The 230,686-nt window shown below is 49.8% G+C and carries 220 protein-coding genes, 4 tRNA genes, 2 pseudogenes and 1 riboswitch (2 of these 227 running past the window's edge); of the genes and pseudogenes, 131 read left to right on the top strand and 95 right to left on the bottom strand.

Features of this window, described 5'->3' with window-relative positions; translation table 11 throughout:
- The 6 genes from ldcA to BRW83_RS05180 all read left to right on the top strand — a co-directional run.
- Positions 1 to 323, top strand: the 3' end of a protein-coding gene (ldcA, locus tag BRW83_RS05155; RefSeq protein ID WP_036603863.1) for a muramoyltetrapeptide carboxypeptidase. Its footprint begins 583 nt before the window's first position; the window shows 323 of its 906 coding nt (coding positions 584–906); its start codon lies beyond the left edge, outside the window; the stop codon is at positions 321 to 323.
- Between the two features lie 37 nt (positions 324 to 360).
- On the top strand, positions 361 to 1,959 hold the full coding sequence (locus BRW83_RS05160; RefSeq protein WP_005880967.1) for an ABC-F family ATPase: 1,599 nt from the start codon (positions 361 to 363) through the stop codon (positions 1,957 to 1,959).
- An 84-nt stretch (positions 1,960 to 2,043) separates the two neighbouring features.
- Positions 2,044 to 3,168 carry a quinolinate synthase NadA gene (gene nadA, locus BRW83_RS05165; protein ID WP_005880965.1) on the top strand — a complete coding sequence of 375 codons (1,125 nt, stop codon included), beginning with the start codon at positions 2,044 to 2,046 and terminating at the stop codon, positions 3,166 to 3,168.
- Positions 3,165 to 4,028 (top strand): carboxylating nicotinate-nucleotide diphosphorylase, encoded by an 864-nt coding sequence (gene nadC / locus BRW83_RS05170; protein WP_005880963.1) that lies wholly within the window; start codon positions 3,165 to 3,167, stop codon positions 4,026 to 4,028. The genes nadA and nadC overlap by 4 nt, the downstream gene beginning before the upstream one ends.
- Before the next feature lie 246 nt (positions 4,029 to 4,274).
- Positions 4,275 to 6,224 (top strand): DUF3300 domain-containing protein, encoded by a 1,950-nt coding sequence (locus BRW83_RS05175; protein WP_145814987.1) that lies wholly within the window; start codon positions 4,275 to 4,277, stop codon positions 6,222 to 6,224.
- Positions 6,225 to 6,290: 66 nt separating this feature from the next.
- Positions 6,291 to 6,740 carry a molybdenum cofactor biosynthesis protein MoaE gene (locus BRW83_RS05180; RefSeq protein ID WP_005880959.1) on the top strand — a complete coding sequence of 150 codons (450 nt, stop codon included), beginning with the start codon at positions 6,291 to 6,293 and terminating at the stop codon, positions 6,738 to 6,740.
- A gap of 24 nt (positions 6,741 to 6,764) precedes the next feature.
- Here BRW83_RS05180 and BRW83_RS05185 read toward each other — a convergent pair whose 3' ends face one another.
- Both BRW83_RS05185 and BRW83_RS05190 read right to left on the bottom strand, forming a co-directional pair.
- Positions 6,765 to 7,292, bottom strand: coding sequence for a chromate transporter (locus BRW83_RS05185; RefSeq protein ID WP_005880957.1), 528 nt, complete (start codon positions 7,290 to 7,292; stop codon positions 6,765 to 6,767).
- Positions 7,289 to 7,873, bottom strand: coding sequence for a chromate transporter (locus tag BRW83_RS05190; RefSeq protein ID WP_005880955.1), 585 nt, complete (start codon positions 7,871 to 7,873; stop codon positions 7,289 to 7,291). The genes BRW83_RS05185 and BRW83_RS05190 overlap by 4 nt, the downstream gene beginning before the upstream one ends.
- Positions 7,874 to 7,946: 73 nt before the next feature.
- A riboswitch (Fluoride riboswitch) is annotated at positions 7,947 to 8,018 on the top strand.
- A 124-nt stretch (positions 8,019 to 8,142) separates the two neighbouring features.
- Between BRW83_RS05190 and crcB the strand changes: the two genes are divergently transcribed.
- Together crcB and clpB are read left to right on the top strand one after the other, a co-directional pair.
- Positions 8,143 to 8,520, top strand: a complete 378-nt coding sequence (gene crcB, locus BRW83_RS05195; RefSeq protein ID WP_005880952.1) for a fluoride efflux transporter CrcB — start codon at positions 8,143 to 8,145, stop codon at positions 8,518 to 8,520.
- Between the two features lie 115 nt (positions 8,521 to 8,635).
- A complete protein-coding gene (clpB, locus tag BRW83_RS05200) occupies positions 8,636 to 11,230 on the top strand; it encodes an ATP-dependent chaperone ClpB (protein WP_005880949.1) in 2,595 nt (864 codons plus the stop codon).
- Positions 11,231 to 11,294: 64 nt separating this feature from the next.
- On the opposite strand, the gene BRW83_RS05205 is transcribed toward clpB, so the two are convergent.
- From BRW83_RS05205 to BRW83_RS05215, 3 genes are all read right to left on the bottom strand, one after another.
- Entirely contained in the window at positions 11,295 to 13,016 is a 1,722-nt protein-coding gene (locus BRW83_RS05205; RefSeq protein WP_005880947.1) for a PhoH family protein, read from the bottom strand.
- 123 nt (positions 13,017 to 13,139) lie between these two features.
- Positions 13,140 to 13,616: a peroxiredoxin gene (locus BRW83_RS05210; RefSeq protein WP_005880945.1), complete on the bottom strand. Its 477-nt coding sequence runs from the start codon at positions 13,614 to 13,616 to the stop codon at positions 13,140 to 13,142.
- 84 nt (positions 13,617 to 13,700) lie between these two features.
- On the bottom strand, positions 13,701 to 14,093 hold the full coding sequence (locus tag BRW83_RS05215) for an Mth938-like domain-containing protein (RefSeq protein WP_005880943.1): 393 nt from the start codon (positions 14,091 to 14,093) through the stop codon (positions 13,701 to 13,703).
- 212 nt (positions 14,094 to 14,305) lie between these two features.
- Here BRW83_RS05215 and BRW83_RS05220 point away from each other — a divergent pair, with 212 nt between their 5' ends.
- The 3 genes from BRW83_RS05220 (at position 14,306) to BRW83_RS05230 (ending at position 17,500) form a co-directional block, all read left to right on the top strand.
- Complete coding sequence (locus BRW83_RS05220) at positions 14,306 to 15,592, top strand: pyridoxal phosphate-dependent aminotransferase (RefSeq protein ID WP_231284495.1); 1,287 nt, start codon at positions 14,306 to 14,308, stop codon at positions 15,590 to 15,592.
- A gap of 25 nt (positions 15,593 to 15,617) precedes the next feature.
- Positions 15,618 to 16,928: a homoserine dehydrogenase gene (locus BRW83_RS05225; protein WP_005880940.1), complete on the top strand. Its 1,311-nt coding sequence runs from the start codon at positions 15,618 to 15,620 to the stop codon at positions 16,926 to 16,928.
- Between the two features lie 113 nt (positions 16,929 to 17,041).
- Positions 17,042 to 17,500, top strand: a complete 459-nt coding sequence (locus BRW83_RS05230) for a universal stress protein (RefSeq protein WP_005880939.1) — start codon at positions 17,042 to 17,044, stop codon at positions 17,498 to 17,500.
- Between the two features lie 178 nt (positions 17,501 to 17,678).
- Here the strand turns inward: BRW83_RS05230 and rplI are convergent, their stop codons facing one another.
- The 4 genes from rplI to rpsF are packed head-to-tail and all read right to left on the bottom strand — an operon-like array spanning position 17,679 to position 19,174.
- On the bottom strand, positions 17,679 to 18,131 hold the full coding sequence (gene rplI, locus BRW83_RS05235; protein ID WP_005880938.1) for a 50S ribosomal protein L9: 453 nt from the start codon (positions 18,129 to 18,131) through the stop codon (positions 17,679 to 17,681).
- A gap of 37 nt (positions 18,132 to 18,168) precedes the next feature.
- Complete coding sequence (rpsR, locus tag BRW83_RS05240; protein ID WP_005880937.1) at positions 18,169 to 18,453, bottom strand: 30S ribosomal protein S18; 285 nt, start codon at positions 18,451 to 18,453, stop codon at positions 18,169 to 18,171.
- 29 nt (positions 18,454 to 18,482) lie between these two features.
- Positions 18,483 to 18,785, bottom strand: coding sequence for a primosomal replication protein N (gene priB / locus BRW83_RS05245; protein WP_005880936.1), 303 nt, complete (start codon positions 18,783 to 18,785; stop codon positions 18,483 to 18,485).
- A 23-nt stretch (positions 18,786 to 18,808) separates the two neighbouring features.
- Positions 18,809 to 19,174, bottom strand: a complete 366-nt coding sequence (gene rpsF / locus BRW83_RS05250) for a 30S ribosomal protein S6 (RefSeq protein ID WP_005880935.1) — start codon at positions 19,172 to 19,174, stop codon at positions 18,809 to 18,811.
- 249 nt (positions 19,175 to 19,423) lie between these two features.
- Here rpsF and lexA point away from each other — a divergent pair, with 249 nt between their 5' ends.
- The gene (gene lexA / locus BRW83_RS05255; protein ID WP_005880934.1) at positions 19,424 to 20,062 is read left to right on the top strand and encodes a transcriptional repressor LexA; all 639 of its coding nucleotides are present in this window, start codon (positions 19,424 to 19,426) and stop codon (positions 20,060 to 20,062) included.
- A 17-nt stretch (positions 20,063 to 20,079) separates the two neighbouring features.
- Here the strand turns inward: lexA and BRW83_RS05260 are convergent, their stop codons facing one another.
- Positions 20,080 to 20,853, bottom strand: a complete 774-nt coding sequence (locus BRW83_RS05260) for an RNA methyltransferase (protein ID WP_005880933.1) — start codon at positions 20,851 to 20,853, stop codon at positions 20,080 to 20,082.
- 155 nt (positions 20,854 to 21,008) lie between these two features.
- Between BRW83_RS05260 and BRW83_RS05265 the strand changes: the two genes are divergently transcribed.
- The 4 genes from BRW83_RS05265 (at position 21,009) to BRW83_RS05280 (ending at position 24,725) form a co-directional block, all read left to right on the top strand.
- The gene (locus BRW83_RS05265) at positions 21,009 to 21,797 is read left to right on the top strand and encodes an inositol monophosphatase family protein (protein ID WP_005880931.1); all 789 of its coding nucleotides are present in this window, start codon (positions 21,009 to 21,011) and stop codon (positions 21,795 to 21,797) included.
- A gap of 28 nt (positions 21,798 to 21,825) precedes the next feature.
- A complete protein-coding gene (gene earP / locus BRW83_RS05270; protein WP_005880929.1) occupies positions 21,826 to 22,983 on the top strand; it encodes an elongation factor P maturation arginine rhamnosyltransferase EarP in 1,158 nt (385 codons plus the stop codon).
- A gap of 99 nt (positions 22,984 to 23,082) precedes the next feature.
- The gene (efp, locus tag BRW83_RS05275; protein ID WP_005880928.1) at positions 23,083 to 23,643 is read left to right on the top strand and encodes an elongation factor P; all 561 of its coding nucleotides are present in this window, start codon (positions 23,083 to 23,085) and stop codon (positions 23,641 to 23,643) included.
- A 173-nt stretch (positions 23,644 to 23,816) separates the two neighbouring features.
- Positions 23,817 to 24,725, top strand: a complete 909-nt coding sequence (locus BRW83_RS05280; RefSeq protein ID WP_036602987.1) for a YicC/YloC family endoribonuclease — start codon at positions 23,817 to 23,819, stop codon at positions 24,723 to 24,725.
- Between the two features lie 62 nt (positions 24,726 to 24,787).
- On the opposite strand, the gene BRW83_RS05285 is transcribed toward BRW83_RS05280, so the two are convergent.
- A complete protein-coding gene (locus tag BRW83_RS05285; protein ID WP_005880926.1) occupies positions 24,788 to 25,657 on the bottom strand; it encodes a hypothetical protein in 870 nt (289 codons plus the stop codon).
- A 216-nt stretch (positions 25,658 to 25,873) separates the two neighbouring features.
- Here BRW83_RS05285 and galE point away from each other — a divergent pair, with 216 nt between their 5' ends.
- On the top strand, positions 25,874 to 26,899 hold the full coding sequence (gene galE, locus BRW83_RS05290) for a UDP-glucose 4-epimerase GalE (RefSeq protein ID WP_005880925.1): 1,026 nt from the start codon (positions 25,874 to 25,876) through the stop codon (positions 26,897 to 26,899).
- Between the two features lie 65 nt (positions 26,900 to 26,964).
- Here galE and BRW83_RS05295 read toward each other — a convergent pair whose 3' ends face one another.
- A complete protein-coding gene (locus tag BRW83_RS05295) occupies positions 26,965 to 27,618 on the bottom strand; it encodes a YiaD family glycine zipper/OmpA-like lipoprotein (protein ID WP_005880924.1) in 654 nt (217 codons plus the stop codon).
- 293 nt (positions 27,619 to 27,911) lie between these two features.
- Positions 27,912 to 29,126: an amino acid aminotransferase gene (locus tag BRW83_RS05305; RefSeq protein ID WP_005880921.1), complete on the bottom strand. Its 1,215-nt coding sequence runs from the start codon at positions 29,124 to 29,126 to the stop codon at positions 27,912 to 27,914.
- Between the two features lie 134 nt (positions 29,127 to 29,260).
- On the opposite strand from BRW83_RS05305, the gene uvrB reads away from it, so the two are divergent.
- The 5 genes from uvrB to hemW all read left to right on the top strand — a co-directional run bounded on the left by uvrB (position 29,261) and on the right by hemW (position 34,802).
- Positions 29,261 to 31,354 (top strand): excinuclease ABC subunit UvrB, encoded by a 2,094-nt coding sequence (uvrB, locus tag BRW83_RS05310; protein WP_005880920.1) that lies wholly within the window; start codon positions 29,261 to 29,263, stop codon positions 31,352 to 31,354.
- A gap of 2 nt (positions 31,355 to 31,356) precedes the next feature.
- Positions 31,357 to 32,142, top strand: a complete 786-nt coding sequence (locus BRW83_RS05315) for a uracil-DNA glycosylase family protein (RefSeq protein ID WP_005880919.1) — start codon at positions 31,357 to 31,359, stop codon at positions 32,140 to 32,142.
- 110 nt (positions 32,143 to 32,252) lie between these two features.
- Positions 32,253 to 32,996 carry a ribonuclease PH gene (gene rph, locus BRW83_RS05320; protein ID WP_005880918.1) on the top strand — a complete coding sequence of 248 codons (744 nt, stop codon included), beginning with the start codon at positions 32,253 to 32,255 and terminating at the stop codon, positions 32,994 to 32,996.
- Positions 32,997 to 33,015: 19 nt separating this feature from the next.
- Complete coding sequence (gene rdgB, locus BRW83_RS05325) at positions 33,016 to 33,600, top strand: RdgB/HAM1 family non-canonical purine NTP pyrophosphatase (RefSeq protein ID WP_005880917.1); 585 nt, start codon at positions 33,016 to 33,018, stop codon at positions 33,598 to 33,600.
- Positions 33,597 to 34,802 carry a radical SAM family heme chaperone HemW gene (gene hemW, locus BRW83_RS05330; RefSeq protein WP_005880916.1) on the top strand — a complete coding sequence of 402 codons (1,206 nt, stop codon included), beginning with the start codon at positions 33,597 to 33,599 and terminating at the stop codon, positions 34,800 to 34,802. Before rdgB ends, hemW begins: the two co-directional genes overlap by 4 nt.
- 172 nt (positions 34,803 to 34,974) lie before the next feature.
- Here the strand turns inward: hemW and BRW83_RS05335 are convergent.
- Positions 34,975 to 35,062 (bottom strand) — tRNA-Ser (locus BRW83_RS05335).
- Between the two features lie 434 nt (positions 35,063 to 35,496).
- Between BRW83_RS05335 and BRW83_RS05340 the strand changes: the two genes are divergently transcribed.
- From BRW83_RS05340 to BRW83_RS05415, 17 genes are all read left to right on the top strand, one after another.
- Complete coding sequence (locus BRW83_RS05340; protein WP_005880915.1) at positions 35,497 to 36,084, top strand: helix-turn-helix domain-containing protein; 588 nt, start codon at positions 35,497 to 35,499, stop codon at positions 36,082 to 36,084.
- A 736-nt stretch (positions 36,085 to 36,820) separates the two neighbouring features.
- Positions 36,821 to 37,711: a glucose-1-phosphate thymidylyltransferase RfbA gene (rfbA, locus tag BRW83_RS05345; RefSeq protein ID WP_036602984.1), complete on the top strand. Its 891-nt coding sequence runs from the start codon at positions 36,821 to 36,823 to the stop codon at positions 37,709 to 37,711.
- On the top strand, positions 37,698 to 38,273 hold the full coding sequence (gene rfbC, locus BRW83_RS05350) for a dTDP-4-dehydrorhamnose 3,5-epimerase (protein WP_005880911.1): 576 nt from the start codon (positions 37,698 to 37,700) through the stop codon (positions 38,271 to 38,273). The genes rfbA and rfbC overlap by 14 nt, the downstream gene beginning before the upstream one ends.
- Before the next feature lie 3 nt (positions 38,274 to 38,276).
- Entirely contained in the window at positions 38,277 to 39,113 is an 837-nt protein-coding gene (gene rfbD, locus BRW83_RS05355) for a dTDP-4-dehydrorhamnose reductase (RefSeq protein WP_005880909.1), read from the top strand.
- Positions 39,110 to 40,129, top strand: a complete 1,020-nt coding sequence (rfbB, locus tag BRW83_RS05360) for a dTDP-glucose 4,6-dehydratase (protein WP_005880908.1) — start codon at positions 39,110 to 39,112, stop codon at positions 40,127 to 40,129. Before rfbD ends, rfbB begins: the two co-directional genes overlap by 4 nt.
- 14 nt (positions 40,130 to 40,143) lie before the next feature.
- Entirely contained in the window at positions 40,144 to 40,539 is a 396-nt protein-coding gene (locus tag BRW83_RS05365) for a sugar 3,4-ketoisomerase (RefSeq protein ID WP_036602982.1), read from the top strand.
- Complete coding sequence (locus BRW83_RS11845; RefSeq protein ID WP_196793284.1) at positions 40,526 to 40,795, top strand: hypothetical protein; 270 nt, start codon at positions 40,526 to 40,528, stop codon at positions 40,793 to 40,795. The genes BRW83_RS05365 and BRW83_RS11845 overlap by 14 nt, the downstream gene beginning before the upstream one ends.
- Positions 40,792 to 41,268: a hypothetical protein gene (locus BRW83_RS05370; protein WP_005880905.1), complete on the top strand. Its 477-nt coding sequence runs from the start codon at positions 40,792 to 40,794 to the stop codon at positions 41,266 to 41,268. Before BRW83_RS11845 ends, BRW83_RS05370 begins: the two co-directional genes overlap by 4 nt.
- Positions 41,265 to 42,203, top strand: coding sequence for a GNAT family N-acetyltransferase (locus BRW83_RS05375; protein WP_005880903.1), 939 nt, complete (start codon positions 41,265 to 41,267; stop codon positions 42,201 to 42,203). Before BRW83_RS05370 ends, BRW83_RS05375 begins: the two co-directional genes overlap by 4 nt.
- Entirely contained in the window at positions 42,200 to 43,102 is a 903-nt protein-coding gene (locus BRW83_RS05380; RefSeq protein WP_005880901.1) for an FkbM family methyltransferase, read from the top strand. The genes BRW83_RS05375 and BRW83_RS05380 overlap by 4 nt, the downstream gene beginning before the upstream one ends.
- A 70-nt stretch (positions 43,103 to 43,172) precedes the next feature.
- A complete protein-coding gene (locus BRW83_RS05385; protein ID WP_005880899.1) occupies positions 43,173 to 43,898 on the top strand; it encodes an IspD/TarI family cytidylyltransferase in 726 nt (241 codons plus the stop codon).
- The gene (locus BRW83_RS05390; RefSeq protein ID WP_005880897.1) at positions 43,879 to 44,916 is read left to right on the top strand and encodes a galactitol-1-phosphate 5-dehydrogenase; all 1,038 of its coding nucleotides are present in this window, start codon (positions 43,879 to 43,881) and stop codon (positions 44,914 to 44,916) included. Before BRW83_RS05385 ends, BRW83_RS05390 begins: the two co-directional genes overlap by 20 nt.
- Positions 44,909 to 45,577 (top strand): ribulose-phosphate 3-epimerase, encoded by a 669-nt coding sequence (locus BRW83_RS05395; RefSeq protein WP_005880895.1) that lies wholly within the window; start codon positions 44,909 to 44,911, stop codon positions 45,575 to 45,577. The genes BRW83_RS05390 and BRW83_RS05395 overlap by 8 nt, the downstream gene beginning before the upstream one ends.
- A 29-nt stretch (positions 45,578 to 45,606) precedes the next feature.
- Complete coding sequence (locus BRW83_RS05400) at positions 45,607 to 46,842, top strand: CDP-glycerol glycerophosphotransferase family protein (RefSeq protein WP_005880893.1); 1,236 nt, start codon at positions 45,607 to 45,609, stop codon at positions 46,840 to 46,842.
- A gap of 136 nt (positions 46,843 to 46,978) precedes the next feature.
- Positions 46,979 to 47,938 carry a glycosyltransferase family 2 protein gene (locus BRW83_RS05405; RefSeq protein ID WP_005880891.1) on the top strand — a complete coding sequence of 320 codons (960 nt, stop codon included), beginning with the start codon at positions 46,979 to 46,981 and terminating at the stop codon, positions 47,936 to 47,938.
- Positions 47,935 to 49,023, top strand: a complete 1,089-nt coding sequence (locus tag BRW83_RS05410; RefSeq protein ID WP_005880890.1) for a DegT/DnrJ/EryC1/StrS family aminotransferase — start codon at positions 47,935 to 47,937, stop codon at positions 49,021 to 49,023. Before BRW83_RS05405 ends, BRW83_RS05410 begins: the two co-directional genes overlap by 4 nt.
- Entirely contained in the window at positions 49,016 to 49,984 is a 969-nt protein-coding gene (locus BRW83_RS05415; RefSeq protein ID WP_005880889.1) for a glycosyltransferase family 2 protein, read from the top strand. The genes BRW83_RS05410 and BRW83_RS05415 overlap by 8 nt, the downstream gene beginning before the upstream one ends.
- 159 nt (positions 49,985 to 50,143) lie before the next feature.
- On the opposite strand, the gene BRW83_RS05420 is transcribed toward BRW83_RS05415, so the two are convergent.
- The 7 genes and pseudogenes from BRW83_RS05420 to mutL all read right to left on the bottom strand — a co-directional run bounded on the left by BRW83_RS05420 (position 50,144) and on the right by mutL (position 54,821).
- Complete coding sequence (locus BRW83_RS05420; RefSeq protein WP_196793283.1) at positions 50,144 to 50,401, bottom strand: HigA family addiction module antitoxin; 258 nt, start codon at positions 50,399 to 50,401, stop codon at positions 50,144 to 50,146.
- Between the two features lie 83 nt (positions 50,402 to 50,484).
- Positions 50,485 to 50,619, bottom strand: a pseudogene (locus BRW83_RS12125) (type II toxin-antitoxin system RelE/ParE family toxin); the annotation flags it as partial.
- Positions 50,620 to 50,961: 342 nt separating this feature from the next.
- Positions 50,962 to 51,037, bottom strand: a tRNA-Phe gene (locus tag BRW83_RS05430).
- A gap of 66 nt (positions 51,038 to 51,103) precedes the next feature.
- Positions 51,104 to 51,180: transfer RNA gene (locus BRW83_RS05435), tRNA-Met, on the bottom strand.
- 103 nt (positions 51,181 to 51,283) lie between these two features.
- On the bottom strand, positions 51,284 to 52,222 hold the full coding sequence (gene miaA / locus BRW83_RS05440) for a tRNA (adenosine(37)-N6)-dimethylallyltransferase MiaA (RefSeq protein ID WP_005880888.1): 939 nt from the start codon (positions 52,220 to 52,222) through the stop codon (positions 51,284 to 51,286).
- A gap of 204 nt (positions 52,223 to 52,426) precedes the next feature.
- Positions 52,427 to 52,891, bottom strand: a complete 465-nt coding sequence (locus BRW83_RS05445) for a hypothetical protein (RefSeq protein ID WP_036603848.1) — start codon at positions 52,889 to 52,891, stop codon at positions 52,427 to 52,429.
- 70 nt (positions 52,892 to 52,961) lie between these two features.
- Positions 52,962 to 54,821, bottom strand: a complete 1,860-nt coding sequence (gene mutL, locus BRW83_RS05450) for a DNA mismatch repair endonuclease MutL (protein WP_036602979.1) — start codon at positions 54,819 to 54,821, stop codon at positions 52,962 to 52,964.
- Positions 54,822 to 55,059: 238 nt separating this feature from the next.
- On the opposite strand from mutL, the gene BRW83_RS05460 reads away from it, so the two are divergent.
- Genes BRW83_RS05460 through BRW83_RS05470 form a run of 3 tightly spaced genes read left to right on the top strand, consistent with a single transcriptional unit; the run spans position 55,060 to position 56,647 of the window.
- Positions 55,060 to 55,707, top strand: a complete 648-nt coding sequence (locus tag BRW83_RS05460; protein WP_005880885.1) for a VTT domain-containing protein — start codon at positions 55,060 to 55,062, stop codon at positions 55,705 to 55,707.
- An 11-nt stretch (positions 55,708 to 55,718) separates the two neighbouring features.
- Complete coding sequence (locus BRW83_RS05465; protein WP_005880884.1) at positions 55,719 to 56,174, top strand: hypothetical protein; 456 nt, start codon at positions 55,719 to 55,721, stop codon at positions 56,172 to 56,174.
- Positions 56,174 to 56,647: a GNAT family N-acetyltransferase gene (locus BRW83_RS05470; RefSeq protein ID WP_005880883.1), complete on the top strand. Its 474-nt coding sequence runs from the start codon at positions 56,174 to 56,176 to the stop codon at positions 56,645 to 56,647. The genes BRW83_RS05465 and BRW83_RS05470 overlap by 1 nt, the downstream gene beginning before the upstream one ends.
- 87 nt (positions 56,648 to 56,734) lie before the next feature.
- On the opposite strand, the gene BRW83_RS05475 is transcribed toward BRW83_RS05470, so the two are convergent.
- Positions 56,735 to 58,147, bottom strand: a complete 1,413-nt coding sequence (locus tag BRW83_RS05475; protein ID WP_005880882.1) for a homospermidine synthase — start codon at positions 58,145 to 58,147, stop codon at positions 56,735 to 56,737.
- Between the two features lie 246 nt (positions 58,148 to 58,393).
- Here BRW83_RS05475 and BRW83_RS05480 point away from each other — a divergent pair, with 246 nt between their 5' ends.
- The 4 genes from BRW83_RS05480 (at position 58,394) to prmC (ending at position 61,728) form a co-directional block, all read left to right on the top strand.
- Entirely contained in the window at positions 58,394 to 59,098 is a 705-nt protein-coding gene (locus BRW83_RS05480) for a response regulator transcription factor (RefSeq protein WP_005880880.1), read from the top strand.
- Between the two features lie 109 nt (positions 59,099 to 59,207).
- Positions 59,208 to 60,290 (top strand): peptide chain release factor 1, encoded by a 1,083-nt coding sequence (gene prfA / locus BRW83_RS05485; RefSeq protein ID WP_005880879.1) that lies wholly within the window; start codon positions 59,208 to 59,210, stop codon positions 60,288 to 60,290.
- Between the two features lie 91 nt (positions 60,291 to 60,381).
- Positions 60,382 to 60,846 (top strand): disulfide bond formation protein B, encoded by a 465-nt coding sequence (locus BRW83_RS05490; RefSeq protein ID WP_036602972.1) that lies wholly within the window; start codon positions 60,382 to 60,384, stop codon positions 60,844 to 60,846.
- Positions 60,847 to 60,888: 42 nt separating this feature from the next.
- A complete protein-coding gene (gene prmC, locus BRW83_RS05495) occupies positions 60,889 to 61,728 on the top strand; it encodes a peptide chain release factor N(5)-glutamine methyltransferase (protein WP_005880877.1) in 840 nt (279 codons plus the stop codon).
- An 84-nt stretch (positions 61,729 to 61,812) separates the two neighbouring features.
- On the opposite strand, the gene BRW83_RS05500 is transcribed toward prmC, so the two are convergent.
- The 6 genes from BRW83_RS05500 to BRW83_RS05525 are packed head-to-tail and all read right to left on the bottom strand — an operon-like array spanning position 61,813 to position 68,843.
- A complete protein-coding gene (locus tag BRW83_RS05500; protein WP_050757732.1) occupies positions 61,813 to 63,546 on the bottom strand; it encodes an ABC transporter ATP-binding protein/permease in 1,734 nt (577 codons plus the stop codon).
- Positions 63,539 to 64,450, bottom strand: a complete 912-nt coding sequence (locus tag BRW83_RS05505; RefSeq protein WP_145814985.1) for a ChaN family lipoprotein — start codon at positions 64,448 to 64,450, stop codon at positions 63,539 to 63,541. Before BRW83_RS05505 ends, BRW83_RS05500 begins: the two co-directional genes overlap by 8 nt.
- Before the next feature lie 7 nt (positions 64,451 to 64,457).
- Positions 64,458 to 66,758, bottom strand: a complete 2,301-nt coding sequence (locus tag BRW83_RS05510; protein ID WP_005880874.1) for a TonB-dependent hemoglobin/transferrin/lactoferrin family receptor — start codon at positions 66,756 to 66,758, stop codon at positions 64,458 to 64,460.
- A gap of 30 nt (positions 66,759 to 66,788) precedes the next feature.
- A complete protein-coding gene (locus BRW83_RS05515) occupies positions 66,789 to 67,208 on the bottom strand; it encodes an ExbD/TolR family protein (RefSeq protein WP_005880873.1) in 420 nt (139 codons plus the stop codon).
- Positions 67,209 to 67,210: 2 nt separating this feature from the next.
- Entirely contained in the window at positions 67,211 to 67,960 is a 750-nt protein-coding gene (locus tag BRW83_RS05520) for a MotA/TolQ/ExbB proton channel family protein (protein WP_005880872.1), read from the bottom strand.
- Between the two features lie 34 nt (positions 67,961 to 67,994).
- Positions 67,995 to 68,843, bottom strand: a complete 849-nt coding sequence (locus BRW83_RS05525) for an energy transducer TonB (RefSeq protein WP_005880871.1) — start codon at positions 68,841 to 68,843, stop codon at positions 67,995 to 67,997.
- A gap of 180 nt (positions 68,844 to 69,023) precedes the next feature.
- Here BRW83_RS05525 and hutX point away from each other — a divergent pair, with 180 nt between their 5' ends.
- The 8 genes from hutX (at position 69,024) to BRW83_RS05565 (ending at position 78,755) form a co-directional block, all read left to right on the top strand.
- A complete protein-coding gene (gene hutX / locus BRW83_RS05530; RefSeq protein WP_005880868.1) occupies positions 69,024 to 69,551 on the top strand; it encodes a heme utilization cystosolic carrier protein HutX in 528 nt (175 codons plus the stop codon).
- Positions 69,548 to 70,210, top strand: coding sequence for an NAD(P)-dependent oxidoreductase (locus tag BRW83_RS05535; RefSeq protein WP_005880866.1), 663 nt, complete (start codon positions 69,548 to 69,550; stop codon positions 70,208 to 70,210). Before hutX ends, BRW83_RS05535 begins: the two co-directional genes overlap by 4 nt.
- On the top strand, positions 70,203 to 71,555 hold the full coding sequence (gene hutW, locus BRW83_RS05540) for a heme anaerobic degradation radical SAM methyltransferase ChuW/HutW (protein WP_050757731.1): 1,353 nt from the start codon (positions 70,203 to 70,205) through the stop codon (positions 71,553 to 71,555). The genes BRW83_RS05535 and hutW overlap by 8 nt, the downstream gene beginning before the upstream one ends.
- 153 nt (positions 71,556 to 71,708) lie before the next feature.
- Positions 71,709 to 72,362, top strand: coding sequence for a phosphoribosylglycinamide formyltransferase (gene purN / locus BRW83_RS05545; protein ID WP_005880864.1), 654 nt, complete (start codon positions 71,709 to 71,711; stop codon positions 72,360 to 72,362).
- Positions 72,359 to 73,615, top strand: coding sequence for an RsmB/NOP family class I SAM-dependent RNA methyltransferase (locus BRW83_RS05550; protein ID WP_005880863.1), 1,257 nt, complete (start codon positions 72,359 to 72,361; stop codon positions 73,613 to 73,615). The genes purN and BRW83_RS05550 overlap by 4 nt, the downstream gene beginning before the upstream one ends.
- 353 nt (positions 73,616 to 73,968) lie before the next feature.
- The gene (locus BRW83_RS05555; protein WP_005880862.1) at positions 73,969 to 75,630 is read left to right on the top strand and encodes a hydantoinase/oxoprolinase family protein; all 1,662 of its coding nucleotides are present in this window, start codon (positions 73,969 to 73,971) and stop codon (positions 75,628 to 75,630) included.
- 11 nt (positions 75,631 to 75,641) lie between these two features.
- Positions 75,642 to 76,952 carry a histone deacetylase family protein gene (locus tag BRW83_RS05560; protein WP_005880861.1) on the top strand — a complete coding sequence of 437 codons (1,311 nt, stop codon included), beginning with the start codon at positions 75,642 to 75,644 and terminating at the stop codon, positions 76,950 to 76,952.
- Positions 76,953 to 77,108: 156 nt separating this feature from the next.
- Positions 77,109 to 78,755, top strand: coding sequence for an AAA family ATPase (locus BRW83_RS05565; RefSeq protein ID WP_036603843.1), 1,647 nt, complete (start codon positions 77,109 to 77,111; stop codon positions 78,753 to 78,755).
- A gap of 219 nt (positions 78,756 to 78,974) precedes the next feature.
- Here the strand turns inward: BRW83_RS05565 and BRW83_RS05570 are convergent, their stop codons facing one another.
- Positions 78,975 to 79,928, bottom strand: coding sequence for an MBL fold metallo-hydrolase (locus BRW83_RS05570; protein WP_005880859.1), 954 nt, complete (start codon positions 79,926 to 79,928; stop codon positions 78,975 to 78,977).
- A 144-nt stretch (positions 79,929 to 80,072) separates the two neighbouring features.
- Between BRW83_RS05570 and BRW83_RS05575 the strand changes: the two genes are divergently transcribed.
- The gene (locus BRW83_RS05575) at positions 80,073 to 80,282 is read left to right on the top strand and encodes a hypothetical protein (protein ID WP_036602969.1); all 210 of its coding nucleotides are present in this window, start codon (positions 80,073 to 80,075) and stop codon (positions 80,280 to 80,282) included.
- 67 nt (positions 80,283 to 80,349) lie between these two features.
- On the opposite strand, the gene frc is transcribed toward BRW83_RS05575, so the two are convergent.
- The 5 genes from frc to BRW83_RS05600 all read right to left on the bottom strand — a co-directional run bounded on the left by frc (position 80,350) and on the right by BRW83_RS05600 (position 86,171).
- A complete protein-coding gene (gene frc / locus BRW83_RS05580; protein ID WP_005880857.1) occupies positions 80,350 to 81,636 on the bottom strand; it encodes a formyl-CoA transferase in 1,287 nt (428 codons plus the stop codon).
- A 238-nt stretch (positions 81,637 to 81,874) separates the two neighbouring features.
- Entirely contained in the window at positions 81,875 to 83,221 is a 1,347-nt protein-coding gene (locus BRW83_RS05585) for a sigma-54 interaction domain-containing protein (protein WP_005880854.1), read from the bottom strand.
- 160 nt (positions 83,222 to 83,381) lie between these two features.
- Positions 83,382 to 84,092: an alpha/beta hydrolase gene (locus tag BRW83_RS05590; protein ID WP_005880852.1), complete on the bottom strand. Its 711-nt coding sequence runs from the start codon at positions 84,090 to 84,092 to the stop codon at positions 83,382 to 83,384.
- A gap of 198 nt (positions 84,093 to 84,290) precedes the next feature.
- Complete coding sequence (locus tag BRW83_RS05595) at positions 84,291 to 84,869, bottom strand: hypothetical protein (RefSeq protein ID WP_005880850.1); 579 nt, start codon at positions 84,867 to 84,869, stop codon at positions 84,291 to 84,293.
- Between the two features lie 390 nt (positions 84,870 to 85,259).
- Positions 85,260 to 86,171, bottom strand: a complete 912-nt coding sequence (locus BRW83_RS05600; protein WP_005880849.1) for a LysR family transcriptional regulator — start codon at positions 86,169 to 86,171, stop codon at positions 85,260 to 85,262.
- Between the two features lie 96 nt (positions 86,172 to 86,267).
- Here BRW83_RS05600 and metE point away from each other — a divergent pair, with 96 nt between their 5' ends.
- On the top strand, positions 86,268 to 88,565 hold the full coding sequence (gene metE, locus BRW83_RS05605; protein WP_005880847.1) for a 5-methyltetrahydropteroyltriglutamate--homocysteine S-methyltransferase: 2,298 nt from the start codon (positions 86,268 to 86,270) through the stop codon (positions 88,563 to 88,565).
- A 59-nt stretch (positions 88,566 to 88,624) separates the two neighbouring features.
- Here metE and BRW83_RS05610 read toward each other — a convergent pair whose 3' ends face one another.
- The 3 genes from BRW83_RS05610 to sdaAB all read right to left on the bottom strand — a co-directional run bounded on the left by BRW83_RS05610 (position 88,625) and on the right by sdaAB (position 92,943).
- Complete coding sequence (locus BRW83_RS05610; protein WP_036602966.1) at positions 88,625 to 91,069, bottom strand: plasma-membrane proton-efflux P-type ATPase; 2,445 nt, start codon at positions 91,067 to 91,069, stop codon at positions 88,625 to 88,627.
- 305 nt (positions 91,070 to 91,374) lie between these two features.
- Positions 91,375 to 92,268, bottom strand: a complete 894-nt coding sequence (sdaAA, locus tag BRW83_RS05615) for an L-serine ammonia-lyase, iron-sulfur-dependent, subunit alpha (protein WP_005880843.1) — start codon at positions 92,266 to 92,268, stop codon at positions 91,375 to 91,377.
- A gap of 9 nt (positions 92,269 to 92,277) precedes the next feature.
- Positions 92,278 to 92,943, bottom strand: a complete 666-nt coding sequence (sdaAB, locus tag BRW83_RS05620; RefSeq protein ID WP_005880841.1) for an L-serine ammonia-lyase, iron-sulfur-dependent subunit beta — start codon at positions 92,941 to 92,943, stop codon at positions 92,278 to 92,280.
- A 325-nt stretch (positions 92,944 to 93,268) separates the two neighbouring features.
- Between sdaAB and BRW83_RS05625 the strand changes: the two genes are divergently transcribed.
- From BRW83_RS05625 to BRW83_RS05635, 3 genes are all read left to right on the top strand, one after another.
- Positions 93,269 to 95,410 carry a copper-translocating P-type ATPase gene (locus BRW83_RS05625; protein WP_231284492.1) on the top strand — a complete coding sequence of 714 codons (2,142 nt, stop codon included), beginning with the start codon at positions 93,269 to 93,271 and terminating at the stop codon, positions 95,408 to 95,410.
- A gap of 43 nt (positions 95,411 to 95,453) precedes the next feature.
- The gene (locus tag BRW83_RS05630) at positions 95,454 to 96,785 is read left to right on the top strand and encodes an amidohydrolase family protein (RefSeq protein WP_231284491.1); all 1,332 of its coding nucleotides are present in this window, start codon (positions 95,454 to 95,456) and stop codon (positions 96,783 to 96,785) included.
- Positions 96,786 to 96,853: 68 nt separating this feature from the next.
- Positions 96,854 to 97,540, top strand: a complete 687-nt coding sequence (locus BRW83_RS05635) for an MOSC domain-containing protein (protein ID WP_232455514.1) — start codon at positions 96,854 to 96,856, stop codon at positions 97,538 to 97,540.
- Positions 97,541 to 97,659: 119 nt separating this feature from the next.
- Here BRW83_RS05635 and BRW83_RS05640 read toward each other — a convergent pair whose 3' ends face one another.
- Positions 97,660 to 98,178, bottom strand: a complete 519-nt coding sequence (locus BRW83_RS05640) for an RrF2 family transcriptional regulator (RefSeq protein ID WP_005880832.1) — start codon at positions 98,176 to 98,178, stop codon at positions 97,660 to 97,662.
- Between BRW83_RS05640 and BRW83_RS05645 the strand changes: the two genes are divergently transcribed.
- On the top strand, positions 98,177 to 98,785 hold the full coding sequence (locus tag BRW83_RS05645; protein ID WP_231284490.1) for an HPP family protein: 609 nt from the start codon (positions 98,177 to 98,179) through the stop codon (positions 98,783 to 98,785). The two genes, BRW83_RS05640 and BRW83_RS05645, sit on opposite strands and share 2 nt — an antisense overlap.
- A gap of 87 nt (positions 98,786 to 98,872) precedes the next feature.
- Here the strand turns inward: BRW83_RS05645 and BRW83_RS05650 are convergent, their stop codons facing one another.
- Positions 98,873 to 99,655, bottom strand: a complete 783-nt coding sequence (locus BRW83_RS05650; RefSeq protein ID WP_050757730.1) for a class I SAM-dependent methyltransferase — start codon at positions 99,653 to 99,655, stop codon at positions 98,873 to 98,875.
- Positions 99,656 to 99,657: 2 nt separating this feature from the next.
- A pseudogene (locus BRW83_RS05655) lies at positions 99,658 to 100,193 on the bottom strand (methylated-DNA--[protein]-cysteine S-methyltransferase).
- 181 nt (positions 100,194 to 100,374) lie between these two features.
- Here BRW83_RS05655 and BRW83_RS05660 point away from each other — a divergent pair.
- Positions 100,375 to 101,256, top strand: a complete 882-nt coding sequence (locus BRW83_RS05660; RefSeq protein ID WP_005880824.1) for an AraC family transcriptional regulator — start codon at positions 100,375 to 100,377, stop codon at positions 101,254 to 101,256.
- Positions 101,257 to 101,353: 97 nt separating this feature from the next.
- On the opposite strand, the gene BRW83_RS05665 is transcribed toward BRW83_RS05660, so the two are convergent.
- On the bottom strand, positions 101,354 to 101,587 hold the full coding sequence (locus BRW83_RS05665) for a hypothetical protein (protein ID WP_005880822.1): 234 nt from the start codon (positions 101,585 to 101,587) through the stop codon (positions 101,354 to 101,356).
- A 196-nt stretch (positions 101,588 to 101,783) separates the two neighbouring features.
- On the opposite strand from BRW83_RS05665, the gene BRW83_RS05670 reads away from it, so the two are divergent.
- Positions 101,784 to 102,935: a serine hydrolase domain-containing protein gene (locus BRW83_RS05670; protein ID WP_005880820.1), complete on the top strand. Its 1,152-nt coding sequence runs from the start codon at positions 101,784 to 101,786 to the stop codon at positions 102,933 to 102,935.
- 52 nt (positions 102,936 to 102,987) lie between these two features.
- Here the strand turns inward: BRW83_RS05670 and BRW83_RS05675 are convergent, their stop codons facing one another.
- Together BRW83_RS05675 and BRW83_RS05680 are read right to left on the bottom strand one after the other, a co-directional pair.
- The gene (locus BRW83_RS05675) at positions 102,988 to 103,554 is read right to left on the bottom strand and encodes an SOS response-associated peptidase (RefSeq protein WP_005880817.1); all 567 of its coding nucleotides are present in this window, start codon (positions 103,552 to 103,554) and stop codon (positions 102,988 to 102,990) included.
- 27 nt (positions 103,555 to 103,581) lie between these two features.
- Positions 103,582 to 103,860 (bottom strand): hypothetical protein, encoded by a 279-nt coding sequence (locus tag BRW83_RS05680; RefSeq protein WP_005880815.1) that lies wholly within the window; start codon positions 103,858 to 103,860, stop codon positions 103,582 to 103,584.
- A gap of 56 nt (positions 103,861 to 103,916) precedes the next feature.
- On the opposite strand from BRW83_RS05680, the gene BRW83_RS05685 reads away from it, so the two are divergent.
- Positions 103,917 to 104,171, top strand: coding sequence for a hypothetical protein (locus BRW83_RS05685; protein WP_036602961.1), 255 nt, complete (start codon positions 103,917 to 103,919; stop codon positions 104,169 to 104,171).
- An 11-nt stretch (positions 104,172 to 104,182) separates the two neighbouring features.
- Here the strand turns inward: BRW83_RS05685 and BRW83_RS05690 are convergent, their stop codons facing one another.
- The 3 genes from BRW83_RS05690 to BRW83_RS05700 form a co-directional block, all read right to left on the bottom strand.
- Positions 104,183 to 106,219, bottom strand: a complete 2,037-nt coding sequence (locus BRW83_RS05690; RefSeq protein ID WP_005880813.1) for an FUSC family protein — start codon at positions 106,217 to 106,219, stop codon at positions 104,183 to 104,185.
- 93 nt (positions 106,220 to 106,312) lie between these two features.
- Positions 106,313 to 107,872 carry a DHA2 family efflux MFS transporter permease subunit gene (locus BRW83_RS05695; protein WP_005880811.1) on the bottom strand — a complete coding sequence of 520 codons (1,560 nt, stop codon included), beginning with the start codon at positions 107,870 to 107,872 and terminating at the stop codon, positions 106,313 to 106,315.
- 15 nt (positions 107,873 to 107,887) lie between these two features.
- Complete coding sequence (locus tag BRW83_RS05700; RefSeq protein WP_005880809.1) at positions 107,888 to 108,856, bottom strand: HlyD family secretion protein; 969 nt, start codon at positions 108,854 to 108,856, stop codon at positions 107,888 to 107,890.
- Between the two features lie 179 nt (positions 108,857 to 109,035).
- On the opposite strand from BRW83_RS05700, the gene BRW83_RS05705 reads away from it, so the two are divergent.
- Complete coding sequence (locus BRW83_RS05705; protein ID WP_005880807.1) at positions 109,036 to 109,719, top strand: TetR/AcrR family transcriptional regulator; 684 nt, start codon at positions 109,036 to 109,038, stop codon at positions 109,717 to 109,719.
- Between the two features lie 28 nt (positions 109,720 to 109,747).
- Here the strand turns inward: BRW83_RS05705 and BRW83_RS05710 are convergent, their stop codons facing one another.
- From BRW83_RS05710 to BRW83_RS05725, 4 genes are all read right to left on the bottom strand, one after another.
- A complete protein-coding gene (locus BRW83_RS05710) occupies positions 109,748 to 110,434 on the bottom strand; it encodes a nitroreductase (RefSeq protein ID WP_005880806.1) in 687 nt (228 codons plus the stop codon).
- A gap of 117 nt (positions 110,435 to 110,551) precedes the next feature.
- Positions 110,552 to 111,280 (bottom strand): YoaK family protein, encoded by a 729-nt coding sequence (locus tag BRW83_RS05715; RefSeq protein WP_005880804.1) that lies wholly within the window; start codon positions 111,278 to 111,280, stop codon positions 110,552 to 110,554.
- Positions 111,281 to 111,291: 11 nt separating this feature from the next.
- Complete coding sequence (locus BRW83_RS05720) at positions 111,292 to 111,786, bottom strand: TspO/MBR family protein (RefSeq protein ID WP_005880802.1); 495 nt, start codon at positions 111,784 to 111,786, stop codon at positions 111,292 to 111,294.
- Between the two features lie 229 nt (positions 111,787 to 112,015).
- Positions 112,016 to 112,600 (bottom strand): NAD(P)H-dependent oxidoreductase, encoded by a 585-nt coding sequence (locus tag BRW83_RS05725; protein WP_005880800.1) that lies wholly within the window; start codon positions 112,598 to 112,600, stop codon positions 112,016 to 112,018.
- A gap of 174 nt (positions 112,601 to 112,774) precedes the next feature.
- On the opposite strand from BRW83_RS05725, the gene BRW83_RS05730 reads away from it, so the two are divergent.
- Positions 112,775 to 113,317, top strand: coding sequence for a GNAT family N-acetyltransferase (locus BRW83_RS05730; protein ID WP_005880798.1), 543 nt, complete (start codon positions 112,775 to 112,777; stop codon positions 113,315 to 113,317).
- Positions 113,318 to 113,364: 47 nt separating this feature from the next.
- Here BRW83_RS05730 and BRW83_RS05735 read toward each other — a convergent pair whose 3' ends face one another.
- Positions 113,365 to 114,336, bottom strand: coding sequence for an FUSC family protein (locus BRW83_RS05735; protein WP_005880797.1), 972 nt, complete (start codon positions 114,334 to 114,336; stop codon positions 113,365 to 113,367).
- 445 nt (positions 114,337 to 114,781) lie between these two features.
- Between BRW83_RS05735 and BRW83_RS05740 the strand changes: the two genes are divergently transcribed.
- The 14 genes from BRW83_RS05740 (at position 114,782) to BRW83_RS05800 (ending at position 125,591) form a co-directional block, all read left to right on the top strand.
- A complete protein-coding gene (locus BRW83_RS05740) occupies positions 114,782 to 115,342 on the top strand; it encodes a phage neck terminator protein (RefSeq protein ID WP_145814984.1) in 561 nt (186 codons plus the stop codon).
- A 14-nt stretch (positions 115,343 to 115,356) separates the two neighbouring features.
- A complete protein-coding gene (locus BRW83_RS05745; RefSeq protein ID WP_005880794.1) occupies positions 115,357 to 116,817 on the top strand; it encodes a DUF3383 domain-containing protein in 1,461 nt (486 codons plus the stop codon).
- Positions 116,818 to 116,828: 11 nt separating this feature from the next.
- The gene (locus BRW83_RS05750) at positions 116,829 to 117,272 is read left to right on the top strand and encodes a phage structural protein (RefSeq protein WP_005880791.1); all 444 of its coding nucleotides are present in this window, start codon (positions 116,829 to 116,831) and stop codon (positions 117,270 to 117,272) included.
- Complete coding sequence (locus tag BRW83_RS05755) at positions 117,272 to 117,700, top strand: phage tail assembly chaperone (RefSeq protein ID WP_036602957.1); 429 nt, start codon at positions 117,272 to 117,274, stop codon at positions 117,698 to 117,700. Before BRW83_RS05750 ends, BRW83_RS05755 begins: the two co-directional genes overlap by 1 nt.
- 47 nt (positions 117,701 to 117,747) lie before the next feature.
- Entirely contained in the window at positions 117,748 to 117,903 is a 156-nt protein-coding gene (locus BRW83_RS11855; protein WP_005880788.1) for a DUF6889 family protein, read from the top strand.
- Positions 117,893 to 119,365: a phage tail tip lysozyme gene (locus BRW83_RS05760; protein ID WP_005880787.1), complete on the top strand. Its 1,473-nt coding sequence runs from the start codon at positions 117,893 to 117,895 to the stop codon at positions 119,363 to 119,365. Before BRW83_RS11855 ends, BRW83_RS05760 begins: the two co-directional genes overlap by 11 nt.
- 87 nt (positions 119,366 to 119,452) lie before the next feature.
- Positions 119,453 to 119,998, top strand: a complete 546-nt coding sequence (locus BRW83_RS05765) for a phage baseplate protein (protein ID WP_005880786.1) — start codon at positions 119,453 to 119,455, stop codon at positions 119,996 to 119,998.
- Positions 119,999 to 120,000: 2 nt separating this feature from the next.
- On the top strand, positions 120,001 to 120,315 hold the full coding sequence (locus tag BRW83_RS05770) for a phage baseplate plug family protein (RefSeq protein ID WP_005880785.1): 315 nt from the start codon (positions 120,001 to 120,003) through the stop codon (positions 120,313 to 120,315).
- Positions 120,312 to 121,262 (top strand): phage protein, encoded by a 951-nt coding sequence (locus tag BRW83_RS05775; RefSeq protein WP_005880784.1) that lies wholly within the window; start codon positions 120,312 to 120,314, stop codon positions 121,260 to 121,262. The genes BRW83_RS05770 and BRW83_RS05775 overlap by 4 nt, the downstream gene beginning before the upstream one ends.
- On the top strand, positions 121,259 to 121,984 hold the full coding sequence (locus BRW83_RS05780; protein ID WP_005880783.1) for a phage baseplate assembly protein V: 726 nt from the start codon (positions 121,259 to 121,261) through the stop codon (positions 121,982 to 121,984). Before BRW83_RS05775 ends, BRW83_RS05780 begins: the two co-directional genes overlap by 4 nt.
- A 5-nt stretch (positions 121,985 to 121,989) precedes the next feature.
- On the top strand, positions 121,990 to 122,346 hold the full coding sequence (locus BRW83_RS05785) for a contractile injection system sheath initiator (RefSeq protein WP_005880782.1): 357 nt from the start codon (positions 121,990 to 121,992) through the stop codon (positions 122,344 to 122,346).
- Entirely contained in the window at positions 122,343 to 123,518 is a 1,176-nt protein-coding gene (locus tag BRW83_RS05790) for a baseplate J/gp47 family protein (protein ID WP_005880781.1), read from the top strand. Before BRW83_RS05785 ends, BRW83_RS05790 begins: the two co-directional genes overlap by 4 nt.
- The gene (locus BRW83_RS05795) at positions 123,515 to 124,195 is read left to right on the top strand and encodes a DUF2612 domain-containing protein (protein ID WP_005880780.1); all 681 of its coding nucleotides are present in this window, start codon (positions 123,515 to 123,517) and stop codon (positions 124,193 to 124,195) included. Before BRW83_RS05790 ends, BRW83_RS05795 begins: the two co-directional genes overlap by 4 nt.
- 22 nt (positions 124,196 to 124,217) lie before the next feature.
- Positions 124,218 to 125,591, top strand: a complete 1,374-nt coding sequence (locus BRW83_RS05800) for a phage tail protein (protein ID WP_005880779.1) — start codon at positions 124,218 to 124,220, stop codon at positions 125,589 to 125,591.
- A gap of 148 nt (positions 125,592 to 125,739) precedes the next feature.
- Here BRW83_RS05800 and BRW83_RS05805 read toward each other — a convergent pair whose 3' ends face one another.
- From BRW83_RS05805 to BRW83_RS05835, 7 genes are all read right to left on the bottom strand, one after another.
- On the bottom strand, positions 125,740 to 127,197 hold the full coding sequence (locus BRW83_RS05805) for a TolC family protein (RefSeq protein WP_005880778.1): 1,458 nt from the start codon (positions 127,195 to 127,197) through the stop codon (positions 125,740 to 125,742).
- 9 nt (positions 127,198 to 127,206) lie between these two features.
- Positions 127,207 to 128,118, bottom strand: a complete 912-nt coding sequence (locus BRW83_RS05810; protein WP_036602955.1) for an efflux RND transporter periplasmic adaptor subunit — start codon at positions 128,116 to 128,118, stop codon at positions 127,207 to 127,209.
- A gap of 2 nt (positions 128,119 to 128,120) precedes the next feature.
- Positions 128,121 to 128,330, bottom strand: coding sequence for a DUF1656 domain-containing protein (locus tag BRW83_RS05815; RefSeq protein WP_005880776.1), 210 nt, complete (start codon positions 128,328 to 128,330; stop codon positions 128,121 to 128,123).
- A complete protein-coding gene (locus BRW83_RS05820) occupies positions 128,327 to 130,393 on the bottom strand; it encodes an FUSC family protein (RefSeq protein ID WP_081442199.1) in 2,067 nt (688 codons plus the stop codon). Before BRW83_RS05820 ends, BRW83_RS05815 begins: the two co-directional genes overlap by 4 nt.
- A gap of 6 nt (positions 130,394 to 130,399) precedes the next feature.
- Entirely contained in the window at positions 130,400 to 130,840 is a 441-nt protein-coding gene (locus BRW83_RS05825) for a MarR family winged helix-turn-helix transcriptional regulator (protein ID WP_005880774.1), read from the bottom strand.
- A 144-nt stretch (positions 130,841 to 130,984) separates the two neighbouring features.
- Positions 130,985 to 133,090, bottom strand: a complete 2,106-nt coding sequence (locus tag BRW83_RS05830) for an FUSC family protein (RefSeq protein WP_145814982.1) — start codon at positions 133,088 to 133,090, stop codon at positions 130,985 to 130,987.
- Positions 133,087 to 133,548, bottom strand: coding sequence for a MarR family winged helix-turn-helix transcriptional regulator (locus tag BRW83_RS05835; protein ID WP_005880772.1), 462 nt, complete (start codon positions 133,546 to 133,548; stop codon positions 133,087 to 133,089). Before BRW83_RS05835 ends, BRW83_RS05830 begins: the two co-directional genes overlap by 4 nt.
- Positions 133,549 to 133,729: 181 nt before the next feature.
- Between BRW83_RS05835 and BRW83_RS05840 the strand changes: the two genes are divergently transcribed.
- From BRW83_RS05840 to dnaQ, 4 genes are all read left to right on the top strand, one after another.
- Complete coding sequence (locus tag BRW83_RS05840; RefSeq protein WP_145814981.1) at positions 133,730 to 134,128, top strand: DUF2589 domain-containing protein; 399 nt, start codon at positions 133,730 to 133,732, stop codon at positions 134,126 to 134,128.
- A 388-nt stretch (positions 134,129 to 134,516) separates the two neighbouring features.
- The gene (locus tag BRW83_RS05850; protein WP_036602953.1) at positions 134,517 to 134,801 is read left to right on the top strand and encodes a hypothetical protein; all 285 of its coding nucleotides are present in this window, start codon (positions 134,517 to 134,519) and stop codon (positions 134,799 to 134,801) included.
- A gap of 150 nt (positions 134,802 to 134,951) precedes the next feature.
- Positions 134,952 to 136,295, top strand: coding sequence for a prephenate-dependent tRNA uridine(34) hydroxylase TrhP (trhP, locus tag BRW83_RS05855; protein ID WP_036602951.1), 1,344 nt, complete (start codon positions 134,952 to 134,954; stop codon positions 136,293 to 136,295).
- A 23-nt stretch (positions 136,296 to 136,318) separates the two neighbouring features.
- On the top strand, positions 136,319 to 137,062 hold the full coding sequence (gene dnaQ, locus BRW83_RS05860) for a DNA polymerase III subunit epsilon (protein ID WP_005880769.1): 744 nt from the start codon (positions 136,319 to 136,321) through the stop codon (positions 137,060 to 137,062).
- 7 nt (positions 137,063 to 137,069) lie between these two features.
- On the opposite strand, the gene BRW83_RS05865 is transcribed toward dnaQ, so the two are convergent.
- A complete protein-coding gene (locus BRW83_RS05865) occupies positions 137,070 to 137,507 on the bottom strand; it encodes a thioredoxin family protein (protein WP_005880768.1) in 438 nt (145 codons plus the stop codon).
- Between the two features lie 170 nt (positions 137,508 to 137,677).
- Here BRW83_RS05865 and gluQRS point away from each other — a divergent pair, with 170 nt between their 5' ends.
- The 8 genes from gluQRS to BRW83_RS05905 all read left to right on the top strand — a co-directional run bounded on the left by gluQRS (position 137,678) and on the right by BRW83_RS05905 (position 143,727).
- Positions 137,678 to 138,574, top strand: a complete 897-nt coding sequence (gene gluQRS / locus BRW83_RS05870) for a tRNA glutamyl-Q(34) synthetase GluQRS (RefSeq protein WP_005880767.1) — start codon at positions 137,678 to 137,680, stop codon at positions 138,572 to 138,574.
- Between the two features lie 19 nt (positions 138,575 to 138,593).
- Positions 138,594 to 139,007: a CoA-binding protein gene (locus BRW83_RS05875; protein WP_005880766.1), complete on the top strand. Its 414-nt coding sequence runs from the start codon at positions 138,594 to 138,596 to the stop codon at positions 139,005 to 139,007.
- A 216-nt stretch (positions 139,008 to 139,223) separates the two neighbouring features.
- Positions 139,224 to 139,637, top strand: a complete 414-nt coding sequence (locus tag BRW83_RS05880; protein WP_005880765.1) for a CoA-binding protein — start codon at positions 139,224 to 139,226, stop codon at positions 139,635 to 139,637.
- 246 nt (positions 139,638 to 139,883) lie between these two features.
- A complete protein-coding gene (locus BRW83_RS05885) occupies positions 139,884 to 140,324 on the top strand; it encodes a MarR family winged helix-turn-helix transcriptional regulator (RefSeq protein WP_005880764.1) in 441 nt (146 codons plus the stop codon).
- Positions 140,314 to 141,492, top strand: coding sequence for an MFS transporter (locus tag BRW83_RS05890; protein ID WP_196793282.1), 1,179 nt, complete (start codon positions 140,314 to 140,316; stop codon positions 141,490 to 141,492). Before BRW83_RS05885 ends, BRW83_RS05890 begins: the two co-directional genes overlap by 11 nt.
- Before the next feature lie 117 nt (positions 141,493 to 141,609).
- Entirely contained in the window at positions 141,610 to 142,308 is a 699-nt protein-coding gene (tsaB, locus tag BRW83_RS05895) for a tRNA (adenosine(37)-N6)-threonylcarbamoyltransferase complex dimerization subunit type 1 TsaB (RefSeq protein WP_005880762.1), read from the top strand.
- Entirely contained in the window at positions 142,305 to 142,802 is a 498-nt protein-coding gene (gene rimI / locus BRW83_RS05900) for a ribosomal protein S18-alanine N-acetyltransferase (protein ID WP_050757726.1), read from the top strand. Before tsaB ends, rimI begins: the two co-directional genes overlap by 4 nt.
- A 10-nt stretch (positions 142,803 to 142,812) precedes the next feature.
- The gene (locus BRW83_RS05905) at positions 142,813 to 143,727 is read left to right on the top strand and encodes a uracil-DNA glycosylase (RefSeq protein WP_005880761.1); all 915 of its coding nucleotides are present in this window, start codon (positions 142,813 to 142,815) and stop codon (positions 143,725 to 143,727) included.
- Positions 143,728 to 143,787: 60 nt separating this feature from the next.
- Here BRW83_RS05905 and BRW83_RS05910 read toward each other — a convergent pair whose 3' ends face one another.
- The 4 genes from BRW83_RS05910 to BRW83_RS11970 all read right to left on the bottom strand — a co-directional run bounded on the left by BRW83_RS05910 (position 143,788) and on the right by BRW83_RS11970 (position 146,508).
- Positions 143,788 to 144,369, bottom strand: a complete 582-nt coding sequence (locus tag BRW83_RS05910) for a DNA-3-methyladenine glycosylase I (protein WP_036602946.1) — start codon at positions 144,367 to 144,369, stop codon at positions 143,788 to 143,790.
- A gap of 153 nt (positions 144,370 to 144,522) precedes the next feature.
- Complete coding sequence (locus BRW83_RS05915) at positions 144,523 to 144,936, bottom strand: ExbD/TolR family protein (protein ID WP_005880759.1); 414 nt, start codon at positions 144,934 to 144,936, stop codon at positions 144,523 to 144,525.
- Position 144,937: 1 nt separating this feature from the next.
- The gene (locus tag BRW83_RS05920; protein WP_005880758.1) at positions 144,938 to 145,642 is read right to left on the bottom strand and encodes a MotA/TolQ/ExbB proton channel family protein; all 705 of its coding nucleotides are present in this window, start codon (positions 145,640 to 145,642) and stop codon (positions 144,938 to 144,940) included.
- 26 nt (positions 145,643 to 145,668) lie between these two features.
- Positions 145,669 to 146,508 (bottom strand): energy transducer TonB, encoded by an 840-nt coding sequence (locus BRW83_RS11970; protein WP_005880757.1) that lies wholly within the window; start codon positions 146,506 to 146,508, stop codon positions 145,669 to 145,671.
- A 169-nt stretch (positions 146,509 to 146,677) separates the two neighbouring features.
- On the opposite strand from BRW83_RS11970, the gene BRW83_RS05930 reads away from it, so the two are divergent.
- The 3 genes from BRW83_RS05930 (at position 146,678) to BRW83_RS05940 (ending at position 150,516) form a co-directional block, all read left to right on the top strand.
- The gene (locus BRW83_RS05930) at positions 146,678 to 147,880 is read left to right on the top strand and encodes a multidrug effflux MFS transporter (RefSeq protein ID WP_005880756.1); all 1,203 of its coding nucleotides are present in this window, start codon (positions 146,678 to 146,680) and stop codon (positions 147,878 to 147,880) included.
- Positions 147,881 to 148,122: 242 nt separating this feature from the next.
- Complete coding sequence (locus tag BRW83_RS05935) at positions 148,123 to 148,896, top strand: hypothetical protein (protein ID WP_036602943.1); 774 nt, start codon at positions 148,123 to 148,125, stop codon at positions 148,894 to 148,896.
- On the top strand, positions 148,897 to 150,516 hold the full coding sequence (locus tag BRW83_RS05940; protein WP_005880755.1) for an autotransporter family protein: 1,620 nt from the start codon (positions 148,897 to 148,899) through the stop codon (positions 150,514 to 150,516). It abuts the gene before it with no gap.
- Positions 150,517 to 150,631: 115 nt separating this feature from the next.
- Here the strand turns inward: BRW83_RS05940 and lplT are convergent, their stop codons facing one another.
- Positions 150,632 to 151,885: a lysophospholipid transporter LplT gene (gene lplT, locus BRW83_RS05945; RefSeq protein ID WP_005880754.1), complete on the bottom strand. Its 1,254-nt coding sequence runs from the start codon at positions 151,883 to 151,885 to the stop codon at positions 150,632 to 150,634.
- A 270-nt stretch (positions 151,886 to 152,155) separates the two neighbouring features.
- On the opposite strand from lplT, the gene alr reads away from it, so the two are divergent.
- Together alr and radA are read left to right on the top strand one after the other, a co-directional pair.
- Positions 152,156 to 153,235, top strand: coding sequence for an alanine racemase (alr, locus tag BRW83_RS05950; RefSeq protein WP_005880753.1), 1,080 nt, complete (start codon positions 152,156 to 152,158; stop codon positions 153,233 to 153,235).
- 39 nt (positions 153,236 to 153,274) lie between these two features.
- Positions 153,275 to 154,645: a DNA repair protein RadA gene (gene radA, locus BRW83_RS05955; protein ID WP_005880752.1), complete on the top strand. Its 1,371-nt coding sequence runs from the start codon at positions 153,275 to 153,277 to the stop codon at positions 154,643 to 154,645.
- A gap of 45 nt (positions 154,646 to 154,690) precedes the next feature.
- Here radA and BRW83_RS05960 read toward each other — a convergent pair whose 3' ends face one another.
- The 6 genes from BRW83_RS05960 to cadR all read right to left on the bottom strand — a co-directional run bounded on the left by BRW83_RS05960 (position 154,691) and on the right by cadR (position 159,409).
- Positions 154,691 to 155,248: a DapH/DapD/GlmU-related protein gene (locus BRW83_RS05960; RefSeq protein ID WP_005880751.1), complete on the bottom strand. Its 558-nt coding sequence runs from the start codon at positions 155,246 to 155,248 to the stop codon at positions 154,691 to 154,693.
- Positions 155,249 to 155,307: 59 nt separating this feature from the next.
- Complete coding sequence (locus BRW83_RS05965) at positions 155,308 to 155,820, bottom strand: cyclophilin-like fold protein (protein WP_231284488.1); 513 nt, start codon at positions 155,818 to 155,820, stop codon at positions 155,308 to 155,310.
- A 203-nt stretch (positions 155,821 to 156,023) separates the two neighbouring features.
- Positions 156,024 to 156,470 carry a rhodanese-like domain-containing protein gene (locus BRW83_RS05970; protein WP_196793299.1) on the bottom strand — a complete coding sequence of 149 codons (447 nt, stop codon included), beginning with the start codon at positions 156,468 to 156,470 and terminating at the stop codon, positions 156,024 to 156,026.
- Between the two features lie 170 nt (positions 156,471 to 156,640).
- Positions 156,641 to 157,963 carry a hydroxysqualene dehydroxylase HpnE gene (hpnE, locus tag BRW83_RS05975; protein ID WP_315897803.1) on the bottom strand — a complete coding sequence of 441 codons (1,323 nt, stop codon included), beginning with the start codon at positions 157,961 to 157,963 and terminating at the stop codon, positions 156,641 to 156,643.
- Positions 157,950 to 158,786, bottom strand: coding sequence for a presqualene diphosphate synthase HpnD (hpnD, locus tag BRW83_RS05980; protein WP_005880744.1), 837 nt, complete (start codon positions 158,784 to 158,786; stop codon positions 157,950 to 157,952). The genes hpnE and hpnD overlap by 14 nt, the downstream gene beginning before the upstream one ends.
- Positions 158,787 to 158,896: 110 nt before the next feature.
- The gene (gene cadR, locus BRW83_RS05985; protein ID WP_005880743.1) at positions 158,897 to 159,409 is read right to left on the bottom strand and encodes a Cd(II)/Pb(II)-responsive transcriptional regulator; all 513 of its coding nucleotides are present in this window, start codon (positions 159,407 to 159,409) and stop codon (positions 158,897 to 158,899) included.
- Positions 159,410 to 159,562: 153 nt separating this feature from the next.
- Between cadR and BRW83_RS11975 the strand changes: the two genes are divergently transcribed.
- The 4 genes from BRW83_RS11975 to BRW83_RS06000 all read left to right on the top strand — a co-directional run bounded on the left by BRW83_RS11975 (position 159,563) and on the right by BRW83_RS06000 (position 168,416).
- Positions 159,563 to 159,889 (top strand): hypothetical protein, encoded by a 327-nt coding sequence (locus tag BRW83_RS11975; RefSeq protein ID WP_231284487.1) that lies wholly within the window; start codon positions 159,563 to 159,565, stop codon positions 159,887 to 159,889.
- Entirely contained in the window at positions 159,838 to 161,907 is a 2,070-nt protein-coding gene (locus BRW83_RS05990) for a heavy metal translocating P-type ATPase (protein ID WP_231284486.1), read from the top strand. The genes BRW83_RS11975 and BRW83_RS05990 overlap by 52 nt, the downstream gene beginning before the upstream one ends.
- 116 nt (positions 161,908 to 162,023) lie before the next feature.
- Positions 162,024 to 163,511, top strand: a complete 1,488-nt coding sequence (locus tag BRW83_RS05995; protein WP_036603799.1) for a DNA recombination protein RmuC — start codon at positions 162,024 to 162,026, stop codon at positions 163,509 to 163,511.
- Between the two features lie 237 nt (positions 163,512 to 163,748).
- Complete coding sequence (locus BRW83_RS06000) at positions 163,749 to 168,416, top strand: sensor domain-containing phosphodiesterase (RefSeq protein WP_231284485.1); 4,668 nt, start codon at positions 163,749 to 163,751, stop codon at positions 168,414 to 168,416.
- A 25-nt stretch (positions 168,417 to 168,441) separates the two neighbouring features.
- Here BRW83_RS06000 and BRW83_RS06005 read toward each other — a convergent pair whose 3' ends face one another.
- Positions 168,442 to 169,857 carry an FAD-binding oxidoreductase gene (locus BRW83_RS06005; protein WP_005880736.1) on the bottom strand — a complete coding sequence of 472 codons (1,416 nt, stop codon included), beginning with the start codon at positions 169,855 to 169,857 and terminating at the stop codon, positions 168,442 to 168,444.
- 168 nt (positions 169,858 to 170,025) lie between these two features.
- Here BRW83_RS06005 and BRW83_RS06010 point away from each other — a divergent pair, with 168 nt between their 5' ends.
- Both BRW83_RS06010 and BRW83_RS06015 read left to right on the top strand, forming a co-directional pair.
- Positions 170,026 to 171,345, top strand: coding sequence for a YihY family inner membrane protein (locus tag BRW83_RS06010; RefSeq protein ID WP_005880734.1), 1,320 nt, complete (start codon positions 170,026 to 170,028; stop codon positions 171,343 to 171,345).
- Between the two features lie 157 nt (positions 171,346 to 171,502).
- Positions 171,503 to 173,128: an MFS transporter gene (locus tag BRW83_RS06015; RefSeq protein WP_005880732.1), complete on the top strand. Its 1,626-nt coding sequence runs from the start codon at positions 171,503 to 171,505 to the stop codon at positions 173,126 to 173,128.
- A gap of 30 nt (positions 173,129 to 173,158) precedes the next feature.
- On the opposite strand, the gene bioC is transcribed toward BRW83_RS06015, so the two are convergent.
- From bioC to BRW83_RS06050, 7 genes are all read right to left on the bottom strand, one after another.
- Positions 173,159 to 173,932, bottom strand: a complete 774-nt coding sequence (gene bioC / locus BRW83_RS06020; RefSeq protein WP_157658852.1) for a malonyl-ACP O-methyltransferase BioC — start codon at positions 173,930 to 173,932, stop codon at positions 173,159 to 173,161.
- 2 nt (positions 173,933 to 173,934) lie between these two features.
- On the bottom strand, positions 173,935 to 174,669 hold the full coding sequence (locus tag BRW83_RS06025; protein WP_005880728.1) for an alpha/beta fold hydrolase: 735 nt from the start codon (positions 174,667 to 174,669) through the stop codon (positions 173,935 to 173,937).
- Positions 174,666 to 175,820: an 8-amino-7-oxononanoate synthase gene (gene bioF, locus BRW83_RS06030; protein ID WP_005880726.1), complete on the bottom strand. Its 1,155-nt coding sequence runs from the start codon at positions 175,818 to 175,820 to the stop codon at positions 174,666 to 174,668. The genes BRW83_RS06025 and bioF overlap by 4 nt, the downstream gene beginning before the upstream one ends.
- 28 nt (positions 175,821 to 175,848) lie before the next feature.
- Complete coding sequence (locus BRW83_RS06035) at positions 175,849 to 176,598, bottom strand: NRDE family protein (RefSeq protein ID WP_005880724.1); 750 nt, start codon at positions 176,596 to 176,598, stop codon at positions 175,849 to 175,851.
- A gap of 103 nt (positions 176,599 to 176,701) precedes the next feature.
- Positions 176,702 to 178,165 (bottom strand): efflux transporter outer membrane subunit, encoded by a 1,464-nt coding sequence (locus BRW83_RS06040; RefSeq protein ID WP_005880722.1) that lies wholly within the window; start codon positions 178,163 to 178,165, stop codon positions 176,702 to 176,704.
- The gene (locus BRW83_RS06045) at positions 178,165 to 181,410 is read right to left on the bottom strand and encodes an efflux RND transporter permease subunit (protein WP_005880720.1); all 3,246 of its coding nucleotides are present in this window, start codon (positions 181,408 to 181,410) and stop codon (positions 178,165 to 178,167) included. Before BRW83_RS06045 ends, BRW83_RS06040 begins: the two co-directional genes overlap by 1 nt.
- A 10-nt stretch (positions 181,411 to 181,420) precedes the next feature.
- Complete coding sequence (locus tag BRW83_RS06050; RefSeq protein WP_231284484.1) at positions 181,421 to 182,683, bottom strand: efflux RND transporter periplasmic adaptor subunit; 1,263 nt, start codon at positions 182,681 to 182,683, stop codon at positions 181,421 to 181,423.
- Between the two features lie 249 nt (positions 182,684 to 182,932).
- Between BRW83_RS06050 and thiD the strand changes: the two genes are divergently transcribed.
- Positions 182,933 to 183,730 carry a bifunctional hydroxymethylpyrimidine kinase/phosphomethylpyrimidine kinase gene (gene thiD, locus BRW83_RS06055; protein ID WP_036602939.1) on the top strand — a complete coding sequence of 266 codons (798 nt, stop codon included), beginning with the start codon at positions 182,933 to 182,935 and terminating at the stop codon, positions 183,728 to 183,730.
- Positions 183,731 to 183,815: 85 nt separating this feature from the next.
- Here the strand turns inward: thiD and ygfZ are convergent, their stop codons facing one another.
- Complete coding sequence (ygfZ, locus tag BRW83_RS06060; protein WP_005880713.1) at positions 183,816 to 184,817, bottom strand: CAF17-like 4Fe-4S cluster assembly/insertion protein YgfZ; 1,002 nt, start codon at positions 184,815 to 184,817, stop codon at positions 183,816 to 183,818.
- A 95-nt stretch (positions 184,818 to 184,912) separates the two neighbouring features.
- Between ygfZ and mltG the strand changes: the two genes are divergently transcribed.
- Genes mltG through BRW83_RS06080 form a run of 4 tightly spaced genes read left to right on the top strand, consistent with a single transcriptional unit; the run spans position 184,913 to position 188,535 of the window.
- Positions 184,913 to 185,938, top strand: coding sequence for an endolytic transglycosylase MltG (gene mltG, locus BRW83_RS06065; protein ID WP_081442196.1), 1,026 nt, complete (start codon positions 184,913 to 184,915; stop codon positions 185,936 to 185,938).
- Between the two features lie 2 nt (positions 185,939 to 185,940).
- Positions 185,941 to 186,564 (top strand): dTMP kinase, encoded by a 624-nt coding sequence (gene tmk / locus BRW83_RS06070; protein ID WP_005880709.1) that lies wholly within the window; start codon positions 185,941 to 185,943, stop codon positions 186,562 to 186,564.
- A 52-nt stretch (positions 186,565 to 186,616) separates the two neighbouring features.
- Positions 186,617 to 187,684, top strand: a complete 1,068-nt coding sequence (gene holB, locus BRW83_RS06075; RefSeq protein ID WP_005880707.1) for a DNA polymerase III subunit delta' — start codon at positions 186,617 to 186,619, stop codon at positions 187,682 to 187,684.
- 56 nt (positions 187,685 to 187,740) lie between these two features.
- Entirely contained in the window at positions 187,741 to 188,535 is a 795-nt protein-coding gene (locus tag BRW83_RS06080) for a TatD family hydrolase (protein WP_005880705.1), read from the top strand.
- Positions 188,536 to 188,912: 377 nt separating this feature from the next.
- Here the strand turns inward: BRW83_RS06080 and BRW83_RS11665 are convergent, their stop codons facing one another.
- Entirely contained in the window at positions 188,913 to 189,134 is a 222-nt protein-coding gene (locus BRW83_RS11665; RefSeq protein WP_145814980.1) for a hypothetical protein, read from the bottom strand.
- 490 nt (positions 189,135 to 189,624) lie between these two features.
- On the opposite strand from BRW83_RS11665, the gene BRW83_RS06090 reads away from it, so the two are divergent.
- Positions 189,625 to 190,338 carry an ankyrin repeat domain-containing protein gene (locus tag BRW83_RS06090; RefSeq protein ID WP_145814979.1) on the top strand — a complete coding sequence of 238 codons (714 nt, stop codon included), beginning with the start codon at positions 189,625 to 189,627 and terminating at the stop codon, positions 190,336 to 190,338.
- Positions 190,339 to 190,344: 6 nt separating this feature from the next.
- Here BRW83_RS06090 and nadB read toward each other — a convergent pair whose 3' ends face one another.
- Positions 190,345 to 191,961, bottom strand: a complete 1,617-nt coding sequence (gene nadB, locus BRW83_RS06095; RefSeq protein WP_005880701.1) for an L-aspartate oxidase — start codon at positions 191,959 to 191,961, stop codon at positions 190,345 to 190,347.
- A gap of 149 nt (positions 191,962 to 192,110) precedes the next feature.
- Positions 192,111 to 192,260 carry a lmo0937 family membrane protein gene (locus tag BRW83_RS11670; RefSeq protein WP_145814978.1) on the bottom strand — a complete coding sequence of 50 codons (150 nt, stop codon included), beginning with the start codon at positions 192,258 to 192,260 and terminating at the stop codon, positions 192,111 to 192,113.
- Positions 192,261 to 192,541: 281 nt separating this feature from the next.
- Here BRW83_RS11670 and proC point away from each other — a divergent pair, with 281 nt between their 5' ends.
- From proC to BRW83_RS06115, 3 genes are all read left to right on the top strand, one after another.
- The gene (gene proC / locus BRW83_RS06105) at positions 192,542 to 193,330 is read left to right on the top strand and encodes a pyrroline-5-carboxylate reductase (protein ID WP_005880699.1); all 789 of its coding nucleotides are present in this window, start codon (positions 192,542 to 192,544) and stop codon (positions 193,328 to 193,330) included.
- A 260-nt stretch (positions 193,331 to 193,590) separates the two neighbouring features.
- Positions 193,591 to 194,790 (top strand): tetratricopeptide repeat protein, encoded by a 1,200-nt coding sequence (locus BRW83_RS06110; protein ID WP_005880697.1) that lies wholly within the window; start codon positions 193,591 to 193,593, stop codon positions 194,788 to 194,790.
- 88 nt (positions 194,791 to 194,878) lie between these two features.
- Positions 194,879 to 196,450 carry a tetratricopeptide repeat protein gene (locus tag BRW83_RS06115; RefSeq protein WP_186447488.1) on the top strand — a complete coding sequence of 524 codons (1,572 nt, stop codon included), beginning with the start codon at positions 194,879 to 194,881 and terminating at the stop codon, positions 196,448 to 196,450.
- A gap of 66 nt (positions 196,451 to 196,516) precedes the next feature.
- Here the strand turns inward: BRW83_RS06115 and recJ are convergent, their stop codons facing one another.
- A complete protein-coding gene (gene recJ / locus BRW83_RS06120) occupies positions 196,517 to 198,211 on the bottom strand; it encodes a single-stranded-DNA-specific exonuclease RecJ (protein WP_005880692.1) in 1,695 nt (564 codons plus the stop codon).
- 254 nt (positions 198,212 to 198,465) lie between these two features.
- Between recJ and BRW83_RS06125 the strand changes: the two genes are divergently transcribed.
- The 9 genes from BRW83_RS06125 (at position 198,466) to BRW83_RS06165 (ending at position 208,368) form a co-directional block, all read left to right on the top strand.
- Positions 198,466 to 199,734: a lipoprotein-releasing ABC transporter permease subunit gene (locus BRW83_RS06125; RefSeq protein ID WP_005880690.1), complete on the top strand. Its 1,269-nt coding sequence runs from the start codon at positions 198,466 to 198,468 to the stop codon at positions 199,732 to 199,734.
- On the top strand, positions 199,727 to 200,413 hold the full coding sequence (gene lolD / locus BRW83_RS06130) for a lipoprotein-releasing ABC transporter ATP-binding protein LolD (protein WP_005880688.1): 687 nt from the start codon (positions 199,727 to 199,729) through the stop codon (positions 200,411 to 200,413). The genes BRW83_RS06125 and lolD overlap by 8 nt, the downstream gene beginning before the upstream one ends.
- A gap of 41 nt (positions 200,414 to 200,454) precedes the next feature.
- A complete protein-coding gene (locus tag BRW83_RS06135; RefSeq protein WP_005880686.1) occupies positions 200,455 to 201,261 on the top strand; it encodes a TatD family hydrolase in 807 nt (268 codons plus the stop codon).
- Positions 201,262 to 203,691, top strand: a complete 2,430-nt coding sequence (locus BRW83_RS06140) for a DNA internalization-related competence protein ComEC/Rec2 (protein ID WP_005880684.1) — start codon at positions 201,262 to 201,264, stop codon at positions 203,689 to 203,691.
- Positions 203,692 to 203,858: 167 nt separating this feature from the next.
- A complete protein-coding gene (locus BRW83_RS06145) occupies positions 203,859 to 205,517 on the top strand; it encodes a CTP synthase (protein ID WP_005880683.1) in 1,659 nt (552 codons plus the stop codon).
- Positions 205,514 to 206,368, top strand: a complete 855-nt coding sequence (gene kdsA / locus BRW83_RS06150; RefSeq protein ID WP_005880680.1) for a 3-deoxy-8-phosphooctulonate synthase — start codon at positions 205,514 to 205,516, stop codon at positions 206,366 to 206,368. The genes BRW83_RS06145 and kdsA overlap by 4 nt, the downstream gene beginning before the upstream one ends.
- A 26-nt stretch (positions 206,369 to 206,394) precedes the next feature.
- The gene (gene eno / locus BRW83_RS06155; RefSeq protein ID WP_005880678.1) at positions 206,395 to 207,678 is read left to right on the top strand and encodes a phosphopyruvate hydratase; all 1,284 of its coding nucleotides are present in this window, start codon (positions 206,395 to 206,397) and stop codon (positions 207,676 to 207,678) included.
- Between the two features lie 91 nt (positions 207,679 to 207,769).
- Positions 207,770 to 208,156, top strand: a complete 387-nt coding sequence (ftsB, locus tag BRW83_RS06160; protein ID WP_050757724.1) for a cell division protein FtsB — start codon at positions 207,770 to 207,772, stop codon at positions 208,154 to 208,156.
- A gap of 136 nt (positions 208,157 to 208,292) precedes the next feature.
- A tRNA-Asn gene (locus BRW83_RS06165) sits at positions 208,293 to 208,368 on the top strand.
- Positions 208,369 to 208,495: 127 nt separating this feature from the next.
- Here the strand turns inward: BRW83_RS06165 and BRW83_RS06170 are convergent.
- Complete coding sequence (locus BRW83_RS06170) at positions 208,496 to 208,714, bottom strand: putative hemolysin (RefSeq protein WP_050757787.1); 219 nt, start codon at positions 208,712 to 208,714, stop codon at positions 208,496 to 208,498.
- Between the two features lie 389 nt (positions 208,715 to 209,103).
- Between BRW83_RS06170 and BRW83_RS06180 the strand changes: the two genes are divergently transcribed.
- Together BRW83_RS06180 and BRW83_RS06185 are read left to right on the top strand one after the other, a co-directional pair.
- Complete coding sequence (locus tag BRW83_RS06180) at positions 209,104 to 209,580, top strand: Hsp20 family protein (RefSeq protein ID WP_005880674.1); 477 nt, start codon at positions 209,104 to 209,106, stop codon at positions 209,578 to 209,580.
- A gap of 140 nt (positions 209,581 to 209,720) precedes the next feature.
- The gene (locus BRW83_RS06185) at positions 209,721 to 210,308 is read left to right on the top strand and encodes a deoxycytidylate deaminase (protein WP_145814977.1); all 588 of its coding nucleotides are present in this window, start codon (positions 209,721 to 209,723) and stop codon (positions 210,306 to 210,308) included.
- 18 nt (positions 210,309 to 210,326) lie between these two features.
- Here BRW83_RS06185 and arsB read toward each other — a convergent pair whose 3' ends face one another.
- The 5 genes from arsB to BRW83_RS06215 all read right to left on the bottom strand — a co-directional run bounded on the left by arsB (position 210,327) and on the right by BRW83_RS06215 (position 213,832).
- A complete protein-coding gene (gene arsB / locus BRW83_RS06190) occupies positions 210,327 to 211,388 on the bottom strand; it encodes an ACR3 family arsenite efflux transporter (protein WP_036602923.1) in 1,062 nt (353 codons plus the stop codon).
- An 8-nt stretch (positions 211,389 to 211,396) separates the two neighbouring features.
- Positions 211,397 to 212,236 carry an arsenite methyltransferase gene (arsM, locus tag BRW83_RS06195; protein ID WP_005880668.1) on the bottom strand — a complete coding sequence of 280 codons (840 nt, stop codon included), beginning with the start codon at positions 212,234 to 212,236 and terminating at the stop codon, positions 211,397 to 211,399.
- 38 nt (positions 212,237 to 212,274) lie between these two features.
- Positions 212,275 to 212,646 carry an ArsR/SmtB family transcription factor gene (locus BRW83_RS11865; protein WP_005880666.1) on the bottom strand — a complete coding sequence of 124 codons (372 nt, stop codon included), beginning with the start codon at positions 212,644 to 212,646 and terminating at the stop codon, positions 212,275 to 212,277.
- A 320-nt stretch (positions 212,647 to 212,966) separates the two neighbouring features.
- Positions 212,967 to 213,452 (bottom strand): GyrI-like domain-containing protein, encoded by a 486-nt coding sequence (locus tag BRW83_RS06210; RefSeq protein WP_005880664.1) that lies wholly within the window; start codon positions 213,450 to 213,452, stop codon positions 212,967 to 212,969.
- Positions 213,453 to 213,559: 107 nt separating this feature from the next.
- Positions 213,560 to 213,832, bottom strand: coding sequence for a DUF6582 domain-containing protein (locus BRW83_RS06215; RefSeq protein ID WP_005880662.1), 273 nt, complete (start codon positions 213,830 to 213,832; stop codon positions 213,560 to 213,562).
- Between the two features lie 323 nt (positions 213,833 to 214,155).
- On the opposite strand from BRW83_RS06215, the gene BRW83_RS06220 reads away from it, so the two are divergent.
- The 4 genes from BRW83_RS06220 (at position 214,156) to lanM (ending at position 220,291) form a co-directional block, all read left to right on the top strand.
- Positions 214,156 to 215,583: a tail fiber protein gene (locus tag BRW83_RS06220; protein WP_005880659.1), complete on the top strand. Its 1,428-nt coding sequence runs from the start codon at positions 214,156 to 214,158 to the stop codon at positions 215,581 to 215,583.
- Positions 215,584 to 215,928: 345 nt separating this feature from the next.
- The gene (locus BRW83_RS06225) at positions 215,929 to 216,852 is read left to right on the top strand and encodes a GNAT family N-acetyltransferase (RefSeq protein ID WP_005880657.1); all 924 of its coding nucleotides are present in this window, start codon (positions 215,929 to 215,931) and stop codon (positions 216,850 to 216,852) included.
- A gap of 42 nt (positions 216,853 to 216,894) precedes the next feature.
- Complete coding sequence (locus tag BRW83_RS06230; protein ID WP_036602921.1) at positions 216,895 to 217,215, top strand: Nif11-like leader peptide family RiPP precursor; 321 nt, start codon at positions 216,895 to 216,897, stop codon at positions 217,213 to 217,215.
- Between the two features lie 19 nt (positions 217,216 to 217,234).
- Positions 217,235 to 220,291 carry a type 2 lanthipeptide synthetase LanM gene (gene lanM, locus BRW83_RS06235; protein ID WP_145814976.1) on the top strand — a complete coding sequence of 1,019 codons (3,057 nt, stop codon included), beginning with the start codon at positions 217,235 to 217,237 and terminating at the stop codon, positions 220,289 to 220,291.
- Between the two features lie 73 nt (positions 220,292 to 220,364).
- Here the strand turns inward: lanM and BRW83_RS06240 are convergent, their stop codons facing one another.
- Positions 220,365 to 221,201: an OB-fold protein gene (locus tag BRW83_RS06240; RefSeq protein ID WP_005880652.1), complete on the bottom strand. Its 837-nt coding sequence runs from the start codon at positions 221,199 to 221,201 to the stop codon at positions 220,365 to 220,367.
- Between the two features lie 720 nt (positions 221,202 to 221,921).
- On the opposite strand from BRW83_RS06240, the gene BRW83_RS06245 reads away from it, so the two are divergent.
- Positions 221,922 to 222,179 carry a glutaredoxin domain-containing protein gene (locus BRW83_RS06245; RefSeq protein ID WP_005880651.1) on the top strand — a complete coding sequence of 86 codons (258 nt, stop codon included), beginning with the start codon at positions 221,922 to 221,924 and terminating at the stop codon, positions 222,177 to 222,179.
- Positions 222,180 to 222,279: 100 nt separating this feature from the next.
- Here the strand turns inward: BRW83_RS06245 and BRW83_RS06250 are convergent, their stop codons facing one another.
- The 5 genes from BRW83_RS06250 to BRW83_RS06270 form a co-directional block, all read right to left on the bottom strand.
- On the bottom strand, positions 222,280 to 223,302 hold the full coding sequence (locus BRW83_RS06250; RefSeq protein WP_050757723.1) for a Csu type fimbrial protein: 1,023 nt from the start codon (positions 223,300 to 223,302) through the stop codon (positions 222,280 to 222,282).
- Between the two features lie 4 nt (positions 223,303 to 223,306).
- Positions 223,307 to 225,793, bottom strand: coding sequence for a fimbria/pilus outer membrane usher protein (locus BRW83_RS06255; RefSeq protein ID WP_081442194.1), 2,487 nt, complete (start codon positions 225,791 to 225,793; stop codon positions 223,307 to 223,309).
- Positions 225,765 to 226,574, bottom strand: a complete 810-nt coding sequence (locus tag BRW83_RS06260) for a fimbrial biogenesis chaperone (RefSeq protein ID WP_050757721.1) — start codon at positions 226,572 to 226,574, stop codon at positions 225,765 to 225,767. The genes BRW83_RS06255 and BRW83_RS06260 overlap by 29 nt, the downstream gene beginning before the upstream one ends.
- 64 nt (positions 226,575 to 226,638) lie before the next feature.
- The gene (locus tag BRW83_RS06265) at positions 226,639 to 227,172 is read right to left on the bottom strand and encodes a Csu type fimbrial protein (RefSeq protein ID WP_005880647.1); all 534 of its coding nucleotides are present in this window, start codon (positions 227,170 to 227,172) and stop codon (positions 226,639 to 226,641) included.
- 16 nt (positions 227,173 to 227,188) lie between these two features.
- Entirely contained in the window at positions 227,189 to 227,740 is a 552-nt protein-coding gene (locus tag BRW83_RS06270) for a Csu type fimbrial protein (protein WP_157658853.1), read from the bottom strand.
- Between the two features lie 329 nt (positions 227,741 to 228,069).
- Between BRW83_RS06270 and BRW83_RS06275 the strand changes: the two genes are divergently transcribed.
- The 4 genes from BRW83_RS06275 to feoB all read left to right on the top strand — a co-directional run.
- Positions 228,070 to 229,137 carry a porin gene (locus BRW83_RS06275; RefSeq protein WP_005880645.1) on the top strand — a complete coding sequence of 356 codons (1,068 nt, stop codon included), beginning with the start codon at positions 228,070 to 228,072 and terminating at the stop codon, positions 229,135 to 229,137.
- Positions 229,138 to 229,214: 77 nt separating this feature from the next.
- The gene (locus BRW83_RS06280; RefSeq protein WP_005880643.1) at positions 229,215 to 229,442 is read left to right on the top strand and encodes a FeoA family protein; all 228 of its coding nucleotides are present in this window, start codon (positions 229,215 to 229,217) and stop codon (positions 229,440 to 229,442) included.
- Complete coding sequence (locus BRW83_RS06285; protein ID WP_005880642.1) at positions 229,439 to 229,660, top strand: FeoA family protein; 222 nt, start codon at positions 229,439 to 229,441, stop codon at positions 229,658 to 229,660. Before BRW83_RS06280 ends, BRW83_RS06285 begins: the two co-directional genes overlap by 4 nt.
- 63 nt (positions 229,661 to 229,723) lie before the next feature.
- Positions 229,724 to 230,686: the start of a ferrous iron transport protein B gene (gene feoB / locus BRW83_RS06290; protein ID WP_036602919.1), read on the top strand. It continues 1,194 nt past the right edge of the window; 963 of the gene's 2,157 nt are visible here — the first part of the coding sequence; its start codon is at positions 229,724 to 229,726; its stop codon lies beyond the right edge, outside the window.

Raw genomic sequence — 230,686 nt, forward strand, 5'->3', positions numbered from 1 at the left:
TGTTTGTGGAAGACATTCACGAACATCCCTATCGCGTCGAGCGTATGCTGCTCCAGCTGGATGAATCAGGTATCCTCAAGAAACAGAAAGCTCTCGTGTTGGGACATTTTTCCGAATTCAAACTTTCCGACTACGATAATGGCTACGATTTCAACGCCATGCTTTCCTGGCTCCGTTCGCGTCTGTCGATACCCGTTGTGACCGGTTTGCCTTTCGGGCATACGAAAGACAAAGTCACTTTGCCTGTCGGGGGCAGAGCGCATTTGATGTCCAAGGCAGGCAAGATTCAACTCGATATTGGGGATTATCCAACGGTAAGGTAAAATAGGCAGTTTTACTGAAACTGTTTAAGAGGTTACCGTGCTTTCAACCGCCAATATTACCGTACAGTTCGGCCCCAAGCCCCTGTTCGAAAATATTTCCGTCAAATTCGGTGAAGGAAACCGTTACGGCCTGATCGGGGCCAACGGTTCCGGCAAGTCGACGTTCGTCAAAATTCTGGGCGGTGACCGGGAAGCTACTTCCGGGACTGTCACACTCGACCAGAATGAACGCCTTGGCAAACTGAATCAGGATCAGTTCGCGTATGAGGATATGCGCGTTCTCGATGTCGTCATGATGGGGCACAAGGAGATGTGGGAAACCATGTCGGAACGCGATGCCATTTATGCCAATCCCGATGCGACCGATGAAGATTACATGAAGGCGGCCGAGCTCGAAGCCAGATTTGCCGAATACGACGGCTATACGGCGGAAGCAAGGGCAGGCGAATTGCTCCTCGGCGTCGGTATCGCTCTGGAATTGCATGAAGGCCTGATGAGTGCCGTTGCACCGGGCTGGAAGTTGCGGGTCTTGCTCGCACAGGCCCTGTTTTCCGATCCGGATATTTTGCTGCTGGACGAACCGACCAATAACCTCGACATCAATACGATTCGCTGGCTGGAAAATGTGTTGAACGAACGCAATTCCACCATGATCATCATTTCGCATGATCGTCATTTTCTGAATCAGGTATGTACCCATATTGCCGATATGGACTATGGGACGCTGAAGATCTATCCTGGAACCTATGATGATTACATGCTGGCGTCCGCTCAGGCCAAGGCGCAGCAACAGGCGGCGAACGCCAAGGCGAAGGAACGGGTTGCCGAGTTGCAGGAATTTGTCCGCCGGTTTTCTGCCAACAAATCGAAAGCCAAACAGGCGACTTCCCGTGCCCGCCAGATTGAGAAGATCAAGGTGGAAGACGTCAAGCCGTCCAGCCGTGTCCACCCATTTATCCGGTTCGAGGCCAGCAAAAAATTGCATCGGCTTGCTGTTGAAGCGGAAAAATTGTCCAAGTCGTATGACAAGCCGATTTTCAGGGATTTCAGTATCATGATCGAGGCGGGCGAAAAGGTCGCTATCATCGGTGCCAACGGTGCCGGTAAAACGACGCTCTTGCGTTGCCTCGGTGGAGAGGTCTGCAATATGAAGCCGGATTCCGGAACGGTCAAATGGGCTGAACATGCCGATATCGGTTACATGGCGCAGGATTCAAACGAGGAATTCGAAAACGAGCAGAACCTGACGGACTGGATGACCCGTTTTACGCAGGAAGGTGACGACGATCAGGCTGTCCGTTCCATTCTGGGACGCCTCCTTTTCTCGGGCGATGAAGTCAGAAAACAGGCCAAGGTGCTGTCCGGCGGTGAAAAAGGCCGGATGATGTACGGCAAGCTGATGCTCGGACGCCACAACGTCATGCTGATGGATGAACCGACCAACCATATGGATATGGAATCCATCGAAGCGTTGAATATTGCGCTGGAAAAATATACCGGTACCCTGATTTTCGTTTCGCATGACCGGGAATTCGTTTCTTCTCTGGCTACACGTATCATTGAAATCAGGGACGGCGAAATTATCGACTTCAAGGGGAATTACGAGGAATACCTGAACAGTCAGGGTATCGAATAAGACGGATGAAACGGTTTTCCTGACAATTTTTCCGGTTTGTGCGATAGTTAATGAATGTGCTTTTAATTTTTTTCGACCGATAAAATGCAAGATTCTGACATCAAGGAAGTGGAATACGATTTGCCTGAAATGCAAAGCGGGGCGGTTTGCGTTGCCAACGCATGGGCGCGTGTGCCCGCCGAATTGTCCCGGAAAGAAAAACAGGAACTGAAAGAGAAGATCAAGCGGCTCCTGAAGGAGAAGAACGCTGTACTGGTCGCGCATTATTACGTCGATGGCGACATTCAGGATCTCGCTGAGGAAACCGGCGGGTGTGTTGCCGATTCGCTGGAAATGGCGCGATTCGGACGGGACAATCCGGCAAAAACGCTGGTTGTAGCCGGTGTACGTTTTATGGGTGAAACGGCAAAAATCCTGTCACCGGACAAAAAAATCCTGATGCCCGATCTGGATGCCTGCTGCTCGCTCGATCTGGGGTGTCCTATCGGGGAATTCACCGCTTTCTGTGATGCCCATCCGGACAGGACGGTGGTCGTTTATGCCAATACCAGCGCCGATGTCAAAGCGCGTGCCGACTGGATGGCGACGTCTTCCATCGGTCTGGACATTGTCAAAAAACTTCATGCGGAAGGCAAGAAAATTTTGTGGGGACCCGACCGTCATCTGGGCACCTATATTCAGGAACAGACCGGAGCCGATATGTTGCTCTGGCAGGGGTCGTGCCTTGTTCATGACGAATTCAAGGCGGCCGAACTGGCTTACCTGAAAAAACAGATGCCGGATGCCAAAGTGCTGGTTCATCCCGAATCGCCAGCATCCGTCGTTGCACTGGCCGATGTCGTCGGTTCGACCTCCCAGATCATCAATGCCGCCAAAACCATGGATGCACAGACATTCATTGTGGCGACCGACAAGGGTATTTTTCACAAGATGCAACAGGCTGTTCCCGGCAAGACACTGATTGAAGCGCCGACGGCGGGTAACAGTGCAAGCTGCAAGAGCTGTGCGCAATGCCCGTGGATGGCGATGAATTCACTCTCGAATCTGGCAGACGTGCTGGAAAAAGAGCAAAACGTGATTTCAGTCGATCCTGAAATCGGAGAAAAGGCGATTGTCTGCATTCAGAGAATGCTCGATTTTGCGGCCGAACAGAAAAACAGGGCAAAGGACAAGGAAGCGACATTGACTTCCGGCATGGGGGCGGCATGAACCGTCAAAATATGTCCGGATATGATGACATTCTTGAAGCGACGATCGCAACCAATGTTGAAGCTGCTCTGGTCGAGGATATCGGCTCCGGCGACTTGACAGCTTCGTTGCTGCCGGAAAATGAAGTCGTTTCCGCCCGTGTGATCGTGCGGGAAAATGCCGTTTTGTGCGGAATCCGCTGGTTTGAAGGTGTCATGAAGGCGCTGGATTCCCGCACTGAAATCGAGTGGTCTTACCGCGAAGGTGATTTGATGAGGGCAGGAAGTGAAGTCTGTCGCGTGACAGGTTCTGTCCGTTCCCTTTTGACGGGTGAAAGAACCGCACTGAATTTCCTTCAAATGCTCTCCGCAGTGGCGACAGCGACAAGGGAATACGTCGAACTGGTTGCAGGGACGTCTGCCCGGATTTACGATACCCGAAAGACGCTGCCGGGACTTCGTGTGGCACAAAAATATGCCGTTTCCATTGGTGGCGGGGAAAACCAGCGGATGGCCTTGTACGATGCGATTCTCATCAAGGAAAACCATATTGCAGCGGCCGGAGGCATTCGCGAAGCTCTTGAAGCGGCTTTCAGACAGTCCGGTATTCCCGTCCAGATCGAAGTCGAAACGATTGACCAGTTGAAAGAAGCGTTAAAAGCCGGTGCGAAATCGGTCATGCTGGACAATTTCAGTCTGGAGAACATGCGTGAAGCCGTCCGCATAACGAAAGAGTCGAAAACGGGAGCAGTCCTTGAGGCATCGGGGGGAATAGACCGGGATACCGTTCGTGCCATTGCCGAAACAGGGGTAGACAGGATTTCGGTTGGAGAGCTGACCAAGCATGTGAAGGCGACGGATTTCTCGATGCGGATCGTCTGATTGTTACAATTTCTGAAGTTTCAAGAGGCCTGTATTCATATTGAATACAGGCCTTTTTCATTTCTTCCAGCCAGGTTTTCCTGTGAATCGGGCGTTAATACCGGTAATTTTGTTGTATTACAGGCAATATTGGATCGTGTAATAAATGTAATAAGTTATGAATTATGTTTATTAACTTTTGATTTGGGCAATAATGAATCATCTGAAGACAATTGCATAAAAGCAAATTTTTATGCGGAGACGATCATGAAAACGAGTGGTGGCAGTATTCCTTTCAAAAAGACGTTTTGCCTCCTGGGCATGTGCGTACTGGGTTGTTTTGTAACGCTTGGCGCGAATGCGCAGGACGCTTCGCCCAATGCCATTCCCAGATCGGCTGCTGCTGCGCAGGCGCCCATGTTTTCGGATGCCGAACTGGACCAGATGCTGGCGCCGATTGCCCTTTATCCTGATGTTTTGCTGACCCAGACCCTGATTGCATCCACCTATCCTTCTGAAGCGATCGAGGCGGGGAACTGGCTGAAGGCCAATCCGAATCTGAGAGGCAAGGAAGCGGTTGAAGCGGCCAGTCAGACCAATTGGGACGACAGCATCAAATCCCTTGCGGCTTTTCCTGAAATTCTGGTTCCGATGGCAGAATATCCCGACTGGACGGCTGGACTTGGAAACGCTTTTCTTTCGCAACAGCAACAGCTTATGAACCGCGTCCAGTTTCTGAGACAAAAAGCGAAGGAACAGGGAAATCTCAAAACGAACGAACAGGTCAAGGTCCAGACGACAGGGCAGGCGGCCAACCAGACAATCGTGATCGAACCGGCCACGACGCAAATCGTTTATGTCCCTTACTATAATCCGACTGTTGTTTACGGCACATGGTGGTGGCCTGCCTATACCCCGGTCTACTGGAACCCCTGGCCTTATGCCGGTTATGCGACAGGTTACAGTACCGGGTTTATGTGGAGCGGAGTGGGTCTGTGGTTTTCCTATACCTCCTATCGTCCCGTTTACGACTGGCATTATCATCGTGTCTACATTGTTGACCGGCATTCCCGCAGGCCCGGGCCACACAGGAAACCGATGCCGAGACGGGAATGGAATCACCGGCCCGATCACCGGCATGATGTTTCCTATCGTGACAAGACCTACAAACCGGGTCCGAATACACCAAAGCCCGGGCAGCATGGAAAACCTGACCAGAAACCGCACGGGACACCGGGAGACAGGTCTCAAGGCAAACCCGGAAGCAAGCATATGCCGGGAAAAAATGATCGGCTTTCTTTCGATAAAGATAAACGGCCCGGTTCTTCCCGGATGGGCTTTACGGACAATAAGCATAATGGAAGCCGTCCGGGTCCTTCAAAAGGAAAGCCGACCGATATTCCAAGAAAAGACAACACTTCGGCCAATCATAACCGTCCTTCCAGTGGACATGGCAATCCTGCAGGCCCCGGGATGTCAGGTACCCGTCCTGTCGTCATTCCGCAGGGACAGGGGGGCTCTGTCAACAAATCGCCTGTGCGACCTGAAATGAATGGTACCTCTGACAGAGGACTGAATAACCGTCCGGGAGATAAGCAGAATATCGGCAATTCCGTGAATAAGCGGCCAGCACAGGACCAGCCTTTTGTCAGACCGGGCAGCAATCGGCCGATGCAAATCCCGCCTGTCAACAGGCCGGGAAACAACCGTCCTGTTACCACTCAGCAGCCTGATCATGCGGGAAGTAACAGACCGGTGACAAACCCGGTTAACAAACCAACGGAAAGTCGTCCGGTTCAGGGTCTTTCAGCAAACAGCCCGGTAAATAACCGGCCGTCACAGCGTCCGGACACGAACAGGCCCTCTGGCAATCAGGCTGCTCCGACACACACAGCCAACCGTCCCGCGATGAATCGTCCTGCACCGGCTCCATCGGTCAGCAGGCCATCTGAAAATGCAAGACCGGCCAATCGCCCGGGGCCTTCGGCTAGCCGACCTGCCGTCAATACACGGCCGCCTTCGTCTCCATCTGCGAACAGCCGGCCATCATCTCCACCGGCAGCGAACAGGCCCGCCCCGAGTCATGCGGCATCGGGTCGTCCATCGGGTGGAGGAGGAAATCATGCTGCGTCAGCTCCTTCCAGACCATCGCCGAGTCACGAAAGCAAATCCTCAGGTTCGGACAGGGGAAACAATGATCGGGGTCATGGAAGATAGAAAATGGCTTGAGCGAACGGGAAAAATCGTTTAAAAAGGAAGTCCTTTTTCCGAACCTGTTTGATTATGTCTATACGCATCCAGACTGAAGACTTTGATTTATCGGCTGAACTGGACCGGCTGCGCTCCGATCATCGGGATATCGGCGCAGTCGTTTCCTTTGTCGGAACCGTGCGAGACGTGAATGATGACGATGGTATCCTGTCGATGGAACTGGAACATTATCCGGGGATGACCGAGGCGGCGCTGGAGGAAATCGAAAGCCGTGCACGGCAGCGCTGGGACATTCTGGATTCGATCATAATTCACCGGGTCGGTGTGTTGAAACCGGCAGACCAGATCGTTCTGGTTGCCGTTGCATCCCGCCATCGTGGTGAAGCGTTCAGGGCATGCGAATATATGATCGATGCCTTGAAGACACAGGCGCCTTTCTGGAAAAAAGAGCAGACAGCCAAAGGGGGTGTGCGCTGGGTCAAGGCGAAAGATTCGGATGAATCCGCCCTGAAGAAATGGTGAATCCCGGTTTTCCTGCGTTCAGGTTCAATACAGGATCACACCCGCAATCCCGGCCAGACAGATCATCAGGATAGGATGGACATTGAATTTCCAGCTGAGCACGAAAGCGGCGAAGAAAATCAGTACACTCTTGTAATCGATGAAATTGTCTCCGTTCATCAGTACCAGCGCAGCGGCAGCGATCAGGCCGATGGTGACGGGACGCAGACCGGTGAAAGCGGCAGAGACGTAACGATTTTCCCGGAATTTTGCAAAGAACACCGATATTGCCAGTACCATCAAAAACGACGGCAGGGAAACGGCAACGGTTGCCAGAATCGCTCCCCAGACATTTCCTGTAACGGTATAACCGATGTAAGTGGCACTGTTGATGCCGATGGGCCCCGGCGTCATCTGGGATATGGCGATCACGTCCGTGAATTCGGCAAGGCTTAACCAGTGGTATTTGTCGACGACCTCATGCTGGATCAGGGACAGCATGGCGTAGCCACCGCCGAAACCGAAAATCCCGATTTTGGTATAGGCATAGAAGAGTTGCCAGTAAACAATCATGGCTCACTCCTCTTCAATTTGTCTTTCAACCAGAGGCTGTAGAGCAGGCCACCGGCAATGCCGCCAAGAACGATCCATATAGGGGATACGCCGCATAACCAGATCAGGAGTGCAGCCAGCAAGGGAAAAACGAGTTCCAGACGCGACAGGCGCATGGCTTTGGCTGCCGTAATGCAGGGCACCAGAATGAGCGCGACAACAGCAGGACGGATGCCATTGAAAACCTTGATGACCCAGACGTTTTCCTGAAATTGCTTAAAGAAAAGGGCGATGACAAGCATGATAAAAAAAGCGGGCAAAATGGTCCCGAGTGCGCACCAGATACTGCCCCATGTTTTTTTGATCCTGTAACCGACGAAAATGGCGATATTGACGGCAAAAACACCGGGAAGGGAATTGGTGACTGCCAGCAGGTCGATGAATTCTTCCTGCTTCAGCCAGCCACGGCCGACGATGTCGCGTTCGATCAAGGGGATCATCGCCTGACCTCCGCCAATGGTGAACATGCCGATTTTGGTGAAGACGAGAAACAGTGTGAAATAAGTCATTCGGATGGTAAAAAGCGTCCTGAGTCCGTTCATGACATGATACCTCAGGAGGTAAACGACTTGGTTGTAACGGTCTTGCATGTTACAAAATTAAAGGATATGCTTTCTCTTTCAAGGTGATGGTGATCCACCTTTTCCAACCGCCACGTTTTTTGTGGATGATGACGCCTGATATGCTTCACTTCGACAGTGAAGGTATCGGCGTTTTTGTTTTTCCCCGCCTGTTGCCTTCATTACGGAGTCTCCTGTTGTTTGAGAGCGTGTAAATGCTTTGATGAATTGAAAAAAAGGAAAGTAAAAAAATGAGCTGGCTTGCGGTAGGTCTGGGCGCTGCGATAGGCGCGTGGTCAAGATGGTGTCTGGGAATGTGGATGAATAACATACACCAGCACATTCCACTGGGTACGCTGGTCGCCAATCTGGTCGGTGGTTTCATCATCGGCATGGCGACATCCTTCTTTTTCTGGCACAACAACCTGAGTCCGGAATGGCGACTGTTTATCATTACCGGTTTTCTGGGGGGGCTGACGACCTTTTCGACGTTCTCGGCAGAAACGGTATTGATGCTCCAACGTGGCGAATATCTCTGGGCCAGCGTCCAGATTCTGCTGCATGTGGCCGGTTCCATCCTGATGTGTATTGCCGGGTTTGCCGCATATCGTTACCTGTCAACACTGTAATCAGGAATTTTTTTGAAAATATCGTTTCACTTTCCTTATTTCGCAATAAAAAAAAGCTTGAAATGAGGTATGCTGATCCCAATATTAAAAGAATGTTAGATATTGGGAGGTTGCAATGCGTCAAGACAAGTTGACTACAAAATTACAGGAAGCCATTGCAGATGCACATAGTATGGCTGTCGGAAACGATAACCAGTATGTCGATCCTGTTCATCTGGTTTCTGCCCTGCTGCGGCAGGACGACGGTAGCGCCAAATCCCTGTTGCAACGGGCGGGCGTGAACGTCAACAAGCTGGCCAGTTCGCTGAATTCGGCCGTTGACCGTTTGCCGAAAGTATCCGGAACGGGTGGCGATGTCCAGATCGGGCGTGAACTGATGAACGTGCTGAATCTGGCCGACAAGGAAGCGCAAAAACGCAACGACCAGTTCATTGCCAGTGAAATGATTTTGCTGGCTCTTCTGGACGACAAATCCGAAGCGGGCCGTCTGGCGCGCGAAAGCGGTTTGTCGCGCAGCGCACTGGAAGCGGCGATCAAGGCCGTTCGCGGTGACACCAACGTCAATTCCGCCGATGCGGAAGGCCAACGGGAAGCGCTGAAAAAATATACGCTCGACCTGACCGAACGGGCCCGTCAGGGCAAACTCGATCCGGTGATAGGCCGTGACGACGAAATCCGTCGCGCCATTCAGGTTTTACAGCGCCGGACGAAAAACAATCCGGTACTGATCGGGGAACCGGGGGTCGGTAAAACGGCGATTGTCGAAGGGCTGGCCCAGCGTATCGTGAACGATGAAGTGCCTGAAAGCCTGAAAGGCAAACGGGTGCTGGCACTCGATATGGCTGCCTTGCTGGCGGGTGCGAAATTTCGCGGGGAATTCGAGGAACGCCTGAAAGCCGTTTTGAACGAACTGGCGAAAGACGAAGGCCAGGATATCGTTTTCATCGACGAAATCCATACGATGGTCGGTGCGGGCAAGGCTGAAGGTGCGATGGATGCAGGCAATATGCTGAAACCGGCGCTGGCTCGCGGTGAACTGCATTGCGTGGGCGCGACGACGCTGGATGAATACCGGAAATACATCGAAAAGGATGCCGCTCTTGAACGCCGGTTCCAGAAAATCATGGTCGATGAACCGACGGTTGAAGACACCATTGCTATTTTGCGTGGCTTGCAGGAAAAATATGAACTGCATCACGGTGTCGAAATTACCGATCCGGCGATTATTGCGGCGGCCGAATTGTCGCAGCGGTACATTACCGACCGTTTTCTGCCGGACAAGGCAATCGATCTGATTGACGAGGCGGCTTCACGCATCAAGATGGAAATCGATTCCAAACCGGAAGTCATGGATAAGCTCGATCGCCGTATTATCCAGCTGAAGATCGAACGCGAAGCGGTCAAGAAAGAAACGGATGAGGCGTCTTTGAAACGTCTGGCCCTGATCGAGGAAGAGATCAACAAGCTGGAAAAAGAATACGCCGATTACGATGAAATCCTGAAAGCGGAAAAAGCGGGCGTCGAAGGGTCCAAGCATATCAAGGAAGAAATCGAAAAAGTCCGCCTTGAAATGGATGAAGCCAAACGGCGCGGCGATTTCCAGAAGATGTCCGAGCTGATGTACGGCAAACTGCCTGAGCTGGAAAAAGCGCTGGCTGCCGACGACCAGAAGGAAACAAAACTGGAAACGGATCATCCGAAACTGTTGCGTACCCATGTGGATGCCGAAGAGATTGCGGAAGTCGTCTCCCGTGCAACCGGTATTCCGGTTTCCAAGATGATGCAGGGTGAACGCGACAAGCTCTTGCATATGGAAGATTACCTGCATAAACGGGTGGTCGGCCAGCATGAAGCGATTGTGGCGGTTTCCGAGGCAATCCGCCGTTCGCGTGCCGGGCTGTCCGATCCGAACAGGCCATACGGTTCATTCATGTTCCTTGGGCCGACCGGTGTCGGTAAGACCGAATTGTGCAAGGCACTGGCTTCGTTCCTCTTCGATACCGAAGACGCGATGATCCGGATCGACATGAGTGAATTCATGGAAAAACACTCGGTTGCCCGCCTGATCGGTGCGCCTCCGGGATATGTCGGTTACGAGGAGGGCGGTTATCTGACAGAGGCTGTTCGCCGCAAACCGTATAGCGTTATCCTGCTCGATGAAATCGAAAAAGCGCATCCGGACGTGTTCAACGTGCTGTTGCAGGTACTGGACGACGGCCGGATGACCGATGGTCAGGGACGCACGGTGGACTTCAAGAATACCGTGATCGTCATGACCTCGAACCTTGGTTCGCACCTGATCCAGTCGATGACCGGCAGTGAACAGGATCTGGTCAAGGTCGCCGTGATGGATGAAGTGCGCAAGCATTTCCGTCCGGAATTCATCAACCGTGTGGACGAAATCGTCGTTTTCCACGCTCTGGATGAAAAGAACATCGGCGCGATTGCGAAGATCCAGCTGGAATTGCTGAACAAGCGTCTGGAAAAAATGGAAATGTCTCTGGACGTTTCGGAAAAGGCACTGCACAAGATCGCGGAAGCCGGTTTCGATCCCCTGTTCGGTGCCCGTCCTTTGAAGAGGGCGATCCAGAACCAGATCGAAAACCCGATTTCCAAGTACATTCTGGAAGGCTATTATGGTCCGAAAGATGTCATTGTCGTCGACGAAAAAGACGGCAAGCTGGAATTCGAAAAACGGATTCAGGATTAAAAGTCCTTTATTCTTTCCACAAAAAAACCGGGCAAAAGCCCGGTTTTTTTATTGCTCTTGCCAGTTAAAGAACGTCTGTGGCGTAGTCAGCCAGTCGTGAACGTTCGCCACGGGCCAGCATGACGTGGCCGCCGTGTTCCCATCCACGGAAACGGTCGACGACGTAGGTCAGGCCGCTGGAACCTTCCGTCAGGTAAGGCGTGTCGATCTGCGCGATGTTGCCCAGACAGACGATTTTGGTTCCCGGGCCTGCACGGGTAATCAGGGTTTTCATCTGTTTCGGCGTCAGGTTCTGCGCTTCATCGATGATCAGGAACTTGTTGACGAAGGTACGGCCCCGCATGAAGTTCAGGGATTTGACCGAAATGCGTGAACGGATGAGTTCCTGAGTCGTGGCACGACCCCATTCACCGCCTTCACTCTGGTCGGATTTGGAGAGGACTTCAAGGTTGTCGTCCAGTGCGCCCATCCAGGGTGACATCTTTTCTTCTTCGGTGCCGGGCAAAAAGCCGATGTCTTCGCCGACCGGGATGGTGACACGGGTGACGATGACTTCGTTATAGCGTTTCGTTTCCAGTACCTGAGCCAGCCCGGCTGCCAGTGCCAGGAGGGTTTTGCCGGTACCGGCCTGACCGACGAGCGTAACGATGTCGATATCCGGATTCAACAGGATATTGAAGGCAAAATTCTGTTCCCGGTTACGTGCGGTAATGCCCCAGACATTGTTTTTGCTGTGCATGTAGTCGTGCAGCGTTTCCAGCACGGCCGTTTTTCCGTTGAGCTCCTTTACCTGTGCCTGAAAGGGTGTTTCGCCGTCCTGTGGCTCCATATAGACGAACTGGTTGACGACCATGGAAGGAACGAGCGGGCCGCTGATGCGGTAAAAAGTCTGGCTGACGCCATGGTGGTCGTTTTCGTGCCAGGTTTCGATATTCTTGCCGTGTTTTTCCCAGAAGTCCGCCGGCAGTTGCAGGGTACCCGGATAGAGCAGGTCGGAATCTTCCAGAACCTGATCGTTGAAATAGTCTTCGGAAGACAATCCCAGTGCGCGAGCCTTGATGCGCATGTTGATGTCTTTGGAGACCATAACGATGGCACGGGTGGGATGCGTTGCCACAAGCCCCATCATGACGCCGAGAATCTGGTTGTCGGCCTTGTCGGAAGCCAGATCTTTCGGCAGTGGCGCCGCTTCCACTTTGGTCTGGAAATAAAGGTGCCCCTGTGCTTCCTTGTTGCCAAGCTTGTTTAGGGGAATGCCTTTTTCCATCAGTTCCGTTTCGTCGACGTCGGCAACAAGCTGGTCCAGTGTACGGGTTACCTGCCGGACGTTTCGGGCGACGTCAGACATGCCGCGCTTGTGGTTGTCCAGTTCTTCCAGCGTGATCATCGGGAGGTAGATATCGTGTTCCTCGAAACGGAAGAGGCAGGTCGGGTCATGCATCAGGACGTTCGTATCCAGTACGAACAGTTTTGTTTCGCCGGATTGGCTGGCGGCACGGGACAGAGGCGACTGTTTCGTCGTTTCAACCAGTTTTTTGCGGGGTGGGCGCGGAGGCAGTTTTGCCTTTGAAACAGGCTGTGCCGTTTTTTGTCCATTTTTCGGTGCCGCTTTGGCAGCGGATGTCGATGCTTTGGCTGTCGTTGTTTCCGGCTTGGCCGTTACTGCCGTTTTTGTTGCGGGTTTTTTCTTTGCTTTGGGTGTGGCGTTGGCTGGCAGTTTGGTGGCTGCCATGTCTTTTTGCGTTATGGTATCCGCAGGCTTGGTTGGCATTTTCGGTAATGGCATCAGAACCTCGTTTCGTTATGGGTATTCAAATGATCCAGCAGCTTTAACCGATGAGTCCGGTCCGGTTTGAAATAATTTACTGCTTTAAAAGTCCCACTGCTTTGTCCGTTTATAAAAGAACGTTTATTTGTTCAATTGCCGGGCTGCTTCGAGAATTTCCTCAATATGGCCGGCTACCTTGACGCCGCGCCATTCTTTCACCAGTTTGCCGTTCCGGTCGATCAGGAAAGTGCTGCGTTCGATACCACGGCCCGGCTTGCCGTAACGGATCTTGGTTTTCATCACGTTAAAGCGGTTGCAGACGGTTTCCTCAGGATCTGAAATCAGGGGAAAAGGCAAATCGAATTTTTTCGCGAAGTTTTCATGCGAACGCATACTGTCCCGCGAGAGGCCGACGATTTCGGTATTGGCCTTCTGAAATTCAGGATAGTATTCGCGAAAATCGATACTTTCGGCTGTACAGCCGGGTGTATTGTCTTTGGGGTAGAAATAGATGATGAGGTTTTTACCCTTGTAATCCGACAGTTTGAATGGCTTGACAGTAGCTTCTGCGGTGAAGTCGGGGATGATCTGGTCAAGCTGAACGGTTTCTTCTGACATTTTTTTTGCTTTCTTTTATGTTTTTTATGGCGGGAAAAGCCATATGCGGTCAAAAAAACGCTACGACGACAGTGTAACCTTTTTTTACTGTTTTATCTCTTCCATCTCTTCCATAATGAGGGCGAGAAGGGCATGTCGGTCTTCTGCCACGATCAGGTTGTACGCCCCACAGGCAGCACGGTTGTTCATGCATTCGATCAGGATGCCTTTTTCAAGTAGCAGGAAAGTTTCTTCCTGCCTTAAAAAGCGGGTTTTCCGTCCTGTTCCCAGTACAATGATGTCCGGTTTGTATTGTTCCAGTTCAATCAGATCTGGCAGTGTCAGTTCGTCGAATGAGTGAATGGGCCATAAGACGGGCAACATGTCCGGCATGACAATCAGGCTGTGTGTGTAGCCGGTGCCATTAATCGTAATGGTTTCATCGGTAACGGCGGTAACGGTCTGGGAAGCGCCGGTGTTTTCGGGTTCGATATTCATATGATGCGAATGTTACTGTCATTAGTGAAAGCGGGCTATGAAATTTGGCAAAAAGCGAACCAAACGATTTTTTTCTTACCTAATTCCTCATAAAGTGATAGGCTTTACTATTTGGCGGCATCACTCTTGATTCCCGCTGAAGTATTGGTCAGAATGATATATTGTCCTGGCTGAAAAGGGCACCATCCTTAAACGAACTCCGGGAGCACACAATGCACCTAATTAACAAATCGAAGAAGTTGGCAAATGTATGTTACGACATCCGTGGACCTGTTCTCGAAAGAGCGCGGGAGATGGAAGCGGATGGACAGAAGATCATCAAGCTGAACATCGGCAATGTCGGCGCGTTCGGTTTCGATCCACCGGATGAAATTGTCCGCGACATGATCAAGAACATGCAAAATGCCGCGCCATACTCGGATTCGAAAGGGATGTTCGCCTCACGCAAGGCGATTATGCAGTATACGCAGCAGAAAAACATTGAAGGCGTCACGATCGACGATATTTACATCGGCAATGGCGCTTCCGAACTGATCATGCTTTCCATGCACGCGTTGCTGGACAATGGTGACGAAGTGCTGGTTCCGACGCCTGATTATCCGCTGTGGACCGCTGCCGTGAATCTGGCCGGTGGCAAGGCTGTGCATTACATGTGCAATGAAGAAAAGGACTGGATGCCCGATATCGCCGATATCGAGGCGAAAATCACGCCGCACACCAAGGCAATCGTCGTCATCAACCCGAACAATCCGACAGGTGCCCTGTATCCGGATGAGTTGTTGAAGAAGATCGTCGATCTGGCCCGTGAACACCAGTTGATCGTTTTTGCAGACGAAATTTATGACAAATGCCTGTATGACGGCGTTACGCACACGTCGATGGCGTCTCTTGCCAACGATGTTCTTTTCATCACCATGAACGGCCTCTCCAAGAATTACCGTTCCTGTGGCTATCGCGTAGGCTGGATGGTCGTGTCCGGTGAAAAGAAATATGCCAGGGATTATATTGTCGGGCTGGATATGCTCTCGTCGATGCGCCTGTGCTCGAATGTGCCGGGACAATACGCCATTCAGACCGCACTCGGCGGTTACCAGAGTATCAACGATCTGGTCGCGCCGAACGGCAGACTGACCCGTCAGCGCGATCTGTCGCACAAGCTGTTGACCGATATTCCGGGTGTGACCTGTGTCAAGGCGAAAGCCGCCCTGTACATGTTCCCGAAACTCGATCCGGAAATTTATCCGATCGAGGATGACAAACAGTTCGCTTACGATTTGCTGGAACGGGAAAAGGTTCTGATCGTCCAGGGTACCGGTTTCAACTGGGTGGCTCCGGATCACTTCCGTGTCGTCTTCCTGCCGAATTCGGACGATCTGACACATGCCATCGAACGTATCGCGCGCTTCCTCGATTTTTATCGCAAGAAGTACGGTACGGAAGAACTGGCAATGCGAAAATATGGAAAACCTCAAAAAGAAAAAGAATTGAGAATCGTTTAAGACTTTATTTATTCATCAAGGAAATATGAAGCCTGTAAAAGTTGGAATTTTGGGATTGGGAACCGTCGGTTCCGGTACGTTCAATGTATTGAAGCGTAACCAGAAAGAAATCCGGGGTCGCGCGGGTCGTGGTATTGAAGTCGCCATGGTTGCCGACCGTGATGTCGAACGGGCACGGAAAATCGTCGGTGGCGATTGCGAAGTCGTTTCGGACGGTAATCTGGTTGTCAACAACCCGGATATCGATATTGTCGTTGAACTGATCGGCGGCTACGACGTTGCCAAAGACTTTGTCCTGAAGGCGATTGCCAATGGCAAGCATGTCGTTACCGCCAACAAGGCCTTGCTGGCCTTGCACGGCAATGAAATTTTTCAGGCCGCTCAGGAAAAGAAAGTCATCGTCGCTTTCGAAGCCGCTGTCGCCGGTGGCATTCCGATCATCAAGGCCTTGCGTGAAGGGCTGACAGCCAATCGTATCGAATGGATTGCCGGCATCATCAACGGTACGACCAATTTCATCCTCTCCGAAATGCGGGAGAAGGGACTGGATTTCGATACGGTTCTGAAAGAAGCGCAGGCACTCGGCTACGCCGAAGCCGATCCGACTTTCGATATTGAAGGCTACGACGCCGCTCACAAGGTCACGATCATGTCCGCTCTGGCTTTCGGTATTCCCGTCCAGTTCAACAAGGCGCACGTCGAAGGCATCAACAAGCTCAACGCGATTGATATCAAGTATGCTGAACAGCTCGGTTATCGCATCAAATTGCTGGGTATCACCAAGCGGATGCCCGATGGTATCGAATTGCGCGTTCATCCGACCCTGATTCCGGCGAAGCGCCTGATCGCCAATGTGGAAGGCGCGATGAATGCGGTGCTGGTCAACAGTGACGCAGTTGGCGCTACCCTGTATTACGGCAAGGGCGCCGGTTCGGAACCGACGGCGTCAGCCGTGATTGCGGATCTGGTCGATATCGCCCGTCTGGAATCGGTCAATCCGGAACATCGTGTTCCGCCTCTGGCATTCCAGCCGGATGCGATGAAGAATACACCGGTTCTGCCGATGTCCGAAGTGACGACAAGTTATTATCTGCGCATGCAGGTCAAGGATCAGCCGGGTGTTCTCGCCGAGATTACCCGTATTCTGGCCGATCTCAATATTTCCATCGACGCATTCCTGCAGAAAGAACCTCAGGAAGGCGAAACGCTGGTCGACATCATTATCCTGACTCACCTGACTCAGGAGAAAAATATGGATGCCGCGATAGAAAAAGTGGAAAATCTGTCGACGGTCATGGGAAAAGTGACAAAAATACGACTTGAAGAATTGATGTAATCCGACTCTTGATTTAGTCTATGGATCAGGGGCTGTTTTGTCGATAGCGTCAAACAGGCGTCAAAGTCCGATAAATATATTAAAACTGCTGGTTGTTCCCAGGGGAGATCGCTATGTTCAATAAAATCATGATTCCAACCGACGGCTCGGATCCTTCCACAGCCGCTGCACTGGAAGGTATCGCTTTTGCCGCCGACAACAAGTCCGAAGTGATCGGTGTCTATGTCGCACCTGAATATCAATATCCGGTTTATGTTGAAATCATTCCGCCGACTTATCCGATCGAAGAAGAATACGACGCCCTGATGCGCAAGGTCGGAATGGAATATCTCCAGCCGATGAAAGAAGCCGCTGAAAAGGCTGGTGTGAAATTCTCCAGCATGATCCTGTTTTCCAATACCGCCGGTTCAGCGATTGCCGATGCAGCAACCGAACAGGCATGCGATTTGATCTTCATGGGTTCCCACGGCCGTTCCGGTCTGGGACAACTTTTGTTGGGTAGCGTGACGACCAAAGTGCTGAACCTGTGTCAGATTCCTGTTCTGGTTCATCATATGAAGAAGAAAAAATAAGCGTTTCTATTCAGGTAAAACGGCAGGCTTGTCAAAGAGCCTGCCGTTTTTTCATGATGTCTTTTCACTGTAAAAAATGGGATGTCCTGGTCAGTGATATTGAATAGGGACTGAACAGGTAATGAGGCAAAAAAAATCCCGGACATCGTCCGGGATTTTTTATTGAGCGCAGTTCGAATCAAACGTGTTCGCCGAGAACGGAAACGGTGATGTCGACAACAACGTCGGAGTGCAGGGCGATAGAAACAGGGAAGTCACCAACGGTCTTGAATGGACCTTCTGGCAGACGAACCTGAGCCTTGTGAATGTCAAAGCCCTGTTTGGTCAATGCTTCTGCGATGTCGAAGTTGGTGACGGAACCGAACAGACGACCGTCAACACCGGATTTCTGCAGGATCTGAACGGTCAGGCCGTCCATTTTTTCACCCTGAGCGGCAGCGGCAGCCAGTTTTTCAGCAGCGGCTTTTTCCAGTTCGGCACGTTTTGCTTCGAATTCCTCGATGGCAGCCTGGGTTGCACGGCGGGCCATACGTTGCGGGATCAGATAATTGCGGGCATATCCGTCTTTCACTTTGACGATTTCGCCAAGGTTACCGAGATTGCCGACTTTTTCCATCAAAATAACTTGCATGTTTTTCTCCAGTATTCTTTAGATTATCCGTCAGCGATCAGGCGGAATGCAGGGAAGTGTATGGCAGCAGGGCCAGGAAACGGGCGCGCTTGATGGCGGTGTCTACCTGACGTTGGTAATGTGCCTTGGTTCCTGTCAGACGTGCTGGCATGATCTTGCAGTTTTCCTGGATGAAATCTTTCAGGGTATCGATATCTTTGTAATCGATCTGTTCTACGCCTGCAGCGGTGAAGCGGCAGAATTTTTTACGTTTGAACAGAGGATTTTGCTGTTTGCGTTTATCTTTGTTTTTGTTCTTGTCAAATTTTTTACCAAATGCCATTTTAGGCTCCTGTATGTAAAAGGTTTGGACTATTCAATTGATGAAATGCCGGTTATGTGAAACACGAGACTTCTGCTTTTGGCGCTTTTCGTTGCCATGAATCCCTTGAAAAGATAGAAAGAATCGGAGGACAGTTTTTCGAATTCTTTTGAAATGTCGCCGATAGCGATGGCTGGCATTTCGAATTCCACGTTCCGGTTCGTTCCCGATTCCATTTGCTGCGAACGGTGCCAGAGTCTGGCGGAGATCACAGGAATGCCAGCTGGTGTATAACGGATCGATTCACGTTCTATCGGTCTGGCAATCAGATGAAAAAGGTTTTCAGGGTTCAGTCAGGTCTCCTGTCGGTTATCAATCAGGCGGAAGCTTGTTCAGCAGCTGCTTTTGGAGCTTCTTCTTTCTGAGCCGATTTCATCATTGGAGAAGGACCGGTTTCAGCATGTTTCATTTTGACGGTCAGATGACGCAAAATGGCATCGTTGAATTTGAATGCGGTTTCCAGTTCGTTCAGTGTTTCACCGTCGCATTCGATGTTCATCAATACGTAGTGAGCCTTGGCGAATTTGTTGATCATGTAAGCCAGTTGACGGCGGCCCCAGTCTTCGACGCGATGGATTTTGCCGCCGCGGGTCGTTACGCTGTTTTTGTAACGTTCGATCATGGCCGGAACCTGTTCGCTCTGGTCCGGATGAACGATAAATACGATTTCATAGTGACGCATGTATGCTCCTTATGGACATTAATAAAATTGCCTGCCCCGGCGTCAAGTCAGGTGCAGGAAGAAGAAAACCAGCTATTTTACTTCGGACAATGATTTAGTGCAATATCCTGTTGTTAATTAAGGACTTGAAGGTGTGGCGTAAAAGAATCGCAATGTTTGATGGGGGTTATTGATTCAAAACGGAAATACTGGTTAAATTAACAGACTATAAAAATATACAGTTTTCCGATTTTTTCAAGTGAGGCGCCTATGATCAAGCTGACTGTCCGTCAACAGGAAATTCTGGATCTGATTGCCAGATCGATTGATCAGACCGGGTTTCCTCCCACCCGTGCCGAAATTGCGGCCGAACTGGGTTTCAAATCCGTGAATGCCGCTGAAGAGCACTTGCAGGCGCTGGCACGCAAGGGCGTCATCGAAATGGTTCCCGGGATTTCACGGGGCATTCGTCTGGTTCAGACGGATGTGGCCGTGCCTTTTGTCGCCCGTGAAAACCAGATCCAGTATTCTGTCCCGCTGGTCGGGCGTGTCGCTGCCGGGTCGCCGATTCTGGCGCAGGAACATATTGAAAAGAATTACCAGCTCGATCCGGCGCTCTTTACTGACAAGCCGGACTATTTGCTGAAAGTGCGTGGCCTGTCGATGCGCGACATCGGTATTCTGGAAGGTGATCTGATCGCCGTGAAGAAAACGGAAAAAGCGCGGGATGGCCAGATTATCGTGGCACGTCTGGGCGACGATGTGACCGTCAAGCGTTTCAAAAAGGTCGGGCAGTCCGTTGAACTGATTTCCGAAAATCCCGATTTCGCGCCCATCAAGGTCAACAGGGAATCCGATAACTTCCAGATCGAGGGGCTGGTAGTCGGTCTTTTGCGTACCTGGCAATAAGATTTTTTACCAGGCGTTCATTTCTTGCCGGTAGATTGTTTCTCAATCTGCCGGGCAATCCCTCTCAATATATTGACTTCTTCCGTTTCCAGACTGGAGCGTGAAAACAGGCGTCGCAGACGTGGCATCAGTTTTTTGGGGTTGTCCGGATTCAGGAAGCCGATAGTCGTCAGTGCCGTTTCGAGATGGATGAACATCCTGTTGATCTGATCGACGGAAGCAGGCTCTCCGTGAAAACCGATGTGTTCGTCCCGTGTGGGCAAATTTTCCTTGTCCAGTATGGCCATCCGGCATTCATAGGCCAGTATCTGAATGGCCTGAGCCAGATTCAGGGAACTGTAATCCGGATTGGCTGGGATGTTGATCAGGGCGTGGCATTGTTCCACGTCTTCGTTGGACAGGCCGTAGCGTTCGCTTCCGAATACCAGAGCGCAATTGGCATGTTCACCTGTGAAGATATTGTCTGCAAATTGTCTCGGTGTAAAAATTGGAGGAGAAAATTCCCGAAGCCGGGCGGAAAGGGCTGCCGCAAAGTGGCAATCTTCAAGAGCTTCTTCCAGCGTTTCGACGATAAGGGCATTTTCAAGTATATCCTGTGCGCCACTGGCAAATGCGATGGCTTCTTCCTGTTTCAGGACATCTCCAAAACGGGGCTTGACAAGAACAAGCCGGGAAAATCCCATTGTCTTGATGGCTCTGGCGGCAGCGCCCACATTGCCGGGATGACTGGTTCCGACCAATATAAAACGCAAAGTTGAAAAAACGGATGTGTCGGTTTTTCGCTGGTTCATTTACAATATCAGGTTTTGGGAAACAAAGTATTCAAATCGACTACAATAAAGTCAGGTTCTTTGTTCCACCGGTTTTTTAATTATTTATTATGACACCGCGCCGGATTTTCCGATATGCGTGTTGTCGCCATTTTTACGGAAGCACTATGCAACCAATGCTTAACACGGCGGTCAGAGCCGCCCGTCGTGCCGCTACGATTATCAATCGCGCGTCCTTCGATCTCGAACAGATTCAGGTTGAACAAAAAGCGCCAAACGATTATGTGACTGAAGTCGATAAAGCCGCTGAGGAGGCCATTATCGATGTCCTGATATCGGCTTATCCGACCCATGCCGTTCTGGCTGAGGAATCGGGTGGTTCGAACAACCTGAATGACGAAAGCGAAAACGTCTGGATCATCGATCCGCTGGATGGCACGACCAATTTCATTCACCAGTTCCCGGCGTACTGTATTTCGATTGCCCTTCAACAGAAGGGAGTCATTACACAAGCCGTTATTTATGATCCGGTTCATAACGACCTGTTTACGGCCACGAAGGGTGGTGGTGCATTCCTGAACAACAAGCGTATCCGCGTCAGCAAGACCGATCGCCTCTCAAAAGCATTGCTCGGCACCGGTTTTGCCAACCGTAACAAAGATGAAAAGGCGCTGAAAGAATTCCTGAGGATGTTCGAAGTGATGACCCTGAATTCACAGGGCTTGCGTCGTCCGGGCTCGGCTGCGCTGGATCTGGCGTATGTGGCCTGTGGCCGTTACGACGGTTATTTTGAAAAGAATCTGAAGATATGGGATATTGCAGCGGGTTCCCTGATCGTTTCGGAAGCAGGCGGTATCGTTGCTGATTTCGACGGTGAAGCTGCTTATCTGAAATCCGGCAATATCGTGGCAGGCAGCCCGAGAATTTTCGGCCAGATGCTTCCGTTGCTGCAATCGGCGATTTAAGCGTTAACTTTTTCTTTCTTATTGAAATATGGCATCGTCGCTGCGAATCGATCTGTTTTGTGAAGTGATCGATAATTTCGGCGATGCCGGTGTCTGCTGGCGTCTGGCACGCCAGCTTGTCAATGAACATAACTGTCGGGTCACCTTATGGATAGACAAGCCTTCCGTGTTGAAACGGATCAGTCCAGAGGTCGATTCCGATTTCGACAGGCAAACGGTCTCCGGTGTGGATATCCGTTTGTGGCGGGAAGATTTTCCACGCGTGCCACTGGGCGATATTCCCGACGTCGTGATTGAAGGATTTGGCGCACACTTGCCAGAGAGCTACGTGCGCCAGATGGCTCAAAATTTACCCCAGCCTGTCTGGATCAATCTGGAATACCTCTCTGCCGAATCCTGGGTTGAAGACAGTCATTTGATGCCTTCGCCCCAATCATGGATACCCTTGACGAAATATTTTTATTTCCCGGGCTTCACTGAACGGACGGGGGGATTGATCCGTGAAAAACAGCTTGTTTCGGAGCGTGAGAATTTTCAGGTCGACCGGCAAAATGCGATTCGTTTTTTGTCGAAACTCGGTGTAAAAGCATCTCCTGAACAATGGATCGTTTCAATATTCTCTTATTCCGATGCACCTGTCACCCCACTTTTGAAAAGCCTTTCAGAGAATAAAAAAAATGTGTTATGCCTGATTCCGGAAGGGGTTGCAACAGAGCAGGTCGGTTCATTCATCGGAAAAGCAGCGGCAGCAGGGACGCGTTTCAAGAAAGATAATCTGACGGTTCAGATTTTGCCGATGATCGAACAGGACGATTTTGACCGCCTGTTATGGTTGTGCGATTTCAATTTCATTCGGGGTGAAGATTCGTTCGTTCGTGCCCAATGGGCGGCCAGACCGTTTGTGTGGCACATTTATCCTCAGGATGAAGAGGCCCATATGGTCAAATTGCACGCATTTCTCGATATGTATCTGTCCGGTTTGCCAAAGGATGCAGCAGATAATATCCGCCGTTTCTGGGCTATGTGGAACGACCGGGAAAATATAAAAACCGTTTCGGAAAACCGCCTGAATCTGGGCGAAATCGCTCCGGAGTGGAGCCAATATGCGACGGACTGGTTCAAAAAACTGACAGTTCAGGACGATTTGGCTTGCCGTTTGCTTCGATTTATCAATACTTTGCGTTAAAATAGGCCTTTTTTTACGTAGCGCTTTTTCAGAGTCGGCTCGAAAATGACCGGCAGACAGAACTGAAGCCTTGATTTTTAATTATTTTTTTACAAATTTATGAAAACAGCACAAGAAGTACGCGCCGGCAACGTTGTCATGGTCAACAATGAACCGATGGTGGTTTTGAAATCCGAATATACCAAATCCGGTCGCAATTCCTCCGTTTGCAAAATGAAGATGAAGAATCTGCTTTCCGGCACGAATATGGAATCCGTGTATCGTGCAGATGACAAGTTCGACGTCGTCGTTCTGGATAAAAAAGAAGTCACTTTCTCCTACTTTGCCGACCCTCTCTACGTTTTGATGGATGCCGACTACAATCAGTATGAAGTCGAAGCCGAAAACATGGGCGATGCCTTGAACTACATTGAAGACGGTATGCCTTGCGAAGTCGTTTTCTACAACGAAAAAGCCATTTCCGTTGAATTGCCTAATACCGTCATTCGTGAAGTCACTTATACCGAACCGGCAGTCAAGGGCGATACGTCTTCCGGAAAAGTCATGAAACCAGCCAAGATCGCTACCGGTTTCACGGTGCAGGTTCCACTTTTCGTCGGTCAGGGCGACAAGATCGAAATCGATACCCGTACCGGTGAATATCGCAGCCGCGCCAAATAATGGCAGGCAGCACGGCTGCCATGAAAAATTTGTTGTACAAAAACGGCACGCACAAGCGTGCCGTTTTTTATTGATTGCGACATGCTTGCACGTTGCGCCAATTAAAACCATTTTCCGTTTTTTGATGTTAAGGTAACGGGCAGTTTATTGACGGATTTATGAAAGGAAACAGGATGGCTGTAAGAAGCATGACCGCTTATGCGACGACTTCAGTGGAAACGGTGGCAGGAACGCTGACGATTGAACTGAAGAGCGTCAATTCCCGTTTTCTGGATCTCCAGTTCAGAATGAACGACGAGTTCCGTGCCTACGAGCCATTCTTCCGTGAGGCGATCATGGCTAACGTCAAACGGGGAAAAGTGGAATGTCGCCTGTCGTTTGCCAGAAGCACGCAGGAAGCGTCCACATTGACCCTGAACCAGTCCCTGCTGAAGGAACTGTTAAAACTCCAGCATGAAATCCGTCACCAGTCATCTGAAGCGAATGTCATGTCGGTCAATGAACTGCTCCGATGGCCCGGCATGATCGAGGATGTCGCACCGGATCAGGAAACCTTGCAGCAGCAGGTAAAACAGGCGATGGATGATACGCTGAAAACGTTTACATCCGAACGCGAGCGTGAGGGGGCTGCCTTGACGAAAGCGCTGGTGGAACGTGTTCATGCCATGCAGGAAATCGTTACGCGTATTGAACCCCTGATTCCACAACTGGTTGCCCAGTTCCAGAAAAAAGCGGTTGAACGCATGCAGGAAGCGCTTGGAATGGCTATTGCCGATAATGCCAATGCATCCCAGACACAGCAGGAAGCCTCCGAGCGTATCCGTCAGGAAGTGACGCTTTATGGAATGCGTATCGATGTCGCGGAAGAACTGGCACGCCTGAAAATCCATCTTGAAGAAACAAAGAATATTCTGGAAAAGGGCGGTCTGGTCGGCAAGCGCATGGATTTCATGTTGCAGGAACTGAACCGGGAGGCCAATACACTGGGCTCGAAAGCGGCCATCAAGGAATTGTCCAATGCGTCAATGGATCTGAAATTGCTGATCGAACAGATTCGGGAGCAGGTACAGAATCTGGAATAAAAGGATTGAATCGGAAAAAAACGGGATGCACTTTTTGGGTGTCACCCCGTTTTTTCCTGATATTAATTGTTTGGTGGCGTTTGTTTCAACTCGTCCCGTTTCATGCTGAGATATTGCTGCCGGGTGATTTCATACAGTTGCGGGTACCGTTCGGTCGCTGCAAACCAGTTTGTCAGGCGATATTCCTGTTGCTGTGCAGGTGGAAGAGACAATGAACCCAGATAAGCTTCGATAGCCAGATAGTAACGCATGGTATTGCGTTCGATTGCGCCTCTCATACCGGATACGTATTTCGGTTTTCCGTCCGGTTTTTTGCCGGTAATGGTAAATCCTTCCTTGCCGCTGCCGACGGTATCGAGATACAGGTTGGTCGCCAGTTTTGCCATTGTGCCGTAATGGTAGGAATATTTGACGTGAATGAATGTCTGGTTGTTCTGGATTGGAATGGCTTCCATCATCATGTAATAGTCAGAGGTTCCCATCGGGCCGGATTTGGCATCCATAACGATTTGCATGTAATTGGTATTGTTGATGACAGGCTTGAAGTTGTATTCCATGTGAAAAGCGTCCGAGAGGGGTTGGGGTTTTTTCGTGCCTGCGTAAACCTCGATTTTATTGCTGTTCAAGGCACGGCAGTACTTGACGTTCAGATGCAATGAAAGCACGTCACACCATTCCTCCGGCGTGTCCAGCGCAGTCCGTACAGTGGAAAAGGGGTAGTTGATGACACTGTAAACGTCGCCGCTAATGGATTTGGATGTCTGTTCCGAATCCATGACGATCGGCTGGTTAAACTGGTTGTTCTTCAGCTTATCCTGTAATCGCTGATAATTGTTTTTCAGGGACTGGGCGTTTTGTGCATGGACCCATCCGGACAGGCTGAACATCACGGCCAATGCCAGCACGAATTTAATGAGATTTCGTCGGTTCATGTTTTTCCCGATTCAAGAGATAAAACAGTTTTGAGGAAAATGGGGAAGCTTGGTTCTTAAGCGGGAATGAGATTTGACAAAAGGAACTTAAAGCGTATGAATTTGACTGGGTAAAAGGAGTTTTTTGGTAATGATGGATGACCTGTTTTCAATAAAAAGGTAGGATGATGACGGGTGTCTGTCATGCACAAGATCATTAATTAACAGCAGAAAGATATGAATAATAAAAACAGAACCGTCATGGTAACGGGTGCGGCGGGCTATATCGGTTCGCACACTTGCGTGGAGTTGCTTGAAGCGGGGTTCGATGTTGTCGCTGTCGATAATTTATGCAACAGTTCACGTGAATCGCTTAACAGGGTTGAAAAAATCACGGGTAAATCCATTGCGTTTCATGAAGTCGATGTCCGTGACAAAGCTGGACTGAAAAATGTGTTCCAGCAACATTCCATCGATGCCATTATCCATTTTGCCGGATTGAAGGCAGTCGGCGAATCGGTTGCCAAACCCCTGATGTATTACGATAACAACGTGAGTGGCACCCTGTCCCTGCTGGAAGTTGCCAATGACGCAGGTGTCCGTCATTTTGTTTTCAGCTCGTCTGCGACGGTTTACGGTGATCCGGACTTTTCACCGGTGCCTGAAACGGCGCGTCTGTCTGTGGCCAATCCTTACGGGCGATCCAAACTGATGATTGAAGAAATTCTGGGTGATTTATCCGTTTCCGATCCTTCATGGTCGATCGCCATCCTCCGGTATTTCAATCCGGTCGGCGCCCATTCCAGTGGCCTGATCGGTGAAGACCCGCATGGCATTCCCAATAATCTGATGCCGTATGTCGCCCAGGTGGCGGTTGGAAAATTGAAGGAACTGGCTGTTTTTGGAGACGATTATCCAACAAAGGACGGTACGGGTGTCCGGGATTATATACATGTCATGGATCTGGCACGTGGGCATGTCGATGCGCTGAATTATCTGTTCGAGAATAAAAAGGGATTTACTGTCAATCTTGGCACGGGAGTAGGGTATAGCGTTCTGGATGTGGTGCATGCTTTCGAAAGGGCGTGCAAAAAGCCAGTCCCATACAAAATTGCGCCAAGAAGAGCTGGGGACGTTCCCTTGTATTATGCCGATCCTGCCATGGCATTGTCTTTGCTGGGTTGGAAAACCAGATACGATCTGGATCAGATGTGTGCCGATTACTGGAAGTGGCAGAGCACGAATCCGGATGGGTATCGTTAATTTTCATGCAAAAAAATGCCGGTCATACCGGCATTTTTTTATGATGAAGTCCAGATAAAAACTGCTTATTTTTTCTGGCCTACATAAATTTCGACACGTCTGTTCTGGGCGCGTCCTTCAGCAGTTGCATTGCTTGCGATCGGATCTTTCGAACCCATGCCTTCCACGGTGAAGCGGTTAGCGGCAACACCCTGGCTGACCAGATATTCCATAACGCTCATGGCGCGTTTTCTTGAAAGAGGCAGGTTGACGGAGTCGGAACCCGTATTATCCGTATAACCGACCACGAAGATGGAAGAGGACGGGTTGTTTTTCAGGGTGGTGGCCAGATCTCTCAGGATGGTCTTGAACTGGGGTGAGAGAGTGGAACTGCCGGTAGCGAATGAAACGTCGCTTGGAATGCTGACCCGGATCATGTTGTTTTCAGTCTGGACGACTTCCACGCCGGTGCCTTGTGTAGCTGCCTGCATTTCCTGTTTCTGTTTCTCCATGTGGTTACCCCACAGATAGCCGCCACCACCACCAAGCAGGCCACCGATTGCGGCACCTACGGCAGCACGACCCCAGCCACCAGGACCCGTCAGAGCACCGATAGCGGCACCCGCAACGGCGCCAATTCCGGCACCGGTTGTCGTCGTTTTCTGTTTTTCAGTCATGTTGGCACAGCCGGTTACGGCAATGGCTGCAATTAATGCACAGGCAGTTAATTTTGTACGCATGATGTTCTCCATTAGGAATTGATTGTCTATTTTTCATGAAACAGGCAATTCTGTTTTGTCTTATCTCATTTTATGAAAGGATTGTTTTCAAATGCACGGTATTCTTCAGGAAGGAGATTTGTTTTCCGGCTTGGTGTACAAATCTGTCTTCCATGACACGACGTTTGGTCAGACATGGAAAACATCGTTTCGTTTCCTGTGGATTTAAGATAAAACAGAAAACGATCAGACAGAAAAGAAAAAACCGGCAAAATTTTCAGGATTTTGCCGGTTTTGTGAGAATGGTCGTGCACTTACAATACTTTGGCTATGGCATTCGCAACGTAATCCAGATTATGGGAGTTCAGTGCCGCCACGCAGATTCGTCCTGTACTGACGATGTAGACGGAATAATCTTTCCTCAGTTTTTCCACCTGTTCAGGCGTCAGGCCGGAGTAGGAAAACATGCCATTCTGATGGATGATGAAGCTGAAATCCTGACCGTTTGATTTGGCATTCAATTCGTCAACCAGTTTGTGACGCATTTCGTGAATTCGGACACGCATGCCGGTCAGTTCGTTTTCCCACATCTTGTGCAGTTCCGGATTATTCAAAACCGTTCCGACAATTTTTGCACCATAAATAGGAGGGTTGGAATAATTGGTCCGGATGATTCTTTTCAGCTGGGACAAGGTTCGGGCCGCTTCATCGGCATTTCCGGTGACGATGGAGAAGGCACCAACACGTTCTCCGTACAGGGAAAACGATTTGGAAAAGGAACTCGAGACGAGAACCGGTGAATACAGTCGGGCAAAGCGTCGGACGATTTTGCCATCCGAATCGATGCCTTCGGAGAAACCCTGATAGGCCATATCCAGAAACGGGATCAGTTTGTTATCCTGAACGACTTCGATAACTTCGTCCCACTGTGCATCAGACAGGTCTGCGCCAGTCGGATTGTGACAGCAGGCGTGCAAGACGACCACCGAGCGGGCCGGGAGTGATTTGAGCGTGCTGATCATGCCGGCGAAATCGACGCCACGATTGACGGAATCATAGTAAGGATAGGTATTGACCTTGAATCCGGCCGCTTCGAAAAGGGCACGATGGTTTTCCCAGCTTGGATCACTGATCCAGACCTGCGAATTCGATGAAAAACGTTTGAGGAAATCGGCGCCGATTTTCAGGGCCCCGGTTCCGCCGATAGATTGAACAGTCGCAACACGTTTTTCTTGCAGGGCGATATTATCTTCACCGAAAACCAGTTTTTGCACGGCACTGTCATACATGGCCAGGCCATCGATCGGCAGATAAGTATGCGGGCTGCCTTGAGCCGTCATTTGCCTTTCCGCTTCCAGCACACATTTCAGAAGGGGCACTTTACCGTTGTCATCATAATAAACGCCGACACCCAGATTGATTTTGTGAGGATTGGGGTCGGCGTGGAAAGCTTCGGTAATGCCTAAAATAGGATCGCGGGGCGCCATCGGAATGGCGGAAAAAATGGTTTCCGGAATAGATTCGTTCATCGTGTTAACATTCAATATTCAATGCGAAAAGCAATCCGCATATAAATTGCACACAAGCAAATTATGCAGTGCCTCATAAGCAATATTGTACTTGCTTTTTGATGTAACGACATCTTATCAAAGGTACGAACACAATGTCTCATTTATCGCCTGTTTCTTCGAAGAAAGAAGGAAAAATTGTCACTTTTGACAATTCCCCGTTCCAGTTATACCAACCGTTTTCACCTTCCGGTGACCAGCCGGAGGCAATCGACAAACTGGTTGAAGGAATCGAAGACGGTTTGTCTTTCCAGACACTTTTGGGCGTAACGGGGTCGGGGAAGACGTATACGATGGCCAATGTGATTGCGCGCCTCGGCCGGCCGGCTATCGTTTTTGCGCCCAATAAAACGCTGGCGGCGCAGTTGTACAGTGAGTTCAGGGAGTTTTTCCCGAATAATGCCGTCGAGTATTTCGTCAGTTATTACGATTATTACCAGCCGGAAGCTTACGTTCCCCAAAGGGATCTGTTTATCGAGAAAGATTCGGCGATCAACGAGCACATCGAACAGATGCGCCTGTCGTGTACCAAGTCGCTGATGGAACGTCGTGATGTCGTGATTGTTGCAACGGTCTCGGCGATTTACGGTATCGGTAATCCGAACGAGTATCACCAGATGATTCTGACGCTGCGCGAGCGGGACAGGATACCTCACCGTGATGTGATTGCTCGACTGGTGCAGATGCAATACAGCCGGAACGACATCGATTTCAGCCGGGGTACCTTTAGGGTTCGGGGAGATACGATTGACGTCTTCCCGGCGGAAAATGCAGATTATGCGCTCCGGATCGAGATGTTCGATGACGAGATAGAAAGCCTGCACTTTTTTGATCCCCTGACCGGCAAGGTGTTGCAAAAAATACCCCGTTTCACGATTTATCCGGGTTCTCATTATGTGACGCCGCGTGAAACGGTCTTGCGCGCCATTGAAACAATCAAGGCAGAACTCATCGAACGCAAGGACTGGTTCCGTGAAAATGGAAAGTATATTGAAGAGCAACGCATCGAGCAGCGGACGCGTTTCGATCTGGAAATGATGCATGAGCTGGGGTTTACCAAGGGGATCGAAAATTATTCCCGTCATTTGACCGGTATGAAACCGGGCGATCCGCCTCCGACGCTGGTCGATTATCTGCCGTCGGATGCACTGATGTTTCTGGATGAGTCGCATGTCATGATCGGGCAATTGAACGGGATGTATAACGGTGACCGCTCGCGCAAGACCAATCTGGTCGATTACGGATTCAGGTTGCCTTCTGCGCTCGATAACCGGCCTTTGCGTTTCGATGAATTCGAAGGCAAAATGCGGCAATCGGTTTTCGTGTCGGCAACCCCGGCCAATTATGAGTTGACTCATTCCGGACAGGTGGTCGAGCAGCTGGTTCGTCCGACTGGTCTGGTCGATCCGGTCATTCAGGTAAAACCGGCCAGCACACAGGTGGACGATTTGCTGGCAGAAATTCACGATCGGGTTGAAAAGAGCGAGCGTGTTCTGGTGACGACGCTTACCAAGCGTATGGCAGAACAATTGACGGACTTTTTAAGCGAAAACGGTGTGCGTGTCCGTTATTTGCACAGTGACATCGATACGGTCGAGCGTGTGGAAATCGTGCGAGATTTGCGCTTGGGAACCTTCGATGTTCTGGTCGGGATCAACCTGCTTCGGGAAGGCCTGGATATTCCTGAAGTGTCGCTCGTGGCGATCCTCGATGCGGACAAGGAAGGTTTTCTGCGTTCAGAACGCAGCCTGATCCAGACTATTGGTCGGGCGGCCCGGAATCTGAACGGAACGGCCATTTTGTATGCGGATAAAATGACGGATTCGATGAAAAAGGCAATTGACGAAACGGAACGGCGTCGCGCGAAACAGCTGGCCTATAACAAGGAACACAATATCACTCCGGAAGGCATCATCAAGGAGATCCGGGATCTGATCGATGGTGTTTTCCATCCACAGGACAGTTTGCAGGAATTGCAGGTGGCGGATGATCAGGCTCAATATGACGTGATGAGCGAAAAGCAGCTTGGTAAAGAAATCAAGAAACTGGAAAAACAGATGCAGGATTACGCCAAAAATCTGGAATTTGAAAAAGCGGCGCAAACACGTGATCAGTTGCATTTGTTGAGAGAAAGAGCGTTCGGGGCGGCCGTTATCGATCGCATTCGTATGGAATCGAAGAAAAAATAAACATGAATGATTTTCCTGATCTGATTAATGAGGCTTTAAAACGGGTTCATCCAAGCTGGCAGCCTGTTCTGGCGGAAGGTCTGACGGCAATGTCAAGGCAGTCGCCAGATTATCTGCACGAGCTGTGCCAGGATGAGTTTTTGCCGACGCAGGGACGTCTCTTTGCTGCGTTCTCCCAGCCAATGGATGCGGTCCGTTACGTGTTGATTGGGGAAGGGCCTTATCCGAGAGAAGACAGTGCGTCCGGCTATTGTTTTATGGACGCAGCGGTCAGGGATATCTGGTCGGATAGCGGTTTGTCAAAACAGGTCAATCGTGCAACTTCCCTGCGCAATTTCGTCAAGATGTTGCTCGTTGCCGACGGGATGATATCTCCTGATCAGACCGGCTCGGATACGATGAAAGAAATTTCGGCGATAGCGAGGCAGGAAGCTTCCCCTTTCATCCGGACTTTGCCGGAAATGCAGGAAACGATGATTGCCAACGGTTTCCTGTTACTGAATGCCGCTCTGGTGTTTCGGCCACATGTTGCGGTTGCAAAAGAAACAAAGGCCTGGCAACCATTCATGCTGACTGTCCTGCAAGCGCTGGCCAAAAACAGGGAAAACCTTTCTGAATTACCGGTTCTCATTTTATGGGGAAAAATGGCTGAAAAACTGATAGCCATGCCGTTTGCATCGTCATATCGATGTGTAATCTCGGAACATCCCTATAATCTGTCTTTTATCCGGAATACCGATATGCAGGCCTTGTTCAAACCGATGCGTCTGCTTTACAAAAAACGATAATCTTGCCTCCCTGAAGTCTTTTGAAACCCTTTTTAGGGATATCGCCGGTTCCCATTCCCGGCTTTCAGTGGCATTATTGAAAAATACGTCAACTACCAGAAAATTTGAATATGTCAGATACCCAGATCATCCGTGCCAATGGCCGTCCGCTCGATTCGATGCGTTCTATCGAATTCATCCGTAATTACACAAAATATGCGGAAGGTTCCGTTCTAACCGTATTCGGCGATACAAAAGTGATTTGTACCGCCAGTATTGAAGAATCCGTTCCTCCATTTTTGCGAGGCAGGGGACGTGGCTGGCTGACAGCTGAATATGGCATGTTGCCCCGTTCTACCCATACGCGGATGGATCGTGAAGCCGCCAGAGGGCGTCAATCGGGGCGGACTCAGGAAATCCAGCGACTGATCGGACGATCCATTCGTGCCGCTTTCGATCTGGATGCTTTCGGTGAGAGGACGTTGAAGCTCGATTGCGATGTCATTCAGGCCGATGGTGGCACACGTACCGCTTCGATCAGTGGTGTCATGATCGCTGCTTACGATGCCTTTTCCATGATGGTGGAAGAAGGACTGATTGATAAAGTGCCTTTACGTCATTTTGTCGCGGCTATTTCGGTCGGCGTCAATCAGGGCGTGCCGCTGCTTGATCTGGATTATCAGGAAGACAGTACCTGCGATACGGACATGAATGTCGTGATGACAGAAGCAGGCGAATTCGTTGAAATTCAGGGTACGGCAGAAGGGGGCGCTTTCAGTCGACAGACCTTGAATGACATGCTTGGCATGGCTGAAAAGGGCATTTCCGAACTGATCGGTATGCAGAAAAAAGTGCTTGGGCTTGAAGCGGATTGAGCTTTGCCGGAAATCGGATATGAGTAAAGAAATCATTATTGCTTCAGGCAATCCCGGCAAGTTGCGGGAATTCAGACAAATGCTGGAACCGGCGGGTTACATTGTATCACCTCAGTCGGAATTCAATGTCAGCGAAGCGGATGAACCGTACTTTTCATTCGTTGAGAATGCATTGAACAAGGCACGTCATGTTTCAAGATTGACCGGCAAACCGGCACTCGCAGATGATTCCGGTTTGTGTGCGGATGCGTTAGGTGGAAGCCCGGGGGTGTTCTCCGCACGTTACGCCGGGGAGCCTAAATCGGATCTTCGGAACAATCAGAAACTCGTCGCTGATCTGGCTCCATATACCAACAAGGCAGCCAATTTTTATTGTGTTCTGGTTTATGTTCGTTCGGCGGATGATCCCCAGCCGGTAATAGCGGACGGTAAATGGCCTGGTGAAATTATCGATGTGCCAAAAGGTGAAAACGGTTTCGGGTACGACCCTCATTTCTGGATTCCGGAATTAAAGAAGACAGCCGCCGAGTTGCCTCCGGAATTGAAAAACAGTTTGTCTCATCGTGGCAAGGCGTTAAGAGCGCTTATGGAGAAATTGTCGTGATTCCCATTCGTCCGGACAGTCAGTTACGGACGGAAAAAGGTGAGGTGGGCAAGCCTCATTTTGAAGCTTTGCCGCCTCTTTCTCTTTATATCCACTTTCCCTGGTGCGTCAGGAAATGCCCTTACTGCGATTTTTATTCGCATGAAAAGGGATCGAATCTGCCAGAAGCCGAATATCTGGATGTCTTGCGCTCCGATCTGGAAGCGTCATTACCCCTTGTCTGGGGAAGGCCTGTCTCGTCCATTTTTATCGGTGGTGGTACGCCCAGTCTGATGTCTGCAGACGGGATTGATCGGCTTCTGTCGTCTATCCGGGCGTTGTTGCCTGTTTTGCCGGATGCCGAGATTTCGATGGAAGCCAATCCGGGGACTTTCGAATCGGGCAAGTTCAAGTCTTATCGGGAAAGTGGCATTAACCGCTTGTCAATCGGCATTCAGAGTTTCAATGCCCGACACTTGCATCAACTGGGCAGAATTCACGACAGCGATGAAGCAAAGGATGCGATTGCCATTGCGATGAAATATTTCGATAACGTCAATCTGGATTTGATGATTGCGTTGCCTGAACAAACACTCGAGGAGCTCGAGCAGGATATTTCAACAGCCCTGTCATTCCAGACACAGCACCTGTCGCTTTATCAATTGACAATCGAGCCTAATACCTATTTTGCCAAACGTCCACCGGTTCTTCCGAACGAGGATGTGATTGAACGTATGCAAAACAGGGTTGAAGAAATGACGGCTCTGGCAGGATTCGAGCATTATGAGGTATCCGCTTATGCCAAACCGGGGCATCAATGCTGGCATAACAAAAATTACTGGCTTTTTGGCGATTATCTGGGAATCGGGGCAGCTGCCCATTCCAAGCTGACAGTGAATGATGAAATCATTCGCCAGATGCGTCATCGCAATCCGAAATTGTACATGGAAGGCGATGAAATCAAGTCCAGAGTTGAAGAGCAGTTTACCGTTCAGTCATCCGATGTCGGCTTCGAGTTTATGTTAAATGCGTTGCGCTTCACAGGCGGTTTTCCGGCTTCCCTCTTTTGCGAACGGACAGGATTGCCCCTGTCCTTTATTCTTGAACCACTTGAAAAAGCTCGCAAAAAAGGGCTTTTGACAATGGATTCTTCATTCATCAGGCCCACTGAACTCGGCAAACGTTTTCTGAACGATTTGCAACAGATTTTCCTCCCTGACTGATTCATCTTTTCATACACAAATCACATGAGTCTGTTGTCTTGGCGACTCATGTTGCAAATTTTTTTCAAATCGCTGTGTATAAGCTGACAGATGTTGTTTCTTGTCTGATACTACAGACACATCGGACACATCTGTGAGGATAAACTGGAGAAACCGGGAAATTTTGGAGTCTTGGCGGAAGGGGTGGGATTCGAACCCACGGATGCTTTCACATCGCCGGTTTTCAAGACCGGTGCATTAGACCACTCTGCCACCCTTCCGGAAGAACGGGATTATACAGGAACTTTACAGGTTTGAGTTGATTTGTAAGCTGGAAACGTTGCGCGTGAATTTACTATTGGCAATGTCTGGGAAATGTCGGATATGGAAAAAGAATTTGAATTGAAAAGATTTTGTGATATATGAAATTAATATTGGTTGAAAAACAAATGTTTCTTATTTTTAATTTTTTATATTCTTGGCAATATTTATATAGAGAAACCCCTATTATCTGAGAATATCTAATAATGCTTTTTCATATAATGTATCGTTAGTATAAAAATATATCTTTATATATTATTCATGTAATTATAAACTGAATGTAAATATTTATATTCTATTGGTTTATCAAAGAAAATTTTTTGTATTAACGTTTTTTGTTAAAATAAATAATATTCAATTTTTCATACCTTCTTAAAAATAAGTGAGGACAAGGATGTCGCAGTCTGAAAAACAAAGAGAAAAAAATACGCAACGTGTCTATCAGAAGGTTGCTGTCAACACTATTGACGATAAGAATGGTGCAGGGAACAGGGTGAAAAAGGCCAAAAGCATACCGGGCTACAGGTTGATTAATAAAATCAAGAGTCGTTCTATTGAATTGGGTGTTCAGGACAGATATATCGCTGATATTATTGGAGTTACACCGATATACTGGTATTCGATTGCCAACGGTCACCGTAAAATTTCAGCTTTGAGCAAGGATAAGCTTGAAAAGATAGCACAATTCCTGAACATTCCCACTGTTCAGGCGATGAGTCTGGCTGATGTGCTCAATCATGAGGATTTCTTTTTGGGCAGTCTGGAGGCACAACTGGATATCTCGATTGAGCAGATGAGAAACGATCCGGCCTGGATGTGCTGGGCACCTACTGATGAAGAATGGTCGAAGTTGTCGGTTGGTACCAGAACAGGTGTCGTCATGTTGTATGAAACTGTTTATCAGAAAATGTTGTTAAGACGTGCCGAAATTGAAAATCCTGAATTGAAAGAGAAGATAGAAAAATATCTGGATGAGATTTAAATCAGAAAAGTTGGAAATTTGTTGAACATAAATGGAATTTTATCTCGAAATTATAAATAAATAATTTATACCTGTTTTTAAAACTATTTTCTGATTTTTTATCAAATATTATGTAACTGAAATTCTCTGCTACGTGATATTTGAAAAGGTTTTCTATAATGACTTCCCGGGAATGTCCGGGAAGTCATTTTCATTACATATTAATTCATCTGGTACTATGTTGAATAAATGACTCTAAATTATTGTTTTTTATAATCGATAATTTAGGAATGTCATTAAATTCCTGTTCTGAATATCTCTTCTTTTATTCTGATATTCTGTCAAAAGCATGTATGGGGCAGTTGAAAGCATTTTTCAGGATAACGTTGGCAGCCTCAAGATTGCCTGGGCTGATCTGATCTTGAAAATACGAAAAGCTCGTTAAGTTGAAAAGATCATCGCCTCATTAAAAAGCCTTCCAAACTTCTGATATGCGAAACTTCTCCTTGGGGCTGTCTGGGAGGGATTGCTACTCTGATCAAGTAAAAGAATATTTTATCCTCAAAATCTTCAATAACAAGGTTTTTTTTCACCTCGTGTCATATTGTTGGAATTGTATTCAAATTATATTAATTATGCCTGTAAAAATTGTTTAATATCTTGTTTCTCCTTAAAATAGAGAATTTCCAGTCACATGATTTTTTATCTTTCTGGTTGACTTCTGTTTTTTCATTCGAGAGGAAAGGTAGCGAAGACAATGAAAGGCATTATCCTTGCAGGTGGAAGTGGCTCGCGTTTGTATCCGCTGACAAAAATAATTTCCAAACAGTTGCTGCCGGTGTACGACAAGCCTATGATTTACTATCCGCTTTCTACATTGATGCTGTTCGATATTCAGGAAATTCTGATTATTTCAACACCACAGGACACACCCAACATCGAAAAATTATTTGGAGATGGCAAGAAATATGGACTGAGTATTGAATATGCGATCCAGCCAGAACCCAGGGGAATTGCCCAGGCTTTTACCATAGGCGCTGATTTCATCGGAAAGGAAGATGTTTGCCTGATTCTTGGAGACAACATTTTCATGATGCATGAGGCGCTAGCGGAATTCAAGAAAGAAACAGATAAAAATCAGGGTAAAAGGGCAACTATTTTTGCTTATCATGTTCTCGACCCTGAGCGGTTTGGTGTTGTGGAATTTGATTCAGAATTCAATGCAGTTTCAATTGAAGAAAAGCCCAGAAAACCCAAATCCAATTATGCCTCTGTAGGACTGTATTTTTATCCTGGCGATGTTGTGGAAAAAGCGAAAAGTCTGCAGCCTTCCGACCGTGGCGAGCTGGAAATCACTGATCTGAACAATATGTATTTGCACGAAGGGCGTATGAGTGTCGTTCCCATGCGGAGGGGAAATGTTTGGCTTGATGCCGGAACGCCTGTATCCTTAATGGAGGCATCGACATTTATCGGACTTATCGAAGAACGTCAGGGCCTTAAGATTGCCTGCATTGAAGAAATCGCTTATCGTAAAGGCTTGATTGACGATGTTGGCATGCAAGGTTTGATTGACGATATAAAAGAAGGCTCTACATATAAAGAATATCTGATGAAAGTGTACAAGGAACGTCATGAACCTTATTGAAACGTCACTTGATGGAGTTTTAATCATTGAACCGAAAGTGTTTGCCGATTCACGTGGTTATTTTTTCGAAAGTTACAATCAAGAGTCTTTTAAAAAGGCTGGACTTGATTATTCATTTGTCCAGGACAATGAGTCAAAATCAGTGCATGGAACAATCAGGGGCATTCATTTCCAGAAAGGTGAATTTTCTCAAGCAAAGCTGGTAAGGGTGCTGGAGGGGAATGTTCTGGATGTTGTCGTTGATTTGCGAATGGGGTCACATACATTTGGTCAACATGTCGCAGTTGAACTTTCCGGAGAAAACAAGCGGCAGTTGTTAATTCCGCGTGGCTTCGGGCATGGGTTCAGTGTTTTAAGCGAAACGGCTGTTTTTTCGTATAAATGCGATAACTTTTATATGCCTGCCAGTGAAGGTTCTATCCTTTTCAACGATCCGGAGCTGGCTATTGACTGGCAGATCCCTCCTGATGATATTTTGCTTTCAGAAAAAGACAAAAAATCCCCCGGATTTCAGCAATATTGTCGAGCACCGGTTTTTTTCAGTTCTGAAGAAAGAAAATAATATATGTATCTGGTAACAGGTGCTGGTGGACAGCTTGGAATGGAATTACGTGTCCTGTTAAAAGATTCTGCCATTTATGTGGATCGCAATGAGCTGGACATTTCATCTGAAACAGATGTCAGACGATTTCTGCAACAGAACAGTTTTGATTGCATTATCAATTGTGCCGCTTATACAGCTGTTGACAAGGCCGAGGATGAACCTGTATTGGCAGATGCCGTCAATCATTTGGGAGCCAAATGGCTGGCGAAATATGGCCGAACCATCATCCATATTTCAACAGATTATGTATTTGACGGGGCACATTCCAAACCTTATCTTGAAGATGACCCGACATATCCTGTTTCTGTTTATGGGCAATCTAAACTCAGGGGTGAGCAGGCTGTTTTAAATAATGCCGAGACAGCCGTCATTATCAGGACAGCCTGGCTTTATTCAGCTCATGGGAGTAATTTTCTCAAAACGATGTTGCGTCTTGGCAGAGAACGTGATCATCTGAATGTGGTGTCAGATCAGGTCGGTACTCCCACCTTTGCCGGAGATCTGGCCAAAGCCATTGTCAGGATTTTACCGAAGGTAAAAGCAGGCAAAAAGAATATCTACCATTTTACCAATGAGGGCGTTTGTTCATGGTACGATTTTGCTCATGCGATTATGAAAATTGCCGGACTTTCCTGCAAAGTTCATCCAATCGAAAGCAAAAATTATCCGACCAAAGCGACTCGTCCTTTTTATAGTGTATTGAATAAAGAAAAAATCAAAAGCGACTTCAAACTGGAAATTCCGCATTGGCGTGATGCATTAATTGAAGTGTTGAATGATATGAAAGAAGTTGAATGAAATCGATTCTGGTAACTGGTGGCGCAGGTTTTATTGGTTCAAATTTTGTCCCCTATTTTGCTGAAAAATATCCTGAATATTTCATCATTAATCTGGACAAGCTGACGTATGCGGGAAACCTGGAAAATCTCAGAGAATGTGAAACCATGACGAATTACAAGTTCGTCCAGGGTAATATATGCGACGAGATATTGGTTCAATCACTGTTCGAGAAATACGACATCCGTGGAGTCATTCATTTTGCAGCAGAAAGCCATGTTGACAATTCCATTAAAGGGCCGAAGTCCTTTATGGAAACCAATTTTATGGGGACCTTCAATCTTATTGAAAACGCTAGAAGGCACTGGATGGAGGCGCCAAATCAATTCAAAAGTGGGTATGAATCCTGTCGCTTTCATCATATCTCAACAGATGAAGTCTATGGCACTCTTGGAGAAACCGGGTATTTTTCCGAAGAAACGCCTTATGCCCCTAACAGTCCATATTCAGCCAGTAAAGCGGGGTCTGATTTTATTGTTCGAGCCTACCATTATACATATGGTATGAATGTGACGACATCCAATTGTTCCAATAATTACGGGCCGAAACAGCATAGTGAAAAATTGATTCCAACTATCATCAGAAAATGTCTGGCGGAAGATCCAATACCCGTATACGGAAAAGGTTTAAATGTGCGTGACTGGTTATATGTCATGGATCATTGTTGTGCGATTGATCTGATTTTTCATGAAGGAAAATCAGGCGAGACATATAATGTCGGCGGAAATAATGAACGTAATAATCTGGAAATCGTTCATGCTGTATGTGCTATTCTGGACAAATACCATCCATGCAGTGATGGGAAGAAATATGAAGCGCTTATTTCATTCGTCACAGATCGACCGGGGCATGATTTGCGATATGCCATCGATGCAAACAAGTTGAAAAATGATCTTGGATGGAAAGCGAATGAAAATTTCGACACCGGCATTGTCAAAACAATAGCATGGTACTTGAATGAAAAAAAATTTATCTAACCAGAATTTACGTGATGAATTACAAATTAATGAATATGAAGGTTTTTGGAGACGAGCGTGGAAAGCTTGTTTCCTTGGAAAGTAATAAAAATATACCTTTTGATATAAAGCGTATTTATTATATTTTTGATACTCTTCCTGATCAGGTTAGAGGAATGCATGCACATAAAAATCTTGAGCAAATTATTATCGCAATGGATGGGGCATGCCAGTTTGTATTGGATGATGGAAAAAATCGTGAAGAGGTTTGGTTAAACAGGCCTGACGTTGGATTGTATATCGGGAAAAACATCTGGCGTGAAATGCGCCATTTTTCTTATGGGTGCAAGCTTCTGGTATTGGCGAGCGAATACTATGATGAGAATGAGTATATAAGGGATTATAAGGAATTCTTAAATGGAATTAAATAGAGATATAGAAAAATATACAAATAATTATTTATCTCATGATTTTGAAGATGTTATGGCAAAATATCGGTCGGATAATGTACTGAAGGTATTAAATACGTATAAACCACGTAAAGTTCTCGAAATTGGTTGTGGAATGGATTCAATATTTAATTACTATAGGTCATTTGATCTTGCAACGGTAGTAGAACCCTCTTCTTTATTTTTCGAAAAAGTAAAAAAGGATTTAAATGGATTAAATAATGTAGAAGTTTTTTGAACTTCTTCGAGGAAAAAGTTGATGAACTTGCTTCGAAAGAATTTGATTTTATTTTATTAAGCTGTTTGTTGCATGAAGTAGAGATGCCATCTGATATTTTGCGAAAAATAAGAAGTATTTCAACAGAAAAAACAATATTACATGTTAATGTACCAAATGCAAAAAGTTTTCATCTGTTATGGGCGGTGGAAAGCGGCATGATTGAAAAAATTGGAATGTTAACCCAAACAGCTAAAAGTCTTCAACAGAATACTACATTTGATCTCTTGAGCCTTGAGAAAATTATTGGTGATAGTGATTTTAAGATAATTGAGAAAGGCTCATATTTTGTAAAACCATTTAATCATAGAAAAATGTTTCAATTGGTTGAAAATGGTTTTATTGATGAAGAATTACTAAACGGCCTTTGTAGAATGATAAAGTATTTTCCTGAAAATGGAGCTGAAATATTTGCAAACTGTAAAGTCATATGATTCAAATAAAAAAATATACTGGTGAATGTAAAAAAATATGGGATGATTTTGTAAATACATCAAAAATACCCATGTTTATGTTTAATCGCGATTTTATTGAATATCATTCTGACCGGTTTGTTGATTTTTCGCTGATGTTTTTCGAAGACGGAAATCTGGTTGCCTTATTGCCTGCATCAATTCATGAAAACGAAGTGAGATCGCATGGCGGTTTGACATATGGTGGATTCATAACAAATGAATCGATGAAACAAAAGAGAATGAATAAATGCTTTGAGGAATTAATAAAATTCTTAAAGCAAAATAAGATTGAAAGAATGATATATAAAGCTATTCCTTACATATATCATAATAATTCTGCTCAGGAAGATATATATTCTTTATTTTTAAATAATGCTAACTTACTAAAAGTTGAACCATCTACCACTATTTACCTTAATAATAGATTCAAAGTTTCGAAAAGCAGAAAGGGAATGATATCAAGAGCAAAAAAAAATAAAATCCAGATTATAGAATCAGAGGAATTTAATTCCTTCATCGAGTTAGTTAATGGTGTATTAAAAAAATATCATCAAACACAAGCTGTTCATACGAATAAAGAACTTGTCTATTTGAAATCAAAATTTCCTCAAAATATAAAGTTATTTCTGGCTATGAAAGAAGAAGAAATAGTGGCAGGTACTCTTATTTTCGAATATGAAGATTGCGTGCATACACAATATATGAGTGCAAATGAAATCGCAAGAGAGGTGGGGGCGCTAGACTTATTAATTTATGATCTGATTGAAAAATATTCTCAAAATAAACTATATTTTGATTTTGGTATATCAACAGAAAAAGATGGTCAGTTGTTAAATGAAGGACTTATTTTCCAGAAAGAAGGGTTTGGAGGAAGAACAACTGCTTATAGTACATACGAATTGGAATTAAAATGAGAATTAGTTTTTTACAAAATATATGGGATTTATTGAGAGGTAAAAGATCCTTTAAAGACTTTGAGCTATATTCTTTGCTGAAAAAAAATAATGCATCTTGTTGTCCTCAAATGCTTCTAATTCATGAAGCACTTGAAAAAAAAGGTTTTATTTTGTCAGAAATAGAAAATATGCATCTTCTCTATAACAATGGAAAATTAAAATTCAAAACTGATATTTTTTTTCCGTGGATTGCTTACGAAATTTTTGTAGATAACTTATATCAGTTTCGTAATGTAAATTCTTTGGAAGAATTAATAAAATATCCGGTTTTTGATATTGGTGCAAATAGGGGTTATGCAACTTTATACTTTGCTTCTCAGGAATGGTGTGAGCATGTTTATGCTTTTGAGTTAATTAGCGAAACAGCAGATTTGGCAGAAGAAAACTATAATATAAATAAAAATTTAAAACAAAAAATAAGTTTGTATAAGTTTGGCTTAGCCGCTAAAACTGGAAAAATTGAAGCTAAATATTTACCCGGGAGAGATGGAATATCTTCAATGAACTCTGAATTTTTAGAAAATTATGCGCCAGAAGAAAGGGATCATGGAATTTTAAAAGAATATTCAGTTTACTCAGCTTCTGTTATATTGAAAAATATTATAGATGAAAATAGTCTTGATAAAATTATTATCAAAATAGATGTAGAAGGTGCTGAATATGAGATATTTGAAGACTTGGCGCTAAATTATCCTGAAATATTTGATAAAATATATAAAATTATTGGAGATACGCATCTTGGATTTGAAAAATATTTCAATATAGTAGAACCTTTTGGATTCAAAGTCATTTGGAAAAATCCGTGTAGCAATAATACATGTCCTTTTGAGATTGAAAATACGAAATTTAGTAGATAAATTAAAAGTTTAATTTTAGGAAATATACTAAAATATAAATGGAATTTTGAATGTATTTTGTTAAAATTTTATGAAATATGCTGTTATATTGGCCGGCGGGTCTGGTAAACGAATGAAAAGCGAAATTCCAAAACAATTTATTTCTGTTTCCGGAATTCCTATTATTGTACGGACAATTCAAAAGATTATTGGAATTGATATTTTTGATCGTGTTATTATAGCTATTCATTCTGACTGGAACGATGAATTATTATATTTAATAAATAAATATAAGTTTGATAAGTCTAAAATTATTATAGTAAACGGAGGGGTTGAACGAATTGATTCGATTTATAATGCCGTAAATCATATAAATAGTTCGTATGGTATTTTTGAGTCAGACATAATATTAATCCATGATGCAGTGCGTCCGTTTATAACTAAGAAGATTATTTATGATAGCATTGAAGCGTTACAGCTTCATGATGCAGTAGTCGCATCTTTGCCGGTAGTAGATACTATGTTATGGGTAGAAAATGCTCCCTTCGTGTCTAGTATGCCTATAAGATCAAAGTTATTTCATGGCCAAGCTCCAGATAGTTTTAGATTGCAAGTTCTTTATAATGCTTTATTTAATCTTACTTCTAATGAAAAGAAGATTATAACTGGAACAGCACAGATCTGTATGCTAAAAGGAATAGAGATTTTTACTATTTGCGGTGATCCTATTAACATAAAAATTACAACCCCTTTTGATATTAAACTTGCAGAATATTTTTGTTCCTTGGAGGTCAATAATGAAAGCTTGTGTTCTTGAGTCGGTAGGAAATCTTGTTTATAAAGAAATTCCGGCGCCAACTCCTGCCAAAGGGGAGGTTTTGCTACGAATAAAGGCTTGCGGTATATGTAGTAGTGATTATGCTCGCGTTTTAAAAACAGGTACATATCATTTCCCCACTATTCCAGGTCATGAGTTTGCAGGAAAAATCGAGATGATTGGGGATGGCGTTGATCCTGTATTGATAGGAAAATCAGCGGTTATTTTTCCTCTGCTCCCTTGTGAAAAATGTACCTCCTGCCAAAGAAAACAATGGGCTCAATGCAAAAATTATAATTACTTCGGTTCTAGATGTGACGGGGCATTTGCAGAATATTTATCAGTTCCCGTTTGGAATGTGCTTGTTTATGACGATGTTATACCTTATTGTGTTGCAGCGCTGACTGAGCCAGCTGCCGTTGCCTGGCATGCTGTAAGGATGGCACAAGTCACACGGAAGGATATAGTATGCATTTCTGGATCGGGTACTATTGCCATTCTGTGTGGGCTTTGGGCAATTAATCAGGGAGCTAAAAAAGTCTATCTGACTTGCCGTAGTAAGAAGAAAAAAATATATATAGAACAGTTCAATGAATTACAAGCTATTGTGATTGATGATTCCTTTCACGATACATTACTATCGAAAACCAATGGTGAAGGGGCTGATGTTGTGATCGAATGCGTAGGAAGTGCATTGTCGTTGGAAACAGCCATCCGGTCTCTTCGTTCTGAAGGACGTATTATTCTTTTAGGCAACCCTGAAGGAGATATAACGTTAGAAAAAAATATATATTGGAAAATACTTAGAGGAGAATATTCTATTCAAGGTGTATGGAATTCAATATATAAAGCAGAAAGATGTGACTGGAATGATGTGCTTGTGCATATGAAAAGTATGTATCCAATTCTCGAAAAATTGATTACACATAAATTTGAATTAGCAGAATGTCAAAATGCTTTTCAGACCATGACAGATTCTTCTATATTCTCCGTCAAAGGAATGTTTATTAATGAATAAAAAATCTGTAATATCTGCTTCAATGATGTGTGTAAATCCATTTACCTTAAACGAAACATTTTCTACTTTGGAAAAGGAAAATATAGAATATCTTCATTTAGATATTATGGATGGTATTTTTGTTCCAAATCTGGGATTAAGCCTGGATTGGATTAATTCACTTAGAAGATATACGAATATACCATTCGACTATCATATAATGACTATAAATCCGGACAATATATTACCGCTTTTACAAATTCAAGAGAAAGACATTATTTCCATACATTATGAAAGTACGCCTCAAATTTTGCGGACATTGGAAAATGCAAAAAAATATGGCGCTAAAGTTTTTTTGGCTATTAATCCAGGAACACCAATAGGTGTTTTGGAGGAGTTGATCTATTTCATTGATGGAGTCAATTTGTTAATGGTAAATCCAGGTTTTGCAGGGCAGAATATGGTTCCATTTGGCTTTTCAAAAGCAGAAAAACTGCATCGTTTTCTTGATGAACGAAATCTTGATATTGATTTTGAAGTTGATGGAAATATTACATTTGAAAATGCAAGGAAGTTGAAACAATATGGTGCAAACATTTTTGTTGCCGGTACATCAAGTCTATTTGATAAAACTGGCATAAGGAATAACTCGATATTTGAAATGAGAAATCATTTGAAATGATGTTTTGTAATTAATATCGTAAGAAAATAATGAAACTCAAATATTTATTAAATGATTTTATATGGAATATTAAAAGGCGAATAAAAGTATTTCGGAATAAGAAAATAAATATTGTTTTTGTTTGTCATCGACCGGCCTTATGGGGATCTCTAAAGTCTTTTTTTGAAGCATGTAATGAAGATAAAAGATTCAATATCACGATTGTGGCTATCCCAAATAAAAAACAATTGCCTGGAACTGATTTTAATCATCAAGTTTATGAGTCTGAAGGTGCTGAAGTTTTTTTTAAAAATTTTCCTTGTGCTGTTATTGAAGGATATGATTATAAAAATGGCATTTGGTTTGATTTAAAAAAATTAAATATTGATTATATCTTTTTTCAGACTCCATATAATATCTGCAGACCAGAAGAGTATCATAGCAAAGTTGTTTCGCAATATGCAAAGATTTGTTATGTTCATTATGCAGCTAATATGATGGGAAATGAAATATACGACGAGTCTTATCCCTTCAATTTTATCAAAGATGTCAGTTTTTTCTTTTGTCAGAGCGACTATGATTTTGAACTTCTTGTTGCTCATTTGAAAAAAGTTAAAACAAAAATCAAGCGAAAAATCTTTATTACAGGGTTTCCCAGGTATGATAGTCTTGAAAAATATAAAAAATGTGATAGTGATTTATGGAGTAGACGAAAAGAAAATGATATATGCAGAATAATCTGGACGCCTCGATGGTCAACGAGAGAAAACAATTGTCATTTTTTTGACTACAAAGATAAAATTCTTGATTATATAGATAGTAACAATGAAATAGATTTCATATTCAGGCCACATCCACAAGCTTTTCTCGAGTGGAATGCGAATGGAGAATTAAATGAAGAGGATGCTGAAAAATATAAAAATGAATATATTAAGAGAAAAAACGCAAAAATAGATTCTAGCGGTGAATACCTTCATACATTTTATTCGTCAGATATCCTGATAACTGATATATCCAGTATCATTGCGGAGTATTTTTTGACCGGAAAACCAATCATTTATTGCCATAAAACAGATCATTTTAATGATTTTTCCAGAAAAATGTCACAGGGGTTTTATTGGGTCAGCAACTGGGAAGAGCTGAGTAAAACACTTGATTTTTTGAAAAAAGGTATTGATCCACTTAAAGCAAAGCGTGAAGATATTATTAATGAACTTTTTCCAAATTCAGAGAAAAAAGCCTGTTGTGAAATTAAAGAAATTATTATTAAAGATTTCTTTAGATAATTTTTGTATTATGTGAATGAAGTTTAATGCTAAATTATTTGATAAATTACTATACTTATTTAAGTTAAGCAAAATAATATTTGTGCTATTTTCATAAAACATTTTGATGGGCTAGGTTAATATTCTTGGACAAAAAATGAAAGTAAGTTTTTGTGTAACATACTATAATCAAATAGAATTTGTTTGGAAAAGTCTTGAAAGTATTTTTGCTCTTGAGTTAACGTGTCCTTATGAAATTTTGATTGGTGATGATGGGTCAAGTGATGGTACACTAGAGAAAATTAAATCTTATCAAGAGAAATATCCTGAGATAATTAAATACTATGTAATGCCTAGGCAAGTCGATATGGTGTATGACCCCATTCGAAGAGCATCAGACAATAGATTGAATTTATTAAAATTTGCTTCCGGTGATTATTTTTTAACGTTGGATGGAGACGATTTTTATTGTGATAAACATTTTGTTCAGGATGCTATAAATATATTGGAAAAGGAACCATCATTGATCGGATGTGCCTTCAACTTTCAATTTTTATACCCTGATAAAATTATAACTCCAGATCAACCTCTTAGAAATGGGATTATTGATACTGACTTCTACATCAAAAATGTATATATACATTCAGGATGCATTGTTTTTAGAAATATAATTGATGTAAGCAGGAATATTTTTCTGAAAAATACTGAAAATTTTGACGATAATCTGATCACAATCTATATGCTGCAATTCGGGAAGTTATACTATATAGACAGACCTGTCTATAACTATAGACAAACGCAAAATAGTATATGGAACAACATGACAAATATTGAAAAAGAACTCGTAAATGCAATGAGTTATGAAATTATGTCACGTGTGGCCCCGGAATTTGATAGATGTATTTTTCACAGGACATATTATCCTATGAAATATATTTACAAAAATAAAAACATTTTGAAAAATCAATTGGAGCCGCTCAAGTATCAAAAGTATCTTGCGCAGAGTAAAAAATTAAAAGATAGTTTTATTTATAAATGTTTAAATTGGAACAATCTCGGTTTTGTTGAAAAAGTTAAAATATTTATATCCTGGCAGTTGAAAAAAAGAAAAAGATGATTAAATTTCTTGATCTAAAAAAAGTAAATAACAGATTTTATGATGAAATTAATCATGAAATTAAAAATATACTTGACTGTGGTTGGTACTTGCAAGGTAAATATAATGATATTTTTGCTGAAAATTTTTCAAACTTTTGTGGTTCTCAGTATGCGCTAGGTGTTGCAAATGGACTTGACGCACTAAACTTGATTATCAAGGCTTATGGTTTTGGTTCTAATGATGAAATCATTGTTCCTGCAAATACTTACATTGCATCTATTCTGGCAATAGTCCAGAATGGCTGTATACCGGTACTGGTTGAGCCTGATATTAAAACATATAACATTGATCCTGATTTAATTGAAAAAAAAATTACCAATAGAACAAAGGCCATAATGGTCGTTCATCTTTATGGGCAAGCTGTTCAAATGGAAAAAATTTGGTCTTTGGCGGAAAAATATAATCTGAAAATAATTGAAGACTCTGCTCAGGCTCATGGCGCTATTTATAAAGGAAAAAGAACTGGTAATTTAGGTGATGCATCCGGTTTTTCATTTTACCCTGGTAAGAATCTGGGTTGTCTGGGTGATGGTGGTGCTATAACAACCAATGATAAAGCTCTTTATCAAAAAATTTCAGCTCTTGCGAATTATGGATCAGATTATAAATATCATCATATTTACAAGGGTGTGAATTCTCGACTTGATGAAATTCAGGCGGCAGTTCTGAATGTCAAGCTAAAGCATCTCGATGCCGATAATGAAAAACGTCGAACAATAGCAAATTATTATATTGATAATATAAAAAATTATAAAATAATTTTACCATTAAGTTATACCTCTGAATCGCATGTATGGCATGTTTTTCCAGTACGTGTTCCTAATCGTGAGCAATTTCAATCTTATCTGGCTAAGAATGGAATTGAAACTTTAATTCATTATCCTACGGCGCCTCATCATCAAGGGTGTTTCAAGGAGTGGCATCATTTATCTCTTCCTATCACTGAAAAAATTCATCGGGAAATCATCAGTTTACCTGTAAGTCCCGTTATGACTAAAGATGAGATTGATAAAGTAATTGAGTTGGTAAATGATTATGACTAATGTCCCTTTGGTATCGGTATTGATTCCTGCATATAATCATGAGCAATATATACAGGAAACAATTACCTCAATTTTAAACCAATCATATAAAAATATTGAATTGATTGTTATTAATGATGGTTCTTCTGATTTGACTTATCAGAAAATTTGTGAAATGGAGCGCTTTTGCCGAGATCGTTTTTCCAGAGTAGTTTTCGAAACTCAAGAGAATAAGGGAACTTGCGATACACTAAACAGACTAATTAACATTTCTCTAGGTGAATACATTTACTTTATTGCTTCCGATGATCTTGCTAAACCAGATGCTATTGAGAAGCAATTAACTTTTTTAATTAATAATCCTTCTTATTCTCTCGTCGTTGGAGATAATGAAATAGTCGATGAAAATGGTGTTGTTTGTTATTGGGATAATAAACGAAACAATGTATATAATAAAAATGATGCTGTTTATTTAACTTTTGCCGATTTTCTTCAAAAAGATCTGCAACTTAATTTTCTATTTGATAATTTTGGTACTTATTCCTCCTTATATTTAAGAAATTATATCCCCAATGGATATTTGATAAGAAAATCTATATTCAGAAAAGCAGATATATTCACAAAAGAGGCTCCGTTAGAAGACTGGTATCTCATGCTGCAGATTTCAAAATACTCCAAACTAAAATATCTTGATGAAATCTTGTTTTCATACCGTTGGCATTCCAACAATTCAATCAAACAATCCTCTCGCATGATGCTTTATGAACGGAAAACACGTAACTATGAAGAAAAAATCTTGGGAAAAATCAAATTGAATGAAGTTCTGCCAGATGTGATTGATACTATTAAACATGGTGCATTGTATAAACATCAGGGAATACCTAATATATTTGAGATTTTTACTGCAAGAAAAGGCTCGAAAAAAATTAAACTTATAAAACTTTTTGGAATGAAGCTTTTCGAATTTCAGATAAATATATGATTTTTTATTTTGGCAGCTGCCTAAGTATTCGAAATAAAGAAACCAATCAATAAAAATTTGTCTGGGGTAATTCCTGCTACTTCTTTTTATTCTCCCATATTTCTGGCAAATGCCGGTTTTATATGTTTCGCAGTGTAACCAGTGGTTGAATCTGCTTCTTTATGTCGGTTTTTCAGCAGGGTTTTCTCGGTATCGTAATCTGCATGAAGACCGAGTTAAAAACCGGAATGTTTTGAAAACCTTGCCAAACCGTATAGCTGTGTCTGGACTGATACTTCGTTTTCCTGCACAGATTTCACTGATACATGTGGCCGGAACCTGGATGTTGTGGGCAAGATGGTATTTGCTGATTCCGAGTGGAACAAGAAACTCTTCAAGAAGAATTTCTCCCGGATGAATATTGGGCAACCGGTCCATGTTTCGTCTCCTCTAATGATAGCCGCAAATTTCAACCCGACTGATCTTTCCTCTGTTCCAGATGAAATAAATACGCTATTGATTCAGATACTCCATTGTCCGATTCTCTTTTTGTAAAGCTGTTCAAGTTGATTGAATGGCAAAATTCTCAAATTTTCAATCTGTTGCGCGTTGTTGATCATCCTCAACTTTCGTTTGGCAACAGCCTGAATGTGTGGAGGAAGCCGCTTGCTAAAAGAACCGTTCTAGATGGTTTCGGTTTTTTTGTCGAATAAGGAAATGATTATGGAATTACTAACAATTCAAAACGATATTATTGTCTAGCAATAATATTTTGAGTGTATGTTATCGTCGTTATCGGTATTCATGCAAAACAGCATTTTTTGCATGTGCATTGGAGAGAAACGGGGAAGGCAGTGTAGGAAGCACGTTAATCTGACTAGTATTTAAAAGGAATGCATTGTAAGGAAGAGATGAGGGATTTTATTTTCATTAATGGATATTTTTCTGCTTCGGAAAAACAAAAAAGCCCAATCAGAAATGATTGGGCTTTTGAATTCTGGTGGCCCGGGGCGGAATCGAACCACCGACACAAGGATTTTCAGTCCTCTGCTCTACCAACTGAGCTACCAGGCCAAGACTTGTAATTATAACAAACTCATCCGAGTTTTCACAAGAACTGCTTGTCATAATTGTCTTATTTGGTGGTGATAGGTGGACTTGAACCACCGACCCCAGCATTATGAGTGCTGTGCTCTAACCAGCTGAGCTATATCACCAAGTAGCCTGCTATTCTGATGGTTTCAGAGGGAATTGTCAAGGAAGTTTTTCCGGATTTTTGTTGGAGTGTTGGAAATATTACAGAGCCGTACTCATCCGTTTTCAGAGAGCGTTCTCGACATGTGTCATGATATCTGACAATGCATTGGGTGAGAGGCAATCGATGGAGATGCGTTCCGGCATGGAGCGCAGCCAGGTGAGCTGGCGTTTGGCCAGCTGTCGGGTTGCAGCGATGCCTTTTTCGCGCAGTGCTTTGCGGTCGAACTCACCGTCAAGGTATTCCCATGTCTGTCGATAGCCGACGCAACGCATGGATGGCATTCCGGGGTGCAGGTCGCCACGTTCACGCAGTTTGCGGACTTCTTCAATTAGCAGGTCATCCTTTAACATCTGGTCAAAGCGCAGGGCAATGCGTTCATGCAGTTTGCTTCTGTCTGAAGGTTCCAGTGCAATAGGGATAATGTCAAAGGGAAATGATCGCGCCTGCTGGCCGGAATGCAGTTCGGACAGGGGTTTTCCAGTCAGTTCGATGATTTCAAGGGCACGTTGTATGCGCTGGGCATCGTTGGGTTTCAATCTGTCAGCGGTGACGGGGTCGAGGCTTGACAGTTTGGCGTGCATGCCCGGCCATCCGATTTGTGCGGCTTCTTCGTCGAGTTTCGCCCGAATTTCAGGATTGGCGCCCGGCAGGTCGTCGAGGCCGCTGGTCAATCCCTTGAAGTAGAGCATGGTGCCACCGACCAGCAGGGGGAGTTTTCCCCTTTGCCGGATTTCGGTAATCAAACGCAAGGTATCTTCACGGAACTGGGCGACTGAATAGGTTTGGCTAGGATCGATGATGTCGATCAGGTGATGGGGAACGCTTGCCCGCTCTTCCTGTGACGGTTTGGCGGTGCCGATGTCCATTTCACGGTAAACGAGGGCGGAATCGACGGAAATGATCTCTGAAGGGATGTTTTGTGCGATGTCGAGTGCCGCAGCGGTTTTTCCCGATGCGGTCGGTCCCATGATGGCGATGATAATTGGTCTGGTATCCGTCATGTTATGGAGGAGAAAAAATCATTGAAGGGGAATGAGCTGAAGGTTCAGATTATTCATGTCTTTTCCACTGAAGGCAATATGGTATGCCAATATCGATTTTTTCGATTGTGCTTGAGAAAACAAGGGATTTGCCATTAAAAAAGCCGTCATGAATGTTGCTGACGGCTTTTGCTCATGTCTATAGGCGTTTTTCCAATTCGTTTTTTATTTCTGGAAAAGATTTTGCAGCGCTTTGCCTGCTTCTATCAGTTGTTCCGACTGTTCCGAAGTAAGCAGGGAGTTGGAAAAAGTGTTTTTCGTCTGGGATTTTAGCTGGTCTGCGATCATTCGGGAGCTGAGCGCCACGACGGCATCCTGTAAACCGCTTGTCGATTCGTGCAAGGCTACCTGTGCAGCTTCTTTGCGGCAGGAGGTAGTCACCAGTCTGGTGACCAGTTTTTGGGCCTGCTGATCAACTGCATTTGTCTTTGCGGCTGGAATGGTAACGACTGATTTCGCTGCACTGGTTTTGCCCAGTGACACGAAAGCCCATTGTGTCAATGTGGTCTTGTCGGTGGCGTTTGTGTTGTCATAGAGGCACTTTCCGAGCGCGGTGGCGTAATCGCCTGCGAAAGCTGAACCGGAAAGCAGACATCCTGCCAGTATGGCAGTTGTGATTTTGGTTTTCATTGCCATTCTCTTTTCATGTGTTATTTGAGTAGATGTTATTTATATCGATTCCGGTTTACCATTCCTGAGGTCATTGTCCGCGCAAGAAGAGGGCGTCGAGTTCAGACAAGCCCAGTTGTGTCCATGTCGGTCGTCCGTGATTACACTGGTCGGCGCGTTCGGTCTGTTCCATCTGGCGCAGGAGGGCATTCATTTCGGTGATCGTCAGTGAACGGTTAGCTCTTACCGCGTTATGACACGCGACGGTGGCCAGCAGTTCGTTTCGTTTTTCTTTGGCAATGGACGAAGTGCCGTACTCGTGCATATCGCGCAGGATATTGCGGAGGGCGTTTGCCGTATCGGCTTCACGCAGCAAAGTCGGCACGGTTCTGACGGCGATCGTTTCAGGAGTGAGGGCAGAGATGTCGAATCCCAGCTCCTGCAGGGTTTCCCTGTTTTCAAGCGCGGTTCCCGCTTCGACTTCGGAGACTTTCATGGTGACGGGAATAAGCAATGTCTGGGTCTGGAGCGTTTTTTCATCCAAAGCGGTTTTAAGCTTTTCATAAACGATTCGTTCATGGGCTGCGTGCATGTCAACCAGCACAAGACCGTGCCGGTTCTGGGCGAGAATGTAAATGTCGTGCAGTTGGGCCAGCGCAAAACCGAGAGGGAAATCTTCTTCCGTTTTTTCATCGATCCTGAAAAGATCGGATAATTCTGTTGCAGGCATGGGAAGAGGGCTGGAATGGCTTTCTTCCTGTTCACGGGATTGCCTGAACAAGGCACCGTAGCTTGCCGTTTTTTGTTCTACGCCATAGGAAACGGGCGACGGGGTGTTGCTGTGCCAGGATACGGGGCTTCTTGCAGGCGTTTCGGCATAGGCAATCGACTCGTCCGCTGCTGCATGCGGTTCCATCGTTTGAGCCAGGGTACGGCTGACGGATTGATGGATGAAATGATGGATCGAGCGGCTGTCGCGGAAACGGACTTCGATTTTGGCAGGATGGACGTTGACGTCTACAAGTGACGGATCAAGTGTCAGGTAAAGCAGGTAGGCGGGGTAACGGTTGCCATGCAAAACGTCTTCATAGGCTGCGCGCACGGCGTGGGTCAAGAGGCGGTCACGCACGAAACGGCCGTTGACGTAAAAATATTGCATGTCGCCACGGGTTCTGGATGCGGTGGGTTGCCCGATGAAGCCATAAAGTCTCAGGCTGTTGGCACCTTCACCGACAGTGATATCGATCGGAAGCTGGCTTTGGGCGAATTGTTCGCCCAGTACCTGATTGCAGCGCTGTGACAGGTTATGGGCATTCCACTGCGCTGTCGCCTTGCCGTTGTGCATGAGAGTGAAGCGGATGCCGGGCTGTGCCAGTGCGATCCTGCGGACGACTTCTGCACAATGCCCATATTCGGTTTGTTCGGATTTCAGAAACTTCCGTCGGGCGGGTGTATTGGAATAAAGCTCATGGACGTCAACGGTCGTGCCGAAGCCGCCGGAACAGGGGCTTAATGTTCCAGTTGGATCGTTTCCTCTCATTTGCCATGCATGGGGTTCTTCAGCCGTTCTCGATTGCAGGGTCAGGTCGGCGACGGAGGCGATGGAAGCCAGCGCTTCGCCGCGAAACCCCAGTGTCGCGACGTTTTCCAGGTCGTTCAATGACGCGATTTTGGAGGTGGCGTGGCGTGTCAATGCCAACCGGAGTTGTTCGGGCGGGATGCCGCAACCGTTATCGATGATGGCGATGCGCTTGATACCACCGTTTTCAAGCCGGATCTCGATCTGGGTGGAGCCGGCATCGACTGCGTTCTCGAGCAGTTCCTTGACGACGGCGGACGGTCTTTCGACGACTTCGCCGGCCGCGATCTGGGAAATCAGTGTGTCCGTTAGCAGTTGTATCGACGAGCTCCGATGAACGGGATGATCGGTTTGTACAGTATCGTTTATCATGACACCGATTATAAAGTATTCCCCGGACAATATCGGAAATAACGTTTATTGATACCGGTATAAAAGGAAATATTCATTGGAAGATCGTCCGGTGCCATATTTTTATTTCGAGCCTTTTCTTTTGATGTCATTGCACAAAAAATAATCAGAAATTTTGCGGCTTTTTCATTTGTTTGACATGCTTTTCTTCTATACTTCACAGTTGCGGTTTTAAATTACTTTCTTTTTCTGGCCTGTCATGGACATTATGCAATTTCTCGACATTATCCTGCATGTCGATAAAGTCTTGGGAACGATTATCACTCAGTACGGCACCTGGGTTTACGTGATCCTGTTTGCGATTATTTTTTGCGAGACGGGACTGGTGGTTGCGCCTTTTCTTCCGGGGGACACCTTGCTGTTCATCGGCGGGGCTTTTTGCGCGACCGGTGCGATGAGTGTGGAATTGCTGATAATTATGTTGATTATCGCGGCAGTGACTGGCGACAATCTGAATTACTTTATCGGAAGAAAGATCGGCAGGGCGGTTTTTACGAAAAATTACCGGTGGATCGATAAAAAGGCATTGATGATGACGCAGGTCTTTTTTGAGAAACATGGTGGTAAAACGATTACGATGTGCCGCTTTGTTCCGCTCGTCAGGACATTTGCGCCCTTCGTTGCCGGCGTTTCGGAAATGCATCTGTTAAAATTCCAGATTTACAATGTAGTCGGTGCGATTGTCTGGGTGGTCGGCCTTGTTCTGGGGGGGTATTTTTTCGGTAATATTCCGATTATCCGCGACCATTTGAATACGATTGTTTTGCTCGGTATTGCTGCGGCGGTCGTTCCGCTTGTGCTTGGCGGTCTCTGGAAGTTTTACAAAAAGACTGTTCGCTCCAGTTGAATGGATGGGTTATGCGTATTTCATGTAAAGTTCTTGTTCTTTTTTCTTTTGTTCTGCTGGCAGCCTGTTCGAAGCCAAGGCAGATTGCTATTGGTGGCGCTCCTTTGCACCAGCCTTCTCAAACCGCGATCCTTCAGGAAGGTTCGCTTTTTTTCCGCAGTCTGGATGGCAAACATATCGATCTTGCCGACACGCCGAATCCTTATGAAAACGTCGTGTATGTCCTGACGGCTGGCAAGCATGTCATCGGTGCCATGAACATTCAGGGTGGCCATATCGTTTATCCGGACGACTTGCATTGTTACAAGATCGAGGCCGATTTGCAGCCCGGGGTGGAATATATGATTGCGGAAGACAAGGACAATATGGTGGCTTATGTCAAACGCAAGGATAACGATGAACGAATCGCTGTTGCCAAACCTTTTGAGAAACAGACTGCTTATAGTGGCGGTTGTAACTGGAAGTAATGAGCGTTGTCATTAAAAGAGCGGATGAGTCGCAGTTGCGCGATCTGGTTCGATTGATCTCAGAATTCTGGAACGAAGTGGCAACTTGCGCCAGCCTGAACGGTTTTGAACCTGACTCCGGAAAAATTGAAGCCGAACTGCTCGAATTTCTGGATATGCCCGATTATGCTGTTTTGATGGCAACGACGCCAAAAGGGCATCCGCTGGGGTTTGTTTCGGTTTTTCAGATGCCGGTCCAGTTGCGTGAAGAACCTTACGCCATTCTTGACAAATTGTACGTTCGCCCCGATTACCGCCGCCGGAAAATCGCGCATCAGCTCGTGGAAGAAGCGAAGTTTTTTGCAAGGTCTCGCAAATGCAAACGTTTGCAATCGACTTTTCCGGCCCATTTTGCCTTGCCTGATGCGCTGGCTTTTTTCAGGGCGGAACGGTTTTACGAAACGGGCGGCCGAAAGCACAAGCTAGCCATCTGATTCCGTTATCACTTTTATCCGCACCAGAAATTGAAAAAGCCATCATTTGTTTTATGATGGCTTTTTGTTTTATGACCGTTGTGCCGATCAACTGGCGACCCGGATATTTTTGAATTGCCATGGGTCACTCTTATCGATGTCTTCTTCAAACGGCCAGTTCCGGTTTTCCAGAGGTGTCCATTTTCCGTAAGACCCGACGATTTCACCAAGGAAAGGACGGGCGATTTCAAGCATGCGCTCATGATCGATGTCATCCGGTTCGATAACGCCCATGTCGGGATTGTCTATGGCCCAGATGACGCCTGCGAGGACGCCTGCCGCGACCTGAAGGCTGGTGGCATTGTTGTGGGGAGTGCTTTCCCGGGCCTGATCGATGGTGAGATGCGATCCGAGCCAGTAAACGCCTTTTTCGTTACCCATCAGCAAAACACCCAGCTCATCATGGCCTTCTTCAATTTCATCACGCATCAGACGTTTGACGGGCTGTTCCTGCCAGTTTTTTCCTGCCAGCTCGTGCATGGACAGGACGGCGTCGTCACATGGATGATAGGCATAATGTACTGTCGGGCGATAGACGATTTTGCCGTTTTCGCGGACGGTCAGGTAATCGGCAATCGAGATCGATTCGGAATGCGTGATCAGAAAGCCGTGATACGCGCCTTCAAGCGGTGTCCAGCTGCGCACCTTGACGCCTGCGCCGGGCGTGTTGAGGTAGATGGCGGCCTTGCAGCCGGATTCATGCTCGCCGGCGTCGGATGGCCAGTGTTTTTCGTGTGTTCCCCAGCCGAGTTCGGCGGGCTGCAATCCTTCGCCGATGAAACCGTCGATAGACCATGTATTGACGAATTCATTCCGTTTTTTGCGCACGGATGTATTCTGGGTATCTCGCTCGGCAACGTGGATGGTTTTGATGCCGAGTTGGCGGGCAAGGTTTGCCCACTCCTCTTTTGTCGTTGGCCTGTCAGTGATACCGTTGTCTCTGGCGACGTCAAGGAGTGCCTGTTTCAGAAAACCGGAGACCAGACCGGGGTTGGCACCCTGACAGACGATGGCGGTCGGGCCGCCTTTTATGGATCGTCCCAGTGCAAGCGCTTCTTCACGCAGGGCATAGTTGGATCGTTCCGATGCCGATGAGCCGGTGTCGGTGTAGCCGCCTTCCCAGGGTTCGATGGATGTATCGATGTAGAGCGCCTCTTTTTCCCGGCATAGTCCGATTAATGCCAGACTGGAGACGAAAACGGAAAGATTGACGAGAAAATCGCCTCTTTTGAGCAGCGGGTCCAGTATGGAACGGTAATTTTCCTGTGTCAGCCGGATCTCTCGATATTCGATGCCATATTTTTCAGCGATTTTTTCATGGTCGGGATCAGCTGCGACAACCTTGATTCGATCCGGTGTTACCGGGAGGTGTCGCAAAAATAACGGGAGAACACCTTTGGCTATGCTGCCGAATCCGACAAAAACGATATTTCCCGTGAAGTTTGCGAGTTTTTTTTCCAATTTATTTCCTTCATGCGGTTTTTCTTCCTGACAAATTCAGGAGAAAAGAGGTTGAACAAAATGGCCGTAACAATGACACTTTTGCCAATCATATCGCTTTATAAGGACATGAAAGCAAAAGAAGGAGGGATGCGTTATTTTAAGTCAATTTTGAAGTAAATTGATGTGTTGCGTGAATCTTCCCGCCAATTATGGTGAAATAAGGGAAGATTTTTTAAAATTAAACCGGTTTATTGATGATCTTCTATGAAAATTCTGCTTTTCGGTCCGGACAAATCTTCCGTTTTGAAACTGGCCAGTCCGCTGGAAGCGGCCGGGTTCGATTGTGACATACTGTTCACGCAAAAGAAGATGGTGGAGTTTCTGTCACGGATATCCACTTATGATTTCCCGGGAGTGGTGATTTTGGGAGAGGGCATTTCCGGCAAGGTGAGATCGTCTTTTCTGGAACAGGTTACTGAAATGGTTTTTTCTTTTCCTGTTTTGCATGTTGTGTCGCCTGACGCGTTCGAGACGATTTTCGAGGGGATGGCAACGAAAATGATGGACTACATTTGTCTGCCTGTCCGGTCAAAGGAGTTGGTTACACGTACAGGGATACTGATCCGGCAGGCTTACCCGGAAAGGGTCGAAGAGCAGACGCTTCGATACGGACCTTATGTTTTTTCGCGTTATCCTGACCGGGCAAGTTTCAGGGGACGCAATATCCCTCTGTCCGCAAAAGAGTACCGTCTTGGACGGTTTTTTTTCGATCATCTCGGAAAACCCCTTTCGAGAATGACCCTGAGTGAAGCGATCTGGAATTCGGAAGAAGACGAATTCAGCCGGACAATCGATACGCACGTGTCAAGAGTGCGAAACAAACTGGCGCTGAATGAAAAGAACGGGTTTTCGCTGGAACAGGTTTATGGCTTCGGGTATCAGTTAACGGCTGTTCAGGCATTGGTTTGAATGTCAAAACTGTATTTAATCGGGCTTGCCGCTTAATGGATGGGCACTGTTCATTTATAATGTCCGCTTATTCCGATTGCAGTACCTGGAGCGACTTTTTTCAATGACAATGAAACCATCAATGCTGGCCAAACTGGAACAGCTGGCCAACCGCCTGACAGAAATCGATGAATTGCTGATGCAGCCCGATGTTGCATCCGATCAGGACAATTATCGCAAACTCTCCAAAGAGCATGCCGAACTGGGACCTGTCGTCGCCCTGTACAATGATTATGTTCAGGTTCAGGCAGATGTTGATGCGGCGCAGGAAATGCTGGCCGACCCTGAAATGAAGGAATTCGCACAGGAAGAGATTTCAGCTGCGGAAGGGAAGATGACGGCGATCGAAGACGATTTGCAGCTTATGCTTTTGCCGAAAGATCCCAATGACGACAAGAATATTTTTCTTGAAATCCGTGCCGGTACTGGTGGCGATGAATCGGCGCTGTTTGCCGCCGATCTGCTTCGTATGTATTCCCGTTTTGCCGAAAAGAACCGCTGGAAGGTCGAGATCGTTTCGGCATCTGAATCGGAACTGGGCGGATATCGTGAAGTGATCGTCCGTCTGATCGGCAACGACGTTTATTCCAGACTGAAATTCGAATCAGGCGGCCATCGGGTGCAACGTGTTCCTGTGACGGAAACGCAGGGACGTATCCATACGTCGGCCTGTACGGTTGCCGTGATGCCCGAAGCGGACGATGTCAGCGACGTGCATATCAATCCGGCGGATATCCGGATCGACACTTTCCGCGCTTCCGGTGCCGGTGGCCAGCATATCAACAAGACGGATTCGGCGATCCGGATTACCCATTTCCCGACTGGGATCGTGGTCGAGTGTCAGGATGATCGCAGCCAGCACAAGAACAAGGCACAGGCCATGCAGGTTCTCGCTGCACGCATCAAGGACAGGCAGATGCAGGAACAGCATGCGAAGGAGGCGGCTACCCGCAAGAGCCTGATCGGTTCCGGGGATCGCAGCGAACGCATCCGGACATACAATTATCCGCAGGGACGCGTGACCGACCACCGCATCAATCTGACCTTGTACAAGCTCGAGTTCATTATGGATGGCGATATGGACGAACTGGTCAATGCGCTGGCGGCGGAACATCGTGCCGAATTGCTGGCAGAAATGGCGGAAGGTACCTGATTTTTGCCTGAAATCAAGCCCTTGTGACTAATTTCACAAAAAGCGGACGAAGCGGTTGCCCGGTTATGAATTGGGTAGTATAAGTCTGATCATGATGAGATCCCGACATTTTTTCATTGCCATTTCATTTCTGTGCATCGCATGCATTCTGTTTGCGCTGTATCTCCAGCTTGTCTGGAGGGTGCTGCCCTGTCCGATGTGCGTCTTGCAGCGATACGCTTTTATCGGTGTCGCCGTCTGCTGCATAACAGGTTTTCTGACGAAAAAGGTGCGTTTCATGGCCTTTCTCGCTTTTATCGTTTCATTGATCGGAATGGGACTGGCGTTTTACCAGTTATGGGTCATTTCCCATCCGGATATCCAGTGCGGTCGCGATCCGCTGGAACAGGCGATCAATAATTTATGGACAGCAAAGGCCATGCCGGTTCTCTTTCGTTCCGAAAGTCTCTGCGGTGATTTTCTGGAACCGATTATCGGCCTGACGCCCCCGCAATGGTCGCTCATCTGGTTCTTTATCTTTGCCGTGGTCTTTGTCCGGATCATGCGCAGGGGATAATTTTTTATGTGTTCTGAAAACTCTGCTGGTGCGGCTGTACGTATGTCTGACATTGAAGCGGGCATGACGATCCGGTCGCTTTTTTCCACTGTGCCGCTCGATCCACTGGAATTGAGGATTTTGCTGGAATATGCCATCGGCTTTTCACGAGTCAAGCTGATCACCCATTCGGATCATCCATTAACGACGGAACAGGCAAAAGCCCTCTCGGACGTGGTGTCAAGACGCGTTTGTGGTGAACCGGTTGCATATATTACCGGGAAACGTGAATTTTTCGGGCTGTCTTTCGCGGTCTGCCCTGATGTCCTCATCCCACGGCCGGAGACGGAATTGCTGGTCGAGCTGGCTCTGGAACGCTTGCCTCATGGCGGGAAGATTGTCGATATGGGAACCGGTTCCGGTGCGATAGCGATTGCCATAGCCAGTGAGAGACCGGATGCACATGTCTTTGCGACGGATGTGTCGGAAAAGGCGTTGAATATGGCGACGCATAATGCTCTGGCGCTATTGAAAGGGAAGCAGACTGTCCATTTTTCCGCGGGAAACTGGTTCTATGCTCTGAAAAACGTGAATGAAACCTTTGATCTGATTGTGTCCAATCCGCCTTATATCGATTCGAAGGACGATCATTTGCAAAAAGGGGATTTGCGTTTTGAACCGGTCGGTGCATTGACGGATCATGCCGATGGCTTGTCGGCCCTGAAGATTCTGGTTTCGGGCGCACAGGCTTATTTGAAACGGGGGGGCTGGCTGTTGATGGAACACGGTTATGATCAGGCCGTAGCGGTGAGAGCGTTGCTTGCCAGAGCCGGGTTTGAAGAGGTGCAAAGCTGGAAGGATCTGGCCGGTATCGGGCGGGTCAGCGGAGGAAAGCGGAAATAGTTTCAGATTCCGGAAAGCGGAGTGTTTTTCCAGTAAAAAAGCAGGCATTACGCCTGCTTTTTTACTGCCTGTTTGTCATGGGATTCAGGCAAGGGCGACCCGAAGGTTTTCGTTCGGAATTTCAAGGGGTTTCCTGTTCCAGAGATCGATCCGCCGATAGTTTCCGAGGCCTTTCGGTTCACGGTGGGCAATGACGATAAATCCGGTGTCGGGAAGGGAGGTTCTCAACAGGCGATAGAGTTGTTCTTCCGCTTCGGCATCCAGAGAACTGGTCGCTTCGTCGAGGAAAACCCATTCCGGTCGGGTAGCCAGAATACGTGCCACCATGAGCCGTTGTTGTTCTCCGCCTGAAAGGCGATAGTCGCTGCCGAGTTCGGTCGCCTGCCTGAGCTGTTCTTCGTGACGTGGGCAGGTCAGGCCGACTTTTTTGATCAGTTCCCGGATAGTTTCCGGGTTTTCAGGTTTGTCGGGATAAGCGATACATTCCGCCAGACTGCCTAAAGGCAGATAGGCTTTTTGCGGAAGAAAAAGCGTTTTGCCAGGAGGCAGGGAAACTTGTCCTTCACAGTGCGGCCAGATGCCGGAAAGGGTTTTCAACAATGTCGATTTGCCGATACCGGATGGCCCGTCGATCCAGACGGCTTCACCGGATTTGACAATCAGTTCAGGCAGGTGCAGCAGATTTTCGCCAGCCGGATCGCGTACTGTCAGATCGCGGATGTGCAATTGTTTGTCGGCAGATCGGTTCCATTCTATTGGAGAAGGTTCCTTGCCGATCGCTTCGGCCTGCTGCATGAAAGATGCCAGACGGTTGGCGGTGGCGGACAGTTCGGCCAGTTCCTTGTATGAAAAGATGAACCATGACAGCGTGGTGACCAGCCGGGTGAAGGCCGATCCCAGCTGCATCAGTCCGCCAAGAGCCACATATCCCATAAGATACGCCGGAAAGGCGAGAAAAAGCGGGATGCGCAAAACGGTCATGAAATAAGGACGGGTGAAAATGCCCAGGATGAATTCCCGGTTGATCAGGTGTCGCCAGTTTTCAAGGATGCGCTTGTATCGTCGGTCAATGATGTTCCGCTCGGCTTCTTCGCCGTTTTCAAGAGCGACTGCCTCTTTCGATTCCCGTATACGCGCCAGTGCGAAACGCATGTCGGCTTCACGATGTTGCTGGATGACGTTCAGCTTCATGAGAGGTGCACCCATCCAGTGGGTGAGCCCGCTGGAAATAAGGACGTAAATCGGAGCAGTCCATACGAGGTAGTGTTCGATAACGACCGGTGTTCCAAAGAGCGTGAAGGCTATCGGGAATGCCGAGAGTTTCCAGAGCAGGGCAATATAGGTGGTGAGCCCGACGAGACCGGTGAACAGGTCAAGGACTTTTCCGGTCAATCTGTCGACGAAAATCCGGCAGTCTTCGGAAATGCGCTGGTCAGGATTGTCCAGTGGCGAATTTTCATCGGTATTCAGATGCCAGTAGGCCTTGTTGGAGAACCACCGTTCCAGCGAGGCCTGCGTCAGGGTGGTTCTCCACCGGATCTGGACAAGCTGGCGGATATAGGTGGCGATCAGGTACTGGGACGCGCTCGCAAGGGTAATGACGCCGACTACACCGATTTGCCAGAGCGCGGCCTGGGCATCGTATTTTTCCAGTGCACTGAAGAAATCCTTGTTCCAGGTAATCATTTTCAGGGTCAGCTGGATTTCGACCAGATTCAGGGCCAGTACGATGAAGCAGTAAAGAATGCCGATTTTTCCACCAGGCCCCTTGATGCAGAGGGAGGTGAGGGAGGCAATGCGTTTTAAAGTGCTATTCATTTTGTGTTTTTTGGCTTTCCTTGTTTTTCGGCATGGCGATCCGGACAGCCCGGGGTTCGGGCATGTCGATGCGGAAAACGGCATCGGCTATTTTCCTGTCGGGTTCGGGCTGCCACTGGTCTTCGTCCGATGTCAGCAATACGGCGGTATCGGTCATGCCGAGATCGGCAAGCTGATAGGGGGTTCCTTGTCCGTATTCGAGATGGCCACGACCGATAATGCCGATGACAACCGGTTTCGGGTCTCCTTCCGGGATTTCGTTCAAGGCATGGACGATGTTGCAGGCAAAAGCGCGATCCCATGTTTGCATGGCGCGCATGAACCGGTCCCTGTCATGCTCTGGCATGGATTGGGAAGATGCCCTGGGGTCATGTTTGCGGTATCCTGCCAGACGCTCATGGTAGGCTTCGGTTGGCGGTGCGGCAGGTGTCAGACCGTCGCGTTCGGCTTCGGGGATGGCATCCCATCCCTGTTTGCCGACGCGGGTGACGAGTTCGCGGTAACAGTTCAGTGCCAGCATCCGGATTCTGTTTTGCCGGCAGAAATGGAAGAGCGGCAGGTAAAGTTCCGGCAGAAAACCCCAGACGGAGAACCATTCCGATTTTTCAAGAAAAGTTTTCGTGTCCAGTTTCCCGTCCACCCATTCGTCAAGAACAGGTTGCAGGCGGCGCGGGAACATTTCGAAGCCCATCATCATGTTGGGGCGCAAGGCATAAATCGAGGCGGCCACATGAAGTTGCCAGCGATGGACTTCGGCGATGTCATGTGTTTCGCCGAGCAAGACGACGGATTTTTTTGCCATTTCCTGCATCAGCGTCTGAAATGGCAGTGTTTTTCCCGTCATGGGATCGATCCATGTTGCCCGGGGATGCGAGACATGAGATTGTTTTTGTGCTGTCATCATATCTCCATCAGAAATTTGCTGAAACGGTAACGGCGAACGTGCGGCCCAATCCTGTGAAGAGTTCCATAGGGTTGGTATAAATGGTCGCGACGTTAGCCGGATAGGATTCCAGGGAAGACGCTGTGCTTTCAAAATAGCGTCGGTTGAAGATGTTCAGTACCGATGCGGTTACACGGAAGGTCTTGTCAATTTGCCAGTTGATATACCCGTCATATACGGCATATCCACCCGGTTTGAAGTTCTTTTCATCGCTGACGCGTTTCACACCTTGTGAAAAAGTCCCCATGAGCTGTGTGGACAAGCCGTATTCAGGCATGTCGTATTTGATGCCAAGTACGCCGGAGAGGGGGGAGGCGTCATCGAAGGGTACATAAGCTGTGTCGCTTTCCGAGTTCAGTTGTTTGCCGCGCTGGTATACGGCACTGGTATTGAGGGTCCAGTTACGGGCCGGTTGCCATTCTGCTGAAGCTTCAAGGCCCCAGAGTTTGACTTTGTCCAGATTGCGATAGGTATAGGTAGCTGCGGTACCCGGAACCAGCTGGCGCCCCTGAATGAAATTGGTGTAATCGCTGTAGAAACCACCAACGGAGAACCAGCCTTTGTCAAACTGGCCTCTGAAACCGATATCGATTGATTTGACTTCTTCCGGTTTCAGATCCGGATTGGGAACCAGTTGCATGGAAACCATGTCGTATGAGGTATAGAGCTGTTCAGCTGTCGGCATTTTGAAGCCTTCGGCATAACGGGCATATACCGAATACTGGTCGGTCAGCTTGAAGATGGTTCCAAGTTGTGGCAACCATTTGTTTTCACTGATTTTTTGAGGCTCGCTTCCAGGGATGATGGAGTAATGCTCGTCTGGTTTCGGATCAAGCGAGTAGTGGGCGCGACGGAGGCCGGGAGTAACTTTGAGCCTGTCATCGAACAGTTTGATTTCATCCTGCAGATAAAAGTCGGCACGTATGGTTTTGGCATTGGCAAAATTGGTGCCACTGCCGATTGTTGTTGTCGTCGTACCGGTAGTCAGGTTGTTGCTGACACTTTTATTGTAGTAATCGGTATCGGTTTTATCTCCCTGAAAACCATAGGTCAATTTATGGCTGGTTTTGCCGAGATCGAAGCTGGAGGTCAGCTGGATGTCAGCCTGATAAAAATTCTGGCTGTAGTCGGTATGTCCGGTCGCGTAGTAGTCCTGGTTTGTTCTTGTATTGGTATACCAGCGGCGGTCGAAAAGCGATCGTTTTTGCGGAGAATAGGAAAGACGCCATGTCAGGTTATCGACTGCGGAAGAATGGACGTCCCAGTCGTGTTCCAGTGCGATGCGGTATCGGGTTTTCTTTTCTTCCCTGAAGCGGTCGCCGTTATCGGTACTGGACATACCCATGGCACTTGGAAGAATGCCTCTGTCATATAACTGATTGATGCTGGTATCTGAATCGAAGAGTTCACCGGTCAGCTTGATTTGATGGTCTGAATTGGGACGCAGAACCAGTTTGGCCAAAGCATTGTTGACTTCGGCGTCAGTCGGGTTGAAACGGTCACAACCGAGTGCATTGCGGTTACAGCCCCATTGCCCTCCATCGGCACGGGCGTTTCTCAGCCGGGTTTCTTCGTTGGTACGATGGGTATAGCCAAACAGAATCTGGGCACCAGGGTTCATCTGTGCGGCAACCATGGCACTCTGGGTATGTGCCTTGTTGCTTCCGTCATAGCCGTAGCTTGCCTGACCGCCGAGCTGTCGGCCTTTCAGGAGATCGTCCGGATCCAGGGTCTGGTAAGACACCATACCGCCCAGTGCGTCAGCTCCCCAGAGTACGGATGCCGGGCCACGCTGGATTTCAACGGCTTTCAGGGTAGACAGGTCGACAAAATCCCGGTTACCGGCATCGTTCGCTTCCATGACGCGGGCACCATCGACGACGATCTGGACGCGGTTGCCGCCGACCCCGCGAATGGTGAACCCGCCAAGGCCTCCGAAAGGAGTGGTTCCCGATGTTTGTCTGTTGACACGAACGCCGGGCTGGTAACGGACCAGTTCCTGGATATTGTTGACGTTGTGTTCCTCCATCCGTTCGCGGGTAATGACGCTGACAACGGCGGGGACATCAAGCACTTTTTCTTCCTGCCGGGTTGCCGTTACGGTGATGGCCCCCATTTCCTGCGGGGAATCGTCCTTTTTCTTTTTGTCGGTAACGACAGCATGTGTTTTTTCGTTCTGGTTTTCTTCCTGCTGTGCCTGGGCAAAGGGCGCAAGACAGAAGGTGGCAGAGGCAAAGCCGATGCCGAGTGAGACAATCTTCCTGTTCATGTTTCTGCTTTCTATATGGGGGAAATTTTTTTATTTCTCTTGTGGTCTGGTTATAAAACCGATAGTTGACAGTCCTGCCCGACTGGCGTCCGTTAGTGTTTCTGCTACATATTGATAATCGGCATGCCTGTCCGCATAGATATGGACTTCGGGCATGGGATCTTTTCTGGCGGCTTCGGCAAAAAGGGCCTGTGCCGTTTCACGGTCAACGGAGTTGCCGTTATAAAAGAGTTCGCCGTTGGAACGGATGGCAAGCTCGATTTTTTCTTTTGCGGACTCGACGGATTTCGAAGAGGCCTGCGGGAGTTCGAGTTTCACGGAGTGTGACAGAATCGGGGCCGTGACGATGAAGATGACGAGAAGAACGAGCATCACGTCGATTAGCGGAACCATGTTCATTTCCGCCATCGGGGTACGGGTGTTTTTATTCTGGAATCCGCCGAATGCCATGATCAGCCTCGCTTGATGTTGTGAACGACGGGTGAAGCCATATCGGTTGGCTCACTGTTGATCGAATAGAGTTTGCCGGTCGTCAGAAAGGTCAGCAGTTCGTTGGCGAATGTGTCGAGTTTGGACATCAGGACGTTGTTGCTGCGTACCAGCCAGTTGTAGCCGATGACGGCAGGGATGGCGACGGCCAGTCCGATACCGGTCATGATCAGCGCTTCTCCGACCGGGCCGGCAACCTTGTCCAGCGTGCCTGCGCCGCTGGCGCTGATGTTGATCAGGGCGTTGTATATGCCCCAGACAGTTCCGAAAAGGCCGATGAACGGGGCCGTCGATCCAATAGTCGCCAGAACGGTCAGGCCGTTTTCAAGACGTGCCGCGTCTTCGTCCATGACCATTCTCATTGTACGGATGACGAATTCCTGCTGGGTACCGGCTTCGGACAGTTTGGCTGCACCGTAGTGGACATGATGTTCCTGTGCATGCTGTGCATGGGAAGTCAGGTGGGAAAATGGACATCTGATGCCGTGTGTCTGGATTTCATGGCGCACGGTGTCCAGTGAGCTGGCATTCCAGAAAAAATGCAGGAACTGGTTGCTGTACTGTTTGCGACGCCAGCCGGCAATGCCCTTGATGATGATAAGTGTCCAGGAGACGATGGACATGCCGATCAATATGGCCAGAATGGTTTTGCCCAGAAAATCGCTTTGGGCAATGAAATGGGAAAATCCGATGTTGCTGACGGTCGATTCCATGGTGTGCTGCTTTCTTGTATTTGGGAAAAAGGTGTTATCGGTTATTCAGGTTGAAGCGGTAAGGGACGATGGCCCTGGCGTATATCGGCCTTCCATGTTCCATATAGGGGTAAAAAGTGCTGCGCCGGGCTGCTTTCAGGGCCGCTTCATCGAGCCGGTCGAATCCTGAAGAGGAAACGATACGGGCGTCGTGAACACGTCCGGACGTGTCGACGACAACCTGGACGTTGACTTGTCCGGATTCATGGCGCTGTATGGAGCGGGCAGGATATTCAGGTTTAAATGCCTGTTTGTAACGGAGCTGCGAGAGCGAAACGGAACGTGCCGATCCGGTTCCCGATCCGCCGGTACCAAAGTTGTTGCCTGTGTTCGCTCCGTGTCCTGCGCCGGGATTGTTTTCGTTGCCTGTACCTTTTCCTGTCCCTCTGTCGGTGTTGCTGCCCATTCCTTTTGTCGTGGCAGTACCGGCAGTTTTGTCTGCAGTTTGTTGCTGCAGAGGTGTCGATTCAGTCTGTTTCACTGTTTTCTTTTCGATTGTCGGGGCAGTCTGTACGGCACTTTTCGAAGCAGAACGCGTGGCGATCAGTCCGGATTGCGGTTTTTCTTTGGTCATCCGCGTGTTTTCACTGGCAACAGCTGTTGGTTGCGTACGGGATACATTGGCTGCTGGCTGTCCTGAGAGAACGGATACGTAAAGCGTTGAACCGCCACTGCCTCCTCCACCGCTGCTCCCGCCAAGTTCGACGAGGGGAATGCTCCTTAAAGCCATTGCAACCAGAAGACCATGCAAAAGCAGGACTGTTGCTGAAAGTGCCCTGGCCAGTGGCCGGGGCAAACGGTCGATATGCCGTGCGGGAAAAAAACCCGGGTTGCTTGTTGTCATTTTTCTGAAAACCGATTTTTATCGGGGTGATCTGTAAAAACGCTTCAAATGATAATGATTCTCATTTACAATTGTCAATGCTTAATGCGAATGAGACGCATTTATTTTTTGGTCGCGATGATTTTGCCAACGTGGTGAAGCTTCCGTCCAAAGGTATTTTTACTGAAAGGAAAATCAGAAATGACGCAAACGGCACAGCAGATGGATAAAGAAACGGTCAGGGCAAGGTTGCAGGAAAATCCGGGTGTCATACTCGAGGCGCTTGCAAGAAACAGTGGTTTTTCCATGGCTGAATTAATCGAGTTGCTTCCGGAAGAGATGTGGAAATGGACGGACGGAAGCCGTTTCATTGAAATCATGCAAATGCTTTCAAAGCTGGGCAAGATGACTCTGGTCATGAATACTCCGGATGTCATTATGGAGTTTTCCGGAGACATCCCGTCGGGGTCGGAAAGTAATGGCTTTTACAATCTGGATTACAAGAGCCCGATGCACGGTCATGTGCGGGCCGGTAATTGCAAATCGGTATATCTGGTCGAACGACCTTTCATGAAGTCGCAAACGCTCAGTATCCAGTTCATGAATGAAGCGGGCGAAGTCATGTTCAAGGTGTTTGCGGGCCGCGACGAAAAAAGAGAACTGATCGCTGAACAGGTGGAAGCCTTGCGTTCGATTTTTCGGGATGGCGGTGTCGGGGAGGTGGTATGAGTGGATGTGATTTGCTCTTGTTCGGTGCTACACGCAATACGGGGTTGCATATTGCCCGTCTCGCCACAAAGCGTGGCGAGAAAATTGCCGCGATGGTAAGGGGCGGTAGTGATGCATCTGCCTTGAAAAAACTGGACGTAAAGGTTCTGGAAGGCGACGCTTTTGAAGTGGATGACTGTATTCAGGCTATCGATCAAACGTGTCCAAGACGGGTCGTCAGTCTGATGGGAGGCAAAAACCTGGAGGGACGTCGCGTTTGCGGTGAAGGCAATATCAATGTTATCAGGGCACTGGAAAACTCGGCCCCTGTTGAACGTTTCGTGCTGGTGACATCGATGGGATGTGGTGAACAGTTCGCGGGTCTGAACGGGAATGTCAAAAAGTTTCTGGGCGAGGCCTTGCTGGCCAAGACGGAGGCGGAGGATTATCTGCGCCTTTCCGGTTTATCCTGGACGATTGTCCGGCCGGGAGGGCTCAATAATGAACCGGCAACCGGTGCTTTCTGTCTGCTTGATGCGCCTGACCGGAACCGGCAGGGATATGTGTCGCGTGAAGACGTCGCGGCAGCGGTTTTGAAAATACTGGATGACGCCGACTATCTGTATCGGGCTACGACCGTCCAGTGTGATTTGCCGATCAGGGAGAGTGTCGATGCGTGAGCTTTCCGATTTTTTTGCACGCATGAGTGACGATCCCCTGACGATGGCGTTCGAGGAAGAAAAGAAGACGATGCCGCCTATGGCAGGCATGCGCCGTGAACCATCTCCCTGGAATGGAGGGACGTTTGCCGAGTTTGCTCCGCAGGCCTTCATGGCGGGGCAGCAGCGTCCGCTTGCCTTATATGTCCATGTGCCGTTTTGCCATCATCATTGCACTTTTTGCCCGTTTTACATCAATCAGACGAAAAAGGATTTCAGTGCGAAATATACGGCGCTCCTGTTGAAGGAAATCGCCGATACGGCTGAGGTTTTAAAGGATGTGGCCCACAAGCGCAAGGTCGACGTGATTTATTTCGGGGGTGGTACACCCACCGATCTTGAAAAGGACGATATGGCGAGTGTCATCCGTTCGCTGTTCGATCATTTCGACATTTCACCGGATGCCGAGGTGACGGTTGAAGGCCGAAATACCGGTTTTACGGCAGAGAAGGGGCAAGCATGGGTTACGGCCGGCGCAAACCGGTTTTCCATCGGGCTTCAGGCAGCCAATACGCAGTTGCGCAAAAAGCTCGGCAGGCTGGCTTCCAGAGAGGAGGCGGGGGCGACCTTGAACGAGCTTGCCGATACGGGTGCCTCGGTCGTGATCGATCTGCTTTACGGATTGCCTGGACAGACAGAGGAAATCCTGATCGAGGATGTCCGTTACATCAGTGAACAAACGCGTATTGCCGGGCTGGATCTGTACGAACTCAGGATGTTTCCGGGCAGCCCGCTGGAGAAAGCGATCGAACGGGGCAAGATGCCCGCCATACCGGAGTTTCCTGAAAAAGCACGGTTGTTCGGGGCGGCTTACAAGAACCTGATTGCCGGAGGGTTCGATCATTTTTCTCCACGGCACTGGCGTCGCACCCCAAACGAACGGTCACTCTATAACCGGCTTGCCGGTGAGCAAACGGATATGATCCCGTTCGGTTCGGCCGCCGGTGGGCGGCTGGGGACGATCGGGCTCAGTACTGCGCGGGATATCAAGTCATATACGGAAATGGTCGAGCGAGGTGAAAAACCGCTGGGACGGATTACGGAGGCTCCGCTTGCTGTCGAGAAGACAGGATTCGACAAGGAGCTTGATATGGCGTTTGAAACGATCAGGGTTCCGGCAATCGACAAATGGCCGGATTCGCTTCGTGAGTCGGGCTCTCTTTTGCTGGCCCAATGGAAAAAGGCCGGATTGCTTGAAGGGGACGTCGACGGTCCTGGCATGGGGTTTACCTGTGCCGGATTTTACTGGTCTTCGCGTATGAAAAAACTTCTGCTCGAGTTTGCTGCGGAGCCGGTTCCGGCATAGGTCTTTTTATCGGCTGGCTTGCCGATGAACAGACCGGAGTGCCCTCCACTGGCGTTTTTGTGGAGGGCATTTTTTTGTCAGTGATACATAATCATATCTCTTTATTTCATGGCAGACATGGCTTAAAGCTTGCCCAACGGGTACAATCTCGTCATGAAAAATATCGTCATTCTTATTTCCGGCAGGGGCAGCAATATGGAAGCCATTGTCCGGACGTTCAATCAGGAAAAATGGGATGCCAGACTGTCTGCGGTTATCAGTAATCGTGCCGATGCGGCCGGTCTTGGTTTCGCCGGAAAAGCAGGAATTCCAACCCGGGTCGTATCGCACAAGGACTATCCCGACAGGGAATCCTATGATGCCGTCTTGCAGAAAACGATCGATGAATATCAGCCTGATCTTTTGATTCTGGCCGGTTTCATGCGTATTCTGACAACGGGTTTTGTCGAACATTACACAGGCCGGATGATCAATATCCATCCCTCCCTGCTTCCGAGTTTCAGGGGTTTGCATACCCACCAGCAGGCGATTGACGCCGGTGTGCGCGTTCATGGTGCGACGGTTCATTTCGTCACGCCGGAACTGGATGGTGGCCCGATTATCGCACAGGCGATCGTTCCGGTCTTTCCGGATGACAATGAAGACAAACTGGCGGACAGGGTGCTGGAACAGGAACACCGGATTTATCCCCGTGTCGTGCGTCTGATTGTCGAGGACAGGATCAGCCTGAATGAGGATGGGAGTGTGAACCTGTCTCCGGAAGTAGTTGATTCACTTAGTTTTATTGTAAAGGGAGGTGGGTTGTGAGACTCGCACCAATGGTTATTACCCATACCGAACAGGTATTGAGGGAAGTTCTGCAGTTTTCAGGTCCGGCCGACGTCGTGATTTCACGTTATTTCCGTGAACATCCGAAACTGGGGATGCGCGAACGGGGCGCTGTTGCGGAAGCGGTTTATGCAATTCTTCGTAACCGGCTGATTTACAATAATTTTTCAGAGTCGGGATATGGCCCGCAGATGCGACGTCTGGTGTTGTTGGGACTGGCCGATATTTATGGCGTGGATTCCATTGGCGGAATCGACGAAAATGAAACCGCCTGGTTAAACCATGTTTCGAAGGTGGATCGCAGCCAGTTGCCGCAGAAAATGCAGGCCAATTTGCCGGAATGGCTTTACGACCGGCTGGCAGAACAGATCGGGGAAGAGGAAACGGGCAAGCTGGCTGCCGTGCTGAATACGCCAGCGCCGCTGGATTTGCGTATCAATACCTTGAAAATCAAGCCTGATGAGGTGATGAAGGTGTTAAGTGAAGTGCCGGTCGAATGCGCTCCGACGCCTTTCGCTTCCACGGGGATTCGCCTCCAGAAGAAAATCGCCTTGCAGAATATGCCTCTGTTCAGGGATGGCGGGGTTGAGGTTCAGGACGAAGGCAGCCAGTTGCTGGCTCAGATCGTCGGTGCCAAACGGGGTGAAATGGTCGTCGATTTCTGTGCCGGTGCAGGTGGCAAGACGCTGGCTCTGGGCTGTGCCATGCGCAATACCGGGCGTCTTTACGCTTTCGACGTGTCTGACAAGCGGCTGGCGAAGATGAAGCCGAGGCTGGCGAGAAGTGGCCTGTCGAACGTTCACCCGATCCAGATCGCTCATGAACGTGATGCCAGAATCAAGCGACTGGCTGGCAAGGCCGACCGGGTATTGATCGATTCGCCATGCAGTGGGCTCGGTACCTTGCGCCGCAACCCTGATTTGAAATGGCGTCAGACGCCTGAAACGATTACCGAGATGACGGAAAAGCAGCATGCGATTCTGGAATCGGCTGCACGGCTGGTCAAGGTGGGTGGACGGCTTGTTTATGCCACGTGCAGTTTGCTGGAAGATGAAAACGACCGGATAGTCGAGGACTTCCTGAAAAAGGATGACCGCTTTGCGCTGGTACCGATGTCGAAAGTTCTGGCAGACGGGAAGGTCAACCTTGAAATGGGAGATTACCTGAAGCTGATGCCCCACCAACACCAGACAGACGGATTCTTTGCGGCTGTGTTCGAACGCGTGAAATAAACCGGTTTTCCGATATCTGAAAGCGGCATTTCCACCTGGAATGCCGCTTTTTTATCAAGATGCTTTAATGAACGTTTGGAACATAATGTTTTAAATGGATATTTTCTGGGTTTTGATATTTGAAACAGGATGAAAAATCCTGTCTTCCATTCTCTGAAATCCGGTCAAGATCAAGAGTATTCCGACTCTCCAATGATACAATAGTCCAGTAATGCCTGAAGGGCACGCCGGATATTCTTGCCGGAGTGCATTTTGCAAGATTTTTCCCAATACGATTTTTTTCTCTTCAAAAACGATATGGCACTATTCACATCCCTGAAATCCTCTTACACATCTGTCGAAAGGAGATGTTTATGATCCTTGGAATCGACGTTGGAGGTACGCATACCGATTCGGTCCTGATGAAAGGCCGGAAAATCATCCGCAAATCGAAAGTTCTGACGGATAAGGAAAACATTCTGAACTGCGTCATGATGGCGACGGAAGCGGTCGCAAAGCCGGAAGACATCAAGAATCTGGAACGCATTGTCCTGTCGACGACCTTGACGACGAATGCGGTTGTCCAGAATCAGCTGGCTCCTGTCGGTCTGGTTGTCATGAACGGCCCGGGCGTGTCGCCGAAAGATTTGCCACTGTATGACAAGGCGAATTATGTGGCCGGTTACATGAGCCATCGTGGTATTGAGGCTGAAGCTCCGGATCGTTCGGAACTGGCCGAGCTGAAAGCGAAATTCAAAAAAGAAAAAATCAATCGGCTGGCGATTGTCGGCAAGTTCTCCACCCGCAACCCGGCTCATGAACAGGAAGTGAGTGACGTTTTCAAAGACGTTGCAGAACATGCTTCACAGAGCCACCAGCTGTCCGGTTCGCTGAATTTTCCGCGCCGTATTGCGACGACGTATCTGAATGAAGCTGTCTGGCATCTTCAGGACAAGCTCGCAAACGAGCTGAAAACCTACATGGACAAGCTGGGCGTGAATGTTCCCCTGTATATTCTGAAAGCCGACGGCGGTACGATTGAATTCGAACAGTCCCGCAAAACGCCTGTCCAGACCATTCTGTCCGGCCCTGCCGCGACGATCATGGGTGTGCTGCCATACGTTTCGGATGACATGGATTCCATTTCGGTCGATATCGGCGGTACAACGACGGATATCGCTCTGTTTGCCGATGGAGTGCCTCTGCTCGAACCGCAAGGTATCACGATTGAAGACCATAAAACCTCGGTTCGCGGTTTGCTGACGCATTCGATCGGGGTTGGCGGGGACAGCCACGTTCGCGTGGAAGACGGGGTCCTGAAACTGGGGCCTGAACGTCTGGGTGCTGCGATGGCGTTTGACGGCCCGGTACCGACGACGACGGATGCGCTGATTGTATTGGGAATCGCCGATATCGGTGACAAGGCCAAGGCAATGGAAGCCATGAAACAGCTGGCAGCCGAACTGAAGAAAACACCGGAAGAAGTCGCAAAAGATGTGCTCGATCTGGCCTGTACGCTGATCGTGGACAAGATCAATGCGATGCTCGCCGAAATCAACAGCAAGCCGGTTTACACGATTCACGAATTGCTGGAAGGCCGGAAAATCGAGCCGCTGGAAATTGTGGTGGTCGGCGGTCCGGCTCCTTTCATGGCAAAGCGCATCGGCGAGATGATGGATTGTCCGGTGAAGGTACCGGGGGACTCCGACGTGATCAATGCCAGTGGCGCTGCTACAGCCAGAACGACGGTTGAACTGAATATGATCGCGGATACCGAAGCGCAAACGCTGAGTATCGCGGAAGAGGGCGTCCAGCAGGAAATTTCCAGACGGTTTACACTGGATGACCTGATTGAACTGGGTACCGACAAATTGGTCAAGATGGCGAAACAGGCTGGTGCACGGGATCAGGATATCGAGGTCGAAGTGGCCGACAGCCAGGTGTTCAACGTGGTTCGCGGCTATTCCACGACGGGTAAAAACATGCGTGTCAGACTTCAGGTCAAACCGGGTCTGATTAAAGATGATTCGAATTGAGAGGGGTTTTCGTGAAAAAGAAAACAGGACTGGTTTTTTTCCCGGCTTTTGACTATGCGATCACGCCGACCCATCCGGAGCGTGAGGAACGCCTGCTTTATACGCAGGATCAGGTGGTTGAGGAAGGCTTGCTGGATTTCGACAATATCAAGGAATACAAGCCTGATCTGGCAACACCTGAAGATATCAACCGGGTGCATTTCTGTGTTCCGAATATCGATGAGATCGTTCACACATCCCATCTGATTTCGGTTGGCGGAACATTGACGGCAGCCGACAAGGTCATGACCGGCGAAGTGGACAACGCTTTCGCGCTGGTTCGTCCTTGCGGACACCATTCCATGCGTGTCGTGCACGGCAGCCGTGGTTTCTGTACGCTGAACATGGAAGCGATCATGATCGAGTACATCCGTCACAAATACGGTGTGAAACGGATTGCTGTGGTCGATACCGATTGCCATCACGGCGACGGTTCGCAGGATATTTTCTGGCATGATCCGAATACGCTGTTCATTTCCATGCATCAGGATGGCCGTACCCTGTATCCGGGTTCCGGGTTCCCTGACGAAATGGGTGGCCCTAACGCGTTCGGCTCTATCGTCAACCTGCCGATGCCGCCGGAAACCTGTGAAGAAGGCTTCCTTTATACGCTCGACAATATCGTCATGCCTTTGCTGGACGATTTCAAGCCTGACCTGATCATCAATTCGGCCGGACAGGATAACCATTATTCCGATCCGATCACGAACATGAAGTTCACGGCTCAGGGTTATGCTGTGTTGAATGATCGTCTGAAACCGGATCTGGCTGTTCTGGAAGGCGGCTATTCGATCGAATCCGCGCTGCCTTACATCAATACGGGTATCATTCTGGCGATGGCGGGTATGGATTACAGCCATATCAAGGAACCGGATTACGATCCACGCAATCAGGTCCAGTCGCAGCACATCACCAATTATCTGAAACAGCTGAAGGATCATACGCTGGATAACTGGAGAAACAAGGAAGCGATCAAGCGCAAGTTCTACCAGAGTCAGCCGTTCCATCGTCGCAACCGCAGCATTTTCTACGATACCGACTATATCCGCGAAACCCAGACCGAAGTCGTCAGACAGTGTCCGGATTGCGGCGGTACGGTCGTGATCGATTCGCAGGCGGATAGCGGAAGGGACAGCCATATCAAGGCTGTCGCCATTCCACGTTATGCTTGCGACGCGTGCCGGAAATGGGGCGAAGAGCAGTTTGAAAAAGGCAAAAAAGAAGGTTTTGCACAGGTCTTCCTGCAAGACAAGGACAAGGATCTGTATCTGGTCGACGAATGATGCGCCTGTCCGTTTTTTGAATGTTTTTTGTAAACGACTGAAGCCAGCTTTATGCTGGCTTCGGTTTATTGCCTGTTTTCATCTCATGAATGCAGTAACAGGAAAATCCTGTTTTATCCGATAATAGGCATTTTCACAGTTCGGTTGAAAGCTAATATGGAGTTTGATCTTTCTGTTTCGCTGGTTAATGAATTGCTGGCCAATGTCAGCAAGGATTCTGCATTGGTGAAACATCTTGGTTCACACGGCCTGACTAATGGCCGGATTCTTGTACCGGATCATCTTTTCGATGAAGACGAAGATGCGTTTGGACAGTTGTGGCGTCTGGCTGAAAAAAATGATGACCAGGGATTGTTGTTCCAATTGATCGGTGAACGCAATGTCAGAAAAGCAAGAGGCGGAACATTTACCGTTCCGACTCTCGAGATGCTGGTTCCGGTACTGAAGGAATATTTGTCGATCGATGCCATTGATGGCTGGCTTTACCGGCGCAGTAAAGACGGTATCCTGCTTCCCTGGCTGATTGACAGTATCGAGTACGTACCAAGGGAATATGACAAGCCTTCTCTGCCGTATGTCAGTATCCAGTTGCTGGCCAATACCATTGCCGCGACCACTCGTGTTGACGATGCCGTTCCGGAGCAATGGCGGAGTGGCATGACAAGTGCCATTCTGTTTTATCAGAGAGAGATGGGCAAACTGTCCATTCCCGAATTGCTCTCGCAAAAGGGCTTTTACAAGGAATGTCCGGAATTCAGGGAAGAATACGAAAGACAGCACCAGCGTTTCACCACTTTCCAGCCATTCTATGGAAAACAGTTTCTGGCAAGAGATTTCGGTTTCCTGATCAGGCCGGGAGAAACCAGATTGTCCGAAAACCTGGAGTTATTCCGGATTCCGAAAGATACGGCTATCAAATGTGTCAATGATGAAGAAGTCATAGAACGGCGGATTGAAACGCATTCCGGTGATGGAGGCATCATCGACGGGACGCCGGGACAGATTCCGATTCACTGTTATCTCCGGATGTTCTATCTTGAACAGCACGAAAATTGCTGGGTACATGTCCAGAATCTGGAAGAATACCAGTACAGGCCGGAATTGAAGGACAAACTCGTCTTGCCGGAAGAACACCGCAGGCTGATCGATATTTTGACTGCGCATACGGATATGCTGGTCGATGACATTATTGAAGGCAAATCAGGTGGAACGACGATCCTGTGTATGGGAGCGGCAGGCCTTGGGAAAACACTGACGGCCGAAGTCTATTCGGAGGTTGCAGGCAAGCCTTTGTATCGTGTTCATTCCGGCCAGCTGGGTACGTCAGGCGAAAGCGTTGAAGCGGCACTGTCCACCGTTTTGCAGCGCGCGGCACGTTGGGATGCGATCTTGTTAATGGATGAGGCGGATGTGTATATCCGCCGTCGCGACAATGATCTGGAGCATAACGCCATTGTCGCGGAGTTTTTGAGGACGCTGGAATATTTTGACGGTTTGCTGTTCATGACGACCAATCGTGTCGATGATGTGGATGAGGCTATTCTCTCCCGTTGCATTGCGGTGATCCGTTATGAAACGCCTCCGAAAGAGGATGCCATCAAATTGTGGAAATCCCTGTCTGAACAGTTTCAGGTTGAATTGTCTGACAAGCTTATTGAAGATCTTGTCCGCGACTTTCCGTATTCCAGTGGACGGGATATCAAGGAAATGCTGAAACTGACCAGCCGTTTGTGTGGCAACAGTAATGAACCGGTTTCACTGGAGGCTTTCCATCAGTCTGCCGTTTTCAGAGGGCGGAGGTAAGCCTGTCGTTTTAAAATCGTATCCAGCAAAAAAGCCAGCATAACGCTGGCTTTTTTGCTGGAAGGGATTCTGTGATGGATATAAATCAGCTGCGACAAGGATTCAGCTTTTTATAAATTTCGGTCTTTGTCTGAAATCGTTTCCGGAAAGTGAGATAGTGTAAAACGTTCAGTTTGCCGATTGCACAGAATTTTCCATAAAGCTTGTTTCTTACTGATATCAGGCACATCCGCATCCGCAGGCATGTGCATGTTTTTTGCACATCGAAAAATCGCCTTCCTGTTTTTCGGGAAGTTGTCCCAGTTCGATAACCGTACCGGTACAGCCGAAAGTGACTTTATCACCCAGATAATCTTTCATCTGTTGCATGGCCTTGTCACCGGTGCAATGACATGGGATCAGCCAGTCCAGATTCCAGCTCTTCATCGCTTCCAGTGTGTTTTTCATACGTTCCTCATTCGCACGAATGAGATGCATGCCGCCGACGATGCCGGACACTTTTTCAACACCGGATACTTTGCGGATGTAGTTGACGGTATTGACGATGCCGGAATGGCAGCAACCCAGAAGAATGACGAGGCCTTTATCGGTTTCGAACCACATGGACATGTCGTCTGAAACCGGATCGGGTTTTGTTCCGGCGGCATCAAGGAAGAGAGCATCGCCGACATCCTCGAAAGTCGTCAGGCGTGGTACCGGTCCGGTGGCTGCTACGCCCGGCAGGAAATAGTGTGGTGCGGTGAGGATATGTTTTTGTTCTGGCGGCAAATTGGCAAATACCTGTTTTGCACTGGCCGGAGGCGACCAGTTCAGGGATTGTTCACCGGGGCGGCAGCAAAACCGGTCGGCCTCGATATTCTGTCCGCAGTACATCGGCGCGGTCGGATTGATGGCGTAAAAGTCTGCCAGATTATCGGTATGATCGTCATGACCGTGGCTCATGACCAGTACTTCCGCATCCGCCAGATTGATACCCAGGCGTTCGGCGTTTTTCAGAATGACATCTTTTTGACCGGTATCGAAAAGAATGCGTCGGTCGCGGATTTTGATCCATGCGGCAAATCCGTGTACACATTCAAGACCGTCACCGGCCTTGTTGTCTACGAGCAGGGTAATACTGGAAGCGGCGTGATGACCACATCCGCATTGGTGTTCTGTTGTTACATTTGACATGATTGTTATTCCGTTAGAGTAAGTCATGATCGTTCTGGATAGTTTAATTCTATCTACTAACTGTCCAATACGACAATGATTATTTTTTATAAATAAATCATTTTAAAAACAATATGTTAAGTGTATTTTATTTGTTTGGATGTCTTGACTCTGGAATATTTTGATGTCATTTATGTTGAATGTGGCATTAATTTGGCAGTTTATGGCAGTAGTGAGATCGTTTATTCTCAAGCACAAATCGGGAAGAAAGAGATTGGCGGGATGCTGGAAAGCGCGAAAGGCAAACAGGGCAGTAATGACCCGAAGGATGAATGTGGCCGCAATGATGTGGAATCATTGCACGTGCTTGTTTGATTAGGGTTTCGTGTGACAAAAAAACGGCACTCCGGAGAGTGCCGTTTTGCCCAGAAAGTCTGACGGATCAAACTACCTGTTTTGCATGCAGTTCCTTGATCTTGGCATCGTCAAGACCCAGTTCTTTCAGAACTTCGTCGGTATGTTCGCCCAACAGCGGAGCACGGGTAATTTCCGGCTGGAATCCGGAGAATTTGAACGGTGCGCCAACGGTCAGGTGGTTACCACGAATTTCGTCGACAACTTCAACGACGGTACCAACTTTCTGCAGGGAAGGATCGTGAGCCAGTTCTTTCATGGACATGACCGGACCGCAAGGAATGCCGTACTGGGCAGCCCATTCGGTAACTTCGAATTTGTCCTTGTCAGCGAACTTGGTTTCGATGAAGGAGAAGATGTCCATCAGCTTGTCAACACGACCTTCGAATGTGTTGTAGGCTGGGTCGTCTTTCCATTCTGGCTTGTCGATCATGTCGCAGATCTGTGGCCACATGTTTGCAGCGATGGTGAAGTAAACGTAGGAGTCCGCATCGGTTTCCCAACCTTTACATTTCAGCATCCAGCCTGGCTGGCCGCCGCCACCTGCGTTACCACCACGTGGAACGGAAGTGATGTTGTCGAAGGACAGTGGGTTACCGTCTCTGTCGAAGGCAAAGTTAGGCTGAGCCTGTGGGTATTCAGCCAGAATGCCGGTTCTTTCCAGACGTTGCTGGTCACGCAGTTTGATACGAACCAGATTCAGAACAGCGTCCTGCATAGCGACGGCAACTTTCTGACCACGGCCGGTTTTGTGACGCATTTCCAGAGCGGCCAGAATACCGATCATCAGGTGCATACCGGAGTTGGAGTCACCCAGAGCAGCGCCGGAAACGGTTGGAGGACCATCCCAGAAACCGGTGGTAGCTGCAGCACCGCCGGAACACTGTGCAACGTTTTCATAAACTTTCAGGTGTTCGTTGGCGTGGCCTTCTGCATAGCCTTTAACGGAAGCCAGAATGACGCGTGGATTCAGTTCCTGAATGTATTCCCAAGTAAAGCCCATACGGTCCAGTGCGCCTGGTCCGAAGTTTTCGACCATGACGTCGGCTTTCTTGATCATCTGTTCCAGAAGCTCTTTGCCTTCCGGGGTTTTCATGTCCAGTTCAATCGAACGTTTGTTACAGTTGAACATCGTGAAATACAGGGAATCAACATTTGGTTTGTCCTGCAGCCATCCACGAGTCATATCTCCGGAACCACGTCTTTCAATCTTGATGACGTTTGCGCCCAAGAAACCCATCATCTGTGTACAGGCAGGACCTGCCTGGACGTGGGTAAAGTCAAGCACATTAATTCCATCTAATGGTTTAGTCATAATTTCTCATTTCCTTGTCGTTGGTACAACTTTTGGTTTTTATTCTCTGTGGCTGTTTCCCCGAAAGGAACTGCCAAGAAAGAAAAACTTCGCCCAAAGGGCTGAAGGTACTAACTTGGGTTGCTAACACTTCGCATAACATCTCAAAATGAAGCAAGCTTTATGTATAGCCCCTATATTTTACTCGATAAGTTATTTAAATCAAGAGCGTTTGAAATGATTCATTAGTCCGGTTGTTTTAACGTTCCTGTTTTTCATGAAGTTCAGAGAGACGGCGATAAAGCGTGCGTTCGCTGATACCCAACATTTTTGCCAGGGTTTTGCGTTTTCCGGAAAATGTCGAAAGCAGTTGTCCTGATTGTGTATCCGGAGATATCTGTTGTGCTGTCGGTTTTTCACCATTCTCCGGCTCGGGAATCAACAGATGTTCGGGACGTATTTCATGGCTTTCACACAGGAGTGCCGCCCGTTCGAGGAAGTTGCGCAATTCCCGGACGTTTCCCGGATAGGAGTAGGTCTGGAGGAGAAACATGGCTTCGTCGGAGAGTGTCAGGTTCCTTTCTGGCGCCACTTTTTTCAGAAGGGATGCAATCAGAAGGGGAATGTCTTCCAGTCTGTCTCTTACGGCCGGAACAGGAATGGGAAAGGCTTCGAGCATGTAATAGAGGTCTTTCCTGAACAGCTTGTCTTCGGTTTTTTTCCGGAGATTGTGGCTTGTCGCGGAAATGACCCGGATATCCGCACGGCGCAAATCGGCAGAACCATGACGCCTGTAAGCGCCGGTTTCAAGAAGGTGCAACAGTTTCGACTGGATGGAAAGGGGAAGATCGCCGACTTCGTCCAGAAAAAGGGTGCCCCCGTCTGCGGCATCCACCAATCCTCTTTTTGCGGAACCTGTTTTCGAATGCGTTGGCCGTTCCTGTCCGAACAGCTCGCTTTCGAAGTGGGTTTCGGGAATGCCCGGGCAATCGACGACGATGAATGGTTTGGCTGCCCGCTTTCCGGATCGGTGAATGGCCTGGGCCACGACTTCCTTGCCGGTTCCCGATTCTCCGTAAAGCAGGGTATTGATGTCCGATGAAGCGGCTTTTTCAACCAGATTCATCATTCGGGTATAAGCGGCGGATTTTCCGGTCAGGCTGTTTTTTACTGTCTGGCCTTTCGCTATTTTGACCGGTTCGATTTTTTCGACGAAACAGGTGATTTCTCCTGACGCATTCTTGATGGGGGTCAGTTCGATGCTGACGTATTCCTCTCCTTCCGGAGTGTGATGCATGTGCAGTACCCGCTCGGATTTTCCGGAATGTCTGCTTTTTGCGAGTGGACAGGTTTCGCCGGAATAATCGCAGGGCTTTGTGTAATTGTGGGAAACCTCGTAACAGGTGCGGCCGATGACTGAGGTTTTGGGGTTACAGTATTTTCGAAAGGCGCTATTGACGGCAATGATCCTGTATTCCCTGTCGAAAAGAATGTGCGGTTCGGTCTGCGCCTGAAGAAACGAGGCAAGTTCGGTAAAGGACATATCGATTCGTTCTTTTGTTGACGGTTCGTTTCTCATACTGCCATGATCTGTCAGAACTGCCAAGCGTTGTCAGCTTGTCATCGTATGAAAAAGAATGTCCCTTATCGGAAAAAAGGAAGGGGATGCTCAGGGAAGATCGGAAAAAAATAGAGGAAAAGCAGAAGCGGAAAAGTGGAAAGAGTGAAACCGGCATTTCCCGATCGGGAAATGCCGGTCTGTTTTTTTATTGGGGGCGGCCGGGACTGCGGTTGATGAAAAATTCCATCGCTTTTTCCACAACAGGTGGATGGATGAGGTGAAGACCGTGGAATTCAAGGAATTCCACGTCGTAGCCTTCTTTTTTCAGTTCATTATAGTGATGCAGTCCGCTGGTTTTCATCGGGAGCTGCTCGTCCTCGGGACTGTGGGCGATGAATACGAGTGGCTTGCCTCTTGGAACGTACAGGTTCATGAACCCGCCGGACAGGGCGATGACATGAGAAACGATTTCGCCGTTGGATAATCCGATGGAAAGAGAGTAGCTTGCGCCGTCCGAGAAGCCGCAGAAACCGAAATGGTTTTTGTCGATGTTGTAGCGGGAAGCGACTTCTTCAAGGCCTTTTTCGAGTTTTTCCAGATCGGGGCCGTTGCCTCCTACGGTCAAGTCCCAGGTGATGTAGGTCGATTGGGGAACCATCAGGAGAAATTTTTCTTTTTCGGCCCAGTCTCTGAAAAAGGGCATGACTTTTTCGGCACTGCCGCCTGCGCCATGAAACATGACCAGCAGTTTGACGGGTTTGTCAGTGTCGAGTCCTTCCGGAACGACCAGTATGGTGTCTCTTTCTCCTTCAATGCCCAGCGAAAGATTCAGTGGATGAGTACCGGCAGGAAAAGGGGCTTTGTCGGGAGTACGAAACTGAAAAGAGAGATGTCCCAGAATGGAAGGGGGCATCATGGAAAAATCGAAATTTTGCAGGTTTGACGGGAAATTACTTTTCATGGCATCCGTTAAAGTGATTGTTTCAGGGAGACCGTTATAAACGGGGCTTTAGGGGATTGCGGTGTCATTAATTTAAATATTGTACTCGACAAAACGTAAAAATGGCTCCGGTCAGATCAATCGACGGGAGCCATTGGCAAGAACGAAAAGCGGTTATCGTAAAACCAGCTGTTTGATGTTGTTGACGACGAGGTTGACGATGCGGTCGTAACGGTTCAGGGCGGAAAGGTCGGGCTTGGTTTCGTTTTTACGCCACCGGTTGATGGTCATGGTGACCACGCCGATCAGGCCTGCAAGTTCCGCATCGGAAGTGGTGCCCAGTTTGTTTTCCCATTCCTGAAGTATTTCAGACATGGGCCGGTTGAATTTTTCTTTCAACAGCCGGGTTGCCTCGGCATTTTCTGCAAGCAGCTGACGGGCTGTCTTCATGACGTCGGCCGGTACCGACGCCGTCCGCCCATAGGTGTATGAGGAAAGGCGGGGGAGGCCGATTCCCAGAAGGATGGCGTAATCCTGATGTCTCAAACCGAGCGAGTTTTTGATATTGACCAATTCCTGTTGGTCGGGTGACAGTTCAATAGGGTCTTTTTGGGTTCTTCGTTTGTTTTTAGCGTTTCGGGTAGTCCTGGCATGCTTTTTTACGGAAACGAGTTCCGCATTGGAAGGCTCTACCATGACAACGTTGGGAAGGGTATCCAGATTGGAGGCTCCCTTTTTTTTCAGTCTTGGCATGTGTTTGTGCGTATGTGTTCAATATATAAAAAATCCATCAAAAATCGGGAATTCTTCATTTGACGGACGAATCGCAATATTGGCAAATTGATGAATGTTTCCTGCGGGAAACAACGACAAAAAAGGATGATAAGTATTGGTTAATATTGATAAATTTCTCAGTATTGGTTTTTAACACTTTGCCTTATTGTCAAGTGTGAACATTATCAGCGCAGAATTATCAGGTCAATAAATATAAGTATATGTTTAAGTTATATAATACCTAAAAATATTGATATAAGGAAACATTTTTGCGGCTTTAAAAGCGTTTTGTGTTTTTTATGGATAAGTTATTGTTGTAAAAATGTTTTTTATAAAGACTGTACGAATATTCATGTTCAAGTGTTTTGATCAGCCCAACAGGCGTACACCGGGTAATTCGACAAGGCTTTTTTCACGGATGAGTTTGACGAAATCATTGATGTAGGCCTTTGAACTCATTTCGGTACAGACTGCCGCATACAATTTTCCCTTTAACCCTTTTTCTGTGACCGGTCTGGATGAAATATAGTTCCTGTCCAGGTAGTTTTTGATCGCCCACAGAGGCAGTGCGGCAATTCCGCGTCCGCTGGCAACCAGCTGGAGAATGGCGATCGTCAATTCGGAGGTGCGCCGTTCGGGCGATATTTTTGCCGGTATCAGTACCTGTTGCATGATGTCGAGCATGTCGTCCGCGACGGGATAGGTGATCAGTGTCTGTCCTTTGAAATGATGCGGGGTCAGAAAGGATTCCCTGTTCAGGGGATGGCTGTTCGAGAGAAGGGCGACGATATCGTATTCGAACAGGGGCAAATAAGTAATGTTCTGTTCAGGCTCGGGATTGCCGACGATAGCCAGATCTGCCTGTCGTTGATGGAGGAGACCGACCGGGTCGCTGTGAAAGCCTGAAATAATGTCGAGTTCCACTTCCGGCCAGTGTGTCCGGAAAACATCCATCGTCGGCATCAGCCAGTCGAAGCAGGTATGGCATTCGACGACGATTCTCAAAGTACCTGCCGTCCCATCTTTCAGGCGCATCAGGTTACGTTCTGTTTCTTCAATGGCCGGAAAGATTTTGTCGGCCAGTTCCAGCAGGCAGTGGCCGACGGCGGTAAAGGCGATCGGAACGGTTTTTCGCTCGAAAAGGGTTCCGTAATCGGATTCGAGAAGCCGGATTTGCTGGGAGAGGGCAGACTGGGTCAGGCACAGCATTTCCGCCGCTTTGGTCAGGTTGCCGGTTTTGCGCAGGGCAAGCAGGGTTCTGAGATGCTTCAGATCTATCATTAGAAAAACTTATGGAATTTTAAAAAAACTTTCATTTGAATTATGTTACACGGCTGATTATGATTTTTCAAACTTGTTTTGAATGGGAGAGAATTCATGATTTGCAGTCATATACCGGGTTTTCCGCGCATGGGCGCACGACGGGAATTGAAAATGGCGCTGGAAACGTACTGGAAGAGCAGCTCTGAACCGGATAATACGAATCCTGACCTGAAAAATCTGGTCGCAATGGGCAAACAGTTGCGGGCCGCTCACTGGGCTTTGCAGAAAAAAGCGGGGCTGGACTGGGTAACGGTCGGGGATTTCGCTTTTTACGATCACGTTTTGAATCATATCCAGCTTCTGGGATGTGAACCGGCCCGTTTCGGTTTTTCGGAAGACACACCTGAACTCGAACGTTATTTCGCGATGGCTCGTGGCTCTCTGACGACGGAATCCGGTCAGGCCATGTCGATGTTGAAATGGTTCGATACGAATTATCACTATATGGTGCCAGAATTTTTCCCGGATACCGCTTTTTCCGTTCACAGTGAACGCCTGTTCGATGAAGTGAAAGAAGCGAAAGCGCTTGGGCATTCCGTCAAGGCTGTTTTGCTTGGGCCGGTCAGTTTCCTGTATCTGGGCCGTGAAAAAGTGGAGGGTTTCGATCGTTTGTCGCTGTTGCCGAAACTGTTACCGGTTTATCGCCAGATTCTTTCCCGTCTGCATGCTGAAGGGGTTGAATGGGTTCAGATCGATGAACCGGTTCTGGGTCTGGATATCGACGATAAATGCTTGTCCGCTTTTGAAGGCACGTATGCCGAATTGTCCAAAGAAGCAGTCAAACTGTTGCTGACGACGTATTTTTCTTCTCTGGCCGACCATATCGATACTATCAGCAAATTGCCAGTTGCCGGTTTGCATATCGATGCTGTCAGAGGTGCAGAGGATCTGAAGGAAATCGCCGCCAAATGGCCTGCTGACAAAGTACTTTCCGTCGGTGTGATCGACGGGCGCAATATCTGGAAGGCCGATCTGGACAAGGCTCTGGCTGTTTTGAGAGCGCCTGAACTGGCTGGACGGGACAATCTCTGGGTTGCTTCAAGCTGTTCTCTCCTGCACGTTCCTTTCTCGCTGGAAGCGGAAACGAAGATGGACCCGCGTCTGAAGCAGTGTCTGGCGTTCGCTGCTGAAAAACTGGAAGAAATCCATGCCATAAAAGACGGTTTGCAACAGGGAGATGCCGCTATTGCCTGGGCGCTGGACAGTTCCAGACAGACCGTTGAACTGAGAAAAGGGGACTGGGTACACAATGCGCAGGTTGCCAGACGGGTCGGTGATCTGAAAGAGGGCATGGACCGTCGCGGCTCGGCTTTCAAGGTCCGTCAGGCCCTGCAACGCAAACGATTCAAGTTGCCCGCTTTCCCGACGACGACAATCGGTTCTTTCCCGCAAACACCACAGATCCGTTCCGCACGCGCTTCTTTCAGGCGCGGTTCTCTCTCTGAAGCGGAATATAAAAAAGCGATGCAGGAAGAAATCGCTTTCTGTATCGCCCAGCAGGAAAAACTGCGACTGGACGTGTTCGTTCACGGTGAACCGGAACGCAACGATATGGTCGAGTATTTCGGGGAATTTCTTGATGGTATGGCGATGACGGCCAATGGCTGGGTTCAGTCTTACGGTTCCCGTTGTGTCAAGCCGCCTGTGATTTACGGTGACGTTTCCAGACAGGATGCGATGACGGTTGAATGGACGAAGTTTGCACAGGGGCTGACCGACAAGCCGGTGAAGGCGATGCTGACAGGCCCGATTACCATTTTGCAATGGTCATTCGTCCGCGACGATGAAGCGAGACCGGTTGTCGCCGACCAGATCGCTCTGGCAATTCGCGATGAAGTGGCTGATCTGGAAAAGGCCGGTATCGGCATTATCCAGATCGATGAACCGGGACTGCGTGAAGGTTTGCCTCTGCGCCGCCAACACTGGCAGGCTTATCTGGACTGGGCATGTCGTGCTTTCCGTATCGCTTCTTCCGGTGTCGGCGACGATACGCAAATTCATACGCACATGTGTTATGCCGAATTCAACGATATCATGCCGGATATCGCGAGTCTTGACGCTGACGTGATCACGCTGGAAGCCAGCCGTGGTGATATGACGCTCTTGAAAGGATTTTCCGATTTCCGATATCCGAACGAAATCGGACCGGGCGTTTACGATATCCATTCGCCTCGTGTGCCTTCTGTCAATGAAATGGTTTCCCTGTTGAAACAGGCGTCGAAGGTTATCGATGCGGATCGTCTATGGGTCAATCCGGATTGTGGATTGAAAACCCGTCAGTGGAAGGAAACCTTTGAAGCACTGGACAATATGGTCAAAAGTGCGAAGCTGATGCGCGAAACGGTTTACTGACAGCGTTGAGATTTTTTTTGCCAGTAAAATGCCGTTACGGAAAATTCTGTAGCGGCATTTTACTGCGGGTTCTTTTCCTCTGGGATTTTTTCAATTTTACGAATGATGATGGCTCGGAGAAAGTCGGATACGAAAAAGGCGATTGTCACGAATGCAATGACGAATGCGGCATTCGCCCAGCCTATGCCGACAGGAAGAATGATCCCGTATACGGAAAACAGGATGGCCAGCGTTTGTGTGACAAGGACGGATATCCACAATGGTTTGGCTGGTGCGGAGTCGTAGAAATGATATTTGTTGCGTGCCAGAAATACGGCCAGGTGGCCGCCAAGGGATAATTTGAGATAGACCAGCGTTTGTAATTGTTCCAGACTCAGTCCAAGAAATCTGTCGGCGATGAAGATACAGGCAAACGAGAATATGACGCCGATGATGCCCAGAATGGAGGCCTGGAGAATAATGTATTTCATATTCCAGTTTTTGGGTTCTTGTGCCACCTTTACGTTGTCATAGGCAATGGTGAGAATGGAAAGGTCGTTCAGGATGGCGAGCAGTACGATCATCAGTGCTGTGATCGGATAGAACTTGAGGACGATCATGCAGATGGTAATGAACATCAGGATACGGAATGTTTCCGCAATCCGGTAAATCGTATAGTTCTCCATTCGGGCAAAAATTTTGCGGCTTTCCCGTATGGCGTCGATAATGACCGAAATTCCCTTGTCCGTAAGGATGAGGTCGGCTGCCGATTTCGATACGTCCGTCGCACCGTCTACCGCAATGCCGATGTTGGCCTGTTTAAGGGCTGGAGCGTCGTTTACCCCATCACCTGTCATTCCGACAATATGTTGTTTGTCCTGAAGGAGTTTGACGATACGGAATTTGTGTTCCGGGAAAACCTGGGCAAAACCATTGGCTTCTTCAACCATTTTTTCGGCTTCATCATCGGATAGTCCATCGAGTTTTTCCGCATTCAGAATATGACTTCCCAAACCGATTTCAGTGGCGGTTTCCGAGGCTATGGATACCTGATCACCTGTAATCATTTTTACGGTGACGCCCAGTTTCCGTGCTTCGGCAATGGTGGCCGCCGAGTCGTCACGTGGCGGATCGAACATTGAAAAAATGCCGTTCAGTTTCCATGTTCCGTCATTTTTTTCAGCTACTGCAAGTGTTCTGAAGCCTTTTTCGGCAAAAGACAAGGCATTGTCGGTGATGAATTTTTGCGCCTGTGCATCGTCCAGAAGGGCGGTAATGGCCTGGGGTGCACCTTTTGTCACAGTCAATGATGTTGCGTTGTGCGTATAAGTGGCCTCCGTACGTTTGTTGACGGGATCGAATGGAATGTATTTTGTTTGTGAATAAGCATTTAGTACATCGGAGTCAGGAAAGTGCATATGCCAGGTTTGTTTGATCAGCTGGTCAATGGCATCGTCTTTTTCTGTCTGATCGGATGCCAGAACGGCGTTTTGAAGCAGGGTTTCGGTGGTTTGTCCGCCATAGGGCACAAATTGTCGAATGGATAATCTGTTTTGAGTCAGTGTTCCCGTCTTGTCGGAACAGAGGATGTCCATCCCCGACATTTCTTCCACTGCTGTCATATGGCTGACGATGGCGTTTTCCTTCGACAGTTTTTTTATGCCGACGACCATTGTGACTGACAATACGGTCGGAAGGGCTGCAGGAATGGCGGCGACGAGTAAAACGAGTGCGAATGAGATGAAGTCAATCAGGTCTTCGCCGCGAATGGTTTCGATGATTCCCAGCAGAACAATGAGAATCAGGGCAACGACAATGAGCACATTACCGATTTTGATGACGGCTTTTTGATATGAACTGACATTTTTGGCCTCGTCTATCAGATTTGCCGTTTGGCCGAAGAGGGTATTTTTGGCTGTATTGATAACGATGCCCGACATTTTTCCCTGTTTTGCCGCTGTACCGGAATAGGCTATGTCGCCTGTTTTTTTATCTACTGTCAGGGATTCGCCTGTAAGAGCGGACTGATCAACGGTCAGATAATCGCCTTCGAAAAGTTTGATGTCGGCAGGGACGATATCGCCGGATTTCACTGTTATGACATCGCCGGGAACGAGTTTTGATGCAGCAACCGTTTTCCATTGTCCGTCTCGCAGTGCCAATGCATTCAAGGCCAGTTTCGATTTCAGTTGCGATATGGCGGTGTCGGCGGAATATTCTTCCACGAATTCTATAATGGCGTTGGACAGGAGGAGTACGATGATCACGATGAAATCGGTCCAGTGATGAACGATTACGGACATGACTGCAGCCGCTTCGATGAGCCAGGGAATCGGTCCCCAGAAGCCTTTCAGAAAAAGCAGGAAAGGATTTGTTTTTTTCTCGTCAAGAGAATTTTCGCCCCAGATTTTCAGGCGTTTTTGAACCTGGCTTTGCGCCAGACCGTTTTTGTCGCAGTCCAGAACCGACAGTATTTCATCGATCGATTGTTTGTCTGCGGTTTTCGAGTCGATAATAGTATTCATATCTTTGTATTTTTTTAATGGCAAAGATAAGGAAGCCCGGGAGCAACGTTTTTTTACAGAGAAATCGCACTTTCCGTTTTTCGGATCGTCAGGAGGCTGGTCAGTGTAAAGCTCCGGCAAGTGCAGCAACAGTATCGCAAAGCGCGTGCGTAGTTTAAACAGTTACGATGATGTGCCTGCAGTCTTTTTATTCCGACTGCGAAATTTGTGAGAAAAAATTGATAAGTGTGAAAACCATATCAGGATAGCAAACGCTTCCGGATAAATTTTATTACGGTTTTCACGCTTTTGAAAGCCTGTGGCTTTCAAATGTCCGAATGGTACTGGTTTTTGCGGATCAGTTCCTTGACAAGGATGCGGGCTGTCGGTGTATTGGCAAGGCCGCCGCGAGCGGTTTCTTTCAGGTCTGACGACATGGTGTCGCCGACGGCTCTCATGGCATCGATGACTTCATCGGCCGGGATTTTGTGCTCGACTCCCGCCAGCGCCATGTTCGCGCATGAGAGGGCGTTGACGGCACCGATGACGTTTCGCTGGACACATGGAATTTCGACGAGCCCGGCGATCGGGTCGCAGACCAGACCCATCAAATTGCTGATCGCCATCGCACAGGCATACGAACACATCTGGTTTGTGCCACCTCCGAGAAAGGTAACGGCTGCGGCTGCCATTGCCGCCGCAGTGCCCACTTCGGCCTGGCAACCTCCTTCCGCTCCGGAGATGGAAGAGCGGGTGGCAATGACCTGTCCGAATCCGGCAGCGACGTATAGCGCCTGTATGATGAATTCATCGGAGAACAGACGTTCACGGACGAGCGGAAGCAAAACGGCCGGGATGACGCCGCAGGAACCGGCCGTCGGCATGGCGACGATACGTTTCATGCAGGCATTGCATTCGCTGACTCTCAGGGCTTCGGCGATCACATCATTGAAAAAATCGCCTCCGAACAGGATACCCTGGCCGCTGGCAAGCCGGACTTTTTCGCCATCTCCACCGACGAGGCCGCTGTTGGAACGGTCCATCGGATTGTAATGTTCGCCTGAGGACTTCATGGCTTCCCAGAAGTAGCGCATCTGGGTGAAGGATGCTTCACGGGTCCGGTTCTGGGAGGCGATATCGTCTTCCAGAATGGTTTCCCAAAGCGGCAGGTTTTTCGCTTCGGCCTGTTCAAGCATTTGTTTGATGGATTGAAATGCCATGTCAAACCCTTAATTTTCGTGGTTTAAGAAGGTCACTTTCATAATGCCTTCCATTTGTTTGAGTTTTTCGACCAGTTCGGTCGGAATAGTCGAATCGCATTCGATGACCATGACGGCCTGACCGCCTTTTATGTGACGATGCAGTTGCATGGTGGCGATATTGATCTGGTGGATCGCCAGTTCTGTCGTCACGCGTGCGACATGTCCGGGCCGGTCATGCTGGGCGTGGACGATCAGGGTGTTTTCATCGCCGGAAAAATGCGATGTGATGCCGTCGATGCGGGATACGATGATTCGGCCTCCACCGAGGGAAGACGCGACGAGTTCGAGTTTTCTGCCATGTTCGCCTTGCAGTTTGATCATGGTCGAGTTCGGATGGGCGTTGGGTATGTGTGTCGTATCGATCGAGAAGCCCAGTCCCCCGGCATGGGCGATTTCGAAACTTTCCGGTATGCGTTCGTCATCCGGACGGATTCCCATGATTCCCGCGACGATGGCACGGTCCGTTCCGTGGCCTGAACCGGTCATGGCGAAAGAACCATGCAGCAGAATTTCGGCCTTGACGGGTTTTTCACCGAGCAGTTTGCGGGCAATGAGGCCGATCTTGACGGCACCTGCAGTGTGCGAGCTCGATGGCCCGATCATGACCGGGCCGACAATGTCGAATAGTTTCATGTTGAACCGCTTTCTTTAACAGACGGGGGTTTTGGTTTTTACCTCGTTTTTTCTTTCGAAAGCATACAACGCTTTTCCGACATTTGCAGGGGATATTTGCCAATATTTTTTTATGGGGTGTTTTGGGAGGCAAATTGTCTGATCCTTCGGTATTTGTTGATGTATAAGGCGCATTCGTCAGATTGCCCGGATTAAGGGAGGCTGTGCTTTTTGTTCCTTTGTTTCTTGTCAACTTATGGAAGAGTCAGGGATGCAAGTATGCATATGATTTTATGTTCATTGTCATGTTTTTTCTGGATGAATGTAACGATTTTGGAGAATTCGTATGGATATGGGCGATCACGACGGCGTCAGGCACGATATGAAGGACATGGATGGGCATGCCACCAAACCGGATGAAACGGCGAAAGATCCGGATATGAAAATGGATGGGATGGACCATTCCATGTCCATGAATGGCATGAACGATCATATGGATATGGCTCACATGGATCATATGGATCACATGAACCATATGGGAAACCTGAAGCAGAAGTTCTGGGTGAGCCTGATTGTCGCCATTCCGATTTTCCTTTTGTCTCCCATGATGGGATTTGAGCTGCCTTTTCAGTTGTCGTTCGAAGGGTCTGGCTGGGTTGTCCTTGCGCTGGCGACGTTTCTGTTTTTCTATGGCGGCAAGCCTTTTTTCTATGGGGCGGTCAGTGAATTGAAGAACCGGCGTCCTGCCATGATGACGCTGATTTTCATGGGGATTTCGGTCGCTTATTTTTACAGTCTTTACGCTTTTGTCGCCAACCAGTACGTTCATTCGACGGTCGAACGAATGGATTTTTTCTGGGAACTGGCGAGTCTGATCGTGATTATGCTTCTGGGGCACTGGATCGAGATGCGTGCGGTCGGTGATGCAGGGGATGCGCTGAAAAAGATGGCTCAGCTGTTGCCATCGTCGGCCCATCTGGTGACGGAAAGCGGCAAAACGGTCGATGTGGCGATCAGTTCGGTCAAGGTCGGCGACAGGCTGATGGTGAAAGCGGGTGAAAAGATTCCGGCTGACGGGAAAATCGTCTCGGGCGATTCGACCGTGAATGAATCGATGGTGACCGGGGAAGCGAAAGCGGTTGCCAAAAAAACGGGCGATAAAGTGATCGGCGGTTCGATCAATGGAGACGGGACAATTACCGTTCAGGTCACGGGTACGGGTGAATCGGGTTATCTTGCCCAGGTCATGAAACTGGTTGGCGACGCACAAAAGGAAAAATCGAAAGCGGAAAACCTTTCGGACAAGGTCGCAAGGGCGCTTTTTTATGTTGCGCTGGGCGTCGGGATTCTGGCTTTTATTGTCTGGTTCGGTCTGACGGGTAGTTTGAATGTGGCGCTTGAAAGGCTGGTGACTGTATTGATTATTGCCTGTCCGCATGCATTGGGGCTGGCGATTCCGCTGGTCGTGGCGCGCTCGACTTCTCTGGGTGCCAGTCATGGCCTTTTGATCCGGAATCGCCATGCGGTTGAAAAAGCCAAATCGATCCGGGTGGCCACGATGGACAAGACCGGTACATTGACGGAAGGGAATTTTGCGGTTTCGACGATTATCCCGTTGGCCAATGGCTGGGATGAAAACAGGGTGCTGGGGGCGATGACGGCCCTGGAAAGTGCATCGAGCCATCCTCTGGCTGCCGGTATTTTGTCCGAGGCCAGAAAAAGGAATCTTGATTTTCCCAAAGCGGAGAATGTCAGCGTGATTGAGGGTGCGGGTTTGTCGGGAACGGTAGATGGGCAAAGTATGAAAATTGTCTCCGCTGCATGGCTCGACCAGCAGCATCTGGCTTATAGCGAAAAACAGTTTTCCGAATTGTCTGCACGGGGAAATTCGCTCAGTTATCTGCTTGACGGCGACACTATTGTGGGACTTATCGCACAGGGCGACCAGATCAAGCCGGATGCGAAGAAAACGGTCGAGGCCTTGAAAGCGATGGATATCGAACCGGTCATGCTGACGGGAGACAATGAAGGGTTTGCGAAAGCGGTTGCCGGTGAACTCGGCATTACCGAGTTTTACGCACAGCTCTTGCCGCAAGCCAAGGAACGGATCATTGCGGATTTTCAGAAGAAAGGGAAAGCTGTCATGATGGTCGGTGATGGTGTGAACGATGCACCGGCTCTGGCGAAAGCGGATATCGGTATCGCTATCGGGGCCGGGACGGATGTGGCGATCGATTCGGCCGAAGTGATTCTCGTGAAAAGCGATCCTTACGATATCGTTCATTTCCTGAATCTGGCGAAGAGAACGACGAAAAAGATGGTGCAGAATTTATGGTGGGGCGCCGGTTATAACATTATCGCCATTCCTCTGGCAGCCGGGATTCTCGCGCCGGTCGGCATTATTCTCTCTCCGGCTGTCGGAGCGATTCTCATGTCGATCAGTACGATTGTGGTGGCGATCAATGCGATGACGCTCAAAATGGAATGATTTTCCGAAGACGGGTGAATGACTCCGGTTGCGTCTGTTTATAATGAAGTCTCGATCCATAGCCGGGGTGCATACGATGAAATGGAACAAGGACACTTTTGCCTTAAAGGGGAATCTGCTTTATACACCTTCGCCCGAGAAGCTGGTTTCGCTAGCGTCACATTATCTGGTCTGTGAAGGAGGAAAGGTTTCCGGTGCTTTTCCTGTCTTGCCGGAACGCTACAAAGGGATTTCCGTCAGGGATTTCGGGGATTCACTGATCATTCCGGGATTTGTCGATCTTCATATGCACGCCCCGCAGTATGCGATGCGCGGTCTGGGCATGGATATGGAATTACTCCAGTGGCTTGAGTCTTTTACTTTTCCCGAAGAAGCACGCTATGCCGATCTGCTCTATGCCGAAAAGGCTTACCGGATTTTTGCGCAAGACCTCAAAAAATCGTCGATTGCCCGTGCCTGTATTTTCGGAACCATTCACGCCGATGCGACTTTTCTGCTGATGCAGTTGCTGGAAGAAACGGGGATTGTCGCTGCTGTCGGCAAGGTCAATATGGATGTGAACTGCCCGGATTATTATGGCGAGTCCACGATGCAGTCGATCAGCGAAACGGTTCGCTGGATAGAGGCCAGCCAGGAGCGGTTCCAGAGAATTTTTCCGATTCTGACCCCTCGTTTTGCACCTGTGTGCAGTTCCGGACTGATGGGAGAACTGGCCGGTCTTCAGCAAAAATATTGCCTGCCGTTGCAATCGCATTTGTCGGAAAACAGGGCGGAAGGACAATGGGTGCAATCGCTTTTTCCAGAGAGCCGGTTTTATGGTGAAGTTTATGACCGCTTCGGCATATTCGGCAGTCATGGGCCGACCGTCATGGCACATTGTGTTTATTCAAGTCCGGATGAAGTGGCGCTCATGAAGGAACGTGGCGTTTTTATAGCTCATTGCCCGCAATCCAATGTCAATCTGGCTTCCGGTATCGCACCGGCCAGATCGTATCTGGATGGTGGGCAAAGGATGGGTCTTGGCAGCGATATCTCGGGCGGTTTTTCTCTCTCTGGCTTCAGGGCGATCAGCGACGCGATCCAGATGTCGAAGCTGTTCTGGCGTTTGCAGGATACGGATAAGAAACCGCTTTCATTATCCGATGCTTTTTATCTGGCGACGAAAGGCGGCGGCGCGTTTTTCGGGAAGGTCGGCAGTTTTGAGGAAGGGTATGCGTTCGATGTACTGGTGCTGGACGATACGTTTCTGGCTTCACCTGCAAGACTGGATATGGTCAGTCGTCTTGAAAGGCTGGTTTATCTGGCCGGGCAGGACTGTATATGCGAGAAATATGTATCGGGCGTGAAGGTGTGGGACGCCATTGAAGACCGTTAAGGGAAAATTTGAATTCCTGATCCATTTTTTGGCACAATTAGTCATACTTTCCAAATTGACGGGTGGACATGATGAGAGTGTTTACTGGCAAAGTTCGCGAGACGGACCTGGGTTTTTCCACCGCGATTTTCAAGAATGAAATGTTCGGTGAACTGTGGCTCGGCGAAACGGGCCTTGACGGTGATGAACAGGGCTCGCCGGGGATTCATGGGGGCAGTGAACGGGCCTTGCTGCAATATCCGTCCATTCATTATGCCTGGTGGCAATCGCGTTTTCCGAAAAGGAGGGAGATTTTCAAGCCTGCCTTGTTTGGCGAGAATCTGTCCGATTTGAGATGGCATGAAAAGAACGTTCATATCGGTGACATTTTCAGGTGGGGCGATGCCATCATTCAGGTAAGCCAGCCCCGTTCACCCTGCTACAAGCTCAGCGCCCGTACCCAATGCGACGGACTGGCGTTGATGATGCAGGAAAATGCCCGTTGCGGCTGGCTTTACCGGGTATTGAAACCGGGAACTGTCGGTGCGGGTTTGCCGTTTGTTTTTTCTGAACGGGTCAGCCGGGTGAGTATTCACCAGATGATGGTGGCGATGTTTGGGAGTGTTGGTGTGCCACCTTCTGCCAATCCCGAAGACTGGCGGGTTTTGTCGGAAACGGAAGGTTTGTCTGAACGATGGCAGAAAACGCTTCATCGCCGGATGGAAACGGGAAAAATCGAATCCTGGCAAGCCCGGCTTCTCGGCCCGAAAATCTGACGATACAGACTTCAGCTAACCGGATTTTTTTGACTGAAGTACCCCCTTCGTTGGGGGTTTTTCATCTCGTTTTTACCTGATATCGTGATGTCGGACAGTCGATGTGTGAGTCAGGCAGTTCAGGAGTCGTTTTCCAGTATGATGTCGCTCTTGCGATTCAGGCAGTGTATAAGCACGGGTTTTGCTTCCGTGTTCTCCTCCCGGTACTGGTCGAGAATGGCTTCCAGTGATACAGTGTCGAGCTCTTTCTGGATCTGCCCGGAAATGGTTTTCCAGACGGATCGGGTTTCACAAACGTTCTGGCGGGGGCAGTCGTTGGATTTTTCCCCGAAACAGACGACGAAGCGAACGCCTTCATCGAAGAGTTCGATCATTTTGCCGAGGCTGATGGCTGAAAGCGGTTTGTTGAGCCGGATGCCGCCGTGAGCACCGATGATGCTGGCAGTGATGTCATTCTGTCTCAGGACGGCATGAATGTTTTCGACGGTCTTCAGTCCGATATTGGTGAGTTCGGAAAGGGCTGCGATGGATATGGGGCCTCTGGCAAGATGAAGTTCAAAGAGAATTCGAATCGCGTAACGGGTATGGGTCGATAGCTTCATGATGCCGGACAGTCGAAAATTTGGAGTAGAAAGCATGTTATCAGATGCGTTTCAGGTTAAAAACCGGCGCATGGGTTTTGAGAGTGTGGAAATGAAAGAATATTTTCAAAAAATGAGGGGCGGTGGCCCAAGGAAACTGACGAGAAAACCCTTGTCTGAAATCTTCTTTGCATGGGTCGGCGGTTTTGTCGGGATTTATGCCGTGTGGTGGCTGAACAATTTTATCGGTATCCAGAACGATGCCAATATGTTCCTGATCGGTTCGTTCGGCGCGTCTGCCGTGCTGATTTACGGCGTGCCGATGGGTGAATTGTCGCAGCCGAGAAATCTGGTCGGCGGCCATGTCATTTCCGCTCTGGTGGGCGTGATTGCCTACAATCTTTTCTCGTTCAATATACCTTTGGCGGCTGCCATGGCGGTCTCATGTGCCATTGTCGGCATGCTGGTGACGAATACGACGCATCCACCCGGAGGCGCGACAGCCCTGATTGCCGTCATCGGCGGCGATTCGGTTCACAAGCTTGGCTTGATGTATGCTTTTTCTCCTGTTCTGATCGGGGCGCTGATCATGCTGTTGATTGCGGTGATCGTGAACAATTTTTCGAGGAACAAGGACCGGCATTATCCGAAATACTGGATCTGAAGAATCGGGAAAAGAGGATGTCTTCGGGTTTATACGGGCATATTGTCGAATGACGATGTGCCCGTTGTCAGTTTTCCGGGCGTTTTTTCAGGCATCTGTCATTTTGCCGATAAGCATGATCCAGTTTTGATAAAAGAAAATGTCGTTTTCATTCAGATATGGCGAGAATCCGGTTTTTGCCTGGCCATTCATGTCGGATTTCATATCATTCATGATTTTCGTTCTGGTCACATCCGGTGTTTTGGTGAGTTCCAGCCAATTTTGAAGGGACACCGGTATTTTTGTCTTTTCGCATTTGATGATGGAAAGCGACTGGTCGGCAAACAGTTTCAGAAGCTCTGCCTGATTCAGGTTCTTTACATGGGACGGGTCGCGCATGGATTCGATTTTGTCTCTTGTGGCACGCAGAGGTTCTTCTGGTGCTTCCATGTCAATCAGAACCAGTTTTCCGCCTGTTTTCAGGACCCGGGTCATTTCCTGAAAGGGAAGTCGGGTATCGGGAAAATGGTGAAAGGCCAGTCTTGAAATGACGATATCGAAACTGCTGTCGGGAAATGGCAATTCTTCAGCCTGTCCTTTTATGAAAACCATATTGTTCAGCCGGTTTTTTTCCGCTTCTTTTTTCCCGACTTCCAGCATGGCAGGGGTCGTGTCCAGACAGGTAACGGTTTGTGCAAAGGGGGCAAGTGAGCGTCCGCAGGCGCATGTTCCCGCGGCGACTTCCAGTACCGAATCGGTGCTTGCAGGCTCGATAGTTCTCACGCAATAGTCGAGATAATCCCTGTTTGAGAAATTCATGCCCGGCTTTTCAAATTCCTCTGCCTGCATTCCGAAGGAGAGGTGAATCGCGCCGATGTTTGTGGGTTTCATTTTTAAATTGCCGTTCCTTTTTTGGGAATGAAGAGTGGGACCATGTCGACTTTTTCAAGGGAGAGAAGGGCTATCTTTTTATCGATTCCGCCGGCGTATCCAGTCAGGCTTCCCGACGTGCCGACGACTCTGTGGCAGGGGACGATGATGGAAACGGGATTGTGGCCGACGGCACCACCAACGGCTTGTGCAGACATGGTTTTTTTAGCCCTGTTTTCGAAGCGATCATCCGGGCAATGTCACCGTAAGTGACGACTTTGCCGTGTGGAATCTGTAGCAGGATTTCCCATACCATCTGACGGAACGGGGAACCGTCCATATGCAAGGCAGGCGTGAAATCAGGTATGTCGCCACGAAAATAGGCATCGAGCCAGCTTGCCGTCTGTTCGAATATGGGCAGTTCTTTTTCACGGTTTTCTGCCGGGAGCGTATCGGCAAAGTATTTTTGTCCGTTAAACCATAAACCGGTCAGGCTTTCGCCATTGCTGGCCATCGTGATGTTGCCTAAGGGGGAGGCGTATTGATGGATATAGTGCATTTTTTATGCCTCAAATTAGTCTGATCAGTCGGAACCCCTTGTATAGGGAATTTTTGTGCATGTCACTTTCCTGATAGTGGTGTTACTTTTGAAATACGATTTTATCGTAGCAATTAATGAAATAATATCAATATAATAGTAAATTCTATTAACATATCGTCAAATTGCAAAGAGTAATCGAGTGGTTCCAGACAGGAAAAAGGCGTTTATCAATTCGGTCAATTTGAATGCGGATACCGGTTTTCCGTATCTGGTGCTGGATGTCGTCAATGACCGCAGTTATCCGAAAAATCCGGGTTTTCTGGTCATGCACTGGCACGAGGATTTGCAGTTCATTTATGTGCTGGAGGGGGAGATTGAAGTCCGGACGCTGGATGAAGAGCTGAAACTGGCAGCGGGTCACGGGGTATTCATCAATAAAAATGTCGTGCATTCCGTGAACCAGTCGGGTGACTGTCACTACAAGAGTTTTATCTTTCCTGACTATTTTCTGCGATTTTATTTCGGAAGCCCTGCGGAACATCTGGTGGATAGTCTCGTGGAAAATATGGACGTGCCTCTCTGTCGTTTTATACCCGGTATCGGATGGTGTGACACGGTTTTGTCGATTCTGCGCAAGTTGTCTTTTCTTGAGAAAAACGGGAATGAATTCTATGTGTACGAAGTGCTTGTCTTTCTGACTTCCCTTTGGCTTGAGATCCGGAAAAACGTCAGTTTGCCTTCGGGGAAAAAAGAAAAACCAGTCAGCAGGCGGATGCAGCGTTTCCTTGCCTATATTGAAAAGCACTATGCCGAAGCAATATCACTGGATGATCTGGCCGGAAGTGGCAACGTCAGCAAGTCGGAATGCCTGAGATGTTTCAGGGTCTCCATGCAAACGACGCCTTACAAATATCTGGTGGAGTATCGTCTTTCAAAGGCGGCAATCCTGTTACAGGAAACGGATAAGCCTGTCGGTGAGATTGCTTCCTGTACCGGCTTTCATCAGGCAAGTTATTTCGGGAAGTGTTTCAGGGAAAAAACGGGGTTTTCACCTCGGGATTATCGGGGTAAAAACCAGTAAAGTGAAACTGGATAAAAAAACGGGTGCATTGTTTGAAGGTGCGCCCGTTTTTTTATGAATGGGATATGAAACTATACGATCCGTTCGGCATTTGCGCTTAAAAAGGCTCTACCGAGTAGGCATGAAATTCATCGTAAGGGGTGGTAAAACAGTCTCCCCATCCGGAAGCGTATTGTCTTCTTTTGCGAACGATTTTGCCGTACTGTTCGTGATAGACGAGCCAGTTTTTGGTTCTTTTCAGCATGGTGACTTTGTTGCGTTCAAGTCCACCACAACCGCCGAAGATGAGTTCGCCGCTATATACCGTGTCTTTCTTGAATCTCTTGATCATTTTTTATCACTCCATGAATTCGATACGCGAATTTTATTAGTATAACGTGATTTTTTAATGAAAAAACAGGCTTTTTAACGATAAAAACGATTTGTCTTAATCTGATGAAAATCCGCGAGCTACAGCAGGTTTTGTGCGAAAACCGGATCTGGCGTTTTATAATCGTTCCCATTGCCGGGTTTGATGACAGGAGAGAATGATGGGCGTTGCTGAAATTCGCAAGGACGTACTGGGAAAGGCGGTCGATGCCGCTATCGACAAGAATATTGCCAGGGGGTTTACGACAGGCGTACTGGTTTGTATTTGTTTCGACGGTGAAATGGTCTACCGTCGTGCTGCCGGTCTGGCTGATCGGGAAGCGAATTGCCTTATGCAGGAAAATACGCTTTTCCGTCTGGCATCGATTTCCAAGGCATTTACCAGTCTGGCGGTGGCCGCGCTTGTGGAACAGCGAAAACTGTCCCTGGATGATTCCGTTTCGAAATGGCTTCCATATTTCACACCAAAGCTCTCCAACGGGTTTGTACCGGTTATCACAATCAGGGACTTGTTGTGTCATATGTCGGGACTCGATTATCGCTGGGCGCAAAAGGAAGATGGCCCTTATGCAAAGGCCGGTGTTTCCGACGGGCTGGATATAACGGGTTTGACGCTTGAAGAGAATCTGAAGCGTCTGGCTTCTGCTCCGCTTTGTTTCGCTCCCGGTTCTTCATGGCTGTATTCGCTGGGGCCGGATGTATTGGGCGCTGTCGTGGCGAAAGTGCAGGGGACGGATTTCCGGACGGCTCTCGCCGAATTGGTGACGAAACCGCTGGGGATGACGGACACGGCTTTTTATGCCAGTGAAAGCGATCGGAAAAGAGTGGCAGCGCCTTATTATCTGGACAATGGCAAGCTTGCCCGAATGAATGACGACCAGTTCCTGACTTCCGTCGATGACCGTTATTTCCATTTTTCACCTGAACGGGTTTTTCATGCGGAAGAATATCCCTCCGGTGGTGTCGGACTGGTCGGGACGGCATCTGATTTAATGCGTCTGGTGGAAACGATCAGGACAGGTGAATCTCCGATTGCCGACAAGGGATTGATGTCGCAGATGTCGGCCAATCAGCTCGGGGATATGATGGCGCGCCCCGGTTTCGGATTTTCGCTGGGATGGGGTGTTCTGGTCGATCCGGTCGAGGCGGTGACGCCGCAAACGGCCGGGACGCTGGCATGGGGTGGTGTTTACGGCAGCAAGTGGTTTGCCGACCCGGCCAGAAAACTGTCGGTTGTGACGATGACGACGACGGCGCTGGATGAAGTGGTTTCGGTAGACGTACGTAATGCGATTTACGGGAGTTTCTGAAAATCAGATGATTTGTATTTCATTTATCGATGGATAAATGCAAATAAAAGGATCAGATGGTTTTCCCGACAGTTAATGAATGAGGTGTCCGGTCGAGAAAAGACCGGATATCCTCTCCGTTGATCCAGGTTTCAATTTCTTCTTTTTCCAGAAGGACCGGCATACGGTGATGGTAGGGAGCCATGCTGTCGTTGGCCGATGTCGTCAGGATGGTGAAACGGTTTTCATTGCCGAAACGGGAGTAAATACCAGCGAGCCAGAGGATGTTTTCTGATGGGTGGGTGAAAAAAAATTTCGTTTTCGTGCGGCCCCCTTCGGCTTTCCATTCATAAAAGCCGGTGGTGGGAATCGCAATCCGCTGTCTCATCAATGCGTTTTTGAACATCGGTTTTTCATGTGCGGTTTCCGAACGGGCATTGAATATGACGCCTTTGCCATCCCACTTCGGAAATCCCCAGATCATGGAAGCGGGAATGATGTCATTCCCATTACTCGTGAGCACAAGTGCGGTGTCTGCCGGAAATATTTCGCCCGTTTTATATTGCAGGGACAGGCCGCTGCCGCTGACGAGTGTTTTCAGCTCAGGGATGTCGGGATCGATTTCAAAGCGGCCGCACATAAGTTCATTCGGTAAAAGTTCACGGCCTTATTTTAGCAAGGCTTTCGCAAAGAGTATTCGCAGTATCCGGATTTGTTTTTTTACCTGATCAAAGACGAGAACGATATTGTCTGATATCGCGATTTCTCTTGTTCCATCTATCCGGCCGGGCTGGCCGATTGTTTCCTCCAGGGCAAGGCATTCGCTGATTTCATCGATGGTTTCATCGGTGAAAATGGCTTCGTCTTTATGGCTGAAACTGTAAAAAAGTTCGGTTCTGTCGGCAAGTGCCAGACAAGTCCAGATCAACGTTTCTTTCTTTGGCACTCCATTAACCTCAATGTCTGGATTTTAAGTATTTTGTATAACGTTATCACTTGAGCATGATTGACGGTTTTTCCCTGATTGGCGCAAGTGATTCCTTCCAGTACGGCACGGCAGAAAGCGTCAGACAGGTGTGGATCGGAAGAAGTGGGCAATTCTTTTTTCAATTTGGAAACCTGTTTTTGAAAACAGGAAAATTACCGTTCTTTTCAATGGCTTGCAAGCTCGTCGGTATGGAAAATCCGGGCAAAGGTCTGGATATTCCAGACCACTATCATTTTTTGTGGCTTGCGCAACCGGCGGCAGATACTTGAATGTCCTGATTTCAGGTAAACGCAAGGGATGGAAAAAGATCGTTGCGGATTCCGACCAGTGTTGAAATGGCCTGATTTCTCGGTATGGAGTTTTCCATTTCGGCAAGTTTGTGAAGACAGCTATCCAGAGGTGCCAGTATCTCTTCGGGAGAACGGGACGGATTGTCCAGTTTTTGCCTGAAATGATCGCCTAGCGTAGCCAGCAGGGGTTCTACGGGTATTTTGTTTTCGTCAAGAAAGGTTTCGAGCCTTTTGAGTTCGGCCATGTCCATGCTGGTCAATATGTCCCGGATAAGGTGGAGTGAGCTTATCCGTTGCCTGTCTTTTACTGAAGAGAGGTGGGACACAATAAGGGAAATGCGGTCTGTCATCCGGACGGCAAGGGTGTGGATCGACGGCGGTTTTGCTGCCTGCCCGATTGAGGCATTTTCTACCCAGCAGGCTTCTGCCAGATAATAGGCCATTTTTTCGAGATCGATCCGGCGGAGAACGGTTATCAGTACGATGCCGAGTCCCATCCCGATCAGCTGTGCCAGTTGGCTGTTGAAAAAGGCGTCGGCGTCAGGAATGCCGTGATCGTATGCCATCAGCATTCCCGATAGGGCAGCGACCATGAGAGAGGGACGTAATCCATGGGCGGGTTTGATGGTTAGATAACCCATTGCCAGCAGGAAAGGGGCCAGTGCAAGGCAAAGCATTTCGAAAGAATTGGTGTAAGGAAGTGCCAGCCATAAATAGAGGATACATATGGGGGCCATGACAAGGATTGATTTGAATGCTCCTTTTGCGTTGGAAGCCGGATCGTCGATCATGGCGAAAATACAGCAGATAATGCAAGCGTATGTCGGAATGTAATACCCTTCGGGCCAGCCACTGATGATCCAGACGGCTGATCCGATAACGGTACCGAGTGCAGCGGCCAGAGCTGTTCTGAAAGCCAGTTTTTTTTCTGTTTGCAAAAAAGTGTTGGAAACGGATGTGGCGGAGGGTTTCCGGGCGGGTTTTTCGTTTTTTCTTTCCGTTTCGATTCTTTCTCGCCAGTGATGGCAGGATTCAACGATATTGACGGTTTTGTGAAGCAGAACGGCATAGTGCAGCAAGAGGTAATGGTTCCAGGGGGAGCCGGCGTGGACACGCGGGGTGATGGCTCTGATTTTTTCGCGAAGGGATTCGCTTCTCTCATGAGTGAATGGCCCGTCTTTGCTCCATTCGGCAATTTCGTCGTTCATTTTTTGCCAGTCATAGGTGATGAGTTCGGGGTAAAAATCTTCCAGATTTTTTTTATATTCCTCCAGTTCGGCGCCTGTCATGATGAGCAGCGCCAGCCGGTCATGAAAGATATTGATGATCCGCGAATACCATCGCAGACTGGATGGATCATATGGTACGTGTGTTGCCAGCAGGCGGGATGCTGTGACGTCCTGCGACAGCTTGAGACGTTGCCGCCCCTTTTCAAGATACTGGTTTATCAAAATCCCCCGAAGCCATTGAAGGGCATATGAGAAAGAATTATCCAGTCCGGAAAGCAATATCTTGTCGATGCTGCGAGGGAAGACGACAGTATGGATGACGGCAGCACACACGATGCCCAATATGATTTCTTCCACCCGCGAGAGAGCCTGATCGAAGGGAGCGGACGCTGACATGATGTCGGGGCTCTGGAGTAATGGAAAGGCAATGATCCCGGCGGTGTAGGCGGCCAGCCTGAAGATATAGGAGCGCGGAGTCCTGTCCATCAGTGACAGATAGATGCAACCACCCACCCAAAAGGCGATGACGATGAGAAAGAGGAGCCGGTAATTGAAGAAGAGCGGTACACCAATGACGATCGCAATGGCAGCGATAATAGTGCCGATCATACGGTAGAGGCTTCTTGAACGGATGATTCCTGAAAATGGCTGCGCCGAGACGACATAGACGGTTGTGAGTGCCCAGAAAGGCTTGGGCAAGCCCATTTTCAATGCCAGATAAATGGCAAGCATCGCCGCCGCAAAACACTTGGCGGAATAGAGAAGGTTTTCGAACAGTACGGGACCAAGTTCCAACATGCGTTTCCTCCAGTATTACGTACTGGTTCATGGACAGTTTCAGTGGTGATTTTTCCGGTTTTTTTCCTGTGTCCGCTTTGAATGATAAAGCGTTTATTTTTCGACGCTTTGCGTTTTTCTGCCTTCCCGTGGCGCCAGCCAGATGGAAAAGGCAGACAGTATGAGACAGACGCTGACGATCATCATGACCTGATTGGTCGCGAGCATGGCGCTCTGGTTGGTAACGACGTTATTGATCATTCCCCGGGCCGTTTCAGTGGAGAGACCGCTATCGGTCAGTTGCCTCAAATATTCGCCACCCCGATCGACGAGCCCTGCCAGTTCAGCATGATTATAGTTAATCTTGTCTTCCCAGGAAGTATTGACCAGTGAGGTGGCGAATGCGCCGGACAGGGTTCGCAGGAAAGTCATCAGTCCCGCAGCAGAGGCGGTTTCATCTTCATTGACGTTCAACAGGGCCAGCCCGATCAGCGGCACGAAGAAGAAGGGACTGCCGAAACCCATCAGCAGAATCGGAAGCGCAACCCACCAGTAGGATGCATCGGTATTTAAAAAACATCGTGCGAACGTCACCAGCCCGAGCCATAGAAGGCCGCAAAAGATGAGCCGTCTGGGATCGGTTTTTCTGGCCCAGTAAGCGGCAAGAGGAGCGACAAGGAAAGCGGAAACGCCGCTCCATGCTGTCGTTTCTCCCGACCATGTCGGGGTATAGTTCATGAAATTCTGTAACCAGAGCGGGGTGATGACGTTGGCGGCGAAATAGCCGCCGAATGCAAGGCTGATGGTAAACACGCAGACGGAATAACCCCTGTGCCGGAATACGGAGAGGTTGACGACAGGGTGTTTCTCACCCAGTTCCCAGATCATGAAGGCAACGAAGCCGACTGCGGCGATGATGGCCAGTGCGACGATATAGTTCGATGAGAACCAGTCGAGATCCTTGCCTTCATCAAGCATGATCTGGAAGGCGCCGATCCAGACGATCATCAGGACAAGGCCGATGACGTCGATTGGCGAACGGACGAGTCCCCGTTCGAAACGTTTCAGCAGTTTCCATGCCAGCCAGCTGCAGACAAGGGCGATCGGGACGTTGATGAAGAAGATCCATGACCAGTGGAAATTGTCGCAGATGTACCCGCCGAGGATGGGGCCGATAACCGGGGCCGTCAGGGTCGTCATGGCCCAAAGCCCGTTGGCGGCCATTGCCTTTTCACGCGGGAAGATGCGCAAGAGCAGGGTTTGCGTCAATGGCATCATCGGGCCGCCGGAGAGTCCCTGGCAAACGCGGGCGACGACCAGAAAAGCCAGCGAGTTGGCAAAACCGCACATGGCGGAACAGATGCCGAAGCAGGCCATGGCGGTGCAAAATACACGCACAGCTCCGAAACGGGCGGCCAGCCAGCCGGTCAGGGGGACGGTGATGGCTTCGGCAACCGCGTAGGAAGTGATGACCCATGTACCCTGACTGGTCGTGACGCCAAGGTTGCCGGCGATGCTGGAAACGGAGACATTGGCGATCGTCATGTCCAGCACAGCGATGAAGTTGGCGCATGAAAGCAGGATGGCGACGAACCAAAGCATATTGCCTTGCAACGGTTTGTCGTTTCCCGTGTTCAAAGCCGACATCGACGGCATGGGGGTGCTGGTGGCCATGTTCATGATTCCGGGTTATTTGTCCGATGCCTTTTCTCTCGTGTCAATCGTGACGGTCATGGAAAGCCCGACCTGCAGCGGGTTGGCTTTCAGTTCTTCCGGATCGAGTTTGATTCGTGTCGGGAGACGCTGGACGACCTTGATCCAGTTGCCTGTTGCGTTCTGGGCCGGGATCAGCGCAAATGCGGAACCCGTTCCGCCGGAAAAACCTTCGACTGTGCCGTGATAGATGACCGATTTGCCATACAGGTCGGAATAGAGTTCCGCTTTCTGGCCGGTACGGACTTTTTCAAGTTGCCCTTCCTTGAAGTTGGCGTCCACATGCATGTCCTGCACGGGAACGACGACCAGCAGTTGTGCATCGGCAGGTATTTTTTGTCCGACCTGTACGGTCCGTTTGGCAACGGTACCGTCAACGGGAGCACGGATGACGGTGCGCGAAAGATCGACTTTGGCCTGATCGATGCGCGCTGTAGCCTGTGCGATGGCGGCTTTGGCTGACTCTATGGCGGCGACACTGGACGTATGGGCATTCTCGGTTTTGGTCAGTTCGTCACCGGAAACGGCACCGATTGCAATCAGGGCGTTACGCCGTTTGAGATCGACGGCTGCGCGTTTGTAATCGGATTGGGCCGAGGCCAGTTCCGCTCTTGCCTTCGCACAGTCGGCTTCCGCCTGATTTAAGGCGAGTTTTGCGTCTGTATCGTCGATGATGACGAGGATGTCGCCTTTTTTGACGGATTGCGTATCGACGACGTTGACTTCCCTGATGATGCCGGAAACGGCGGATGTGACCTGTGCGACTTCGGTTGCCGTATAGGCGTTGTCGGTCGAGACGAAGTTCGAGGCGTAAAAATACCAGTAGGCACCGTAAACGATGCCGCAAAGGACGACGATGCCCGCCAGAATCTTAAGGCGTCTGGCGCGAGGGGAATCCGGTTTTTTTGCGGGTTTGTCGATGATCTGCGATGGTTCCGAATCCATTTTTTTCCTTTACAAACATTTCCTGTATCCATGCGTAACCAATCATTTTATGCAGAAACCGGTCTGGAAATGAAATTTATTTCCGGCATGAATTTTTGTAAACTGTACTACGCAGTCCATTTTATGTAAACTGTACCGGTCGGTATGGTTTGTAACAGATGTTGTTTTCGGGATGCGGGATGAAAAAGAGGACGGAAGAGAAGAGGGAAGCCATTCTGGATGCGGCGACGGCCGTTTTTCGGGATATGGGTTTTCACAATGCCTCCATGAATGCGATCGCAGCCCGGCTGGGTGGCTCGAAAATGACCCTGTACAGTTATTTCCCTTCCAAGGAAGCGATTTTTCTGGAAGTCGTCCGTCGTGTTTCACTGGATAAGAACGAAACGATTTCGTCTTTTCTGGAAGAACCTGCCATTATGGATGACTCGAGACAGAAGGCTTCAGAAGCTTTTCTGGAACTGGAACGCCCTGACGACGATATTGGGAGTATTTTGAAACGTTTTGGCGAGAAATTCATTGCCTTTATTTATTCCCCGAAGGTTCTTGCGGTCAGGCGAGCATTGCTGGCCGAGTCGTACCGGCCGGAGATCGGACACTATTTCTATGAGCATGGTCCCGGGAAAACAATCGAACTGATTACCGTTTTTCTGGAAAAGGCCATGAAAAAAGGCCAGCTCAGGCCTGACATGGATGCGTATGCGGCAGCTACGCATTTGCGCAGTCTGTTGAATGCACGCTGGTACGAACGCTGTCTTTTTGAACTGGTGAAAGCGCCTTCCGACGAAGAGATGCAAAAGAGCGTTGCCGATGCCGTCAGGGTGTTTCTGGCGGCATACGGTGTCAACACAGGCAAGAAAGACTGAACGGCTTGTCCCGGGACGTGATGGCCGCTTATTTATCGATAAACTGTGTGAATGACGATACGGGTTCGCGTTCCGTTTCCAGTTTATAAATCGTCGCTTCGGTATCGGCATAACCGAGTGCCATTCCATCAACAACAAGTTCTTCCGGTTTGATGGGCAAGACCTCGCGCAGAACTTCATGGTAGTCACTCCATCCTCCTTGCGGACAGGTATCGAGTCCATGGCTTTTTGCCGATAGCATGATATTGTCCATGAACATGCCGTATTCGATGAAACAGCCGAATGGCAAACCACGGTTCATGGTAAAGATGAGTCCGACAGGAGCGTCGAAGAACATGTAATTCCTTTTCTGCTGAAGACGCGCTTTCTCGTGTTCACCTTTTTCGATGCCAAGGATGCCGTACATGCTCCAGCCCATTTGACGGCGGCGGGACAGGTACGGCTCAAAAAATGTGTCAGGATAATATTTGTATTCGCCTTCATATTTTTTTCCGCTGTCGAAGGCTTTGCATGTCGCATCGACAACCCGTTTCAGGGCATTTCCGGTCAGGACATAAACGTTCCAGGGCTGCATGTTGGAACCGGACGGGGCGCGAGAGGCAACTTCCAGAATATGTTCGACCAGTTTGGGATCGACGGGGTCTTTTTTGAAGGCACGTATGGATTTGCGGCTTTTGATGACGGCATCGACGGCGGTCTGCATATCGTCGGACATATTTTTCTCCTCGCAGAATAGTGGGATTTAAATATTCATATTAAATTCATGTTTAATAGTATGACATACTTTACTGCACAGTTTATGTTTTTTTGGGAATTTGTCGAGCGTATCGCGTCAATGAGTTGAGCTTGTCGGCAGTTTTCTCAAATCGGCTGCGACGACAAGGATGATGATGGCAGGAACAAGAAGGGTAAATGGTGTCAGGCTGTTTGCGAGCGCGGCAATGGCGGCGGCGACGGAATAGGTCAGCCAGGATATTCCCGGTAATACGGCTTCGGGGAGGGTGGGGACTTTCTGTCCGGTCTTTTCGAGGAAACGGCGCGATATGAAGCGTCCGGTAAAGGCGTCTGAGAATTTGACGATGTTATTGGTCACGACGAGTGTTTGAAGGGAAACCCCGCCGAAACGGGCAATCGTTTCGCCCTGCATGGCAAGCGCCAATGACAATAGAGGCAATTCAAGAACCAGATTCAGGGAAGGGTCGAGCCTCACGAGGCAGGCAAGCGAGAGTACTCCTGACATGATGACCAGTTCCATGAGCGGATTGGCAAGGTGTCGCCGGATCAGGCTGGCAATACTGCACGCTACAAAAAACAGGGCGATGGCATAGCCGACCAGCCCGAATTTGACCCACTCGGCATGGGTGAAATTCATGCCGAGCTGAACGGTGTTGCCTGTCATGATGGAGGCGTAAAGGCCTTCACAGTCCATATAACCGGTGACTTCGACAAATCCGGCTACGATGGTCAGTGCGATGACATAAAAAATGTTGCGGCCAAGGGAATCCGTTTGCGGAATGCTTTGGTATCCGATCCGGTTTTCAGCTTTTTTCCCGGGTTCCATCAAGTCGTTTGCTAGTTGTGGAGATAGATGAACAGGTTCAGATAGGTGGCGAAGCCGAGCCAGGCGATGTAAGGCCAGAAAAGAATGGAAGACAATTTTCGGATGGGCCACGCCCTGAAGGCATACCAGATGACCAGCCAGTCAAGCAGGACGATACAGATCAGGCCACCCGTAATGTTCTGCCGGACGAAAAAAATCATGCTCCACAAAAAGTTCAGAAATAGCTGGAAAATGAACAGGTTGCGCAGTGCCGGTTTCTGGTCACTATCTGTCAGGTAGACCAGGCCGATGGACAGGCCCATGAATATGTAAAGAATGGTCCATGCAATCGGAAAAACGGCATTGGGAGGGGTCAGCAGCGGCTTGTTCAGGTGCGGGTACCAGTTCTGTATTGAACTTTGCTGAAGGTAGCCTGCCAGCGCACCCACCAGAAGACAGATAACAATCGGGATGATGATTTTGAAAATGCCTGAAAAGGAAAATGAATGTGTTCGGGCTGTTGTCATGTTGGCCTCAATACAGGTGACGTTGCTTTTCGGGTGATGGTTCAAGTATGAGTTCACTTGATTCACTCATTTCTGACAAATGTCGAAAACCTGTTTCGTAAAGAGCCGCTTTGTGCGCCTGTTCAATGAATTGCAGAGATAAATCACGCCTTCACGCCGGCAGTTTGAGAACGCGGCGTGAAGGGATTATGGATGCAGTTTTCATAAATACGTATGAAGAACTGCCTGTTTATTTTGGAAAGTTTTTTTCCAGATGGGCCTTGTATCGAATGACATCCCTGTCGATTTGAGGTTCTTTCATGACGTCGTTGCACATGAATGTCGACAAAGGACTCATGCCGAGGAACTGGTTGGCTTTATGGAACGGGAAAAGGTCGGCGTCTATGCCTTTGCCTTCGAAGAACTGTCCCGGTTCGGTGAAAGCTTCGGCCGGAGCGTTCCATGTCATTGAAAACATGTATTTTTTGCCCTGTATAAGGCCGCCCGAGCCGTATTTTTTGCTGGCGTCGCTTCGGGTGCGCCCATCGCTTTCATACAATTTGCCGTGTCCTGCCGTGAAGACTTCGTCGACGTACTTTTTCATGATCCAGGGGGCTTCCATCCACCATGCCGGAAATTGGTAGATGACGGAATCGGCCCAGAGGAATTTTTCGACTTCTTTTGTCGTGTCGTAGCCGTCGTCGATGCGGGTTGTCTTGACCTCATGACCCAGCGCGGTCAGGGTTTCTTTTGCCAGGTCAGTCAGGAAGTCGTTCAGTTTGCCTTGTGAATGGCCGAAGTTTTTCGATGCGTTGATAATCAGGATTTTGCTCATGTTTTTTTCTTTCTGGCAGTAAAGGTTCTGTCGTTATGGTCGGTTCAGGGTGAACATTGGGTTGAAATGCCGTTTTTCAATGTGGAATTATCACGAATATGAAATGGGCCGTTTTTTGTATTCCGGCATTTTTATCTTTAATATGACAGAAAACAGGCCACACCGTTTTATCTCATGACAGAAAAAAATGTTCCCGCCATCATTGCCGAAACCGGAAGACTGCTGCTTCGCGAGCTGGTCGATGACGATTTGCCCGGCTTATGCAGGGTATTGCAGGATAGCGATGTGACTTATGCCTATGAGCGCGTTTTTTCAGACAGGGAGATCGGGTCATGGCTGAAAAGGCAAATTCAGTGTTATGCGCAGGAGGGCTTCGGAATGTGGGCTGTCGTTTTGAAGGAAACAGGCAAGATGATCGGCCATGCCGGTATTTCGATGCAGGTGTATGGTGATGAGGAGCTTCCTGAAATCGGATACATGTTCGAAAAGGAATTCTGGCATCGGGGTTTCGCGACCGAAGCGGCGATCGCCTGCCGGGATTATGCTTTTGCCGTGCTTGGTATGGATACGGTTTATTCCGTTATCCGGGCGGACAATGTGCCATCGCGTGCGGTGGCAAGACGAAACGGCATGCGGATTACCGGAACGGCCTTTCGCAGTGTAATGGGCAGAATGGTCACGCATTACATGTATTCGATCAAAAAGCCCGGGACATGAACGATTTGATGAGCAAGTCGATAAAACCGTTTTGTAAAAACGATTTTTTATTGGATGGCACGGACCTGTTTCAGGATGATACTGGTTATTATCGCGAGCAAACCGCCGATCAGTGTTTCGTAAAGACGTTCGAACAAGGGCGAATAAACCGGATCGTTCCAGTAATGCGATATTTCTGTCATTGCCAGAACGAAAAATGTCACGCCAAATGATCTCAAAACAGGATTTTTATCCAGGAATGTCGGCAGGAAAAATGAAATCACGAAAAATGAGATGAGAATGACGACCGAGGCGTTATAACCGGTGGCAAGCATGATCATTAGCAGGATGACAGATAAAAAGCTGCCGGCAAAACGCGATATCGTATTTTTGAAAACGTGTTCCGCTTTCGGATTCAGTACCATGACGAAGGTTAATGGTGCCCAGTAAATCCTGCCCAGCTCGAGAAATTCCGGAATCAGCAGGGAGAGGAACATGCCGGTACTGTAGATGAACGCGCGGGGAACGGCATGTTTTTTCGATGTGTACAGTTCTTTTGAGAACAAGCCGTTTCTGAAGGCGGTAAAGTCATAGTTTTTCAGATGCAAAACGAAAAGGACGCCAAGAACGGTCAGTGTCCCGATCAGGTAACCGACAGGCAGTTCATATGACACACTGGTCAGTGTCGTGCCGATGGTCGAGAGCATGATGATGTAGCGGACAGCACGGTCGAGTACGGGATCTTTTCCATAGGTGATATCGAAGAAACAGGAGATTGCGAAAAGATAAACATAGAACAGCCAGGAAAGTTGCAACCAGTAACCGATATAGTTGTTGATCATGATAATCATCATCAAAAAGAAAACGTAAAGATGATTGCTGCGATCGGGCCGTGCATCGTAAAGCGAATAGGTGAACATGGACGAAAAGGAAGTCCACATCAATGAATTCACGCCGAACAGCCAGTATCCGGCGAGGGTGGTAAATGCCACACTGCCCATAAAGATAAGGCCGTCTTTTACGTCAAAATAGTTGAGCATGAATTTTTTTCACGATTGCCGATATTTTTCAACCAATAAAAATCAGGGGATTTTTCCTGTTTCCACTTCTGGTTTTTCTCATGATGACCGAAATCAGCATAGCAAGATGCCGGTATGGCCTTTTGATATGGCTGAAACAAAGCTTCCTTCGGCGGTTCAGTCTTTTCATCCAGTTTTTTGAAAAAAAGTGGTGTGACATAGCTGACCGATGTTGGAATGTCCTGTATGATTGTCTCTGTCGGGAAAGTTGCGTCCCGAGCAAACAGAAAAGGCCTCCTTTGGGAGGCCTTTTTTTATGCCTGATTGGCAGGCATTTTTTTTCTTCACCATCTTCTGTGCCGTAATCCGCACATTTCTTTTTCCAGACAATTTGAACAGCATCCGCTTCACTGCGGAGGACTGTTTTCGTCTTTGCAAAAGGAATGTGGGGCGGCAGAAAGACAATATGACGAACACATCCAAAACGAAGGGTTTTCTGACACCGGTCGGAGCAATGCCCGCTTACGACAACGATCTGGATACCGTTTTCAGGCAATTCATTGCAGGGGTAACGGGGCTGGATGGCTCGCTTGTCGGCTCATACTGGAATGAGAGTCTTCCGGCTCCGGCAACAGATGAAGCGTGCCGGTGCCAGGCAGCAGTCGTTTCCTATGGCGGCAATCCGGGGCCGTCCATTGTTCATAACGGAAAGGACCCTGTCGATCCCGACGACGGGACCGACGTTCTGAGCTGGCAGGAGGAACTGACGCTTTTGACACGGTTTTACGGCCCCAAAGCGGAATTTTATGCCGCTTTGCTGAAGTACGGCTGCATGGTCAAACAGAATGCCGACGAGCTTTTGGCGCATGGAATCGTATTCGCTTCAGCGGACAAAACAGTCAGTGAAATCGTGACAGTCAACAATCTTCCGGTGAAAGAAACGGCTTTTTCTCTTTACTTCCGGCGAAGCGTTTCGTTTACCTATCAGGTGCGAAACATCGCCAGAGGAATCATCCACTACTTTTAATAAAGGATAACAACATGGCAAACAAAGGATTACCTGTTTCTTCCGTCGTTTCCGTCGACGTCGTTATGGCGCCGAAGGCCGCAGCGGAAAGGGATTTCGGTATCGCCCTGATTCTCGGGGCAAGCAATACGATTGACGCTTATGAACGTCTTCGTCTCTATTACGATATCGATACGGTCGCATCGGACTTCGGTACGGAAGCGCCGGAATACAAGATGGCGGTGGCCTATTTTTCGGCAGAACCGTCGGCAGCACAATGCTATATCGGTCGCTGGGTGAAAACCGCCACCAGCGGTTTGTTGAAGGGCCGCATTCTGGGAACGGCTGAGCAGAATATCGCCGCGTTCAAGGCAATCAATGAAGGAAGCTTCAAGGTGACGGTCGATGGCGTCGAAAAATCGGTCATGGCGATCAATCTGTCGTCGGTCACCAATCTGAATGGCGTTGCAACGATTATCGATTCTGCACTGGATACCGCCGCAAGCTGTGTTTGGGATGGCACCCGTTTTGTGATCCGTTCCAAAACAACCGGTACCGAATCGACCGTGACCGGTGTGACCAAAACCGCTTTGTCTTCCCTGATGGGGCTGGATGCCGATACGGTTGCTGTGGGTGGCATGGTTGCGGAATCGCTGTTAAATGCCGTTAGCGAACTGGCTGACATGAGCAGCGACTGGTATGGCCTTCTGGTTGCTGAAGAAGCGGATGACGACGATATTCTTGAAATGGCCGACTTCATCAGTGCGACGTCGACTTCCCGGATTGCAGGCTTTACCGTCAAAAAAACGACCGTTCTGGATGCACAGGTAGAAAACGATCTGGCTTCCCGTCTGAAAGCCAAAGGCAATAACCGCGCTTTCGTCCAGTACAGTTCCGCCAGTACCGCTGCGGCCGCTGCCGCTTTCGGTCGCGCTTTTGCCGTCAATTTCGATGGACAGAATACGACTATTACCCTGAAGTTCAAACAGGAACCGGGTATCGAACCGGAAGTCCTGACGGCAACTCAGGCGAAAGTATTGAAAGACAAGAACTGCAACGTTTTCGCCCAGTATTCGAATGATACGGCGATTTTGCAGGAAGGCGTGATGTCTGGCGGCTGGTATTTCGATGAACGCCACGGTCTGGACTGGCTGCAAAACGACGTGCAGACCGCTGTCTGGAACCTGCTTTATACCTCGACTTCCAAGATTCCGCAGACCGATGCCGGTATCGCCCGTATCGTGACGACGATCGAAAGCCGTCTGGAACAGGCGGTCACCAACGGTCTGGTCGCCCCGGGTGTGTGGAATGGCGACAGTTTCGGCGCCCTGCAAAGCGGCGATACGCTGACCAAAGGCTATTACGTGTATGCCCCACCTGTGGCTACCCAGTCACAGGCGGATCGTGAAGCGAGAAATTCCACCGTCATTCAGGTGGCGATCAAGCTGGCTGGCGCAGTCCACGCGACCGACATCATCATCAACGTTAACAGATAAGAGGATCAATTATGGGAATGAGTTACAGTTTTGCGGACGTTACCGGTACTTTGGTAGGCCCCGGCGGAGTCGTCGATCTGGGTCATGGCTCGGCTGTCGGTGAAGAAGGCATCAAGATTTCGATGGCGGCAGAAGGCGGCAGCATGACTATCGGTGTGGATGGCTGCGGTATGCATAATCTGAATGCGGACAAATCCGGTACCGTGACTATCGAGCTTTTGAAGACGTCACCGGTCAATGCGAAGCTTCAGGCCATGATGAATATGCAGAGCCAGAATGCTTCCCTGTGGGGGAAAAACATTATTTCCATTACCAATACGGTATCTGGAGACAAGACTATTTGTTCATCCTGCGCTTTCGGCAAGAAACCGGATGTCGTCTATAAAAAAGACGGTGGTGTGGTTTCCTGGACGTTTAACGCATTGAGTATCGACACTATTTTGGGAACGTACTGATGAACGAGATCACCATTGCTGGCAATACTTACCGTTATGGCAAGCTGAATGCTATTGAACAGTTTCATCTTGAACGACGGATTCTGCCGCTTGTCTTTTCCGCTTTTCCTGCCTTTTCAAGTGTCATGGAGGAAAAGGGAGAAGACGCGGTGATCTCATGGGAAGAGGTCATCGAAAAGTCGAAACCGCTGGCTGATGCCCTCTCAGGCATGTCTGATGAGGACGCGGAATACGTTACCCGAACATGCCTGGGCGTGGTTCACAGAAAGCAGGGGATGGAATGGTCGCCGGTCATGTCCGATGGCAACCTGATGTTCGACGATCTGGATGCGTTTGAAATGGTTTTGCTCAGTTTTTTCGTTATCCGGAGAAACCTCGCAAATTTTATGCAAAAGCTCGTTACTTTCCTCGCCGATCCGGTGAAGTAACGGGCGATATCGAGTGGGTAACGCTTCCCGATGGCGAGGAATGGCTCTTGCGTCCTGTTCTGGAAGGACTTTGCCGTTATGAAAGTCTCAAGGATGGAACAATCGATCTGGCCGATCTGGCTTTGCTAAATGATGTTCTGAACGCAAGAGCCGACAATGAGGCGTTGGCTTATAAAATGAGGGTTGAACAATATGGCGAATAAGATAGTGACCGATTACATCGCTTTACTCAAATACCAGATTGATGAGGCGGGAAAAAAACGGTTCGATAATGCCGTGTCGGATTCAAAACGTCGGGTTGATGCCCTTGCTGTGAGCCTGAAAACGGTTGGCGAAGCCATGAAAAATATGGGCTCGCAAACGGCTTTCGGGATGAATGCACTGTCTGGGCACCGTCTTGTGTCGAAAACAGGTTCTTCAAATGGCGCGGCTGCGGCCCTCCTGTCCCCGGGATTGGGCATTCCGGATATCACGCCGGGACAGTCAGGACAGAAGATTCGTGAAGGCCAGGCTGAACTGAATAATCTGAAAGCAGTGGGAAATGATGTTTTGACCGAGCTGAAGGATACTTTGACAGGTGATCTTGCTCCTTTGTTAAAGATGGCAAATGATGGGGTTCTTGAACTGAAAGACGCTTTCACCAATTTGTCACCGGAAGCGCAGGAAGCAGCCAAACAGATAGGTGCCGTTGGCCTTGGGGTCATGCAGTTGATGAAAGTATTATCTTCCGCGAAAAAAGCGGCGGATGCGCTCAAGGGACTTTTCGGAGTCGGCAAGACTGCCGGTTCGGCATTGGCAACCGTGGCAAGTTCATCATGGGCACCTTTGGCCGGATTGGCGGCAGGGTCTTTCATGGCAGATGTTGCCATGACAAGGAAACGGGCAGATTCAGTCATGGAAGCCAATACGGGGGGCGATTATATCGGGCTGCTTTTCAATGGGGTGGATTCAAAAAGATCTTCCAGCGAGGCTTCCGGATCGTCAGAATCTGAACCAATCCGGCAGGTGACGAATGTTGGCGCTTCACGAGTGGCCGGTTCAGGAAATGCCCGTTCACGGGTTTCCGGTGCACAGGCTCGTTCACGAGGGTCGCGTTCGCGGGTGTCAGGAACGCGGGCTCCGTCATCGTCAGGTGTCGGCAAGAATGGGATGAGCAAGAATGATGTGATGCGTTTTTTCATGTCCCAAAACTGGACGAAGGAACAGGCGGCAGGCATTACGGCCAATTTGTGGCATGAAAGCAGGTTCGATCCGGCTTCAGTCGGCGACAGCGGAAAGGCATATGGCCTTGCACAGTGGCATCCGGACAGACAGAAGATTTTCAAAAAACTGTTTGGCAAGGATATCCGTCGGTCGTCTGTTAACGAACAGCTTGAATTTGTCCAGTATGAACTCACGCACAATGAGAAGAATGCCGGAAGACGCCTGAAAAATGCCAGAACGGCAAGAGATGCAGGCAGTATTGTGAGCCGTTTTTATGAAAGGCCGAAAGAAGTGATGAAGGAAGCCGGTTCCCGGGGAGACACGGCATCTGAATTCAATCAGACGATCAATATTACCGTCAATGGCGCCACATCGCCACAGGAGACTGCAGATGCCATCAACCAGAATCTGCAAGGTCTGGATTTCGGTACGAGGAATATGAAATCGCCTGTTGCGCCCTGAGGGTTTGCATAGCCTGAAAAAGCCTCCATCCGGAGGCTTTTTCTTTATGTAAACGTATTTTGATTACTGAATATAAAGGTGAATGTTATGTCTTTATTATCTTCTGTCGCCTACTTTCTGACCGGAGGGTCGAAAAGGCATATCGCCAGTATTGTACCGGATGTGGTTATCAAGGAAGTCCATACCGACAAGCTGACGATTACGGATCATCCTGTCCAGCGTGGAAGTGTTATTACCGACCATGCCTGCAAGGATCCGGAACAGCTGGAGATGGAATTTGGCTGGTCGAACAGTTCATTCAAATTGTCCAGTCTGCTTTCAGGCAAGTCCCTTCTGGAGACAACGGATTTACGCACTATTTACAATCAGCTGCTGGGCTGGCAGGAAAGCTGTATTCCGATTTCCATCGGGACGGGCAAGCGGGAATATACGGATATGCTGATCGAGTCGCTGAGAGTGCAAACGGAATCATCAACCGAGAACGTTTTGCAGGTGACGGCTTTTTTCAGAAAAATCCGGCTTGTCGATACGGAAGACAGGATGCTGGCAGCAGAAAATCAGGCCAATCCTGCCGAAACCGCGCAGGTTTCCGGCTCTGGCGAACGCCAGCCAAAAGCAATGAAAGGAGAATGATAATGTCAGAGGACGTTTTTGAAATTCCACTTTCTTCCGGTGCACAGAAATTCTCGATCAGGCTTGGCGAAAACACCTTGCAGATTCGTCTGGTATGGCGTGAGGCAGAGGGGGGAGGCTGGTTTATCGACCTGTTCGATAACGAAGGTCTGGATCTGATTACGGGAATTCCGCTGCGCTCGGGCAGAAATATACTGGAAGAGCACGCTCATCTCGGGTTGGGAGCTCTGACGGTTTCGCTCGATGGTGAGACCAGCCGTGATCCGGCTTATGACGAAATGGGATCGAAAGTTCAGTTGTACTGGATGGCATCATGAGCGTTCTGTACAAGCGATATTGCCGTCTGACGATTGCCGAGGGCAAGGAAAACACAAAGGCAATCGATTTTTCGGCGTTCAGGGTGTCTTTTACCATCAGCCAATCCCTGAAAGGAGAGCCGCGCTCTGCCAATATCCGGATTTACAACGTCAACAGTGAAACGGTGTCGAGAATCAGGCAGGAAGGGCAAAAAGTCATTCTTGAGGCGGGATATGAAAGTAATCACGCCATCATTTTTCAGGGTGATCTGATTCAGCGTTACCGGACAAAGGCGGAATCCGGTAACGATACCTGTCTCATTATTCTGGCATCGACAGCCGATCAGGCGCATTCCTATGCGGTGGTGAATGCCAGTTTGCCTGCCGGCGCGTCGCCTGTGGATGTGCATCAGGCGATTTTGTCGGAATATGCGCGTTATGGAGTGGAAAAGGGTTATGTACCGGAACTGGCACAGACAAAACTGGCCAGAGGAAAGGTCTTGTTTTGTCCGGCGAAGGATGCCATGACGACGTTTTGCAGGACACATCAACTGCAATACAGTTATCTCGATACCGGACTGGCATGTGTCCCGGTAAAAGAGACTTTTCCCGGCAAGCCATTTCTCCTGAACGAACGTACCGGGCTTGTCGGTACGCCGGAAATGAGTATCGATGGCCTGAAGGTGACTTCTCTTCTTCGTCCCGAGATCCGTCTGGATACGACTTTGGAGATAGAGAATGATTCCATTTTTTATGACGAGTCGTATGGTTCGCAGAAAAAAGAAGACAACAAAAAGAAAACCACACAAAAGCAGAACGACACATTCGATGTCGATGGTGTCTACAAGGTCATTTCCCTGACGCATAAAGGTGATACTTATGGCAAAGCCTGGTATTCGGAAATGAATTGTGTGGCGGCCAATCCCAGTAAAACGGGTTCATCGGCTACAGCCAAAAAGGAGAAATGATGGCATTCGAGGATTATGAAAGAAGTTCTTCGCTGGAATCGACGGTACGAACGGCGCTGACAGGAGCACAAGCCGGGATATGGACTGCCTTGCCGGGTATTGTGCAATCTTTTGACGCCAGTGCCGTGACGGCAGTTGTTCAACCCGCCATCAAGGCGATGGTGACCAGACCGGACGGAGAAAAGCAGGCCGCCAAATTGCCTCTGTTACTGGATTGTCCGGTCGTATTTCCACGCGGGGGCGGCTGTACGCTGACTTTTCCGGTCAAGGCGGGTGATGAATGTCTGGTCGTTTTTTCGGCACGTTGCATCGATGCATGGTGGCAATCTGGAGGTATCCAGCTGCCGATGGAGTCACGCATGCACGATTTATCCGACGGGTTTGTTATGGTCGGACCGATGTCGCAGGCAAAAAAGATCGGCAATATCAGCACAACAGCTGTCCAGTTGCGAAGCGATGACGGGGTCGCTTTTGTCGAAATCGATCCGGGCAGCAAAAATATCAGGGCAAAAACATCCAGTCTGGTTTCCATTGAAGCGCCGGATATCCATTTGACGGGAAACGTCACGATTACGGGAACAGTGACACAAAGCGGCGGCAATACAGCCATGACGGGCAATGTTTCTGTCAACGGGGATGTCAGCGCGAACGGGATCAGCCTGAGTCAACATAAACACGGTGGTGTCACCTCTGGTGGCGGCACCACTTCAACACCGGTATAAACACTATGAAAGTCAGAAAACTGAATGCTGATGGCGAGGTCGCTTTCGGCAGGGGACGGCTCGACTATCTGGCGGATTCGCCGGAAGCGGTCGGGCAAAATGTGATGACACGCCTGAAACTGAAAACCGGCGAATGGTTTACCGATGTGTCGGACGGTACACCTTACGCCGACAGTATTCTGGGCGAACACAAGCGGCTGCTTTATGACGTCGCTATCAAAAGCCGTATTCTCGGGACACCCGGGGTTACACAAATCGTGCAATACGAAAGTACGCTCGATCCGGATTCCAGAAAGCTGAAAGTCAGCGTGACTCTGGATACCGAATACGGCACAACTACAGTGAAAGGAGCGCTTGGATGACAGCACTCATTGCAACTATTACGGATAAGGGGGTGCTTGCGCCCACTTATTCAGAAGTCCTGGCTGAATTGCAGAAGAAATTCCGCGCAATTTACGGGCAGGACATCAATCTCGACAACGATACGGCAGACGGCCAGTGGCTCGGTATTGTCGCCTCGGCTATCAATGACGCCAATGCGGCGCTGACGGCGTCTTACACCGGGTACGCGCCTTCCACGGCCAGCGGGGCGGCATTGTCCAGTATCGTCAGGACAAACGGCATCAGCCGGAACAGGGCCAGCTTTTCCAGTGTCGATCTTAGGTGCATCGGGCAAGCGGGGTCGACCATTTCCGGAGGGATTGTCGAGGATGAAAACGGCAACCGCTGGAAGTTGCCGGATACCGTCGTGATTCCGCCGCAGGGGGAAATCACGGTCACCGCGATTTGTTCGAAAGAAGGCGCCATCGAAGCCTTGCCGGGAACCGTCACGAAAATCATGACGCCGACGCTGGGATGGCAAACGGTTTCCAATCCGGCGGCCGCTGCTCTCGGGCAGGCGGTCGAGACGGATGCCCAGTTGCGGGCACGCCAGAAACAGTCGGTCGCGTTACCGTCGAGAAGCGTTTTTGAGGGCATTCTCGCGTCGGTGGCGGCGATCGACGGAGTTTCTGCCATTTCCGGTATCGATAACGATACGTCCAGAACAGATTCGAACGGCATCCCACCGCATTCGATTGCGATTATTGCCGACGGAGGCGATACACAGGCAATTGCGGACGCCATTTTCCGGAAAAAAGGGCCGGGAACCGGGACGTATGGCAATACCAGCCAGCAGGTATTCGACCGCTACGATGTTGTCCACAACATCAGTTTTTCACGCTCGGTCAGAAAAGCGATCAGTGCAAAAGTCACGATTGTTCCCCTGACCGGGTATGAAACCGGTATTGGGGAACGTATCAGAAAAACGGTGGCTGATTTTATCGACGGTCTTGCGATTGGCGAGTCGCTGATGTTGACGCGTCTTTATCTGCCCGCCAGCCTGAACGGATCGGCCGATCTGGCCACTTACAAGCTGGTGTCGGTCGAAACCTCGGCGGATGGCGAAACCTTTGGCCAATCCGACATTGCGATCCGGTTCAACGAACGGGCAGCCTGCGATCCCGCTTCCGTTGAACTGGTCATCCAATCATGAGTGACGCGAACAAATATACGGGGCGCCTCGCTGGCCATTATGTCGATCTGGAACGCTTTGTGCAGGCAATTTATGAAAGCACCCAGCCATTTGCCGAACTCAGGTCAGCAGCGGAAACACTGCCACTTGAATTCGATATCGATACGGCTGTCGGTGTCCAGCTGGATGCCGTCGGGGAGCGGGTCGGCGTCAGCCGGAAACTGAAAACCCCTCTGGAAGGTGTTTATTTCGCCTTTGACGAGGATGAAGTCGGTTTCGATGAAGGCGTGTGGAAAGACGATTACGATCCATCGGAAGGCATGGTCTCGCTTGACGATGAATTTTACAGGCTCGTCATCAAGGCCAAGATTGCCGCCAACAGCTGGGACGGGACAAATGACACACTGGACGACGTTTTGTCCATCGTATTCAACGAGAAGATCGGGACGTATGCCAGCGCGAACGACAATCAGGACATGACGATGACCATCGGCCTGTCCGGCAAACGCCCGACGCCGATCCTGCTGGAACTCTTGACCAAGGGGTATCTGGACGTCAAACCGGGCGGCGTTCGTATCGATTATTACATTACGGCAACCGAAGACGGGCCGCTTTTCGCATTCGACGTGGAAAACGAATATTTCGCCGGTTTCGACGAAGGCGTCTGGGGTGAAATGCACAAGGTCGAGGAAGAATAAGGAAGTAAAGGAGCAGAAATAGATGGCAATTAATGAATTCAAACCGTTTGCAGCGACTGCCGACGCAAACGTTCAGGATCAGGCGGATTATGAACAGTCCGAAATCATTCGGGCCGGTTTCAGAACCGGTCTGGCACGATCGGCAGAAGTGAACAAGGCGATCCGGCAGGCAACGTCCATTACGGCTGCGGTAGCAGAGTTTACGGCAGAAAAAAGCGGGAAGGATATGCGGGATGACGGCAATATCCAGACCATGAAAGCCAATTTTGAAACGGCATTGAGTGCTGTTTCAAGCCTGTTGATCGCTGAAGCGGATGGAACAAGCGATGCCCTGACTGCCAGTTTTACACCGACAATCGGAGCGTTGAAAAACGGGATGCTGGTGCATGTCCGGGCGGCAGACAGTAACAAGACCAAAACGCCGACTTTCAAGGCAGATGAAATGGAAGCCAAACCGGTGGTCAAGGGTAATAACCTTAGTCTGACGGAGGGGGATATCGCAGGAGCCGGACATTGGCTGGAAATGCAATATGATACGGCGCTGGATAAATGGGTCTTGCAGAATCCGGCGAAAGGGATTGTTGCGCAGCAGAGTAGTGCAGTGCCGATTGGGACTGTCGCTTACTTTGCCATGACGACTCCTCCTGCAGGCTATCTGAAAGCGGATGGTGCGGAAGTCGGTCGCGAAACGTACCCGGAACTGTTTTCCGCTATCGGAACCACATTCGGTGAAGGAGATGGCTCGACGACTTTCAATTTGCCTGATCTGATCGACCGGTTTGCGCAGGGTGGCAATACTCCTGGACAGAAGTTTGAAGCGGGGTTGCCGAATATTGAAGGAGGATTTTATTCTCCACAAGTTGGCTCTCCATCAGGAGCATATTCGACATCTGGAACAGGGTTTCATTGGGCGGCGAGTAGTTATCTAAATTCTAATACATTAACATTTAATGCATCACGTTCCAACCCAATCTATGGCGCCTCAAACACTGTCCAGCCGCCTGCATTAATCTTACTTCCATGTATCAAAGCCTTCGATGTGGCCACCAATCCCGGCCTGATCGACATTACCGGACTGGCCAATGAGGTGGCCACTCATAAACATGTCACCAAAACCTATAACGATGGAACGAACTGGTATAGAAAATGGTCGGATGGCTGGGTGGAACAGGGAGGTGTGTTGCCTGTCATTCAAAATGCCGATTACACCTTAACTTTTCCAGTGCCGTTTGCTGATACTTCATATACCCTAATCAAGTGTAACGGCGCAAAATTGAATGAAGTTACATGGCTTAGCACCATGACTTTTTTTAATTATAGTGTTACGTCTGCTCAGACTTATAATGCCGGTTATACCAGTGATTGCCGATGGTATGGATGCGGTCAGAGTGCATAAACCGGAAAAATCGGTTTGTTCACGTTGAACATTCTGGTATTCAAATGAATCTGGCTACAGCGAAAACCGGGGAAGGAAGGCCGGTTTTCGCGGCAGAGCCAGTTCACTCAAAAAACACTCAATCAAGGGATATTTACAGGATATCCCGTCAATTTTTCGCCTGTGTGACAGGTGGAGTCTGTTCCCATCCCCCGCCTAAAGCCAGAAAGACGCCGATCTGGTCGTTAACGAGTTTGGCACTGGATGCGGCGTAGGCGCTTTCGTCGTTGGCAAGCGTCCGTTCGGCGTCCAGTGTCGCCAGAAAGTCGATACGGCCGTGTTTGTAGAGGCGATGAGCCTGATCGGCGGCCAGTGCACTCTGGTCGCGGGCGGCTTTCAGAAGGGCGTTCCGGTCGAGTTCACGGGCGTAGCTGGTCAGGGCGCTTTCGGTTTCTTTCAAGGCATTCAATACGGAGGCATCAAAACGTGCAAAGGCGGCCTGATGTTCGGCTTTGGCCTGTTTGATCCGGCTGCGGGCGGTTCCCGTGTCTGGGATGGTCCATGAAATGAGCGGGCCTATACTCCAGCGGTATCCGTTGTTCTGGTCGAAGCCGTTCATCCGTCCGGTAAAGCCTCCAGAGAGTCCAAGGTTGATTTTCGGGTACAGGTCCGCCGTCGCGACGCCGATTCGGGCACTGGTCGCGGCCAGTTTGCGTTCGGCCTGACGGATGTCGGGACGGCGTTTCAACAGGGCGGCTCCATCGCCGACTGGAATGGCTTGCGAGAGTTTTGGCGCTGTTTTGCATTGTCCGATAGTGGCGACCAGTGCGTTGGGGAGTTCTCCCGTCAAAACAGCCAGTTTGTATAGGGCGATTTTCTGTTGTGCCTGCAAGGGTGGTACGGCAGCCCGCAGGGATTCATATTGGGCACGGGCACGGGAAACGTCCATTGCCGTTCCCCGTCCACCACGCGTCAGCTGTTGGGTGGTGTCCAGAAACTGTCTTTGCAGTTCGGCCGAGTGCTCGGCAATACCGATGCGCTGGGCGGAGGAGCAGGCGTCGGCATAGGCCTTGGCGGTATCGGCAGCGACGGTGATGCGGGTGACGTCCAGGGCAGCCTGTGCAGCGTCGGTATCGGCTGACGCGGCTTCGATGCCACGCGCAATCTGGCCAAAGAGGTCGAGCTGGTAGGAGACGTTCAGGCCACCGTCGAATTTCCATGCGTCGGAAAAGCGATTGCCGAATCCGTGGGAAGCGGCCGAGGAGCGGCCGAAAGCCGGTTCGGCGGAAACGGAGACTTGCGGAATAGTTCCCATAGCGGCTTCTTCCAGAGCGGCGCGGGCACGCGCCAGATTGGCGGATGCGACGCGCAGGTCGGTGTTGTTCGATAGCGATTTTTCGATCAGTGAATTCAAAACGGGATCGTCGTACAGTTTCCACCAGTGATCCGGCAGGGCATCGGATTTGAACACTTTTTCCTGTGCAGCAGCGAAAGGTTCGGCTGCGCCCGGTTTGTTGATATCGGCGTTTTCCGGGATTTTATAGTCCGGACCGACTGTCGTACAGCCGACCATGCCGACACAAACGAACAGTGGAGCCAGTTTCGCAATAAATGGTTTGAAACGCATGGCTTATCCTTATTTCGCAGTCTTGTCGTTAGTGGCGACTTTCACGTTTTCGGAAGGGAATACCTCGATGGTGACCGTCTGTCCCGCGACAAGTTTTGTGTCTTTGGGCAGATTGTCGAATTCAACGCGAACCGGAATGCGCTGGACGAGGCGAACCCAGTTGAAGGCCGGATTGATGTTCTGGAGAAGATTGCTGCCTGTGGTGCGCTCGCGGTCAGCAATACCGCGAGAAACACTTTGGACATGGCCTTCCAGTACCGTGTCGCTGCTCATGAGCTTGATCGTGGCACGGTTGCCTTCTTCGATGTTCGGCAGCTTGGTTTCCTCGAAATAGCCTTCTGCATAGTAGGAGTGTCGGTCAACGAGCGCCATGACGGGCTTGCTGGCGGTGACGTAGGAGCCTGTACGCAGGTCGAGATTGGTGACGGTACCGTCGACGGCGGCAAGCACTTTTGTCCGGTCGAGGTCAAGCTGGGCCTTGTCGCGGTTGACAACGGCCTGCAAGAGGGCTGCGCGCGCTTCTTCCACGCGGGACTGGCCCTGTTCGGTCACTTCGGCAGCGACGAGGTCTTTCAGTTCCCGGTTGCGGTTGGATTCACGGATCGCCTGTGCCAGCGTGACCTTGGCGGCTTCTTCGGCGGCTTTGGCCTGTCTCAATGCAAGATCGAAACGCGCAGGGTCGATTTCGAAGAGCACGTCGCCGACATTGACCTGCTGGTTGTCTTTGACGTTAATTTTCACGACCTGACCGGTCACGTCCGGAGCGACCTGAACGACGTCGGCCTTGATACGCCCGTCGCGTGTCCAGGGATCGTTTTCATAATGAATCCAGAGCCGCCATCCAATGAAGAGAGCCACAAGGACAACCAGTATGGTGATCAGGTAACGTCTGAGAACGTTCAGGGATATTTTTGAGAACATAGTTAAAACCTGCCGAATTTGTATAAAGTCACTAAAAGACCGAGTACGACGAAAAAGAGGGCGACATCGAAAAGGGGCGGATGCCAGATGTGGCGGTAAAAACCCTTGCGGGCCAGAAAAAGGCTGATCAATCGTGTTGCGACAAGCGCAATCAGCGAGGTGAGCATCAGCACGGGAAAATACATGCCGAAGAAACTGAATTCTCCAGTCATACAGCCTCCTTGAAAACCAGAGTTTGGGGATAATAGGGTGAGGCATCGGGAAACAGGTCGCGCCGGATGCCGGTCAGGGCAGCGATGGCCGAATTTTGCCGGATGCGGGAAGGCATGTTGCAGACCGATTGCAGCATGTCGTCGATTTGTTCGAGCATGGCATCCTGTTCGGACGGTTCATGCGAACGCTTGCCGAACCAGTCGGAGATGACCTTTAAAAGCGGGGCGATATCGATGCCGTTTCGTTCCAGACGGGAGCGCATATGCATCAGGTAAACGATGTTGACACCGATGCGCATTTGCCCGAAAAGGCTGGCAATGGCGTTATCCTTTCCGGAGCCCAGTCCTGAAAGTCGGGGGGCGATAACGGAGAGGCGGTCGATCATGCGAACCGAGGTCTGGATGACCGGCGGTGGCGTTCTGGCGGATTTCGCCAACCGTGAAATTTCATCACTGACACTGGCAAGCAGTCGTTTCGTCGTCCATTCCGCATCGAACGAACGGAATACCATGGCGGATATGAGAGCCATCGTGATACCGATACATTGCGCGAAAACCTGACCGTTCATGAAAGAGGTGGCGTTCGCCATATCCAGATCGTACATGGTCGTTGTGGACCAGATGCCCATCATGAAGATGGTCGTGCCGAAAGCGGTTGCCGGACGGGCCATGAAAATGCCTCCGATGATGACAATGGGGGCGAAAAGCAGCATGAGCGATTCAAAGGAATGCGTGCTGTACATGACGACGAGCAGGTAAAAACCTGCGGGCAAAAGCGAATAAATCGTAAAGAGAAGCACTTTCTTCAGGGCGGCGACGGAATTATCGTTTCGGATGAAGGAAAGGTAAAAAATACTCGTCATCATCGGGGCACAAAAACCGGCGTTCCATCCGCTCGCCACCCAGAAGAGCGACGCCAGCATGATGGAAAAAATAGCCGAGGCAGAGACGAGCAGGGCCAGATGGCGGTCTTTGGTCAGCTGGTTGAGCGAGACAGGTATGGTTTTTGGCGCTGCCGGTGCCTTGCCTTTCAGGCAGTCATCGATGGTGCGACGCTGGTCGGCACAATTTTCACGGGAGGTGACCAGTTTTTCGAGATTGTTTGCCAGATGAACGATCAGGACTTCGTCCCATGAAGAGCTTTGGGTGATTTCAGGCAAGCCATGCCTAATCCGTTCACGTAACCACTGGGCGCTTTCCGGAGTGGGATTGTCCTCTTCTAACCAGCTGGCGATATTGTCGAGCAGGTATTCCCAGTACTCCGGGAGTTTCCCGGCTTTCTTCAGTTCCATGACGCTGTCCTCGATTGAGGTGATCAGAGGGATCACGACAGTCAGGCGATCCTGTAGCAGCCGGATATTCGCAACGGCCCATTTTTCGTTGGAAGTGTCATGGGGAAGGTTGGCGGACAGGACACGCAAATCGGTAAGGATGCGGGCAGCATTCAGTCTGGGAGCATTTCCCAGCGGTGTGTTGTCTTTCAGGATGGTGGTTATCCATTGACGGATGTCTTTCCTGACGGCATCCATCTGATTGATGACGGTAGAGCCGACATGACGTGGAAAAATGAGGCTATGAATCAGGATGGCCGAGACAAAACCGATGCCGGTTTCTTCAGCACGGGCGATTGCCATATCCGTGATGTACTGCACATTGATGAAATTGATGTCACCCAGTACACTGAAGATGATGACCGGTACGGTAAAACCGGCGACGGTGTAGACGTAGGCGTCCGTCGTCCGTTTCAGCATCGAAAAGTACATGCAGACGCCGACCCAGAGAGCGATCAGAAAGCACAGCAGTACAGTGTAGTTCACGAACGCGATTAGCAGAAAGATGGAGGCGACCGTCCCAAAGAGGGTTCCTACAAGGCGTGACATGCCGCGTACGTAAACACTGCCCGCCATGGACTGGGAAACGATACAGGTTGCCATGGGTGCCCAGAAGGGGCGGGGCAGACCCAGTCTTAATGCAATGTAGAGTGCCAGCATGGCCGCAAGGAAACATTTCACTCCAAAAAGGAGCTCTCCCCATGTCGGTTTTTGCAGGTAGTCTTTAAGCATTTTCCATCAGTACAGTTTGATCGACTGGCCCAGTTTTTCCAGCACTTTCAGGCAGGTTTCCAGTTCTTGCTGTTCAATATCCCTGAACAGTTCCCGACGGAAAGGCGTCATCGCCTCACCAATCTGGCGAACACGTTCACGGCCATTTTCGGTCAGGGTCAAAAGACGCGCGCGCCGGTCGTTGGCATCTTCCTCACGGCTCAAGAGTTTGGCTGAAATCAGCTGGTCAATGACCCGAACGACCGAAGAAGGGTCCAGCCCCATTGCTTCGGCCACTTCTCCGGGCCTGACACGATCTCCCATCCGGCTGATGACAACGGCTGGCCATGCGGTGGCCTGTGAAAGTCCGTATTGTGCGGCCACCTTGTCGGCGGCGGTCTTGTAGGCGCGTGCGACCCGGGAAAGGGTCCCGGTAAGTGTCATCAGTAACTGATCTTTTTCTTTCATGTCGTTAAATAGTTTGCATGTAAAATATTTGAAACCGTAAATATTAATCTTTCAACTATTCATGTCAATAGCATTTTTGGTTTTAGTGGGTACTTATGCATGTTTTTGTATCTTTCACGATATTTTTTTCTTTTCCAGGTCTGTTTATGCCGCTTTCCCGTAGCCATTTTCTTTTTGCGAGGCGGTCAATGGTGAATAAGGCAGTGCGTCCGGAAACAGGTCGCGACGGATGCCCGCCAGTGCAGCGATGGCGTCGTTTTGCTGGACATTGTGATGGCTGCGTGCCAGCTGATAGAGCGTTGTATCGATTTTGTCCAGCAGGACCGGAACGTCTTTTCCTGAATCGTCTTTCATGCGGTCTTCATAAAAGGCGGACAGATTTTCCAGAACCGGATGGACGGGGATACCCTGACGCTGCAGTTTCGGCATCAGACGCAACAGGCGCGTCATGTTCAGCCCGACCCGCAAGTCAGAAAGGATATTCATGGCGGAAAGATAACCGGGTTCGCTTGCGACACCATTTTTACGGGCGAGCGCCAGACGGGGAGCGAGCAGGCTGATACCGTCGACCATTCTGACGGACACTTCCATCACGGAGGGTGCCCTGATGGCTTTTCCCAGACGTGAAATGTCTGTCCACATGGTTTTGACCAGCCGCCGCGTGATCGCTTCGATGTTGGCGATGCGAAAAAGGGCGGTGAACAGAACGGCCATACCGGCACCGATAGCCTGACTGACTTGTGAATTGATGAAGGAAGTCATGTTGGCCGATCCCATGTCGAACATGGTCAGGGTCGCCAGCGTGGTGAACATGAACGGGATGACCTTGATCATGGTCGCCGGTTTTGAGAGATAAGTTCCAAACCACAGCAGGAAAGGTGCGAAGACCAGCATCATCATTTCGAAACTGTGCGCGGAAGGCAGGAACAACAGGAGATACAACCCGGCTACCGGAGTGGAGAGGAGGGTGTAAAAAAGCTGAACCTTGAGGATGGGAACCGGATTGTCCATCGTGGCGAAGAACATGCTGTACATGCCTGCCATCATCGGGGCACAAAAGCCCATCGGCCATCCGGAAATGACCCAGAACAGGCACGACAGGGAAGTCGCCATCATGGCGGCGAACGCTGACGAGAGCGCGAGGCGGCGATCCACGTGCAGGCTCGTTGTCGAAACCTTTGGCTTGCGGGGCTCGGCTGGCGGCATGGCACCGGACAGGCCGATATTGATTTGCCGGCGAAGGTCGAAGCAGTCTTCACAAATGTCCACGAGCCGGTAAAGTTCCGCCGCAAGATTGGCGAGCAGCATGTCTTCCCAATGGGAATCGGCACTGATGACCGGAGTGGCGTTATCGATACGTTTTCTCAGACGAATGGCGTTGCCAGGTTCGTTTTCGACTCCGATTGCCGCCCAGTCGGCAATGTCGTCCATCAGTTTTTGCCATTCACGCGAGAGCATCCCGGTATTGCTGTTTCGAAGGACGCCCAGCCGGTCTTCAATCGTCGAGAGGATGGGAACCAGTGCCGAGAGCCTGTCCTGCAGGGCACGGACTATGTTGGCCGTCCAGCGCAAATTCGAGGTATCGAACGGCAAATGGGTGGACATCATGCGCAGTTCCGTGATGATCTGCGCAAGCTTGTTCAGATCGACGGGATTGTCTGGATCGATTGTCGATTCGGTCAGGACACTGCGGACCCATTGCTGTGCGTCTTTTAAGGCCTGATCAAGCCGTGTGAGCACGATATTGCCGACCCCTTTCGGGAAGACAAGACTGTGCACGAGGGCGGAACAGGTAATCCCGAGCGTGATTTCCTCGACGCGGGCAAGTGCGACATCGTAAATGGACGATATGGACAGGTTGGAAACGTCAATAAGCGATGGAAGCGCGATCAGGGCGACGGAGTAACCCGACAGCATGAAGGCATAAGCCCGGGGAGTCCGGTCGAGCATCGACACGTAAAGACAGAAACCGATCCATACACCGAAAACCAGACACATCAATACGGAATAATTGATGAAAGTCGGGATGAAAATGACCGTTGCCAGCGCGCCGATAAACGTGCCGATGACCCGGTAAAGGGCTTTCGATCTGACCGCTCCGGCAATCGGCTGGGCGACGACATATGCGGTCAGCGGTGCCCAGAACGGACGCGGCAATCCAAGCCGAAAGGACAGATACAGTGCCAGCATGGCACCAATGAAGCTTTTAAGGGAAAAGATCCATGCTTCCCGGTCAGGCATTGCGATCATGCTGCTTTTACGGATTTTTTTTGTCGTTCGATGGATGTACCCAGTGTTTTGAACACGTGCATGCAGGTATCCAGTTCCTCTTCCGTCAGGCCTTGTAATAATTCGCGACGCAAGGGAATAAGAGCCGCCTCGATCTGTTTCACTTTTTTATGGCCTTCAGGAGTGAGAAAGATCAGTTTTGCGCGACGGTCGTTGGTGTCGCTCCTGCGCTCGATCAGGCCGGAATCGGCAAGCAGGTCGATGAGCCGGACAACGGAAGAGGGCTCGATACCGACGGCGTCGGCGATGACACCGGGACGGACGCCATCTCCCATCCGGCTGATGGCGACGATCGGCCATGCGACGGCCTGGGTCAATCCATATTGCGCGGCAACCTTGTCACAGGCAGCCTTGTAGGAACGCGATACCTGCGTCATCGTGATCATCAGTTCCATCAGGGAACGGTCGTTTGTAGACATGATTCTTTATTCGTGTAAAAAATGGTTCTGACGCATATTATTCGCATGCGAAGTATGTTGTCAATTAAAAATAAGCTGGCCACAATTTTCCGGATTTTCAATGCATTGATATATATGGATTATTTTTGAGTTTTTGAAAAACCGTGTTGCAAAAAAAAAGGATTGGCTGCATCCTTTTTATATGAGAGTTCTGGAGGATGTCATGACGGATGAGAAAAATAAAACTGGCCTGCAATTTGACGGGCTTCCCATGCAATCATTGATCGGAAGCCCTCTGAAAGCAGCGTCCGATGCGCAAGCGAAACTGGCTGAAACGACGGCGGAATTCATCCGGACAGTCGGGTTGGAGAGTTCTTGTTCAGGTAAAATCAAAACAGCTACTGTTACGTTTCGCAAAAAGGGAGCGGATGAATCAGATGACCCCGCTGAAAAGGAAGTGAGCCTGCAAGTGCCTTTGCTTGCCATTGTTCCCATACCGTCACCGGCTATCGAAGACATTGACGTCAACTTTGACATGGATGTGAAATCGTATTCGGAACACGCAGCAGTCAGGAAGCAGGATAGTGAAAGGAAATATTGACCGGTAAACAACGGGATGATGCTTTAGGCAAAAGTGGGCGGTGTTTCAGCTTCAGTCAGTGGCGCCACTTCCATTTGGACGGAAAGAATACCACCTTCACATCATCCGGAAGAATGTCATGTTTCTGTTCAGTACGGGCCTTTTTCCGATGGCATGCCGGAAGGATCGACGAAGGTAGCCGATATGTTGCAACAGCCGGTTCAGCCGACAAAAAACGATGCTGAACACAATGAAGAAAAACCGTTGAAAAAGTAATGGAAAAATGAAGGGCTGTAAAGATCAGGATGGCTGAAAATCTTTCCTTATTTGTAACTTTTTATCTTTTTCCAACAGGAAATTGCCGTTTCGATTATTCTTGACCTTATGTTGTTTTGCAGGGAGAAAAATCATGAACAGCCAGTCCGTTTTCACCAGATGCCTCAAGACAGGCCTGTTTTTTACTGTTGCCCTGTTTTTCGTTCATGGACAGGTTCAGGCTGCCGATGGGAAAACTCCCGGTAGCAATAGTGGCGAACCATGCCAGTTGACGCCGGTCGAAAAATATCTGGAACGTCATCCCGAATCGCAATGGCCGCCGTCACGCCGTGAAGAAATCAGGCGTTGCGACAATGCTTTAGACCAGCAAAAAGCGGTGAATCCTTCAGCGCAGGAAAAGAAGATTCAACAGAAATAAAAGAAGCAGGGCGAAAATTTGCCCCCATCACACCGATTCAGGAAAACCGGATTTTGCCAGTTATCGTGCAAATCCGGTTTTTAAATGGGTATGAGGTGAAGAGAAGCGATGCATTCGTTATAATGCCGTTTTGCCTTTGTGAATTCTGTCATGCCTTTTTCACCCGAACTTTTATTGCCAGCCGGTTCTGTCGAAAAGATGCGCGCTGCGTATGATTTCGGCGCGGATGCCGTTTATGCCGGTCAGCCCCGTTACAGCCTTCGGGCCAGAAACAACGAGTTTTCCACATACGAGGCGCTGAAAGAAGGGATCGACGAAGCGCATCGCCGCGGCAAGCAGTTCTACGTCGCCAGCAATATCTACGCCCATAATTCCAAGCTGAAAACCTATCTGGACGATATGGCTCCGGTTATCGACATGAAGCCGGATGCGCTGATCATGGCCGATCCGGGCCTGATCATGATGGTTCGGGACAAATGGCCGGAAGTGCCGGTGCATCTGTCGGTGCAGGCGAATGCGATCAACTGGGCGGACGTGAAATTCTGGGAACGCATGGGCCTGACCCGCGTGATTCTGTCGCGTGAGTTGTCGCTGGATGAGGTTAGCGAAATCCGGCAAAAATGCCCGGATATGGAACTGGAAGTGTTCGTCCATGGTGCCTTGTGCGTCGCTTATTCGGGACGCTGTCTGCTTTCCGGTTATTTCAATCATCGCGATTCCAATCAGGGGACGTGCACCAATTCGTGCCGGTGGAATTACAAGATCACGAATGCTGAAGAAAATGCTTGCGGCGACGTGTTGCCACTCGATATGGCACAGATTATGGAACAGGCCCAGACGTTGCCTTCGGCGATGGGAAACATGCCGCGCCATCCGGCGGCCGACCGGGTTTATATGATCGAGGAAGGCAAGCGTCCCGGTCAGCTCTTGCCGATCATGGAAGACGAACACGGCACGTATATCCTGAATTCAAAGGATTTGCGCGCGGTCGAGCATATCGAACGGCTTGTCAGAATCGGCGTGAATTCCCTGAAGATCGAAGGCCGGACAAAATCGATTTATTATGTGGCGCGTACCGCTCAGGTGTATCGCAAGGCGATTGACGACGCAGTGGCAGGCCGGCCATTCGACACGACATTGCTGGGCGCCTTGCAGAGCCTTGCCAACCGGGGTTATACGGATGGCTTCTACCAGCGTCACCATACGCAGGATTACCAGAATTACATGACAGGCGCTTCCGAGCTGAACAACAGCCATTATGTCGGCGACATTATCGAGGCGCAAAATGGCTGGGCTACCGTTCTCGTCAAGAACCGGTTTGCCGTTGGCGATACACTGGAGGTGTATCATCCGGATGGCAATGCCGTGCTGCCTTTGAAGAACATGCAGAACGAAGAGGGCACTGCGGTCGATGTCGCGCCCGGCAGCGGGCATCGCGTCAGGATTCCTCTGGAAGACCGATACAAGGGCGCGTTTATCGCAAGAAGACTGTAAAGAGAAAAGAGCAGAACGGATTTATGAGACAAATCGTACTCGATACCGAAACGACCGGCCTTTACGCCAATAATGGCGACCGGATCATTGAAATCGGTTGTGTGGAAGTGCTTTCCCGCCACGTCACCGAGAATCATTTTCACCAATACATCAATCCGGAACGTGATTCTCATCCGGATGCGCTGGCGGTTCATGGATTGACGACGGAGTTTCTCTCCGACAAGCCCAAATTTGCCGAAATTGCACAGGCGTTCTGCGACTATATCCGGGGGGCTGAACTCATTATCCACAATGCCCCGTTCGATATCGGTTTTCTGAATGCCGAACTGGCGCGGCTGGGTATGCCTAAGGTCGAGGAAATTGCCGAGTGCATAACGGACAGTCTGGTCAAGGCACGTGACATGTTTCCGGGGCGCAGAAATTCACTGGATGCCCTGTGCGAACGTTTCGAAATCTCCAACGCGCACCGAACCCTTCACGGTGCGCTGCTTGACTCGGAATTGCTGGCGGAAGTCTATCTGGCGATGACGCGTGGTCAGGAAACACTGGAAATCGGGGGGATGTCGATTGAAGAGGAAGAAGCGGCAGCCAAGGCGGCACCCCTGTCCAACATCCACATCGTGGTACTCGCCGCGACAGAAGAAGAACTCGCAAGGCACGAGGAAGTCCTGGACGATATCGAAAAATCCAACAAGGGCGCGCCATGCGTCTGGCGAACGGAACCGGTGACCGCTGACGGGGCGCTTGAGGCAGAACCGGCGAAATAAGGGGAAATCAGGCGGTTTCGACGGCCTTCCTCAAGAGAGTGCGGATGTTGACTTCCTTTTGCCAGCATGCGTGTTCTTCATTGCTGTTGGCAAGGCGTTTCATTTCGTCGATACCGATGTCTGTCTGGCTTTTCAGAAGGCGTTCAGCCAGACCGATGTCGGGGTGTACGCAGCCGAAGAAATTGACGATGTCGCCATACTGGATCAACAGGCTCGGGAAGTTTTCGATATCCAGATCGTCGAGCAGATCGGCATGATCCTCGATATCGATCCAGAGGAAAACGATGTCAGGGTATTTTTCCGCGAATGTTTTGAATAGCGGTTTGTAGGCGCGACAAGCCCCGCACCATTGCGCGCAAAAGCAGGCAACGATCCATGAATCTTCTGTCAGTGTCGTATTGAGAAGGGAATAATCCGCTTCTTTTAAAGGAATAAACGACGGCATGGCAACTCTTGAAACAAAGCGGTAAACTTGGGGATGCCATTTTAGCCAAGGTCGGATAAAAACGCCACTTTCCGGCGGTTTTATTTTTCCCTTTCCTTGTGTCTGCGCAAAAAACGACTTGAATACAAGGCTTTGGCGTAACAATAACCGATCTCTGAAGGAAACGGGTCTTGGAAAAACCAATCTATCGTGGACGTTTCGCCCCTTCACCGACGGGTGAATTGCATTTCGGTTCACTGGTTGCCGCGGTCGGCAGTTATCTCGATGCAAAAGCCAATTATGGCGAGTGGGTCGTCCGTATCGAAGACATCGATGAAACCCGCTGCCATCCGGAATATGAAACCTCGATCCTGAAAACCCTTGAAGCCTTCGGTTTTGAATGGGATGGCCCGGTTATCCGTCAGACAGACCGGATCGATGCCTATCGCGCCGCTTTTGATGAACTGAAAAGGAAAGGACTGGTCTACGGTTGTGCCTGTACCCGACGGGAAATTGCCGATTCCGCTGTCGGTATCGATGGGGCTCCCATCTATCCGGGAACGTGCCGCAACGGTTTGCATGAAGGGAAAACGGCAAGGGCATGGCGCTTGCGCGTACCGGACAAGACGATCGGTTTTGACGATTCTATACAGGGACGTCAAGAGCAGAATCTGGAAAAAGACGTTGGCGATTTCGTCCTCTTGCGAGCAGACGGCCTGTTTGCCTATCAGCTTGCCGTAGTGGTCGATGATGATGAGCAGGGCATCAATCATATCGTACGGGGTGCCGATTTGCTGGCTTCAACGCCGCGCCAGATCTGGCTTTATGAATGTATGGGGCGGCCTGTACCGGTTTATGCGCATTTGCCGCTGGTCGTGAATGAAAACGGGGAAAAGCTCTCCAAACAGACGCGTGCCGCGCCTGTCGATTTCGCCGATCCGGTCACGATGCTCGGGGCGGCAATGCGTTTTCTCAATCTTGCTCCAGAAAAAGATGACTTCGCCCTGCAGGATTTATGGAACTGGGCCATAATGAACTGGTCAATAAATATTGCACCCAAAACACAAACGATAAAAACCCCGATTTAATGAAAACCAGGAGAAAAAAATGATCGTTAAAGACGAAGCAGGCATCAAAGACATTCTTCAGAAAAACCACGTCGTTGCCATCGTCGGATTTTCGACTGATGAAAACAAGGGTGGACATTACGTTCCGAAGTTTTTGAAAGAACACGGCTATCAGATTGTTCCGGTCAATCCGACCATTTCCGAAGGGCTGGGTGAAAAAGCGTATGCCAGCCTGAAAGACATTCCGTTTCCGGTGGATATCGTCGATTGTTTCCGCCGTGCCGAAGCCATGCCGGAAATCGCACGGGACGCCGTTGCCATCGGCGCGAAAGTCCTGTGGATGCAAAAGGGCATCGAAAGTGAAGAAGCCGCCAAAATCGCTTCCGACGCAGGCCTGAAAGTCGTTTCCGACCGCTGCATGCTGGAACAATATACCGAATTGTTTCTGAAATAATGTCAGGTAAACGGGACAATGAAGCGGTTCCGTCGAGGGATCGCTTCGTTTGAATCCCTGCCGTTTTTCAGACAGGACCCTGCGAAATGGAAGGTGCGCCTGATACGGTTTCCAGATAAAAATCAATTATCGGCCTTTGGTAAACGGCGACAATAAAAGACCCGATTTTCCGGCTTTTTCAAAAAAGCTCATGTCGGACACATCAGGAGAAAAATCATGCTGGTAGAAGACCCGGAAGGCATCAAACAAATCATGAAAGACTGCAAGACCATCGCTATCGTCGGTTTTTCGGACGATCCGGGGAAAGCCGGTTATTTCGTCGCCGATTATCTGAAGAGCGTCGGTTACAAGATCATTCCCGTCAATCCCAATCTGAAATGGGGCCTGAAGGAAAAGTGTTATTCCTCATTGCTGGATATCCCGAAGGATGAAAAGGTCGATATGGTCGATTGTTTCCGCCGGTCGGAGTTCATCCCTGACATTGCAAGGGATGCCGTTGCCATCGGCGCAAAAGTGCTGTGGATGCAAAAGGGTATCAAAAATGAAGAAGCGGTCAAAATCGCTTCGGACGCAGGCATGAAAGTCGTGCAAAACCTGTGCACGATGCGTGAGCACAATCGTCTTCCATAATCAGTAATTCCCTGCAAACCGGCCTGGCATTTGCGGGGAATTATCATCATTGTTTTCCAGCGGTATTTCCCGATGCCATTGAAATGACAGGGTTGTTCTGGCGCCAATACTCCTTTCGTCTTTCAATATCTGTTCAGATCTCCATAAAAAAATCCCTGAAGCAAGGTTCTGTCGCTTGCCAACTAATCCGAAATCGGATAATCTCTTTTCGGATTTTAAAATGGAACTTTTTCCGGATGGCAAACCATGATCACTGATGAACTTTATTACCGGCACTTTTCGCTGGCACAAATTGAGAACCGGATTTATGCCGAATGGTGCAAGAAGCGTGGCATTTCCTATTCCTGGCTTCTCATTTTAGACATGATTTTGCGTGCGAAAGACGATATCGAACCGGCGATGATTTCCGATTCGCTGTTCATTCCAAGGCAGACGATGACAAGCCTTCTGGACCAGATGGAAAAGAATGGCCTGATTGTGCGCGTGCGCAGCCAGACCGATCGCCGCCGGGTGAACCTGTCACTGACTGAAAAGGGGCATGAAACGATTGTCGGCATATTGAAGGAGCTGGCTGTCCATGAAAATGTCATCGTCAGGGAAATTTCCCCTGAAAAGATGGCGGCTTTCAACGAGATTTATGCCGATATCGTCGGCCGACTGAAAAGCAGGTTGATGCATGGCGACTGAAGGAATGGATACGGACATGGCTATCAGTCCGGAAAAAGCGGCTGGCACGACAACGGGTCACGGCCATGCGACACGATTCATTTTTCTGGCGCTGGGGCTGGCGATTTCCGCCTGGGCAGTGCTCGTGCCGTTTGCCAAGGCGAGGCTTGGCGTCAATGAGGCAGAACTGGGTTTGCTGCTCCTGCTCGTCGGAACCGGGGCGATCATTTCGATGCCCTTTGCAGGCTGGCTGACCGGCAAGTACGGTTGCCGCAAAACGCTGGTTGTGTCTACGACAGTATTCATGCTGTCACTGATCGGACTGGCTTTTGTTTCCTCTCCCTGGGCATTCGGTCTTTCGCTTTTCATGTTCGGCGCATCGTCTGGAGTCGTCGATGTCGGAATGAACATTCAGGCCATTCTGGTCGAAAAGGAACGCAAGCGCAGCATGATGTCGGGTTTGCATGGCATGTATAGCGTAGGCGGTTTTTTCGGCGCGCTGATTATTTCCGCTCTGTTGAATCTGGGCTTGACTCCCTTGTCGGCGATTTTATGTCTGACCATCAGCCTGATTGCAGGCCTGCTGATAATGGCCCGTTACCTGTTTCCGTATGGTCACGAATCGAAAAACAGGAAATCCTTTTCACTCCCGAAGGGCAGCATTCTCATGCTGGGTGTCCTGTGTTTCATCATGTACATGGGGGACGGCGTCGTTCTCGACTGGGGGGCGCTTTTCATGACGACGACCAAATCCATATCGGCGGATACGGCAGGGTTGTCGTTCGCCATCTTTTCGGTGGCGATCTCGATCGGACGCCTTTTCGGCGACCGGCTCGTCGAATGGCTTGGTATTCGCAAGGTGATGACATCAAGTGGCATTATCGCAGCCATCGGCTTCGTTATTGTGATGGAAGCGCCGTCGGCGTGGATCGCTTTTGCCGGTTTTGTCGTCGTCGGGCTCGGCGCGGCAAACCTGATCCCGCTTTTATTCACGATTGCGTCCAGACAGAAAAAGATGCCGGTCCCGCAGGCCATTTCATCCGTGACGACACTGGGCTATCTGGGTCTGCTGGTCGGACCTGCCATGATGGGGTTCATCGCCCATGCGACAAGCCTGTATGTCGTTTTCGGCATTGTCGCGGCACTCATGATTTTCGTCAGTGTCACGTCGCGCTGGCTGCATGACTGATCAGGATTATCCGGTTGAGGCGATGCCGCCACAATGAAGGAAATTTTTACAGACAGCTGATGCCACACAAAGCCGAAATGTCTGAAAAATCAGGCGCACACGGTACAATAAGGAATCATGTTGACCATCATAGCTATAGATACCTCTTCCGACGTGGCTTCCGTCGCGCTTTTGCGTGGGGAAAAGCTTCGTTCACTTTCCAGTGAAGGTTTTTCCACGCATTCCTTGTCTTCACTGCCGATGTTGCAGCAGTTGCTGAAAGAGGAAGAAATTGAAATAAAAGACGTCGATGCCATCGCTTTCGGCTGCGGTCCGGGTTCGTTTACCGGTTTGCGTACGGCGTGCGGCATTGCACAGGGCCTGTCCTTCGGCGCATCGATTCCAGTCGTTGCTGTGGTGACTCTGGAAGCGATGGCCGAATCCTGCCGCCGGAAATACGGAACCGACACGGTTCTGTCTCTGCTGGACGCCCGAATGCATGAAGTGTATTGGGGAGAGTACCAGTATGAAAACGGATGCTGGAAAACGATTGTCGAACCATCCCTTTCTGCGGCAGCTGACGTTATGCCTGTCGGGCATCCTGCCTTTTGCGGCAATGGCCTGACCGCCTATGCCGATGATCTGAAGACAGTCGTCGGGGAAAACCCGCAGTATCCCGATATCATCCCGCATGCACAAGCGATTGCCATTCTCGGCAAGGAACGCTTTTTGCGTGGTGAAACGATCAGGGCGGCCGATATCGAACCGCTTTACCTCCGGAACAAGGTAGCCCTGAAAACGGCCGAACGGCTGGCGCTGAAGGAAAAAGGCGAATGAGCGAAGAAGGAAATAATACGCTTCCGGCAGAGGCTGACGGCGGTAAGACTGTCGAAATGCTGAAGTTCGAGCCGATGCTGATCAAGGATTTGCACGAAGTCTATTTTATCGAGCAAAGCGTCTTCTCCTATCACTGGAATTACCGCAATTTCATGAGTTCGGTCGCGCAGGAAGACGATGGCTGGGTCATGCGAAACGAGACGGGCAAACTGATCGGCTATTTCATTCTGCAGGAAATCGTCGATGAAATGCATTTGTTGAAAATTGCCGTCGATGAGAATTTTCATGGACAGGGTTACGGACGCCTCTTGATGGACAAGGCTGTCGAAGTCGCACGCGAAGCGGAGATGGAATCGGTATTGCTGGAAGTCAGGTCGACCAATGAACCGGCGGTCGGGCTGTACAGGAAAACGGGATTTGCAACCATTGGCGTAAGGAAGGGGTATTACGTCGATCCGAAAGAAGATGCCCTCGTCATGAGGCTGATGCTGTGAGGACTATGTGATGAGTGAACTGGACGAAACCACGCGCAAAAAATATCTGGAAGAGATGGGGATTACTGTCTGGTCGTCGCGCGCGCTGCAGGCTGGTGATGAATCTGGTGAGGAGCCTGCTGAAAAGCTTGTGTCTGTCAGGGTACAGGAAGAGGTGAAAGTGTCACCGGTCCCGACTGTTGCAGGCGACAGTTCTGATATTCCGTTTCCGGAAACGTTGCCGGTGGAAGCGTTTGCCGATGATTTTCCACCCATACCTTCTGAAATGGATGTCTCACCTGAAACCGGTGTGCCTGTATCTTCCCCGGCAACTATTCCGGCAGGAGGCGATACTTGGGACGGGTTACTGCATGAAATCAACCATTGCGAACGCTGCCATCTCTGCAAGTCACGAAACAAGGTCGTTCCCGGAGTCGGGGATCAACATGCAGGCTGGCTCTTCGTCGGTGAAGGCCCGGGTTTTCATGAAGACCAGCAGGGTGAGCCATTCGTCGGCCGTTCCGGACATTTGCTCGATGCCATGATGGCCGCCATGCACATGAAGCGGGGCGAGAATGTTTACATCGCCAACGTCGTCAAGTGCCGTGCCACAAATGAGTTCGCGAAAGACCGTCAGCCGACGGAAGAGGAAGCCGCTTTTTGTATGCCGTATCTGGAACGCCAAATCGATCTGATCAAGCCGAAAATCATGGTTGCGCTTGGCAAGACCGCAGCCTGTGCCTTGTTGAATACCGGCCGCGAAGTCACGCTTGGCTCTCTTCGCAACAAGACGCATGTATTCAGGGTTGCCGGTCGCCGGATTCCGCTCATCGTGACGTATCACCCCTCGTACTTGCTGCGTACTCCGGGCGGCAAGAAACAGGCATGGCAGGATCTGTGTACGGCAATGGACATTTATGATGAGGAAGTGAAAAAGGAAAGCTGAGACAAAAGCGGATTCCGTTTTCATCTGAAAAAGGCAGCCCGTACCCATTGGCTGCCTTTTTTATTCTTTAAACCGGAAACAGTCCCTTGTGTGGTCGTTGACCAGTCCGGTTGCCTGCATGTGGGCATAGATAATCGTGGAACCCACAAACGTCATTCCGCGTTTTTTCAAATCCTTCGATAATTGATCGCTTTCGGGAGACGTTGCAGGAATTTCCGAAATGGATTGTCGATGCTTGCAAATGGGGATTCCACCGACAAAACTCCAGATATACTTGTCAAAACTGCCGAATTCCTTTTGTATATCGATAAATACCCTGGCATTTTTCCTAACAGAGAATACTTTTAATCTGTTTCTGATGATTTCGGGGTTTTGAAGCTTTTCTTCCAGCTCTTCATCGCTCAGTCTGGCGCATTTTTCAACGTCAAAGTCATGAAAGGCTTTCCGGTAGCCTTCTCTTTTCTTCAAGACAGTTTCCCAGCTCAATCCGGCCTGCGCGCCTTCCAGTATCAAAAACTCGAAATGCGTCCTGTCGTCGTGCACAGGCACGCCCCATTCTTCATCGTGATATTTTTGATAGAGAGGGTTATTTTCCGGTACCCATGCGCAACGTTTGATTTTGTCCATATTCCCGTTTTTCATAAGACGACTTTTTTATCCCGGGTTCGAAAACCCATGCTGACGACGCCAGGGCGTCCCACACTCATACTCACACAAGACCAAAGCCTTGTCGTGTCTTCCTGTACCGATCTTCACATACAAGAATGAAAGGACAAGAACAGTATATTCTGTTTATCATGGCTGTGGCTGGGTCACGAACCCGAGTTTTTCGATTCCGGCCCGCTGGGCGGCCGCCATGATTTTGACGACTTCTTCATAAGCGACGCGCCTGTCGCCGTAAAGCCGGATTTCCGTTTGCTGTTCTTGCGCCGCCACTTCGGCAAGCATCGTTTCGAGCTGCGCATTATCGATGCGCTTGCTGTTCCAGTAAACTGAGCCGTCACTGGCGACCGAAATGGAAATGGATTTCGGATCGACTGCCGTATTGAGCTTTTGTGTCTGCGGCAAATCGACCTTGACGGAGTGGGTCAGCACCGGCACCGTCAAAATGAAAATCACCAGCAGCACGAGCATGACGTCCACCAGAGGGGTGACGTTGATTTCGCTCATGACGTCTTCCTGATCGTTCAGACCTCCGCCGAAAGCCATCTCATGCCTCCCTGTCTGAAGTATTGGACACGGCAGGCGTGCCTGTCAGGAAGTAAGCGTAAAGCTGGCGTGCAAAACGGTTCAGTTGACCGACAAGCCGGCGGTTGATCCGGATAAGGGCGTTGTATCCCAGAACGGCGGGAATGGCGACTGCCAGCCCGAGTGCGGTCATGATCAGCGACTCGCCGACAGGACCGGCGATCTTGTCGATGGATGCCTGTCCTGAAATGCCGATAGAGACCAATGCGTGATAAATTCCCCAGACCGTGCCGAACAGGCCGATAAACGGGGCTGTCGCACCGATGGAGGCCAGTATGGAAAGTCCGCTCTGCATTTTGGCGGTACTGTCGTCGATCGAGCCTCTCAGGCTTTCGGTGAGCCATTCGGGAAGGCCGATCTTCGACTGCAAATTCTGTTCGCCAGCCTGATGCAGACTGGCGGCCTGCAAGCCTTCAGCGGCAAGTGCATGAAAGGGATTGTCGTCGGGCACGGTTTTCAGGCTTTCCAGCCCTTTTGCAAATGTGGGCGCTTTCCAGAAGGCGGCAATCTCTTTTGATAGGCCGTACAGCTTCCAGGCACGCCATGCCCGTAATGCGATGATTGTCCAGGATGCCACCGACATGACGAGAAGGAGCAGGGCAACGAATTTGATGATCCAGCCGCCCTGATTCCAGAGTGCCATGATGCCGTAGGGATTGTTTTCCATTCTTGTGTATTCCGTTCCTGTTTTATTCAGTCGTCCAGCGAAAACCGGATTGGCTGGGCATACCAGTAAGGTATCGGTTTGCCGTTTCGTCTGGCTGGCACATAGCGCCAGTGGCGCACGGTTTTCATGGCCGAGTCGTCCAGTCTGAAAAATCCACTCGACCGTTTCAGTTTCACTTCATCGACCCGGCCATCTGCCAGAATGTGAACCGAGAGAAGGACGGTGCCTTCTTCAGCCATCCGGCGCGAAACGGCAGGATACGGCGGTTTGGGATTGCTGAAAAAACCGGCTTCCGAGTAAGGGCCCGAAAACCCGCTGCCACCTTTACCCGAACCACCGGCCATGTTTGTGCCGCTTGCGCTTCCTTGTCCTGATCTGTTGTCCGATCCATTGCCTGTACCGGCTGCCGTTCCCGGACTGCCTTGTGATGAGGCCGCCGAAGCCGGTTTGGCTGTGCCTGTGGCACTTCCTGCATTTTTTCCCTGAGTCGAAAGAGGAGCCGAAGAAGAATTCTTTATCAGTTTTGCATCGGAAACAGCTTCCGATGGTACGGTTTGCCTTTTTTCTTTGCGACGGCCGGGTTCATCCGTTTTCGTTTGTTTTTCCATGCCGGGTGACCCACCAGCGGCCTCCGGAGCGCCAGTTTCTGCGCCTTTTTCACCGTTTCCTGTTCCGGAACCTCCGGAAAGCAGTATCCCTGTCATTGGAGGCATGATCCCGGATTCCGGTTCATTTCCATTCAAACCGATCCAGCCGACCAGAAGAAGGTGACAGGCGAGCACCGCAGCCAGACTGATTTTCAATTCCCTTGAAAAGGAAAAGGTCTCTGTGCGTATGGGAAATGGCGGGTTCTGTCCTGAATTCATCGAAAAAAAGCCTGAAAAGGAATACTGTAAGAGTAGTAAACAGATATTAGGCAATAACAGCGGCTATTGTATCGTCGAAAGCCATCGAAGAATATATGATAGAACAAGCCACTTGCCAGAAAGCATCGCTGCAGAGTATAAAGACTGTTTTTTCCTGCTTCTTACAGATATGAGTGAGGTTTTGCAAACGGATAAACCGGTCAGGATGAATTCCCGGCTGTTTTTACTGATCGCGATGGGCATGATGTCCGCGTTCGGGCCGTTTGTCACCGATTTTTATCTGCCCGGTTTGCCTGCTTTGGCTGCCTGGTTTGGAACGACGACATCATGGGTACAGTTGAGCCTGACAACCAGCATGATGGGACTGGCTGGCGGTCAGCTGATCATCGGCCCTGCCAGCGACAAATATGGCAGAAGAGGGATGTTGCTCATCTCGATGGCACTATTCATTGTTTCGACGGTTGCCTGCCTTTTTTCATGGAATATTGAATCCTTCGTATTTTTCCGGGTTTTTCAGGGGATTGCCGGAGCGGGGGGCGTTGTCATTTCGAAGTCAGTCGCAGCCGATCTGTATCAGGGCAAGGAGCTGGCGGATTTCTTTTCGCTTTTGATGGTCATTAACGGACTGGCGCCGATCATCGCGCCGGTTGTCGGCGGTTTTGTCATGAAATACACCGACTGGCAGGGTATTTTCCTTATCCTTCTCGGAATCGGTGTGATCCTTTTTATCGTGTCTCTGGTTTTCAGGGAATCGCTTCCGAAAGAGCGACGCATTGCAGGAAGCATTTTCAATTCATTCGGCAATTTCATCCCGATCATGAAAAATGGCCGCTTCATGAATTACGTCTGGATACAGATGTTTGCGATGGGTGTTTTTTTCACCTATATCGCCTCGTCCCCCTTTCTGATTCAGGAATATTTTCATCTCGATGCATTCATGTACAGCCTGTGTTTTGCCATCAATGCATCGGGCATGATTGTCGGCAGCCGTCTGACGCCGCGTTTCGACCGGGTTTTCAATGCGCTTTCAACAGGAGTTTACTGGCTGGCCGGTTCCAGCCTGTGTTTCGTCATCGTTCTGGTTTTGGGCTGGTCGTTTTATCTGCTTGAAGCGCTGCTTTTCCTGATGATGGTGGCGCTGGGCATGATCTTGCCGACCTCCACATCGCTGGCGCTGACACTGGAAAGGGCCAAAGCCGGAAGCGCTTCAGCCATCATCGGCTTTTTCCTGTTCATTTTCGGAGCCGTCGTTTCGCCGCTGACCGGTTTTGCCGACATGATTTTGTCCATCAGTGTCATGACACTGGTCTGTTGCGGACTTTCCCTCATTTTTCTTGTTATTGCCAAAAAACGGCTCAATACGCCGGATTGATGCTTTTTCCTGACTGAACGACTCCCTTGGGGAAGGTGTTTTTACACTCGAAAAGCATTGTGTTTTCAATGCACAAGCGTTGTAAATGCAGCAGTTTTCAATGTCACGTTTTTAAGAAATCACAGATGGTCTGACCGAATTCCCCTTTAATCGGGAGTAATTGGATACATATCAAGTTTTCACGTTTTGTCCTGCGCTCTAGTAGTGAAGTCTTCGTTTACAACCAATACAGGACTTCAGCAATGATAAATAAACGCGTCATACCTTTTGCAGTCCCTTTATTGTTAAGCTTATTGATATCCAATCAGGTTTTTGCCGACGATATGTACGGCGAGATCGTGACGGACGATATTGTCTATGACAATAAAGTGATCCAGGTAGATAAACCGGCTGTGCCGGACGATGGCGGTTCCAGTACCGGGATTTTCATCAATTCTTCTACATACGATCCCGTAACGGTCCAGATTAATGATTCCCTGAAAATCAATGTCACTAACGGAACGTCTTTGGGACAGACAACGGGCTTTTCTTCCGGGGACGACATTACGGTTACCGGAAAGAACATGGAAGTTTCCGCAACCGGCCAGGCTACCGGTACCGTCGTTCATGGCTTGTACGTACTGAATACGGTCAATCCCGGAACGCCGAGCAGTGCCAACTTTTCTGTCGATAACCTGACGGTCAGTGCCAATGCGCCGAATACTGAAGCCCGCGCTATCGAACTGGGCCGGGACATGAATATCGAAATGCGGGGTAAAACGCTCGATGTCCATGCGACCGGAAATAATGCCATTGGCATATATAGCTGGAGTCTGGCCGGGGATGCCAACCACACCGCCAACCTTCAGTACGATACGGTTAACGTCGAGGTCGGTGGAGCGGGACGGACAGGCACCTGGTATGCCTACAACGGCATCTGGGCAAGTGAAGGCGTTGTCAATATCGATGCCAAAACGACCAACGTTTCCGTCAATGAAAACAATAATGTCGATGCCCATGCCCTGATTGCCAATTGAGTGGATGGCGCGATCAATATTACAGGTGACGCCAATATCAGTGCCGTCAACGGTAACGGCCTGACCTATGCCGCCCGTGTATTCAGTAACGGGAAAATCAAGATGGGCGATTATGGTACGGACGATGGTGCAACCCGTGTCGTCAAGGGACACATCCTTTCGCAGAACAGTGGCGACATTACCCTGAGCCTGACGAATAATGCGTCCAGCCTGACCGGTCGGGTCGTCGAGGCGGACGGTACGACCCATCTGACCGCGATAAACGGGGCAACGTGGAATGTGGCGGGCAACAGCCGGGTCACCAATTTTTATACCGGGAATAATGCCATCATCGACATGACGTATCTGCCCGGTAACTTCCAGACCTTGAAGATCGACAATCTGGAAGGTTCAGGGGGCTCGCTCTTCAAGCTCAAAACCGATATCGAGGGGGATGCATCCGATACGATCAAGGTCACTAACGGTACAGGCACCAACCGGATTCTCGTTCACAGTGTCGGTGCCGAACCGCAGCGCGAACGGATGAATACCTATCTGGCTGAAGTGGCCTCCGGCGACGCTTCATTCGTGCTGGAAAACCGGGCACGGCTGGTCGATGCCGGTACTTACGTTTATGACCTGCATAACGAAACCAATGCCAATACCGGTGTCGGAACCGGCTGGTATCTGCAACGTACCGAACGGGAAATCCTGTCGCCTACGGCGGAAGCGGTCGTGACGCTGACAGGGATTGCTTCTTCCTATTCGATGTGGCACAGCCAGTTGGCCGATTTGCGCAAGCGTATGGGTGAAATCCGTTACGACGAGAAAAAGGACGGTTTCTGGTTCCGGGCATTTGGCCAGAAGGACAAGCTCGACGGTCTGGAAGATACCCGTTTCTCTCAGGACGTTTATGGCGCTTCAGCCGGTTTCGACCGTTTGGTCAAGCAGGATGCCAATAATGACTGGCTTTTCGGTGTCAAGGGCCAATATACGAAAGCCGATCAGGATCTTCACGGATTATGGGGCGGCTCGGGCAAGAACGAATCCTTCGGACTGGCAGCCTATGCGACATGGAAACATACCGATGGCTGGTATGCTGACGGTGTGCTCTCCTGGGATCGGTATCATCAGAAAATCAGTGACCACATGCTCGACGGTACGCCGGTATCGGGTTCGTACAACCGTTATGCGCTCGGCGCCAGTATCGAGGCAGGCCGCCATTTCAAACTGGCCAATGACGTGTTCATCGAACCGCAACTCCAGTTGTCGTATTTCTGGCTGAAAGGCAAGAATTTCACGATGGATAACGGTTTGGCAGTCGATACCAAAAATGCCGATGTCGTAACAGGCCGTGCCGGTCTCGTCCTGGGCAAAAAATGGGAAATCAGCAAAAACCGTTATGTCCAGCCTTACGTGAAAGGCGGTGTTATCCATGAATTCACGGGCGACGACAAAACGATCATCAATGCCGACAACGTTTTCAAAGGCGATATTTCCGGTACCCGTCCATATTACGGTCTGGGCATCGACTGGAAATTCAACGATCAGGCACGTCTCTATGGCGAATTCGAACGTCAGGATGGCGACCATGTCCGGTCTCTCTGGAATGTCAATGTCGGTCTGAGAGTATCGTTCTGACCGTTTTTGTTTCATGAAGGCGATGGTGCTTCCACCATCGCTGTGCATTGGCGGCAGGATATAAAAAAACGGGATCTCGTATCCCGTTTTTTTGTTTTTCCCGTTTTAAGGAAAATCAGTGACGCTTGTCTTCGCCGATCAGGTGGAGGGAATCCTGTTTTTTCTGGTTACAGGCATGCCAGTACATGACGAGCAACATGGTCAGGGTGACGAAACTGCCGAAAAGGATAATGATGGCATTGGTGGACAGGTCAAGTGCGATCAGGAGTGAATAGACACCCAGCATTGTCAAAATAGACAGGTTTTCGTTGAAGTTTTGTACGGCGATAGAGCTACCGGCAGACAGAAGTACATGACCCCGATGCTGGAGGAGGGCATTCATCGGCACGACGAAGAATCCTGCGAGGCCGCCGACAAGGACGAGAAGCGGATAAGCGAGCCAGACGGAATGTACCATCGTCATGACCATGACGACGATGCCCATGGCCGCGCCGAGTTTCATGACCTTGAGGGAATTTTTCAGTTTGATGAATCTGGCTGCCGAGACGGCGCCGATGGCAATGCCGACCGCGACGATCCCCTGCAGAAAGGCGGCCTTGTCCAGTGGCAGGCCAAGAGCATGTTGCGCCCATTTCAGCACGATAAACTGGAGTGTCGCGCCTGCTCCCCAGAAGAGGGTGGTGACGGCCAGTGAAATCTGGCCAAGCTTGTCGTGCCAGAGAGTGGTGAAGCTGTGATAGAAACTTTTCAGCAATGCGGCAGGGTTGAACGACTGTTTGGCATATCGCGCGCCGGGATCGGGAATACGCAGGTTAAAGAGCGCAGCCAGAATGTAAACCAGCATGATGACGGTCAGCGCGGCAATGGCCGGGGTAGCTTCCGCGAAATGGATCAGGCCGACCAGAAAGGCGGAAACGTGAGGGTTGATCAGCGCACCGCCCAGAACGGTTCCGAGAACGATGGAACTCACTGTCAGTCCTTCGATCCAGCCATTGGCGACGACGAGTTTTTCGGCTGGCAGCATTTCTGTCAGGATGCCATATTTCGCTGGGGAATAGGCGGCAGCGCCAAGCCCGACGATAGCGTAGGAAATCAGGGGATGAATGCCAGCGAAAATCAGGCTGCAACCAATGAATTTGACCGTATTGGTGATGAACATGACGCGGCCTTTTGGCATCGAATCGGAAAAAGCGCCGACGAAAGCCGCCAGACAGACGTAAGAGAGTACGAAGAACAGCCGTAAAAGCGGCGTCATCCAGGCCGGAGAATCCATTTGGGCCAGAATGGCGATGGCAACGATCAGAAGCGCATTGTCCGCCAGCGAGGAAAAGAATTCCGCTGCCATGACAGCATAAAAGCCACGATTCATATATTACGGTCTTCTATAAACGTCAAAACCTCAAGTTTACAATATTAAGGATGGCCGGGTCAGATTTTTTTGTATTATGGAAAACTTCCAGATCGTTCTTCCGGCTGTCTTTTTTCATATTGTTTCAGGGCGAGATTGCCTCCCGCAAGGATGGGGGGTAATATGCTTTTATTTGCAGATAAGCCCGATTTCCGGGAGCCAGAATGGCTTGATCCGTATCGAATCACCCCGCAACGAGGCGGGTTTTATTTTTATTTGACAGTTTTTCCCATGACCAGACCTTTAGTTGCCAATATCGACATCGCTGCCATGCAGCATAACCTTTCCGTCGTCCGTTCCACTGTCCCGAGAGCAAAAATATGGGGCGTCGTCAAGGCAAATGCCTACGGTCATGGTCTTGAACGTTCCGTTCGGGCATTGAACGATGCAGACGGTTTTGCACTGATCGAAATGGAATCGGCCATTCACCTGCGTGAAATCGGCTGGAAAAAGCCGATATTGCTGCTCGAAGGTTTTTTCTATGCCCATGAATTGCCGATTCTGGCCCGTTATAACATCGCTTTTGCCGTTCACTGTGACGAACAGATCGACATGCTCGAAAAATCCCGTCTCGATTTGCCGGTGGACGTTCACCTGAAAATGAATACGGGCATGAACCGGCTCGGTTTTCTTCCTGCAGAATATTCCAAAGCGTATGAACGCCTGAAAAAAATCCCGAATGTTCGGGAAATTTCCCATATGACCCACTTCGCCAACTCTGAAGTGTCAGGACATAAAAAAATGTCCGTTGAAGAACAATTGAAGCGCTTCGATTCCGGATCGGCCGGATTGCCGGGCGTTCGCAACCTGTCCAATTCCGGCGCCATTTTGCTCCATCCACAATTGCGCACCGACTGGGTTCGTCCCGGTGTCATGCTTTACGGTGGCACACCGGGTGGCAAGACAGCGGAAGAATACGGTCTGAAGCCGGTAATGACCCTGTCCAGCGAAATCATCCAGATCCAGAACATCAACGAGGGCGATTCCGTTGGCTACGGCAGTATATTCACCGCAACCGGCCCGATGAAAATCGGTGTCGTCGCCTGTGGCTATGCCGACGGATATCCCCGTATGGCTCCGGAGGGAACCCACGTTATTGTCGATGGCGTGAAAACCCGTCTGGTCGGGCGCGTCTCGATGGATATGATCACGGTCGATCTGACGCCTGTGAAGGACGCCCACGTCGGCAGCAAGGTAACCCTGTGGGGCAATGAGTTGCCGATCGACGAGGTCGCAGAAGCGGCCGGTACGGTCGGATATGAACTCATGTGCGCCCTGTCATTGCGCCCGAGAATCGTGGAATGCTGGTAGAGGCATTCATTTAACGGCACACCTCATTGAACGAGATTTATGGCTAAAGCGAAAATCCAGTATACCTGTACCGAATGTGGCGGCATCAGCAGCAAATGGGCAGGCAAGTGCCCGGCCTGCGGGCAATGGAATACATTGGTCGAAACGGTCATCGAGTCCTCTGCCAACCGTTTTTCAACCAATCGTCAGGGAATTGCACAGACGGCACCGGTCCTGTCCCTAGCCGATATCGACGCAATAGACGTTCCCCGTTTCGAATCGGGTATCAATGAGTTCGACCGGGTACTCGGCGGAGGACTTGTGTCCGGCGGGGTCGTCCTGATCGGCGGCGATCCCGGTATCGGCAAATCGACACTGCTTTTGCAGACACTGGTCAATCTGGCTCAACACAAGAACGTGCTCTACGTCAGCGGGGAAGAGTCCGGCGCGCAGGTCGCGCTTCGCGCCAAACGTTTGGGGCTAACTGCCCAGAACCTCCAGTTACAGGCTGAAATTCAGCTGGAGAAAATCATCGGCACGCTGGACAAGCTGAAACCGGAAGTCGCCGTGGTCGATTCGATCCAGACCATTTATTCCGATGCGCTGACATCCGCTCCGGGGTCTGTCGCACAGGTCCGGGAATGCGCTGCCCAGCTGACCCGTTTTGCCAAACAGTCGGGTACGACGATTATCATGGTCGGGCATGTCACCAAGGAAGGGGCACTGGCAGGCCCCCGCGTACTGGAACATATCGTCGATACCGTCCTGTATTTCGAAGGCGATGCCCATTCCAGCTTCCGCCTGATCCGCGCGTTCAAAAACCGTTTCGGGGCGGTCAACGAACTGGGCGTTTTCGCCATGACGGAAAAGGGATTGAAGGGGGTATCCAATCCGTCTGCCCTGTTCCTCTCGCAGCATCAGCGCGAAATCGCCGGTTCCTGCGTCATGGCGACGCTGGAAGGCATGCGGCCGTTACTGGTCGAAATTCAGGCTCTGGTCGATGCATCCCCGACCCCAAACGCCCGCAGATTGTCTGTCGGGCTGGAACAGAACCGGCTGGCGATGCTGTTGGCCGTCATGCACCGGCATGCCAATATCGCCGCTTACGATCAGGATGTTTTCATCAATGCGGTAGGCGGTGTCAAAATCAGCGAGCCAGCTGCCGATCTGGCCGTTTTGCTGGCCATCAATTCATCCCTGCGGAACAAGCCCTTGCCGAGAGGACTCGTTGTTTTCGGCGAAGTCGGGCTTGCCGGTGAAATCCGGCCTGCGCCGAGAGGGCAGGATCGCCTGAAAGAAGCGGTCAAACTCGGTTTTTCAATGGCGATCATTCCAAAAGCCAATGCACCGAAACAGCCGTTTGAAGGTCTGACTGTCATTGGCGTTGAACGGATCGATGAAGCGTTCGATCGCCTGCGGGAGCTTCAGTAACCGGATGGATGCATAAAAAGCCGGATATTGTCGATCCGGCTTTTTTTATGGGATCTGTTTGATCACTTTTGCCGGTACGCCTGCCACAATTGTGTTGGGAGGCACGTCTCTTGTCACGACAGCTCCGGCAGCCACGACGGCGTTTTCACCGATCGTCACACCGGGCAATATCGTCGCTGCCGCTCCGATCCAGACGTTTCTTTTAACGACAATCCTGTTGGAGATGAGTGTTCTCCGTTTCGTCGGATCAAGATCGTGGTTTTCCGTAATCAGGTTGACCCGTGGCCCGATTTTCACCTCGTCTTCAAGTATGATGCCGCCCCTGTCCATGAAAGTGCAGGCATTGTTGACGAACACGTTTTTGCCGACTTCGATGAATTTGCCGAAATCGGTATAAAAAGGCGTCCGGATTTCGGCGGTATCGTCGATTTTCGCGCCCAGTCGGCGCAAGAGGTTGAGGACTTCGACAGGTGTGTGATAAACGGTATTGATTTCTCCGGTTATCCGTCTTGCCAGTTCAAGAGCATCTTGCATTTCTTTATAGTCTGCGTCGCCGATACTGACCGGCTCTCCCGATCTGGACCGTTCAAAAATATCTTTCATATTATCCTCATTAAATTGTCATCTTGTCTGATCAAACACTCTCTTTATTACTGGCCTGATCATTGGTCTGTATCGAGGCTTATCGTGACAGAATGGCTTGTTGTCAGCTTTGAAATTCCGTCATCGTCTGTTTTCCCCAATTGCACCAGACCCGGTGAATACCGAAAATCACGATAGAAAATGCACAGATTTCCCCAGGGAGCGTAAAAGGCGATATCGCCCTTGTGAGGTGTGTATCCGTTTGGTGCTCCACTTGTGGACAGCCCTTTTGGCAATCCCGCAATTTTTTCCGTTTTGTTAAAGTCTTCCAGCATCAAAGTGAGTGGCAACAGGGCAATAAAATCCTTTGCGCTTGCATTATCGTATAGCCTTGCATGAACCACTCCCTTATCCGTCATAATATTCAGTTTCATGTTCATCAAGCTGTCTGAATGATCGGGAATCCGGGTTTGTTCAGGCGTTTTAACAGTACGATTCGTTGAAAAACGGGCGGTATCACCCGAGTCGGAGGAACAGGCACTGGAGGACAACACCAGCCCGGGCAGCACCGGGATCATCAAAATCTTTTTCATATTTTCCATTTGCCGAAGTTGTCATCGAAAACGGATTGCTGGCGGAAAAAATTTCCGATAGGCGTTTTATAAACGTATCCGCTATGGAAAAAGTATGCTCTTGCGGGAGAGGAGAGGCCAGATACAATCATGCCTGATGATTGCCTGATTCTCTCACCAGCAGAAAAAAACGGCATAAAAGCCGTCTGATAGTGGGAAGGATGTTATTCCTGTGACCAGGGAAGTTTTCTGAAACGCCAGCCGTTGATGTGATTACGCTGCATGTTTTCGTCCAGATCGCCCTCAAAACCTTCCATGATATTGAAAACACTGGTGTATCCGGCAAAGGTCAGGGCTTCGGCAGCACCGGCCGAACGTTTTGCACTCCGGCACAACATCAGGATATTGGCATCCTTGCCGAGTTGTTTGGAAGCTTCGCTGATGAAACTGGGATTTTTGACCATGGAATTCCCGCACATCCAGGGAATGAGGATGGAGTCAGGGACATAGCCGACGAATTTGTGTTCTTCCTGCGTACGGACATCGACAATGACAGCGGCATCGGCGCAAACGAGAGCCCATGCTTCTTCAGGAGTGACTGCACCGGCGCATAAAAGGTTCTGCTCTTTTGCGCGCGCTCTGGCCCGGTTCAGAATCTCTTCGGGAGTCATTTTGAATACATCGGATAAAATGCCCGACTGGTTTTGGGGAGCAGACTCGTTGAACATGTCTATTTTCCTTGATATAACAGCCGACACTAAAATATTGCAAAAATTACAACAAAAAACCGGCCAAAAATTTATTTCAGGAAAAATTATACATCAAAAATATTGTCAAAACGTCATTTAAGTTGTCTTTTTGACAAAATTTTTGCGCACGCGATTCCGCTGGAAATGGCGGATTCAAGGGTGGCGGGATAATCCTTGCGTAGATAATCGCCTGCCAGAAACAGGCCATTTTTTTCAGTCACTGCGGCAGGTCTTTCAAGACCAGGCGTACAGGAAAAAGTCGCTCTTTTTTCCGTAATGATGCGGCTCCACAGAGGTTTTTCCAGTTCGGGGCGTTTGAACGCTTTAGCCAGTTGTCTGGCAATATCCGCGTCGAGTGTTCCCTTATCGGCTTCGTCGACAGCAGATGAAACGCTGACGACGACTGCCAGAAGTCCAGGCTGGTCATGCATGAGGTGTCCACGGTCGAAAACGTATTGTCCCCATTCCTTTTTGTCAGGATTGTCTGTCAGGGCATAGAAAGGTCTGTCCAGACGGACGGATTCGGGATATTTCAGGTAACAGGTTGAAATCGGTTCGAATTCGAACTGCGAAAGCAGCGATACATCGATTTTGTCTTTCAGAAGGCTTGCTGCGCCAGCAGCGGACGTGGCCACAATAACGGCATCATACCGTTGATTCCCGTCTCCATTGACCGTCCAGCCGGTTTCATCATGATCCAGTTCGCGGACGGTTTCTCCCATCCTGATTTTCCCTCCATGCCGTGTCAGGTGGTCAATGGCCTTTTCAGGAAAAATGGCTGAGAGATCCATTTTCGGCAGAAGCATGTCGGAAGCATGCCTTCGTGCACCAAGACTGTCTTTCAGAATGGACAGGAAAACCTGTGCCGAAGCCTTTTCCGGCGTCGTATTCATCGACGCCATACAGAGAGGGCGCCACAGAAGGCCATACAATCTCGGGGTTTGCCAGAATTGTTCCAGCAGGCGGACTAGCGGCCGGTCTGTACCGATATCCCAGCGGATATGGCGGCAGGCGGTAAAAAAACGGGCCAGCGCGATCTTGTCTTCCCAGGCCAGCCCTTTCGTTTTGAACAGTCCGACAGCGAGATGCAGGGGGGCGGGCAGGCGCGGGGTCTCGAAATTCATGGCGCCCGAAAGAGGCGGGTAATGCATTTGCAGGGGCAGGCGTAAAAAGGCGGCATCCGTGTCGATTCCGACCTGTGCCATCATTTGCAGTGTTTTCGAGTAAGCTCCAAGGAGGATGTGCTGCCCGTTATCGAGAGTCATTCCTTCAATAACGGTCTTTCTGGCGCGGCCACCCGGAATACGAGAAGCTTCAAAGAGGGTGACATCAAAACCATTGTCGATTGCCTCGACGGCTGAGGCGCAACCTGCCCAGCCGGCGCCGATAATGGCGACCCGATCATTCATCGACATATGCCTTCCAGGCCAGCCAGAGTTTTTTCGTTTTTGTCAGGGAAACGTGTTCCGTCAGTACGGGAAAATCCTTCTTTTTGATTTGCAGAAGCAATTCGCGATAAATGGAAGCCATCATCAAGCCCGGTCTTTGCGATTGCCGGTCTTCTTCAGGCAGCAGGGCAAAAGCCTCGTCGTACAGGGAAAGGGCACGTTTTGCCTGAAAATCCATCAATTCCGAAAATTCCGGGGTATAACGGGCTTTTTCAAGATCGTCTTCAGTCACCCCGAACTCTTTCAATTCATCGGCAGGCAGGTAAATACGGCCGATTTTGATGTCTTCGCCAACGTCCCGGATAATATTCGTCAGCTGGAATGCCAGCCCGAGCTTTTCGGCGTATTCCCCGGTTTGCGGGTTTGTCAGTCCGAATATCCGGGCAGCGAGAATTCCGACGGCACTGGCCACATGCCAGCAATATTTTTTGAGGTCGTCAAAGCTTTCGTAGCGAACCTTGTCCAGATCCATTTCCATGCCATCGATAATGGCCAGCAAAAGGTTGACATCCAGATTGAAGGCTTCGAGATGAGGAAACAGGGCTTGCGTGATCAGGTGGTCAGGTCTGCCTGCCTCCATTTCGGCGATTTCCTTGCGCCAGCCATCGAGTTTGAAACGTGCCTGGGCGGCATCCATGGTCTGGTCATCGACAATATCGTCCACCTCACGACAAAAGGCGTAAAGAGCCGTGATGGCTTTACGGCGGTCTGCAGGGAGAAAACGGAAACTGACGTAAAAACTGGAACCGCTTGCCGCCGCTTTCTGTTGGCAATATTCGTCAGGCAACATAAGCGCAGGAATGAATGAAAGTCTTCATTATCCCGTAAAAACAGTCTGGAAACAAACTGTTTTCAGAGAGGAAAATGGCATTTTTCCCAAATAAGCGGCAAAACCGGTTTTCATTCCTTCACCGCTATGGAATTTTTTTTCTTTTTCGAGGCGATGTGCAAATCACCGCCATGCGTGGCATGAACGTGCGTCAAAGGCATTTCATTCTTGATCGCCATTGCCGTACAGGTTTTGGAACAGGAAAGGGCATTCAATATGCCGCAACTGGCGATATCTTTTGCGTCGCGACACTGGTCTCTCAGGTTCTTGAGCTGTTTTTCCAGTTTTTTCAGGTCCCTGATCCGTTCAGCCACATGGCCGATATGCTCGTCCAGAAGAGCATTGACCCGGTCACAGCTTTCGTCGGGAATATCCTTGAAGTGGAGAAGAATCCGGATTTCATCCAGAGTCATGTCGAGTGAGCGGCAATGACGGATGAAGAGCAGGCGTTCGACATGGGCATCGCTATAAACGCGATAATTGCTGTCGGTGCGGCCGATTCTGGGCAAGAGCCCCTCTTTTTCATAATAACGGACGGTTTCTACCTGCATTCCGGTTTTTTGTGCCAGTTCTCCGATCTTCATGGATCAAGTCCTTTTTCAGGTTTTCAAACGATCTTTATTCCTGTCGGAATCGCCGTATCGGAATCATATCGCAAATACCGGATTATTGCCTCTTGACTCTGAAGTGACTACAGGGTTTTTAATATGTGTCAATGAGGAGAAATACCATGGCACATGAACATTCGAAAGATCATCGGCACGAGAGTGAACACGATTGCTGCCCGCATGGACACAGGCACGAAAACGGACCTGACCATGAGCATGTCCATCACGTTCATGAAGAGGTGCATAGCCATCAGCACGAGCATGAACATGACCACACTGGGGGGCATGGGCATTCGCACGATTTTTCCTGTGGCAGTTGCGCCTGTTCGGGACATGGCCCGGCTGCAGAACCTCCTTTGGCGTCGCGACACCCGAAAGGACACGCTGTTTTTTATATCGACAGCATGGATTGTTCCGTCGAGGAAAACGACATCCGGCAAATCCTTGCGAGGGTGAACGGCATCCGTGGCCTGAATTTCCAGCTGGCTTCGCGGACGCTGTCCATTGACGCCAACAGGGAAATTGTCGAAAAGAGTGTTGCCGCGATTAAAAAAGCCGGTTACAAGCCTGAACCGATTGTGACGGAAGGCCCTGAAATCAGTGTTCCCAAAAAAGAAGACCGTGTTTACCATCTCTGGCTGGCGCTCACCATCGCGATTGCCGTCGAGATTCTGGATTTTGCCGGAGGCGATCTTCTATCCGTCAAGATCGGGGGTATGGCTCTGTCGGCTGTCGCAATCTGGCTGTCCGGGTTTACCACCTACCGCAAGGGTCTTGCCGCCCTGATGCAGAGGCGTTTCAATATCAATGCCCTGATGACGGTTGCCGTGACAGGCGCTTTCCTGATCGGCCAGTGGCCGGAAGCGGCTATGGTCATGGCCCTGTACGCCATTGCCGAACTGATCGAGGCGCGTTCTGTCGATCGGGCTCGCAATGCCATTCGCAATTTGCTGGATTTGACACCGCCGACAGCGGAAGTCAGGAATGCGGAAGGTATCTGGACTGCCATTCCCGTCAGGGATGTGTCTCTTGCAACACTTGTTCGCGTCCGTCCGGGCGGCCGGATTCCACTGGACGGCATTGTCGAAAACGGTCATGGAACGGTCGACCAGTCGCCGGTGACAGGAGAAAGCATTCCGGTCGATAAAAAACCCGGCGATCCGGTTTTTGCCGGAACCATCAACGAGTCGGGCATGATCGAATTTGCCGTCACGGCACTGGCATCCGACACCGTCGTCGCTCGTATCATCAAGGCAGTTGAGGAAGCGCAGGAAACCAGTGCGCCGACCCAGCGTTTCGTCGATAAGTTTGCCGCTGTCTATACACCTCTGGTCTTTCTGTTCGCTCTGGGCGTTGCCGTCCTGACGCCGTTTCTTTTCGGCTGGACGTGGGGGCAAGCAGTGTACAAGGCGCTCGTCATGCTGGTCATCGCCTGTCCATGCGCGCTGGTCATTGCCACCCCGGTCACGGTTGTCAGCGGTCTGGCAGCTGCCGCCCGCAAGGGGATTTTGATGAAGGGCGGCGTCTATCTTGAAGAAGCACGGAAAATAAAAGTCGTTGCACTGGACAAGACCGGCACGGTTACGGAAGGCAAGCCGCGTTTGCTGACCGTCAGGATTATTCCGTCGGTTTTTTCTGAAGATGAAGTCCTGTCATGGGCGATGGGTTTGGCAGACAGCTCAGCCCATCCCGTTTCGAAAGCCATTGCATCCGGATTGAACCGGACGGCGAGAGCGGTTGCCCAATTTTCGGATTTGCCGGGAAGAGGGGTGAAAGGAACGCTTGAAGGTCATCCGCTCATTATGGGCAATCACCGGTTGATCGAGGAAAAAGGCCTTTGTGTTCGGCAAGTGCATGAACAATTGCTCGAATTCGAAAAACAGGGTTATACCGTCACGGTTCTGGCGTCAGAAGCACAGGTGCTTGCCATTTTTGCCGTCGCCGACCGAATCAAGGAAAGTTCCCGTGAAGCGCTGGCCGAACTGAAAAAGAAACATATCGTCGCCGTCATGCTGACCGGCGACAATGAAACGACGGCACGGACAATCGCCGATGAAGCGGGCATTGAAAATGTCCGTGGCAATTTATTGCCGGCTGAAAAAATGGATGCCGTGCGTGAACTTCAGAAGCAATATGGCGTGACAGCCATGATCGGGGACGGCATCAATGACGCGCCTGCGCTCGCTCATGCCGATATCGGTATTGCGATGGGGGATGCCGGAACCGATATTGCAATGGAAGCGGCCGATGTCGTGATCATGAACGACGATTTGCGCCGTATCCCGCAAATGATTGACCTGTCGGCCAGCACGTATTCCATTCTCTGGCAGAACATTATGATCTCACTGGGCATCAAACTCGTTTTCTTCGGACTGGCGCTGTTCGGCATGGCGACGATGTGGATGGCCGTTTTTGCCGATATGGGCGCCAGCCTGCTGGTTCTGATGAACGGGCTGCGTGTTTTGAGAAAATAGAGAGCGGTGGCGCTTAATGTGAGTAAAATAGCGTCAGAAAGAACGGGGCTGTTTTAACCGGAAACAGTCCCGTGGTTTGCTGTTTGTTTGCTGACTATATGGAAAGTCGTCTGCCCATGAATGAAACCGCCCTGTATTCCCTGATTGTCCTCGTCGCCCTCTGCCTTGTTCTGCTTTTGATCCACTTGTTCCGGCAGAGCCGTCAATCGGGTTTGAATGACGCCTTGCCAGAGCTGCAACGGGAACTGGCTGATGCCATGCAGGCCATTAATGAACGGACAGAGCGGCAATTGCGCGAACAGGTTCTTTCGAGCGCACAGGGTACGCGGCAGGAACTGGCGGCCACTCTTCTACAGTTCCAGCAAGGGGTTACCCAGCAGATGACAAGTGTCTCGACGATACAAAGCGACCAGATGCGCGGTTTTGCCGAACAACTGGCCCGTCTGGCTGCGACAAACAACGAACAGCTTGAAAAAATGCGGGAAGGGATTGCTCTCCAGTCGCAACATGCTCGCGCGGAACAGGCTGAAGCCATGAAGCGTTTTTCCGATACGCTTCACCAGACGCTGACCACCCTGACTGAATCGAATACGAAGCGCATGGCAGAAGTGCGCGGTGTGCTGGAAGAGAAAATCCGTGAACTCCAGTCCGACAATGCCAAAAAACTGGAAGAAATGAGGCAGACAGTCGACGAAAAACTGCACGCCACACTGGAACAGCGCCTGGGTGAATCGTTCAAACAGGTTTCGGAACGCCTTGAAAAAGTGCATCAGGGGCTGGGTGAAATGCATCAGCTGGCGATGGGAGTGGGTGATTTGAAACGCGTACTGACCAACGTGAAAACGCGTGGCACATGGGGCGAAGTCCAGCTTGAAATGTTGCTGGAACAGCTCATGACGCCGGAGCAATACGCCAAAAATGTCGAAACGGTGCCCGGTTCGGGTGCCGTTGTCGAATTCGCCATCAAACTTCCGGGAAAAGGGGAGGATACCCATCCGGTATGGTTGCCTGTGGATGCCAAATTCCCGAAAGAGCAGTATGAGCGTCTTATGGAAGCGTCTGAATGTGCCGATGCCGACGGTGTCGCCGTTGCCGGAAAAGAGCTTGAGCGGGCTATCCGTTTGCAGGCCAAAACCATTGCCGACAAATATCTTGCACCCCCGCATACCACGGATTTCGCGTTGCTCTTTTTGCCGACAGAAGGCTTGTATGCCGAAGTCATGCGCCGTCCCGGCCTCTCTGACGAGTTGCAGCGCACGCACCGCATCAGCATAGCAGGCCCATCCACCCTGTCGGCTTTGTTGAACAGTCTGCAAATGGGGTTCAGGACGCTGGCACTGGAAAAAAGGTCTTCCGAAGTCTGGCAGATTCTTGGTGCGGTCAAGACGGAATTTGCCAAGTTCGGTACGGTTCTGGATGCGACCAAAAAAGTCCTGGAAAGAGCGGCCAGAAACATTGATGACGCACAGACACGAACGCGCCAGATGTCGCGCAAGCTGAAAAAGGTCGAGGCACTTCCTGAAGAACGCGCACAGGAACTTCTCGGTGTCGATCTTCTGTCCGCAAGCGGGGAAATGCCGGAGGACGGGAATAAACATGATTAAACATGTTGTGGAGCTTTTTATATTGTGGCGGCAAAAAAACAATGCTTAACCCGAAATATTCAATATATCGTCCAGTCCGTTAATTTTATTGGGTTTTTATAAAATCCATTTTTCCCGTACAAAATCAAATACTCCAGCAAAAAAATTTGGAGCGTGCGATAATATATTTCCTTGTGGTAATAATTTGCTAATATTTAACAGCCATACCTGTTCCCGATCCTGCCTGCGCGAAAGATAATGACCAATTTATCGAAATTGTTACGGGATTCATCCAATGGCCACTACGGTCCCATTCGCGTTACTTTCTACTATTTTCTTTTTGGTCTTGCGTGGATATTCTTTACGCTTTTCCTGAAGAATTTCATCAATGAGGAACAGGATCCCTATGTTGTCACTCTTCTGGTAAACCGGCTCGTATTTATCGCTTTGGGAAGTTTTTTCCTGTACTGGCTTTTGAAAAAAGTGGCGATATTGCCCAGCATCAACAATCACCGTCTGACGCCATTTTCACTGGCTTGTGCGCATGCGATGCTATGTCTGGTCTGGATGGTGTTCGTGCGTATATTCGCCCATTTTGCCATTGACGATTATGAGCTCAGGATACATTTCATTTTCCTTTCTGTCGTTATTCTTGTCGGATTCATTTCATCGTGCATTTTCCTGTTTTTATGCTCTGTGCAAAACTGGGTGGACCTGAACAAAAACGGCAGCCAGACGTTTACTTTCAGGTCAAGCCCATACAGGATCATGCTGGCGTTTCTTGCCGTTACGGTTGCCGTTCCGATCACAAGCTATGTCGTCATTGAACTGATGGCGCCGCAAATCGAGAAGTCTACCTATGCCGATCTTGAAATCACGGCGAGAATCCGTGCCTCCCAACTGGACGGCTGGCTTGCAGAACGGGAACATTCCACGGCATCGACTCTGCAAAGCGATGGGTTCATACATGATGTCCGGAAACTGGAACAGGGAGGAGGCAGCAGGTTTGTCCGCGAAGCGATTGAAGGCAGGCTGGAATCGCTGATGGTGGCACAGCAGTATCAGACCATGATCCTCTTCAATGCCGGTGACAGGATTTTGATGTCTGTCGGCAAAAAACCGGAAAACATGATTTCCGTTTTGAACGGGATCGGAAAAGCCAGAAACAAGTCATACGAACAGTTGAGTTTGCAGGATAAAAAACGGCATGATTTTATCGTTCCCCTGTACAGCCCGAAGGATCGCCAGTATCTGGGCAGTGTTTATGTCGAGCTTGATGGCGAAGCTTATCTTTCCGCTTACCTGAACCACTGGACAACGGCAACGACAGACCGGCGTACGCTACTGGCTGAAAAAAGCGGCAGGGATTATTATCTGTTCCGCATGAGTCAGTCCAGAGACGATGGACATTTCGAAGTTGAGAGGAATCTGATTACCGGCAACAGCCTCGGTATCGCGCTTGAAAAAAATGGCAATTCGCCCGGCATGCTGAAAGGAAGAACGCTGGAAAACGAAGTCGCCCTTGCCGCATGGTATCCGGTAAAAGGGACCAACTGGTTTGCCATTACCAAGATTGATTACAAGACCTTGATGGCACCGATGCGCAATATGGCATTTTTCTTCAATTTCGCCATTGTCACGATCCTGATGATTTTCGGGATCATCCTCCTGTTCATCTGGTATGTCATGCAGCGTTCACAAACCGTGGCGATGGATTTGCGTGAAAAACAACTGCTGAACAATTTCTATACACTACCGTTCATCGGCATGGGCATTTTGTCGATTTCGATGAATAAATGGCTTCATTTCAACGACAAGATGTGCGAAATTTTCGGCTATACGCGCGAAGAATTCGACCGGATGGGCTGGCACGAACTGGTTGGACTTCCCTGTGAGGAAGAACAAACAGGCATCAATGCGCTGAAAGAAGGCATAAGCGACGAATTCTGTGAAGAAAAAAGCCTTCATCGCAAAAACGGCGACGACGCCATTACCGAAGTGCATTTCCGTCTGGTAACGAAAGAAGACGGCACGCCGGATTATCTGGTCGTTACCGTCGAAGACATTACCGAACGCAAACGGGCGGAAGCCGAGGTTTTCCGTCTGAGCCAGCTTTACGCCGCACTGTCCCACTGCAATCAGGCGATCGTCCATTCCCATACCGAGCTGGAACTGTTCGAGCAGATTTGTTACGGCATCGTTCATTACAGCGACAGGCGGTTCAACATGGCCTGGGTCGGTCTGGTCAATCCTGAAACGAACAAGGTCGATATGGTGGCGTCGCATGGGGTGTCACTCGATTTGATCGAACCGTTCCGGAATATGCGTATCGTCACGGGGTTTGACAATCTGGACAAGGATGGACCGGCTGCACTGGCCATTCGCCAGAACCAGCCTGTCTGGATACAGAACGTTGACGAAGATGCCCATCTGGTGCCCTGGATGGACCTTCTGAAAAAAATGCGTATCCGCTCGATCGCCGCCTTCCCGCTGTATCAGGGAGGCAAGGCCATCGGCATTTTGAAAGTCTATTCATCCGACATCAACGCATACGACGAACAGAGCCAGAATCTGCTCGTGGAAATGACCGGGGACATCAATTTCGCGCTTGAAAATTTCGAGCGTGAAGAAATCCGCCAGCGTACACAGGCTGAACTGGAAGAGAGCGAAAACAGTTACAAGCGTCTTTATATGGAGCGGATGCAGGCGGAAGACGAAATCCGGCGCCTGAACCAGTTGTATGCTGCCTTGTCTCAATGCAACCAGTCGATTATCCGTTGCAAAAACGAGGAAGAACTGTTTGGCCAGATTTGTGCTGACATCGTCGAATATGGCCAGATGAATCTGGTGTGGGTTGGACTGGTTGACCGCAAGACACAGGATATCGTGCCAGCCGCTTCTGCCGGTGAGCATCATGATTATCTGAATGGCCTGTATATCAATACCTTGCCGGACGATCCGGCCGGGCAGGGACCCGCAGGTCAGGTCATTCGTGAAAACAGGCCTGTCTGGATGCAGGACTTTTTGCACGAACCGTCAATGGAACACTGGCAGGAACATATTGCCCATTTCAACTGGCTTTCTTCAGCCATTTTGCCTATCCATAAAAAGGGACATGTCATCGGTGCCATCTTCCTGTATTCGAACCACCTCAATGCCTTTACAGAATCGTCCCAGCGCCTGTTGCTCGAACTGATGGAAGATATCGATTTCGCGTTGCAGCATTTCGAGAAGGAAGAACAGCTCCAGCTGGCTGCACAGGTATTTTCACAGAGCAGCGAAGCGATCATGTTGCTGGATTCGTGCAGCAATATTGTCATGATCAACCGGGCTTTCACTCACATTACGGGATACAGCGAGGAAGAAGCGCTCGGCAAAAATCCCCGAATGCTCGCATCCGGCCAGCATGACAGGGAGTTCTATTCCACCATGTGGGAATCGATCGAAAAAGAAGGGCGCTGGCAGGGAGAAATCTGGAACCGTCGCAAGAACGGCAGTATTTATCCGGAATGGCTATTGGTCCAGACCATGCGGGACTCCCAGAACGAGGTAACGCACTATATTGGCACCTTTACCGATCTGACCGAAAGAAAAGAAACGGAAGAACGTGTCCAGTGGCTGGCCCATTTCGATCCGTTGACCGGCTTGCCGAACAGGACGCTGTTGCATATCAGAAGCAATCTTGCCATCAGTCTGGCGCACCGGCGCCATGAGCCGCTGGCCCTGATGTTCCTCGATCTGGACAATTTCAAGAACGTCAACGATTCCCTTGGACACGGCATTGGCGACGAACTGCTCAAACAATTCGCTGAAAGACTGAAGAATGCCGTCAGGGACCAGGATACCATTTCCCGGCTCGGTGGCGATGAATTCGTTCTGGTCTTGCCCAACACCGATACTGGCGGTGCCACCAGCATTGCCGAAAAACTGCTGGCCATTGCGGCTGAACCTTACCATATCGATCCTCATGAACTGAATCTGACCGCTTCCATCGGGATTGCCATGTTCCCTGCCGATGGGGCCGATTTCGAAACCCTGTCCTGCAGTGCCGATACAGCCATGTATCGGACCAAGCAGAACGGCCGCAACAATTACTGTTTCTTCACTGCAGAAATGCAGGCAAAATCGTCCCGTATGCTGGAGCTGGACAGCGCATTGCGCCGTGCTCTGGAACGTAACCAGTTTACCTTGCTATATCAGCCGATCATGTCGTTAAATTACGGCGTGAATGTCGGGTTCGAGGCATTGTTGCGCTGGGAGCATCCGCAGCTGGGTTCCATCTCTCCGGAGGAATTCATACCGGTAGCTGAGTCGAATGGCCAGATTATCCCGATCGGGGAATGGATTTTGCGCTCGGTCGTCAAACAACTGAAAGAATGGGTCGATGCCGGCAATGACAGGCTGATGGTTTCGGTCAATCTTTCGGCAGTCCAGTTCCGTGACCGCCGGCTGACGGAACAGATAGCCGAGATTCTGAAAGAAAACGATCTGGACCCCAAACACCTTGTACTCGAGTTGACTGAAAGTGTCGCGATGGAAAAACCGGAATCGGCCATCGTCATTATCGACAGTCTGAAAGAGCGGGGCATCAAGGTTTCGATCGATGATTTCGGAACAGGATATTCCTCACTGGCCTATCTGAAACGATTCGCCGCGCATAGCCTGAAAATCGACGGTTCGTTCATACAAAACGTTCCGCACGATCCGGAAAATATGGCGATTGTAGGTGCCATCGTATCGCTTGCCAAAAATCTGGGCATTACGACGATTGCCGAAGGCGTGGAAAATATCAAACAGCTGGAATTCCTCAAGGAAACAGGGTGCACAGCCATACAGGGACACTATTTTTCCCGTCCGATGACTGCGGCGGCAGCCAGCGATTTTCTGGCTGTCGAGCTGGTGAAGATCAATAAAGTCTTTGCCTGACAGGAATCTGTGGAGGTAAAGCTCGCTATGGCAATACCTTGCCCGGGTTCATCAGGTTGTCGGGATCGAGTGCCTTTTTGAGGGTTTTCATCAGCCTGTTTTCCGATCCGCTCTTGTAAGATGCATTTTCCACATGCTTTAAGGCGCCCAGTCCGTGTTCTGCAGAAATGACGCCCTTGAACTGGTTTACGCAGTCGTAAACGATCCGGTTGATTTCAGCCTGATGGGTCAGAAATGACTCGTCCGATACCCCTTTGGGCGCGGCGACGTTGTAGTGCAGGCTTCCATCGCCCAGATGTCCGAATGTCACCATGCGACAACCGGGAAAATACTGCTCGAGCAAGCGGTCAGCCGTTTCGATAAATTCCCCGAAGAGAGAGGTCGGAACGGCGATATCGTGTTTGATATTCTTGCCTTCCTTGCTCTGTGCTGCAGAAATGTTTTCCCTCAGTTGCCACATTGTGCGTGATTGTCCCAAAGTCTGGGCGATGGCGGCATCACTGATCACGCCTTCCTCAATGGCATGTTCAAGCAGTTTTTCAAACTGCCGGGCGGCATGCTCGTCCGATTCGGCATCGGATAGCTCCAGCAATACGTACCAGGGGTATGTAAAGGGAAGGGGGGACAATATTTCCGGAAAGTGCCGGGTGACCAGTTCAAGACTGTAACGCGAAATCAGTTCGAAAGCCGTCAGGGAGTCGCCACAGAAACGCTGGGCAAGTGACAGAAGCTTCAATGCGTCCTCTGGTGATTTGACGGCGGCAAAAGCGGTCTGTTGTGCTTTGGGGCGCGGAAAAAGCTTCAGGACGGCTGCCGTGATGATCCCGAGCGTTCCTTCCGAGCCGATAAACAGGTCGCGAAGATCGTATCCGGTATTGTTTTTGCGTAATTTATACAGGCCATTCCAGACATCGCCATCGGCTGTGACCACTTCCAGACCGAGGCACAGATCCCGCGCAGTCCCGTAACGCAAGACCGATGTCCCTCCGGCATTGGCGCCCAGATTTCCACCGATCATGCAGGAGCCCGAAGAGGCCAGTGTCAGCGGGAACATCAGATTGGCTTGCCCCGCTGCCGTATGGACATGGTCGAGGATACAGCCTGCCTCGACAGTCATCGTATTGTTGTTGGCATCGATTTCACGAATCCGGTTCATCCGTTTCAGCGAAAGGACGATCGCCTTGCCCGATTCATCGGGAACACTGCCCAGTACGAGGCCGGTATTGCCGCTTTGTGGAACGATCGGAACCTTGTGCAGTTTGCACAGCTTGACGACATCGGCGACCTGTCGGGTATGTCCCGGAAAAACGGCAGCCAGAGCCTTTCCGGTGAACCGTTTACGGTAGTCGGTCACAAAGGGAAGCATTTTTGCAGGATCGGTAATGACGTGGTCGCTGCCAATCAGTTTTTTACAGAGTTCGATGAAAGTTGGCTGTGTCATGGGAATGGTTTTTATCGTGAATCCGTTTCGTGATTTTCGTCTTAAAAAGGGTAAATTGCCAGAGGAAAGCGACAAAAAGGGCAAAAAATCAAAATCGGCGTTTTCCTCACATGATAAAACACATTTTTCGATTAGCTTCTTCAGACATTTTCATCTTAAAATGTTTTCATGAACCCGAGCGATCTCATATCAAACACTATTGAAAATTCGCATGAGCGGCCCGAGCTGACCCGCAAGGACAAACTCAAGGCGATAGGGAAGTATTGCGGCAAACGACTGGCGGAAAACAATCTTACCGATGTGGCCGGCAATATCAGTTTTACGATTCTCCTTTCCATTGTTCCGATGCTGGCGATCGTATTGGCGATCTTCACGACTTTTCCCGAATTCGGTTCCCTCCAGAACACACTGGAAACCTATTTTTCACAGGGCATGATTCCTGCCTCCACGGCCCATATCATCCTGAGCAATCTGACGACGTTTGCCGCGAACGCAGCCAACGTGTCGATTATCGGTGGCCTGACTCTGGTGGCGACGGCGCTCATGACGATTTCCCTGATCGAAAGCACCTTCAACCACATCTGGCATGTCATCACGCCGCGACCGATCGTCAAACGCATCATGATGTACATCGGTATCGCCATTTTCGGGCCCCTGCTTTTGGGTATTTCGATTTATCTCACGTCCCATCTTGTTCTGGCGGCGCATGGGCTCGTTGCCAATTTGCCGTTTTTGAATTCGGTATCGTCTTCACTGATCTCCATTTTCTGGACGGCCATCGCGTTCACGCTTTTGTATCGGGTTGTCCCTAACAGGCTTGTTTTATGGAAAGATGCGGCCTCGGGCGGCATTTTCGCCGGTATTGCATTTGAAATCGCCATCCGTGCATTTGCGTTTTTCATCGTCAATTTCAGTACATATGAGAGAATTTACGGTGCACTCGCGGCCTTTCCGATCTTCATGATGTGGATTTACATCAGCTGTCTGATCATGCTTTTGGGCGGAATGGTTGCCGCCCTGTTGCCGGAAATCCGTAATGGCCGCTGGAACTCGACGCCTGCAGTCGGCAGCCAGTTTTCCGATGCCATCAAAATCATCGGTGTCTTGTATCGCTCGCAAGGAGCCGTTTTCCGGACGGAAATTGAAATGCAGACGCATTTGTCCATCGGGGAAGTCGAGGATTGCCTGACCGTTTTCGAGAAAATCGGCTGGGCGACTACGGTCAAGCGTTCCTGGATCAGCACTTTTTCTTTCAAAAAACGAACGCCTCAGGAGTGGCGATGGACAGGGAATGCCGATTCGATTACGCTGGCTGACGTCTATCACCGGTTTGTTTTTACCGGCAGCGATGAAGACTCCCTGACGCAGGAAGTGGATAATCTGATCGATTATGGGCTGGAACAGACACTTGCCGATTACTTTGAAGAGCAGAAAAAACGGGAAGAAGAAAAGTCAGCAGCGCAACCGGCCGCTCCGGACATATTGTAAAAATTGACTTGAGGCAACAAATATGACCATTTCGTCTCATCGGCACATCTTCCGTTTCCGATTTTTGATGTGTCGGAATCAAAACGGATTCAGGGAGTGATATCGTATGAGTGTCGACGACTTTTCGTCATGTTGAGAGAAACGGTTTTGCCAGAATATGCCAGTTGCCAGCAGTGATCCCATTCAGAAAGAAAACCGGATCGGAGCCTGGACGCCTATGCGTCATCCGGTATTCCGCATGTTGTGGATCGCCATCCTGTTCGTCAATATCGCCTCATGGATGCAGGATGTGGGAGCGGGCTGGCTCATGACTTCTCTCGCCCCCACACCGGCCATGGTATCGCTCGTTCAGGCAGCGACCAGCACGCCGTTCTTTCTGCTGGCCATTCCGGCTGGTGCGCTGGCGGATATTGTTGACAGACGACGTTTCCTCATCGCCACCCAGATATGGCTGGCCTGCTGTGCAGGCGCGCTCGGTTTTCTCACCCTGACCGGTCTGACCAGTTCCATCCTTTTGCTGGTTTTCACATTCTGCCTTGGCGTGGGGCTTGCCATGATGATGCCTGCATGGGGCGCGGTCATTCCCGAACTTGTTCCACGGGAAGAACTCCAGTCTGCCGTTGCCTTGAACAGTATCGCCATCAACATCGCCCGTTCCGTCGGTCCGGCTATTGCAGGCATTATCGTTGCCGCTGCCGGTTCAGGTGCCGTTTTCCTGACGAATGCGGCTTTTTACGCGATCGTCACGTTTTTGACGATCCGCTGGAAACGGAACGTTGCCCAGAGCGAATTGCCGTCCGAGCATCTGCTTTCCGCCATCAAGGCCGGATTGCGTTATGCGCGCCATTCAGAAGCCCTGATCGCGGTGATGATCCGGGGAGCCTGTTTCTTCATTTTCGCCAGTGCCTCATGGGCGCTGATGCCATTGATCGTCCGGCAGGAATTAAAGCGCGGCCCGGACGTGTATGGTCTTATGCTCGGCTGTATCGGGGTCGGGGCGATCTGTGGCGCGATATTGATGCCTCGCCTGATCCGGCTTGTTTCGCGTGACACGATCATTCGCTGCGCGTCTGCGGTGTACGGCGTCGGTATGCTGGCGCTGGCGGCAAGCGATAGGGTCATTACCGCATGCTGCGCCATGCTGGCTATCGGAATTTCGTGGATGATGACGGCATCCGCCCTGATGACGGCCGCCCAGATTACCCTGCCGGGTTGGGTGAGGGCGCGTGGACTGGCTTTCTTCTGGATAGTTTTTACCGGGGGCATGGCCGGTGGCAGCGTCATTTGGGGACAGGTTGCCGGGCTGCTGAATATCCAGCTGGCGCTTGTGATCGCCTCGGCCTGTCTTTTTATCGGCATTGGCGTGTCCTGGCGTTTTTATGTCGGTTTGAATGACAAGGCGGATTTGACGCCTTTATCTCATGACTGGGCCGGCCCGGTTCCACGGGACATCGAAATGCATGAAGGGCCCATCATGATTACCATCGAATATCAGGTCAGGCCGGAAGATGCAGATGCATTCATTGACGTCATGCACCGGCTCGGTGAAATCCGCCAGCGCAATGGCGGCTATATGTGGGAACTGTTCAACGACATCAACCGTCCCGGAATCATGATCGAGTTTTACCTGATCGAGTCGATGGTCGAGATGCTTCGCCAGCGCGAGCGCATGACGGTTGCCGACCGGGAAATCCGGGATGAGGCGAGGGCTTACCACAACGGCAGCACGCCGCCGAAAGTGACGCGCCTGCTGTCGGCCATCAATCACAGGAAAATCTTTTGACAGGCGTATTGATGACCGGAACGTTCCGGTTTATTTTTTTGCGACGGCGAATCCGTAAACCAGTTCGTAAGTCACGGGCAGTCCGGCTTCATCCCTGAAACTTTCGTATCTTTCCCCGGCGGTTTTCCAGGCTGTTTTTCCCATCAGCGGCTGTCGTTTACGGACGCTCTGGTGTGCGCCGACACCCCGTATCGAATCGATGACCGAGCGGAAATCGGGGTAATGCATGACGTGTTTTTCCGTATGCAATTCAATGTCGGCAAATCCGGCCTGCCGCAAATGGTTTTCAAGTTCATCCGGGGCAGAAAACGGCAGCACACGGTTCGAGTCATCCATTCCGGAGAAAGCGAAATCGATTTCAGGCAAGGTTCCGGGAACAGGTGTCGTGAAATAGAGGAGGCCATTGTTTTCAAGCACACGGTGCAGTTCCGGAAAAACGATGGCAGGATGACACCATTGCAGGGCAAGGGAACACCAGATGAAATCGAAACGGTCCGAATCAAACGGCATCTTTTCCAGATCGCCCACAACGGCTGAGAACCCTTTTTCGTGCATCCTGTCGACCATTTCCTGCGACAGGTCGCATCCGGTCATGTCGGCATCGGGCCAGAAGCATTTGAGGCATTGTGTCCCGAATCCGGTACCACAGCCCGCATCAAGCAAGCTTGACGGCTTGAAACTCAAAGGCAAACGTTCCGGCAAGAGGCAGAGCATCCGTTCACAGACTTCCCGCTGAAAACGGCCGAAAATATCATAGGAGACAGCGGCACGTCCGAATGCCTGACAGACTTTTTCCTTATCCATCGTCATTGGTTCAGAAATTCTTTCACCAGTGTCGCGCATTGCACAGGCTGGGATAAAAACGGGGCGTGCGCAACGTCAGGCAGGATATGCAGGGTGGCATCCGGCAATGTCCGTGCCAGCCAGCGGGCCGCTTCTACCGGCATAAGAGGGTCAAAAGCACCATGAATCAGCAGGGTTTTCTGATGAATGTCGGCAACCTGTGAGCGCAAATCCATTCCTGCCAGATAATCGAGGCCGGCTTCCAGGACGGGGAGTGGCGATACTGGCAAGGCCAGTAACTGCCTGACGATATTTCTGGCATTCTTGTCCTGATGATTGAACAGGGAAACGAAATGCCGCAGAGTACGATGCATATCGTTTTCCACATCTGTCCGGAATTGGTGGCCTGTCAAAAACGAAACAGCATTTTTCCAATCCGGTTTTTCGACAAAGCAAGGGGTCGCTCCGAAGAGAATAAGCCTGTCGATCCGGTCCGGATAACGGAGAGCTGCGGACATGGCCAGAATGGCTCCCATCGACCAGCCGCACAAAATGACGGGGCCGGTAATGTTTTTCATCATCGCATCGACCCAGATTTCGCAAGGATTACCTGAGGGCAAAGGCATTCCGTCATAGCCTGGCAATGTCATGGCCTTGAAATGGATATTGTCAGGCACATCCTTTTTCAGTTCGGTAATGAAGGGAGTGAAAACATCAGGCGATATTCCCCAGCCATGCCAGAAAGCCAGAGTGGTCATTTTATTTCCTTTAATGCATGAACGAGCTGTTCAACATGTTCATCAGTATGCGCCGCAGAAAGGGATATCCGCAAGCGGGCACTGCCTTTCGGAACCGTCGGCGGCCGGATGGCAGGCACCCAGATGCCACGTTCGGCCAGTTTCGCCGATACCTTCAGCACGGCATCGTTTTCACCGACCATGACCGGCTGGATAGCCGTAAAAGATGGCAGCAATTTCCATCGGGTATTGTCGAGGCCGTCGCTTAATCGGGCGATCAGGGTTTGCAGATGGCGGCGGCGGTCGTCACCCTGTTCAATCAGTTTCAGGCTGGCGAGGAGGGCAGACGCCATGACCGGACTCGTCGCCGTCGTGAAAATGTAAGAGCGGGAACGTTGCATGAGCCATTCGATGACGGTACTCGATGCGGCAATGAAAGCGCCCGAGACGCCTGCCGCTTTGCCTAACGTGCCGATATACACCAGTCGGGGATGAAAAGGCAGCTTGCAGTGATTCAGTGAACCACGGCCTTCCTTGCCCAATACGCCGAAACCGTGCGCATCGTCGAGCACGAGCCAGGCATCGTATTTTTCAGCCAGTTCAAACAGTTCATTGATGGGAGCCAGATCACCGTCCATGCTGAAAACCGCGTCGGAGAGGATCAGCTTGCGTTTGGCCGTGCTTTCCGAGAGCATTTTTTCCAGCTGCGCCATGTCGCAATGCGCATAGCGGCGATGGTCGGCACGGGAAAGCTGGACGGCGTCGATCAGGGAAGCATGGTTTAACCGGTCTGCGAAAACGGCGTCACCCCGGCCGACGAGAGTCGGAACGACACCGACGTTCGCCATGTAACCGGTGCTGTAGAAAAGGGCACGCTCTGCACCGACGAAATGGGCCAGCGCTTTTTCAAGCTGATCGTGCGGACTCATGTGACCGCTGACGACATGCGATCCGCCCGAGCCGGTTCCCCACTGGTGGGCCGATTCGCAAACAGCATTGGCAAGAACCGGATGAGAGGCGAGCCCAAGATAATCGTTGCTGCAAAAGGCAAGCATCGACTGGCCGTTGACGACGGCATGCGACCCGCAGGACGATTCCAGCGTCCTCCGGTTCCGTGTCAGGTTTTCTTTTGATAATGACTCAAGCTGATGGGTCAGTTCTTCCCATATCATTGTTTTTTCCGCTTATCGATAATGTGGCCTAACGAATCACGCGTTCGTGAAGGGTGGCTGGAGCATCATTATACAATTCAACGAGTGTCGATGCGCGGGTTCCGTAGTCCGGGGACTGGATACACACGGCGGAAAGGAGTTTTTCCCATTCATAGGGAACGCCGGTTCGGGGCAGGAGCTTGTCGGGAACGGTTGCCGTGTCGGAAAGCATTTCAAAGTAGGCGTCTTCAGGTGCGCCGATACCCAAAAGGCAACCGAACTGGGCCCGGGTCCTGACGACTTTGGGCCAGGGATCGTTCAGGAGGGCGTTGGACAATCCGTAAATGCCGGGTTGCAGGGCTTGCCCGTTTTTGGGGTTCATCAGTCCATAGTTCGAATACCAGATCAGGGTATCGGCATCGCCGACAAGCAGGTTGAAACCGTTATAGTGATGCGCTTCGTGTTTGATGTCCCGGATGTATTCTTCCGGTGAAAGGGAAGAGGCCAGATAATCGCTGACAAGCAATCCGCGTGTCGGCGCATCGTCTTTCATCAGGTGTGGCATCCGGACATTGGTCAGTGCGGCAAAGCGACTTCCTTTTCGTCCGGTCTGGCCGGGTCTGTCCGCGACTCCGAGCCAGGTTCCGCCGCCTTCCAGATCACGGCCGGCATAAATTTCAGGGTGGTCTTCCCAGCGATGGGCGGGAAGGGCCGGACGGGCATAAAACTCGTCACGGTTCGATGCAGCGACCAGTGGAACGTCGGGCATGACCTGCCACGCAAAAACGATCAGACACATGTGACGGCATTCTCCGGAAACGGTAAAAGAAAACAGCTCAATCAGGAATGATTATCATTTTAATGCAAAATGGAAATTCCGTTTTTTTTGCTGAACAGTCCGTTTATCCTTTGTTTATGCCTGCCACTTCGGTATTGTTTGTCGCTTCGGGTGTTTTCGTATCTGCCAGATCGATCCAGCCTCCGCCCATTGATTTATATACGCCCACGACTGACGTCAGGGACGAGGCGCGTAACTGGGCAAGTGTCAGCTGGCGCGGGAAAAGGGACTGGTCGGCCTGAAGGACAACGGAATAGGCGGAATAGCCCTCGTCGTACTGGAGTTTCGCCAGCCGTGAATAATCTTTCAGCTGATTGACAAGCCTTGTTTCCTTGTCCAGTTGTTCGTTGACACGCTGGCGATACGAAAGGGCATTATCGACGTCGGCAAAGGCTGACTGGACGGCACCTTCGTAACGGGCAAGCGCGGCGCGCTGTCCCGCTTCGGCCTGTTTGACTTGCGAATAGATGGAGCCGCCCTGAAAGATCGGCAGCGAGATGCCACCGGCAAAGCTCCAGGCTTTGGACGGCCCCTTGAAGAGATTGCGCAGGTGTTCGCTTGACGTGCCGAAAGCGCCTGTCAGTGAAATCGTCGGAAAGTACATGGCGCGTGTCGCGCCGATCATGGCATTGGCGGCGACCAGATCCTGTTCAGCCGACAGGATGTCAGGACGACGCAGGAGCAGGTTCGACGGCAGGTCGGCCGGAACGACGGGTGTTTTCAGGGTAGCCAGTGTCGAACCCCGCTCTACCGCTCCCGGATTGCGTCCCCGGAGAATATTGATGGCGTTTTCCGTCTGGGTGATATTGTGCCGGATTTGCGGAATCTGGCTTTGGGCCGTTTCATACTGGGACGCGGCCTGTGCGACAGTCATTTGCGACGTGACCCCGTATTTGAATTGCAAATCGATGATACGGAGGGATTCCCTGTAATTGGCCGATGTGTTCTGCGCGATCTTCAACTGTTCGTCCAGTGCCAGCAAATTGACGTATTGGGTGACGACATTGGAAACGATGGAAAGAAGGGCTGCCCGGCGTGTCTGTTCCATTGCTTTGGCGTCGGCTTCCGCGGCTTCGGTCATCCGCCGGATTTTTCCCCACAGATCGATTTCCCAGCTGGCGCCCAGACTGGCCGATTTGGCGTTTTGCGGATTCGGGACACCAATGACCGGTTCGGCATCCATTTCGGAAAGACGTTCTCGTCCCACCTGAGCAGTGGCATTGATTTGTGGAAAAAGGCCTGCACGGGTCTGCATGATGGCGGCAGCCGCTTTTTCCGAATTGGCGAGCGCCGCTTTCAGATCCCTGTTGTTCGCAATCGCTTCTTCTACCATCCCGTTTAAAACAGGATCGCCAAAATCTTCCCACCAGCGGGAATCCAGTGCCTGTTGTGAGGCCTGATCCGGCATGAAACGGTAGGATTGCGGCGTCGGCATATCCGGGCGGCGGTAGTCCGGCCCCATCATGCAGCCGCCGAGACTGGCGGAGAAGGCCGCTACAATGACAATCCCTATCCACGATTTTTTCATTATGCGCCTCCCTCTGGTTTGCCGTCCGTATTGCCCTTGTCACCTGCCGGAGGGTCTGGCGGAGGCAGTTCTTTCGGAGGGGCGGCGAGTTTCGGAACGTCTTTTTTATCGGAACCGGTTCTGTTTCTGATTTTCTGTTCCCAGCCGACGAACAGGTCGTAAAACAGCGGCACGAAGATGAGCGCCAGCGTCGAAACACCGATCATGCCGCCGATAATCCCGGTACCGATCGAGTGCCGTGAGTTGGCTCCGGCACCCATCGCAATCGCCAGTGGAATGACACCGCCGATAAAGGCCAGCGAAGTCATGATGATCGGGCGGAAACGGATTTTGCCTGCGGCCACGGCGGCTTGCGCCAGCGTGGTATTCGGTTTTTTCGCCAGTTCGACGGCGAATTCGACGATCAGGATGGCGTTTTTCGCCGCCAGCCCGACCATGACGAGCAGGCCGACCTGAAAATAGACGTCGTTATCGAGTCCCCGAATCCATGTTGCCAGAAGCGAACCGATCAGGCCGAACGGGACAGCCATCAGAATCACGGCCGGGAGCGCCCAGCTTTCGTATTGTGCCGCCAGAATCAGGAAAACCAGAATCACGCCGAAAACGAAGACGATCATGGACGACGTGCCGGACTTCTCTTCTTCAAACGCCACTCCTGACCAGCCATAGGCAAAATCCTTCGGCATGACGGCATTGGCTACATCTTCGATGGCCGTCATTGCCTGTCCGGACGAATAACCGGCAGCGGCGTTACCCGTGATTTCCGCTGACGGGAAACCATTGAAATGCGGAACAAGATCGGGACCGGTCGTGTAAGAGGTCGTTACGACAGAAGAGAGCGGTACCATTTGACCCTGTGCGTTACGGGTGTAGAGTTTGGCGATATCGTCCGGGCTGGCACGGAATTCCGGTTCCGACTGCATGATGACGTACCAGACGCGGGAATACTGGTTGAACTGGCTGACAATCGAAGAACCGAATTGCGTTTGCAGGGTGCTGGTGATGTCGTCCATATCCAGTCCCAACAGACGCGCCTTGTCACGGTCGACAGCGATCTTCAGTTGCTGTGAACGGGCCTGATAGGTCGTGTTCAGGCTGGTCAGTTCAGGCCGTTTTCTGGCCTCGGCCATGATTTTGTCCAATACCTCCTGCAACTGATCCGGACTGGCCGAACCGGTGCTTTGCAGCCAGAATTCAAAGCCACCGGTGCTGCCCAGTCCGGGAATCGGTGGCGGCAGGATCGGCAGAATCATTGCTTCCTCGATGGAACGGGTCTGTTTGTACAGCTCCAGCATGATCGTCCCGGCGTTTTGCGCTTTTGCTGTCTTGATGTTCTTGTAGCGCTCGTCAAAGGGCTTCAGGGCCATGAAGTACGTTCCGGACGAATTCTTGAAGCCGTTATCCAGCAATGAAAAGCCGGAAATGCCTGCGCGGGTTTCGACTCCCGGAATTTTTTCGACGATATCCGAAACCTTGTTCATGACGTTTTGTGTCCGTTCAAGACTGGATGAGTCAGGCAGGATGACGGCAGTGATCAGGTAGCCCTGATCTTCCTGCGGGACGAAACTCGTCGGCAAACGGGCAAACAAAAGCCAGATGGCGGCGATCATGACACCGAAACAGATCAGGGCGATCATCGAATGTTTGATGACAGCAGCCGACCAGCGTCCATAATGCTCGGTCAGGCTGGCGAATTTTTTATTGAACCATGCAAAGGGCCCTTTTGTAGGGGCGGGGGTCTGTTTCAGCCAGCTTCCGCACAAGGCTGGCGTCAAAGTCAGGGCGACAAAGCCTGAAATCGTCACGGAAATGGCAATCGTGATGGCAAACTGTTTATAGAGCTGGCCTGTCGTTCCGGGTACGAACGCAGCCGGAACGAAAACACTGACCAGTACCAGAACGGTAGCGACAATCGGGCTGACCAGTTCGTTCATTGCCTGTATGGTCGCCTGTTTCCTGTCCATGCCGCTCTCGTCGATATTGCGCTCGACGTTTTCAACCACCACAATGGCGTCATCCACGACGAGCCCGATGGCCAGCACCATCCCGAACAGGGTCAGCATATTGATGGAAAAATTCAGGACGTACATCCCGGCAAAGGTGCCCAAAAGGGCGACGAAAATGGCGGTCGAGGCGATCAGGGTAGCCCGGTATTTCTGGAGGAAAACGTAAATGACGCCGATGACGATACAGATGGCGATAATCAGGGTTTTGATCACTTCCTCAATCGAAATACGGACATAATCGGTCGTATCGACACCGATTACGTAATGAATCCCGTCAGGAAATCCTGCCTGCAATTTGTCCAGCTCGGCGCGCACGGCTTTCGAAACATCCAGCGCATTGGCGCCCGGTTGCTGGACAACCTGAATAAAAGTCGCGAATTCACCGTTCATCTGGGTATTGACCAGATAAGTCTGTTTGCCCATCGACGCGCGTCCGATGTCTTTAAGGCGCACAATCGCGCTGCCGTCATTGCTGGCGCGAATGATCATGTTTTCATAATCTTCCGCGTTCTGGTATGGGGAACGGGTAATGGCGGGATAGGTTTGCTGGATGCCTGCCGGAGCCGGTTCACCGCCGATCTGACCGGCAGAAAAGAGCTTGTTCTGGGACGATACCGCTTCGGCAACATCAGTCGTCGTGATTTTAAGTGAAGCCATCTTGTCCGGGTTCAGCCAGATGCGCATGGCCTGATCCGCATTGCCCATCACGGTAGCCTGGCCCGCACCGGGAACCCGCTTGATCGCATCGAGAACGTAAACATTCGCATAATTCGAGACATAGTCCTGACTGTACATTTTCGGATCGCCGTAAAGCCCGATCAGCATCAGCATGGATGAGGACTCTTTCTGGACCTGCACACCGTTTTGGGTCACCTCGCTGGGCAATTGGGGCGATGCGATATTCACCCGGTTCTGTACCTGAACCTGTGCGATATCCGGATCGGTGCCGATATTGAAAAATACGGTCAGCTGGAGCTGGCCGGACGACGAGGAAGACGACGTCATGTACAGCATGTTGTCGATCCCGTTGATCTGGTTTTCCAGCGGCGCAGCGACGGAATCGGCCAGCGTCTTGGCATCCGCGCCCGGATACTGGGCCGAAACGGTAATCTGTACCGGACTCATGTTCGGATACTGTTCGACCGGCAACTGGGTCATGGCGATGCCGCCCGCCAGACAGATAATCAGCGAGACGACAATCGCAAAGATAGGGCGCTCAATGAAAAATTTGGAAAACATCGTTCACCCCTTATGGTTTGGCCGGTTCCGGTTTGGCGGTATTGTCCGTTCCGTTTTCCTTCGATGCGGCGACTGTTCCCGCGTCCGCCGCGGCAGGTTGCTGCTCGTTTGCAGCCTTCTCATCAGTGGAAGATGCACCGATTTCCTGCTGTTGTGTATTTTGTGACACCTCAACGTCGGCTCCGGCCGCCAGCGTCTGGACACCATCGACGACGACCTGTTCGCCGTTTTGCAGCCCCTGCGTAATGACCCAGTTCATGCCGGTCTGGTCGCCGACCGTGACGGGACGGTACTGCGCCTTGTTGTCCTTGATGACCCAGACAAAATGGCCTTTCGATCCCTGCTGGACGGCTTTTTGCGGAACGGCAATGGCGTCAGGCCGGGTTGCACCGGTCATGCGCACACGCACGAACTGGTTCGGTTTCAGGGTGCCTTTCGGGTTGTCGACACTGGCGCGAATCATATTGGTTCCGGTCGTCGGATTGTAATCCGGAGCCGAGAAAACGAGCTTGCCCGTGTTCGGGAGAACCGATCCGTCCGGCAGGATGACTTCAACCGTGAAATTGTCATTTGCCGGGACGATCAGCTGGCCTGCCTGAATCTGTTTTTGCAGTTCGAGCAGGCGGTTTTCCGAAATGGAGAAATTCACCCACATCGGCGACATCTTGTATACGGTTGTAAGCTGGTTGTTCGTAGCGTCGACATACGTCCCTTCTGCGACACTGGCGGAACCGGCCAGTCCGTCAACGGGGGATTTGATCGTCGTGTACGACAAGTTCAGTCTGGCGGCGTTCAACTGTGCCTGTGCCTGATGCACGGCAGCCTGTGTCGTCAGGAACTGTCCTTTGGCGTTATCGAGGTCTTTTTTAGAGAGGGCATTCAGGGCGACGAGCGGCTTGATCCGGTCGAGATTGGCTTTGGCTGTCGCATGCGCAGCCTTGCTGGAATCGAGCGCGGCTTTCGCTTCATTGACCTGAACCTGAAACGGGCGGGGATCGATCTGAAAGAGCGTTTGCCCGTCCCTGACCATCGAACCTTCCTGATACAGCCGTTTTTGCAGGAAACCGTTGACGCGGGCGTTGATGTTTACCTGACGGGAACTGGCCGTCTGGGCGACATATTCCAGCGCCATGGGAATATTCTGGGCTTTGATGGTCAGAGTCGTTACACGCGGTTTTCCCGCCTTCGGAATTTCCATTTTCTGGCTGCAGCCAAGAACCAGCAGACAAGCCAGTCCGATTGCGACAGCACCCGTCATTACGCCACGATTCATCACCGATTCTCCATATTTGTTTTAATCCGAAAATGCCAAGCTGCCACGGATCATTTGGAGAAAACCTTAACCTGAAGTTGATGGGGACTTTTTTACTTTAATCAGAGCAATAGCGGATTTTTCTTTCTTTTTTGGCAAGACGCTCATATGTTCGTTACAAATTGAAGTAAATAAAGAAAGCAGTCTCTGCTTGTCGTACAATAAAAACATGATTTGCACCTGTCTGTTCAACCGGAAAGAGAGAACGAAATGATTGCCAATGTCCTGACTATAGCCGGAACCGATCCGAGTGGCGGCGCGGGTATTTCCGCCGACTTGAAAACCTTTTCAGCACTGGGAACTTACGGCATGGCGGCGATTACCGCCGTCGTGGCGCAAAATACGATGGGAGTGAAGTCGTTCCAGCCGCTTGATCCGTCCTTTGTGGGGGATCAGATCGATGCCGTTTTCGAGGATGTAAAGGTCGATGCCGTCAAGATCGGCATGGTGGCGACTGCCGCCATTGCCGAAGTGATCGCCGAAAGGCTGGCGAAATATCCGAAATGCCCTGTCGTGCTGGATACGGTCATGGTTGCCAAAAGCGGCGATACCCTGTTGCAAGCGGACGCTATCGAGGCGATAAGGGACAAGCTCGTTCCAATGGCAAACATTATCACGCCTAACCTGAAAGAAGCGTCAGTCCTTCTCGGCTCGGACATTCCAACTTCGGTCGTCGACATGAAAACGGCATTGCCCCGCCTGCATGCGCTCGGGCCGGAATGGGTATTGCTGAAAGGGGGTTACCTGCCGGGATATGACAGTGTCGATTTCCTCTATGGCGACGGAAAAACGACCGAGTTGCATGCGCCACGTATCGAAACGAAAAACGTCCATGGAACCGGATGTACCCTGTCGGCAGCCATTGCTGCGTTCATGACGCGCATGTCGCTGCCTGACGCCGTGAAAATGGCCAAGGATTATCTGACGAAAGCGCTCGCCGATTCGGGAAAACTGAACGTAGGCCACGGTCATGGCCCGGTTCATCACTTCCATGCCATATGGAAGTAAATCAGGTTAAATATATTTATTGATCAGTCAGTTACAGGATGGATTTGAAATTTCGCCTGAAACTTCAAATCCATCTTTTTTGTTGTTACGGCAGGGAGTAGGGCAGCGGAATCCATGTGATCAGGGGGCCGTCCGCTTTTTCGACATGGAGAGCCTGACTGCCGATCGCCTCGGTTTGTACGACTGCCAGAAAATCGACCCGGTTGTTGTCCCTGCGGGCAGAAGAGACGATTGTTCCGCAAACTTGTCCATCGGAATCGACGATGTTCGCCCCGGCCGTCATGTTGACGTCAATGGGGGGATTATCCTCGAAAGGCAGTTCGACCATCCCGTGAAACATCCGCCGTTTGACCGTTCCCTTGTACTGGCTTCGGGCAATCACTTCCTGTCCAGGATAACAGCCTTTTTTGAAAGACAGGCCGCCGGCCTGTTCCAGATTGACCATTTGCGGGATGAACCTGTCCTGAACGGGCAGCGTGATTTGGGGCACGCCTGCCTTGATGTCGCCCATCGTCCAGCCGCTTTCATCACATACGGAAAGTGTGGACGACAATTCGCTTTCAACAACCTGCAAGCGTTTTTCGGCAATCGTCAAAAGATAACGTGGAAAACCGAATGCATCGGCAACGCGCACCAGTACCCCAAATTCGTTTTCGGTTTTGCCGAAAGGTTCGGATGGCAGTGTTTCAAACCATTTCGACAGGGCTTCGCCGCCTTTTTCACCCCCAATGCCAAGGATGGCCATATTGCCGCTTTCGTCAGAGAGCGTCACTTTCGCCCGCAAAACGTACATTTGCAGGCGTTTTTGCAAGGCAGGCAGAATGTCGAGAGGGACAGTCAGCCAGACTTTCCCGGAAGATTTCCATGCATGGAAAAGGGCTAGCATGCGGCCCTGAGGATTGCAGTACGCGGCCAGACGCGCCTGACTGCTTCCCAGATGTTCGATATCGTTGGAAAGCTGGCCGTGAATGAAAGAAACGGCATCTTCCCCTTCAAGGGCAAGGAGGCCAGTCTGTTTGAGCAAAACGACATGACCTGATTCAAGCGTGGTGGATGAACAGGAATGAGGGAGTGCGATAGAATTCATGGATTAAAATAAAACTGTTTCCGGATTGGTTCAAGTCGAGTATAGTCTTTTTTTTTCGTCAGGTTTATGGCAAGGGACAAACTGCCGTTGTTTCGATGAATTTTATTTCAAAAAGTCGTCTTCTTAAAAAAAGAACATGTATCGTCGCGGGATGCGTGTTCGGCATTTTCGTTTTACTGGTTTCCTTTTGCGCACACTGGGCTTATTCGCCTGTTTTTACGCAGGGTAAGCCCGTCCCGTTTGAAATTGCAAAAGGCGGCTCGGCCAAAAGCGTGACCGCCCAGTTAAACGGGCAGGACGTTTCCTTGAATGATACCCTGTTTTCCATGCTCATCCGCCTGACCGGCAATAGTTCAAACCTGCTGGCAGGGCCTTATGAGCTGAAAGCGGGTGAAACGCCAGTCAGACTGCTGCAAAAAATCACGAGGGGCATTTTCGCGCTGGAGTCAGTCACCATCATCGAAGGCTTCAATTTCAGACAGATGCGCCGTGTTATCGCAAAAGCTGAAACCTTGAAACACGATACAGTCGGTTTGTCGGATGCGGAAATCCTCAAAAAACTGGGTGTTCGTCATCACAGCGGGGAAGGCCTGTTTTATCCGGATACTTATATGTTCAAAAAAGGGGCGAGCGACATGCAGGTCTATCGCCGTGCCTACGATGCGCAAATGGCACGGTTAAATGCCCTGTGGGCGAATCGTGACCTGAGGCTGCCCTATAAAACGCCGTATGATGCCCTGATTATGGCGTCGCTGATCGAAAAGGAAACGGCCGATCCAGACGATAGGGAAATGATTGCCGGGGTATTTCTGAACCGTTTGCGTATCGGCATGAAACTTCAGACAGACCCGACGGTCATTTACGGCATGGGACACGGTTATCGGGGAAAAATCCGCAAGGCCGATTTGCTGAGGGATACGCCGTATAATACCTACACCCGCTATGGCATGCCGCCGACTCCGATTGCTATGCCGGGAGAAGAGGCGCTGGAAGCGGCATTCAATCCGGCTTCCACCGATGCCCTTTATTTTGTGGCGCGTGGCGATGGAACCAGCCAGTTTTCCAGTAACCTTGACGACCATAATCAGGCCGTCAGGGATTTCATTCTGAAGAAAAAATGAATATGGAACAAAAAAACCATTCCGGCCGTTTCATCACTTTCGAAGGAATCGACGGTGCCGGAAAATCCACCCACATCCAATTCGTGACCGATCTTTTGCGGGCAGACAACCGGCAGGTTGTCGTCACCCGTGAACCGGGCGGAACCGTTCTCGGGGAAAAACTGAGGGAGATGCTGCTTCACGATAAAATGAACCTTGAAACGGAAGCGCTTTTGATGTTTGCCGCCCGCCGGGAACATATCGCCGAAGTGATCGAACCCGCTCTGCAACGTGGCGATTGGGTCATTTCAGACCGCTTTACCGACGCTTCCTTTGCCTATCAGGGAGGCGGAAGAGGGCTTGACCTTCACAAGATGCGCCAGCTGGAAGAATGGGTACACCCGCATTTGCAACCTGATCTGACGCTGCTTTTCGACGTTTCGCCGGAAGTGGCACAAGCGAGGCTCGAGGCTGCCCGTTCACCCGACAAGTTCGAACGGGAAAAATCCGGATTCTTCAACCGGGTGCGTGACGAATATCTGCGCCGTGCAAAAGAATTTCCCGACCGTTTCAGGGTCATCGACAGTTCCCGCAGCATCGAAGCCATTCGTGAGACAATAAAGGGATTGATCGGGGAGCTGGGCTGAGCCCTGTTTCATCGGCTTGTTCATTCACCTTTTTTTGATGGAATAACAGACATTGGTTTCTCCACTGGAAAATTCACTTTATCCCTGGCATCGCAAAAATTGGGAATATCTCGTCCGGCTGGAATCGAAGTTGCCGCACGCGCTCCTGTTTTACGGGCCAGCCGGAACGGGTGTCGAATCCTTTGCCGAATCGTTTGCGAAAGCCAGATTGTGCGAAAACCGGCAGCCTGATGGAAATGCCTGCGGGGGGTGCCAGTCTTGTCACTGGTTCGACCAGAATTCCCATCCGGACTTCCGGCAGATCCTGCCTGAAACACTGGAAATCGCCAAAGGACTGGACGATCCGGACAAAAAAACGGATGACGACAGTGGCGCGTCTGATAAGAAAACCAGAGAACCCTCTAAAAAAATCGGTATCGAACGAATCCGGTCGCTGGCCGATTTCATCAATATCTCCACGCATCGTGGCGGCTTGCGGGTCGTGTCCGTCTATCCTGCCGAGGCGATGACGACCGAGTCGTCCAACTCGCTTTTGAAAATGCTGGAAGAACCGCCCGCCAATACATTGTTCATTTTGACGACCAATCATCTGGACGCGCTCTTGCCGACCATTCTTTCCCGATGTTCCAAGCTGGCGTTTCCGATGCCGGAAACATCAATGGCCATCGGCTGGCTGAAAGAGCAGGGAGTGGATGAGGCTGAAAGCTGGCTGGCGGAACAGGGTGGTGCGCCTGTCACGGCTCTGGAAGAATCCCGAAGCGGCAGCAGGGAAGAAATGACCCTGTTTCTCGCCGAACTGGCGGCGCCTGACGATTCAGGATTGCTCAGGACAGCCGAAAAACTTCAGAAAGTGCCGCTCTCCGACCTGATCACATGGCACCAGCGCTGGCTGTACGATTTGCTCTCGATTCGTTTGACGGGCAGGGAACGCTATTATCCGCGATATCGCCAGGAGCTTTCCGGCATGGCAGACCGTGTCGATATGGACAGGCTTTTGAAAGTCCTGAAAACGGTCAACGACCGCAAGCGCGTCGCTGACCATCCGCTCGTTCCCAGACTGGTTCTGGAAGACATGCTGCTCGACTACAGGAAAATATTTTCGCCATCCGCGAGCAAATAAGGCTCAAATTCGGTACAATACCGGCCTTCAATCCGTTTAAAGATTTCATTTGCACCATGTATATCGATTCCCATTGCCATATTCATCTTCGTGACCTGAAAAACCGTCAGGATGAAGTCTTGCGCAACATGGCTGCAAACAAGGTCAGTCACGCCCTGTGCGTCACGATCAGTCTGGAAGACTTTCCGCAGGTAAAAGCTTTGGCGGAAAAGCATGAGCATCTTCACGGGACTGTCGGTGTCCATCCGGGGCCGAAAAACGTTAAAGAGCCCGACGTCGAAACCCTCGTCAAATTGTCCATGCATCCGAAGATCGTCGCTATCGGTGAAACCGGCCTCGACTATCACCACGTCGAACCCCGCCAGAAATGGCAGATGGACCGGTTTCGCACGCATATCGCCGCTTCCCGTGCCTGTGGCAAACCATTGATCATCCATACCCGCAAGGCAGCGGACGATACGATCCAGATGCTTCGTGAAGAAGGTGCAGGACTGGACAAAGGCGGTTTCGGTGGCATCATGCACTGTTTTTCCGAGTCCGGAAAAATTGCCAGAGCGGCACTGGATATGGGCTTTTACATTTCTTTTTCCGGTGTCCTGACGTACCCCGGCTCCAAAGACCTGAGATCGGTTGCCCGCCTTATTCCGCTCGACCGGATTCTGATCGAAACCGATTCACCTTACCTTTCGCCGCAGGCCTATCGCGGCAAGACCAACGAACCGGCTTATGTCATCGAAGTGGCCAAACAGCTGGCCATGCTGAAGGGCATGCCGGTTGAGCGTATTGCACGCCACACTTCCGAAAACTATTTCAGATTATTCGGTATTGAAAATAATGCCGTTTCTTCCTGATTAAATCCTGCTTTCAAAACCTGATCTCGCAAAAAAACAAAAAGGCAAATAACTTTTTGTTTTATTCTTATTACTTTTTATTTTAAAAAGCGATATGACTTTTAAAAAAAGAAGAGTAGAATCCTTAATAACGTGAGCACCAACGGTACTGGTTACATAAAATAGACCGATAGTTAAAGAGGTGCATTTCTCTCACTCATTAATAGAAAGCGTAAGGTAAAGTCATGAATAACATGGTATTGAGATCTTTGGTTATCGTTATCGCCGGTATTGTTGTTACAACCCTCTGGATCCAGGCGGTTTAATATCCGATGCTCAATGGGAGATTGCCAGGCGATCTCCCAGATTTTCCCTTCCGGTTTCTTCTTTTTCCCTCCTCAATTTCCGTTTTTCCCCCTGTGATACATTCTTTTTTCGGCTTTGCCGGAAAGATGTTCATCCGCTTTTCTTCCTTGCCGCATGCGTATTTCTTCAGTTTCATATTTCCTGAAAACACCGCGAATATCTGTTCCTTCTCTTGTTTTTATGCAGTCATATGAAATAATAAGCATAACTATTCTTTTTTTACATATGTGAAAATAAACATAACTATTCATCATGATCATATGTATAAATAAGCATAACTATCCAACCGGTTCTGTTTGAAAAAACTCGTAAAAATGCAAGCAAAAACAGCTGCTTGAAACCTTTATGGATGAATCCGCATTCAGGCTTGCAAAGTGAATTGGAGATTTGTTTTTTATTTACTCTCCGTAAATATTTTATTTTCCATTCCTGAAAGCGACAGGAATCTGGCCGATATGCCAACGGGTACTGTTGCTGGCCGTAACAGAGATTCCCTTGCGTTTTTTCAGGGAGTATCTTTGGATGGGGAGATGAACGAATTTTCTTCTTGTCTGTCGAATTCGCGACATGTTACGCAAAGGTACTGCGTTGTTCTATGGGGACGTTAACCGGACAATATGGGAGTGACAGGAATGAAAGTCGCTCTTTGCCGCATGTCGGGGCTGGACACCCGCAAAAATGTCCGGATAATACTCATCGCAAGGTCGCCTTATGGCGTTTTCCCCATCCAATTCGTGTTCGAGAATGAGCCAATTTTTTACTTCTGTCGCCAATAAATGCCGTTTCCTGGCACTCGTTTGCATGAGCCTGTTTGTTTTTTCTACAGCATCGGCCGATACCGTCAAGGATTTTTTCATTGCAGTGAAAAATGATCGGGTAGGAGCGGTAAAAGAAATGCTTGCCAAAGGGTTCGATCCCAATACGCAGGAACAGGAAAGAGGCGATACGCCTCTCATCATGGCGATGCGTGAAAATTCGCTGGATGTGATGGAAATTTTACTGGCGGACAAAAGAACGAAACTGGATACAGAGGCGTTCAACGGGGATAACGCTCTGATGATCGCCGCGTTCAATGGCAACGAAAAAGCGGTGAAGGCTTTGCTGGATCATGGCGCGAAGGTCAACAAGGATGGCTGGTCGCCACTTCATTACGCCGCTGCCAACGGCAATGAGAAAATCGTCAAAATGCTTCTGGACAAGGATGCGTTCGTCGATGCCGTGTCGCCCAATGCCACAACGCCCATGATGATGGCGGCGCGAGGCGGCCATATCTATGCCGTCAAGCTGATCTACGATGCAGGAGCAGACCCGACCATCAAAAACCAGCGCGGCTATACCGCCAGCGATTTCGCGAAGGAAAACAAGAATTCCAAAATCGTCGAGGGGCTCCGGTTCCTGATCGACAGGGAAGCCGAACTGGCGAAAAAGCGGACCGTTATGCCCCTGTTCCCGTTTTAAACGGGTTCAGGCACGTACCCGTTTTTTGTTCGGTGTCAGTACCGTTGGCATCGCTTTCGGGAAAGTGGTCGGGAAATCCGAATTATAGTGAAGCCCGCGGCTTTCTTTCCGGAGCAGGGCGCTTTCCACGATCATGGAAGCGACGTCCACCAGATTGCGCAATTCCAGCAGGTTATTGCTGATGATGAAGTTGGCGTAATATTCGTCGATTTCTTCTTTCAACAACTGAATCCGGCGCTGGGCTCGTTCCAGACGTTTCGTCGTCCTGACGATACCGACGTAATTCCACATGAAGCGCCTGAGTTCATCCCAGTTATGCGAAATGACGACTTCTTCATTGGCGTTCGATACGCGGCTTTCATCCCATTCAGGCAGGATATGGAAAGGTTCTTCCGGAAGACTGGCGATGTGTTCAGCCGCTGTCTTCCCGATGACCAGACATTCCAGCAGCGAATTGCTGGCAAGACGGTTCGCGCCATGCAGGCCGGTACAAGCCGTTTCGCCGACCGCATACAGGTTCTTGATATCGGTCCGTCCCTTCGTATCCGTCACGACGCCGCCACAGGTAAAGTGGGTTGCCGGGACGACGGGAATCGGTTCCTTTGTGATGTCGATGCCGAGTTCAAGACAACGGGCGTAAATCGTCGGGAAATGTTCTTTCAGAAATTGGGGGTCCTGATGGCTGATGTCCAGATGGACGTAATCCAGACCGCGTTTTTTCATCTCGAAGTCGATCGAACGGGCAACGATATCGCGCGGAGCCAGTTCGGCTCTCGGATCGTGTTCGGGCATGAAACGCATGCCGCCTTCCGACCCCGCATCAGGCGGCAGTTTCAGCAGCCCACCTTCGCCGCGGACGGATTCGGAAATCAGAAATGACTTGGCATAGGGATGGTAAAGACAGGTCGGATGAAACTGGACGAATTCCATGTTCGATACACGGGCACCGGCACGCCAGGCCATGGCGACACCGTCGCCGGTCGAGGTATCCGGATTGGTCGTATACAGGTAAACCTTGCCTGCGCCCCCGGTTGCCAGGACGGTATGCCGTGCCGCAAAAGTATGGACGAGACCTTCTTCTTCATTCAGGACATAGAGGCCGTAACATTCAAGGGGTTGCTTGTCTTCATAGAGCTTGTCCGACGTGATCAGGTCGACGGCGAAATGATTTTCGAACAAATGGATGTTCGGACGGCTGCGGATGATCTTTTCCAGTGTCTGTTGCACGACGTGCCCGGTGGCGTCTGCGGCATGAATGATGCGCCGCTGGCTGTGACCGCCTTCACGGGTCAGGTGATAACCCGTCTGGGTCGATGTGTCTTTGGAAAAGGGAACGCCCTGATCGATCAGCCAGTCGACGGCTTCGCCACCGTGTTCGACGATGAAACGGGTCGCTTCTTCATCACACAGCCCGGCGCCGGCTGTCATGGTATCGGCCACGTGTTCTTCAATACTGTCCAGAACCGGGTCCAGTACGGCGGCAATGCCGCCCTGTGCGAAATTGCTGGCGCTTTCCCATAAGGTCCGCTTGCAGATCAGCGCGATTTTATAAGTTTTGGGCAATCGCAGGGCAACGGAAAGACCCGCCAGTCCACTGCCGACGATGACGACGTCAAAATTCATGGCTTTTTCACCGGATGAAGTTGTTCAGATAACGTCACACTATATTCCATTGAAAACGATTCGTCATGTGTTTTGAGACTGAAACAGCTGACTTTGAAGCTGGAAAAGCGTTGAAGCCTTTCATCACTTTCCGGTCAGGACTGAATTCGCTATGACGAGCGCCTCCCGGACAGAATGCCGAACAGCAGCACGACAACCGCTGCGATCAGTAACAAATGCACAAAACCACCCAAGACGTTCGTCGTGACCAGACCGAGCAGCCAGAGTATGAAAAGGATTATGGCAATGGTATAAAGCATCTTCGTCTCCATGAAGATTGTAAAAAAAAAGACAAAAAACAATCGTTCTGCATGAAATACGACCGAATTGGACGAAAGCGGTTCCGGTATGAAAACAGTAAACGTAAAATGAAAGGAAATTGTCAATATTGGTAGCTGTCCAAACGTCAGACTGTTGACGAAAGACGGTTTTCAAAAGTATGGACGCTCCCGTTTCATCGATAACAGGAATAAGCGAAACGGGTTTCATGAGGAAGTCGTGTGCCTGTCGCGACATTCAAACCTGACTTGTAGGAGGCGTTATGAAAAAACTCGGATTTATCGGTATGGGCAATATGGCATCGGCCATTCTGTTGGGTGCCGTCAAGTCAGGCTTTCTGAAGGGTGAAGAAACTGTCGCCTATGACACCAATGCGTTCAAGCTGGATAAACTGAACAAGGAATGCGGCATGGCGAAAGCCGGTTCGGTGCAGGAAGTGATTGAAAACAGCGAAATTATTCTCCTGGCCATCAAACCGAAAATAGTCGAAGGCGTTCTTTCCGAATCCCGTGAAGCACTCAAGGGCAAGACCCTCCTGTCCATTGCCGCGGGCTGGCAGTACAGCCGACTTCGCCGTCTGGTCGACTCGTCCACGCACATCTGTGCCATCATGCCGAACACACCGGCAATGGTCGGTGCGGGTATGACCATCATCGAGGCGACAAACGATTTGACACCGAAAGAGTTGATCTTTACCCGCAAACTGTTCAAGAGTCTTGGCGAGGTTGAGGAGCTTTCCAGCGACCTGATGGGCATAGGGGGCACCTTGTCGGGTTGTGGCCCGGCATGGATTTTCATGGTCATCGAAGCACTGGCAGACGGAGCTGTCTATCACGGCCTGCCACGTGACATCGCCTACAAACTGGCGAGCCAGACCGTTATCGGTTCCGGAAAAATGGTACTGGATACGAAACAGCATCCGGGCAAACTCAAAGACGACGTCTGTTCACCGGGCGGCATCACCATCCGTGGCGTGAAAGCGCTGGAAGAAGGGGGCCTGCGCATTGCCATGATGAATGCCGTCGACGCGGCGTTCAAAAAACCGGATTGACCCCTGAATTATTCATTGTGGAAAAAGGCTGAAAAGATTACTTTTCAGCCTTTTTTTATCCGCATTGACAGTGTATTGAACAGTCTAAACGGTTTCTTTCCGTATACGCTCAACCATGTTAAAAAAAGATAACTGATATTAAATAGTTGAAACACTTTAAACAGTCGGTGTTAAAATATTTCCTTATGGTAATTTTTTAATTCTGAAGATTTTTTGTATTTGGTGTGATTTTATCCCCTCTCTTTTCAGACCGATCTGTTATGCGTAGAAAACTGTTCTTCTTCATTTGTTTATTTTGTTCTATTACAGCTTCAGTCTCTTTTGCTGAAACGAAAATCAATGAATCGTTTCCGGAAATTGAACGGTCGGGGGAAGAGGCAAAGAGAGAAACGGCTATCAAGCTCTATAATCTGGGCGTGGAATATGCAAAAGGCAGTCGTGTCGAAAAAGATCGTAAAAAAGCCAATTCCTATTTCAGACAAGCTGCTGAAATAGGACTGCCTGAAGCGCAGTACAATCTGGGACGAGCGTATTTCGATGGCGATGGTCTGGAGGTAGACAGGAAAGCAGCTATTGAATGGTACAAAAAGGCAGCAGAACAGGGATTTGCACAGGCTCAATACAACTTGGGCGTAATCTACCAAAATGGTTTGGGCATCAAACAGGATTTTGATTCGGCTGTCCAGTGGTATGAGAGAGCGGCAAATCAGGGATTTGTATTAGCCCAATACAATCTTGGAATGTTATATATAACTGGAGCAGGCGTTGGCAAGAATCCGAAACGAGGGATTTTGTGGTTGCGCAAGGCTGCTGAAGGGGGTTACGGTCAGGCGCAGCATAATCTTGGAACCGTTTATTACGAGGGTATTGGCGTCAGAAAAAATTATCCGGAAGCGGTGCAATGGTTCGCCAAAGCTGCTAAACAAGAGCTTGGCATGGCGCAATACAATCTGGGGATGGCTTACTATCATGGAGAGGGCGTCAAAAAAAATCCTCAGAAAGCGGTTTCATGGTTGAAAAAAGCAGCAAAACAAAATCTTCTTATAGCTCAGGCTAGTCTTGGCTATATATATGTTACGGACAGGAATTTCAAAAATAATCTGGCAGAAGGAATTTTCTGGACAAAAAAAGCCTCCGCATATGGTAATGCAAGGGCTCAGGCGACACTTGGTATTGCATATCTTATTGGAAAGGGTGTAGAAAAAAATATTCCAGAAGGCGTTTCGTGGATAAAAAAAGCAGCGAGACAGGGTAATTATCCGGCTCAAAGCATGCTTGCTTCCTGTTATGAAAATGGGATTGGCGTAAAGCAAAACAAGGTATTGGCTTATGCACTTTATTTACACTCATCTCCTTATACGGAAGTTGCTATGGAAGAACGGCAAAATCTTGAAAAAAAGCTAAGCAAAGATGAAATTGTAAAAGCCCGATCCATCAACATCGAAAAACTTTTCGAATGAGGCTATTTCACTTTGATAGGTTTAAATGCCCAAGCTTTCTCTGAAATTCTGTTTCTGTATCGTCGTGCTCATAATGATGTGCCTGTCGATGTCGTCCGTCATTGCTGATTCGCAGCAGCCTGCAGTTTCAGAAGAAAACGCAAATAAAATTATCCTTGATGAGGAAAAGGCGGTCATCCAATGTAACGAAAGATATAAGACGGAAAATGATGAAAAGGGCGATGAAGAAACCGTTTCATGGTGCCGAAAAGCCGCGAAGTCTGGTAATGCGGAGGCACAATATCTTTTTGGCATGCTGGTTTATGATGGCAGAGGCGTGCAGCAGGATAATTGTGTTGCCATGTTATGGTGGATGAAAGCAGCAGAGCAGAATCATGCCAAGGCACTCGTTATGCTGGGAAATCTTCATCGTAAAGGTCAGTGCATTGCTGAGAATTATCCGAAAGCCATTGCCTATTGGAAGAGAGCTGCTGTTCAGAATAACGTATGGGCATATCATAATTTAGGGACAGCTTATTACGATGGTATCGGTGTGGATAAAAATCCTCATGAAGCTGTTCGCTGGTGGAAGAAGGCAGCCGAATTGGGTTTTCCTGAATCTCAGAACAATCTGGGTGCTTTATACAATGATGGGAATGGTGTTGATCGTGATTATCAGGAGGCTGTTTTCTGGTACAGAAAAAGTGCCCTGCAGGGCGACGAATTGGGACAGTACAATCTTGGGGTGGCTTATTATTACGGCAGAGGGATAAAAAAAGATTTTTCTGAAGCAGTGTCGTGGTACAAAAAATCAGCAGAACAAGACTATGCACAAGCACAGCATAATCTTGGTGTTACGTATTACGAAGGTGAGGGAATAAAAAAAGATTACGCCAAGGCTGTGTACTGGTGGAAAAAGGCAGCAGAACAGGGGATTCCCCAATCTCAGTATAACCTTGGCATTGCATATGAAGAAGGCTGGGGCGCTGAAAAAAATCCGGAGAATGCTGTTTTTTGGTACAGAAAAGCGGCTGAACAGGGACATGCTGATGCTCAAAACAGACTTGGCATCGCTTACAGGTATGGAACCGGAGTCAGGAAAAATCCCGCATTGTCTGTCAAATGGCTGGAAAAAGCGGCAAAGCAGGGGCTTGCAAGAGCACAGTTCAATTTGGGGAAAACCTTCTATATCGGAGCAGGCATTAACAAGAATACAGACAAAGCGGTTTACTGGTTCATAAAAGCTGCCAATCAGGGTTTCACAGAAGCACAGGCTTATATTGGTATGATTTATTTTAAAGGTAAATATGTCGCCAAGAACGAAAAAAAAGGTTTTTACTGGTTAAAAAAAGCAGCAGAAAAAGACAGTGCTAAAGCACAAGCATTTCTTGGCGCTTTATACATTGCAGGAAATGAAGTGAAGCCAAATATAAAGGAAGGCGTTGCCTTGACAAAAAAAGCGGCATTACAGGGTAATTACGAGGCACAAACCCTGCTCGGTTTTTGCTACGAGAATGGCTTGGAAGTAAAAAAAGACCTGATTGCCGCATATGCGCTTTACTTGTCGGCGTCACCTCATTTCGATTTTGCAGAAAAGGCGCGTCTTGATCTTGAACGGAAATTAAGCGAACAGGAAATAGCAAAGGCAATATCCGTTAATACAGCAAAATTGTTTGAGTGATTAGTCTATATAGTCAAAGAAAGGTAACAAGGTAAAACCGGGTTTGATCGAAAGCGCACAGGAGTATTACACCCTTTCCGAATGCTCCACAATCAGCTGGACACTTGTTCTGCCGTTGAATTCATTGGCGTCCAGCCGATAAGCCAGACGGGCGCGGCGCGGGAGTGTGGCATTGTTGCCGAACTGGATGGCGGTGTAATTCCTGCCGTTTCTTTCGAGTTGCAGACGCAAGTGCTTTTCTTTCAGGACGCGCTGGTTGATAACGGTGAATTCGTCGCAGAAAACCGGGACAGGAAAACCGTGTCCCCAGACTTGCGTATCCAGCAGGCCAATGAAATCGAGAGTGAAACAGTCGTCGTCCAGTGAACCGTCGGTTTCGATGATTCTTTCCAGTTGTGTCTGGGTCAACCATTCTTTTGCCACGTTTTCAAACGCCTGGGTGAACACGTCGAAACCGTCAGGCTGCAATGTCAGGCCAGCGGCCATGGCATGGCCACCGAATTGGACGATCAGGCCGGGATGTCGTTTTGCGACCAGATCCAGCGCGTCGCGCAGGTGAAATTCCGGAATGGAACGGCCTGAACCCCGGATTTTCCCGTCCTTGTCCCGGGCGAATGCCATCGCTGGCCTGAAATATTTTTCCTTGATCCGGGACGCCAGAATGCCGATGATCCCCTGATGCCAGTCTTCTGAGAGGATACTGATCGTCGCGCGGTCTTCCGGATGGATTTTCGAGATTTGTTCGCGTGCCTCGATTCGCATGTCGGCTTCGATTTCGCGCCGTTCGACGTTGATCCGGTTCAGTTCGTCTGCCATTTCGAGCGCTTTTCCCCGGTCATCCGTAATCAGGCATTCGATACCTAGCGACATATCGGACAACCGTCCGGCGGCATTCAGCCGTGGCCCGAGTGTAAAACCCAGGTCGAAAGGGGAGGCTTTACGGAAATCCCGGCCTGATACCTGAAAGAGGGCTGCCATGCCGGGCTGCATGTTACCGGCCCGGATGCGCCGGAGGCCCTGCGCAACCAGAATCCGGTTGTTGGCATCGAGTTTGACGACATCGGCAAAAGTGCCGAGGGCGACGAGATCGAGCAGCTGATCCAGATGCGGCTGGGTTTTTTCATCGAATATCCTGCGACGACGCATTTCGGCACGCAAGGCCAGCAGTACGTAAAACATGACACCCACACCGGCCAGATTTTTGCTCGGGAAAGAACAGTCGGGCTGGTTCGGATTGACGACGATACAGTTTTGGGGAAGCTCGTCACCGGGCAAATGGTGGTCAGTGACCAGTACCTGCATCCCCGATGCGAGCGCTTCTTCAATGCCTTTGATGCTGGCGATACCGTTATCGACAGTCAGGATGATATCGGTTTGATGGTGCTCTTTTGCCTGTCTGACGATTTCCGGGGTCAAACCGTAACCGTTGTCGAAACGATTGGGAACCATATAGTCGACGTTCGCGCCCAGAAGGCGAAGGCCGCGCAAGGCAACGGCACAGGCTGTTGCGCCGTCACAATCGTAATCGGCGATGACGGTTATTTTTCTGCCCGCTGCAATGGCATCGGCCAGAAAACCGGCTGCATCCCCGATATGGGCCAGTTGTCCAGGCGAAATCATACCCGACAGGCCTGTTGACAGTTCTTCTGTCTGTGTAATACCGCGTGCAGCGAATATGCGGGCCAGAACGGGATGGATTCCTGTCCGGCATAACTGGCTGAAGGATTCCCGGGAATAAGGGCGAGTGGTGATACGGGTCATGAATTCAATTTATCACAAACGGATGTGCAAATGAAAAAATAAAAACGGACACATCCGTACTTAAAGCCTTGTATTTTCTCATTGTTGATTGACCCATGGCAATACTTTTACGGCTTTTTTCTGCTTTCACGTCAAAAGTTTTCAGGCCGCCATTTTGGCAACAGGCATATGCGCAAGGGCAAATGAATCGCAATCAGGCAGTGACGGACAATGCCAATATGTGGCAAACTGTGCCATCTTCTTGGGAGTCTCACTTGAACATTTTTTCCAATTTGCCGTTTGAATGGCTGGTCGGCCTGCGCTATATCCGTTCGGGCAAACGTAGCGGCCGAAACCGCTTCATTTCGTTTATTTCCCTGATATCAATGAGTGGTATCGCGTTAGGTGTCGCCGCGCTGATTATCGTCATGTCGGTGATGAACGGATTTCAGAAAGAAGTGCGTGACCGCATGCTGTCGGTAATCCCGCATATCGAGATTCAGGATATGTACGGGTCATTGCCGGACTGGCAGAAAACGGCGGCCGAGGTGAAGAAAAATCCGGAAGTCACCGGCGCAGCCCCTTATGTGGTCGGACAGGCGATGGTCACCCGCAACGATATGGTTCGTGGCGTGATTGTTCGCGGCATCGATCCGAAGGAAGAAGCGGGCGTTTCGGATATCGCGCGCCAGTTCAAGGCTGGCAAGCTGGGCAATCTGGAACCGGATTCGTTCAATATCGCCATCGGGAGCGAGCTTGCCAGAAACCTGCGTATCGGTCCCGGTGACAAGCTGACCGTTATCATTCCACAAGGGCAGGTAACCCCGGCAGGCGTGCTTCCGCGACTCAAGCAGTTTACAGTCGGTGGCATTTTCGAGGCAGGGCATTTCGAGTTCGATTCGACTTTCGCTTTCATCAACATGAATGACGCGATGCGCCTGTTCAGGACAGATGCGCCAAGCGGATTGCGCGTTCAAATCAGGGATATGCAGGAAGCTCCGGAAGTGGCGCAGCAACTTTCCATGATGCTCCAGAATGACGATGTCATCGTTCGTGACTGGTCAAAACAGAACCGTAACTGGTTTGCCGCCGTCAAGACGGAAAAGAAAATGATGTTTTTGATCCTGATGCTGATCATTGCCGTTGCCGCGTTCAATCTGGTTTCGACACTGGTCATGACGGTGACGGAAAAACAGGCTGATATCGCCATTTTGCGCACACTCGGGGCGTCTCCCCGTTCGATCATGAAGATTTTCATGATTCAGGGAGCGCTTGCCGGAATTGCAGGGACACTTGCCGGTGTTGGCGTCGGTGTGCTCATTTCCGTCAATATCGATGTCATCGTTCCCTTTATCGAGCGGCTTTTCGGTATCCAGTTTCTCCCGAAAAGCATTTACCTGATCAGTTCCCTGCCATCCGATTTGCACTGGGCTGATGTGCTGACGATCGGCGGAGCATCCATTATCCTGTCATTTTTGGCGACCTTGTACCCAAGCTGGAGCGCTGCCAAGGTCAATCCTGCGGAGGCTTTGCGTTATGAGTGAGATCGTTTTATCGTGCAATGGCCTCTCCAAGACATTCCGGCAGGGTGATTATGCCGTCGAGGTGTTGAAAGACGTCGATTTCGAGGTCAGGGAAGGGGAGCGCGTTGCCATTGTCGGGGCGTCCGGTTCGGGAAAATCGACTTTCCTGCATTTGCTGGGAGGGCTGGATACACCAAGCACGGGTTCCGTAACATTACAGGGAAAACAATTCGATACGCTTTCCGAATCGGAACGCGGAAACTTGCGTAACCGTGTTCTTGGTTTCGTTTACCAGTTTCATCATCTTCTGCCGGAATTTTCCGCTCTGGACAATGTGGCGATGCCCCTGATGATCCGTCGTGAAAAGCGGGAAAGGGCGCATGAGGCGGCAATGGAAATTCTGACCCGTGTCGGTCTGGCTGAACGGGTAAGCCATGTGCCCGGCGAATTGTCTGGCGGTGAAAGGCAGCGGGTTGCGCTGGCCCGGGCGCTGGTGACGCATCCGGCCTGTGTGCTGGCAGACGAGCCGACCGGCAATCTGGACGGCTCGACGGCGCAGCAGATTTTCGACATGATGCTTGATCTGTCCACGACACTCAAGACAGCGTTCGTTATCGTCACGCATGATATGGAACTGGCCGGGCGTTGCGACCGCATTTATCGTATGTCCGAAAAAAGCCTGCAAAAAGTTCAGGAATAAGCTACATTAGGCTGATATTTTGGTTTTCATATCTGCAAGTCATGTGGATCGATACGCACTGTCATCTTGAAGCGGAAGAGTTCGCGGGGCGCGAAGAAACGATCGCTGCCGAAGCGGCGAAAATGAATATCCGTCAAATCGTCATTCCCTCGGTTGACCGTTCCGGTTTTGAACGGGTAAGCCGTCTTGCGCATGCCTGCGACAACTGTTCTTATGCAGTGGGCATCCATCCCATGTATGTCGCCGACAGCCACGAAGACGATCTGGCCGGACTGAAACGCTTCCTCGAAAAAAATATCTCCGATCCGAAACTGGTCGCTATCGGTGAAATCGGGCTGGATTTTTACGTTCCCGAACTGAACCAGTCGCCACTGAAAGAAAAACAGGAATATTTTTTGTCGGAACAGTTGAAGATGGCAAAGGAATTCGATTTGCCGGTTTTATTGCATACACGCCGTTCGGTTGATATGGTGCTGAAATACCTGCGCCGTCATAACATCAGGCTTGGCATTGCCCATGCTTTCAATGGCAGTTTCCAGCAAGCGAAAGCCTTTACCGATCTGGGATTCATGCTCAGTTTTTGCGGAACATCGACTTATGAGCGGGCACAGCAATTGCGCAAACTGGTGTCTGAACTGCCGGAAGAAGTCATCGTCATCGAAACGGATTCCCCGGATTTGCCGCCTTCATGGCTTCAGAAAAAAGAGAACAGTCCGCTTGAATTGCCGCGTATCGGAGAAGTCATCGCCGGATTGCGCGGCGTTTCTGTTGAAAACCTGGCTGATTTTACGAGCCGAAATGCCATGCAGGCGATTCCCCGGCTCGTCTTTCATCTTTCTAAAGGATAAATGCTGGGCGCGATTGTCGGCTTCATTTTCGGCATAGCATGGCTCCATCAACAGGCAACACTTCCAAATAACACCGTGCTTTACGGCCTGACCGCCGCCTCGGTCATCCTGTCTCTCCTGTCGTTCATTCCTGTAGTTACCCTCCGTTTTACAGTAATAAAACCCGCTTTGAGATTCACCGCCGGTCTTGCATTCGGAGTCCTCTGGTCTTCCGTTTTTGCGCTGTATGGTCTCTCCCGGACGTTACCGGATACACTGGAAAACCGTGATCTGGTCATAACCGGAACGGTTGATGGCCTGCCTCAGCCTTTTGAGGAAGGAACCCGTTTTCAATTCAGCGTCGAAAAAGCCTCAGCAGGCAGCCAAAGCGTAACGATACCTGAAAACCTCATGCTGACATGGGGTTTGAAATACCATCGCACGAGTCTTCCAAAAGTGCCGGATATCAGCCCGGGCCAGCGCTGGCAATTGAATGTCAGGTTGAAACGTCCTCACGGGAATGCCAATCCGGACGGTTTCGATTATGAACTCTGGCTCTTCGAGCAGGGAATCAGGGCTACCGGTTACGTCAATAACGATCCGCGTTTGCCGGATAAAAATGTCCTGACCGATTCTTTCGTATCAACGCCGATGAACTGGGTCAACCGGGTGAGAAGCGTCTTGCGCGAACGGATATACCGTGCCCTGCCAAATTGTGAATATGCCGGAGTCATGGTCGCTCTTGTGATCGGTGACCAGAAAGCGATTTCCCAATCTGACTGGGAAATCTTCAACCGGACAGGTATCTCCCATCTGGTTGCCATATCCGGCTTGCACATCACCATGATCTCCAGCCTGTTTGCCCTGTTCATCGGCTCGCTCTGGCGGCGCTCGTTTTTCACCGGAAAACAATGGCCCTTGATCCTGCCTGCCCAGAAAGTGGCCGCGATTGCCGGGGTTCTCATGGCGCTGGCCTATGTCGCCCTGGCAGGTTTTGGCGTTCCGGCCAGACGGACGCTTTGCATGATCATTATCGTGGCCATCGCCCTATGGACAGGACGGCTGACACGGTTTTCACATACCTTGCTTGTTGCTGCCGGAATTATCTGCCTTTTCGATCCGTGGGCACTCCTGCAACCGGGTTTCTGGCTGTCGTTCGGCGCAGTCGGCATGATCCTGTATGCCACGAGCGGAAGGACAGGAAAAATGGATGAAAATCCTTCACGCCTGAACCGGTTCAGACATTCCCTGTCGACGGCTGCGGCAACACAATGGGCGGTTACCATCGGCCTTGTTCCTCTGACGATGCTCTTTTTCGGGCGTATTTCAGTCATCGGCCCGATCGCCAACGCGGTTGCCATCCCGTTGGTCAGTACAGTCGTCACACCATTGGCACTGATCGGCAGTATTTTGCCCGAACCGGTGAATGCGTATGTTCTGACGGTTGCCCACTTCCTGACAAGGTTGCTGGCCATATTTCTTGAATGGCTGAGTTCATTTTCCTTTGCCGTCTGGACGGCACCGGCTCCATCGTTTTACCTTATTTTGTTTGCGATGGCAGGAACGCTCTGGATGCTTGCGCCGAAAGGCTGGCCGCATCGTTATCTCGGCGTCTTGTGCTGGCTCCCGCTTTTGCTCCTGACGCCAGACCATCCGGATTATGGCGAAGCGAAAATGACGGTTTTCGATGTCGGGCAGGGCAGTTCGATCCTGATCGAAACACAAAAACATCGCCTGCTTTTCGATACCGGGCCTGTCTATTCGACCGACTCGGACGCGGGCGATCGTGTCGTCATCCCGTATCTGAAGATGCGTGGAATCGACTCGCTCGATAGCATTGTGGTATCACACGCCGACAGCGACCATTCCGGCGGACTGTTGACCCTGACGAGAAAACTGCCTGTCAAAACCATTTACTCATCAATCGCACCGGATTCGACACTGGTGCAAACGCTTCCCGATAATCGACCCTGCATAGCCGGACAAGAATGGGACTGGGAAGGCGTCCGTTTTGAAATGCTTCATCCATCAAGTGATGATTATCTTGGTGAAAACAATAAAACCAACGAGTTAAGCTGCGTCCTTAAAGTCAGTACTTCAAGGTATTCCCTGCTTTTGACGGGTGACATTGGGAAAAAGGAAGAAGAAAAACTGGTCAGCCGCCTGGGTGAAAAGCTGAAATCCGACATATTGATAGCGCCGCATCATGGCAGCAATTCTTCCTCGACATGGCCTTTTCTGTTTGCCGTCAAGCCTGATTATGCAATCTATCAGGTGGGTTATCTGAACCCATATCGCCATCCCGACTACCGGGCAGAAAGCCGCTATGACCTTCTCGGGATCAAAACGTTCAGAACCGATACGGACGGGGCAGTCGGTATCCTCTTTGGCGGGCAAATCAGTATCGAACTGTATCGGAAAAAAGATGTCCGATACTGGAGAAATGAATAAGGTTTTTGTATAAAAAACCGTTTGCGAAAAAAGAAAATGACAGAGGACTTATGAAATCTGTCTCATAAATACTTCGAATCATTTGTTTATAAATTTAGTTATATTTCCAGTTCATTTTTTACGTTATAATTTGGATTTCCTGCTTGTGCCTTTGAGCACCTTCTGCAATGACCAAGTTTGTATTTGTTACGGGCGGTGTCGTATCATCCCTTGGCAAGGGGATTGCCGCTGCGTCTCTTGCCGCCATCCTCGAGTCCCGGGGCCTTAAAGTTACCATGATCAAACTGGACCCATACATCAATGTGGATCCGGGAACCATGAGTCCATTCCAGCACGGTGAAGTTTTCGTGACCGATGACGGCGCGGAAACCGACCTCGATCTGGGTCACTACGAACGTTTCATCTCCACCCGGATGCACAAGGTGAACAACTTCACCACCGGACAGATTTACGAATCCGTCATCCGCAAGGAACGTCGTGGCGAATATCTGGGCAAAACCGTTCAGGTCATCCCCCACATCACGAATGAAATCCAGAATTTCATCCATCGTGGCGCGGAAGGCTACGATGTCGCCCTGGTTGAAATCGGCGGTACTGTCGGCGATATCGAATCGCTGCCGTTCCTTGAAGCGGCCCGTCAGCTGAGCCTGCGCGCTCCTGAAAATTCAACCGTATTCGTTCATCTGACGCTGGTTCCTTATATCGCCTCGGCCGGAGAACTGAAAACCAAGCCGACCCAGCATAGCGTACAGAAACTGCGCGAAATCGGTATTTATCCCGATGCGCTGCTGTGCCGTGCCGACCGGGCAATTCCGGACGATGAACGCGCCAAGATTTCGCTCTTTTCAAACGTCAGGGAAGACGCCGTTATCTCCGTCTGGGATGTCGATACCATCTACAAGATCCCGCAAATGCTGCACGATCAGGGACTGGATACCATCGTCTGCAACAAGCTGAAACTGTCTCCTCCGAAAGCCGATCTGTCGATCTGGAGCAAGCTCGTTTATGCCATCGACCATCCGGAAAAAGAAGTCTCGATCTGCATGGTCGGCAAATACGTCGACCTGACCGAATCCTACAAGTCGCTGATCGAAGCGATCCGGCATGCGGGCATTCATACCAATTGCAAGGTCAATATCGATTTCCTCGATTCCGAAGAAATGGAAACGACAGGAACAGACCAGCTTGCGAAATACGATGCCATTCTGGTTCCTGGCGGTTTCGGCAAGCGCGGTGTGGAAGGCAAGATCGCCACCGCCCAATATGCTCGTGAACACAAGGTGCCTTATCTCGGCATCTGTCTGGGCATGCAGGTTGCCCTGATCGAATTCGCCCGTCATGTCGCCGGACTGAAAAACGCCAATTCGACCGAATTCGATCCGGATACCGAAAATCCGGTCATTGCCCTGATCACCGAATGGCAGAACCGCAGCGGCCAGCTTGAACAGCGCACCGAAAAATCCGATCTGGGCGGTACCATGCGTCTGGGTGCCCAAACCTGTTCCATCGAACCGGGCACGCTGGCAGCTGAAATCTACGGCAACGTCGTTACTGAACGCCATCGTCACCGCTACGAAGCCAACAACCTGTATCTGGACGAGCTGAAAAAAGCAGGGCTTGTCATTTCGGCGCTGACTCCGACAGAAAAACTCTGTGAAATTATGGAATTGCCGAAAACCGGTGAGCATGCCCATCCGTGGTATATGGGTGTCCAGTACCATCCGGAATTCAAGTCGACGCCACGCGACGGCCATCCGCTTTTCACGGCTTTCATCAATGCTGCGCTTGCCAACAAGGAAGCCCGGGCCAAAGGAAACAATGCATGAAATGTTGCGGCTTTGAAATCGGACTTGACCGTCCATTCTTTTTGATCGCAGGCCCCTGCGTGATCGAGTCGCACCAGATGGCAATCGACACGGCAGGTGCACTGAAAGAAATGACGTCTGAACTGGGCATCCCGTTCATCTACAAATCATCTTACGACAAGGCCAACCGTTCCTCGTCTTCCTCTTTCCGTGGTCTTGGCATGGAAAAGGGACTGGAAATACTGGCTGATGTCAGAAAACAATTCGACGTTCCTGTTCTGACCGACGTCCATACCGAAGTGGAAGTAGGGCCGGTATCGGCAGTCGTTGACATGCTGCAAACGCCGGCATTTTTATGCCGCCAGACCGACTTCATTCAGGCCTGCGCCCGTTCCGGAAAGCCCGTCAATATCAAAAAAGGGCAATTCATGGCGCCGGACGACATGATGAACGTCGTCAAAAAAGCGAAAGAAGCCGCGAAAGAAGCTGGCGTTCCCGAAGACAATTTCACCGTTTGCGAACGGGGCGCTTCTTTCGGATACAACAACCTCGTTTCCGACATGCGTTCCCTTGCGATCATGCGCAAAACCGGCTGTCCCGTCGTTTTCGACGCGACCCATTCAGTGCAGTTGCCGGGTGGACTCGGCGATGCATCCGGTGGTCAGCGTGAATTCGTTCCTGTGCTGGCACGGGCTGCGATTGCCGTCGGTGTTGCCGGCCTTTTCATGGAAACGCACCCGAATCCGGCTTGCGCCATGTCAGACGGACCGAATGCAGTGCCCTTGCATCGCATGAAAGAGCTGTTAGCTCAACTCGTGACGCTGGACAAAGTCGTCAGGCAGGGTAATATGTCGGGTTTCAATCTTGAATAATAAAAGTTAATTGCTGGGAGATATCTATGAGCGCTATCGTTGACCTCATCGGACGTGAAATTCTCGATTCCCGCGGAAATCCAACCGTCGAATGTGACGTACTTCTGGAATCAGGAGTCATGGGTCGTGCCGCTGTCCCTTCCGGAGCATCCACAGGATCGCGCGAAGCGATCGAATTGCGTGACGGCGATCCAGACCGTTACCTTGGCAAAGGCGTTTTGAAAGCCATCGAACACATCAACACCGAAATCGCCGAAGCGATTATCGGGCTGGATGCCAGCGAACAGGCTTTTCTGGACCGTACCCTGATCGATCTGGACGGCACCGAAAACAAGGCCCGTCTGGGAGCGAACGCCACACTGGCTGTTTCCATGGCCGTCGCCAAGGCAGCCGCCGAGGAAGCAGGCCTGCCGCTTTACCGTTATTTCGGCGGTTCCGGCATCATGCAGTTGCCCGTTCCGATGATGAACATCATCAATGGCGGCGCGCATGCCGACAATAACCTGAACATTCAGGAATTCATGATCATCCCGCTTGGCGTGCGCAGTTTTTCCGCTGCCGTCCAGTGCGGTGCCGAAATTTTCCATACCCTGAAAAAAATCCTTCAGGAAAAAGGCCTGACGACTTCCGTCGGCGATGAAGGCGGTTTCGCCCCATCGGTCGCCAACCATGAAGAAGCCATTCAGCTGATCATCACGGCGATTGAAAAAGCCGGTTATGTACCGGGCGAAGACGTTTGCATCGGTCTGGATTGCGCTGCCAGCGAATTCTACAAGGACGGAAAATACGATCTCAGCGGAGAAGGCCTTGTACTCACTGCCGAAGAGTTCACCCATTTGCTGGAAACATGGTGCGACAAATACCCGATCATCTCGATCGAAGACGCCATGTCTGAAGACGACTGGGCAGGCTGGGCTTACCTGACCGAAAAACTGGGCAAACGCGTCCAGCTGGTCGGCGACGACCTGTTCGTCACCAATACCCGGATTTTGCGGGAAGGTATCCAGAAGGGCATTGCCAATTCCATCCTGATCAAGATCAACCAGATCGGTACCCTGACCGAAACCTTCGCGGCCATCGAAATGGCCAAACGCGCCGGTTATACCGCCGTCGTTTCCCACCGTTCCGGTGAAACCGAAGATTCGACCATTGCCGACATTGCCGTCGGTACCAATGCCTTGCAGATCAAGACCGGTTCCATGTCCCGTTCGGACCGGATCGCCAAATACAACCAGTTGCTGAGAATCGAGGAAGATCTCGGCGAAGTGGCAAGCTATCCAGGCAGAAGCGCTTTTTATAATCTGAAATAAAGAGAGACAAACAAAGGCCGGTATAATCGAAAGAGATTCACCGGCCACATTTTTGACTGAAACCAGTCCTTTTTCGGATCAGGTACGTTCCATGCGCGCGATAACCATTACGCTGGCAATTTTGCTGCTCGTCATCCAGTACCCGCTCTGGCTGGGAAAAGGAGGATGGCTGCGCGTTTTCGACTTGCACAGGCAGCTTGAAACCGTTCAGGAAAAGAACGAGGAACAGAAAGCCAAAAACGCCAAACTGGCGTCCGAAGTGCAAAGCCTGAAAGAGGGGACGGAAGCGATTGAAGAACGTGCGCGTTCCGAACTGTCCATGATCAAAAAAGGCGAAGTCTTCATCCAGCTGTTGAACGATAAAAACGAAGTGCCCAATGAGGTGAAAACGGAAGCAAAACCGGCAGAAACAACGGCCGAAAAGACGGACGATCAAAAAACGACAGTTGCCACTGAAAAACCCGTTGCCAAACAGTAAAAACGCTTCCTTTTCAGAGGGAAAGTTTCTATAATTACGAGATTGATTTGCAGCAGTGGATGTACCGTTTTCAGAGAGAAAATGCTGAAAAAAGTTTGACAAGACGGTCTCGATTGCTTATAATCTTTTTCTTAATTCCTCGATAGCTCAGTCGGTAGAGCGACGGACTGTTAATCCGCAGGTCCCTGGTTCGAGCCCAGGTCGAGGAGCCAGATTTCAAAAGGCCCACATGAAAATGTGGGCCTTTTTCTTTTTCACACATGGGCTGTTTGTCAGGCAGTGTTCCATAAAAGGATTGCCTGTTCTTTAATCAGTGAGAGATGGTTTTTCAATAAAAAATTACCGGGCAGGCGTGTTGTTACGCGGCGGGTTATTCTTCCTGAAGAAATCCCATGCATCCACCACTTGCCCGTCAGGCAACCTGCAATATCCCACCTCGTTCCCACCAGCATCCTTTTTGGAGAAAGACTGGCCGCCAACACTCACACAATACTGGCTCGATGGATTGGCCATTGCGGCCATCCTGTTATCTTTGGCGGGTGAAGTACATGCGGTCATGAAAATCACTGAGAACGCAAGCAAGTTGAGGGTAATGGTTTTTTTCATAAGTTGATGATGTGTATGAGAATTCAATTTGCTAATTGAAATTGATATCGCGAGGACATCTGTTGCCTGTCTTTGGAATGCCGGAGAAAATATGGCAAAGCCAGCTTCCAGCTGGAAAATACGATAACATTTTTTATAAATTTCTTGTACCTGTTTCTTTAGAAAGGGTGAGTATTCGTGAGGGGTTGCGCAGGATATTCCATCTGAAGGCCAGGGGTTTCATACAAAAAATTTTTGCATCGATTCTCTTGAAATTTTTTTGCGAATTCCTATATGTAAAATGACAGCAAGAAGAGTTGTCATTCATTAATTAACTTAAGCTATTACAGGAGTTCGTTAAAATGATTACTCGTACACTTTCCTTAATGCCAACATTTTCAGACAGTTTGTTTTCCGATCGACTTAACCGGATTGACAATCTGTTTAGCAAACTGACCGGTGATGAGCCGCTTTCTACATTGCCTTCCTACGATATCGTAAGAATGGATGAGACTCATCTGGATATCGTTGTCGGTCTTCCCGGATGGAGTATCGACGATATAGAAGTCCTGTCGCAAGGCGGACAGCTGAGTATTTCAGGCAAGCAAAGAGAAGATAAGCAGAATAAAGGCCATACGTATTTGTATCGTGGATTGATGCGTTCGAATTTCAACCTGAGTTTTTCCTTGCCTGAGTATGTAAAGGTAAAAAATGCAAACCTCAAGGATGGATTGCTAACGGTAAGCTTGTTGAAAGAAATACCGGAAAGCGAAAAAATCCAGAAAATCGCCATCAATTACCATGAAGGTAATCCGACAAAGGCAATCAGCAATAATTGAGAATGGATGAAAATCTTCTGAAGAACCTGAAACCTGCAAGTTTTCTTGCAGGTTTTATTTTTTGCCGTTAAATTTTTTGCGACATTCAAACATGAATAACTGATTTTTTGAATAAATTGGCGTTAACACCTTGATAAGGCATGATTCAAGGTGTTAACGTTCCCATCGGGTTACCTGTTCCAACCAGATCAAGACTGCCAGACATGCTAGACATCAAACGTCAGAACTATTACATGAACATTGCCATAGCGGTGCGCGAGAATGCCAATTGCAAGGGACGCAAGGTCGGCGCTGTCATCGTCAGGGATAACCGCATCATTTCGACAGGCTACAACGGTACACCGGAAGGCTTTACCAATTGCATGGATGGCGGGTGCGTCCGGTGTGGCAAGCGTGAAGAATACAGGCGCGAAGGCAAGAGGGGATATGACGAATGCATTTGTGTCCATGCCGAACAGAATGCCCTGATATCGGCTGCCCGGTTCGGGAATGCAATAGAGGATAGCGTCATTTTCTCGACACTGCGTCCGTGCTTCGATTGCACCAAGCTGATGCTTCAGGCCAAAATCAGGGCCGTTTACTATCTTCATGACCTTGGAAAACTGGATGATGCTGAACTGCAGGGGCAGTATGAACTATTGCAGTCGAAGTTTATCGAGGGTGTCTATCACGTGGATTTTGAAGACCCGAGAGCGGATTGGGCGAATGCCGTTTTGCCGAAAAAATAAGGCCCTTGTCTGCTCGCATTATTTTTCGAAGGTGTTCTGACGGGCGAAATAGTGTCTGCCAATCCACAAGGCAACGTTCACCAAAGCGATCAGGACAGGGACTTCCACCAGTGGTCCGATGACGGTCGCAAATGCCTGTGGTGAAGCGAGGCCGAAAGCTGAAATGGCGACAGCGATGGCCAGTTCAAAGTTATTGCTTGCTGCCGTGAATGACATGGCGGTGGTTTTCGCATAATCCTGCCGTGCCCATTTACCCAGTGCATAACTGACCAGAAACATAACGACGAAGTAAATCAGCAGGGGAACGGCAATCAGCAAGGCATCCATCGGGAGTTTGAGGACATCGTTTCCTTTCAGGCTGAACATCGCCACAATCGTGAAAAGCAGGGCTACAAGGGTAAAAGGGCTGATGCGCGGTATGAATTTTGTTTCATACCAGTCGTTTCCTTTCATCCTCCTGAGCAACAGGCGAGTGAAGAATCCGGCTATGAATGGAATGCCAAGATAGATCAATACGGCCCGTGCTATCGTCAGGAAATCTACATTGATGATATTGCCTTCCAATCCGAAAAAAGGGGGGAGGAAGGTGAGGTAAAACCAGGCAAACAGGCTGAAAAACAGGATCTGGAAAATCGAATTGAAGGCAACCAGACCGGCAACGTAATCATTGTCACCGCAGGCAAGCTGATTCCAGACCAATACCATGGCAATGCATCTGGCCAGACCAATCAGAATAAGGCCTGTCATGTAACCCGGATAATCGTGCAGGAAAAAAATCGCCAGAAAAAACATCAGCGCCGGACCGATAAGCCAGTTCTGAATAAGTGACAGGACAAGAATCTTCTTGTCTGCAAAGACTTCTTTCAGTTTTTCATATCTCACTTTTGCAAGTGGCGGATACATCATGACGATGAGGCCGATTGCAATAGGAATATTCGTCGTTCCGACAGAAAGGCTGTCAATGAAAGAGGGCAGGCCTGTGAATATTGCGCCAAGGGTAATCCCGCATAGCATGGCTGCGAATATCCACAGGGTAAGGTAACGATCGAAAAAGGAGAGCCCTCCTCTATGTGCCGTCATTTTCGACCTCAAGGTTTTCTAGCTTCAATACTCAGGCTGACGACGTAGTTTTCGAGTTTTTCTCCTGCGGGAAGGGATTCGGCAATTTCCCGGTAAAGGGGATCGTTCCAGTCCTGCATTTGGCGGATATATCCTTGTTTGGGAGTCAGGACGATATCCGTAAAACCGGTTTTTTCCAGCATTTGACGGGTTTCATCGACCAGAACAGCACCGGCAACACAGCCGACCAGAGCGGCAGCCATACTGCGTACATTTTCGGGAAGCGGTTTCAAAATGGCCAGATCGGATACGGACAGTTTGCCACCGGATTTCAAAACGCGGTGAATTTCCTTCCAGACCTGCGGTTTGTCAGGAGACAGGTTGATGACGCAGTTTGAAAGAACCACGTCAACCGTATTGTCCGCGACAGGGAGATGCTCGATTTCCCCAAGCCTGAATTCGACGTTATCCAGCCCGGTACGCTCGCGGTATTGCCGGATATTATGGCGTGCTTTTTCCAGCATTTCAGGCGTCATGTCGACACCGATGACGTGTCCGGCCGCTTTCACTTTTTCACCCGCCTGAAAGACGTCGAATCCGCCGCCGCTGCCGAGATCCAGCACGGTCTGGCCGTCTTGCAAGGCAGCGATGGCAACCGGATTTCCGCAGGACAGGCCCATGTTGGCACCATCCGGCAGATTGGCAAGATCTTCTTCATCGTATCCGATGGCGGCGGCCAGACGGGCGGGATCGGCTGGGCCACTGCGGTCGCTGCAACAACAGGGGCTGGCCTGACCGATGGCAATGGCACGGTAACCGGTACGGACGGTTTCCCGGATTTCCTGTTCGTTTTTATCCTGTTTGCTCATTTGAGTAATCCTTAATGTTAAATAGCTGACCTGAGAAATCAGGTATCCGATTTTTCGGACGGAAGTGGGGGAAGCCATTCCGGAGGAACGCAACTTTGTTCACGATAACTCCGGCATTTGCCTGTATTTCCCTGACAGCATTCTTCAGTCAGGTAAGCGATCAAATCGAGCATCAGGGGGATACTGGCGCGATAACGTAAAAACCGGCCTTCCTTTTCCATACTGACCATTCCACTATGGGTCAGGTTTTTCAGGTGAAAAGACAGGTTATTGGCCGGAATGTTCAATTGATTGGCAATATCGCCCGCAACAAGGCCATCCGGAGCGTGTTTGACGAGCAGGCGGAATATCTCCAGACGGATGTCTGAAGACAAGGCTTCAAAAAGGGAAGAGGCGTTTTCTGTTTTCATATTTCAATGATACAACAAATATTGAAATGATGTGAAGGATAAAGTGCTGAAAATGGTATCCGATTCTCATTTTCAGTAATTCAGGGGAATAATTATTTTCTTTCAGTGTTAGTACAAGCTGATCCGTCTGGAATTCAGGATGGATTGATGCTTTGCGTTCAACGTACGAGGCAGGCGAAAAGGATATTTCCACAGAACGGAAATATGCCGGTTAAACCGGTTAACACGCCTGATGGTTTGCAAATGAAAAAAGGATGCTTTAAAAAGCATCCTTTTCGACTGAAAAATCCTGTGCTGTCAAAATGCGAACAGGATAAATATCAGTTCGGCTCTTTCATGGTGACGGGGACGTAAATTTCAAAAAGGTCTCCTTCTTTCCACAGATAAGGGTAATGCTCGAAACTGATTCCCTTCCCGTCAATGGCATAATCGATTTGCGTTGGTGGCCATTCTTCATAAATGGCTTTATAGGCTTCTCCCAGTTTTTTGATACCGGGCACCTGGCAGGTCGCATACATGGCCAGTGGAATGGAGATAATTTCCAGATCAGATGGAATCTTGTCTGTCGAATCGATTTCCACAGCCGCCCAGTAAGCAAACCTGTCATTATCGATCATTTTGCAGACACCATATGTAGAAGGCCTTTCCGGGATGGAATTGTTGACAGACAGCTCTCCATAAACCCGTGGGCCGAATGATTCCCAAAGCGCAGCACAATCTTTTTGCGCATTTTTCATATCCGTTTCAATTTTGATTCCGGCAACTTTTGTTTCCGGAAATTCGAGCACTGCAAATTCAAAATCCATGATGTTCTCCTGTCGAATGATGAAATATAAGGCTAGAAAGACACAGTTTGTTTATTGAAAATGAGCCTGTTTCCAATCCGTTTCATGACTGTCCTGAAAGCGTGTCACTATTTATTAGCCCATTCCAGCACGTTCGGGCTTTGGACGTTCACGCCGAATTCCTGTGCTTTCGCCAGAATCCGGCGAGCCAGTTCAGGCTTGTCTTCATCCGAAGCGAGGTGAAAACGGGATTCGGCATCCCGGACATGTTCGGCATCCGGCATAGGGAATGCGCGTTTGCCGGGGATTCCGAATGCCGAATCGGGAAGTTCGCTGCGTCCTTCGGCAGTCAACCGGTCGGTACCGGGGTAATGGGGAAAGGGGTCGCGATGAGGTGTCATTTTCGTACTTTCTCATTTTCTGTTTGGCATTTGAGCGTAGCATTTCTGTGAAAAAAGCTTTTGCCATACATCAGTCCCTGAATTTAAAGAGGAGAAATTGTCTGCTTTTCCTGTTGTTCCCGACTATCGCAAGAAAACAGGCAAAACAACAGGCGCTACAACAAAAAGCCCTGAAATCGGCATGTTTTTAAATTTTGTTGTACCAGCTGACCGAAGAAAAATTGCCTGTTAGTATCTTTACCGGCGCGCCAACAAGTCCGTTGTATTTGATTAACTGACAACTCACCTTCACGCATAGTGACGGGAGCTTATGGGAAATTATTATGAATACATCATCTTCAGGCACTGCAAAAACCTCTCCACAAAATGACTTCAAACCCTTTGCTGTGGGAGAAGGAGCCAATGTCATCGAACAGTCCGAATACGAGAAATCAGGCTTTTTGAAAGAAGGCTTCAAAAAAGGCATGGCCCGGTCATCCGAAATCAACAAGGCCATACGACAGGGATCGTCCATAGCTGCAGCCGTTGCACGGTTCGCCGCCGCCAAAACCGGAGAAGCCCTCCTTGACAACGGCGACATCAATACCCTCTGCCGGCAAATCGAAACCGCGATCAGCTCGGTTTCCTCCCTTCTGATCGCCGAAGCCGACGGATCGGCAGATGCACTGACAGCGCACTTCACCCCGACAGTAAAAGAACTTGAAAACGGTCTCTTGGTGCACGTGCGCGCAAAGGAAAAAAATACCGGAACCAGCCCGAGCTTCAATGCCGATGAAACCGGAGAGAAACCCGTCGTCAAGGGAAACAACTTGCCACTGGAAGCCGCAGACATCGCCGGAGCCGGGCACTGGCTCGAAATGCAATACGACGGTGCACTGGACAAATGGGTCTTGCAAAACCCCGCCAAAGGCATCACACCACCGTCTGGCGTACCCGTCGGCACCATCGAATACTTCGCCATGCCAACCCCACCCGCAGGCTACCTGAAAGCCGATGGCGCAGCCGTGGGACGACAAACGTATCCGGAACTGTTTGAAACGATCGGGACGACCTTCGGGGAAGGCGATGGATCGACCACGTTTAATTTGCCTGATTTGATGGATCGGTTTGCGCAGGGGAGTGATGTACCAGGGCAGAAGGTGGAGGCGGGGCTGCCGAATATAACCGGAGAAATCAATATAGATAATACCCTTGCCGGAATGTCTCATTACGAGGGGGCTTTATATCCAGTCAAATCATCCGGTTATAAAAATTCGCTGGCATCCAATAATAATGGTACGCCAGTTGCCTTTGATGCCTCACGCTCAAACCCCATCTACGGTGCATCCACTACCGTCCAGCCACCCGCATTGACCTTATTACCCTGCATCAAGGCTTTCGATGCCGCCACCAATCCCGGCCTGATCGATATCACAGAGCTGGCCAATGAGGTCGCAACCCACAAACATGTGAACGAAACGTATAACGACGGCACGAACTGGTATCGGAAATGGTCGGATGGCTGGCTGGAACAGGGCGGGTTTGCCGCAACTGATAATACTGGGCGTGGTGTTATTAATTTGTTGCAGCCATACTCTACTGAGGATTACACAGTTTGTATAACCGCTTATGCGAGCCAGATTACGGGATTGTCGACCTGGACAGTTAAAGCCAGTAATCCGAAAACACAATCGAGTATTGGTATCGTGGCAAGCAGTGCTGATCCGGTCAGTTGTATGTGGCAAACATGTGGAAAAGGTATGCAGTCATGAGAAGGAAATAAAAGATCATCAGGTCTGTTAAAAACTGAACAGACGTCAACATGTATATATCATATTTTGTAAAGCGCACCGTTAAATGTGCGCTTTACATTAATAGTATGTTTGTTGGTTATAAAATCTTTTTGTAACCTCCTTTTTGGCAATTTTCATTTATTTTTTGGTAGAAAAGCGGAAAAATGTCGCCCGTCGAATAAGCCAGTTTCGCAACATTTATAATGAATTGCCTTTTTCTCTTGCCTAATAGCGTCCTCAACCTTAATCTGTCACTATATTTCATTTAAAAAACAGTTTTTACCGTCTTCATGATCTCATTTGTAGGGAATTGACAAAATAGTAATGCCAGACATAAAGAGACTGAATCTTATTACCTACCTTGGCCGGTATCTTTCCATTTTTCCGGCAAGTGTATCGCTTGCACAGGAGGTCTGCCGCGGGGAAGGGAAGATCCTGCTAGGTGCGGAAATGGATGGTGTTCCATGTGGCTTGCTGATTGCCGATTCACAGCAGGATGAAAAGCTTCTGCTTGAATACATCCGGATAAATGAGGATAGTCTCAGGATGGGCATCGCAACCGCATTGATAAATGCCTGTGTTGAATTGGCACCGGGAAGAAACCTTGAATGCCATGTGACGCTTGTCGATGAAGCTGATTTGGGTCTGATGCGCTTTCTTGAAAAACTCGGTTTTGAACATGTCGACTCGTCCGATACAGTCGTTATCGACAGGAACGGTACGACTGTCAGGCAGTGGGAAGATTTCATGGCTGCCAAAGGGTCAGGTCTTATTCGCCGTTTGGAAAAAAAGGGACTTCGGGTCGTGAGTATGGCCGAGGCAGGAAAAACCGTTATGTCTAGTCTGGAAAAAAACCTTGATGGCCGATTTCCGGATGACATGAATCCGTTTTTCGCTTCGCACGATATTCTGGTCGATTACAGTTTTATCGTTCTGAAAGGAAGCGAACCGCTTGCCTACAGTATCGTCGTATCCGATGATGGCGGGAAAACGGCAATTGTCCAGTTTCTGGCAACGGCCTCGGATTACGTGGGGAGTGGTGTGTTTTTCATGTGTCTGGCGTCGTCCATTTCGGCTTTTGCGAGAGGCGAACAATGCAGCAAGGTGGCTTATACCGTATTTGAAAAGAATATGGAGATGCGGAAAATTCAGGAGAAGTACCTCGCATTCAAAGGACAGCAGTTCTGGCGGCAGTTTTTATTCCGGAAAAGCGGGCAGTTTCTGGCAGGTGCAAAACTGTGTGGTTGATTTTTTCAGGTGTATTTCTTTCAATTTTTACAGGAGGACAGTATGAGTATCGACGCGATTATCAAAAAAATGTCGGAAGATGAAAAATTTGCCGAAAAGTATGCCAAATTCGACAATCTGGACGCTGTTCTTGAACAGGCTAAAGCTGACGGATATTCGATTACGAAAGAGGATATTGAAAAATATATCGCCAGCCACAAGTCGGGCGGGGTGAGCGGCAAGCAACTAAGCAAGTCGGCTGGTGGCAAGGGAAACAAGAAAGCATGGTCTGTCGTAGGTATGATCGGTTCGCTGGCAACCGGTATGACCGGCGGCGGTTGCCCGACCTATGAAAAAATGAGTCAGGGCGCATGCGGTTTCTGATGGATTTGTCCGGCTGGATTTGAATAATTTTCTGTTGATGAAAATGACGGATGACATGGCGTTCGAACTGTCCGGCAAGAGCAGGAATCTTCTGGAACAGGGGAATGCCGGTTGTCCGGAACAGTTGAAGGAATGGTTTGACGACTGGTGTCGAATATCTTTCGATGGCGATGTTCAATCATTTCATAGAAGATTGTCTCTTTTTGCCGGCGCCACTGCTTTAGCTGAACGGGATGATTCTGGTACTCAAAGGATTGCGCGCTGGGTTCGCGAGATCGAAAAGATCAACGCTCTGATGCCGACAACGCGCCAGCGTATTCTTTCCCGCATTCAGTACAATCCTTTTGGTGGGGATGACTTACCGGAAGATTTCTTTTCTTTTATTGCCCCCGTTATCGTTTATCTTGAAAACAGGCTTAAACCTGTTTTTGGCCTGAAAACAAAAAACGGAGACGCGTTTCTTGAAGAGGCAGCCTGTCAGGATATCGTCACGAACGGAACGCGTCACATTCTTCAGATATACGATTTCTTTTCGCTCGATGCATTGAACGATATGGCGCCCGGCATATTGCCATTGCCTTTTCCCGCTCTGAAAAAATATTACGACGCTTTCAGTTCGCAAATGCTTGATGGAGGACTCGCCGGGGCGTTTCACGAGTGTCCGGTGCTCGGCAAAATGACAATTGATTATATTGACGGGTATGTCGGACATCTAAAAGAATGCCTCTCCCGGATGTTGCACGATAGCGATAAACTGCGGGAAACGTTCGGATGTTCAGGAGAAATCTCCCGTCTCGGCCTTTCGCAGGGCGACCCCCATAACGGAGGTCGTTCGGTCGTGATCGCCATGTTTGCCAATCGGGTGAAGGTGGTTTACAAGCCTGGCAACGGCCGACTGGACAAGGCATTTGAAGCGTTTACGGATTATCTGGCTGAAATCGGGGCGATATGGCCGGTGAAATTGCCGAAACTGGTCTGCGCAGAAGACTACTGCTTCAAGGAATTCATGTCACATGATCCTCTGCCTTCAAAAGAAGCCGCCAGACGGTACTACCATCGTGCCGGTCAGCTGCTCTGTGTTGTCACATTGCTTGGTGCAAGTGATTTGCATGCCGAAAATGTCATTGCACACGGTGAATATCCGGTTATCGTCGATCTGGAAACGGTAGTGACCCCTGTTGTCAAGCGTTTTGCCACACAGGATGAAGATGAAATAGATAAAAAGGGCACAGGAAATTCCATTCTGGATAGCGGGCTACTATTCGCCCGCTTCGATGGTTTCAATGGGGACAAGGGTGGCATTGCCGTCACGCATTCCGACGGGATGAATGTGCCTTTTTTTGCTGACCGACAGGAAATAGACGATGAAGATATCTGCTCTGGTTTGAAAGAAGGGTTTGAACAGACTTACCGTGCCATGTTGAAACAGCAGGATTCAATTATTGAAAAACTGAATGTCTTTTCCGGTTGTGATTGCCGTTTTCTTGTTCGTCCGACTCAGCTATATGTCGATTTGCTGAAGCAGATCCGTTATCCGGATGCCCTGAAAGACGGGATGTCACAAGGCTTTGAAATCGAAAAGAGTTTTTCGGCGTTCAGTTGCTGCCCGGATGATGCTGTCCTTCAGAAACTTTATGCCGTATATGAAGCGGAGTTCCTTTCGCTGGTCAAAGGCGATGTACCTTATTTTTATACAAGCACGAATAAGCTATCCATTTGTTCCGGAACGAATGAACTTTATGACGGCTATTTTGAAAAAAGCGCATTGGAAAATGCCCGGGAATGTTTTCGCGGAATGTCAGAAAGCGGTTTGTCTCTCCAGTTGCACCTGCTGAAACGTTCGCTTGCCGCAGTATGGATTAGTGAGGAAAAACGGCCGTCGAATGCGTTTGTTTTTTCGTCTGAAGATAAAGTCAGGCGGTTGACGGTCGCAGAGATGCTTGAAGAGGCAGAGAGAATTTTTCAGGATATTCTGGACAGTGCCATCCGGATAAATGGGGAACAGACTTGGTTCGTCAGTGAAATCGCCGCTTCAGATGCATCTGATGAAGCCATCAGCCAGAAACTGATGGATAACTCTTTTTATAATGGTTTTTCAGGCCTGTCGGTTTTTGCCGGAGCGCTTTATCAATCGACCGGGCAACAAAAATACCGGGATTACGCACGGAAATGGCTGGAAAAATGTTTTCAGGATGCTGGCAGGCTAAAGGGAAAACAGCATGGGGGTGTAACGAATGGGCTTGGTGGCCTCTTGATGGCCTCTGCGCTTCTTGCCCAGTATCTCAATGAACCGCAATGGCTTGTGAAAGCCAATGTACTGGCGGAAGCGGGATTGGAGCTGTCGCCAGAACCCGATTATATGAGTGGTCTGGCCGGTTATATTATGGCACTGGACCGGATCGGCGCCCGAGCCACGCTGATGACAGAGGTTGCCGAAAAATTGCTGGCTCTGGCAAAAACGGTGGATGGTTTCCATGTATGGCAATGCGATCAAAACAGTCGTCCATTGCTCGGGTTCGGGCATGGACAAAGCGGTTGCGCACTGGCATTGAAAAAGGTCTTCGATCGTACCCATGAAAGAAAATATCTGGATGCGGCGCTTTCGGCAATGGCATTTGAGCGGCAATGGCATCGTGAAGGGAAGGGCTGGCCGGATTTGCGTTTGTCCGACGATTCCGCCTTTGACGGGATGTGCGGTTTTTGCACAGGGGGCGCCGGTATTGGACTGGCCAGTCTTGACATGACTGGCATCTCCAGAGAAATCGATGAATGGATGCTGGACAATATCGGTTTTGCCATTGAAAGCGTGAAACGTTTCGATATGCAGACCAGTGATACCCTTTGCTGTGGCAATATGAGCCGGGTGCATTTTCTGGTCAGCGCAGGCATAAGGCTGGACCGTCCCGACCTGATCGACGAGGCAGTCAACAGGATGTCATGGGTGGCCGCCAGAAAAAAACGGTTCGGGCACTATATTTTGAACACGAAAGCGGAATTGACCGAAGTGGGATGGTTCAACGGGCTTGCTGGGGTGGGATATGAACTTCTACGATTGGTGAAAATGGGACAAAAATAATAAATTCCCCACAAAAGGAATTTATATGGAACTGGTTAAAAAAGCCTGCTTTCACAGGCTTTTTTATGGTTCTTTACTTTGTGTTTTGTAATGCCATTTCATCAAATTGCTTGAGGCGAGAAGCTATATCCTGTTCGGATAAACGCGAATCCCCACGCCATTTTTTTTCTAATATGGTTCTGTTGGATAGCATTTTCTTTTCTGCATCGGCAAGTATAGACATGACTGCATTTCCATTTTCAGGTATTCGAATATTGGCCAGACATGCTTTGGTATCATTAGTCAAACAAATGTTATCACCATCAATATAATTGGCCGATTCAATAATCATCCAGTTGGTTTTAATATTATTTTGTACGGCTGTGTATAAAGTGTCTTTGTTTTTGATGAGGAAAGGGGTGAGAAATTCACAATTATTCAACATTACGTTTTTCATAATGTAATTATTTATCTGGCATACGAGAGCCACCTTTTCGCCTTTTTTGATTTTTGCAAGCGTATTTTCGGAATTGTTGTCAAATTGCGCGTGAACTCCCTGAAACATGCCTGATCCTGATAATAAAAGATATGGATTCCCTGTGATGTCCTTGGCAATGTCATTTACATTTCCAAAGACAAGGACATTATGATTTTTATATTGCATATCTGCGGAAACTTCATTGGCAAAATAATCTTTCGATATCTTTAAGGATGAGACCGGACCAACAAGATTCAAGGTTTTTAAAACCTCTTCCTTGCTCAAAAGAGCGGATTTGCCCAAAACGAGTGATGCACCTGCATCATCGACTGTCAGGTTTTTAATAAAATTTTCACCTTTGATATTTGAAGAAGAGTTTTGACCGCTTTTCCCGCCACACGCAGCAAGAATGGATGTCAGTAATATAATTAGCGCCACTTTGCCCATCTTCATTTTTTCTCCTTGAATAGTTTGTAATCAATAAAAGATGATAGATAAATTGAAAATCGAGAGTCAGGATAAACTATATCCTTTTTTTTCGGTTAATAATATAAATTCATGGCCTGAAGCAACGTAATTTATAACTTGATTTGTGTTCTCAAAAAAATTATAACGGGGCAAACTGGAGAAGATAGTGTAAAACAGATAGCAATAAATCCATGAACCGAAAAATGGATAAAATGTCATTATTCTTAAAGCAGTAAAGAGATTTTTTATTAATAAATGTTTGTGAGGCTTGTTTGGGATTTTGGCTTATTTTTTAAAAATTGGTTTCAAGTGAGATGTGTTTTTTATTGTCCCGAAAATACAATTTTTCAGAAAATTTTAATCAGGAAGGATCAACTATCCTTCATAATGAGCTCGTTAGAAGACATTCGTTGGATAATTTGATTATCCATCATGTTCTATGGAATAAATAGTTCGTGTTTTTGAGTTAACTTCAGGTTTTTCCATAAATCAAGAGGCATGTAAACTGTCTATCCGTGATTTTTGTGTGTTATCTGATGTGCATGGAGGAAAATATTTTTTGTTGAATCGACAGTTTTCCTGTCGGAAATCATCCGGACGTCATGAAGCGGATATCGAATTTGCAAGTCAGTATATAATACTGCCATTGCGACCGATGCATGACAGTTTCCTGTCCTTTTCACCTTAACGAACTGAAGGATCAAGATGAACAAAAAAGTAGAGATTTACTGTGTCGATGGCCACCCCGCTTGCGATCTGGCTGTCGGGATTTTCGATGCCAAGGGCATTGAATATACCAAGATTCCTGTCGATACCGACATGAAACTGGCCGTTGAAATGTGGGCTCGTTCCGAACGCCATGTTTTGCCACAGATTTTTATCGGATACGATCATATCGGCGCATTGCCTGAGCTGATCGATCTGGTCGAAAGCGGCGAGCTGGATGAATTGCTGAAAGACTGATTTTCCGCCTGTTCATCCTTTAAGGATATCCCGTTTTCAAAAAGGTGACGTTATCGTCACCTTTTTTATTTCCCGATCCACGGATGGAGCCGGTTTGAATTTAAAAGCCCACACTGATCACGACGGTATCGGTATAGGTTCCGGCAGGCGGGGTTGTCTGGCCTGTCAATACTTTCGAGTTGTAAACGAATCCCTGTGTTGAAGTGCCGGTTCCGGCACCCGGATTGACGTCGGCGCTTCCTGAAGCCCGGGTCTGTCCTGCCGTCGATCCCCAGCGTGTGGTGCCACTCGCTCCCTGATAAATTTCATAGTTGATGTAATTGCCGCCGTTGGCCATGCGTCGCTGGCCGCTGGATGCATTGCTGCCGTCTGAGAGACCGACGGTATAAGATGTGCCTTTGGTACACTGGACGCTGATGGTTTGCGTGACAGGCGAAAAGGCACTGACAAGAGGGGCGGTGCCAAAGCTGATGTTGGGGGCGTTGATGGTGCAGTCATTGCCGATCGTCAGGCTGAGATTGACGACGCTTGAGGTCGAGCCGGTGTTGACGGGGCCGATACAAAGGTTGCCGACGCTGACGAGTGTGCAGATGCTCCAGCTCCAGTTGACCGTTACCGTATCGGTATAGGTGCCGCTGCTGAGATTCAAGGCTCCGGTAACCGTCCTGAAGTACATCGGCAGGGGAGCGTTGTTGCTGCCGGTGAGACCCAAAAGGTTCAACAGGGTGGAGTTGTAATAGTTGAGCGCCGTTCCCGGTGTGATCTGGTAAGTGTAAGTCTGGTCGGCAAAAATCTGGTAGGGAATGGTGTCACCCGCGGCATTCTTGAGTTTGGAACCGTTGGTCGTGGAGACGACGGCATTGATGTAGCCCGGAGCGCCCAGAACAGTCAATAATGAACCACCGCAGGCCACGCCTGCATTGGCGATCGATGTGTTTTGCGTGCTGCTGTTGATCTTGATGGACGTCTGGGAGCCAAAAGAAGCCGTACCCGTTCCGGTTGAAGCCTGACAGCCCGGTGCGGCGCTTGCCATGACCGGAAGCAGAAAACAGAGAAGTGCGACCAGCCACAGGCATGGTTTTTTCATGGTTTCAAGGCAGATGGATGGTATCTGACACGTCATATGATCATTCCTTTATGCATTCCAGTGGCCCGACTGTCGAGATAGTCCCGTTGGCTTTTTTCCTGTCCACGGAAAATGTGGTATGGCACGGCTTGCCATCCGGCAGCGAAACGGAGACGCGATTTTCCGGATCGGCGTCGTCGAACCATGCAAAGCCATCCAGACCGACTGGCGAAATTTTTCCGGAAGCGAGTCGCGCGACAGAACCGGCGGGCAATGGTTTGTTCTGGCTGTCGACGAGCCGGATTCCGACAGGCAAGGTCTGTTTCACCGGAAAGCGCATGAGATAGCCGTTGCCGGATTTGACGGCGACGCGTTTTTCGACTTCGGGAACCTGCATGTCCAGCGGAAGGTTCAGGGGATCGATTTCGTATTTCGCTGCGTAATATCCCGGTACAGACGGCACCATCAGATGGCCGTCAGGGTCGGTCGTGCCGATCAGGTTGTTTTCGTAACGTACCGGAATGGCAGGTACCCCGTCAGTCGAGACGAGAACGAACGAATCCTGCACCATGTTTGTGGCAAAGACAGACTTGTCCATCATGACAAGGGCACCGCTCATTTCTCCCCATGTCGTATTGTTGTTGTCGGGGCCATAAAATCCGTCACGCATCTGCATCCTGTCGTTTCGCCAGGTCAGGTCGGCCTGCCGGTAGTTGGGGCCGGATGAATCGAAACTGTAGCCCAGATTCCACCCGAGGCCACCGTCAGTCGGAACCGTCCGGCTGTAATCGAATCGCTGGGAATAGTCTCCCTGCTGATTGCGCGTCGTCGTAGTGGAAATGGTATCCCTGTTTTGTTTTCCGAATGGCAGAATCCACTGGATGAAACCGGACCAGTCGCCGTCGTTACTGGATTTGTTGGCGGAAAGATAAAATGTACCGAAGTTGCCCGGAGTAATGCTCCATGTCAGGTTGGTCAGACGGGTCGTATTGCCGTCATTGTTTTTGATTGAAAAAATGCCTCCGCTCAGGCTGCCGAAATGCCCAATGGGAATGCCGGCCGTGATCTGTACGCTTTGCTGGTAAGGCCGCTGCCAGATTCCGATGGTAGAAAGGTCACGCCAGTTTGGGCTGTATCGGACCCATTGGGCCGCAGCATTGAAATGCCGGTTGGTATATTGATAACCGCCCGTCATTTGCCGGCCACTCATCCTGTTGCCGGAACTGGCGCTGTACGAGGCATTCGCCACGCCGAACATCCCAAGCCGTACGGTTGCACCCAATCCGCCGACTGTCAGGGATTTCCCGCCTTCGACGTGCGACCCGACGGTCAGGGCATCCGTCAGCCCATATCTCAGGCTACCGCTATAAGCCAGTTTGCCGTAATCGAAACTGGCAATGCCATACCGTTGCCGCAAGACCCCGAAACTGGCAGCATAATCCGTGAGTCCTTTTTTCAGCAGCTCGCCTGTGACGTAGAAGGGCAGTGTGGTCGATACCTGTCGTCCAAGGGCATCGGTCGTCACCACGACCGCTTCGCCTGCTCCGTTGACGAACGGAGTCGTCGTGACGGAAAAAGGCCCGGGGTTCAACTGGTTGCTTTGTGCGCGGTTTCCATCGAGATACAGGTCTAGCGTTGAGGGAACGGCTGCCGATCCGGAAAACTGTGGCAGGGGGTAGGTTATGATATCGGGCCGGACACTGAAGTTTTTCGATATCTGGAAACCGCCGATCCGGACGGGATTGTTCCACGAAAGTCCCCGGGTCACGAGATCGCCGGCTTCATACGTCAGGATGCGGACTTCGTCTGAATAATGCCAGCGGGTGTCGTAACGGATATAGCCGCTTTGGCTTTCAGAGAGGTTGTCTGAAAAATTATGCCGGTATATGCCGGTGTTGGCGAGTGTGCCGTAAGGGCTGAAAAGCCGCAGTTCGCTCCATGCGTTGGTATTGCTTCCAGTCTGCTGGTTTTTCTGGACATAGATATCGTAATTGACCAGCATGCCGAGACCGGACTGTGGCGGGTAAAAAGGCCGCTTTTCCCTCAGGTCCAGTGTCTGTTCCGGGAGACTGTTTACGGGAACATTGATTCGTAATTGCTGGGCAGGACTGTCGTAATGGACTTTGATGCCTTTTGCATCGTCAAGGGCAATGTCAGTGTCACCGGAGGCGGTCAACTGATGTTGCCAGGGAGAAGATGGAATCCCTGCAGCAGCCAGATCACGTGTATTGACCCAGTACTGCCTGTTCCTGTAATGGACAGGGGCGACATGGCCGGTCGGCCGTTCATTGGCGACCAGTTCCCGATACAGGTTCATGTCCCGTTCTTTTGTCGTGGCAGAAAGGGCAGCCCGGTTTTCGGCATGGGCATTTGAAGTCAAAGCGGCCGGCAAGCCCATCAGTAAAAGATGGGATATCAGGATGGACAGGAGGGTACGAGTAACGGTTTTGCCTGAAACGTCGTCAGATACTGCGCAATATCGGGTTTCCGGTTTTAATGTTGACTGGCACTGTCTCCTTTTAATCGGCTTCTTCGACATTGGCGGCATTTATTCTGACTAATTGTTTGCCGTTGATAATGCCCAGCAGCGTGCTGCCGGAACCCATTTTGGCCGTGACAGGCCAGCTCATCGTTTTGCCCGGCAGGATATAACCGGCAGCTCCTCCCGGATCGGTTTTCATTCCGTCCGGCTTCGCAAACGTCAGGTTTCTCAGGTGGACGTGTATCGGCCCCTTGTTGCTGACTTCGAGTGTTTTCTGTTTCTGGTCGTTTTTGATGCGCCAGGACAGGGAGTTATCGACAATGGCCTTGTCCGCATCGGTTTTCCCGTTACCCTGCATGGACTGGCTGGAAAGTCCTTCGCCGAAAACAAAAACGGGAATGGAATAGCGCATACGGAATTTGACGCCATTCGTTACCTTCTGCGCTTCAGGCTCGACAGAGGGAATCTCATCGAGAATGACACGGTAGGTCAGCTCTTTACCCGGCGGAGCAGGAGTGGTCCGTATCAGCCGGACCAGTTGCCGTTTGCCGGGTTCGATTTGCATGATGGGAGGGCTGCCGACGATGTCGTTCTGTTCGGTCAGCTCTTCCTTGCCACCGGTGTGCGACCATGAATACACCCGCATCTGGTAGGTTTGCAGGGTATTACCGCGGTTTTCCAGCCACATCGCGGCCGCTTTTTCCTTGCTGTCGATAAAAACATTGGTCGGCCAGATCAATATGGCCGCCGCAGCGGGCAACAGCCCGGTCAGGAAATAAGCAGCCACAAGCATCAGGAGCCGGGCAACACGGTTCTGTTTACCGTCAAGGTCTGTCAGTCGCATCATGGTCGTCTATCCTGAAAAAACGGGATGATTTTCAATTTGTATCCCGGTTAAAAATAAAAAGGCTTTACCATGACAGCGTGACCACGACTGTATCGGTATAGGTTCCCGGCCTGGCGTTGCCCGGCAGGGTCAACCTGCCGTATATCGGCAGGGTAATATTGTTGCCTGTCCCGACGCTCGCGATCGTTACGGCCTGATTCAGCCCGATGGCGTTCTGATACGCCGCGTCGGAATACAATTGGTAAAGCAGTGTCCCGCCACCCGTTCGGGCAAGCCGCCTGCCGCCGCTGTAATTCTGGCCTCCATCGAGAGACATCGTGAGACTCATATTGGGAGTGCAATTCAATTGGTAAGAAGCGTTAGCAACGAGCGAGGCATTGACCGTCTGGGTCGAGAGTGTGGATTGCGTGCCGAAATTCAGCGTGCCGAATACAGGCGTGCCTGTACTGCCCGATACCAGACAGCCGTTCTGGATGATCGCCTGTACCTGAAACGGACATCCGGAAGGGGAGGAACTCAGTGTGCAGTCTCCCAGTGCCGGTAACGGTAACAGGCATGCGGCAAGGCATATCGCTGAAAAATCACGGACCCTTCCCATCCTGGCACCGGTTTGGTCAGTAAGTCAGCTGGACGGTCAGGGTGTCGGTATAGTTTCCGGGCGTCAATCCGGAGCCTCCCGATGCCTGTCCATAGATATTGACGGATTCTGCTGTTCCATTGTTGGCGCTGGTAAAGAACGCAGTGCCGTTGGTGATTTTGCTGCTGTGGCCGGCATCGGTATATATGTCGTAAGAAACGTATTTGGAACCGTTTGCCATGGCATGCAAATGGCCAGACCCGGCATTGGGGTCATTGGTTCCGCTGATGATCGTCAGTGTAGGAGGGGTCGTGGTGGCGCACTGCAGCGAAATCGGGGATGAGCCGGAGCCGTTGACCTGTGCCGTCGCCGTCGTGAAAAGGGTCGATTGCGAACCGAAATCAAGCGTTCCCCAGGTTGCACCGGCTACCGGCGCACTTCCGTTGATTGAACAGGCGCCTGCCAGGGTAATCGTCGCGTTGATGACGCCGTTTACGTTGACTGCCTGTGTCGGGATCGACACACAGAATATGCCCAACATACCCAAAACACCCGTCAGCACGGAAGACTTCAGGAATTTGATTTTCATGATCCGGATCCTTTCCAGAGTTGAGTGATTCATATTCAGGATCGTATCGGTAATCTTCAAGGGGATATTGTTATTTATCAGCAAGATAGACGGGCTTGTTCAGAAATGTCGAATGCCGGTTCACGTTTTTTCAAGTGACGGAAATCTCATCATTAAATCTCTTTTTTTTAACCGTTTTTCTGGCGGTGCCCGTTTTTCTCATGTTGAAAAACCAGACAGAAGAATTTATTGAATGAGAATGATTATTATTTACATATGACATTTACAGCCATATAATATTTCCCGCCTGCAGGCATATCGATCTTTAACAATTCATTCAGGGATTACCAATGAAACGAAAACTCATTGTTTTTGCAGGCATGGGGTTTGCGCTGGGCATCGCTCATGCGCAGACTAATGTCACGATTTACGGGACTGTCGATACGGGATTCATCAAGGAATCGGGAAGCGATGTGCGGATGGATGAAAACAACGCGAACGTCATCGGATTCAGGGGTACGGAAGAGCTGGGAAGTGGGTTAAGGGCCACTTTCCAGCTCGAGAGACAGTTTCAGTTACCGGATGGGACAAACAAGGATACATACAGCCTTGATGATTCCATTTCAAGAGCGTTAGGCAATCGGAGACAGACTATCGACTGGACAGGTGCCGCCAATGTCGGGCTTGAAGGGAACTGGGGGGCTTTCCGTTTGGGCCGGGTTAATGAAATGTCCGTTGAATATTATACGGACATTGATCCTTTCTTGCAGGGAACGACCGGTTCTTCGCTGGCAAAGTACAGTTTGCTGCGATCCGAACAGCTTTCCAATACGATCCGCTACGACAGTCCTCTATTCTCCGGCGTTCGCTTCGGGCTGACGTATACGCTCGGGGCGGACGATCATGACCGTACGATTAGCCGGGATATTTTCAACGACGGTTTCGGTGTTTCGCTCAGGTATGAGAACGGTCCGCTTTTTCTGACGGGCAATTTCAGCCGGCAGGCCGATTCGGACCGTTCATATGTCTGGAATCTGGGCGGGGCATGGGATTTCGATCCTGTCCGTCTCTCGCTCGGTTACCAGAAAAGTAATCTGAAGGATCTTTCCGTCCTGAATCTGGATGACATCGATTCGCCGGTCACACAGAAAACATGGCTTCTAGGCCTTCAGTACAAGGTGGGTGCCGGTACGGTCAATGCCTCTTATAACCGCGCTACCGTGGACGGGACTGTTCACGGAAACGCCAACAAGTACGCACTTGGCTACACTTACGACCTGTCGAAACGGACGTCGCTTTATGCGGTCGTTTCGTATCTGGACAGCGACAACGGCTATGTGGCCAGCCTGAACAACGATATGGGAACCGAAAACACATCCATTACGGGTGTCCAGTTCGGTATGACTCACAACTTCTGATATGGGAGAAAACCGGCAATGACAACCAGGATGGTCATTGCCGGTCCCTTATCCGGTTAAATGAAAGGGGGATGCACATGATGCCTTTGGGAATGGCAGGGAAGGGATGTACCTGCATCATCGGCAGAATCGGCGGACGCGAGGAAACGAGGCATTATCTTGAAAACCTCGGATTTTGTGTCGGCGAGCCGATAACGGTAATCACTGAAATGAATGGCAGCGTCATCGTGAACATCCGACATTCACGTGTGGCGCTGGGCAAGGAAATGACGGAAAACATCATGATCAGGGAGATCAGGCAATGAAAACATTAAAAGATGCGTGTATTGGTGAAGTCGCCATCATTCGCAAAATACACGGGGAAGGCGCAACCAGACGCCGCATGCTGGATATGGGGATGACGAAAGGGACAGCCCTGTCTGTCATGAAAGTCGCTCCATTGGGCGATCCCGTAGAAGTTCGTGTCCGGAATTCGGAGCTTTCCTTCAGGAAAGCCGATGCGGAACTGATTGAAATCGAATAAAAAACAGGCGGACAGAACGCAAAAAAGTGCTGTCGGCCAATGAACTGAATTCTGGAATTTATTATGACAATCCGTATTGCACTTGCCGGAAACCCGAATGCGGGCAAGACCACCCTGTTCAATGCCCTGACGGGCGCACGCCAGTCAGTCGGCAACTGGCCGGGCGTGACGGTGGAAAAGAAGGAAGGACGGCTGAAAAACCGTCCGGACGTGACGGTGACCGATTTGCCGGGTATTTATTCGCTGTCGCCTTACTCGCTGGAAGAAATCATCGCACGAAATTATCTTCTGGATGAAAAACCGGACGTTATCCTGAATATCGTGGATGGGACGAATCTGGAACGGAACCTGTATCTCACCACGCAACTGCTGGAACTGGGCATTCCCGTTGTCGTTGCCATCAATATGATGGATGTCCTCGCAAAAAGCGGCGATCTCATCGACACCGACTTGCTGGAAAAAGAACTGGGCTGCGAGGTGACAGGTATCTCGGCGCTCAAAGAAACAGGAGTGGCAGAAGCGGTCGAAAAAGCGCTGGCCTCCGCACAGGATCCGGATGCCGTTCCGGTCCCGAGACATCGCTTTTCGGGAAGTGTGGAACATGCACTGGCCCATATTGAGGAAGCCGTCCTTCACGATTTGCCTGAACATGTCCAGCGCGGATTTGCCATCAGGCTTTTCGAGCGCGACGGCGAAACGGCAAAACGGTTGAACCTGTCGGATGAATGGCGTGCCCATCTGGAACAGGATATAAGGAACTGTGAAGAGGAAATGGACAATGACTGCGAAAGCATCATTGCCACAGAACGTTACAACTGGATCAGCGGCCTCATGGAAAAATGCTGCCGTCATATCAGCAACCATCTTTCCGTTTCGGACAGGATCGACGCGATTGTCACCAACCGTTTTCTGGGCTTGCCGATTTTCGCCGCCATCATGTCCTTCGTCTACTATGTTTCCGTCACATCACTGGGCGGTTTTGTAACGGACTGGACGAATGACGAATTGTTCGGAAAAATCGTTCCG

The sequence above is a fragment of the Oxalobacter formigenes genome (assembly GCF_002127965.1).
Lineage (GTDB): Bacteria > Pseudomonadota > Gammaproteobacteria > Burkholderiales > Burkholderiaceae_D > Oxalobacter > Oxalobacter formigenes.

Coding starts and splice junctions, on each gene's coding strand:
- lolD (WP_005880688.1), top strand. CDS start 199,727: ATGAGTGAGATCGTTTTATCGTGCAATGGCCTCTCCAAGACATTCCGG.
- BRW83_RS05445 (WP_036603848.1), bottom strand. CDS start 52,891: ATGAAAACCAAAATCACAACTGCCATACTGGCAGGATGTCTGCTTTCC.
- BRW83_RS05365 (WP_036602982.1), top strand. CDS start 40,144: ATGAATTACAAATTAATGAATATGAAGGTTTTTGGAGACGAGCGTGGA.
- BRW83_RS11970 (WP_005880757.1), bottom strand. CDS start 146,508: ATGAATTCAGGACAGAACCCGCCATTTCCCATACGCACAGAGACCTTT.
- BRW83_RS05260 (WP_005880933.1), bottom strand. CDS start 20,853: ATGAACCAGCGAAAAACCGACACATCCGTTTTTTCAACTTTGCGTTTT.
- BRW83_RS05625 (WP_231284492.1), top strand. CDS start 93,269: ATGGATATGGGCGATCACGACGGCGTCAGGCACGATATGAAGGACATG.
- BRW83_RS05880 (WP_005880765.1), top strand. CDS start 139,224: ATGCTGGTAGAAGACCCGGAAGGCATCAAACAAATCATGAAAGACTGC.
- BRW83_RS05825 (WP_005880774.1), bottom strand. CDS start 130,840: ATGAAAGAAAAAGATCAGTTACTGATGACACTTACCGGGACCCTTTCC.
- BRW83_RS06045 (WP_005880720.1), bottom strand. CDS start 181,410: ATGTTTTCCAAATTTTTCATTGAGCGCCCTATCTTTGCGATTGTCGTC.
- BRW83_RS05185 (WP_005880957.1), bottom strand. CDS start 7,292: ATGATTGTTTACTGGCAACTCTTCTATGCCTATACCAAAATCGGGATT.
- BRW83_RS11670 (WP_145814978.1), bottom strand. CDS start 192,260: ATGCTTTATACCATTGCCATAATCCTTTTCATACTCTGGCTGCTCGGT.
- BRW83_RS11665 (WP_145814980.1), bottom strand. CDS start 189,134: ATGATGAATAGTTATGTTTATTTTCACATATGTAAAAAAAGAATAGTT.
- BRW83_RS06210 (WP_005880664.1), bottom strand. CDS start 213,452: ATGGATTTTGAATTTGCAGTGCTCGAATTTCCGGAAACAAAAGTTGCC.
- BRW83_RS05490 (WP_036602972.1), top strand. CDS start 60,382: ATGATGAGATCCCGACATTTTTTCATTGCCATTTCATTTCTGTGCATC.
- radA (WP_005880752.1), top strand. CDS start 153,275: ATGGCTAAAGCGAAAATCCAGTATACCTGTACCGAATGTGGCGGCATC.
- BRW83_RS05675 (WP_005880817.1), bottom strand. CDS start 103,554: ATGTGCGGCCGCTTTGAAATCGATCCCGACATCCCTGAGCTGAAAACA.
- BRW83_RS06005 (WP_005880736.1), bottom strand. CDS start 169,857: ATGACACAGCCAACTTTCATCGAACTCTGTAAAAAACTGATTGGCAGC.
- hpnE (WP_315897803.1), bottom strand. CDS start 157,963: ATGTCGATGAATGATCGGGTCGCCATTATCGGCGCCGGCTGGGCAGGT.
- BRW83_RS05315 (WP_005880919.1), top strand. CDS start 31,357: ATGAATGATTTTCCTGATCTGATTAATGAGGCTTTAAAACGGGTTCAT.
- sdaAB (WP_005880841.1), bottom strand. CDS start 92,943: ATGAAACTATTCGACATTGTCGGCCCGGTCATGATCGGGCCATCGAGC.
- BRW83_RS06015 (WP_005880732.1), top strand. CDS start 171,503: ATGCCAGTTGCCAGCAGTGATCCCATTCAGAAAGAAAACCGGATCGGA.
- BRW83_RS06135 (WP_005880686.1), top strand. CDS start 200,455: ATGTGGATCGATACGCACTGTCATCTTGAAGCGGAAGAGTTCGCGGGG.
- BRW83_RS06180 (WP_005880674.1), top strand. CDS start 209,104: ATGATTACTCGTACACTTTCCTTAATGCCAACATTTTCAGACAGTTTG.
- BRW83_RS05780 (WP_005880783.1), top strand. CDS start 121,259: ATGATGGCATTCGAGGATTATGAAAGAAGTTCTTCGCTGGAATCGACG.
- BRW83_RS05750 (WP_005880791.1), top strand. CDS start 116,829: ATGGGAATGAGTTACAGTTTTGCGGACGTTACCGGTACTTTGGTAGGC.
- proC (WP_005880699.1), top strand. CDS start 192,542: ATGAAAAAACTCGGATTTATCGGTATGGGCAATATGGCATCGGCCATT.
- BRW83_RS05645 (WP_231284490.1), top strand. CDS start 98,177: ATGTTATCAGATGCGTTTCAGGTTAAAAACCGGCGCATGGGTTTTGAG.
- BRW83_RS05915 (WP_005880759.1), bottom strand. CDS start 144,936: ATGGCTTTCGGCGGAGGTCTGAACGATCAGGAAGACGTCATGAGCGAA.
- rpsF (WP_005880935.1), bottom strand. CDS start 19,174: ATGCGTCACTATGAAATCGTATTTATCGTTCATCCGGACCAGAGCGAA.
- earP (WP_005880929.1), top strand. CDS start 21,826: ATGGCATCGTCGCTGCGAATCGATCTGTTTTGTGAAGTGATCGATAAT.
- BRW83_RS05535 (WP_005880866.1), top strand. CDS start 69,548: ATGAGTGGATGTGATTTGCTCTTGTTCGGTGCTACACGCAATACGGGG.
- BRW83_RS06185 (WP_145814977.1), top strand. CDS start 209,721: ATGATTCAAGGTGTTAACGTTCCCATCGGGTTACCTGTTCCAACCAGA.
- nadC (WP_005880963.1), top strand. CDS start 3,165: ATGAACCGTCAAAATATGTCCGGATATGATGACATTCTTGAAGCGACG.
- hpnD (WP_005880744.1), bottom strand. CDS start 158,786: ATGTTGCCTGACGAATATTGCCAACAGAAAGCGGCGGCAAGCGGTTCC.
- BRW83_RS06260 (WP_050757721.1), bottom strand. CDS start 226,574: ATGATGCGACTGACAGACCTTGACGGTAAACAGAACCGTGTTGCCCGG.
- BRW83_RS06275 (WP_005880645.1), top strand. CDS start 228,070: ATGAAACGAAAACTCATTGTTTTTGCAGGCATGGGGTTTGCGCTGGGC.
- prfA (WP_005880879.1), top strand. CDS start 59,208: ATGAAACCATCAATGCTGGCCAAACTGGAACAGCTGGCCAACCGCCTG.
- BRW83_RS05805 (WP_005880778.1), bottom strand. CDS start 127,197: ATGCGTTTCAAACCATTTATTGCGAAACTGGCTCCACTGTTCGTTTGT.
- BRW83_RS05280 (WP_036602987.1), top strand. CDS start 23,817: ATGGCTGTAAGAAGCATGACCGCTTATGCGACGACTTCAGTGGAAACG.
- purN (WP_005880864.1), top strand. CDS start 71,709: ATGAAAAATATCGTCATTCTTATTTCCGGCAGGGGCAGCAATATGGAA.
- BRW83_RS05205 (WP_005880947.1), bottom strand. CDS start 13,016: ATGCCATTACCGAAAATGCCAACCAAGCCTGCGGATACCATAACGCAA.
- BRW83_RS05865 (WP_005880768.1), bottom strand. CDS start 137,507: ATGCCGTCGTTTATTCCTTTAAAAGAAGCGGATTATTCCCTTCTCAAT.
- BRW83_RS05890 (WP_196793282.1), top strand. CDS start 140,314: ATGGCGACTGAAGGAATGGATACGGACATGGCTATCAGTCCGGAAAAA.
- BRW83_RS05555 (WP_005880862.1), top strand. CDS start 73,969: ATGATCCTTGGAATCGACGTTGGAGGTACGCATACCGATTCGGTCCTG.
- BRW83_RS06230 (WP_036602921.1), top strand. CDS start 216,895: ATGAGTATCGACGCGATTATCAAAAAAATGTCGGAAGATGAAAAATTT.
- BRW83_RS05840 (WP_145814981.1), top strand. CDS start 133,730: ATGAGAGTTCTGGAGGATGTCATGACGGATGAGAAAAATAAAACTGGC.
- crcB (WP_005880952.1), top strand. CDS start 8,143: ATGAGCTGGCTTGCGGTAGGTCTGGGCGCTGCGATAGGCGCGTGGTCA.
- BRW83_RS05910 (WP_036602946.1), bottom strand. CDS start 144,369: ATGAAAAACGGGAATATGGACAAAATCAAACGTTGCGCATGGGTACCG.
- BRW83_RS05720 (WP_005880802.1), bottom strand. CDS start 111,786: ATGACAACAGCCCGAACACATTCATTTTCCTTTTCAGGCATTTTCAAA.
- BRW83_RS05570 (WP_005880859.1), bottom strand. CDS start 79,928: ATGTCAAATGTAACAACAGAACACCAATGCGGATGTGGTCATCACGCC.
- BRW83_RS05390 (WP_005880897.1), top strand. CDS start 43,879: ATGAAAGCTTGTGTTCTTGAGTCGGTAGGAAATCTTGTTTATAAAGAA.
- BRW83_RS05500 (WP_050757732.1), bottom strand. CDS start 63,546: ATGAATAGCACTTTAAAACGCATTGCCTCCCTCACCTCCCTCTGCATC.
- lexA (WP_005880934.1), top strand. CDS start 19,424: ATGATCAAGCTGACTGTCCGTCAACAGGAAATTCTGGATCTGATTGCC.
- rfbC (WP_005880911.1), top strand. CDS start 37,698: ATGAACCTTATTGAAACGTCACTTGATGGAGTTTTAATCATTGAACCG.
- prmC (WP_005880877.1), top strand. CDS start 60,889: ATGTCTGACATTGAAGCGGGCATGACGATCCGGTCGCTTTTTTCCACT.
- BRW83_RS05630 (WP_231284491.1), top strand. CDS start 95,454: ATGAAGTCTCGATCCATAGCCGGGGTGCATACGATGAAATGGAACAAG.
- BRW83_RS05690 (WP_005880813.1), bottom strand. CDS start 106,219: ATGTTGGAACTTGGTCCCGTACTGTTCGAAAACCTTCTCTATTCCGCC.
- BRW83_RS05710 (WP_005880806.1), bottom strand. CDS start 110,434: ATGTCCGACGATATGCAGACCGCCGTCGATGCCGTCATCAAAAGCCGC.
- arsB (WP_036602923.1), bottom strand. CDS start 211,388: ATGACGGCACATAGAGGAGGGCTCTCCTTTTTCGATCGTTACCTTACC.
- BRW83_RS05210 (WP_005880945.1), bottom strand. CDS start 13,616: ATGTCAGAAGAAACCGTTCAGCTTGACCAGATCATCCCCGACTTCACC.
- BRW83_RS05725 (WP_005880800.1), bottom strand. CDS start 112,600: ATGAGCAAAATCCTGATTATCAACGCATCGAAAAACTTCGGCCATTCA.
- rimI (WP_050757726.1), top strand. CDS start 142,305: ATGAGCGAAGAAGGAAATAATACGCTTCCGGCAGAGGCTGACGGCGGT.
- BRW83_RS06245 (WP_005880651.1), top strand. CDS start 221,922: ATGAACAAAAAAGTAGAGATTTACTGTGTCGATGGCCACCCCGCTTGC.
- BRW83_RS05420 (WP_196793283.1), bottom strand. CDS start 50,401: ATGGACCGGTTGCCCAATATTCATCCGGGAGAAATTCTTCTTGAAGAG.
- BRW83_RS05765 (WP_005880786.1), top strand. CDS start 119,453: ATGTCTTTATTATCTTCTGTCGCCTACTTTCTGACCGGAGGGTCGAAA.
- BRW83_RS05480 (WP_005880880.1), top strand. CDS start 58,394: ATGAAAATTCTGCTTTTCGGTCCGGACAAATCTTCCGTTTTGAAACTG.
- BRW83_RS05375 (WP_005880903.1), top strand. CDS start 41,265: ATGATTCAAATAAAAAAATATACTGGTGAATGTAAAAAAATATGGGAT.
- BRW83_RS05505 (WP_145814985.1), bottom strand. CDS start 64,450: ATGATGACAGCACAAAAACAATCTCATGTCTCGCATCCCCGGGCAACA.
- BRW83_RS06255 (WP_081442194.1), bottom strand. CDS start 225,793: ATGCCGCCAATGTCGAAGAAGCCGATTAAAAGGAGACAGTGCCAGTCA.
- BRW83_RS11845 (WP_196793284.1), top strand. CDS start 40,526: ATGGAATTAAATAGAGATATAGAAAAATATACAAATAATTATTTATCT.
- BRW83_RS06170 (WP_050757787.1), bottom strand. CDS start 208,714: ATGACCGCATGTACTTCACCCGCCAAAGATAACAGGATGGCCGCAATG.
- BRW83_RS05180 (WP_005880959.1), top strand. CDS start 6,291: ATGTCTATACGCATCCAGACTGAAGACTTTGATTTATCGGCTGAACTG.
- BRW83_RS05460 (WP_005880885.1), top strand. CDS start 55,060: ATGGACATTATGCAATTTCTCGACATTATCCTGCATGTCGATAAAGTC.
- BRW83_RS05705 (WP_005880807.1), top strand. CDS start 109,036: ATGAAAAAGAGGACGGAAGAGAAGAGGGAAGCCATTCTGGATGCGGCG.
- BRW83_RS05830 (WP_145814982.1), bottom strand. CDS start 133,090: ATGATCGCAATGCCTGACCGGGAAGCATGGATCTTTTCCCTTAAAAGC.
- rfbB (WP_005880908.1), top strand. CDS start 39,110: ATGAAATCGATTCTGGTAACTGGTGGCGCAGGTTTTATTGGTTCAAAT.
- rdgB (WP_005880917.1), top strand. CDS start 33,016: ATGAGTAAAGAAATCATTATTGCTTCAGGCAATCCCGGCAAGTTGCGG.
- BRW83_RS05995 (WP_036603799.1), top strand. CDS start 162,024: ATGAATGAAACCGCCCTGTATTCCCTGATTGTCCTCGTCGCCCTCTGC.
- BRW83_RS05635 (WP_232455514.1), top strand. CDS start 96,854: ATGATGAGAGTGTTTACTGGCAAAGTTCGCGAGACGGACCTGGGTTTT.
- thiD (WP_036602939.1), top strand. CDS start 182,933: ATGATTGCCAATGTCCTGACTATAGCCGGAACCGATCCGAGTGGCGGC.
- rfbD (WP_005880909.1), top strand. CDS start 38,277: ATGTATCTGGTAACAGGTGCTGGTGGACAGCTTGGAATGGAATTACGT.
- tsaB (WP_005880762.1), top strand. CDS start 141,610: ATGTTGACCATCATAGCTATAGATACCTCTTCCGACGTGGCTTCCGTC.
- BRW83_RS06215 (WP_005880662.1), bottom strand. CDS start 213,832: ATGACACCTCATCGCGACCCCTTTCCCCATTACCCCGGTACCGACCGG.
- BRW83_RS05470 (WP_005880883.1), top strand. CDS start 56,174: ATGAGCGTTGTCATTAAAAGAGCGGATGAGTCGCAGTTGCGCGATCTG.
- metE (WP_005880847.1), top strand. CDS start 86,268: ATGATTTGCAGTCATATACCGGGTTTTCCGCGCATGGGCGCACGACGG.
- BRW83_RS05790 (WP_005880781.1), top strand. CDS start 122,343: ATGACAGCACTCATTGCAACTATTACGGATAAGGGGGTGCTTGCGCCC.
- BRW83_RS05265 (WP_005880931.1), top strand. CDS start 21,009: ATGCTTAACACGGCGGTCAGAGCCGCCCGTCGTGCCGCTACGATTATC.
- BRW83_RS05295 (WP_005880924.1), bottom strand. CDS start 27,618: ATGCGTACAAAATTAACTGCCTGTGCATTAATTGCAGCCATTGCCGTA.
- arsM (WP_005880668.1), bottom strand. CDS start 212,236: ATGAGCAAACAGGATAAAAACGAACAGGAAATCCGGGAAACCGTCCGT.
- BRW83_RS05960 (WP_005880751.1), bottom strand. CDS start 155,248: ATGAAAGATATTTTTGAACGGTCCAGATCGGGAGAGCCGGTCAGTATC.
- BRW83_RS05695 (WP_005880811.1), bottom strand. CDS start 107,872: ATGGCCACCAGCACCCCCATGCCGTCGATGTCGGCTTTGAACACGGGA.
- mltG (WP_081442196.1), top strand. CDS start 184,913: ATGAATTTTATTTCAAAAAGTCGTCTTCTTAAAAAAAGAACATGTATC.
- BRW83_RS05220 (WP_231284495.1), top strand. CDS start 14,306: ATGCACCTAATTAACAAATCGAAGAAGTTGGCAAATGTATGTTACGAC.
- BRW83_RS05395 (WP_005880895.1), top strand. CDS start 44,909: ATGAATAAAAAATCTGTAATATCTGCTTCAATGATGTGTGTAAATCCA.
- BRW83_RS05735 (WP_005880797.1), bottom strand. CDS start 114,336: ATGCTCAACTATTTTGACGTAAAAGACGGCCTTATCTTTATGGGCAGT.
- BRW83_RS05755 (WP_036602957.1), top strand. CDS start 117,272: ATGAACGAGATCACCATTGCTGGCAATACTTACCGTTATGGCAAGCTG.
- BRW83_RS05595 (WP_005880850.1), bottom strand. CDS start 84,869: ATGCCAAGACTGAAAAAAAAGGGAGCCTCCAATCTGGATACCCTTCCC.
- dnaQ (WP_005880769.1), top strand. CDS start 136,319: ATGAGACAAATCGTACTCGATACCGAAACGACCGGCCTTTACGCCAAT.
- rfbA (WP_036602984.1), top strand. CDS start 36,821: ATGAAAGGCATTATCCTTGCAGGTGGAAGTGGCTCGCGTTTGTATCCG.
- BRW83_RS06025 (WP_005880728.1), bottom strand. CDS start 174,669: ATGACCACTCTGGCTTTCTGGCATGGCTGGGGAATATCGCCTGATGTT.
- mutL (WP_036602979.1), bottom strand. CDS start 54,821: ATGATAAACGATACTGTACAAACCGATCATCCCGTTCATCGGAGCTCG.
- BRW83_RS06115 (WP_186447488.1), top strand. CDS start 194,879: ATGTCGTCCGTCATTGCTGATTCGCAGCAGCCTGCAGTTTCAGAAGAA.
- eno (WP_005880678.1), top strand. CDS start 206,395: ATGAGCGCTATCGTTGACCTCATCGGACGTGAAATTCTCGATTCCCGC.
- sdaAA (WP_005880843.1), bottom strand. CDS start 92,268: ATGGCATTTCAATCCATCAAACAAATGCTTGAACAGGCCGAAGCGAAA.
- BRW83_RS05175 (WP_145814987.1), top strand. CDS start 4,275: ATGAAAACGAGTGGTGGCAGTATTCCTTTCAAAAAGACGTTTTGCCTC.
- bioF (WP_005880726.1), bottom strand. CDS start 175,820: ATGATATGGGAAGAACTGACCCATCAGCTTGAGTCATTATCAAAAGAA.
- BRW83_RS05970 (WP_196793299.1), bottom strand. CDS start 156,470: ATGACTCCCGAAGAGATTCTGAACCGGGCCAGAGCGCGCGCAAAAGAG.
- BRW83_RS05930 (WP_005880756.1), top strand. CDS start 146,678: ATGAGTGAGGTTTTGCAAACGGATAAACCGGTCAGGATGAATTCCCGG.
- BRW83_RS06090 (WP_145814979.1), top strand. CDS start 189,625: ATGAGCCAATTTTTTACTTCTGTCGCCAATAAATGCCGTTTCCTGGCA.
- BRW83_RS06050 (WP_231284484.1), bottom strand. CDS start 182,683: ATGAATCGTGGCGTAATGACGGGTGCTGTCGCAATCGGACTGGCTTGT.
- BRW83_RS05640 (WP_005880832.1), bottom strand. CDS start 98,178: ATGCTTTCTACTCCAAATTTTCGACTGTCCGGCATCATGAAGCTATCG.
- BRW83_RS05405 (WP_005880891.1), top strand. CDS start 46,979: ATGAAAGTAAGTTTTTGTGTAACATACTATAATCAAATAGAATTTGTT.
- BRW83_RS05730 (WP_005880798.1), top strand. CDS start 112,775: ATGACAGAAAAAAATGTTCCCGCCATCATTGCCGAAACCGGAAGACTG.
- BRW83_RS05650 (WP_050757730.1), bottom strand. CDS start 99,655: ATGAAACCCACAAACATCGGCGCGATTCACCTCTCCTTCGGAATGCAG.
- ygfZ (WP_005880713.1), bottom strand. CDS start 184,817: ATGAATTCTATCGCACTCCCTCATTCCTGTTCATCCACCACGCTTGAA.
- BRW83_RS06250 (WP_050757723.1), bottom strand. CDS start 223,302: ATGACGTGTCAGATACCATCCATCTGCCTTGAAACCATGAAAAAACCA.
- BRW83_RS05385 (WP_005880899.1), top strand. CDS start 43,173: ATGAAATATGCTGTTATATTGGCCGGCGGGTCTGGTAAACGAATGAAA.
- BRW83_RS05815 (WP_005880776.1), bottom strand. CDS start 128,330: ATGACTGGAGAATTCAGTTTCTTCGGCATGTATTTTCCCGTGCTGATG.
- BRW83_RS06000 (WP_231284485.1), top strand. CDS start 163,749: ATGACCAATTTATCGAAATTGTTACGGGATTCATCCAATGGCCACTAC.
- BRW83_RS05400 (WP_005880893.1), top strand. CDS start 45,607: ATGAAACTCAAATATTTATTAAATGATTTTATATGGAATATTAAAAGG.
- BRW83_RS05225 (WP_005880940.1), top strand. CDS start 15,618: ATGAAGCCTGTAAAAGTTGGAATTTTGGGATTGGGAACCGTCGGTTCC.
- BRW83_RS05670 (WP_005880820.1), top strand. CDS start 101,784: ATGATGGGCGTTGCTGAAATTCGCAAGGACGTACTGGGAAAGGCGGTC.
- BRW83_RS05700 (WP_005880809.1), bottom strand. CDS start 108,856: ATGGATTCGGAACCATCGCAGATCATCGACAAACCCGCAAAAAAACCG.
- kdsA (WP_005880680.1), top strand. CDS start 205,514: ATGAAATGTTGCGGCTTTGAAATCGGACTTGACCGTCCATTCTTTTTG.
- BRW83_RS06240 (WP_005880652.1), bottom strand. CDS start 221,201: ATGAAGATGGGCAAAGTGGCGCTAATTATATTACTGACATCCATTCTT.
- BRW83_RS05230 (WP_005880939.1), top strand. CDS start 17,042: ATGTTCAATAAAATCATGATTCCAACCGACGGCTCGGATCCTTCCACA.
- BRW83_RS11975 (WP_231284487.1), top strand. CDS start 159,563: ATGAACATTCGAAAGATCATCGGCACGAGAGTGAACACGATTGCTGCC.
- BRW83_RS05215 (WP_005880943.1), bottom strand. CDS start 14,093: ATGAATATCGAACCCGAAAACACCGGCGCTTCCCAGACCGTTACCGCC.
- cadR (WP_005880743.1), bottom strand. CDS start 159,409: ATGAAGATCGGAGAACTGGCACAAAAAACCGGAATGCAGGTAGAAACC.
- BRW83_RS05340 (WP_005880915.1), top strand. CDS start 35,497: ATGTCGCAGTCTGAAAAACAAAGAGAAAAAAATACGCAACGTGTCTAT.
- BRW83_RS06285 (WP_005880642.1), top strand. CDS start 229,439: ATGAAAACATTAAAAGATGCGTGTATTGGTGAAGTCGCCATCATTCGC.
- BRW83_RS06110 (WP_005880697.1), top strand. CDS start 193,591: ATGCGTAGAAAACTGTTCTTCTTCATTTGTTTATTTTGTTCTATTACA.
- BRW83_RS05885 (WP_005880764.1), top strand. CDS start 139,884: ATGATCACTGATGAACTTTATTACCGGCACTTTTCGCTGGCACAAATT.
- BRW83_RS05740 (WP_145814984.1), top strand. CDS start 114,782: ATGACGAACACATCCAAAACGAAGGGTTTTCTGACACCGGTCGGAGCA.
- BRW83_RS05990 (WP_231284486.1), top strand. CDS start 159,838: ATGGATTGTTCCGTCGAGGAAAACGACATCCGGCAAATCCTTGCGAGG.
- BRW83_RS05875 (WP_005880766.1), top strand. CDS start 138,594: ATGATCGTTAAAGACGAAGCAGGCATCAAAGACATTCTTCAGAAAAAC.
- BRW83_RS05810 (WP_036602955.1), bottom strand. CDS start 128,118: ATGTTCTCAAAAATATCCCTGAACGTTCTCAGACGTTACCTGATCACC.
- BRW83_RS05760 (WP_005880787.1), top strand. CDS start 117,893: ATGGCGAATAAGATAGTGACCGATTACATCGCTTTACTCAAATACCAG.
- miaA (WP_005880888.1), bottom strand. CDS start 52,222: ATGACGGATACCAGACCAATTATCATCGCCATCATGGGACCGACCGCA.
- BRW83_RS05305 (WP_005880921.1), bottom strand. CDS start 29,126: ATGAACGAATCTATTCCGGAAACCATTTTTTCCGCCATTCCGATGGCG.
- BRW83_RS05920 (WP_005880758.1), bottom strand. CDS start 145,642: ATGGAAAACAATCCCTACGGCATCATGGCACTCTGGAATCAGGGCGGC.
- BRW83_RS06225 (WP_005880657.1), top strand. CDS start 215,929: ATGCCAGACATAAAGAGACTGAATCTTATTACCTACCTTGGCCGGTAT.
- BRW83_RS05905 (WP_005880761.1), top strand. CDS start 142,813: ATGAGTGAACTGGACGAAACCACGCGCAAAAAATATCTGGAAGAGATG.
- BRW83_RS05795 (WP_005880780.1), top strand. CDS start 123,515: ATGAGTGACGCGAACAAATATACGGGGCGCCTCGCTGGCCATTATGTC.
- lplT (WP_005880754.1), bottom strand. CDS start 151,885: ATGAATCGTGGCTTTTATGCTGTCATGGCAGCGGAATTCTTTTCCTCG.
- efp (WP_005880928.1), top strand. CDS start 23,083: ATGAAAACAGCACAAGAAGTACGCGCCGGCAACGTTGTCATGGTCAAC.
- hutX (WP_005880868.1), top strand. CDS start 69,024: ATGACGCAAACGGCACAGCAGATGGATAAAGAAACGGTCAGGGCAAGG.
- BRW83_RS05510 (WP_005880874.1), bottom strand. CDS start 66,758: ATGAACAGGAAGATTGTCTCACTCGGCATCGGCTTTGCCTCTGCCACC.
- BRW83_RS06010 (WP_005880734.1), top strand. CDS start 170,026: ATGAACCCGAGCGATCTCATATCAAACACTATTGAAAATTCGCATGAG.
- nadA (WP_005880965.1), top strand. CDS start 2,044: ATGCAAGATTCTGACATCAAGGAAGTGGAATACGATTTGCCTGAAATG.
- rplI (WP_005880938.1), bottom strand. CDS start 18,131: ATGCAAGTTATTTTGATGGAAAAAGTCGGCAATCTCGGTAACCTTGGC.
- BRW83_RS05415 (WP_005880889.1), top strand. CDS start 49,016: ATGACTAATGTCCCTTTGGTATCGGTATTGATTCCTGCATATAATCAT.
- BRW83_RS05745 (WP_005880794.1), top strand. CDS start 115,357: ATGGCAAACAAAGGATTACCTGTTTCTTCCGTCGTTTCCGTCGACGTC.
- BRW83_RS05285 (WP_005880926.1), bottom strand. CDS start 25,657: ATGAACCGACGAAATCTCATTAAATTCGTGCTGGCATTGGCCGTGATG.
- BRW83_RS05935 (WP_036602943.1), top strand. CDS start 148,123: ATGATAAATAAACGCGTCATACCTTTTGCAGTCCCTTTATTGTTAAGC.
- tmk (WP_005880709.1), top strand. CDS start 185,941: ATGGAACAAAAAAACCATTCCGGCCGTTTCATCACTTTCGAAGGAATC.
- alr (WP_005880753.1), top strand. CDS start 152,156: ATGACCAGACCTTTAGTTGCCAATATCGACATCGCTGCCATGCAGCAT.
- BRW83_RS05800 (WP_005880779.1), top strand. CDS start 124,218: ATGGCAATTAATGAATTCAAACCGTTTGCAGCGACTGCCGACGCAAAC.
- BRW83_RS05515 (WP_005880873.1), bottom strand. CDS start 67,208: ATGGCATTCGGCGGATTCCAGAATAAAAACACCCGTACCCCGATGGCG.
- BRW83_RS11865 (WP_005880666.1), bottom strand. CDS start 212,646: ATGAAAACAGAAAACGCCTCTTCCCTTTTTGAAGCCTTGTCTTCAGAC.
- BRW83_RS06080 (WP_005880705.1), top strand. CDS start 187,741: ATGTATATCGATTCCCATTGCCATATTCATCTTCGTGACCTGAAAAAC.
- BRW83_RS06280 (WP_005880643.1), top strand. CDS start 229,215: ATGATGCCTTTGGGAATGGCAGGGAAGGGATGTACCTGCATCATCGGC.
- BRW83_RS05190 (WP_005880955.1), bottom strand. CDS start 7,873: ATGAACGGACTCAGGACGCTTTTTACCATCCGAATGACTTATTTCACA.
- BRW83_RS05590 (WP_005880852.1), bottom strand. CDS start 84,092: ATGATGCCCCCTTCCATTCTGGGACATCTCTCTTTTCAGTTTCGTACT.
- clpB (WP_005880949.1), top strand. CDS start 8,636: ATGCGTCAAGACAAGTTGACTACAAAATTACAGGAAGCCATTGCAGAT.
- BRW83_RS06265 (WP_005880647.1), bottom strand. CDS start 227,172: ATGGGAAGGGTCCGTGATTTTTCAGCGATATGCCTTGCCGCATGCCTG.
- BRW83_RS05410 (WP_005880890.1), top strand. CDS start 47,935: ATGATTAAATTTCTTGATCTAAAAAAAGTAAATAACAGATTTTATGAT.
- BRW83_RS06270 (WP_157658853.1), bottom strand. CDS start 227,740: ATGAAAATCAAATTCCTGAAGTCTTCCGTGCTGACGGGTGTTTTGGGT.
- BRW83_RS06140 (WP_005880684.1), top strand. CDS start 201,262: ATGCTGGGCGCGATTGTCGGCTTCATTTTCGGCATAGCATGGCTCCAT.
- trhP (WP_036602951.1), top strand. CDS start 134,952: ATGCCTTTTTCACCCGAACTTTTATTGCCAGCCGGTTCTGTCGAAAAG.
- nadB (WP_005880701.1), bottom strand. CDS start 191,961: ATGAATTTTGACGTCGTCATCGTCGGCAGTGGACTGGCGGGTCTTTCC.
- BRW83_RS05380 (WP_005880901.1), top strand. CDS start 42,200: ATGAGAATTAGTTTTTTACAAAATATATGGGATTTATTGAGAGGTAAA.
- bioC (WP_157658852.1), bottom strand. CDS start 173,932: ATGGATAAGGAAAAAGTCTGTCAGGCATTCGGACGTGCCGCTGTCTCC.
- hutW (WP_050757731.1), top strand. CDS start 70,203: ATGCGTGAGCTTTCCGATTTTTTTGCACGCATGAGTGACGATCCCCTG.
- BRW83_RS05850 (WP_036602953.1), top strand. CDS start 134,517: ATGAACAGCCAGTCCGTTTTCACCAGATGCCTCAAGACAGGCCTGTTT.
- BRW83_RS05610 (WP_036602966.1), bottom strand. CDS start 91,069: ATGAATACTATTATCGACTCGAAAACCGCAGACAAACAATCGATCGAT.
- ftsB (WP_050757724.1), top strand. CDS start 207,770: ATGCGCGCGATAACCATTACGCTGGCAATTTTGCTGCTCGTCATCCAG.
- BRW83_RS05685 (WP_036602961.1), top strand. CDS start 103,917: ATGATTGACGGTTTTTCCCTGATTGGCGCAAGTGATTCCTTCCAGTAC.
- uvrB (WP_005880920.1), top strand. CDS start 29,261: ATGTCTCATTTATCGCCTGTTTCTTCGAAGAAAGAAGGAAAAATTGTC.
- BRW83_RS06220 (WP_005880659.1), top strand. CDS start 214,156: ATGAATACATCATCTTCAGGCACTGCAAAAACCTCTCCACAAAATGAC.
- BRW83_RS05820 (WP_081442199.1), bottom strand. CDS start 130,393: ATGCTTAAAGACTACCTGCAAAAACCGACATGGGGAGAGCTCCTTTTT.
- BRW83_RS06035 (WP_005880724.1), bottom strand. CDS start 176,598: ATGTGTCTGATCGTTTTTGCGTGGCAGGTCATGCCCGACGTTCCACTG.
- BRW83_RS05835 (WP_005880772.1), bottom strand. CDS start 133,548: ATGTCTACAAACGACCGTTCCCTGATGGAACTGATGATCACGATGACG.
- BRW83_RS05775 (WP_005880784.1), top strand. CDS start 120,312: ATGAGCGTTCTGTACAAGCGATATTGCCGTCTGACGATTGCCGAGGGC.
- BRW83_RS05465 (WP_005880884.1), top strand. CDS start 55,719: ATGCGTATTTCATGTAAAGTTCTTGTTCTTTTTTCTTTTGTTCTGCTG.
- BRW83_RS05600 (WP_005880849.1), bottom strand. CDS start 86,171: ATGATAGATCTGAAGCATCTCAGAACCCTGCTTGCCCTGCGCAAAACC.
- BRW83_RS06145 (WP_005880683.1), top strand. CDS start 203,859: ATGACCAAGTTTGTATTTGTTACGGGCGGTGTCGTATCATCCCTTGGC.
- rph (WP_005880918.1), top strand. CDS start 32,253: ATGTCAGATACCCAGATCATCCGTGCCAATGGCCGTCCGCTCGATTCG.
- galE (WP_005880925.1), top strand. CDS start 25,874: ATGAATAATAAAAACAGAACCGTCATGGTAACGGGTGCGGCGGGCTAT.
- rpsR (WP_005880937.1), bottom strand. CDS start 18,453: ATGGCATTTGGTAAAAAATTTGACAAGAACAAAAACAAAGATAAACGC.
- BRW83_RS05665 (WP_005880822.1), bottom strand. CDS start 101,587: ATGATCAAGAGATTCAAGAAAGACACGGTATATAGCGGCGAACTCATC.
- frc (WP_005880857.1), bottom strand. CDS start 81,636: ATGACTAAACCATTAGATGGAATTAATGTGCTTGACTTTACCCACGTC.
- recJ (WP_005880692.1), bottom strand. CDS start 198,211: ATGACCCGTATCACCACTCGCCCTTATTCCCGGGAATCCTTCAGCCAG.
- BRW83_RS05770 (WP_005880785.1), top strand. CDS start 120,001: ATGTCAGAGGACGTTTTTGAAATTCCACTTTCTTCCGGTGCACAGAAA.
- BRW83_RS05965 (WP_231284488.1), bottom strand. CDS start 155,820: ATGAAAAAGATTTTGATGATCCCGGTGCTGCCCGGGCTGGTGTTGTCC.
- BRW83_RS06040 (WP_005880722.1), bottom strand. CDS start 178,165: ATGAAAAAATCGTGGATAGGGATTGTCATTGTAGCGGCCTTCTCCGCC.
- BRW83_RS05715 (WP_005880804.1), bottom strand. CDS start 111,280: ATGGAACCCGGGAAAAAAGCTGAAAACCGGATCGGATACCAAAGCATT.
- BRW83_RS05520 (WP_005880872.1), bottom strand. CDS start 67,960: ATGGAATCGACCGTCAGCAACATCGGATTTTCCCATTTCATTGCCCAA.
- BRW83_RS05525 (WP_005880871.1), bottom strand. CDS start 68,843: ATGACAACAAGCAACCCGGGTTTTTTTCCCGCACGGCATATCGACCGT.
- BRW83_RS05785 (WP_005880782.1), top strand. CDS start 121,990: ATGAAAGTCAGAAAACTGAATGCTGATGGCGAGGTCGCTTTCGGCAGG.
- BRW83_RS05565 (WP_036603843.1), top strand. CDS start 77,109: ATGGAGTTTGATCTTTCTGTTTCGCTGGTTAATGAATTGCTGGCCAAT.